Raw genomic sequence first — 230,686 nt, forward strand, 5'->3', positions numbered from 1 at the left:
TGATAAAAATTCTTTTGGTGTTAGATAATTATGCATTGCTTTAGCTAAATCTTCGTCTTCTTGGAAAAACATACGAACACATTCGCCAGCTTCTCCCATGACATAACTGTAGTTTTCAGGAATGGCTTCATTAACAAATTTTAGCATGTCTACATACGAAATCGTTGTTAATCCGCCAGAAATGTTAGCAATTTGAGTTGCATAGTATTCAAATTCGTTTTCATCACACAAAGTTGTGTGATCGTATGAAATATCTAGCTTTACAGCAATTTCCTTTCCTTGCATTACATCTGCAGAATAGACTTCTCCAAAATTTCCTGCAATTATATTTTTATTTCCTTCTTCAATTTGACTAAACAATGCCAAACTGTCTTTTCCGGCTGTTGCGCCAAAGAATAGATTTTCAGAAGCATTCATGCCATTTTTTAACGAAAAAGCATCATTATTCGTTGAAAAATCAAGTTGTAGATTTGTTGTTTTTAGCGTTAAATCTGCATCAAAACTATGTAATTTTCCACCTTGAATTCGAGTAATGTTTTTGTATGGTAATGGAAAAGGTGACACTTGATAGCCAATTGCAAAGTGTGTTTGTATGCCAACTCGATCAAATTCTAGTGGAACTTGTAATTCGTTGAAATTCTGGAAATTTAAGAAGAATATTTGCTTGTTTTCTTTGGTTAAACTAAAACTTCCGTTTACACCATATAAATCATTTACAATAAATAGTTTATGTTTTTTTTTATCATGTAAAAATATTTCAAAAATACCACCAATATGATTGTAAATTTTTTTTGATATTTCCTGAAAATTATAGTGCAATTTTTCTAAGAAATCTCTAATTTTTTCTTCATCATGATCAGACGAATACCAAATTATTTCGAAGTTTTGATCTTCTATCCAATAGAGCGTACTTCCTTGTTTTTCCTTTTTGAAGAGTTCAACTTGAAATTTTTCCTTGTCAAAAGAAATGTGAAAGTTTGTTATGGTATGTTTTTCGAATTTCACAATGTTATTGTTTTAGCCAATTGTTCTGCTTTTTCCCAATCTTTTTGTGTATCAATATTTACATAGTAGGCTGCATCTGAAACTACATATGCCAACGAGTTTCCGTATAACGAGTTTTCATGTTGAATGATATTCGTTTTTGTGATGTAAATACTTCCGTCTCTGTGGTATGCTTTTGGTAATTCTTGTCGTCTTGGAATGATTTCTTTTTTACCAGTTGAAATCTGTAAGATACCATTTTCATTGGCTTCAAACGTCCAATGCGGATTGTATTCGTGCGGAACTTCTAATACAGAAACTAACGCATCTGTTTGTTTTTCTTTGAATGTTTGCAATGCTTTGTCAAGAAATCCTTTTGGTCTGAATGGACTTGTTGGTTGCAATAAACATATGGCATCAAAGTGTTTTCCTTCTGCTTCAAAGTGTGCGATTACATGTTGAATTACTGGCAATGTTGGTGTTGTGTCTTCCGCTAAGTGTTTTGGACGCACAAAGGGTACATTCGCGCCAAGCGACTTCGAAATCGCGCTAATTTCTTCGTCATCCGTCGTTACCACAACTTCGTCAATATACTTGGATTGCAACGCCGCGTCAATACTGTATTGAATCAACGGTTTTCCATTGAGCAACTTTTTGTTTTTCCCTGGAACGCCTTTGCTTCCGCCTCTTGCTGGTATGACTGCTAGAATTCGCATTAGTACATAATAGTTTTGTGAGCGATTAGTTTTGTGTTTGCTAGTGCTTCCGCAATCTGTTTTCCTGAGTTTCCGTCTCCGTAAATATGTTCTGAGAGTCTTCCTTTTTGACTAATTCGTTCTTGAATGGCTGTTTTGATTAAGTCTTTATCATACGCAACATCAAGTACATTTTTCCCACGTTGACGGCGATTTTGACGTGTTCCAATGTTTACCGTTGGTACGCCAATAAACGAACATTCGCGAATTCCGACACTTGAGTTTCCAACCAAACAATCACTATTTTTTAGCAAGTGCAAGAAGTCGTTCGGTTCCATGTTTTTGAAGAATCGGATATTTTTTGGATTGAAATTTTCTCTGTAATATCGAATTCCATTCGAAGTTCCGTCTGAACCTGCATCTACGTTTGGCCAAAACCAAAACGTTGGAATATTGAGCTCGTGAATTGCTTTTAACGTACATAATACGTCTTCTCGTGCCGATTTGTAACGATTCGTTTCTGGATGTTGCATAACGACTAAATAACCGTTAGAAATGTCTAAATTGGCTCCTACACCACCATATTTTTCAATTGGGTTGACATTATGTTTCGTATTTGCCAACACTTGTTTTGCAATGTCAATTGACGGACAACCTGTGTTAAGCACATATTCAGGATTTTCGCCTAGTTTGATCACTCTTTCTTTTGCATCTTCCGAAGCAACTAAATGTAAATCAGCAAGTTTTGTATTTGCATGACGTACTTTTTCATCAATGTTTCCTGTTACTTCTCCACCTTGAATGTGTACTAATGGAATGTTTTGATACGCTGCTGCAATACTTGTTGCTATTGTTTCAAATCGATCAGCAATGGTAATGACAGCATCAGGTTTTAGATTGTAAAACACGTTTGAAAGTTCCATGACACCTAAACCTGTCGTTTTTGCCATCGCTGTCGGGTTTTCACCTTCCAACACCATAAACACTTTTTCGTCAATTTTGAAACCATCTTTTTCAATCACATTCACCGCATTTCCGTAACGGCCTAACAATGCTGAACCTGCCACCACTAGTTGCAATTCTAAGTTTGGATGTTCTTGAATTGCTTTTAGTGCCGTTTTTATTCTACTGTATGATGGTCGTGCGGTTACTACTGCACATATTTTACGTTTGTTCATTGTTTGGTTGTCAATTATCTGTTGTGTGTTATCTGTTGTGTGTTGTGTGTTGTGTGTTGTGTGTTGTGTGAAATTGTTTAATTTTGACTGACTTTCCAATTTTTTTCTACATATTTCATAAAATTATATAGCTTTCCTCCTAGTTTGTCATATTCTGATACTAACATTTTCACTTTTTTCAGTTCGTATAGCTCGTATTTTGGTAACTTTAAAGATACTTGATGCACTTTTAGTGCTAAATTAAAAGCTGTTTTATATACATCTAAATCTTTATACGATTTCATTTTCGTAGTTTACTTTTCCATAATTACATTTAACTCATAACAGATAACTGACAACTCAAAACTAAGAAATATCTCCTTCATTTAAAAAATCCCACTGCTTCATGTCTTTTGTAAGCTTTTTTCCGATGACTTCTTGAAATTTTGACGCTAGTATTCCATAGTTTTTTGGTTTTTTAGCTTCTAAGTCATTGAATGTTAAGATGTTTCCTTTTGGTAAATCTTTGTTAATAGCTAACGATTTTTCAAAGATTTGCTTTAGTTCAGCATATTGTGAATTGTCTGTTTTATTTATTGGATTGTTTAACGCTTCATCAATGTTTCTAACTGCTTTTACCAATTGTGTAGTTTCTGGAAACGTTAGGGATGATTTCGCATCCGGACCAAACATTTCTTTATCAAATACCACATGAAATTCTAAGATTTCGGCACCAAGCGTTACCGCGGAAATTCCTGCTTCTATTCCTGAAGAATGATCTGAAAAACCAACAGATACTTGATATCTATCTTTTAATTCTTGAATTACATTTAAACCAAATTGCTTTGGCGCAGTCGGATACGATGTTGTACATTGTAAAATGGAGAATTCACAGTTTTTTTCTTTGAGAAACGCTACTGTTGCGTCCAATTCGGCAAACGAACTCATTCCCGAAGAAATGATTATTGGCTTTCCTGTGTTTGCTATTTTTTCTAGTAATAGAAAGTTATTGACTTCTCCCGAACCAACTTTGTAGCATTTTACACCAACTTCTTCTAATACATCAACCGCCGCATTACTGAATGGAGACGATAAAAAATCGATTCCAACTTCATCACAATGCGCTTTGATTTCTTTCCATTGTTCCAACGAGAATTCCATCCGTTGCCAGTATTCATAACGCGTTGCATCTTGTTTTGAGAATTTTACTCTGAACGGTTCATGAATGCTACTTTCCGCCACAGCGATATGCGTTTGAAACTTAATTGCATCCGCGCCCGTTTTTGCAACAGCATCAATGTACGCATGCGCCATTCCTAGACTTCCGTCGTGTGCTTGCGCTATTTCTGCTATAATGTAGGTTTGTTTCATGTGTCAGGTGTTGTGTGTTGTGTGTTGTGTGTTGTGTGTTGTGAATTGTTGGTCAGTTTTTTAATTTCTTAAATTTAAAATTGTAAGCTCTTAAATTTAAGCCACTTACCCCTATTTTTAATTAATTCATATTTTCTTGATTTTCACAGGAGTACCGCCAAAGAGTACCGTTTTACTATTTTTTTAATCTTCAAATATATCTAATTCTTTAATAGCTTTGTCCACGATTCGCTCGTCAATATAGTGCTTTTTTAGTACTGTATCTGTTGCGTGCGAAGATAGACGTTTTGTATCTCCTTTCAAAGTCGAGGATAAATATGTCAAGTATGTTTTTCTAAGACATTTAAACTTCAATTCTCGCCCTGTATTTAGTTGATTGTAAAAATGTGAAAACCCTAATGACAAAGCTTCATTCATTGATTTGGTTGATGAAGCTGTTCTTTTATCTGGATTCAAAAGGTGTCTATCCTTTCCTATGTTAATATCATAACCTAAACGAAATAATATCGCTTTTAAGCTTTTTGTTACAGGAATAATCTTCGGTGGAACATCAATGTTAAAACGAGTTCCTTTTTTTCTTTTTACTTTTAGATTGGGAACTTCTATATAAATAGGTTCGCCATCTTTCTCACGAATCATATTCCATTTGAGTCCTACTACTTCTTCACGCCTACCGCCTGTATGCAGAGCTAACTCCAAAGCATCTTTTAAATATAGTTTGTATCTATTACGTTTGTATTTCCCTTTGATTTCTATACCATTTTCAGGTTTTATAATTTTTAATAGATTTTTAAATTCTTCTTTTGTGATCGTATCACGTCTTACTGCTACAGGAAGCAGTCGAACTTTTTCAAATGGGTTCTTCATATTAATTGTATACTTATCAATTGCCCAAACAAAAAATTTCTTTACCGCAGTCATTTTTCCATTATAGGTAGCTCCTCTATAGTTCTTATCAATTAATAAATAATCATGGAACAGACCAACATGCATATCGTTGATACGATTGATAACTAATAGTTTTTTATTGATATTATGTTTTGCTAATGCTTCATTGAATATTTTTAAACAGTTTACAATTTCATTTTTTCGCTGATCGGATAAGGTGTTTTTTTGATGTTCTGGAACGTCAATATTGTCTAAAAAATCTATATACCTTAATTGTATATCGAAAAGATATTGTCGATTTTTGATTTCAGTAGGCAGTCCCCAGCCTTGTAATTCTAGTTTAAATTCTTTTTCAAAATCAATTGCTTGAATTACCGCATCTGCATAATTTGTAGCATCGTGTGTTTTACTCGCTTTGCGTCCATCACTTCCAGGAACGTGTAAACGTGATTTGTACCGATGCTTTTCAAAATTCTTACAGGTAGAATAGTTTTTGCCCGTTTCGCCACATGTAGGTTCTTCTTTTACTTTTTTGGTATTTCGTAAAATCGTTTTTCGTGTCCATGAAAAATGCTTTTTACATACATGACAGTATATAAAGAGTCCTTTGTGCTTGTTGTTAGGCATGTGCTTTCGTTTTGCCATACAGTTTTCTTCTTTGTTTTAATTTTAATTGTGTTATTAAATTCTGTTTAGGAATAGGAAGTAATTCGTATATAGTTTTAAATATGTAATTACCATGCTAATCGCTTTTTTGCTGATGCTCTCTAAAACATCACGAAAACAAAGTTTTGAAATAGTAGTCAAATTTCATTTGTTAGCTTTTGTAACTCGGACAATTGAAAAGCATAAAATTCTGACTTTTATATACTTATATTTTTAAAGTGCAGCAATTGAGAACAAATCGGTATTACTTAGGTTAATAAAAAAGTCTTTCTTAATTCAATTACTATTTCAATTCAATGATTGGAGATACGCTCTAAAGTATCACGAGTGTAAAGATTTGAATTAATTTTGAAGAATCATTTGTGAAATTTTGTGCCCTGCACGCGAATTGTAAGAATAAATTGTAGGGTTTTAAAAAAAGAAAGATTTATCCTAATATAATTGCAGTTCAATTACAAATTAATTAACAGATAGTTTGAAAATTATTTTTTATTTAACAAACATTTTCTTATTTAATGTTTTTCATCCTACACACAACAGAATATTAGACTCAAAAAAAGAAAATTAATTCTCATCATTAAGATATGGGCTTAAAATTTGAATTTAAAAACCCGCTAATAACTTAGCAATTAGTAGAAAAGAAAAAAATTGATTGCGTCATGAAGATTGAAAATCTGCTCATCACTAAGTGATGAGTTGAAAAATCAAACTTATCGTTTAGCAATTAGCAGAAAAAAAGAAAAAGTATTACTACATGAAATTTTGAAAATTTTGCTTTAAAAATATGCTCATCACTTACCGATGAGTTGGAAAAGCAAACTTATTGTTTAGCAATTAGCCGAAAAAAAGAAAAAGAATTACTCCACGAAATTTCAAAAATCTATCTTTAAAAATTTGCTCATCACTTAGTGATTAGTTGGAAAAAATACTAATCTGCTATTACAATAATGTTCAATTTTATTTTAATCTTCATTCAACTCGTTAAGAATTTGTTCTTTTAATACTTGAAATTCTGTTTTTTCCTCTTCTATTAACTTTTCAATTTTATCAAAAACATAATTGAGTCTTTGCTCTCTACTTACATTTTTTTTAGGATAATCATTCATATCAACTACACTAGACGAAAAATCAATTTTCGCCATAGAATTTAGATGTTTTATTATTTTTTTTTCATCATCAGATAGAAACTCTTCATGATTTTTTAACCACTCATTGTCTTTTACCAATAATTCTTTATGCAAATTTGCTTCTGTAGAATGATAAAAAATCTGTTCCGAATTATTCTTGATTTTTTCAACAAAATTTGACCAAGGGCTATCTCCTAAGTTTGACTTATACTCTATCCATCTTGGTAGTATCGATATAGTTGTATTATTTTTTTCTTTCTTTAATATTGTCAATACTTTAAGAAATTCCCTGACACCTTCTAAAGGTCTTTGAATGGGTAGTCTATCCCTTTTTCCCCATATCTCTAATATTAAAATACAACATTCCTCTTGTAATTTAGCTTTGATCTCTTCTGACTTACAATTTTCTATCTTAACTATTAATTCTGCCAAATAATGAGCCATCCATCTAGATAAAACATTAGTTGTATAGTCAAGTTTAAGTTCTGAAATTAGTTTTTTACCTAATTTTATAATCTCTTCCTCGGAGTGTTTTGACTGTGCCATCTGGTTTAATAAGGTAAATTTTAATATTATTTTGTATTTCTAATTCACTACGATCCATCCGATAAATTCTATCTTTTAGTTGCCTCTCTATTTCACACTTTATTATCATGCATTTATTGATTCTTTTTAAAAATTCCAAAATAAAAGAAGTATTGACTTTTAGTTCAACACCATCACTTTGTACTTTATCATGATATTTATGTTCACTAGTCTCGCTCCAATGTTGATACTCAGCTATTAATTCATTATTATGAAAAACCCTTTTAAAAAGATTGTCATAGGTAATATCAAATAAGTCTAAAACACATTTCCCAAAAACAATATAGTCTTTTCCAATATCTTTTGAGAATGGATCATCTAAATCTAAGCCTTCATGCTCATATCTAGGATTACTCAACCAGCCTAAATATTCAAATCCAGAATCTTTTGTTTCAAATCTATCTTCATCACTTTCAAATGGAATGGTATAATCATAACTATCCTTAGCAGTTTGAAATGCTCTTAATAGTGCTTCAGCTCCTTTATTGGAAACTAAAGCAGATCTTATAGAAACAGATTCGTAGTTTTCTCCAAAATGCCTACTTCCACCTCTAAAAATCATTAAGTAATTTTCATTAAAATAATGCCCAAAACCTACTTCAGTATCATATTTTTCTTCTTCTATATTATCTCTCCATTTTTCATCAAACTTATCAAACTCATTAATCCAATATTTCTTTTCTAGAGGTAAAGTATCTCTTGAATCAGATAACCAATAACCTTCCCATGTATTTGATTTTGATTCCAACCAATAATCCCATGTTCCCCATTCCCCATCATATTCAGGTTTTGCTAATGGGTATTTTTGAAGAAGATCATTTGCTGCGCAAAACATAGCATGATATTCAAAATACGTTTTCAAGGATTCAATAGTAGGTATACTTCCTTTTCTGTTACTAGTCAGTTCATAATAATTTCTTTCATTTCTTAGATGATCTCTTACGTAGTCTTCTTTATTTGGATTTCCTTGATAGCCCCATTTTTGAGAAATATATTTATCTGCAATATCTGCAACGCTATTCTCCGAAAGATCAAAAGTTCTGCTTAATCCATTGTATAAATAAGGTAGTGTATCTAATGCATCAAACTTAAATTTCCAATTATCATTAAAAGATATTTTCCTATTCCTTTTTTCTAAAGTATCCCTACTGACTCTTTCAAATGGACTATTTAAAGCATTATTAATTATTTCTGTTTCTTCATGAGTATATACTTTACAATCATAAGCAATTAGATTTTGACAGGATTTTTTAATAAAATTTCTTATCAATACATGCGGTAAATCTTCATTTAATAACTCTTTAAAAAACTTATCTTTAAATGAAATTAAGGCTTTAGGGTTTTCTTTACTTGTTCTTTCTAACGCAATCCACAAATATAATTTAGCAGATATCCAATAAAACATATATTCCTTATTCTGAAAAGGGTAACAGTGTTTTTCATTTTGCGAATCGAGTAAATTTTTTATTACTTCTAATTCTCCAATATTTATTAATCTCCTAATCGAATGTATTGCCAACCATCTACTTCTTTTATCTGGATATCCTAATATAAATCTTAAAACTTCTGACATTAGTTTATTTGATGTTTTAGGTGGAATTAACTCTTCGTTCCAGATACCATCGGCAACATTTTCATCAATTATAGAATTCCAATTTTCTAAAACCCAAGAAAGTAAATCTTCGTTTTCTTGCTTAGTAAGGCGATCGTTAATTAAATTGAAAATACCATAAATAGATTCATCAGTTAAAAATTCTATTTTTTCAGGTAAAATATTCATCAAAATATTTACCATATTGTCATTTGTTATGCAGAATAAATCAGCAAACTTTTTAATATCCCAAATTCTTAAATAATTGTCATCATTAAATTGATTAAACCATGTAAGTAATACATAACGATATTTATTTTGCATCCATTTTTTCACACCTGGATGCACTTGCCATTCTTCAATACGTTCTCTAAGTGCTAATTCAAAAGAATAAAAGTTTAAAAATTCTGGAGAAACATTAATTAATGCATCTAATTGGCTTACATAATTTTTAGGTGAACAATTATTTTTAATTTCCAACAAGAAATTATCAATTTCCCATCGATGATGGTAATCTTCATTATTATTTATAATTGTCTTAATCGAATTCTCTATATCTTCAGTAGCTAAAATATTTATTGATTTAACATCTATTTTATGTGGATGATCTTCCTTTGAAAAACTATTTTTATACTTAGATTCTTTTTCTTTCTTTTCTTTCTTTTCAACTTTTCTGAATTCAATAAACTTCTCATAATTAACTAATGTACCTTCTTTTAGAAATTTATTGTCTTTAATTTTAGAATACAACTCCTCAATGAGTGAATTGTGTTGTCCTAATCGTAAATCTCTATAAGTAGTTTCTACAAAATAGGTTTTGTTATCTGCATCATTTTCATTGTTATAACTTTCAATAATGTTATGGTATAATTCTGCTAATTCATCATAGTAATAATTACCATTTAAAGTCAATAATGATCCCGCAATCTTGTGATTTATAATTTTATTCTTTAAAGCTTTATTTAATATCGGGGCTACGTATTTACCTATATTTAGTACGTTTCTATGATGCCAACGACACAATATTGAAAAAGCTGAACTTGGGTCAAAGTTAAAAACCCCTTTTAAACCATCATTATAAGGAAAATGTTTTTTATCATAATATCCAAGCTTAATATCTGCATATTCAATAAAGCGAGCATATTCATAAGCCAATTTTGGATTGAATTTTGGAATTCCTTGTTCACTCAATTCATATATACATTTAATTTTTGCAAAAGCCTCATAATCTACATCTGAAACAGCTTCTATAGCTTCATCAAAATAATATTTACCTGTTTCTTTATCTATTTTAGATCCTAACAAAGAACACTCAATATAAAGCTCTGTTGTTTCTGTGGCAGATAACGAACTTTCAATAATAAATTTATCAATTTCATCTAGTAATTTTAAACATATTGCATGATTTTTTATTAAGTGTGAGATTTTATTTAAAATTTTTAATCTTAATGAAATCCTGTTAGATTCTCCATCATTAAAAGAGTTTAAGATTAACTCTATATGTTTATTGTCAAGTTCTATTAATAGAAGAAAATCGAGAATTCGGCTAGCTAGATAATTTAAGTGATCTTGTGACCGATAGTTATAATGTCTAAACTCCCAATCCTTTGCAATATTTGCACAAATTAGGCTAAACTTATCTAAACATTCTTGATTGTTTAATCTACCTGTTATTTTATCTGCTTTAATTTGAAAAATAGCAACAGCATGTCTAAAAAAACTACTAAAATCTTTTTTATCATCTTCTACACTTCTTCTTTCATCATAATCTTTAATCTTCTCAACATCTTTAAATTTGTCAGGATATAAACTTTCTAGTTGTAGGGTTTGCGCGTTTAAAGAAGCTAGTAAAACATTTATCCTTAAACTTATATCAAGTTCTATATCAGACTCTTTTTCAGGGTTATATTTATTTGAAAAGTGAGGAACTCTAGTTGGGTTTTTATAATTGATTTTATTTAGAATTTCAATTATTTTATTTCTATCGAGTCTATTCTCAAGACATAAGATTTCACAAAAATCAACAATTGAGGAATAAAAAACTCTTTCAAATTTGACCTTCCTATCTAAAACTTTTAATAAATAAGAAGTAATTAATTCAGTTTTAAAATTTTCTGCATTTATACCAAATTTAAAAAGCTTATTAATAATAAATATTTGTGTTATAAAGGGAACTTCTAATTCTCTTAACCAATGTTTTATATCTTCTTTTTTTGAAAATAATAAAATATTATCCAATAAATAATTTCCAGATGAAATTCTAACTGATTTAGGCGACCATCTGCTAAGTGACTCAAAAGCCTTTACAGGGTCATTTGTTAGCCTTAACATTGCTTCTGTTTCAAAGGCAATATCTAAGCTACTTATAGGGTAATCACCTAATTCCTCTTCCTCAACTGAATTGTGTCTCCATTCTAACCAGTTATGTGCCGTTTTTAAGTGTTTTCTTGCTATTTCAATGGTAAGTGAATTTCTAGAATATAGGCCTGCCAACTTAAGATGAAATGATCCTCCCCAAGATTTTTCCTCAGAATTATTAGTTAATTTATATAATGAAGCTTCATCTCCAAACCTAATTACTAAATCTGGATTCTCAACAAGTAATTTAGTTAATGCTTTATCAGTTTTAGATTCTTCTGCTGCTATAAATAAGAGTTTGAAAAATGTTAAGTTATCAGTTTGACTATCTGCAACTTTCATTGCTAGTTTCGCCCTATCAATGTAAACCTCTTTATTCCTAATTGGATCAGTTGGATATGATCTATATTTGTTTTGAAGTACAACTTCTTTTAGGTTTTCTTTTAACTCAGCTTGAAATAAAATATCTGCTAAATTAATTGAAGCGTATTCATTTTTTTCTGCTCGCTCAAGAAACAACTCTGAAATACCCTTTAAATCTGAATTTGTTGGAGTGTATTTTTCCCTAATATAGTTTTCAAAATCTTCATCTCTAAAGCTAAATTTATTGTCATTCAATATTAAACCATGCCAAATATCTGCTGACAAATCTTGTAAAAAACCTTCTTTTACATCTAATATTTTCGATATAAATTCTATAGGAACAGGTCTAGGCAATGTAATAAGATTGGTAAAAAACTTATCAATTAGTTTACTACCATTGTTTCCTATTCTTTTGGAAGCCTCATTGATTCTTTCTTCAATTAAATCTTCTACAATTTTCCCATTAGGTTTTAAATAGTTAATTACTTTATCAATGTCAACACCTTCTTTTTTAAGATCAATAGCATACGATTGTACACGAGGAATACCTTTAGTTAAAAGATGAAAATCTTTTATATTTTTTTCTGTAATACTTGGAAAAAAGTGTTTTAAATGTTTTTCAGTCTCCCCAAGAGTAAATGGAGAAATTTCAATATCTATATATTTGGATGGTAATTTAAGACTCTCTTTTCGGTAAGTTCTAGTGGTGAAAATTAATTTACATCCTTCTGGGAATTCTTCTTCTAATAAGTCATGTACAAATGAATTTTCATCTCTCTTTTCAGCTGCCGTAATGTTATTATCAGCTGCGTCAATTATAATTACCAAATATGCTTTATCACTTCTTCCTTTGAGAATTTTGATTGCATCATTAATTCTTCTTTTAAATTCTCTAAGGTATATATCTTCTGATTCATTCTTATTAATCAAAAAGTTTGTACCAATCTTTTTAGCTATCGCATTTGTAATATGCAATAAGGCATTTTTATGTAAATGCCTTCTGTCTGAAGGATCTAAATATGAACCATTACCGTAACAATCAAAAGTTATACATTCACAAAAATCAGGAATAGAATCCATTAATTGTTGTGTTAATGTAGATTTACCTATGCCTGCTCCTCCATGTATACAAATTGGCAGACCCTGATTTTTTTCTATTTTAATTAGTATTTCACTAAGTTGTTGGCGTTCTATTCTTTTTGATAGATTCTCAAAATGTTGAGGAACAGGAAATAAATTTTCTAAACTACCATTTGTAAAACCTAAACTAGCAATTATGTCATATAAAGTAAGTCTTACATTATTCTTAGACTCTGGCATCATTTTTTTCCAAACTAGCCTTGATAAATTATTAAACTGATGTCTTGAAGAAATACTTGTATTACTAATAGATACAATTAAATCCCTTTCTAAATGATCTCTAGAGTTTGCGCCACAATCTTCAAAATCTAATAAACTTATAAAGTCTGAGAACTCTGTTACCCTCAACTCTGATGCTACTAATAATTTTTGAAAAGCACTTTTATAAGATTTTAGATTCTTAATGATAGAATTAAAACTTCTTTTTTTATCTAATGGTAATAAAGCTTTTTGAACATTTTGAATTGCTTGTAATTGAGAACTATTAATATCTCTATTACTTACTAACTTAATTTTGACTTTTTCTAAAACTAATTTTCTGCCAAACTCTTTGTTAAGAGTTTTATATATACTAGCAAGCCTATGAATAATCGAGCCTCTGTATGAACCGCTTCTCTTTCCTTTGTATAAGCTTGAAAAAGTCCAATTCTCATCAGCTCTTCTTGTACTATACTTTAATTGAGAAATTACTAAGCTATCAGCTTCTAAAAAATTCTCTCCTCCATAATATTCTACTAAATCTATACCTAATAATTTTTCACCGTATGGATCAATTTTAGAAGACAAAGACTTCTCTATACCTTCAATACGTACGGTTTTTAAACCTTTAGTATCAAAGTTTAATAGTTGTAACGCCTTTTTGATTGTCCATAAAATATGAAAATCATCTCCTGCACTTGATAAATCAGCATCTGGAATAGTTTTTTTCTCTATCATTACTTTTTATACTTTAACCTAAAATACGATAGGTTAATTGATCATAGTCTTCTTTACTATTTAATAGTATTTTTGGAATTAATATATTGAAATCATCATTAAACCGAAATTCAAAAAAGAGAACATATTTATTAAACGGAGGTTTGAACCTCTCCATTGAGTCACTGTATAATTCTACTTGAAACTTAAAAGCTCTACCTTGAGGAATTTCTATCTCTTCTGTTAATACAGTATTTGTTTTGTCTGCATCATCAGGTAACTTTATTTTATATTTTATTAAAGGTCTTAAAATATTTGGAAGTGGAATATCTGGTCCAGCTAATCCTATTGGGAGCCTTTTAACTCTTGTGATTATATTTGTTAATAATACCGTTTGTTTTGTTTGATTTATGAAACTAAAATTGAATATTGGAAAAAGTGACTTCATTTTTACAGCTTCAAAGGCATTTGAAACTCCTTCTATTGGAAGCCAACTACAATTTTCTGAGTCAACATTAACAGAAATAAAGCGAATTTTCTCTGTTTTATTTTTTAGTCTATTCTTAGCTTCTTTTACTTGGCTGGTAATGATGTCTCCTTTTGTTACTTTAGAATGACAAGTTGGACATAGTAATAGCAAATTTTCTATGAGATTATTTGAAGGATTTTCATCAATATGATGAATTTCAAAATGTCCTACATCTTGACTATCACAAAAAGGACATGCAGAAGAAATTTCTTTTTGTAATTCAGCTCTAACTTTATTTTTCTGTGGAATACTTTTTCTTATTTTCTTTGACATGTAATTGTATTACTATTTATTTCCCATATTTTTTGAAAAATATTTTGACTAATAATATACAAATTATGTACTTAGTTTTTTACGGATTACCGTAAATATTATAACTATTTTACACTTAATTTCACCCAAGACCTAATAAATAATTTCTTCTAAAAGATGAAATCTGTGAAATATTTCTTTAAAGTATTATATTTGTAGAATACTAAATATATCAATAATGCAGGACAATATAGATTCGATCATACGTGCAATAAAAATTATTCAAAAAGAAACTCCAAACAGTGAAGCTATTCCGCTACTTGAAGATGCACTAAAGCAATCTATGAAGTTATATGTTTTAAACATGGCTTCCATGAGTTCTGTAGTAGATATGGAGGAAATAAAGCAAAATTTCAAAAATGGCTTGGATCTTTTAGAGATTTTTAATAAGAAATAGTTATTTTCATATTTATTCTCTTCATATTTTCCTACCCATTGATTTGATGAATTTTGAGAGTATCTCTATTAATAAATCAAAGCCTACACATAATAATATTGGAGTATAAATGTACTTACAGTAAAAAATTTCTCTATCTAACAAGTATCTAATTGGAAAATTTTAACATTTCTGATTGATTTAATCAAAATAAAATGTAAACCCAAAAAAATATGTTTTTAATATATCTGCTGATTTTTAGTGTGTTAATGGGTTTCTTCCTTTTAGAGCAATAATGTAGTTAATACATAAAAATGGATTTCTAATATCAAATGCTTGCCCACTTCCTGTAGCTCCTGTATCTCCTGATATATTTACGGAGTTTGGAGTCATAGACGCAGTATTAATTTCTGAATTATATATATAAATATCTCCAGTACTTGATTGGGCTAAACCAAAATTAGCTCCTGTTGGATCATCAGTTGTAGCATCTTCTTCATTACATATTATAGTTCCTTTTAGTGTTCCTGAATCATGGGAATGATTTGGTAATTCTGCTGTACTTAATGTTTGTGTTTCTGCACCTCCTTTTTGCCCTAAACCAATTTGTGATAAGCCTACACCCTGTCCCTCATGAATTGGAGACCTTCCTCGCAAATCTGGTAGTCCAAAAGTTGTACTGCCATCACCTCCATATGTAGTTCCGAATAAATTGAATAAGGTTGTATGTTCTGAAATATTAAGTAATTGTCCATCGCATTTTGCCCAACCATTAGGAACTACACCAAAACCAACTGTTTTAATTTCACCAATAAAAGGAGTATTCAAACTATCTATTAAATCTTCAAACTGTTGTTGTGTTGGTTTGTCGCCTGTTTCAAAATATGTTTTTAGTGTTTCTTTGCTTTGTGTTGCCATAATTTATTTTTTTAATTTTATCTAACAATATTTGTACTTTCTATAATCATATTCCCAATACCTTCGTTTTGAGCAACGGTACTTGTTCTAGGAATTGTCAATATTTTTTCTTCTGTGCTCATCATTCCTGCTGAGTTTTCAGAGATTACTTTAAAATGATGGTATTTTGAGTCTCCTTCTTCATTTTTAGTAGATAAAGTTCCACTTTGTAAAGAAGTATCTGCTAACAGTAATTGTATGGAATCTGTATTAGAAATAAGCGTGTATATTTTGAACCAATTTCCTTGAGAATTCATTTTATACAGATAGTATTTACCATTGTGTACTTTTTTATCCCATTTCAGAATGATGTTATGAAGTAAAGAATTGTCATCTGAATCGGTATCAAAGTTATATTGCAAACTTGGAGAATCTGGATTAGCATTCTCAACGATACTACTTATTAATAGTTTTGATGGTTCTGAGGGAACATATTCGGTAACTTGAGGATGATTATCATTTACAGTATTACTTCCATCCGCATATTGAATTTCTCTCAAAACTGTTACTCTGTAATATAATGGATCTCCATAAGGAACATTCGTTAAATCTGTAAATTCATCTTTTAACTTCCATATATTATTTAATAGTTGTCCATCGGCTTCTAAATCTATCGTTTTTATTAGCTCCATAGTTCTAACCGATAATGCTTTCTTAGGATTTAGAGTTCTGTATAATTTTACTTGTTTTATATTTTGAATTTTAGGATACGCATTGATTTCAATTGAAATACCAGGGTCTATATTTAAATTATTATTCTGTAAAATAGGCAATACCCTTTTTATATCTGGATTTTGTGGCGGTTTTGTATTTACCAATTTTACAGGCCCTAATATTGAGCTATACTCTCCTAATTGCATTGTATTTCCCATTTCTCGTATTGCATAGAAATAAAGATTATTTGAGGTGCCATCTAAGTTAAAGTCTGTAAATAAAATACGCGTTTCGACTCCTTCAATTTCACTGATAAATTGTGCTGACATTATTTTTGCCATTGGAGCCATGTCAAATTTAGGGTCTGATGGTGACAATAAATTACCATTATCATCTCGAATTACTTGCTTTTTTGCTATAGGCTTATAACTATATGGCTTTATGTGTTGATACATTATAGGAATTTCAGTAAGTGGCGTGAAGACATTAAATATTACTGATTTTATATACTCCTTGAAGGTAACGGGCTCATCTATTCCTTCAGAGGGTAACGCTGGGATAACTATATCAGAATCTAAATCTGTAAGACCAAATGAACCTATAGCATAATTATTACCATTTGGGGAATCAATGTTTAATAATGTATAAGTAGTTTGGTAGGTACGATTTCTATACTCAAGAATATCATTTATAGATTGATATAGTTGATATTTATCCGGATTCGGAAAACGATATCCTTCACCTTCTTCTGGATAGTAAAAGAATTCATTGTCTGTTTGAAATGATTCATTAGGATATTCAAAATCAAAGCCTACTAAGTTTTGCCAACGTTTTACTAAGTGATATTTTGGATCAAAATCTTCTTTTAATTTTTCTTTAATTTCTAAAACGGTTGCAGGACTGTATAACGTATTTAAAATAGCATCATCATTACTTCTGTAAAATTGTATTCCGTGTGGTATATGTTTAAAACTTGGAGTTAATGAAAATGTCGATTTTCCAAAAGTATCGGGTCTTGTTGCATACATAAACTCTTCTCCAACAGACAGTAATGGGATTTCAGGACTAATAACTTCTTGTGCAAAGAATAATGCAGGTTGACTTATTTTGGATTTGTACCAATCATTACTATTCGTAGCTTCTTCAGGATGATTTGGATCTACAGTTTGTAATCCTAAAATAGAGTATCGTATTTCTTCTCCTGTATCGGGTAAAATAGCATCTTCTGTGAGATGATGTGCTGCATCATGGTATAAATACATTCTATAACTAGGATAAAAGTTCACTTCTTGCTCACCAATTAGTATTGGATCAAATCCATCAATTAAATTGACATTATCAACATTTACTGGATATTGCGGATCTATGGCATAAATTATTAAATCATCTTCGGTACTTCCAATGTTTTCAATACTAACAACTTCTAAAATTTTACGCTTTTTAGTTGGATTGTTTTGCATATGTATTCTAACAATTCCTTGATACCAATCAATATGGTGCGAATCGAATTGCGGATGATGAGCTAACTTATACTCAGGAAATGTAATTTTATACATTCCGACGTGAGTAGGTTCTGCTATTATAATTTTATTACCGTCATTATCTAAAACATCATTACCATCATCATCTGTTTGATAAATATTTTCCTTTGGTCTCAGCGCTTCTTCTATGATAGCTGTTTTCCATATTCCTCTAGATTTTTCTACTATTTGTTCTGAAACACCACTAATACTTTCTTCATCAAGTATTTCTCTGTGAATATCATCTACTGAATCATACCCTATTTCAATTTGAAAACCTAATTTATTTACTGCTGCTGATGTTCCTATTTGCCAATTACTTTCTGTAAGCATATTTTCAACAGTATTAAACATGGTAATACCATTTGGTTCAGGTAATTCTAAAGGTATTGTTGGATCGGGTTCTGTTCCAGTAAGCATTGCTTGTGAAATTAATTCTTTGTAAACCGTGAATATTGGTCCTTCCCCTGTAATAGTTGACGCTACTATTTCATGAATAATGTATTTTACATTGTTAAACATAAAAATACTCCCTACAAAATGTGATAGTTGATTCGATGGGATATTTGGTACAATCTCTTCTCCTGTACTCGCTAATTGGTACGCTTCCGTTCTAATGATTGCCAATGTATTATTAGGATGTGCATCAATACTTTTTATTTTTCCAGCTACTGTTTGAGGAGATCTGTTTCTGAAAAAAATATTTATTTTATCTGCAAAAACCTCTTTACTATCTTTAAAAATAGCATTCACATCTAAAGGATCTGTATAAGTTCCCATTGATTCCTCATTAATCTGATACGTAATCCTATCTTGATTAATATGATGATCAAATGTTAGGCGTATTAATGTTTTATCTTCACTTGATATAGAATTAAGTAAATCTTGTTCTTCAGAAGAAGAAAACATCAATGGACTTTCTTCTACAATCAAACAAGCTTTTATATTTGATGGTGGCAATAATCTATTTTGAGTTTTAAAACGAGTTTCAACATCCCAAAAAACAGTACTTCTTTGAGAACGACTAAACCAGTTTATCCCATAAGAACTATATCTGTGCCAACCTTCTTCTCGTTCTCGATGTAAAAATAGTGTTTCATTAGGCTCTGGAATTAAGATAGGAATGGTCTCATTATGTATTGATGTCTCCTCTGTACTTAGTGTGAAATTCTTGTAATTAGAAGTATTAGATAATTCTGGCTTTCGCCAAGATGAAGCATTGGGATTTGAAGGATCAAATAATTTATACTCTAATCCAACATATATAGGAATGGTCGTTTCTGACGTACTAAACTGGTCTGTATTTTCAAAGAAGTTTATATTAGTTTCATTTTCAGGTAATTCTTTGCTCACTAAGCTGATAAAACGTTGTTTTCCATTGAATAAATATCCTTCTGCATCTATGGATTTATTTATGCTTTCATTATCTAAATTGTTTGTTCCAAAAATTGGTTCTAATAAATCAACAGGCATTGGCAATCGCTCGTTTTCCATTGCTGTTGGTAATGATAGGTACATATGTTGAATTTCTTCTACATTTTCACCTTGCTGCCCATTCTTTATATTCGCTATTGTATTATATTCTGCTAGGTAGATATACTTTTTATTTATCTCACTTGTATTTATATCATTATCAATATGCCCTAGCCCTAACATTCTTGCCAAATGGTAATCCATTGACGCTAGTTGAATCATAGTTAGGTTAGAAATATCTTGTATATCTTCCTCTTGCGAACCTACATCTTCTGGTAATGGAGCACTAAATGGGATACTTTCTATCGCTGCCGGATTATTTATATCTTCATCTGAAAGTTCTATGTATCTTTTTACAATGGTTTTTAAACGCCTGTCATAGTATTCGTAATATTCTGGTGCTGTTTCGTATGATTGTATTTCTTGTCCATTCCAACGATCTATATAATTTTCTTTATTTACAGTTTCATCATCATTAAAACGAGGCCATTCTCCATGAATTATAGCAGAACCATCAGCAGCTTCTAATCTGTTTTCTGCTTCTGTGTCATTTAGTGTCAGTGCAAAACCTCCAAGTAATGTCCAATTGTTTTGCTCTTGATGATAAGCTAGTGTATCTGCATATAATTCAAACTGGATTAGTTTTATATGATTTGCTTTGTATCGGACTATTCGTATGTTTTCTTCCTCTAGTCTTCCTGCTCCTATAAATTCTTTTCTTGCAGTTACATACTTTGCAGCTGTTAACGTACTGTTCTCCACAGATAAAGTTTCTGCTTGAATTGGTATTAAACCTGTATATGCTCTTAAATATACCGCAAAAGATAGTGCTGTTTTATGTTCAACTTCAATGAGTTCATCACCATAGGCTTGAATAAAACCATAACTATTTGTCAACGGGTTTATTGTCGCTTTTACTGAATTGTATTTTAGTGTATTTTTAAAGTATGTGTAAAATGTAACTCCATCAATACGGTATGTCCACAAATAGCGATTATGATCTACAATATTTGGTGAACTATTTTCAAAATGCAAAGTAATGTATTGACGAATATACGGAGCTCTGTATATACGCACAAAATCATCTGGTTTGTTAAAATGATGATTTTGTGATGCATTATTTCCCTTAGGCAGATGTGTATCTCCTAAATATCCTTTTAATAACCATCTTAAATGAATACCACTGACACTTCCATCGTTTCCTGTAGAACCCGCCGCCTGAAGATATAAGTTTGTAGATTGTAAATGGTGATTTTCTGAAATTACTAATAACTCTTCAACTCCAACACTAAATACTACTTGAAAAGACTGCGGATTTAAGACTCCTGCAATAGCTATTTCTTGTGTAAAAGAACCTTCACTAACAGGCGAACCGTTTATATGGATTGCAATAGTAGCTTCTGCTCCATTTGGAGGTACTATAACCTGCGATATTGTTGTAAATAAAACTCCATTTATTGTAGCAATTTGAGTACCTGCTATAATGGTATGATTACTACTTTTATCATTTCTTACCTTAATAGTTCCTACATTGACATTTGCTACAGTATCATTTAAATTTAAAACACTTACGTTGGTATTATTTTCAATAATTTCTATATTACCACAACCTACCTCTGAGGTAATTAGTGCTTGTGATAATCCGGATAATGCAGTTCCAAGTGCGGTAAAATCTTGTATATCGGCATAATCCGTTATTAATAAATCATTGTTACTTGTTGATAAAATTGGAAGTCTACCCAGATAAAATTCTAAGCAATTTATAAAAGAAGGAGTATTTCCTCCAGCACTACCATCACTGTAATAACCAGTACTAATCCCATAGAAAAAAATATGAGATTGATTATTAATATTTAGTATTCTATCTAATAATGTTTGCGCATTATTTACCTGTAATCCATCCGTGATAATAATTACAATATGTGGCATAACCTCTAAACCTTGTACAACTTCTAAACCTGATGCCCAATAATGTGCTGTTCCTGGAACATCTCTATTTCTAATTCCAGTAATCCAAGGATCAAAATCTTCTTCTTTTGTTAATTGGGTTACTTTTTTATAAAGTATGTGATCGTTTCTCAAATTATTATCGCTTCCTGTCATCCCAATTAACGATATATAAAAAGGACTCTCCAATTGTGCGACAATAAAACTATACAAACCTAATCGTATTTGCGTAGCTTCTGTTGGATCTATAGAGCCAGATTCATCAATTACAAACGCAACATGAGCTTCGCAAGCAGAACTTATATCTAAGAGATTTATGCTAAGAGTAGTATTGGCTTGTTGTCTATTGATAGTGAAAGATACTTCTGCTGAACCCACAGAAGTTGCGGTTAATGAAGCTGTATACGTACCATCTCCATTGTCTGTAGTTGCAGTTATTGTACCCAAATTGGCTGAAATTACAACTGTTTCTCCTCCAGTAGTAATATTAGTACTTGTAGTATCTTTTAGTTGTACTGTAATGAGTGATGTATCTGTACCATTAGCAATAATGCTTGTTGGGTTTGCAGTTATAGTGCTCATCATTAAATCATATTCTCCAGCACTTACTGAACAATCGATATCCTTATCTGAATCTGTAATAGTCCAACTAAAATCGTTTATTATTTTAGTTCTTGCGACTTCTCCTGCACAAAAATTTGCCGTAACACCTAATACTACATTTGTTTGTAATGTTAATTCACTCCAAGCTATTAAAAGAGCATCATAATTTACTGTAGAAAAACCACTGTAACCATAATAACCTGCATAATAAAGCATTTCATGCATATCGGTTACGTTGCTAACATCCCAGTTACTGATATCTTGGTTAAAGAGATATGGATTGTAGGGATCATTTATATCAGTACTCTCAACAATAGTAGCGTTATTTGCGTCTCTAAGACCTAATGTAGCTTCTTCACGAAAAAAGAGTCTTTGCATATTAGTTACATTGCTAACATCCCAGTTTTCTATGTTTGTATATGTTTCTATTCTTGCTTTAAAAAACATATAACTCATATCTGTTACATCTGATAAATCTGGTACATCTTGAGTATTTAATTGAAAATGCCCATTGGCAAAAGAATTTGCCATGGATTTCCATTTAATAGTTCCCCATTGTTCTATTGACACGAGTCGACCAATAGCATTATCTAGAATAAAATGAGAAAAGATACCCGTAATTTTCACAGTATATATTCCTGCAATACTATAAGAATGTATAGCACTTCCTGTAAAACCTGTTTCTATAGAACCATCTCCCCAATCTACTGTATAGTTATAACGTCCTTCTGCTATAGGAATGGTAATTGACTCATTGTTAGTGCTGGTTTGCCATTTGGTTATAAAACTCATCCTTTTCTAATTTTCTGTATTAATGGTAATTTCTGCTTTAACAGAACTAGTTGAATCACTGTTATATAAATCGTCTTTTATTGTGTATGAAGAACCACTCCAATTGGTATATCTAAAACGTAATGACATATTGGAATCTGTAATTTTCTTAGTGTTATGCATTATTAAAACTTGTGAATAGTCTTTGGAGAATAGCATTTTGTATTTAGCATCAGTACTTCCGTCTGGTTTTAGAACATTGATTGTTCCAGATACTTCAACAACATCTGCGTCAGTACTTTCAGCCAAATTAACGATAGGATCAGTTCCGTTTATCACTTCTAAAGGAATTTTAGGGTCATTAAACGGTTCTGGGTTTCTGATTAATATTGCTACCGTGTCATTCGTATTACCGTTTTTAATAATGTTGAACTCTGTAGTTACAGGCGGATCTAAAGGTGGTATTCTAAAAATACCTTCTAATACTCTGTCTAAACTATCTATAAATTCTGTTTCTTGGGTATTGTTTGCCGCACTTGTCTCAGTTACGATAGTATATACGTCATTAATTTTTTGTGTGTTTAGATCTAAATCAATAGTAAATATTGCTTTGACATCATTTTCAGCATCAAGTATATAACTATGTATTTGCTCTTTGAACGATTCATAACGAGAGGTTTGAAAAACATAATCATGTACTCGCTTTCGTGTACCATTAAAAGCATTGGTTATAATGGCTGTGTACATTTTTCGAGGTTTCAAATCGTCTCCAAAAGTTACAGTTGTATACTGTCTTGCGGGTATAATCTTGTCTCCTCTTACAAAGTCACAATTTCCTCCTTGCGCTTCTACAAAGTTTTGGATAAACTGTAATTTCGGTGGTATTGGTGCATTTTCATCTGCTGTCCATTCTTCAGTAGTTTGTGGTATTGTGGTAGTATCTACCTCAGGAGGCATCGGATGTTCCATAATAATATTTGAAACAGGATCTTGAACAAAAACTTTAAAAGATTCTAAGTTATTGCCATCACTATCAGTTGTTTCTATTTTTTCCAAATCTCCATACGTTTCCCATGTATTTTTAAACATATGTGCCACGTATGGTTTTATGTAAAATAATCGTAATTCTGCTTGTTCATTACTATAAAATAAAGGCTTGGAACGCAGTAAATTACCATCGGCATTCGGATATGAACGGTTGTAATCTATATATTGTTCTAATGAAGTTAACGGATATTGTTCTGGTTTTAACAGTTTACCTTCTGCGTTTCGTTCTCCTCCATAATTTACATTAGGTGCATTGTGATAATGTCCTATAGTACCTGCTGTTTTAAATCCATAATGATAGTTAAATGTACCTTCGGGTGTATCAACATCATCAACAATATCTTTAACTGTAAATGCTATATAATATTTTGTGTTTGGACGCCAAATAGGATCTACCACTTTATTTATACCATCAACCGTAGCTAAATAATCTTCTTGTATAGCTTGCTGTCCTGGAATATTGATATTGTATGTCCAATCTTCAACAGACAACCAACATATTTCGTGTAATAGTGTTCCACATTGTGAGTTAGCGTCACTACAAAGTCCTTTAACAATAGTAATAATATCTTGAGCCAATTCTTTTAATCTAACCTTATACTCATTACACAATATAGGTTCTGAACACGTTTTTAGTTGTGCTAAAACCAAATTGTATTCTGCAAATTCAGCACCTATTGCTAGCGCTAATCTTTTATCTTTTATTGGCATGATTGTTTATTATTAACCTGTTATTTTATAATTTTTTATAAAGACAAACTATATAGTAGTATGTACTTTAAATTTTAGCGCATTGTAATATCTCTTATGCTACGATTTCATTATAAAAAAGACGACTCTATACAAAGTCTTTATTTTATTAGATTGTATCTTTTTAATTTTTTAGTATACTTTACGATTCTTACCGCATCTTTTTGTTTTTTTGATAAGTCAATAAAGTTTAAGAGTTCTTTTTTTCTTCCAATTATATTTACAAAATTTATCGATAGCCCAGAAAAGAAGCTCTTTTCAATTTCATTAAATTTTTCATTTAAGAATATTTCAATTTTTATATTTAGAATGTTGTAAACATATACTCTCTTTATATGAGGTATTGAAGGATAATTGATTTCTTTATTTTTTTTTAATTTGAAATAAGGATTTAGATTTTCTAATATTTCTTCATTTACTATTATGATGTCAATGTCATTTATCAAGATATCTTCTCCTAAATGCTTATAATCTGCTAAACTGCCTGTAATAGCGAAATTATTTTCTCCTAATAAATGATGTAGAATACTTATAGCTGCTTTATAGTTATTAAACAACATCCTTAAGTAGCACTTACATTTTTAACTCTCTCTAAATAGTATTCAACAGCATTTTCTTCAGGTATAATTCCAGTTGATGTATATACTGTTTCAAATACAATTGAGTAGACTCCTCCTATTTCGCTCCAACTGACAGCTGTATCTACGATATTAGCATTCTGCTTTATGATATTTATGATCGTGTTTTGATTAGTTGTGTTTGATAAATTATATACTCCAGAAAGATTAAATATTTCATCATCTGACTGCCTTACTCCGTTTGCTGAATCGTATTCTAATGTCTCAAAAACAAGCGTGAAACTTGCTTGGTTTATATATTGACTTGATTCTATTTTGAAATGATTTCTACTACTTTTTGTCACATTAAATAAGGTATTGTTTATTATTTGTTCTAGATATAATATTACTACATCGTCAAAAGCTGTTGCCCCATTATTATCTGTGACTGTACATCTAAAAGTATGGCTACCTTGTGTAAGTCCAGTAATTGCTGTTGTTGCAGAATTAGGGTTTGTGATTCTAATGGAGGAATCAATTGAATTAGAAGTAGAAATGGTAGTATCTAAGCTTCCTACAAGCTCCCATGAATAACTTACAATAGTTCCGTCTGGATCTGATGCTATAGCTGTAACAGATGTGTTATTAGATGATATATTTTGGTCAACTCCTGCATTTACTGTTGGAGGTTGATTTGTTTGTGTACAGTTGCGAGATACTTTAAAACTAGATGCAAACCAATTACTCCAAAGATTTCCTGTATCCTGCACTCTAACTTCTAAAGTATATTCTTCTATAACTGTGATATCTGGTGTTTTTGGATCATTTATGTCTATAGTAAAAGGCGTCCATGCTCCTGTACTAGAAGCCACTCTATATCTTCCTTCTGCTGCTTGAAGCGTATCTCCATCAGCATCTGCATATTGTATTGTAAAACTTATTTGACACATATTTTTATATTTTTTATTACTATTTTTTAGTTTTCATTTTTATATAATTCACTGAATAGATATTAAAGACATTCGCTTATTTGAGTTATCGTACCAGTAGTATCTATTTTTACTATATAACTAGTTATATCTAAATCATTAAGATCTGGATGAACAATCTGAGTATTCGCACTCGAACTAAATCTGTACCAGTTATTGTTCCCGTTAAAAAGATTTAATGTATTGCCTATAAAAACCTGATTTCCAATAGTCTTTCCATCTCCTGTAACAGATACAGAATAACTTTGCCCACTGTAATTATCACAATTGTCAACTTGCAAAGCCGTTTTATAATCATTTGTAGTACATAAAGACATATTAGAAACTACACCGTTGAGTCCTATAGAAAAGCTTCTCTTAAGAACCCCAGAAGTTCCTCCAAAATAATATTTTTGATTAGGGCTTAGATTTAGTGGTATTGTTAGTAAAACATCTACGTAAATGATATCACCATTTTGAATATTATAATTTGAAACATAGTATGTAAAACTTGATCCAGAGTTCTGAGTGTAACAAGTACCTTCAAATAAGGTTACTGCTAGTCCATTTGTGAGTGTTACTTCACAACAATTACCAGTTGGAAAGGTTATTGCTGTTATCACTGGTGGTGAATCGACTATTACTACTCCTTCTCGACAGCAATTTCCAAAAGGAAAAGTTATGCCTGTAATTACTGGTGGTGAATCTACTACGACTACTGCTTCTTGACAGCAATTTCCAAAAGGAAAAGTTATGCCCGTTATTACTGGTGGAGAATCTACTATTACTACTGCTTCTTGACAGCAATTTCCAAAAGGAAAAGTTATGCCCGTTATTACTGGTGGAGAATCTACTATTACTACTGCTTCTTGACAACAATTTCCATAAGGAAAAGTTATGCCTGTAATTACTGGCTTCGTATTTTTACCACAATTTGTAAGAAGTTCTATAAATTCATCAAAACAGGTAGTATCATCGATGTTATCTACAAAACAATTATTATAATGGTTTAAAAGGACTTCGTGTAAACTACATGGATCGCAAGAATCATCTATGATTAAAGAAGTATTATCTTTTTCGACACAAGAATCTTCAGTTATTAGGATATCATTATTTTGAAGAATCGTTTTTAAGTCATTTATTTCATTCAAACAATCTTGCCTTTCTGTAAAATATTTTATTCTTCTAGCGATTATTTCGTTTGTTTCATCTATAATATTAAAATACCATTTTCCATTAATTGTTTGTTTTATTAAAATACTTTCATCATTAGATAAGATATTGTTTACAGCTATTTCCATCTCGCTAATTGCTGCTTCTTTGCTATAATATCTAGTGCTACTACTCAGTATAATTTTACAATCAAAATTATACACTCTAAAACGATACTCATCAATACCATCGTTATCAATTTCATTGTATATTTGGCAATATATTTTATCGCTGTTTTTTGCTACTATTGGAGTTTTTCCTACTTCAAATACCCTTTCATCATAATTATCACTTTGTATTTGCATATTACCAATACCTTCAATCGGAATTGTAGTATAACAACCTTTCTTTTGCAGTATTTTTAATTCGTCTAATAATCTGTAATATTCAGCAGTGTTTAATGGCTCTTCAATATTAGCGCCTTGCGGTATTTCGTTTTGCAACTCCTCATAAGTCTCGTTAAATAAAGCTTCTATTTGCTCGTAGATAGCATCTATCTCTGACTGATCAGCATGAATAGGATAAATTTTTATTTTACTAATAGCTGCATCTTCACTTGTATACGTAACTCCTTCTTGATTGGTTAAATCAGATGGTGTAAACTCTTTACTATCTATAGATACATATTCAGTTAAAAAGCTTCCTTCTGGAATAAAAGACTTATAATAAGTTACCTTAATTCCTTGTGCATTTGTACTTAGTTTTAATGTAACTTCTTTAGACGGCTTGGGAAATTTAAACTCTAGAGCGCTTGTATTAGGAAATTTTAAAGATTGTGGAAAATCAAAAATATTTGAATCATCCACAACTTTAGCAACGGAGTTCATGACTATTCCATTAACACTTGATGTTTGACCTTGTGAAATATTAAAGAATACATTTTGATGCGTATGATGATATGGGAAATTAGTTTTGGTATGATAATTTGTATCTAGCGGACTATGTAACCAATTGACACAATCTGATTTTTTAATCTCTGCTGAACAGAAGAAAGAACTAGGAGTTAATCCTATTTGTTCAGGAACAAACCAACCAGGCTCTCCTTGCTCTGTATAAGAAAATGGCGAGTTTGCTAAAAGTCGAATTGCATTGTATTCTTTGCTAGATTTTTGCCAATGTCCAATACGCAACTCTCCAATCTCCGCATATTCTTCAGCGCTTAAGTTATCTCCTTTGACAACTGCTTCATAAGGATGATAATCTACCCAAGTATTTGAACCGTTTTCAGCTGCTTGAATAGTAATGTCTGTAATTTGATAGCGATGTTTTACTTGGCGTAACTCATTCCCTTTTATGACTTTTACTGGTGGCATTACATCCTCATAATTCTCTGGAGGATTATTATAACTCCCAATAATACTTGCAATATCACCAGGTAATAATGCCTTCTCAAACTTAATATCTACATACGTATCCAATGGAATGATAGCATCATTAAATAAGTGATCACTATTCGCATCTGGAGCAGAATCGCCAAAATTAATCAGTTCAAAAGTTTCTCCAGTAAGCATGTGAATTCCTTTCACTGCTTGATCTCTTAATACTTCTGTAATAGGCGGAATAGGAGTCTTATCTACTTGACGACTTTTCTCCCATTTAATTTTAACCGTTGCACAAATTTTTATTCTTACAAATAAGAGTTTTATACGTCCACAAACTCGTATTTCTGCATAAATTAAGAATGGTTTTGCTGCTTCTACAGAAAAATGCACATAGAATGATACGCCAACGGTAATGATTCCAAATAAATCGACACGCGCGCCAGCATCAACAGTCATATAACCTCCTATTTGAGGTCGCTCAAAACTTATAAAACCACCTACTTCAGCAAGAAACCATGCCTTAACCTTTATAGGTCCAAAACGTTCTTCAATATCAAAAGAAACTTTAGCGCCTGCTTCAATACCACTTCCTGAAAGCATTAAGAAACTTTCCATTTCTACCAGTGATAATACTTTTGCGGTAATAGGATCTTCGCGAGTTCCCATATTTAAGTACCATCCTGATGGATTATCCCAAAAGAAACCTGCTTGCATATATACATGCAAATCAATAATACTTCCACTATTTTGCGGTAATTTAAAATCTACACCTGCGCCAATTTCTATACCATTATCAGCAAGAATCATAAAGGCAAAAAATGGTGGTTCTCCACTATCGTCTAATCCCCATTCTTTACTTAAAATACTCGCTCTACCATCAATCATCAACATATTAGGAATGGACAATAATACCATAACTCGTAGTGAAATAACATCATTACTTCCCATCGTGGCTACAGTCACGCCAGCACCTAAGCTAATTGGATTGGTATAATTTTCGGTTTTATCTGGACCGTTAAATTTTGAAACGTGAATACCTCGTGGTGGATACGTATAATAATCATACCATGTATCATCGTGTGAATGTAAACCTACTGCTTCTTTTTCAGCTACGTATCTGAAACCCAATAAACCTCTAAATCCTGTGATTCCTAAACCTGTTGCTGCAAGCGGAATTGGAATTGGAATGTCTAAGTATGCATCTATTAAAAATGCAGGTGGTTTAGGTTGCAAACGCATATCTGCACCGCCTGCCATTTTCAGTCTTGGTAACTCAAGTGATACACCACCTGCATATTCTACTTCGTTGATAGATAACCAACCTTTTATAATAGCAGTTGCCGATTCTCCTGATGCCGTTCCAGGGATTGTTAAATCTACCTCAATGGTTTCTATTTTAATATACGAATGATGTTCTTTAGCTGGTATGTAATCATCATCTCCTTGATTCCCTACAGCAGATGCATCATCTACGGTGTAGAAATATTTTACACCTGCTCCTCCTCGTCCATCAAACCCTTTAAGTCCTAAGCTAATAGCTCCATCGAAACCAAAATAATTATACTTACGCATAACATCATTATGTTCTTCCTGGAAAGAGCCAAAATGAATACCTGAAATAGATATTTCAAGCACTGGTTTTTCTTTAGTACCTATTAAAACCATACTAAAATTAGTAGGTACGCTAATTGTACCTCCAACTATTTCAAAGCTTCCATCACTGTAAATACGTAAACGCTCCACAACGATACGCTGGTCTCCTAAAAATTTCTTGATGATTTCATTCGTAAATACAATGTCACAAGCGGTTCCAATATAAAAAGGGGCATCATCACTTTCTCGACCAACTTCTAAAGAGTTGATGTATAAGTCTAGTACATTGGGGATTATTATAGGTTGAAAACCATCTTGCTCAGATGCGGTCACGTTAAAACCGCCATCATCATCTAAATGTCCAAAAATATCAATATTAGCAATATCACCATTGGCATCTTTTAATCTTGGTATCTTTAAACCTCCTTGAATATTTGATTCAACGATGTGTCCTTGCTGGAATGTTATATCAAAACTTGTAAACCAGATTTCAAAGCCATTACCTCCTATTTTTTTAACTAATCTGAAGGAAACCTCGTTACCAGTACAAGAAACTAACAGATCTGAATATTCTTCTGCATTCATCACTGGATTTACCGTTCCGTCTGCCAAAATTGTTGTTAAAGGAAACTCAAGATTGTAACTCGTACCATTTAAGTTGTTTAAGTAAATAATTAACTCACCATAAGTATTAATTTGTGATGTAACACTATTTGAAGTAAGTTCGATTGGATATTGAAAGCTAAAACAGTCATCATAATATGCTGATACTTGTCCAGCACCTGTTTGAATTGCTTCTAAACTAATTGTTCCAGAAATTCCTCCAGTACCTATTAATAGATTATAACCTGCTAATCTAGCAGTTGTCCCTGGATGATTATCTCCTCCATCGAACCATTTTTTAGGAAAAGTAATTGCTGCATAATCGGCATAAACGCCTTTAAAATTATCAGGCCTTCCATCTGCTGTTGCTTCTGGAATATTTTTATCACTTTTTAGATCAATTTTCAACCCTGAGAACTCGGCTAGTAAGCCTGTTGTTCCAATCATAGATCTATTTAACTCAAAACTACTGAGTTGATTAAACTGAAATCCACTTTCTGAAGAATATTCAATACTACCTGCGTTAAATTTTAAATATGAAAAAAACTCGTCTGGTAATGGGTCATCAATGACTATTCCTGTTATTGGTGGCAAGTCTGCTGTGTAAACAGGTCTTAACCATTTGTGAGGAAATTGTAAACCAACACTTAATTCTCTAATAACTAAATTGAAGTTTAATTGTATTGCCTTTTTGATATTTTCTTCAATATTATCAAAGTATTTAGCAAAAAGTTTTTTTAGCCTATTTAAACCATCTTCTAAATCAATTTCAATAAAACTTTCAAAAATAATATTTACTACATCTAAATTTAAGTCTTCTATGTCTTCGAATAATGATTCAATCTTTTCATTATCTGTTAGATTAGGATCATTGCTTACTTCTATTGCTTGCGTATAGGAATTATTAAAATCATTAACGAAGCTGGTTAAAAAATCTGCTTCTGGATAAAAAGCATATATCGCTTCTCTTAATAAAATGTCTGGTGTTATTTCGGCAAGATCAAATAGAATATTCAATACAGATTCTACGGCATTATCAAAAGAGCCTAAAGAAAATTCTTTTATATATTTAATGATTACCCAAGAATAATCGAAACTTATAGGTATTTCAGTAGTCCCTTCAACAGTAGGATTCAGTACTAGTTTTAAATCATCTGCAATTGGAATGTCAATACCCAAACTATTATACGTTGTCAATGTAAGACTATAAAAACCAGAATCTCCATGGTAACTTTTGCCTACAATTAAATTTTTGACATAGATATCATCAAAAACACTAATTAAAGCATCTCTCACGGCTTCTATCTCATTAGGTATTTTATCTAATGGCAGTAATTGACTTAAACTAGGATGCATTATATTACTTGACATATTCTTCTTTTTTTCAGCATTAGACATTAATCTTCATAATAGGTAATGATGCGTTTGGCAATGATGGTTGGCACTTCTTTTATTTCTCCATCTAAGTACATATTACATTCTGTCCAATTATTGTATTGGTCATACTTGTACTGGTATAATCTTATTTTTGGCTTTGAGAAACTTTCCTCTCTTGATGTTACAGACTTTATAATATTGCCATAATTATCAAAAAATTCTCTTTTGTAATAATTATCAAAAGACCCAACTGTTTTATCGGCTTGTACATAACGTTCTAATGAGACCAGTATATCTTTATCATTGTAAGTGTAAGTTTCCTTTTTAAAAGGCTCATTTTTAACATAAAACGTAAAATTTTTCATGTTACCTCTATCATCATAAGTAAACTCATTAAGGAAGTTTTTGTAGTTTAAAGAGTCTTTAATACCATAATATTCAAAATCTATATCGTATTCGTAATAATCAAATAGAGCATCGTGTTCTCTTGTAAGATTAATCGTGTAATCTACATATCCAGATCTAGTATGAAATTCAACATCATTTTCAATAAAAAAATATTGCTGAGATATAATCTGATCAATACTGTTATAATTATTAGCTATCCTAGACTCTATATCTATTATTTCATTGATTTGATAGCCTTCTATATGCATATATTCTTTTTTATTGACCACCCTTCCTTCTTCATCAAAATCATATTTATAAATTCGTTCTAATTGAAGTTTTGAACTATCATTCATAATTACTAAGGTTCTAAAAGAACCTATACTTGCCGATATGGTATAAGGATTATAAACAGGAAAAGGGATGAGTTTGGAAATTTTATACGTTTTTAATTTATTGAATTGTTCTTTGTCATAGATAAAAATTTTTTTAGAAGGAATACTATCTGCTACAACTTGTGTGATTGATTTTTTTAAAGGGTAATATGATGTTTGCATACCATTTTCATCAAAGACATAAAAGCCTTCAAACTTGATGTCTTCTAAACTATTACCATCATATTGCCTTGCAGAGTCTTTCAAAAAGTTTGTGGTCATCATTTCTTTACTAATATCCGCAGACATGTAATTACGTGTAAAAAAGGAACGGACTTCTTTTACTGGCCCATTCAGTTTTTTGCCATGTGCAGATGTATAAACAATTGAAAATTTATCCTCACTAACTACTTTAGGTGATTTACATCCAACTGTTATTGAGACAATTATTAAAGCTAATATGTAATTTTTTATTTTCATGAACTTATCTTGGTAATGACGTTAGAGATTTTCTTAAACCATCTTCACGTTTACTATTTTCGTTATTATTATTGGTTTCAAAAAGTTTTTTAATTCCGTTAAATGCAGGGGAATAAAAATCTCCTGGCGGTAGATCTATAAAGGATCCATTTTCAAAAAACTGTGAATGGTATATTAATGCACCTTCTACACTAAATGCTAAACGAACAGTGGCTTCCAAACCTGCCTTGATACTTCCTGCAAATGCAACTCCTACTTTTGCTTCGACAGCAGCATCTACATGTGCTATATCTGTTACTAATGTTACTATTGCTCTAATAATTTTTATAACACCTATGTCTTCCATTATAGGTGTGTCGGTTACTGTTGCAGCAATATCTACCTTTAGATCACTTGGTATATTACCTTCTGGTACTGAATTCGTATCGAACAAATAGGTGTTAAACTCTTTAAAAAGTGAGGCGTAAATTTTAAACTGAGGCTTAAACGTCGGATTTTGTAGTTCGTTTTGATAGCCTCCAACATTGTTTGGGGAGTCTAAATAAGCTTCCAACTGTGTGTATACTTGAGTATAACGATCTGCATCATTTACTACATTTCCTGTCAAAGATTTATTGATAGCATTTTCTTTCTTTTTAAGTTTTTCAAGTAATTTTAGATAGTTTTCATAGTTTTCATCGGTTGGCGCTACAACTCTATATTGATAAATTAGATATAGCTTCTTAAAGAAGAAGCGTAATACAGGATATATCTGTGCTAGTTGCAACTCCATCTCTACGTCTAAACCTGCATAAACATCTGCTCCATATTTAATACCATATTTTTGTTTATCATTAGCAATTTCTAAAAAATCGCGCATCACTCCAATATCACCGCTATTTAAGTTTTCGTAAACACTTTTAGCTAGTCTTTTTCGTCTATTAGCATTATAACCAAAGCCCATTTTGTATCTATACTGTACGCTGTAGAATATTTGTAAAATATCGCTGAGAGTATCAAATGGATATCGGTTTGTATCTGAATACCCTTGTAGTAACCCATATATTTTAAAAGCATTGAGCTTAATAAAGCTTTCTGTACCTAGCGAAAACATCGTTTCGACATCTCCTGTGTACGACCCAATTAATAAATTACGTTTCCAATTGGTTCCTTGATAAGATAAACCTCCATTTGCTTCTGAAATACCTGTGGCATTTGCTATATTAACCTGACTCTCTGTTATATCTTTAGCAAGACCAGTTCTAATATATTTATTGTTAACAGCAAAAGCAATACCTCTATCAAAATTTAATAACGCAAAGAAACCTCCAAAACCTATATTTAAAAATATACGCTGTAAAAAACTCCCCATTGGTCCAACATTCAAATACCCTCTTAAGAAATAAAGATTTTGAGTTTCTACTTCACTAGGTATTCTCCCATGTACTTCAGGAACTAAAGGATTGTTATCGTATTTTGCCTTGTATTCAAATTCAATACCTAAATCAAATCCAACATTTCCTTGTAAACCAATACCATCAACTTTGCTAAAAATACTATCTGCTGATAAGAAACTTTTGTCTTTGGCCTCATCTTCTGCAGCATTAGCTTTATTTTTTTTCGTTACATTTTTTGTTGTAACATTTCCTTCATCATCCACTAGTGGCTCGTTAGCACTTGTAAAGCCTAACTCACCTTTAGCCCAAGCTTTCCCTTCAAGGGGCAAACCAAAATGCATTCGTGTAAGGTATTGTCTAGGGTTTAAGTTAATCACGTTCATAGCACCGAGAACATTGGAAATAACTTGACTACTATCAAAAACAGTTAAGATAACAGACAACAAAGCTGTTTCTTCTGGTCTTACAGGGAATTCGTATTCCATAGTAAGTTTAGGTCTTATTCCTACGCCAGCTCCTGCGCCTAATGCTAAACCTGCTGTTTTTTTTGACTTGCCGCTACCCATTTTAAAACCAGCACTAACACCTACTGCTACATCTATACCTAAATAAACTTCTATTTCTTCTCGCATCATTACAGTAAGCTCATCTAATTTAGACATCTTACGCCAAATCTTTTTAGACATCTTAACATCTGTTGCTATTGGAAACCCCCAAGTAACACCTATACCTGCTCCTAAATTACCTCCAAAACCTCTGGGCCAGTGTTGTGTTAGTTTCAAAATGGCGTAATTATAAGCTGCTTTATAAAATTCTAACGTTTCAGTGTATAGTTCTTCAATTTCATTAGACAACCAAGTAGTAAGTGCATCCCAAATTGAAGTGGCCTGCATTTGAACAATTATTCCTGCTAAGACTGATGCTGTTTCATAAACTATGTCACTTCCACTATTAGTTAACATTTCAGAATGTCTGAAATTTAAGTGATAATACAAACTGTCTGCAAATTGTCTTGAAGGAATCCAAATATATTTGGAGTCATCTGGGACAAATGAGGTTTGTTGCCCTGTTGAAGATTCAAATTCTATTTGAGTTGGATTTGTCCCTAATGTTTCCTGAGTTTTCAAAAAACGATAATAGTTTGGCAGTACAGTATCATCATCAGAATTATCAAACGCATTATCAAAAATATTATAGTCATTTAAATGATCGTTATCATATCTTGAATAATCTTGACTTGCTCTAATCCCATATTCAGTTACAGTTATATCTCCTGTCTGTTCATCAATAACTTCAACAGTGTTGTAATAGTAAATTAAATTAAGATAAAATTGCATTCTAGCATCATTACCTCTTTCACTGTTTGGTGATGGTGTTCTACTTGGTAAAGTAAATATATTTGCTTCCTCTATTGGATCTGTAGCTGGATTATAAAAGGGGTTTGCTATATTTTGTTCTTGATTATAATAGTTATCAATAATAAGAGCTACAAAGTCTTCATTAGGTTGTACTTTGTGTAATTTTGCATGCTCATCTGCAAGTATTTGTGGTGGAGTTGTTTCTATTGTAGATTGTACAGTATAGTAATTAAAAGGCAAGTCTGGATCGACTCTTAATGTAATTTTGTCATATGGTATTGAGCCAAACTCTATATCATTAAAAAGTCCAGATTCAATATTATTATCTAAATATATTTTGTCTTTAATATTTTGATCTAGCTTAAAATTATGATTGTTAAGGTCTGGGTTTTGAGAATTAACTATTGGACTAGTACTTAATGGTAAATTACTATTATAGGTGTATAAATTATTATTGATGTTAATGCTATAAGAATATTCATTAGTAGTTGAATTATAATTTTCAACTATGTCTATTTTTTTTTCAGCATTTTCACCTACAATAGAATTTGTTAGTTTATCATAAATAGTTTTATCAGAAATTAGTAAATAACTATCTATACTATTCAATGTTTTAGAATCTACAATTCCAGAAGTTTCAATTCCAGTAAAATTTTGGAAAGCGCTTACAGCTGCTGTTAATTCTGAATCATATATACCTGAATTAGAAGAAAATGAACCATTTGGTATATCGTAAGCTATTCCAGAATAAGAATCAATAATTTCTAAAGCTATTTTAATTCTTTGAACTGCGACATAAACATCTTCAGATATATTTGCCTCACTTAGAAATAATGTATTTAAATCATTTCTATTTAAGCTATTTAAGTATTCAATATCATTAAGTAACCTAGACTTTAATGGTGGGTAAACCTGCTCATCATTATTGACCGTTTGGTAAAAAAAAGGATTGCTATTTATTGCATTTTTAGATATATATATTGACATAATACGTCTATATTAATTAGGAATAACAGTTGTTAATTTTATTTCTTCACCATTGACGGTAATATCATTTGGATATTCTAATAAATCAAAATCGTAACTATTTGATGTATTATCCCCATATATCTTTGAAATCCCTAATGAAATCGTGGCTTCCAAATAACTGAATTTATCATAATCAAACTTCTTTATACCCTTACTTCTAATATATAGTGGGTGTTCAGTAATAAAATCTTGGTTGGGTACAGTAACGTTTTGTATGGTCAATAATTGATTGTATTCATCGTGTGTTAGTGTTATTGCTTCAAAATCGTCAAAGAAACCATCAGATATATTGGCATTTCCTGTTTTCAAAAACTTCAAAAACTTAACATCTTGTATTTGATTATCAGTATCTGTAAAATTGTATTGTGATAATTTGTAATTCTTCACTTTATCACTCTTAGTTATTTGATACAAGAACCCAACAGTTTGTTCTGTATTTTGATAATTTAGTTCGTTACTATCAAAAGCATAATTAAATTTTCCTGTGTCTATTATTTTGGGTGATTGAAAATCATTTTTTCTAAAATTCCTATGTACAGAATCTCTGTAAAAAGAGAAGAAAGTTATATGAGATTTATCAGCTGCGATGCCAATAGTTGGATAAAAGATTTCGTCAGAACTACTATTTGTTAATAAAGGAGCATTTATAGACGCATAGGTTTTAATTCGAAATTCACCATCCTCAATATTATTTAAACTAAAAATAGGGTTCATTTTTAGAGAAAAGAACGAATTCCATACAGGAGATAGTACTTGACTGCTATCCATATCTTTAATCCTATCAAGTTTTAGTAAAAAATAATTAGCACCTAGATTAGCATTACCATCATCCCAGTTTTTAAGTCGAATTGGCTCAGATTCTTTTAAACTAATATCTCCATTTTTAGCTTGCTCATTTATTAACCTGTAACGGACGTTTCGTTTGCTTTTACCAAAAGAGACTTTTTTTGTAAACGATGTAATTATGTTTGCATTTACTGGCATTCCAATTAGAATTGGAAGTTTTATATAAAAGTATTCCTTCGAAGTAGCGTATGATAAATTATCTAATTTCAAAATTGGCCAGCCTTGATAGTAATCGGTTAAGGTATATATTAAATCATCACCATTTCCATCGTAGAATCCAACATCTATTGTATCCGCTAACTTAAAGAAATGATTGTAAGAGAAGCCTCTTTCATCTCTAATGTCTATATATACACTTTTATTATTATGAAAAGAATTTAAGTAATCTGTATTATTTGAAACTCCAGAAACTCTAATTCCCTGATTCTCACATGAGCCATAGAATGCCGTAATATCCATGTAAGCCAAAACACTCTCTTTAGCTAATCTATTTTTGAATTGTAATTTCAACCTTTCTTTCTCATTAAGATCAGTTAAAATTATTTTTTGGATTTCAAGTACATGATTTGAAGATTTTAAACTTCCTAAAGTTGCCTCATCTCCAATCTTATCTAAAATAATTTCCACTCCAGCAAGGTTAACACCACCTGCGAACTTTCCTATTTGACAACCTTTAGGAACAATTAGTGGATGAAAATCATCCAATTCATCAAAAAAGATGCTTTCTAATATAGTATCATTAGAAAGACCGCCAAAGTCTATTCCTAAACTTGAAGATTTAGCAGTATCATCAGAACCAATATCATCATTTATTTTATCTTGTAAATCTTTTATTATGTCTAAAACATTGTTAGAACCCCATGAGTTATCAGGCGCTTTTATATTTTCGCCTCCAGCTATAAGCGATGATTTTAGAACACCTCTATAAATAAAAAATTTGATAGGAAAACCTGCAGTATAATTACTCTCTATAGGCAGTAATGCAATATTGAGTAATAAAGTATTATTTGGGTCTTCGACAACAACCAACAAAGATTTAGTTATAGCAAATACTGGCGCATTAGCTACTACTGAAAATTTGTTTTCCAAATTATAACGTTCAAAGTTGCCTACATCTGGTAATGATCCAAATGCCATTTCAGATAATTGAGTATTATTAATTGAATTTTCCCCTGTAAAAAAATGAAATGCCATCTATTCTATTATTTGTTACCTATTAAAAACTAATAGTATTATTTGTTTTATTCTAAATATTCATCTGTAGATTAAAATCTACATACAGGTATTCCTGCCCTCAAGAGCATGCAATTAAAACACTCACTGTTTCAATAGCGATACATTTGTAGTACGTGAGCTAAATTCGATAGTATGTATAACTAGGAATCAGACACACATCGGTAATTATCAATCAAATGGGAAGTTTAGAAACATCACAAAAATGTGATGCACATGGAGGAAATTATTTAATTAGCTAAGCACATAAAAATCTTACTATAAGTGATAAGTGTATAATAAATCTAAATGCGACTTTTACTTTTAGGTATTTGTTTAAAATTTAGGAATAGGTACTTTTCTTAATCTGAAGTTTTTTAAAACTCTTCTCATAATTAATGGTTTTAATTAATGCTGAAGTAAATATAAGAAAAAAATAATTACAATGTAAGAAAAAAGATAATTTATTAAAATATTGCACTACAATTAGTGAAATAGTAAGCTTTCTGTAAGCTATACTATATTTTCGTTCATAAAGAAATTTATAGCTGAGATTTTTACAAAAGAGAATCTAAAAATAAAGACTCTAAGCCATTTAATAATACTTTGTATTGGGAAAGTACATCTTTGGAAGAACCTTGGATTGAAATCGTGGAAATCAAAAAAAGAATAGGTTTTGTTAATCTAACTTTTGTTCGATATTTTTTTTCATTTCAAAATTGAAAAAAATTACTCCAAAAACTTCCCTTGCTCGTTTATAACTTGCTTTTTCCCTTCTAAATCTGTTACTAAGGCTAATCCATTGTAGAAAGGCTCTATCATTAAAAATCGGTGTTTGTAAATTTCTTTTCCATGTATATCAATATGATGCCAACCTTTTTCATCTTTTGCACATGCAAATCCTTTGTGATACACATTTAAATCGAAGAAATACTTATTGTGGACTTTTGATCCATCATTATAAATATGTGTGAATTTTTCATTTGCCAATTGCACACAGGCAATTCCATTTCTAAAATCTCCAGCATACGTATACTTCTCATCATATAGTGAATTTCCTTTTTCATCAATATGAAAGTAGAAATTATCAAAATCTCTAACTGTACAGACATTTTGTTGATAATTCCCAACCCACTTATAATGCTGATTATAAAGTGGTTTTCCATAAATATCAATATGAAAAGCTCCTTTTTTATTGATCACACCCGCTTTTTCATAGTAATATCCAAAAGTCCTGTCATAACGTTCTTTATAAATTGCCTCTCCTTTGGTATTAATGTGGTAAGCTCCACTTTCATCAAGAACAGCAGCGAGTCCTTCTTTATGAAAGTTAAGCGCGTTCAAAAATGCATGACTAAAAAGAGGTTTTCCTTTATATAGATATTGGGTTTGTGATGTATTTACTGTTATATCAGAATAGTTCATTTCGTAATTCTTGCTTTTAGTTTTTTAAACAAAATATTATTAACGCCACAAGACTCTAAATACGACTGTATAGTTCCGTGCTCATTCACAACATCCAAGAAAATTTGAAGGTTTTCTTTTTTTGTATCTGATTCAGATGCGAGATAATCACTTAAAAGAACTTCATAATTTGACTCAGAAACTAAATGCAGTATGGTGGCAATGATTCCAGTTCGATCTTTCCCTGCATGACAGTGAAATAAAATATTTTGTTCACTTTCAGCAATTGTTTTTACAACTTTATATATGGATTGTTTACATCCGCTACTAAAAAAACGATATGCTATTTCGACATTACTTCCATGTGCATATTTTTCTTTAAACTCTTGTGATTGATTCCAAGGATCAAAAGCCGCAGTTATATATTTTATATCTTTCAGATGTAAATTCGTAAATGGTGCTTCCATCACTTCTCTTGGCGCTCTTAAATCAATAATTACTTTTATATTTCTCTCAATTATAAAATTTTTATACGCTTCAAAAGGTTGTATCAAAGTAGGACAACTTCCTCTGTATATCTTTTGTTTGTGTATTTTGCTATTATAAGTAGCTAAATCCCTGTAATTCCAAAAATGATCTCTTTTGTTTATAGCTTCTTTTACTATTGGTAAATATAAATACATTAACATGGCTTTCTCATATTACAACTTTGACAAAGTGCATTTGATTTATAGTTTTTCACCAAATTTCTATACTGCTCACTTTTCACGACTTCAGCTATTGAAGTTTCTTTAATATTTCCAAAATCCCCTAATGATTGTCTTAATTCATCTGGAGCACAACATGGCGATATTTTTCCAGTGGCAGAAATCCACAATTCTTTATCCAAAAAAGGACATTCGTATGTTGTAGTCACCTGTTTTTCTTTATGAATTGTAAGCGGTGTAATATTTTCCAATACTACTTTTTCTCCGTTAGGTTTTAAATATGTATTTACTGTATGATGTGCTTCGCTTACATAGGTATTCCATGTTGATATGCTTTGATCAGAATACTGCATTGATAAATGTTTTATTTCATCAAAATGTGCCCAAAGTTGATGTCCTTTTACTCTATCTACTCCTAAAGATGCTGCAAGTTTTATAATATCACTTAGTTCGTGCATATTATTTTGCATAAATGTGAGTTGAAATGTTACGCGACAATACGTTCCTGTTTTTTCATGAAAAGAATCTCGATATGCTATGAAAGTTTTTACATTCTCTATGGTTGTATCAAAATCAATACCTTTCATTACTGTTGAAGCAGTTGTTGAAGTCGCGCCATTCCAACTAATCTTCACATCTGTTGTAATGGGTACAATAAGTTTTGCCCATTCTAACACCGATTTTTTAGGAAATGTTCCATTTGTTGTTAAATTGATTTTTAATTCTTTAGAAGAAGCTAATTTTAATAACGCATCAAATTCTTTGTATAAAAGCGGTTCTCCCATAGTGGACGGAATGATCTCTTTAATTCCTAAACCCTTTGCTTGTTCTAGAATTGAAGTGACCATCTCAAAATTCATTCTTCTTCGTTTTATTCCCGTTGTTTTATATAGATTGGAAATAAAATTACTGTAAGGACTATGCTCTTCACACATAATACAGCTAAGGTTACAATCTTCAGGATTTGTATCTATCGTAATCCGCCATAATTTTGTGTCAAGTTGACTTTTATATATATCTTCAAGAATTTCACAATGCGTATCTATAGAAACTACTTTACCATCTTCACTATACAGATACCCTTGTTTTCCTAGTACTTTCATTTCATTCGGGTTATTTATGGCATATAACATCTTGACATATAAATCTTCATGGTTTCTATGTTCAAATAATAATCCGTTTAATTTGTGATGAACATATTCTTTCATACCTCCGTAATTCGCAGTTATTACAGGAATGTGACAGGCTTGCGCTTCGTGAATTACTAATGGGGAGTTCTCTGCCCAAATGGATGGAACTACAATACAATCCACTTTTGAAAACACTTCTCTGACTATATTTTCATTCTTATATTCAGGTAGAAATTCAATTTTATTCTTTGAACTCGATGCAAGTAATCGGAGCGCTTTGGTGCTTTGACCTCTATCTCGTCCGTAGATAAGTAATTGCGCTGATTTCTCAATCTTTTTAAAAGCCTCTATTAAAAGATTGATCCCTTTTGCAGGAATATGTGTTCCTATATAACCAAATGTGAAAGGACGCTCTGTATTATTTTCATCGGGTTTTAAATAGCTAGTATCAAAGCCATAATCTAAATATTGAATTTTATTTGATGGTATATTAAAATCATTAATAAAACGATTCCTTAGATAGTTTGCAGGAGCTATAAAAGTCGATACTTTATCTATAATAGATTTGGTTTCATTCATACGTCTTTCTATCCAATGAGTCCATTGATCCATATCAATCTCCTCTTCTTCTTTCTTTCCACTAAAGTATACACGATAACAATCAGAAGCACATTTGGTATGATCTTGTTTGTTACAAACTTGATAGTTGTTCTCTTGACCAATACTACGTGTTAAAAACTGACCCCTAGGGCACATTAACCAAAAATCATGAAGTGTAAATACAATAGGTATGGAGTGTTTATACAAGACATCAATAATACCCGTTGATAAATGATTTAAATGACCTACATGCGAGATATCTGGCTGCAAATCTTGAATAAGATTTTCGAATATCTCGTCAATTGCAGAATGTTTATAGCCATCTTTACTCTGCGGATTGTTTATATAATAAATGACTAAATTCTGATTCCGTTTTTCTTGTCGAATTTCAAAATCTGGACGATACACATTTTCTTCTCTTGTAAATACGGTAACACGATATTTTTTTGATAATTCTTTTGTAATAGCTTCACTATAAACTTCTGATCCCGCATTATATAAAGGTGGAAAACCGTGTATAATTTTAAGTATGTGCATGATGTAAAATTCCGATTCTTAATATTCAATAAAAACTCAAAAAATATAAGAATAATTTTTTATTTATTAATTATATACCTTAATTAAAGTAAAGAAATTTCGTAACCCTTCGGTAAATCACGTATTGTAAAGAAATGATTTCAATTGTATTTTGGCTAGATGAAAAACACAAAGACACAGCAGCGTATGTTTGCTTTGGTAGCCAAGCTTTATTCGGAGGATATCAGCAAGAAAGATTTTTGCAAGCGTGAATCTCTGAATTATCACACATTTTCGTATTGGATAAGACGCTATCGTAGTTTTCATGGACTACTTAAAGGCGAAACGACTTCTACAAACGATACATTTCCAAATGAGTTCATTCCCATAGATATTGAAACTTCTATTGACAGTATTGACTCAACAATTACCATTGCATACCCCAATGGAGTTAGTCTGCATTTAGATTCTTTTTCATTAACCAAACAAACGGCAGTTTGCTTGCAAAAGTTGATCTCATGTTTGGATTAGGCGTTTCCCATCGGTATCATTTGTATCGTCATCCTACTGACATGCGCAAGAGTTTTGATAGTCTAGCAGGCATCATTCAAAAAGAATTACAGGCTTCTGCCCAAGATGGGACTGCTTACATTTTCATCAACAAATCCCGTGATAAGGTCAAAATATTACAATGGCAAGCAGGTGGTTTTGTTCTGTATTATAAACGGTTGGAATCGGGTCGTTTTGAATTACCTGCCTATGATGAAGCTGTCACCAGTATTAAGCTAAGTTATTCTCAATTGGTGCTATTGATTGATGGAGTTTCTATAGCCCATGTTCGCGGTAAAAAACGGTATAAATTACCTGCATAAATTGGATAAAAACGTTGTGATTTATCTATAATATTAGTACCTTTTTTTTTGTGAAAAATGCTACTGATACTACCGAAGAAACTGCTTATGTCTCCAAGAAAGAGTATGACGATTTGTTGGAAAAGTACAGGGAATTAGAACGACAATTAACAGAATTAAAACGCCTGATTTTTGGAAGTAAAAGTGAGCGTTTTGTCTCCACAGCTTTGCCTGGTCAATTAGGATTATTTGGTTAAGCATCGCAAGAGTCATCTTCTGATGCTGAAAAAGAGGTCTTACGACAGACAAAAGTAAAGGCTACGCCAAAGAAAGTAGCCAAGCGAGCGATATTGCCTGCGCATCTTCCAAGAGTCGAAGAAATCATCGAACCAGAACATCTTGCACAAGACAGTGTTAAAATAGGAGAAGAAGTGACTGAAATCTTGGAATACAATCCTGCCAAGCTTTTTGTTCGCAGAATTGTACGTCCAAAATACGCTTTAAAAGATCACGCTGGAGTTATTATAGGCGAACTTCCAAGTCTACCACTTCCAAAGTCCAATGCAGGTTCGGGACTCTTAGCGCATATTTTAGTGAGTAAATTTGTGGATCACCTTCCTTTTTATAGACAACGACAGATATTTAAACGACAGCAATATAGGGTGAGTGATGCAACCTTATCAGGATGGTTCAATGCGGCTACTTCACTACTAGAACCGCTATATGATGTGTTGACTAAAGAGCTATTGAAAAGTAACTATCTACAAGTTGATGAATCGCCAATTGGTGTTCAAGACAGTCATAAGAAAGGAAGTCTACACACAGGATATCATTATATCATGCTCCTGTAGAAGGCTTGGTATTGTTTAAATATGATGTGACTCGGTCTATAAAGCCGCCACAGGCATTACTTAAAAACTATAAAGGAATGCTACAATCCGATGGATACAAGGTCTATCAAAATCTAGCTACTGCAAAAGAGTTGAAACTACTCTCTTGTATGGCACATGCCAGACGATACTTTGAAAAAGCATTTGATAATGATTATGCAAGAGCCAGCTATGCTATGGAGCAGTTCCAAAAATTGTATGGCTTAGAAGCTAATATTAGAGAACATAATGCCACTTCAGAAGTAATCAAACGCTATCGAAATCGCTATGCCAAACCCATACTCGATTCCTTCTATGATTGGTTAGTAGCGCAACAGTTGCAATTATTACCCAAAAGTGCCATCTCAAAAGCAGTCTCATACACACTTCGCTTATGGAAACATCTAATCGGGTACTTAGAAGATGGAAAGTATTTAATTGATAATAACAAAATAGAAAATACCATCAGACCACTTGCGTTAGGGCGAAAAAACTATCTCCTTGCAGGATCGCACAAGGCAGCACAAAAAGCTGCCATGATGTATTCTTTCTTTGCCACTTGTAAAATAAACGATGTAGAACCATTTGCTTAGCTACATGATATCTTTAAAAGAATCCCTGAACATAAAGCAAATAAGTTACACGAATTACTGCCACAAAATTGGAAAAATAATAGCACTCAAAAGTGTTAAGGAAATGACGTTTTAGTAACAAAACTATCTAAATCTTAAGAATCTAGTAAAATCCCACACCTATATGAATACTTGAAAAACTTATAACGCTACCTACCAACACCTTACAAATATCTATATCTCATTTTATGTAAAATACAGCATCTAACCCTAGACGTAGAAGACCGAATGCTTACTTATCATTTAACGATTAGCTGAAATAAAGATCAAAAACGAATTTATTACTCTATGAAAAATATGCAAATCTACTATTGAAAATCTACTCATCACTTAGCAGTTAGTGGAAAATCAAACTCATCGTTAAACAATAAGTTGAAAAGAAAACCAAAAACTAATTCATTACTTCGTGAAAATTTTGAAAACTACTATTGAAAAATCGGCTTATTACTTAGCTGTTGGTGAAAAATCGAGCTTATCGTTAAACCTTTAGATTAGCACCTGCAAATAATTCATAAATCAAAAGTCAATTATTGTAATTTTCTACACCTTTAAAATATTATTTTAAAGGTGTAGAAAATGAAAAAAAAGAACGGAGTGAACTTTTCGTTAAGCTAGCTTAATGAGCTATTCATCGTATTAGTCTCCGTTCTTTATAACTGGTTACTAAGAACCATATAGAATTTCAGGATACTCCTTTTAAAGGTCTTAGTTTATGTAACCATATCTAATCAATCAAATGTATGAAAATAAAAGAAATTGTAGGTATTGATGTTAGCAAGCTAACAATTGATGTTTGTATTCACTTTAATCAATTAAATGAATGTTTTGAAAACAATTCAAAAGGTTTTGCACGAATGCTTATTTGGATAAAGAAGAACATTACTTTAGTTCAAAAACAAACACTATTTGTATTCGAGCATACGGGGATTTATTCACATCAACTTGCTGATTTTCTTGAAAAAGAAAATCTACTTTTTTCCATTGTTCCTGGACTAGAAATAAAAAGATCTCTAGGAATAACTCGTGGTAAGAGTGACCAAGTAGATGCTAAAAGAATTGCACTGTATGGATATCGTTTAAGAGATGAACTTAAACCTAGTACTAACACCTGTTTAAAGATTAAAAAGCTCCATGCACTATTAACATTACGTTCAAGATTAGTTAAACAGAGAGCAGGATTCAAAAGCTCCATGAATGAACAAAAATCAATACTGAATAAAAAAGATTTTGGTGTCTTATTTAAAATCCAGCAGGAATTGATTGATAATCTAACAGCTCAGATAATTATAATTGAAGAACAAATGGAGATAATTGTAAAACAGGATTTAGAACTTACATCTATTTTTGATTTAGTAACTAGCATTAGCGGAATTGGACCACAAGCTGCCTATATGATAATCGTTTATACTAATAATTTTAAGAAGTTCAAGACTTGGAGAAAATTTGCTTCCTATTCAGGTATTGCACCTTTTCCATATCAATCTGGAACCAGCATACGAAAGCAAACAAGGGTATCTCATTTAGCCAATAAAGAAATTAAAGTTATTCTCAATATGTGCGCAATGTCAGCGATACGATTTAACCCTGAAATGAAAAAATACTATCAGAAAAGAGTCAAAGAGGGCAAAAATAAAATGAGCACTTTGAATATTATTAGAAACAAGTTGGTCGCTAGGGTTTTTGCTATTGTAGAAAGAGGAACACCGTATGTAAACACTCTAAAATATACTTCCTGAATTTATTCGGTAAGCTTAAATAATAAAGAAAAATCAACTCACTGTTAAGTAGTAAGCTAAAATTTAGATACAAAACGAACTCATCATTAAGTAAATAGTGAAGAATTTAGTTTTTCATATCAACTTATCGCTAAAGAACAAGTTGAAAAAATTCACTCATCACTTAGTGATTAGTTGTGAAAATAAATGGATTTTTATTTGCTTTTATCATAGAATACGATGAGCTGAAAAATCAAACCAAGTGATCAGGTAAAACAAAAAACTCCAATCAATACAATTGAAGCTTTCAAGAGTTCGCTTAATTTTAGCTTTACGATAAATTAAAAAATGAAACTACTCTGTAATAGTGAATGTTTTCATGATGGTAATAGCATCATTATAATACGTATCAAAATATTCTACTTTTGCTACATAAGCTACTCTATAGACATATCTTTTGTACTTATAAAACTGGTATATACAATTATATGTAGTTTCGCCATATTGAGAATCATATGTTAATACAATACTATGACCATATTTGGTAGTAGCTGTATACATTTTCATATTTGAAATATGGCTAAATCTTCTATTGAGTTGATCTGTAATAACCGTTTTTAAGTCTTTACTTGTTGGTTCTTTACTTTTATAAGCAGAAACATTGTTATAAATGTATTCTTTTCCAATATCCATTAAATCAATTGGAGTATAATTCAAAACACCGTGAAAACCATGAAATGTCCAATTGGGTAGTTTTTGCAACGTAAAACCCTCAGACAATTCAGTAAACAGCTTTTCGTCTTGCAATTGTTCCTTTAAAGAAGTACAGCTTGTGGCTAGTAGTAAAAAGATAGAAAGTATTAGAAACCTACGCATAGATCTGTTTATATAGTTAATACGACTTTTAATCATTTCACTTTTTTGAGTTTTGAAAACAGTTGTTGAATATTTTGTAGCAGCTGTTTATTGATTCCTTTATTGGATGTATAAAAAGTATCTCTAAAAATAAGAGTTCCAGTAGCAGTTTCAATAATAACAACTTCCATTTCAGAAGATTTAACTGTTTCAAACCTGTCAAATACAGATCCCAACTTCGGTTTAAAAGAAAGAAGTATAACATGTTTTTCATTGGAATTTTGAAAGTATGATAGCAACTCATTTGATAGCACAAGCTTTTCACTAGCATCCGCAGTAAACATGTTTTCAATGTTAGTTAAGTTAGCATTACTTACAGGTATCTTTTTTGATATGTTATATCTTTTAGCATCCACCGTAAACAAAGAGTCTACACCAAAATGTATATACTTCTTAAAGCTTTGTATTCGTTTGGAACTTGAAGTGTTTGTATTGGTATCAAAAACAGGTGCTACATATGCAAAGCTTGTAGCTTCTCTTAGCTTTTCTTTGTTGTGTATAGTGTGCATAGACGAACAGCCTAGAATCACAGCGCAAATGGCGATGTATAGTATTTTTTTCATATTCATCATTTCCCGCGCAGGCAGGAATCTCTTTAATTATTATTTTTTACATTCCTGTGAAGACAAGAATCTGCTTTTTTTATTAAATTATTAATGTAGTTAACTGAGTTTGTCGAAGTAAGACTATTTCTTCTTCTTTTTAGAAACCTTTTCTGCCATCAGCAACGCATTATAGGCGTTTACTATTTTACCCGATTTTGATAGCGAACTAAACGGAACCAATTCTTTCTCCTCACTTAAAGATGGTTTGTTAACCATAATATCATACGAAACACCCGATTCCATAATGATTTGTTTTACTTCGGAAGCGGATAAGTTTGGATAATAGGAACGGATTAGTGCAGCAACTCCACTAACAATTGGAGCTGAATAAGATGTACCACTAGCATAATCAAATTCATCAATATTTTTAGTCGTATAAATATATTCACCAGGTGCAAATATATCAACACTTTCTTTTCCGTAATTGGAATAATCTGAAACTAAATATTCATTTGCTAATGGAGTACTAGAGCCGATTAGCATAAAATTATTCAAAATTTCCTCGCTTTTTTCATTAACATCATTTGGATAGTACGTTTCAAAATCAAGATTCTTGTTATAATTACCAGCCGAACAAATAATAATAACATCCTTCTTTTCCGCATATTTTAGTGCTTCTTTTACCCAATCTGATTTTAGTGAAAAGTATTTAGTGAAGGTGATATTAATAATTTTAGCTCCATTATCTACAGCATATCTAATACCTAGAGCAATATCTTTATCATGCTCGTCTCCAGAAGGAGAAATGCTAATCATCATTATTTTTGAAGTATTGGTAACTCCTTTACTACCATAATTATTCGTTCGATTAGCTGTTATTGCACCAACTACTTTGATCGAATGTGTATGCTTAGGATTGATAGTATCTGAAAAAACTATTGGGTTTCCATAATAGTCATTTAAATCATTAGGGTTATCATTGATGATTGCTCTTTCTTTGTAAGCTTGATTAAAGTAAATATCTAAATGGTTTCTTTCTCTTTTATATCTATTCTCATACCATTTTTCATTAGATTTATATTCTTTGAGGAAAATCAACCTCACATTACTAATAGAATCTTTACTAATTTTTAATATGCTATCAATCTGAGAAATATTTATAGCAGTTTCTGGATAAAGTTTCGTAAATTCTTTTTCATATTTTAGTTTCAAATTTGAAAGTGAATCTAAATATGATAAATTTTGATTTATTATTGATAGCTCTTCTTCAAGTGCTTTATTAGCTTTTTCATAAATATCAAAACTCAATGTATCTGTTACTGATTCCCTTTTTTTATTCTTAAATAATGGGTCAAATTTTCTAATTATTCTTATAAACTCATAGTTAGCAACATATTCTTGATTCCCATTTTTATTTCCTAAAAAATTCCATCCATGAATATCATCAATATATCCGTTCTTATCATCATCAATATTATTTTTCGCAACTTCATTTTTATTTATCCATAAAAAACCACTTAAATCTTTATTTCCATTTATTAATCTAGTATCTAAAACTGCAATAATTGTAGTATCGACTTTTTTGTTTGTTAATAATTTATATGCTTTATCTAAACTGATTCCTGCTATTGAATCATCTTCAATGTCTTTATGTAACCAATCAGACCAATCTTGGTTGGAAAGCTTTTTCTTGGATACTGAACTTTTGATTGGTGAAAATTTTATTTGATTTTGTGAGACACTAGAATAGCTTACGAAATGAAATAGGGTACAATAAATGAATAATAGCTTCATCTGAATTAATTTTAGAAGTAAATGTATAATGATTTAGTGAAGAAAAATAATATTCTATAGCATTTACAAGAACGTTTTCAATGAAAGCGTACTATAAAAAGACTGCTGTAAATAATTGATTTTACAGTTATTCTATGCTTTTATTTAGTTCGTTTATAAAATAGGAAGGATAAAGACCTGTTTTTTTCTTAAATACATTAGAAAATGCCCTGCCAGTTTTAAACCCAATTTCTTTTCCAATTGCATCTATACTATATTTTCTAAACGATTCATCCATTTTTAATTTATGGATGACATAATCGATTCTTAAATCATTTATATAATTTGTAAAAGTTTTTTGATGAAAGTAATTAACAACTTTAGATAAATATCTAGAATTTGTTCTTAATTTTTTTGAAGTGTATACTAGAGATATATTTGGGCTTAGGAATTTTTCTTTTTCTTCAAATTGTTTCAGTTTTTTCAAAATAGTATTAACTAACTCTTCACCAAGATCAATAGATTCTTTTGAAATAACCTCATTATTTTTTTTTGGACTTTGTACTTGATTTAATAGTTCTTGAAATTTTAGATTATCTCTCTTTCTCTTGAAATAGTTATAAATTAATCCAATCGAAATAGAGAAAATAATAATTGATAATATATAAATATAACTTATGTTAGTTTTATCTTTTTCCTTCAATTTATTAATTAGGATATCTCTATTCTTTAATAAAATAGGAGTTTCAAATTCATCATAAATAGTCTTGCTCAGGATTTTATAGTTTACGTTTATCACACTATCCATGCGTAAAAGGCGATTCGTATAAAATAATTCTTTCTCACTGTTTTTATTGATTTTATGATAGTCAATTAGATATTTATATCCTTTTCTACAAAAAGGAATTAAAATATCTGTTTTTATTAAAATTGAGTCCATTTTCATGAAATATCTCATAGCTTCTTCTCTTTTAGTCAATTTATCATATGAAGCTCCTAAAAAGTAATATGAAGAAACAATATTAAGTGTGTCATTTTCTTTGTTAAACTGATTTAAAGATCTTTTAAAATAAGGTATAGCTTTTTCATAACTTGAATTAAAAAAGTTATTGACACCATTTAAAAATATAAATTCATTTTCATAATAGTCAGTTTTAGTTTCCTTAGACTTTATAAAACCTAATTGATTATAAAATTTTGCAGAATCAATATTTTTCAAATGTGAATGTATATATGATAAGTCATAAATTACACTATAATAATAAGGCGTGGAATCAAGTTGTTTTATATGATTCCAAACATCGCGAGTATATTCTAAAGCCCCTGTGAAATCTCTTATTTGACTTTTATACAATCCAATATTCGATTTCATTAAATACATAAGGTTGATATTACCTCCTTTTTTTGCAGCTTCATGAGCTAATAAGTAAAAATCCAAAGATTTTTTGTATTCACGCTTATCATCATGTAACCCACCTTTTATTGAATAAGCCATACAAGGAACTAACCAACCATTAAGATTTTTAGAATAATTTATAGACTTGTCTAAATAAATATTTTGTAATTCAAGATCATTTACCGTGCTAGATAAATAAAGATAACCTTCTGCTATGTAAAGAGAATCTCCTTCATTGATTGCTTTAGATAAATATGTTTTTGCATATAAATTAGCTTTGTTTATTGAGTTCTTTTCTAAAGAAGAGTAAATATTATTTTGAAGCCCCAAATAGCTTCTATTTGTCAATGAATCTGGAATAGTAAATTCTTGTGACAAGCAGTTTTGAATTAAAAGTAAAAGACCAAGAAAAGTCAAATATCTATACATAAATCCTAAATTTTTCTATTTCAAAATATTTATTATAAAAATACTTTTAAGCGTCTGTTAGTTAGTTCCTTACGGGTTGTTGTTATAAGTGCATTTTACGTGAAAACGTACATGTATAATTTGTATAAACTTCTCGATATAGTCAAATTTACGCCATCAAAAAAATCTGACAACGAAAGTAACGGATTAATTTTAATTATTCAAAAACAGCAAACATGGCATTAGAAAATTTAATCAGTATTGAGTTTACCAATGAAGAACTCACACAATTGGATGCACACTTAGATGGCATACAACAAGTACTCACAGGAAAAACCGTAAACCTTACACCAGACCAACGCAGACAGTACGGAAGTATTGGCAACCAGAACAAACTCATTGTAGATAAAGCAAAAAACTACATGGAACAACACCCAAATTGGATTCCTAATTTTGTAGATAAAGAAGAGTTTGACAAAGACTACAACGCACGCCAACAAATGGAACAACGTACACAACGACTACAAAATCTTTCACAGCAATTAATAGACACCAAAACATTATTAGATCACGATAACTATACCAACTCCCTAAGTTTTTATCGAATGATGCGCTACCTATCAGGTGAAAATGAAGCGGGTGCAAAAACGGTGTTTGAAGATATGAAAGTGCTTTTTAGTAAAAGTGCAAGAACTGCTGATACAGAAGAAGAAACAGGCACATGATTACCAAAAAACAAGGCAAAAAACTAAAGGAAGTACTAGGATATCATTATACAGCTGGTGTTTTAAAAATTTTAAAACAAAAGAAAATAACTAGCAATAGAGGTAAGCCCTACGGTACATCCATGATTCGGAATGTATTTAATGGACTCAATGAAAATGTAAAAATTGAAAATGCCATATTAGAACTTTTCACCCAAACTATTGAAAAAAGTGAAAAACGAGAAGCTCTAAAAAATGAATTACTAGATATGGATGATACTTAAAGCTTTCTTTATGGTTCATTGTCCAAAATATGAGGTTCTAAACCATATAAATACGGTTATAAGATAGGTTCATTTAGGTTATTTGTACAATCATTAAGGTTGTTTACAAGTTATTTGTGGTTCTGTAAAGGTAAAAAGCGGTTCCGCATAGGTACAAAGCGGTTCAGTAACGAATATAAAGGGTTCCGAACCCAAAAAAAGGGGTTCGTTTAGGGGGTACACCCCTTACAGCACCTAATAAAAGCGGTAAGTAACCACAAATAAATGGTACATAACCGCATCAAAACAGTTCCGAGAGGGCTAACAACTAGTAAACAACCGCTTTGAAATAGTAATGAACCGTAATTAATGATAAACCAACGTAAAAAAGAATGAATTGTGAAATGCCGATAGATACTGAATCGAGTTCAGTACATGGGTTTAGCATGACGCTTTGAGAAAAGAAGACACAAACTCCGTTTTGCAACGGAGTTTACTAAAAAACGCTCACCAAAGCGAGCGTTTTATATAAAAAATAAGCAGTTGCCTATTTGATTGTGGAAAAATCAAATATACAAAATTTTAAGATTAGTATCACGGCAACTGTTTTTTACAAGGAATGCTTTTCCTTTTGGTAATGTGAAGCTAGTATTGAGATCAGAGATTGAAAAAACCTTAATACTACCATCTCACTTCTCGTAACTATAAAACAAAGTCGTGGATTCCGAAAAACGAACGAGTAGGAAAAATATTAAAATTAGTATATTTATGAAAACATTAGAATTAAATCAAATGCAAAACCTTCAAGGAGGAGACGATGGTTATTGTACAGGATCAGCTGCACAGGTTTTATTAACTACTGGGGTTTTATTTTTCTCTGTTGCTACTGGTGGTTTAGGAGCAATTCTTGCTGCTGGAGCTGCATGGTATCTTACAATGGATTCTATTGGAAACGGAGCTTGTTACGAATTATAAATTATTATTTATGAAAAATAAAATAGCATATAGTATTATTATATTGACAATTACTTTTATGTCATATACATTCTTTATTAATGAATTAACATCAAATCAAATATTAATTTGTGTACTAATAGTATTATCAATGCTATTTATTCTTTTTTCGAAAAAAATAGTTAAAAAGTAACTAAATATTTATTGGAGATATCGAGTTTCTTGGTATCTCCATTAATTAAGTCGAAGTAAATATCTTGTAAAAAAGCTACTCATGAAAACATTCTATATAATTATGATTCTATGTGTATTAGCAATGGTAGTACACTCACTATTTCAAGGTAGTTTTGATATAAATATGGTTAAGTTTGCTGTGCCTTTATTGTTGTTATATGGCTATTTACTAATAAGAAAAAAGAAAACATAATGTTTTACGTATGATATAATTAAAAGAATAGCACTTTATATATTACTTGTAATACTTAATACTCATTATTTTAGGAGCGTTTGGTGTACTTGATTATCATAAATATATTTGGTCTGTCATATTCTTTACAGAACCTTTTATTTGATGCTCTTTTTTAATAAAAAAAAGCCCAAAAAATAACTTTCACATTTTTAAAAATCATAACAATAACTTTAGCTATAACGGCTAAGGCTAGCACAACTCACCCTTGTTTGTAACCACAAAAATTTACATTATGAAACTATCTACTACACTATATTTTTCATTACTCACGCTTTGTATGCTATGCTTTGGTATTATATCGCAAGGTGTTTTGGGTACGGAAACCTTGCTTGTAAACTCCTTAGCAGATATATATACGCAAGAACAATTGGCGCAAACCTTAGCATTCCAAAATAAATGGCAATGGGTTGGCTATGTGGCTACACCTTTGTTGTTATTGCTTAAAATTTCCATCATTGCCCTTGTGCTAGATGCAGGCATGTTTTTCTTTGACAAGCAGCTGAAATACAAATATATTTTCAGCGCCGTTGTTAAGGCAGAATTTGTTTTTCTGCTGGTTATCATTGTAAAAACCGCATGGCTATATCTTTTAGTACCCAACTACACCTTTGAAGACGTACAATACTTTTATCCGTTATCGGCATTATCAATTGTAGGCTATCAAGGTATAGAAGCTTGGTTTATGTATCCGCTACAAACATTAAATGTTTTTGAAATTGCCTATTGGTTTTTACTCGCCTACTTTATAGGGAAACAACTAAAAATAAGTTACGGCAAACGCTTTGCCATTGTAGCGAGTAGCTACGGTGTTGCACTTGTAATTTGGGTAGTAGGCATTGTGTTTTTAACGCTACATGTGAGTTAATTTTTTAGAAAAAAGAGTAAAGAATATAGAATTAAGTCTACTGTAGCATACGAACTACAGCACAAGGAAAACAACTAAAAGGATTCCTGCCTTACTGAATCAAGTTCAGCACAGGTAGCAGGAATGTAAAATAATAATTAAAAGAGATTTCCGCCTGCGCGGGAAATGAATATGAAAAAAATAATCAGTTTACTAACTATTGTAGTCATTTTGGCTACGTTGGGTTACTTTCTATATCATATTTCAAGCAAGGTAACCGCAAAACAAGAAGCCGCTTCACGTATTGAACATCTTCCGCGTTTTGAGCTACAAACAGTTGCTGGCACTTCGTTTACACACACAAACTTGATGCTAAATAAAGCAACAGTGTTGCTGTTTTTTAATAGCGAATGTGATTTTTGCCAGCATGAAGCAGAGAGTATTTTTGATGCTTTAGATCAATTTACTGACGTACAAGTATTGTTTATTTCGGCTGAACAGATAGAAACCATCAGCAACTTTGCTACCACATATCAACTTAACAATCAACCTAATATTACATTTTTACATGATAACAATAGTCTACTTGGTACTGCATTGGATATTCAATCTATCCCAACACTTTTAATATATGATTCCTCAAAGCAACTGATTAAAAAACATACAGGACAGCTAAAGGCTAACGGAATTTTGAAGATTATAAACAATTACTAATCTTACCATGAAAAAAACAACAGTTACAAAGAAAAAGATACAGAAGACGTTGGTACTACAGCACGATCAAAGTGATTGTGGTGTGGCGTGCTTATTGTCCGTTATTCAATTATACGGTGGAAGCAACACCTTAGAGAAACTCAGAGAACAAAGCGGAACTAACAAACAAGGAACTACCTTGCTTGGCTTGCACCAAGCGGCAAACGCACTTGGGTTTACTGCCGAAGGTTGCCAAGCAGACCTGCAAGCACTTATAAACCATAAACAACCTGTAATACTCCATGTGGTTATGGAAGATAAGTTGCAACATTATGTAGTGTGTTATGGTTTTGAAAACAATAAATTTAGTATTGGAGATCCTGCAAAAGGAATTTGTTACTACACCAAAGAAGCACTTATAGCCATATGGAAGTCAAAATCCTGTTTAACACTTACGCCAAACGAAACTTTTGAGCAAGCAACTGCCAAAGCCACATCTAAAAAACAATGGTTTTTAAGTGTGTTAAAACCCGATTACCGATTGTTAAAGTTTAGTATATTACTTGGTTTGTGCATAGCAATACTTGGTATGAGTATGGCAGTATTTTCACAAAAGCTTATTGATGATATACTACCTTCAAAAGATGTTAGTAAACTTGTATTGAGTGTTATATTAATTACTATTCTGTTACTTATAAAAGCACTCTTTAGTAGCTTACGCGATTATTTTTTGATACGACAAAGTAAGGATTTTAACAACCGTATTATTGATCGTTTTTACAGTTCGTTACTACACTTACCCAAACCATTTTTTGATACCCGTAAAATAGGTGAACTCGTTGCCCGATTGAATGATACACAACGCGTACAAAATGTGATTAAAACCGTTGTGGGCAACATTATCATTAATGCGCTTGTTGCTATGGTAGCTTTAGGATTTCTATTCTATTATTCATGGCACATAGGACTATTGGCTTTTGTTAGTTTGCCGTTTTATTTCTTTCTTATTTATAGCTTTAATACTAAAATTATCAAAGCACAAAAGCAAGTGATGCAAGGTTATGCCCTTAACGAGAGTAACTATATTACTTCCATGCAAGGCATAGCAACAATAAAGAACAATAACAGACAAGGTGTTTTTCAAAAGATAAATCAACTTATTTATGGCAACTTTCAAGAAAAGGCATTTTCATTAGGTAAGATCAATGTGCGTTTATCACTTATTTCGGGAATATTTAGTGTATTGTTTTTAATGGGGATTCTAGTATTTGCGGCATTTAAAGTATACAATGAAGTTATGCTTATTGGAGAACTCACGGCTGTTTTAGGCATTGCAGGTTCGTTGCTTCCATCGGTGGCTAGTTTGGCACTTGTAGCAATTCCGATTAATGAAGCAAAAGTAGCTTTTAATAGAATGTATGAGTTTGCTTCCATAGAAAAAGAAGCCCAAGGAGAAACGGAACTATCGTCGTTTGAATCGTTAGTGATTAAAAATGTATCATTTCGTTTTGTGGGACGTAAACAACTTTTAAAAAATATAAACATCACTCTAGGCAAGCATCAATGTATAGCCATTGTTGGCGAGAGTGGTAGTGGAAAAAGTACATTGGGGCAAATTGTTCAAAAATTCTACAACCATGAAAGCGGAAACATTACCATTAACAATACCATTTCATTAGATGCAGTACGCATTGAAGATTGGCGTAGTATTATTGGAGTAATACCACAAGAAGTTACCATCTTTTCGAGGCATGTACTCGATAACATTGTGCTAGGGCAAGAAGCCGTTTTTGAAGATATTCACAACTTTATTGTGGAATACGGTTTTGAAGATTTTATACAAAGCTTGCCACAAGGGTATGCAACTATTTTAGGTGAAGAAGGTGTTAACTTATCGGGTGGACAAAAACAGGTACTAGCACTTATACGTGTGTTGTACAAACGACCACAATTATTGATACTAGATGAGTTTACTTCGGCAATGGACAGAAATACCGAACGATTTGTATTGCAGTTACTAAGACGCTTAAAGCAAAAAATGAGCATCATTTTTATATCACACCGATTGCATTCACTAAAACAAATAGCAGATCATATATATGTTATAGAAAACGGTGAAACTACCGTACATGGTAGACATAAAGAGTTGCTACAAAACTCAAATTTTTATAGTGATTTTTGGAAAGGACTTTTACAGGAAAAAGATATGATTAACAACATATTATGAGTTTAAAAACACCAGAACACTTTTCTTTTTTTTTATAGTCCCCCTATGCCTGTTTTGACAAACTCAGTTATTGCTGTTTTATAGTTTATTAGCAACTTAAGATTGGTTGTTGAGTACCGTTGAAACAGGCTTTTTTTCCTTCGACTTCGCTAAGAGAAAGCCAAATAAGGGTAGTGAGCCTGTTGAAATATTGATTGCAATTAGTAGCCAGTAATGCTAATAAAATCAATGAAATGAAATTAAATAACACCACACTTTTACTACTAATAATTATAGTTGAAAGCATACTAATAGTCATTGTCGTAATCGTATTTGTAAGGCTGTTTTCTAAACTAAAACAAAAACCAACACTAAAAAATGAAGTAGACGAGGAACTTGAAAAAGAGTTAAATGATAATTCTTAAAATAAATACGTAGTGCTAAATACGCTAGGTTCGGTTTTGTTGAAGATAACCGTTGTCTATGTACCCGTAGATAAGCAAAGCGACTATGGTAGGTAGTTTTACAGTCGCTTTGCTACCTTAAAAATTAGTGCGCAACAAAGTAACATACTTTGCATTTATGGTATTCATATAGCCTACAGAAGACAGCAAAACAAGAAAAACTCTTATAAAATGTGTCTGTAAAACAAAACCATATGTTAAAAGCAAAAAGTAACATTTAATACACAACATCACTTTTTACTTCAATCTTTAATTTTATCTGATGCTCATAACTATTTTATTTTCAGCACCAGTTCCTTAAATGGGACAATTTATTTTAAAATAGTCGTAGGGATAGCATGGGAGTTGTGAAGACTATATTTTTAGTTTAAAAAAGCTGTTTTTATGTTAAAAATCAACGTTTATTAAAAAAATGTAACGTTTACAAAAAATAGTTGTCAGATATATGAAAACTATTTTTCTTTGTATAGAAAACAGCCACTTTACTCACCGCCCCTTTTTAATAAAACACAAAATTGTAATGCATATATGACTAAAAAAAGAGAAACACAGCGGCAGGAGTGTATAAAAAATAACAATACGATTCGTATCGGAAGTAAACACAAAGGAAAGCATGTTTATGTAAAGGATATTATTTATATACAAGCTAGTGAAAACTATACTTTTATACATCTTCAAAAGGAGGACGTATACTGAGTAGTAAATGTTTAAAACACTACGAGAACTTATTAACTAGTATAGGTTTTATACGTATCCACCGTTCTTTTTTGGTACATCTAATTCATATCAAAGAATATGAAGGAAAATATCGTTTGTTGCATCTGAGTGATCAAAACATATTGTCGATTAGTTATAGAAAAAAAACAAGTATTTCCAAAATTATTAACAATCAAGTATTTCCCCAAGCTACACAAGAAGTAGCATAAAATTAAAATTTAAAGAAAAATCACTAAAACAATTACATTTATGAAAAAACAAATCATGCTGATGATGTGTGTGATTTTTGGATTAACCGTACTTCCAAAATTACACGCACAGGACAACCCAAACCCAACAGAACTACCAACAATTATTCCCGCCTCACCAACAGTTGCAAATCTCATGCAATTTGAAGAAGTACCCGTAAGTCAATACACAGGTGTTCCTGATATTGGGATTCCTTTATTTGGAAAACAACTCGCGCCATCGGTCGGACTGAATGTATCACTACGCTATAACGCTACTGGTATTCGTATCGATGAACGTTCTGGTTGGACAGGTACGGGATGGAGTTTAGATGCTGGAGGGGCTATCTCACGAACCGTGGTTGGTGTGCCTGATGAAAAAAATGTGCCCAATCAAGGGATAGGTGTCTTACATAATAACTATTTCAATTATCCTTTTACTAATAATCCTGCCGCTTCTAATGAATTCCTTTGGAAAGGTGTTAGAGGAATTGAACGTTATGATACACAGCTTGATTTATACCAGTTTAGTTATTTAGGAAATTCAGGACGTTTTGTAGTGATTAAAAATACTGTAGGAAATTTAGAAGCTAAATTGTTATCCTATGATCAAAAACTAGAAATTGTTTTAATCTACAACCCTGTGACCTTAGTCATTGATGGGTTTGAAATTATCGATACCTCAGGAACGATTTATACCTTTGGACAGGGGGAGGAATATAAAGAAAAAACGGTTTCTACACCTCTATCAAGTGGAATTAGTGTTAGTGGAAGTAGCAATGTTTCTAGTGATATCTACTATTCTGCATGGATGTTAAAAAAGGTAACGACCAGTAATCTAAAAACGCTTTGCGAGTTTGAATACTCAGACATTCAAGAAAATTTTGAAACACCTGAAAATCATACGATTAAAAAAGTATTAGGTAATCCTAATACATCTGACTCAGATCACAGTCAATATAATGAAGGGTTATTAGAGTCTGGGAATTCTTATTCTGCTAGCGCACTTGAAATACAGTCTAAAAAACTAAGCCGTATTATTTTATCCAAAGATAATTCTAGCCTTGATTTTACGCATAGCATTGGACACCCAGAATATAGCGGATCTATCACGCCTGCGCTAAATCATACAGGCGCAAAACTGACACAGGTACAACGTAAAGATGCTAATGGTGCAATCGTGGAGACGTTTTCATTTACTTACAGCCAAACAACTACAGGCAATCGTTTATTTTTAAATCAAGTCAATCACACCAGAGGAAATATAACCCTTCCCTATGTGATGAGCTATCATAATAAAGAAAATTTACCTGCTTTTGGTGATATTCAAAAAAATCGTTGGGGCTATTTTAATGCAGGTGATGTTACCACAGGAGTCTTAACGGAAATGCGCTATCCAACAGGTGGTGTAAAATCATTTGGATTTGAATCCAATACTTTTAGTTATTTTGGTGATCAACCCGTAAACCTTCGCGATATTCCTGAGAATCAAACAAGCTATACTGCTGATTATTTGATGACAGATCAGCTTAATCCAAACTCAGGATTTACGCCAACGGTCAAATTCATTTATATAGAAGGACGCTCAACAGCGACCACACTTAATATCAATTCAATTACTACCGCCTCAAACCAACCATTTGGTAATGAACTTGATAATTTTCACGTAAAAATAACACCAGTAACAATACTCGAATCGGTTGGATTTGATCCAGATTGTACAGGGTTTTGTCAAGGGCCAGGAAGTGTTTCAGATTTTGAACCAGCTAACTATGATAATTCATTTACCTATAAAGTCACAACCACATCACATCAACCAATTTTATCGACAGGGTGGTACTTTGTAGAATTAGATCATGATCAGTATATCTCTTCCAATATTAATGAAGTAACCGTTGATTTTTCAATTACTTATCCAAAATTCACACCAAATCAAAAATACTTTAATGGTGGCGGTCTGCGTATTGGGTCTATTGCTTTTAAAGACAAAGATACTGTAGCGACAAAAACTCACTATGATTACACGGAGTTTGTAGATTCAACAGTTTCAAGTGGATCATTTGATGGTGAACTTTATGACAAACCATATACAATTAGTCGAAGATATACGATGATTAATAATATTAATTGGATTCCTAGTTCTGTAAAATATCAAGTTCAAAATTACAGCAATGCTGTGAATGTGCAAATGACCAAAGGGAATTATGTAGGATATCAAAATGTTCGAGTGTATAAAGAAAATAATGGAGCAACAAAATACACCTTTACCTCTCCAAAAGATGATCCAACCTTTACAAGTCTAGTCTATCCATTTGTACCGCAACCAGATTTAGATCATAAACGCGGATTACTGACCAAACAAGAAATTTTTGATGATGATAATCGTAAACTCAAAGAAGTAATCAACAGTTACACTTCTTCTTCGAAGCAGGTTGCTACAAATGTACAAATGAGCCTTAAGCAATTTACCAGTTGTGAATGGGATCAATTTTTTAATACATATAATGGTTATCTTACGAGTTCTGTAGAAAAAAATTATGTGCCCATACCTTTTGGTGAAGAAGGGTACATACCGCCTCCAATTGCTAATAATTGCGGGGATGCTTCAAGTTATATCGATTCACATTTTTACTATTATTATGCGGGTATTTCTCAGTTAACTGAGACCATCACGAATGATTATTTTTATGATCTAGCATCGAATCAAAACGCAACTACTACAAGAGAAACATTTTCATACCATCCAATAAATTTTCAATTAAAAGAAAAGCATAGTTTCTTTGATGAAAAAGGCACAGAGCAGGATTATATGACTAAGTATTACTACCCTGTTGATACGAGTTTCCCTAGCGGAGGCAATAGTACAACCATTCGAAATGCGCTTGTAAGCTTAAATAAAATCAATGAAGTATTGGAGACTCAGAGCTATAAAAATGGTTCGTTTTTAAACCAAATAAAAACAGAATATCACGAGTTTGAAACAGATCTTATTTTACCAAAAATAGTTGCTGTTTCAAAAGGAACAGACGCCTTAGAAAACCGATTGGAATATCAGCGCTATGATTCCTATGGCAATATTTTACAGGTCAGTCAAACAGACGGAACACCCATCAGTTATATATGGGGTTATGATCAAACATTCCCTGTAGCACAGCTTATCGGAGTTAGTTTTTCTGAGATTGAAACATTGTTGGGTAATAACTTCAATACTGGAAGCTCTGGGCTAAGTAATACGCAAATAAGCAATTTACAAACCAGTTTTCCAGAGACACAATTTAGTCATTACACCTATGATCCTATGATCGGGGTTATTAGCGGAACAGACGCAAGAGGTTATATCACAACCTATGTGTACGATGATTTTCATCGATTAAAACAAGTAAAGGATGCTGATGGTAATATCTTAGCAGGCAATGAATATTTTTATCGTACAAGCAATGATGCCTTAGACAATTATGTAAAAACTATCATCTACAATGAGGCTACTCAAGACGGACTTAATGTTAGTGACTGGAATACCTTAGAAAACATAAATTATGTAGATGGGCTTGGACGTACAAAACAATCCATTGCAATTGGACAAGGTGGAAATAATGAAGACATTGTTACACCTTTTGACTATGATGCTATTGGACGAAAAGAGAAAGAATTCTTGCCATATGCCACGACAAGCTTGCAAGGAGCTATTCATTCCAATGCGCTAGTAAATCAAGCAACATTTTACAATGTGGTAAAATATGAAAATACCCTCAATGCTTATAGTGAGCAATTTTTTGAAGATTCGCCACTTAATCGTGTACAAGAAGTTGGTGCACCAGGACTTGATTGGGAAATCAATAAAACCAAAGATGATGATCATACGATCAAAATGGGATATCAAACAAACTCTCATAACGGAATCCTTACTGATAAAAAATTTGATAACGTGCGTCGTTTTAAAGCCTCATTTGGAAGCGGTTATACTGATGTAAGTTTACAAGAAGATGGTTTTTATTTAGCAGGTGAACTCTATAAATCAATTCTTAAAGATGAAAACTGGCAACCTAATGGTACTGATCCTAGTCTATGGACAAAAGATCATACCACAGAGGAATTTAAAAACAAATTAGGACAAGTACTACTTAAGCGTACCTATAATGGAATAGAAGTACTAGATACTTATTACATCTATGATGATTTTGGAAATCTGACCTATGTATTACCACCAGAGGCTTCTATAAAAACAAGCATTGACACAACAGTATTAGACGAATTATGTTACCAATACAAATACGACCATAGAAACAGACTGATTGAAAAGAAAATTCCTGCCAAAGGATGGGAATACATTGTGTATGACAAATTAGATCGTCCTGTACTTACACAAGACATCAACTTACGAAGTACAAACACATGGCTGTTTACCAAATATGATGTATTTGGAAGAGTAGCTTATACAGGAACAGTAATCAATAGTGGCAGTAGAGCGAGTCTGCAAGTCATAATTGATGGAACAGCTCTTTATGAATCGCGTACAACAAGTCCAACGACTATGACTATCGATGGAACAGCTATATATTATTCAAATACAAACTATCCAAATGATGATAGTATCGAATTGCTTACGGTAAACTACTATGACGATTACCTTTGGAGTGCAGGCAGTGCTTTGGAAGCAGATTATAATTTAGACACGCAAAGTGGTTTAGATGTTACAGGTAATACCATCTCAAAACCAGCAAATGCTTCTACTGGATGGAATACAGGTTTTACTACAGCAGGATATATCTATGGAGATGGATATATTCAGTACAAAGTAACTTCTACAGATAAAAAACTCATGGTAGGACTTTCTGCTATCAATTCAGCTGAAAATGATCATTACGACACCATTGATTATGCCATCTATACAGGGTATGGAGGATTACAACGTGTTTATTTATATCAAGAAGGTGTATTTGAAAGTCTCTCAACAACGACCTATCAGGTAGGTGATGTTTTTAAAGTAGAACGTTCAGCAAATCAAATACTCTTTAAAAAGAACGATGAAATCTTTCATGCAGTTGCTACAACGTACACAGGAGTACTCATAGGAGATGCATCCTTCTTTGACCCTGAGGTCGCTATTGAAGACATGCATATCGGGTATGCTAGTTATGGACAAGCTTTTTCAGCCAATGTCAAAGGATTGGCTACAGGAAGTAAAGTACGTGTGTTAGGAACTGATAAATGGATTACATCGGAATCTTATTATGATGAAAAGGGAAGACCCATACATGGTGTTTCTAAAAATGAGTATCTCCATACACAAGATGTAAGCAGTAGTTTATTAGACTTTAGTGGTAAAGTATTAGCGCAAAAAACAACACATCTCAAAGAAAAGAACAATCCTATTGTTACTATTGATAATTATAGTTATGACAAAAGTTCACGATTATTATATCAAACCAAACAAATCAATGGAGGCAACAAAGAATTGATTGCAAAGAATAATTATGATGAACTTGGACAACTGGTACAAAAACAAGTTGGCGGATCGCTTCCAAGTATCAGCACCTATACTCATGTAAACTCTAATTTGAATGTAAGTGGAAATATCATTGAGAAAACAGCAGGCAGTACCAGTACTTGGGATGCAGGGCTAGTTACCGATACCACCATAAATGGAGACGGATATGTGAGTTTCAGTCCTGTAAAAATCTCAGATTACCTCATGGCTGGTTTATCAGATGATATCAGTGGAACAGATCATTACAACTCTATTGATTATGCAATTTATGTCTATTGGGGAAATATAAATATTTATGAGTCTGGTACTAACAAAGGTCTAAAAGGAAACTATGTTTTAGGAGATGTATTAAAAGTAGAACGTCGAGATAACAAAATCTATTATCTAAAAAATGAAGAAGTATTTTATATTTCAGAATTCTCTGATAATGGCAACCCGCTTGTGGGAGATGTTTGTATAAACTCTTCTGGAGGAAAAGTACAAGATCTTGTCTTGATAGATTTGGAAAAACAGCTTCAAGAGGTTGATTATACGTATAACATCAGAGGATGGCTCAAAGGTATTAATAATGTAAATGATCAAGGAAACGATCTATTTAGCTTTGCACTGAAATACAATGACATCACTGATCCGACCAGGAAACTATTCAATGGAAACATCAGTAGTACGCTATGGAGAACCAAAGGAGCAGACAGTTCATTAAAGAACTATGAATATGATTATGATCCATTAAACAGAATTACAAGTGCTAAAGACAATACAGGAAATTACAGTCTTGATTATGTAGATTATGATCTAAATGGAAATATTGAAAAACTGGTCAGAATAGGTCATACCGATGCCAATGCAACGGTCTTTGGAATAATGGATGATTTGAATTACTTCTATGTTGGTAATCAGCTGATGAGTGTCGCAGATGCAAGTAACATTGATTATGGATTCAAAAATGGAAATACCACAGGTGATGATTACAGCTATGATGCCAATGGAAACATGATTGAAGATAAAAACAAGGATATTACAAATATCAGTTACAACTATTTAAACTTACCAGAGCAAATAACCTTTGTTAATGAAAGTACAATTTCATACATTTACGACGCAACAGGGATGAAGCAAGAGAAAATAGTATTTGATAGTAGCCTCTCAAGTAGTCAATCTACTTTTTATGCAGGAAACTACATTTACAAAAAGGGCTCAGCACGATCTCCTATTGCACTTACGTTCTTTAACAGTGAAGAAGGCTACATAGAACCTGTAATTGATACTGAAGGTGGTGGAAACAAAATCATAGATTTTGATTACACTTATCAATACAAAGATCACTTAGGAAATATCAGACTTTCCTATCAAGACATGGATGCTAATGGAACAATTGATCCAATAACTGAGATCAAAGAAGAAAATCATTATTATCCTTTTGGATTGAAACATAAAGGGTATAATTCTCAAATTACAGGAAGAGATCATCAGTATGGATACAACGGAAAAGAGGAAAATGACGAACTTGGACTTGAGTGGCAAGATTTTGGAGCTAGAAATTATGATGCTTCTATTGGACGTTGGATGAATATTGATCCTTTAGCAGAGCAAATGAGAAGACATTCTCCTTATAATTATGCATTTGATAATCCTATTTATTGGCAAGACCCTGATGGTATGGCTCCACAAGGAGCAGATGATGTGACTACAAAAGTTTCTAACACCCAAAGGGTTGGAAGTCTAGTGCGAAGAGATATCAAAATGACAGTTACGGTGTCAGTTGTTAACTTGACAGGAGCAGATTTATCAAAAACTATGTTTAATAAAAAAAGCGGTACTGTTAGATTGGCAAACTTTGAGGGTAATACAATGGGGTATGATAACTCTGCTCAAAAAAACATTAAGGACAATATTACAGAATTTAATATTGAATATAAAGTTATTACATCTTTAGACGATATTGGAGAAAATGATCATGTTTTATTAATCTCAAAAGAGGCTCAAACTGACCCAAATAGTGGGGATTATAGCGAGGTTGGATTAGCTACTCTTAATGGAAGAGTGTCAACTGTAGAAGATGGTACTATTGCTACAGGGAATTTTGATGAAGCAGTTCAACATGAACTTGGACATAATTTAGGTTTAAACCATTCAAAGCTAAATGACTTGATGTTTAAGTTTGTAAATGGTAGTACCAGTCTAACATCAAAGAAGAAAGGAGACATTGTTGGAGGGCAAATCGACTCTACGCAAGGTGATGGAACTGTTAAAGAATCTTCGAAATATAATAAATCTAGTAGAGAATTAGCAAATCTTTTTATATTAAATAACGAAACAACATTTAAGTGATGAAAATAAAATATTATGCATTGTCGTTTTTAGTCTTATTTATTTTATTATGCTGTAAAGATCAAAACAAAAATAAAAAAGTGGACTATAGATTTTTCTCTATAGAAATACCTAACGACTGGAGAAAAATAGAATTAATTGGAATTGATTCTCATGTAGGTGGAATTGTAACCAATAAAAATGACTCTATAACATTTGATTATGGCAGAGATACGCCTGACAATAATGAAGTATTAGGAGTTAGTCATATAAATGAAAAAGATAAATTAGATTCTTTAGGTTTTCCTGTTTCAGAAATATTTTTTTCAAAATACCCGAAAATAGATATGAATCAAGGTACTTTTCACAATGAATATTATTACTATGATAATATTGATAATAGAGAGGTGAAAATAGGAGTTCCTAAAAAAATAGGTGCAGGGATAACTTCAATTTTCTTTGATAGTTTAACTAACAGAAATGATAACCTTTATTTATATGGACGTGATCTCGATACATTGGAACAATTTAAACTCTTGAAAGCTTTTAGAACAATAAAAATAAAATAGCCTGCTATCTCCGAGATAGTTTCACAATAAACTGTCCCATTTAGGTAATGGGTGAAAATGGTGCTTTAGAAAAAAAGTGAAATTTTGATATTGATTATCAATAACTTAAATAAAAAATGAGTCTCTTAATTGAGGCTCATTCTAGTTCTTTGAAATAATGAAAGTTCCTTAGAGTGTATAAAATAAAGAATCTATTTCCCTTCGTGGTGTAAATTGGTGCTTGGTATATTTGTGGTTATGAATTGTAAAAAATGTAATCAATCACATTGTATCAAAAAAGGGAAACGAAATGGTCGACAACGTTATCATTGTAAAAATTGCAAACACAATTTTCAAGATAATTATACATACAATGCTTATAAAGTAACTACCAATATTTGGATTACCAGATTATTAAAAAATAGTTGTGGAGTTATGGATGTTTCAAGAATATTAGAAATTTCTCCAAAAACAGTTCTGTCAAGAATGTTAAAGATTAGTAAACAGATTAAGATTCCATATTTCAATAAGTTTGGATGCACGTTTGAAGTAGATGAAATGTTCGTGAGAATCGGAAATAAAGAAACAAAAAATTATTTGACTTATGCTATCGAACGGAAAACCAAGGATGTAATTGGTTTTGTAATTGGCAATAGAAACACAGAAAACTTGAAATTTGTTATTGATAAAGTTCTCCTACTCCAACCCAATAGAATTTATACAGATCGTTTAAATATTTATTCAAGTTTAATTCCAAAAGAAATTCACAAACGCTTTCAATATTGTACCAACAAAATTGAAAGAATGAATTTAACCTTACGAACACATATCAAGCGATTAATTAGAAGAACAATTTGTTTTTCAAAAAGTAAGATTTATCTTGAAGCTCATTTAAAGATTTACTTTTGGGGATAGTAATGATAAATTGAAAATTCTCAATAAAAATACACGTTCATTGAAAATAACTCATTAAGAATTAAGATAATAGACTGGTTTTTAACACTCTTTCAAAAACATAAAAGCGGACTTCTACCCTTTTGGCTTAAAACATAAAGGGTATAATAACCAAATTACAGGGAGAGATCATCAGTATGGTTACAATGGTAAAGAGGAACAAAACGAGTTAGGATTGGTTTGGCAAGATTATGGAGCTAGAAATTATGAAGCTTCTATAGGACGTTGGATGAATATTGATCCACTAGCTAGCAAATATTATAAAATTTCTCCTTATGTATATGTTGCTAGTAACCCAGTAATGTTTATTGATCCAAATGGAAAAGAAATTATCATTCCTTATGTTGGCAATAAGAATAGTTCAAAAAATGTAAGAAATAAAGTTGAGATTTATCAAAACTTACAAAAACTTACAAATGATAAGATCAAATTAGTTGAAACTAGAAAAGGTTATAGAGTGCTAATAGTCAAAGGGGAAACCACTAATAGTGATAAAAATTTGATTGAAGGAACTAAGCTAGTTTCAGAACTAATTAAGTCTAAGAAAAAAATATCAATTAAAACAGGAAAAGAAAACCGAATAGATAAAAGTAAAAATGGGAATAGTAATATTACTTTTGATCCTAACAATGAGGCTGACGGAACTAAAGGTAATGCTATACAAAATGAAGATGGTAGTTATGGAAGACCTGTCGAGATTGGTTTAGCTCATGAGTTAATTCATGCAGACCTAAATGCAAAAAATAAAGTTGATAAAACTGAAGTTACAGTAATAAATCCAGATAAACCTTATCAAGGAGAAAAAGTTACAACTGATCAAGATGAGCTAAATGTTAGAGAAACAGAAAATAAAATACGTGAAGAACAAAAGGTTAAAGCTAGAAAGAAGTTAGAAAAAATATAAAGATGGGAAAAAATCAAATTATTATTTACTGTGTCATATCAATATTGTTTTTTGGATGCTTTGAAAATAAAGAAAAGCCCCCAAAAGATCAAAAAATGACAATTATTAGAGATTCAACATATACTAAATTTATGATTGGAAAAAATCACTCTCTTTGGGAACCTAGTAATAAAGATTTTGTTGAAATAAATTCAATAATTGAAGATGCTATTCAAGATGGAGAATTTTATTTCCTAAAAACTAAGAGTATTTCTGAAATTAAAAAATATTACAGACAATATTTGTTTTATACAGATGACAAAGGCTTAAAAATAGTATTTATTAATTCAATGTGTAATATTTCAAGTTACAATGATACAGATTGGAGAAAAGAAATGTTAGACATAGCCGATGGTGGAGACTGTTACTGGAGCCTTAAAATTGATTTAACAAATAAAAAACTATTTAGTCTTAAAGTAAATACAGAAGGCTAATTTGGGTAATGGTACAGAATAGTTGATGAACTAATTTTGAATCATAAATATTTGTAAAACAATAAATTTAAAAAAAGATTTATATTGTAAAAGGATGGACACAATGTTCATCCTTTTCTTTTTAAATATGATTAGAAAGTGACGTTCACATTTCATAAATTTACGACGCAACAGGGATGAAGCAAGAGAAAATAGTATTTGATAGTAGCCTCTCAAGTAGTCAATCTACTTTTTATGCAGGAAACTACATTTACAAAAAGGGCTCAGCACAATCGCCTGTGGTACTTACGTTCTTTAACAGTGAAGAAGGTTACATAGAACCTGTAGTTGACAATGAAGGTGGAGGAAACAGAATTGTTGACTTTGATTACACCTATCAATACAAGGATCATTTAGGAAATATCAGACTTTCCTATCAAGACATGGATGCTAATGGAACAATTGATCCAATAACTGAGATCAAAGAAGAGAATCATTATTATCCTTTTGGATTTGAACACAAAGGATACAATAATGTCATAAATGGTACTGAAAATAACTATCATACTTATGTAGGTAAAGAACGAAATGAAAGCCTTGATTATAATATGTTGGAAATGGATTGGCGTCATTACGACCCAGCTTTAGGTAGGTTTAATGTAATAGATGCATTAGCAGATAGTTTTGTAGAAAACACACCATATCATTATGGCTATAATAATCCAATTTCATTTATTGACCCAACTGGTCTATACTCAATACATACAGATGAATCTGGAAACGTTCTTAAAAATGTAGATGATGGTGACGATGGTGTTTATGTACACGAAGGTGCTACTACAGAGGCAGATATAGATAAAACGTATAGCGCTAAAGACACAAGTGCAGGTGGTGAAAAAATCGGCGAATTAGGAGGAGTTATAAACGCAGATAAAATTTATGCAAATGCGTTAGCTAACAATATAGCTGAAGCAGAGGGAATTTACAATCCTTTTACTTTCCGAAATAATGTAAAAAATAACGGAAAATGGGATTTAAAAAATAATACAGAAACAATTTTTGGTTTAGCTAACGATGGTGAAACGCAGTTTTCATTTGAAGGAGAATTGTTTGAATCTCAAGATATCGGAAATCATCATTTTGGAGCAGTAGGAAAGGCAGCAAACTTATTTTCTGAAGAATTTATGTTAGAACGAGCAGGAGTCGCTCAAGTTGCAGCAGGTACTTCTAAACCAGAATGGCAAAAGTTTAAAACAGTAAAAACTGTAAATTATACAAAAACGGGAAGACCTATTTTTGGTGAGAAAAAAGTTTCTGCGCCACCTTATGGAGATGACCCACGAGACCAAAGTTTCATCAAAAAAGGATTTAAATATTATGATAAGCAGAAATAAATTGAAAATTCTTATTGCAATAATTGTTGTAGTAGTTTTTTATGGAGTATACAAACTTTCTTCTTTTTCTCTTTTTGATGAAAATAAGAATGTAGCATCTATTGAGACTATTAATTTAGCTAATAAACCATATGATATTAAGGTTTATTATATTCCTTCAAATGCTGCTACACAATCGAATATTCAAATAAGAAAGGTGCAAGATGAATCAGAAGAAATACTTCAAGTTTATGAAAGGTATAATTTTTTAGAAAGCTATGAAGTGAAAAATGACAGCTTATTTATAATAGTAAATGATACGCTGCGGAAACACGTTAAAGCGAAGAGGTTTGGTGTTAAACTTCCATAGAATAATAGACCACTCTTCGGAGTGGTAATGGTATAAATTAGGGCATAGCTTTAATTTGAAATATAAATAATTGAAAAACAGTAGTTAATAAAATATTTAGCTACTGTTTTTCTTTGTTGCTTGATATGTTAAAAAATACGAACGTTTCTTAAATCCTATAAAATAAGGGATTGTTAATTCTACGTGGGTTACATTAGGGCATGGAAAAAATACAATGTCCAAAATGTAGAAATCGAGCAATTAAAAATGGTTTTCAAAGTGGTAAACAACGTTATAAATGTACATCTTGCAATAAAAAATTCCATTTAAAATATACTTATAAAGCTTATAATGAACATACTAATAGCTTTATAACTTCTTTATTAAAAGAGGGTTGTGGTACTAGAAGTATTTCAAGAGTATTGAGAATTTCTAAGAAGACAGTTCTGTCAAGAATGTTGAAAATAGCTAAAGAAATCAAAATTCCATATGTCAATAGACTTGGATGTAAATTTGAAGTTGATGAAATGTGGACATTCATAAAACGAAAAGAAAATTTTACTTGGATTACCTATGCAATTGAACGGTAATGTAGTAAAATAGGTCATGGGTTAAAACATGATTTTAAAATATTGAAAACCAATGGTTAAAATAAAATTTAATCATTGGTTTTCAGCGTTCATTGATATATTAATAAAAAATAAAATCTCTTAGAGGGCTTAAAATATAGGTTTCTTAAATCGACATGTAATAAATTAGGTCATGAAAAAAATAAACTGTCCTAGTTGTCATGAAGAATCTGTTAAGAATGGTTTTCAAAATAATAAACAACGTTATAAATGTAAATCTTGTAACAAGCGATTTCAATTGAACTATAATTACAAAGCTATGCTATCTCCGAGATAGTTTTACAATAAACTGTCCCAATTATGGGAATCACTTAGAAATAAACAACTTAGAGTTTTGATATTCAAACTCTAAAATAAAGCTGAAAAAGGGAAGTCTTGAAAAAGTCTTCCTTTTTGCTTTTGTATTATTTATATTCTATTTGATTTATATGTGAAAAGTAATATTATATTATGGATATTTACTTTCCTACAAATATCTTCATACAATCTACGTGTACTACACAAAATTTTACAAATGATTTTCCAATTTCCCTTCGTAGCTTAGTGTTTTCAACACTAAGAAAAAAAAGCATGGACAATATTTTGATTTGGAATATCTAAAAAATAGAATTCAAATTTTATTTTTTGTCATTAAACGTAATTTTGTTGCAATCAACTAATAGGTCAAGAATTCAATACGAATCTATCATTTGAGGTCATTTTTTAATACTGAATTAAAAATATAGCTACATTAATGGTTCAAGTACCAAAAGTTGACAAATGATTTTTGAATTGCGCTTTTTAGCTTAGTGTTTTCAACACTAATTTGTTAAAACATGAATGTACAAGTAATACATAATAAGGCTAAAAACGGAATTGAAATTATATTCTCTAACCCTATAGACAAAGAATTAATTACATTTTTGCAAAAATTAGGATTCAAACACTTTTTTAAAGATGAAACCAAATGGTATGCTGATTTTCATTTTGCCTACGTAAGCTTTGCTCATCATCTCAAAAAAGCAATGGAAAATGAAGAAGACTGGAAATCTATTATCATATATCCTACTTACAAGCCAAGCTTTGAAAAGATTGACGATTTAAAGTTCTGTATCGTCGATATCAATTTCAAAAAAGATGATAAAATTATAGAAGATGAATATGTCATTTTTGAAAATTATAAAAGAGTCGCTACGATAATTGCTGAACGATTTGCTAGACACACATTTGGGAATTATTTCGATTCACTTACCGTTTTCCCTCGTAATTATAAAGAAAGAGCAAGAACATTATTGCGAGTGCAGAAAGTTATTGACATTGATGAAGATGGAATTTTTATTCCTATTAAATTCATGGATTCTTTAGTAGAATTGGTCAAAGATGTTCAAAAAGATAAAAATTCTGATAGTTCAATTGAGATAAAAAATACCATTGAAACTAATCAAATTATCAAAACAGGCATTTTGGACGATCAAACTGATTTTGATAAACTATTGATTTTAGAAGTAATCGACAAATTAGTATCTATTGAACAAACTACTAAAGTTACTGATACACGATTGATTCAAACGTTAATTACAGAAATTGAGGAAGCTTCTACTATGAATTTAGAAACGCTTCGTCAAAATAAACTCAAACACATCATTCGATTGTATAGAGAATGGTTTGAAGATTTCCCGAATTGTTTTAAAGGGAGTGTAGCGATCGCAATGCGTCCACTTTTAGATTTTACAAACGAATCTTTTGAAATAAAATCGTTTACTACCGATCTTGTATTTACGAAGTATCAAGTGAATAATGTACTTGTTCCATTATACGTACATGAATGTTTTCAAAAAGGTGTAATTCCTTTGCAACACATACCAAAGCTAAAAATTGAATTTCCACAATTGTTTGAAGTTACTATTGAAACGTTAGATAGATTGTTTGAATATGAACTTTTTGAAATATCACAGTTAAAAAAAATTGACAATTTAGGTATCAATATTAATTGCCGTGAACTTAACAGACATTGGCAAATAAATGGTTTTGATATTTTAAAAAATATTAGTTATCCTGTTGATTTACAATATCCCTATGTAAGTTTAATTAAAGGATATGTTTCTGTAAAAACACTTCAACAAATTTTAGATAATAAGAAACAAAAGTATCGCTGGTTGTATTTGATACAGAACTTTAGACCTATGGCTGATCTTTCTAAAGGAACAGATATCATTGATCGTCAACTACAAAAGTTTTCTGAAAAATTGATCGATTTAAAAACAGGTCAAAGCTTGCGAGATTATTCATACACTGAACTTATCAAAAAACGTAAACATGTTCAAGAACAAATAGACGCTTTATTTGTCTCAAAAAAGTGTATTGAAGCCTACATTGAAAGTATACTAGCCAAACAACTTGAAGAAACTGATTTTATAGATACTGATGAAATGATTGTTACACCAAAAATTCCTAAGTTTCACTTTGATAGTTTTGTTGCAGGCATGAGTCTTCTATACTATAAACATAAAAAACCAACACTTTTACAAGTGGAAAGTCTAGGCAAACAAAAAGAAGTGCCAAATGATGAAATTCTTGGAGAAGCTATTGAACTAAGTGCCATTGATTTTTTCAGAAGCAGATACCTTTATGATGAAAATTATGTTTGGATAGATGGAATGCGACATTTTTGGGGAAACTTACAATTTGACAGAAGCTTTACCAATGATAAACAGCGATTTGAACACAGTCACATTCTCCCCTTACCTATTGCGATGATGATTGCGAGATATTTACAAATGGAGACAGCTACTTCTATTTTCAATCCCACCGCAGGAAGTGGAAATTTATTAGTGGGTGCAAAAGCGAGTGCAACGCACGCCAATGAAATATCTCAACTAAAAAGAAAATTCCTTGACTTTTTACGTTTTAAAACCATTACAGATTACAATCCATTTGAACCAACTCCGAAAGCAATGCACAAATCCTTTGATGTAGTGGTTTGTAATCCGCCATTTATAAAATCAACAAAAACAAAAAATGAAAAACTTGATACTATAGAAGAATACTTAGGGAAAGCATATTTTTTAGCGAGTCACTTGCGTGAGCAGGCATTTGTAATTGCGCTTGCTTTATTAAACTTAAAAGATAACGGAAACGCTGTCATTGTATTAAATGGGCATATCTGTTTTGATCAAGAAGGAAAAATTAAATACTACCGAGATGTTCTAAATTGGCTTTGTAGATTTTACCATATTCGTGACATTATCAACTTAGACAGTTCAATTCTGACCAAAAATACATCCCAAAAAAAGGAAAAAATGGTAGTGCTTATTAATGGACGAAAAGAAAAACCTTCATACGAAACACCTACAAAAGAAAACCAACCACACCTTGCCGATGTGATTGGTTCATTGTATGATCTTTGGGAGCGTTTTAAAAGAAATCGAATCCCAAGTATAGATGTTATCATTAAACAGCTTCAAATTGCAGTAAAACAACATGAAGTATAAAATTTACTGATTGCGGGCATTACGCAAGTTTTTTGTGGCTCTAATGAGTTCTGCATACCCATTTACAAAGTATTTTGACACTTTAAGTACTCCATAAATGGCAACACCACAGATAACTAATTTAGTAACAGGATGCTTTAACACCTTTTTGGTGTCAATTAATGGTTTGGTTGACTTTGGAATCGAATTTAAGTCCAAACCGTCTAAAATAGATTTTCTTTTTGTTTGTTTATTTTTTATCATTTTTCGTGTAATTTTATTAGAAATACATAGAAAAACGGATAGTCATTTGGCGATATATTTTCATCCAAAAATTGAATTTTTAAATGTTGGAAAATAAAGCGAAAATGAGGTGGTTTTAAGGTGTTATAAGAGTACCGTTTTAGAGTACCGAAAAGCATAGAAATCGACCCTTTTTCGGACTCCTAATTTCGTAAACTACTGAAAATCATATGCGAAAAAATTAACCAACTGCTTGTTGTGTGTTGTGTGTTGTGTGTTGTGTGTTGTGTGTTGTGTGTTGTGTGTTGTGTGTTGTGTGAAAATGTTTAATTTTGACTGACTTTCCAATTTTTTTCTACATATTTCATAAAATTATAAAGTTTTCCTCCTAAATTTTCATAATCTATCAATAATTGATCTACTTCTTTAACTTCATACAGTGTTTTTATCATTTGTAATTGAGAAATACATTTTAATAATGAAGCATGTGCATAAATCAGAAATTTTATAAAATCGGCTTTATATTTTCTTCTTCCATAACCTTCAACAATGCTATCCTTTACACTTTTTGAGGAACGTCTTATTTGACTTCCTTGTTCATACAACTCATGCTTAGGCAGTTTTAAAGACATTTTATGAATTTTTACTGCCAACTCAAACGCTGTATTGTATACTTCTAAATCTTTATATGATTTCATCTGTTACTTAACTATCTAACCCAAAACTCATAACTCATAACTCATAACTAATTATTTCAAACCCTTTCCAAAAACTCCTTCAATTTCTCCATTTGCTTGTCGGTTGTGAAATGATTTAGAAACGTTTTTCGGGCGTTATTCCCTGTAAATATCCGCTTTTCTGTATTGTTATACAAATCGATTAGTTGTGTTGTCATGTGTTGTAAATTGTCACTTAGGATACAGTTTTCATTATGATTCAATTCTGGATAACAACTCGCCGCTGCTTTTGTACAGACTAATACTTGCGCGTGATTGAACACCAACGGAATTCGTGTACGCGTTCCCGTGTTGTATTCCCAAGGAATGATATGAATATCGTACGCCTTTAATGCTGGCTCTAAATTTTCTACAAACCCTAAACACTTGATTTTTGGATCTTTCAAACGATTTTTTAACGAATTAGAAGCGTATTTTAGACTTCCAATTACATTGAGTTCTACGGTTGGAATTTGCTGTTTTAAGTCTTCCCAACAGACTTCTAAAAAACGTTCTAATCCAATACGATTTGCCGTTGTTCCCATGCCGCCCAAATGCACTATTGATGGAACTTTTGAATCGTTTTTTGTAATAGTAACTTCTTTATACATTAATGGAATGTATAGTGCGTTTTCGTTTCCAAAAACTTTTATTTCTTCCGTTTCTGTGAAGGAAGCTGAAACACAACCATATACATTTTTTACCAAGTCCAACTCTACTCTTTTCTTTTGTTTGAGGTGGAATTTTTGCAGTAACGATAGTCTACTTTTTAGCTTTCGCAGTTTGAATTCCCAATCGTGATGCGCATAAATTACTGGAATGGGAAGTTTTGCATAGTGTGCCAAAATTGCTGTCCAACGCCATTCTGCCCAAACTAAATTTATATTGTTTACTGAAATGTACTCTTTTAGAATTTTCTCATTTTCAGTATTCACAAAAAAGTATTCAAATTTTTCAGGTTGGAAAACTGCTGTTTTGATACGATTGAATATACCTTTCGGTGGAATTTGTGCTACTTGAAAGTGATTTATTTCGCTGTAAAACCCGTTGATTTCTTGAATATAGTCTTGATTTACATTTGATGAGATTTCGGCTTGTTGTCCATCTTGGAAATCTACTAATAACACATGAATAGTGTAACCTAATTTCGCCAATAATTCCAAGTGACTGAAATACACCGAAGCGCCGCCATTAGCATTTGGAGAGATTTTCGTGTTGTTTACAAGGAATAGAATATTCATAGACTTTCTTCAATCGTTTTGTACGCTTTTAGTACGTTTTCTTGAATGTTTTGATAGCTTAAAGATACACGATACTTTTTGTTGTATTTGAATGCTTTTGTAATTACATCATCATTTGTTAATCCTTCTTTTATTGCTTCTGAAATTTCTTGAATGTTTTCGGCATTTTCAACCAATATACCATTTTTTTGATGTTTAACGTATTCTTCCGAAACCTTTCCAGGATTGGTCTGAATCGGAAACGCGCCATATATCATAGCTTCTAGCAAGGTATTCGGAATTCCGTCTGTAACATTGATTCCGATGGCAATTCTGGCTTGACCGAACTTTTTCAACAACGAATGATGCGACTCTTCTATTCCTCGTTTTGTATAGGTTATATTTAGATTGTATTCCGTTTGTAAACGTTCAATTTCTGCAATCACATTCGGATGCGCCGCATAGACATGAATTTGATAGTTTTTAATCAATTCAAGATTGTTTTCTAATCCTTTTAATGCGTTTAATGCGCGTCCAGCCCAATGATGATAGCCTTTTACTAAGATTAACTTTCTATCATTTACAGGTTGAATGAGTTCTTCTTTTACCACAAATCCACCACCGCCAGGAAAACTTCCCAATATTTTTCCGTTGAAACCGTAGTGTTCTGCCAAGTTAATATCGCGAACATTGTCTGTAAACAGAAAATCGATTTGACTTAATAACGTGTCAATTCGTTTTTTGTGAAACGATTCGTTGTAAAAATGGTAAATTCCGCTTCCCCAAGTGGAACATACCCAATTGAATTTGATTTTTTTTCGAACCGAAATCAACGGATAACTTTCAGATTGTAATTCCATGGAATGCACAACATCTGGCTGAGTTTTTTCAATTAAAGATTTAAGCCTTTCAGAAGCCGTGACTTTTAATATTGGTTGTATTTTCTCGTTTAGATTCGGAAAGTGTTTTTTGAGAAATGTTTCTCCTTTTAAGGGTTTTATTTTACGTTTACTCCAGTTTGTTGTGTAGTTTGTCCATTGCAATTCTTTATGAATTGGTCTGTCTAAACAATCGAATAGATAGATTTCATGATCGGATTCTTTTAGTTGATTGATCCAACGTACGGCATGTATGTATTGCATAGCAACAAACAGAATCTTCATGTAACTTCTTGGATTAATTCGTACGTTTTTAAAAAGTGATTTTTGATTTTTGATGTGAATTTATGCACGCCAATTCCTTTTACCGTCTGTAATTTGAGCGTAATTAGTGATTTTAAAATCCAAAAGTAACGGAACTCTTTTTTTGAACAGAGTTTGTGTTGTTTTACAACTTTATATAGTTCTTTTTTTTCATGATGTAATTCGTCATGATTTGGAAAGATATAGTTTTTTAGGAAGATGTATACAGACGATTTTACATAGGTTTTCAATTCCTCTGTATCACTTCTGTTTTCTATGTTTTTTAGTGTTGTATCTATAAATGGAATGAAGCTTTTCACCGCTTTTTTGATGAATTTGATGTCTTTGTATTTTGCTTCTCCAGTTTTATCAATTTTGTAGTAACAGTCTGTTTTTTGAATGCGTTCTACTTGCATATTGTTTAAGAGTAATCGGATTGCTAAATCCACATCTTGCAAACGTTGTAACGATTCATCAAATCCGCCAATTGCTTGCAAAGCTTCTTTTTTCCAGATTGGACAGGTTATTGCCCACGGCAATTGATGCGCTAAAAACATTTTTAAATACGTTGTTGTATCAGGCGTTTCCTTAGGATCTTTGTTGATTGTGTTGTGTTGGTTTTCACGATTTGGAAAACGTTCCATTGTAAATATCAATCCGTCTTTCGTTGGATGTTTTTCAACAGCTTCCATTCTGTCCTTGAGACAATCAGCACTTAAAAAGTCTTCCGAATCTAAGAATATTATATAGTCCGAACTGCTTTTTTCTATCCCAAAGTTACGACATGCATTTGCACCTTTTGGCTTGTTATTTGGTCGTTTGTAATACTGAAAACGAGCATCTTTAGCTATATATTCCTCAACTACTTCCTGTGTATGATCGTTTGAATGATCATCCACCACAATACATTCCCAATGTTTGTACGTTTGTTGCACAAGTGAATTGAGCGTTTCCTTGATAAGATGCGCTCTGTTGTATGTTGGGATTAGTATGGAGATTTGTTTTCCCATTAATTTGTTGAGATGTAATGTCTACCCTTTTTCTCGTTGATTGCTCTACTTTTTTTTATTTCAGGCAATAATTTAGCGAATAATTTTTGTTCTTTTTTATGATATGTATAGTCACTAAATTTTAATCGTAAAAGTGATTTTAGAATATTGTTTGCATATTTTTTTCTAAAAGCTTGTAATTGCGAATTCAAATCTTTGTTGAGATCAGCTAGTGCGACTTTGATTTTTCGTTCTTCAAGTTGTAACTTTTTTTGAATATCTGGTTTCGTAGTATTTGTTCTATATTCACGATCATGTGCTAAGAAAACATCTGGCACTACGCCAATTTTTAGTCCATGAAATCGTATTCGTTGACAGTAATTGTTGTCTTCTGCATAGTGAAAGAATATAGGATCAAATCCGCCAACCGTATCAATAGCTTGTTTTGAGATTAGCCAACCTGCTGCGTTTATAAACGGAACTTCATATATACTTTGCTGATAGTTTAGTTTGATAGCATCGTATTGAAGCTCCTTGTTTTCGTTGATATATTTTGAAAAATTATGATCGAGCTTGCTCCAATCACCATTTAAATGAATTGGACTTAGAATGCCGTAATTACTGTCTTTCTTATGCACTTCTATTAATCGTGAAATTGTATTCGGTTGCAAATACGCATCTTGATTTAGGAGGAAGAAATATTCGGCGCCTTGTTCTAATGCTTTTGCAATTCCGATATTGTTTGCGGCTCCAAAACCTTTGTTTTCAGACGATTCTATGAGTGTAACTTTCGGATAGTTTTCTTTAATGAATTCAACCGTATTGTCCGAAGAGTTGTTATCAATCACAATAACAGAAACGTCTCCACAACTATCTAAACATGTTGATAGCCAGGATATTCCATTATACGTTACTATGATGATAGCGACATTCATATGGTTGAATCGATTATTTAAAAAGCTTTCCTTTGATTGCTTTTAAGACTCTCAACGGGCTTTTGTAATTATATTTTATAAAGCGTAAACCTTTGTATATTTTGTATGAAATTTTGAAATATGTTGAATTGTTGTATTTGTTCGTTTCTTCATACATTTTTTTGTAATGCATCATTTTCAACTGCATTCCTACAATGTTATTTGCCTGATATATATTGTGTTGTCTGTATTCTAAATTAGTATTTCTTGCCTTTTTTGCGGTCCAACCTTTTGCAATTATCCGCTTGAATAGATTGTAATCTTCTGCTTTTTTCGATGTAATATATCCGCCAACTTCATCAAATACAGAACGTCTGTACATGGATGAACCATGAATACAGTTTCGTTTTTCTATTTGTGCAACTAATGCTTCTTTGGTGTCAAATTCTGGAAAGTTGATTTGATAGAATGTATCTAAAATAACAGCACCTTTCCATTCATTCGTGAAATTTTGATGCGTTAATTTTGCTCTTGAACCGAAGAAAGCGTAATCTGTATATGCAATTGCCGCATCTTTATTGTGATCTAACACATTGCTACAATCTTCCACATAGTTACTCACCAAACGATTGTCTGCTCCTAAAAAGAATACATATTCCGCCGTGGTAAGTTTGATAGCTTTGTTGAAATGTGCTACAATGCCTAAATTTGTTTCGTTTCTGTTGTATTTGATAAGATTAGGATATTTTTTCACATAACCTTCCGCAATTAACTGCGTATCATCGTCTGAATGATCGTCTGTAATGAGAATTTCATCTGGAACAATGGTTTGTTTTAAAACCGATTCTATCGCTTCAATAAGAAAATCACCATAGTTATAACTTGCTATTATACACGCTATATTTTCCTTTCGCAAGCTAGTTTCATTGACAACCGTAAGTCTATTCAGTTTGAAGATATCAGAATCATTTCCTTGATTACACGAAACAGCTCCTTTGAAACGTTTTGCTGTTTCTTCTACAACAACATCATTGAATTCTCCGTGTGGATATGCAAACCAGTTAAATCCAGCAGGATCAAGCGATTTGATATCTTCAGGAATTGATAGTTCGTCAATGATTCGTTCTCTATCTGTAACTTCTTTTAAGTTCGGATGTGATTTTGTATGCCATTGCAGTCTTCCACCATTTGCCACCAATTCTTGCAATTCTTCTTTGCTTGTAAATGGTGCATTTGGTTCTACACTGTCAAATTCGTTGTCTTTATCTAAGTAATCAGATGTGATGAACAGTTCAAAAGGATATCCAAAATGTTTCATGATTGGCATTGCGTATTGCAACACGTTTTTGTAAACACCATCAAACGTAATGACTACTTGATTGGGATTGTTTACATCATAATCTTCCAAGAATACCACTTCTTTTGAAGATAATTCAGCCATTTGTCTGTAAAAGTCATTTACAGTCACCCACCACATGGTTGGCGAATCCAAATATATTTTATGATACATTAAAATCATTTGTGGTAAATTTCAAGTTTATGATTGTAGGTTCTGTATTTGTAAAAGAGTTCTTTTACACGTAGGTATGGAAATTGTGAGTAGTACCAATCGTCAATGTGTACAGAGATTAGAATTCCATCTTTTTTTAAGATGTTGTCAATCAGTTTGTAGATTAAATTTGTCGATTTCCCAATGTATTGTTGGTATAATACACCTGTAATGATGATAAGATCAAATTTTTCTGGGACAATTTTATCAATGTCAAAAATACTTCCTTCTAAAAATTTGAGTGTATCCGTTTCTTTTTGTTGGGCAAATTTTATCGCATTCGCTGAAATATCTACACCATACACTTTGTCTCCTGGTAAGTTTTCCGTGATAAACCCTTGCCCGCAACCGATATCTAATACAGTTCCGTAGTGTTTTTGAGGAATTTCACTTAGTAAAATGTCTTTTCGTTTGATGTCATCCGCACTATTTTCATAATCCCAAGGATCTTTTTGATCGTGCCAGCTATTGAGTTCTGAGTATTCTTGAATCATTATTTATCCGTGTGTTTCCAGTTGTGATCTACGATAATTGTTCCCCATTTTGAATCGACTAATTTTCCGTTGCCGAAATAATCGTTTTCTTCTACTTCAAATGTGAGTACTTTTTCCAAGTAATCTGCAACGCCTGCTTGGTTTGCTACAAAAACATTTAATAGGTACGAACCTTGTACTAAAGGTAAAGAATCTATTTTACAAATGACATTACCACTATTTTGATCAATGGTGATGAGTTCTTTTTTTAGATTTGATGATATACTTATAATTTTAGTTTCATCAAGCTTCCAAATACTGATTCCAAATTCATCAATGACAAATTTAGTATTGTTCTTGTAACTAAGTTCGACTTCAAACGGAGCTCCTGTTTTTATTTCTTCAGAAAGTATTACCGCATTGGTTATTCTGGCTTGACCAGAACCCAAACGTTCTTTACGTGTTGCGATATCCGTTTCTTTGATAACTGTATTTTTTTCGATGTATTTATTAATTGTACTTTCAACATCGCCTGCATAAGATACCATTCCGTCTTCAAGCAATATCGCTCTACTGCACAATCTTCGTATGGTCATCATGTTATGACTTACAAACAATACAGTTCTTCCTTCTCCTTGCGAAATGTCTTGCATTTTACCAATCGCCTTTTTTTGAAATTCTACATCTCCAACTGCTAATACTTCGTCCACGATGAGTATTTCGGGTTCTAAATGTGCGGCAACTGCAAATGCTAAACGAACTTTCATTCCTGAAGAGTATCGTTTTACAGGCGTATCAATATATCGCTGCACACCTGCAAATTCTACAATTTCATCAAATTTTAGCTTGATTTCGGCTTTAGTCATTCCTAAAATTGCACCATTTAAGTAAATGTTTTCTTTTCCTGTTAATTCAGGATGAAATCCAGTTCCTACTTCTAGTAAAGAAGCAATTCGTCCATTAGATCGGATGATTCCTTTGGTTGGTGTTGTTACTTTGGATAGTAGTTTTAGTAATGTTGACTTTCCTGCGCCATTTCTTCCAATGACACCTAATACTTCACCTCTTTCAAGATTGAAAGATATATCTTTTAACGCCCAAACATAGTTAGAGTTTCCAACTTCCGTACGAGCATTTTTTTCACCAATTTTCTGATATGGATCTTCTTTTCCTCGAATTTTATGCCACCAACGATTTAAATCGTGTGTAATTGTTCCTGTACCAATAACTCCTAAACGATACTGTTTTGATAGATTTTCAACCTGTAATATGATGTCTTTCTCCATTATACCGTATCTATAAAATTACGTTCCGTTTTGTTGAATATTACCAATCCGATTAGGAAAACTATAAATGCTACTACAAACATAATGGCAATAGTTAGTAAAGAAAAACCTGCATCTGCTGGGTTTTTTAAATAGTCTCCTGTAAAAACCATGTATCTGAATGATTCTATAACATTTGCTAACGGATTGTACGCCACCAGCCATGATACATACGATGGTAGTTTGTCTTTTACAATAACTATTGGATACATTACTGCCGAAATATACATGAGTAGTTGTACACCAAACTGAACGAGAAAACTTAAATCACGATATTTTGTAACCATGGAGGAAATTATCATTCCTAAACCCAATCCTAATACACCCATGATTATAACAACGATAGGTATTAAAAGTACATACCATGATAATGTTCCTGCTTCTCCATTAAATGAAAAGTAGATGTAAAAAATGACAAATATACATGCTTGAATACTAAATTTCAACAAGTTAGAAATCGTGATTGATAACGGCATAATCGCTCTTGGAAAGTATACTTTTCCAAAGATATTTTCATTTTTTTTGAATGTATCTGAAGTCGCTTTGAGACATTCTGCAAAGTAATTCCAGATGGTAATTCCTGCTAAGTTGAACAAAAAAGCATTGACCGTTCCCGTTTTTATGTCTGCAATTCCATTGAAAACCAACGTGAATATTATAGAGGTCATCAACGGTTGAATAAGATACCACAAAGGTCCTAAAACCGTTTGTTTGTATAAAGTGACCACATCACGACGTACGAAAAGCATGAGCAAATCACGATAGCGCCATATTTCTTTAAACTTAAAGTCGAATAGGCTACTTTTTGGTGATATCTCAAGTAACCATGTGTTATTTTTTTGGGGCTTGTTCACGTTTATTGAGGATTTCGAGTTACCAAATGTTTTCTAGGTCTTTCTTTGAATAGGTATGATTTCGTTCTACAAATGTTGTTTTTGAATCGTTTTTTAGTTGTAATGAACCTTTTGAAAATATTCGCGATAAGATTCCGAATGGTGTCAAAAAGATAAAAAATACTACGGATAGAATGATTTTTGTGTTAATCCATCCTAAAACCAATGCAATTTTTCCCCAAATCCAAACGACTAAACGTTCTAGTGGTGGAATAAATGACGCTACGCCAACACCTAAGGCGATAAAGAATAATATTCTTGCGGCTTCTGTATGTTCCTTATAATTTAGATAGGTTGCAATGAGTAAAAACCCAACAATCATTACCAATATTACTTTTGTGTTACTTTCCTTCATCCTAAAATAATGTATAAATGAATGGTGCAATTGCAGATCCGCCACCTAAAACTAGGATAACTCCTAATAATAGTAATACAATGATCATTGGCAACAGCCAGAATTTTTTTCGTTCTTTTAAGAAGTTGAATATATCTTTCAAGAATTCCATATGATAGTTATTTTGTGTCTTTTATAAATTTAGCTAATTCGTCTCCCATTTTCTTGCTTCCCGCAGGATTAAAATGACAATCGTCGTACAAATAAGTACTTGTTTTTGGAATGATAGAATCCGTTTTGAATACTGGAATGTTGAATTTTTGCCCTTCAGTTACCGTAATCATATTGATGCTATCTACTTTTTGTTGCAGTTTTAGTGCATTGTATCGAACTCCACCACGAGACGTCATCCAATGCCAGTTTTTTAAGGCTGCATCTTCCGTATCCCAAGTCACTACTTGCGTCGCAAATATAAGCTTTATATCATTAGCCAGACAAATACCAATGAGCGATTTTATTTTATTCGCATAGTTACCATAATCTATTGTAGGCAACTGATTTTCAACTGGTCGCGATTGTGTTTTTGTTACTTTTTTCTTGTATTTTGACTGAATTCCAATCGTTTCTAAGCTTTCATCTTCACTTTTGAACGCATAGAATAAACGTCTCGGAATTTGAAATTCATATAGAAAAACGCCCAACATGTTTCGGAAACTAACTGCTTCTTCTTTTTCCTTTGTTCTGTTGAATTTTAACGGATTGTCATCAAGCATTAATCGGGTTACATCATTTATTCCACAAAATACAATGACTTCATCTGGTTGTAAATGTACTATTCTGTGAATTAACATAGAAATATGATCTTGAATGTTGTCTCCAGATTTTCCAGCATTGTATACTTTTACGATCTTATTTTGATAGTTTTCACGATTTAAATTTTCTTGTAAAACATTCGTCCAAACGTCTTCATCATCTATATACAAACTTTCCGTAGAACTTCCGCCAATGGCAAAGATTCTGTATTCTCCGTTCGGTTTCGGCATTTTTAAGTTTTCACCTCGAAAACCATAGTTATTTATTGTAAAATTGGTCGCTTCTTTATAATTTTCAAATCCTAACAAACCATCTTCAGTAGAAAATTGCATGGTCATATTCTGATCAAACTGCGATTCTATATACATATTTCCAACCGTTGGATAGAACATATTTTTTTTAGCAGTTGAATACGGATCTGGAACTGGAAAAAACCACAATATACATTCTACCAATACTAAAAGTATTAGTAAGATAATAAGGTTATATTTTATTGTTTTCCACACAATAATTAGTCTAATAAAAATTCTTCTTTCCAATCATCAGGATCATTCCAACTTGGTTGCTCTTCTTTTTTATACACGTAATTTCCAATGACTAAATAGTCCATTTCAGTACGCATAAAACAACGATAGGCATCATCTGGTGTACAAACAATCGGTTCTCCACGAACGTTGAAACTTGTATTTACCACAACACCAACTCCTGTAATCTTTTTAAATTCGTTGATTAATTCCCAATATTCAGCATTGGTTTCTTTGTGAACTGTTTGAATTCTTCCAGAAAAGTCAATATGCGTAATTGCTGGCAACGACGAACGTTCTACATAGAGTTTTTCGCGAATTGGCAATTCATGATAGTTTACTGGAACTTCATGTTTTATTTTTGGATGAATTTTATGCACTAAGAGCATGTAAGGCGAAATTCCTTCGTAATCAAAAAATTCGTTTACATCTTCCGATAGCACAGATGGTGCAAATGGTCGGAATGATTCACGGTATTTTATTTTTAGGTTTAATTTTTTCTGCATTTCAGGATTTCGTGCATCACCTAAAATACTTCTTCTTCCCAACGCTCGCGGACCGAATTCCATACGACCTTGCATCCAACCAATGGCGTTTCCTTCTGAAATGTATTTGGCAACTTTTTTTGTTAACTCACTAAAGTCTGAGAAATGTGTTGCTTTTGCCTCGTATTTTCTATTGATATTTTCCACATCTAAGTCTGAGAATTCAGGACCTAAATACGAACCGTGCATTGCATCATTTGGCACGACTTCACGTTCTTGTTCAAAGTAGAGATAGTTTGCTGTTAACGCAGCACCTAAAGCACCTCCAGCATCTCCAGCTGCTGGTTGAATGAAGATTTCTTTAAAAATATTTTCATTTTGAAGTTTTCCGTTCGCAACACAATTAAGCGCAACGCCACCAGCCATACACAAGTAATCAGCTCCTGTAATTTCTTTGGCGTGTTTTGCTAGTTTGATGATGATTTCTTCGGTTACATCTTGAATTGCCAAACCTAAATCTGAATGATGTTGTTCATATTCTGATTCAGAATCTCTTCTTGGAAAACCAAATAACGCTTCCCATTTGTCATCATATACCATGCGTAATCCTACGGCATAGTTAAAGTATTTTTGATCTAACCAAATTGAACCATCATCATTGATTTTGATAAGTTTGGTTTTGATGATTTCTTTAAATTTGTGCACACGTTCCGAATTTGGATTTCCGTATGGTGCTAATCCCATGAGTTTGTATTCTCCTGAGTTTACTTTGAATCCTAAGAAGTATGTGAATGCAGAATACAATAGTCCGACAGAGTGTGGAAATTGTAATTCTTTTAACATTGTTATGCTTTTTCCATCACCAATACTTATGGAAGCTGTTGCCCATTCGCCTACACCATCCAACGTTAGAATTGCCGCTTTTTTGTATGGAGACGGATAAAAAGCGCTTGCCGCATGTGATAAGTGATGTTCTGGAAAAAGTAGTTTTAGTTTTTTCTTGTCGTAGGAATGAATTTCTTTTAATTCGTCCTTGATTAATTTTTTTAGAAACATTTTTTCTTTTAACCATACTGGAATTGCCGTTATGAACGAAGCAACACCTTTTGGTGAAAAGCCGTAATAAGTTTCAAGTAATCGTTCAAACTTTAGTAGTGGTTTGTCATAAAAAACGACAGCATCGAGTTGATCTATTGTTTTTCCTACATGCTCCAAACAGTACTTAACAGCATTCGTGGGAAACGCAGGATCGTGTTTTTTTCGTGTAAAACGTTCTTCTTGCGCGGCAGCTACAATTTTTCCATCTTGAACAATTGCTGCGGCAGAATCGTGGTAAAATGCGGATATTCCTAATATCGTCATAATCGCTGTATTCAGGAATGCGCTATACATTCCTTTATTTGGGGTTTTTTAGTTTAGCTTTTTTTGAATAGATTCTTAAATCTCGTCAATAGTGATTTTTGTTCATCTTCATGATAACCGTTTCCATAGTTTCCGTATCCATAGCCATATCCGTAACTGTAACCATATTTGGCTTTTTGACGGAAATCATTTAATACAAAGCTTATGTTGGTTATTTCTTTTTTTCTATACTTTTCGTTGATGACATTTAACATTGCTTTTTTGGTATATTCTTGTCGAACCAAGTACATTGTTGCATCTACATATTTTATTAAATCTACCGCATCAGAAACCAATCCTAATGGTGGTGTATCTAAAATAACGTAATCGTAATTTTCATGAAGTTCCGCCATAAATTTCTCCATCTGCTGACTTATTAATAATTCAGAAGGATTTGGTGGAATTGGTCCCGATGTAATTATATCTAAATTTTCATACTTCGTAGATTGCACTACTTCTTCCAATGTTTTTTGACCAATTAAATAGTTTACAGCTCCAATGTCATTTGTGATTTCAAAATCGTCAAATATTTTTGGTTTCCGCAAATCCAATCCTACTAAAACCGTCTTTTTTCCCATTAAGGAAAAAACAGATGCTATATTTATAGAACAGAATGTTTTTCCTTCTCCACTGACTGAAGAAGTTACCATCACAGTTTTTGATTTGTTTTTATCTAAATCTTTATAGATATATTGCAAACTAGATCGAATCCCTCTAAAAGATTCCGCTACAGATGATTTTGGACTGTTGAAAACTGCTAAATTGTTAATAGTTTTACTTCTACCAATAATTCCTAAAATTGGAATGTTTGAATTTTCTTTTAGGTCATCTGGTGTATGAATATTGTTGTCTAAGATTGTCGTTAAGAAAACAAATAATAACGGAAGTAATGCACCTAAAAAAAGTGCCACTGTAAAGTTTTTTTGTGTATTTGGAGCAATTGCCGCTTGTCCTAAATCACGTGCTTTGTCTATCACTTTAATATCTGAAACATTGGATACTTTTGCAATTCCTGCTTCGTTACGTTTGGTAAGCAACATAGTGTAGGAAGCCTGACTTATTTCATAATTACGTTGAATGTTGAATAGTTCTTGTTCTTCCGCAGGTAGCTTTCTGAATTCTGCTTTTGTTCGTGCTATTCTCGATCGTATGTCTTGTAAGTTTAATTCAATCGATGTTTTTTCAGTAATAATACTTTCCAACAATACTTTTCTAGTCGCTTCTACTGAGCGATCAATTTCTTTTAAGAAAATAGCATTTTTTGTCGTTTTTGCGCGTTGTGCTCTCGTTACAGATAAGTTGATGATTTTTGTAACATTTTGCACAATATTTTGGTTGGTTATTCCTGAAGAAGCTGGCGCTGGTAAATCAGAGTACGTTTTGGCATTGATTAGGTAATCCTTTAATAGCTCGCAGTATTGCAACTTCAAGTTTAACGTACTTACTTGATCATCAAAATTCGTTAGTTTTCTAAATAATGCATCTCCTTCAGCTGATGGATTTAGGACTTCATTTCGTTGTTTAAATTCTTTAATTCTACCTTCTTCTAATTCTAAAGAATCTTTTACACCAATCATCATTTCATCAATAAATGCAATAATATTTACCGCAAATTGATTTTTTTGTTCTAGTTGTTTTTGTTTTAAAACTTCGGCTGTAGCATTTAAATAATCTGCTAAAATTGCTCTGTTAGGACCTGTTAAACTCATTACTAATAATGAAGCTCCTTTTCGTTTTAAGAAAACGTTGATATTTCTGTATTGATTTACTTCAGATCGAATAGAAGAAAAACGCAAGTAGTAATCTTGTTCTGTATTCCATGCAATATCTGGTAGTTTTGTGACTTGAAACTTTAGATACGGTAAATTTACCGTGTCTTTTATATTATAAACTTGCTTAAATTCCTTTGAAACTACAGATTCTGTTGTGGTTGTATTGCTTGTATAATTGATAACATTGTATGCATTTTTTTCTTCAAAGTCAAAAGACAGCTCATATGAATCATCATTAAGGAACTTTATTTTCATCACTTGATCAATCATTTGATTGTGAAGTTCATCAATTTCTACTCTGAATGGAGCACTTTTATATATATCTTCGTAACGATATTCGCCTTTTCGTAAGTAATGTACATACGATTGTAACAAACGAACAATTTCTTCATTATGTGATCTGGACTCAAGTATAATTCGGATGGTTTCTATTTTGTCACTTGTTCCTCCCCAATTGAAAACCAAACTCGTATTAGCAGAGAAAAATGGATTTTGTTCTTCTTTAATAGAAATTAAACTCTCTACATTATATATTCTTTGTAATCGTTTGTTGTAGAAATATGTAACTACAAAGGCAATTCCTAAAGTAATTACAAAAAGATACCAATAACTCAGCGCACGCAAGGCGAAAGCTTTGATGTTGAAAGAATTTTGCGATGTTAACTCTTCGAATTCTTCTTCCATATGACTATAGGTTTCTGGATAATATTATAACGCTTGTTACCAATGACAATACCGTAACAAATGTAGTAATCGATTGTACAAGTGTCGTTCCTGTCCCTAATGATTTTTGTTTTAAAGGCTTTACATAAATCATATCATTTGGTTTTATGTAATAGTACGGAGAATCAAATGCATCAGCTTTTGTTAAGTCGATATGATGAATTTTTTGTCCTTGTGGATATTGACGTATAATTAAAACGTCTTTCCTGTTTCCAAGTCTACCAATATCGCCTGCGCTTGCCAACGCTTCTATAATATTAACTCGATCTTGGTATAATGTAAAAATTCCTGTTCCTCCAACTTCGCCGGTAACTGTAAATCGTAAACCTGCTAATTTTATAACTACAAAAATATTAGCTTCTTCCGTAAAATACTCGTCTAGTAATTTATCGTACACACGCTTACTTATTTCTTCAGTAGTATATCCTAACACATTCATATCGCCAATAAATGGAATTTTTATATTTCCATGTATATCAACTGTAAATCCATTATAATATAATCCTTGTTCTGATTGTTGCGCACTTCCATCTTCATTAGAACTTGGTTGAAACATTGCTACCAATGCAGGATCAGAAGATTTAATGTTTATAGATAATAAATCTCCTATTTGAAGTTTATATGGTTTTTCATTTAATTTAATACTCTGTTGTATTAATTCATCATCTTTTTCTTTGTCGTTAAAGTACGTCAACTCTTTGTTAGATACACAAGAAGACATAAAACATAATAAAAGGAGAATAGATATTGAGGCGTTCAATTTCATTAAAAAAATTCTATGAGTTCAATTAGCAAATATAACTTTTACACACTAATAATAAAATTCTATGCAAGATATATGATCTTTTTATTTTTAATTTGCATAAAAATTTATCAAGTGAATTACTTATCTGTTGAAAATATCTCTAAGTCATTTGGAGAACGTGTATTGTTTAATGACATTTCTTTTGGAATTAATAAAGATCAAAAGGTCGCTTTTATAGCTAAAAATGGTACTGGAAAAACCTCTTTATTAAATATTATCACAGGACGAGCAGAAGCAGATAGCGGACAAATTGTTTCGCGCAAAGGAATTCACATGGCGTTTCTTTCTCAAAACGAAAATTTAGATCCTAATTTAACGATTGAAGAAACCATTTTTGCGTCTGATAATCCTATCTTGGATATTATACGCAATTACGAAAAAGCATTGCTCAATCCTGATGATGCAATAGAATATCAGCGAGCGTTTGAAAAAATGGACGCGCACAATGCTTGGGATTTTGAAACACAATACAAACAAATTCTATTCAAGCTAAAACTTGAAAACCTTTCTCAAAAAGTGGGCAATCTTTCTGGTGGACAGAAAAAACGTCTTGGCTTAGCAACCGTTTTGATCAACAGACCCGATTTACTAATTTTAGATGAACCTACAAATCATTTAGATTTAGAAATGATTGAATGGTTGGAAGATTATTTCAAAAAGGAAAGCATCACACTATTCATGGTCACGCATGATCGTTACTTCTTAGAACGTGTTTGCAATGAAATTGTAGAACTGGAAAATGGTCAACTCTACAACTACAAAGGAAGTTATTCGTACTATTTAGATAAAAAAGAAGCACGCGTTCAATCGGAACAAGCTTCTGTTGAAAAAGCAAAGAATTTATACAAAAAAGAACTCGATTGGATGCGTCGTCAACCAAAAGCACGTACGACGAAATCAAAGTCGCGAATTGATGATTTTTACGATATTAAAGAAAGAGCGCACAAACGTCGTAACGAACACGAAGTGCAATTAGAAATTAATATGGAACGTGTTGGAAGTAAAATTTTGGAATTGCATAAAATTTCTAAATCGTTTCAAGATAAAGTATTATTAGACAAGTTTGAATATGTCTTTAAAAAAGGCGAACGTGTTGGAATCATTGGAAAAAACGGAACTGGAAAGTCTACGTTTTTAAATATGATTACTGGAAATTTAGCTACCGATGAAGGAAAAGTAATTGTTGGTGAAACTACTAAATTTGGATATTACACACAAAGTGGAATCAACCCGAAAGAAGGTCAAAAAGTAATTGACATCATCAAAGAATACGGAGAATACATTCCACTAAAAAAAGGGCGTTTAATTTCTGCCGCACAATTGCTAGAACGCTTTTTATTTGATAGAAAACGTCAATATGATTTTGTAGAAAAACTATCTGGTGGCGAGCTAAAACGCTTGTATTTATGTACAGTTTTAATTCAAAATCCTAATTTTTTAATTCTGGATGAACCAACAAACGATTTAGACATTGTTACGTTAAATGTACTAGAAAGTTTCTTGCTCGATTTCCCAGGTTGCTTGCTTGTTGTTTCGCATGATAGGTATTTTATGGATAAAATTGTAGATCACTTATTCATCTTTAGAGGAAATGGTGTCATTGAAGATTTTCCTGGAAACTACTCCGATTTTAGAACGTATGAAGACAGTGTTGAACCTGTGGATAAATCTACTGAAAAGAAAGAAAAAAAATCATGGCGACAAGATGATGCTTCGAATAAACTAAACCATAACGAGCAAAAAGAATACAAACGTTTGGAAAAAGACATTCAACGTTTAGAAGAAAAAAAATCAACAATTGAACAGCTTTTTGTTTCTGGCGAATTGTCGCAAGATGAAATTCAGGAGAAATCTATGGAATTGCAGAAAATCATCAACGAATCTGAAGAAAAAACAGAACGTTGGTTTGAATTGGCGGCAAAAATGGAAGCATAATCATGTGGTATCAAATACGAGCATATTTCAAATTCTTAGCAAAATCAACCAATGAACATGGTGTACATTCACCTTTTGTGTATGATTTGGTGACGAAATGCTTTTACGATAAAAAACCAAAGGAAATTTACAAAACGATTGAAAGCTATCGGAACGAATTACTTCAAAATGATATAACCATAGAAGTCAAAGATTTTGGCGCAGGAAGCAGAGTATTTTCATCCAACAAAAGAAAAGTTTCTGCTATTGCTAAAAATGCAGGAATTACAGAAAAACGTGCCAAATTATTAGCACGATTGGTCTCCTATTTTAACATAAGAAACAGCTTAGAACTTGGAACTTCGTTAGGAATGGCAACGATTGCTATGAAAGAAGCAAGCGAGGTTTTCACATTAGAAGGTTGTCCTGAAACGGCGGCTATTGCTGAAAAACAGTTCAAAAAATATAATTTTGATCATGTACACACTTATATAAACGAATTCAACATATCGTTACAAGAAGTTTCTTCTGAAGCTTTTGAATTAATATATATTGACGGAAATCATCAAAAAGAAGCGACGTTACAGTATTTTGAACAATTGCTACCAACTACATACAATGATTCCGTTTTTATATTTGACGATATTCATTGGAGCAAAGACATGACAGAAGCTTGGGAAACCATTAAAAATCATCCAAAAGTTACTGTGACAATTGATACGTTTTTCTGGGGATTTGTTTTTTTTCGGAAAGAACAAGCGAAGGAACATTTTGTGATTAGACTGTAATTTAGACGCGCTGATGCTTTTAGATTGTTAGATTGTTGGATTGTCGGAATCTGTTGATTTGTTAATACTAAATTATTACCATTCCAAGAGTGAAGCAATACCAAAGCAAAGCGTGACTAATAATCCAACAACGAAGCGATACTAACATACTAAAAAACCAACAAATAAAGTAATTTAATAACAATTTTTGTTACTTTGCATTATCCCAAATAAAAAACCTAATAAAGTGAGCAATACACAATTAGAAAAAGTACTGGAAGTCAACAAAAGGCAAAAAGAATTCTACAATACGAAAAAGAAGAATTTTGCGACCAAAATTTGGTCGTATATGCGAAATAAATTGCTTTCTGATTTTCGAAAAGAACTGAAAATCAGCGAACAAGTCTATGACAGACACAAAGTTTGGTTGGGCGATTTATCAGACAAAAAAGTACTAGATTTAGGATGTTTTGCTGGAAATTACTTAAGTATTTATCTTGCTGAAAATGCCAAAAGTTATTTGGGAATTGATTTAAGTGACGAAGCCATTGCGAAGCTAAATGAACGCTTGAAAGATATCCCAAATGCAGAAGCAAAAGAAGTAGATTTTCTATCGCCTGATTTTACAGAGAAAGATTTTGACATTATTTATGCATATGGTGTTTTACATCATTTCGAAAGCTTAGATATGTTGTTTGATAAGCTACAAGAAAAATTAGCGCCAAACGGACACTTAATTTCATATGATCCATTAAAAACGAGTTGGCCGTTAAAAGTCATTCGTGCCCTATACAGACCTTTTCAGTCTGATGCTGATTGGGAATGGCCGTTTTCAAAACAAACAGTACGCCGTTTTCATAAAGAATTCAATGTAGTAGAACGTCATGGAATACTAGGTTCGTCAAAATGGGCATTTTTTTTAAACTTGATTCCAATTGGTTCAAAAAAGAAATTAAACTATATCAAAAAATTGCATCAAAAAGATTGGGAGAAATCGCAATCAAATGATCGTCAACTATACACATGCATGCATTTAACGATGCACATGCAGAAAAAATAATCGCATATGTTACTTTGGACTTTTATTATCGTAATTGTAATGTTTCCGTTGTTATTATTCAATAACAAACGAAACAAGAATAAACTATACAATCGTAAAGGAAGAAACTTCAGAGATAATTATTACGATAAGAAAAAAGAAAAGGAAGAAGAAAATGATTAGTATAAAACTTCTTACAGCACTTAGTATAGGAAGTATTTTGTATATCTCACAAATAGGAAAACCAAGAAGCGATTACAAGATCATTTAAAAAAAAAAGCTAGAAAAAGAAAACGATGAAAGTATACACTAAAACTGGAGATAAAGGAACTACTGCCCTATTTGGCGGCACACGTGTTCCCAAACATCATATTCGTATTGACAGTTATGGAACGGTTGATGAACTCAATTCGTATATTGGTCTCATAAGAGATCAGGAAATCAATTCGCATTATCAAAATGTATTGATGGACATTCAAGATTTGTTATTTACGGTTGGTGCTGTCTTAGCGACAGATCCTGAAAAGGAAACTTTAAAAAACGGGAAAGACCGATTAAACATTCCTAGAATTTCTGAAGACAATGTAATTGCGTTAGAACGTGAAATGGACACTATGGATGCGGCTTTACCGCCAATGACGCACTTTGTATTACCTGGCGGACATCAAACTGTGTCATTCTGTCACATTGCCCGTTGTGTTTGCCGCAGAGCAGAACGCTTAGCATCAGCACTTTACGAAATAGAGCCTTTTGATGAATTTACATTAAAATACTTAAACCGACTTTCTGACTACCTTTTTGTGTTGGCACGAAAATTGTCCCATGACTTACAAGCGAATGAAATAAAATGGATTCCGAAAAAGAATTCGTAACTATTTAAAAATTAAGGAAATAGACAAATCTTAAAAAACGTTCTTAAAAATAATGTGTAAATAATGATTTTTTTACTTGACTTTCTCATTTAAAAATTTATTTTTGCAAAAATATTAATATCAAATAAATATGTATTGGACATTAGAACTAGCATCTCATTTAAGTGATGCTCCTTGGCCCGCTACAAAAGATGAGTTGATTGACTATGCAATTAGAACAGGAGCTCCTTTAGAGGTTGTTGAAAACCTACAATCCATTGAAGACGAAGGTGATTCCTATGAATCTATCGAAGAAATTTGGCCAGATTACCCTACAGATGATGATTATCTCTGGAATGAAGATGAATATTAAAACAAGTTAAACAAGGAAAAAGTCTCAATTTCGAGGCTTTTTTTTGGTTTAATATAAAACCAAAATAAACCATGAGTTTTTTAAATTCAGTGTTGAAGATTTTTGTTGGAGACAAATCCAAGAAAGATATAAAAGGCTTACAGCCTATCATAGACAAAATAAAATCGTACGAACAACAATTATCAAGCTTGTCTATCGACGAACTTAGAGCACGTACTACATACTTTAAATCGCAAATTGCGGAAGCATGTAAAGAAAATAATGCTCAAATTGCTGCTTTAGAAAAAGAAGCGGCAGCAAGTTCAGACATAGAACGTAAAGAAGATATCTATCAAGAAATTGATAAACTTAGAGACGAAGAATACGAAATAACGGAAGGTGTATTATTTGATATTTTACCAGAAGCATTTGCTGTGGTAAAAGAAACAGCAAAACGTTTCACAAACAATACAGAGCTTACCGTAACGGCAACTCCATACGACAGAGAATTATCTGGCTTACATGACTACATAACTCTTGATGGCGATACTGCTATTTGGCAAAACTCTTGGGATGCCGCTGGAAAGCAAGTTACTTGGGACATGATTCACTATGATGTACAGTTAATTGGTGGTATTACAATGCATCAAGGTAAAATTGCCGAAATGCAAACAGGAGAAGGAAAAACGTTGGTAGCAACACTTCCTGTGTACTTAAATGCATTAACTGGTAAAGGTGTGCATTTGGTAACTGTAAATGATTACTTAGCAAAACGTGATAGCGCTTGGATGGCTCCAATTTTCCAATTCCATGGGTTTACAATTGATTGTATTGATTACCATCAACCAAACTCGGAAGCTAGAAGAAAAGCATACGCTTCAGACATCACATACGGAACAAACAATGAATTTGGTTTTGATTACTTGCGTGATAACATGTCACGATCACCTGACGATTTGGTACAACGTCCACACAACTATGCAATTGTGGATGAGGTCGATTCTGTATTAGTGGATGATGCACGTACGCCGTTGATTATTTCTGGACCAATTCCGCAAGGAGATTTACACGAATTCAACGATTTAAAGCCAAAAGTAGCTGAACTAGTAAAAACGCAACGCCAATACTTAACAGGTGTTTTAGCAGAAGCTAAAAAACTAATTAAAGAAGGTGACACCAAAGAAGGTGGTGTTTTATTACTTAGAGTTTACAGAGGTTTGCCTAAAAATAAAGCATTAATTAAGTTTTTAAGTGAAGAAGGTGTAAAACAATTGCTTCAAAAAACTGAAAATACATACATGCAAGACAACAATCGCGAAATGCACAAAATTGATGCAGAATTATTATTCGTGATTGAAGAAAAAAACAATCAAATTGATCTAACAGACAAAGGAGTTGAATACTTATCAACAGGAAGTAATGATAAAGATTTCTTTGTAATGCCTGATATTGGTGGAGAAATTGCCAAAATTGAAGCAAAAGAGTTAGAAAAAGATAAAGAAGTTGAACTAAAAGAAGAATTATTTAGAGACTTCGGAATCAAAAGTGAGCGTATTCACACCATGAGTCAGTTACTAAAAGCTTATACCCTATTTGAAAAGGATGTAGAATATGTAGTAATGGACAACAAAGTAAAAATTGTTGATGAGCAAACAGGTCGTATCATGGATGGACGTCGTTATTCTGACGGACTACACCAAGCAATTGAAGCAAAAGAAAATGTAAAAATTGAAGATGCTACACAAACATTTGCTACGGTAACCTTACAAAACTACTTCAGAATGTACCGCAAACTATCTGGAATGACAGGTACGGCAGTTACAGAAGCAGGAGAATTATGGGAAATATACAAACTAGATGTTGTAGAAATTCCAACAAACAGACCAATTGCGCGTAAAGACAAAGAAGATTTAATCTACAAAACAAAACGTGAAAAATACAATGCCATTATTGATGAGGTAACAGAATTGTCTAAACAAGGAAGACCTGTATTAATTGGTACTACTTCGGTAGAAATTTCGGAATTATTAGGTCGAATGCTTTCAATTCGAAAAATTCCACACAACGTATTAAATGCAAAGTTACACCAACGTGAAGCAGATATTGTAGCGGAAGCTGGAATTCCAGGACAAGTTACTATTGCAACAAACATGGCAGGTCGTGGAACGGATATCAAACTTAGTGATGAAGTAAAAGCCGCTGGCGGATTGGCAATTGTAGGTACGGAACGACATGATTCTCGTCGTGTAGATAGACAATTACGTGGTCGATCTGGTCGTCAAGGAGATCCAGGAAGTTCACAATTCTACGTTTCGTTAGAAGATAACTTAATGCGTTTATTTGGTTCTGAAAGAGTTGCCAAAATGATGGACAGAATGGGCTTAAAAGATGGTGAAGTAATTCAGCATTCCATGATGACAAAATCTATTGAACGTGCACAGAAAAAAGTAGAAGAAAATAACTTTGGAATTCGTAAGCGTTTACTAGAATATGATGATGTAATGAATGCACAACGTGAAGTCGTGTACAAACGTCGTAGACACGCTTTACACGGAGAGCGTTTAAAGGTGGATATTTCGAATATGGTATATGACACTACCGAAATCATTACACAAACAAACAAAGCCGCTAATGACTATAAAAACTTCGAATTTGAATTAATTCGCTACTTCTCTATTGCTAGCCCAATAACGGAAGACGAATTTACAAAAATGACAGAAGAAGAAATCATTGGAAAAGTATACACTGCAACTTTTAAAAATTACAATGATAAAATGCAGTTAAATGCTGAGGCTGTGTATCCTGTAATTAAAGAAGTGTATGAAAATCCAGAAAATAAATACGAACGTATTGTTGTTAAATTTACGGACGGAACAAAAGAATTAAATGTTGTTAGTGATTTAGAAGATGCTTACAATTCGCAAGGAAAACAATTGGTAACAGATTTTGAAAAAAATATTTCATTATCAATTATTGATGATGCTTGGAAAACGCACTTACGTAAGATGGACGAATTAAAACAATCAGTTCAGTTGGCGGTGCATGAGCAAAAAGATCCGTTATTAATTTACAAATTTGAAGCGTTTGAATTATTCAAAGAAGTAATTGATAAAGTAAATCGTGAAATTCTTTCGTTCTTGTTTAAAGGAGAATTAGCCGATAACAATCCAGATCGTGTACGTGAAGCTCGTGAACAAAAGCGTAAAAAGGAAAACTACACAACTTCAAAAGAAGAAGTATTAAACAGTGATGAAAAAGCAGCCGCACAACGTCAAGCTATGCAACAATCGCAAGGTGGACAACGTCCGCAAGTAACTGAAACTATTGTTCGCGATAAGCCAAAAATTGGTCGTAACGAACGTGTTACTATCAAAAACGTGATGACAGGTGAAAACAAAACTGTAAAATATAAACAAGCTGAACCATTAATTGCAAAAGGTCAATGGGTTATTGTTGAAGAATAATATTAACAAGCTTAATTGCTGTACATTCTTTAGAAAATATAAACTCTCATGGAAACATGGGAGTTTTTTTTGGTGGCTAGTCAATTTTTATAAATTATGAATTGTTCAGCTGTTAAGTTATTTTTTGATGAACTTCAAATTATAAACGTTATCTAGTGATAAAAAATAGATTCCAGGAGATAAAACACTAACGTCTATTACTTTATTAGTATTCAAAATTCCATCGCTTACCTTAGCTCCGTTTATACTATATATTTTATATTCTGTTTCTTCCTTTAATCCATTAATCTGTATAAAATTTAATGCTGGATTTGGAAATAACTTAATTTTATTATTTTGTACTAATATATCTTCCGTTGAAAGTATGGCTGATATATCAAGTTTAGAAATTTTATTTGCATTGTATTCTGTTATGTACAATTCATTATTATAAATTGCTAAATCACTAGGTTCAGAAAGATTAGTTACTGTTTCAATCACTGATGTTTGGTTAGACGAAACATCAATATGAGATATTTTATTACCATCAGCTTCCGCAATAAAAAGAATATTTCCAGCAAAATATAGCCCTGATGGACCTAATACATTACTTGAAACTTCTTGAACAATAGGGTTAGGATCATTGATATTTATCTTACTGACTTTATTGCCTTCATATTCTGCTATATACAATTCATTATTATGTAAAGCTATTCCGTATGGTGTTGATAATCCAGCTACAACATCAATAAGCGTAGGATTAGGAGATGACATATCGATTTTAAGAATTTTATCCTGGATATAATCAGATATGTATAAAATATTTCCATCTAATGCAAAGTCATAAGGTCGTATACCTGATATAATTTCGGTGACTCCAAGTGGAATATTATTAATAGCTAATTTAGATATGTTTCCGTCAATAAGTTGTCCAAAATATAAATCATCATCTTTAAAAAGTAAACCAATAGACCAATCTGTATTCTGAATCACTTCCGTTGGTACTGCTGCAGTTTCTACATTTAACTTAGAAATTTTACCATTACCACCATTATATTCAGCAAAGTACAATTCATTAGCTTTAAAGGTTAAAGAAATAGGCTGTGTTAATCCTGTTATAACATCAGTTGTTTGAGAAAAGGTATACGTACTAACTAATAAAAAAAGAATTAGTTTAACTTTTTTCATAATACATCGTTTTAATATAAATTTCTATTATTTACTAATGATTCAAAAATAGTAAATATATCTATAAAGAAATATTGACACTTATGGTAATTCCGTGAATTGTAGTAATATTAAAAATGAAGCGTGTATAATAATCTAAGTAAGTAGACTCAGCAAAGTTGAAGTTTAGTTCTCCAAACTTCTTGAAAAACGTTTACTTATCATCGTTATTTGAATGATTACAAATATGAGTAAAAAGAAAAAACAATACGCATACGTAATAGGAATATCAACATTGATTTCGTGTTTTTCAAGCATTAAACTTGATAAATCCCAATCGCCAAGAATAGAAAAACCAAGTGAAAAACGTGTCAACACAAAAGAAAATATTAAAAACAAAGTACCAATAATTAGCCAGCCGACCTTATTTATTAATGGTTTGTAGACTTTAACAGGTACTTTTTCTTTGGAAACTTCAGCCATTACATTGGCTAAGAAATCTACGGAAGGAGTTGCCAATCCAGCATCTTGGATGACTTCCTTAGTAAATTGATCTAACTTTTTATTTTCTGCTTCCATGATTCAAATATATAGGTTCTACGACATTTTTTAAAATATGATATAGTTTTTTTCGGCTTCGGTGTAATTTTATCTTTACATTATCATACGATATTTTGACAATTTCCGAGATTTCTTTCAGTGATAATTCTTCAAAATAAAACAACGTTAACAACACGCGTTCATCTTCTGGCAACTGCAATAATGCCTTTTCTATGGTTTGCTTCTTCTCTTTCGCTTCCAAATAACTCATTGCATCTTGCATGACTCCGATATCAGCTTCATGAATTTCATCAATATGTTCTGACAAAACGACTCTTTTATTCTTTTTAATACAATCCAAACTCGTATTATATACGATTCTATACAACCACGTCGAAAATTTAGAAGTTCCTTTAAAAGTATCTAATGCCTTGTATGCTTTTACAAAAGTATCTTGTGCAACTTCTTCCGCATCTTCCCTATTTCCAACCATACGTACTGCCAATGTAAACATCATATCCTTGTATTTATCTACAAGCATAGCATACGCATTCACATTTCCGGAACGAATTTCCAGAATATAATCTTGGTCAGTTTTTTGAGTCATTTGTAGTTAAGACGATCACTTTGTTTAGTTGGTTACAGATTTTTTGAATTTATTTGATTTTAGTAAAATTACTTTTTAATTTAGAATTTGACAGTAAGCATTCATAATAGTTTTTATAGCTTCAAATTGAAACATTAGTATATTGATTCATTGCTACATTAAAACACAGATACATTAAAAAATTATATTTTTTTTACATTTTTTGTAACCAAAACAAAAAACCGTTCGTCATAATGGGCAAATACATAAAAACTAAATTCAAAAAAATAATTTATTATGGGATCAGAAGTAATTATAATGCCAGCAATTTTAGGAGTCGTTTTCGGAATCTACTATTTATACATTTCATCACGAAATAAAGAACGCTTGGCATTGATTGAAAAAGGTGCAGACGCATCTATCTTTTTCAGTTCAAAAAAATCATTAACACCAACATGGAAAGTATTGGTTTTAAACTTAGCTGTTTTAATGATGGGAATTGGATTGGGTATTTTTATTGGCTTCATGATGCATCGTGTATTTCTGTTACCAGAAGGAGTTGCATTTCCAGGAACCATCTTTTTAGTTGGAGGAATTTCATTATTTTCAGGTTTCTTCTTAACCAAGAAATTGGTAGAAAAAGAGCATTAATTTCATTTCATCATCAAGAAACACAGTTAGTTAATCTGACAAAACGATTGTTAATTTTATAATTAGCAGTCGTTTTGTTATTTATATACTTCACAACCACAGTCTACTATAAAATTCGGAAATCGAACAAAAGTTAAGACTTTACACTTTCCTTAAGAAAAAAGGCATATTTCAATTCGTATCTTTACCTAAAAATTGATATTTCGGTTATAATAGAGTCTGTATATACGTAAGTTTTCACATTCTACACGACTGAGCTAAAAATAATTTATATGAAATCGATTGTATTAACTATACTAACATTGTTCTTTTGTACACTAAGCTGTACTTCAAATACGGCAACAAAAGAGCATGTAGCAAAAGAAAAAGTTACACAACAAGATTTATCAAAATATGAAACTGCCTATTTTGCAAGTGGATGTTTTTGGTGTGTTGAAGCGGTTTTTGAAAGTGTAAAAGGTGTAAAAGAAGTGGTTTCTGGTTATGCTGGCGGAAAAGCGGAAACGGCTAACTATCAATTAGTAAGTGCCGGACGAACTGATCATGCAGAAGCTGTAAAAGTATATTATGATGCAAAAGTAGTTTCGTATGAAACCTTGGTAAAGGTATTTTTTGGTTCGCACGATCCTACAACGTTAAACAGACAAGGTCCTGATGCTGGTAGACAATATCGTTCTGCTATATTTTACAAAAATGCTAAAGAGAAAAAAATAGTTGACACTTACATTAAAAAACTAATTGCAGACAAGGTTTTTAATGGAACCATAACAACGGAAATTACGCCATACAAAGCATTTTATGATGCTGAAGCGTATCATCAAGATTACGAAGCAAACAATCCGAACAATCCATATATACGAGGTGTTTCTGTCCCAAGATTGAAGCGTTTTCAAAAAAAATTCCCTGAATTACTAAAAAAAGACGCACATTAGTTAAAAACTTGTATTGAGTACAGTCGAAATGTTAGCTGAAACTAAATTTAACTAGCGTCACTTCGAATGATTTTCGACAGAAAAATGTATTGAGAAGTATATTATTTTAAAGACTAAAAAAACCGATAACCGTTGTTGTCGGTTTTTTTATGTTTTGAAAATTCTGTAAAAATTTATCAAAAAGTAACGCTTATAAAAAATATGCAACGCTTACAAAACATTTACAAGTGGTAACTTTATTTTTCCTACATTTATATTGTAATTACATACAGAAAACGCGTTTTTTCAATTTAACGAATTAAACACTTTTATATTATGAAGAAAAAAATGATCTCATTTGCTTCTTTAGGACTTGTATGTGCTACATTTTTCCTGAGTTGCGAGACAAAAAATCAAGCCGAAGAAGAACAATTAGAAACTGCTTTAGAAACGCCTGCAAAAATAATCTCTAATACACAAGCGGCAACACTTTTCCAAAATGATCAAAACACACGTTTATCACAAATAGGAAAAGAAAACACTTCTTTTAAGGACAAAGCTATTCATTTTGATTTAGCAATATTAGAAAGCTATATTTCAAGGTTAGAATCAATTAAAACGGCTAAAAACATACCTGTTACAGGCGTAAGTTTTGTTTTTGGTGCTGACGCGAATGGCAACAGAACTATGTTTTTAATGCCAGCGACACGAAATACCGAACTAGATTACCAAGAATCATTTACGATTGAAAATGGACAATTTCTAACTTTTAAACATGTGGATATAACATTAAAGCCACAAATCAGTTCTCAAAATGATGAAAACTTAGTGCTTTCACCAAACGGATATTTATCGTTTAATGAAGCAACTGCATTGTTCAATAACTATCAAACACAATACATTCAGCCAGTAGCAAAGAAAGTAACGAAAGACTATTATACAAAAGCGGTTTGGTATTCGTTTGAAGAAATAAAAGGCTATATCAACTATCTAAAAAAGAAATCTGTTGATCACAATTTAGCGATTACGGGAGTTAATGTGTTTTTTGGTGTATATAACAATGACTTAAGTTTGGAGTTAAAGTCAAATGCACAAACAATCTTTTTAACAGCGAGTTCTCAGCAACAATCGATTATTAATATAAAAGGAGAAACGTTACAAGGTTTTACACAAGATGGTTTTTTTGCTAAAGATAGTAATGAAAGTATTGATGGAAGTTTGAATTTTAATGAAGGACACCTATCACCGCCGCCGCCTCTTCCTGAGGATTGTCAAAATAAAACATGTTGGCATCCTTGGCATTAATAAAACTATAAAAGCTATCTGAAAAGTAAAAGCTTCGTCAAACCGAACTTGATTCGGTTTCTCATAATCATTGAAAATCAATCTAATGAGATTCTGAACATGTGCTGAACTTGATTCAGTATCTGTTTAGGATGACGCTTTATAATACTTTTTAGATAGCCTCCATTTTAGATATAAAATAGTATAAACTTGACAATCACACACAAAAAAATGACAGCTATACAACTTCTCTTTGTTGGTAACAACTAATTCTTACTTTTGAAATTGTAATTACATTTCAAGTCGCGACTTTTAATAAAAACTCAGTGATGAGAAGCTCTTATACTGAATTTGATTCAGTATCAATAGTGAACTCAAAACTGCAGATTGTATGAATTCTACTGAAAAGCGGAATTCTATTGTATACCATTTATTAATATCGTAAAAACTATAACCATGAAGAAAAAAATGTTGTCATTTGTTTCTTTAGGACTGGTGTTTATTACATTTTTCCTAAGTTGCATGACAAAGAATCCAGATGAAGAGGAACAATTAAATACTGCTTTAGAAGTTCCTGAAAAGATCATTTCCAATGCTGCTGCTGCAACACTATTCCAAAATGACCATACAACTAGACTTTCTCAAATTGGGGCAGAGAAAACTAGTTTTGAAGACAAAGCTATTCATTTTGAACTAGACGCAATTACCAAGTATATTACACATTTAGAAAAACTTGCTACAACTAAAAACATTCCTATTACAGGTGTAAGTTTTATTTTTGGTGCAGATAGTACTGGTAAAAGAACTGCATTTATAATGCCTTCTACGCGTAATGCATCTTTAGATTACCAAGAATCGTTTACTGTTGAAAATGGACAGTTTTTAACGTTTAAACACATTGACTGTTCTTTAAAATTAAAGAATAATTCACAAAATGATGAAAACATAGTGCTTTCACCAAACGGATATCTATCCTTTAATGATGCCACTCGCCTATTTAATCAGTATCAAACACAGTATATTGAACCTTTTCAAGCAAAAGTGACAAAGGAATATTATACAAAAGCTGTTTGGTATTCATTAGCTGAAATAAAAGGCTATATCAATTATTTAAAAAAGAAATCCAACGAGCATAATTTGTCCATTACAGGAATTGACGTTTTTTTTGGTGTCTATAACAATGATTCGAGTTTGGAGCTAAAGTCAAATGCGCAAACTGTGTTTTTAACGGCAAGTTCACGTCAACAATCTATTATCAATTTCAAAAATAAGTCTTTGCAAAGTTTTATTCAGAATGATTTTTTTTTAAAAGAAACTAATAATGATAATACAGATGAAAGTTTAGCTTTCAATATGGGGCACTTATCTCCACCACCACCAAAAAAATAAGGGTATACTCCTCCAAACCTATTCTTATTAATTATGATAGCTCATACAAATAGTTTCTTTCACTTTCCTATAACAAACAACTCTTCAAAGTTTATTTCGTAGTCTTTTTCTTTATTTTATTTCATTAACCACTTTTTGCTCAACGGGAAAAACACCCAATTTTGTAGTTTTAGTTTTTATTCTAAAAAGTTTGGCTAATTTTAACCAAACAAAAAATACAAAAAACTACAACCTTATGGAAAATTTAGTATTATCAATCGTACCGCTCGTCATTGGTATTGCAATTGGTTATTTCTTATTTAAAAAATTAAACACGTGTATTTGTGAAAATAGCGACAAACCAGATGGGATTATACCTGTTAGTGAAGCTGTTAAATTACACGAATCATATGTTAATGGACGTTATCCTATAATCAATCAATTTATAGATAAAGATTTTAAAGACACACAGTTTGTATGGTTTGAGTATGACAAAATGAAATCTTACATTCAATATTTAGAAGCCATAACAAAGAAAAATCCGAACAATCCAAAAATTTCTGGGGTTCGTGTCTATTTTGGAGCATATACTGAGCATCCTAAATATCCTAAACAACAAACAGTATTTTTTAATCCAACAATTGAAACTTCTTTAGATGAAGCTCATGATAATATGAAAAATTTACCGTTTTATATTATCCCCAATTCGCCTAATGAGCCCTTGGTAGGTCAATATAAAATTATAGAAAGATTACTTATTGACGAACACAACCCGACAGAACGTGCCTATATGGCAAATAATAGTTTGGGGAATAAAGAATCAAAAGAAAATTTAGTCCAAAAGAAATCAGCTAATGCTGAAGATGGTTTTGATGATGGAACGAGTGTATCTTTCAACATTGGACACTTAAGTCCTCCACCTCCAAAAGGTTAAAATATCTTTAAATAAAATGAGTGAAATACTTTATGAAGCTGTTATTTATGTTGAAATACTAACTGCCGTAATTGCCTCTATATTTTTTTATAAATATAAAGAAACTACACTTAAGTACTTTTTATTTTTCCTATGGTACGTTACAATAAATGAAGCAGTTGGGAAATATAATTTGGAAATTTTAAAATCTGAGAAAATAATTATTTATAATATATATTTATTTATAAATTTCACTTTTCTCTTTTTCATTTATTGGAATTTTTTAAAAAATATAATATATAAAAACATAGTTATTACTTTTTCTATTATTTATGTAATAGTATCAATTGTTGATATCATATATTTTGAAAACTACTTGAGTGAATTACTACTCAATCCGTTTATGATAGGTTCTAGTTTTTTAACTATAATTGTATTTCTATATTTTATTGAAATTTTAAATTCTGAAAAGATATTATTAATTACTAGAGATATATTATTTTGGATAAGTTTTGGTGTTCTCTTATTTAATATTGGTATGATTCCATGGATAATTATGCGAAAATACTTTTATGATGTTTTTGTAGATAATTATCTTTTATTGAATACTATATTTCGTTGTTTAATATTTATTTTAAATTTTTGCTATATCATAGGCTTTATATGGGGATACAAAATGCAGAAACAGCAGCTATCATAGCTACGTTTGTTTTTATTTTATTGGTAGTCGTTATTTTCGTTCTTTTCTTGGTATTCATCAAGCGAAAGAATAACCTCTTAGCTGAAAAACAATTAGCACAACGAGAGTTTGAAAATGCTATTGCAGAAACACAAATAGAAATTAGAGAACAAACACTCAGAAATATAAGTTGGGAGTTGCACGATAATATTGGGCAACTCCTTACACTTGCTAAAATACAATTGCATCAGATTTCTGATCATACTGAAGGTGTTTCTGAAGTAACAGAAACCATTTCTAAAAGTCTTACAGAACTCCGCGCACTTTCAAAATTGATCAACCCAGATGCATTGAAAAATATTATGCTTCCCGAAGCATTAAGTTTAGAAGTTGCACGCTTTAATCGGCTAAATTTTATTGAAGCCACGCTAACCATCAATGGAGATGAAGAAATTATTGATGACAAAGCCGAAATTATTTTGTTTCGTATTTTACAAGAATTCTTTTCAAATACCATCAAACACGCAAAAGCTTCCAAGTTAGATGTCACACTTACATATGACAATAAGGTATTGACAATCATTGCAAAAGACAACGGAAAAGGCTTTGATAAGCTAGTGGACAAACCCAATAAAGGTATTGGACTGCAAAACATGAAAAATAGAGGAAAGTTAATAGGTGCCAAAATTGAGCTAGAATCACAACTAGAAAAAGGTACCAAACTAACGATTATTCATTATCTTTAGCTTTCAAGTGAATCTTGAATCTAAAAATTAAACAACCACTAAATAAAACACAACATTTTGAAAACATACTCTGTAGCCATCGTAGAAGATCATGTATTATTATCACAAGCCATTGGCGGTTTGGTAGATTCATTTGATCGTTTCAAAGTAAGCTATCTATGTAAAAATGGTAAAGAATTGATCACGCGTTTAGAAGAAAATTCAAATACGCCAGATATTGTTTTGATGGACATTAACATGCCATTGATGAATGGTATTGAAACGACAACTTGGGTTACAGAACATTTTCCAAATATTGATGTCCTAGGACTTTCTATTGAAGAAGATGAACGCACTATTATTCAAATGTTGCGCGCTGGTGCGAAAGGATATTTGATGAAAGATGTTGAAAAAAGTGTTTTAGAAATGGCACTAAATGAAGTAACTACAAACGGTTTCTACCATTCAAAACATGTGACGAATATTTTGATTGGTTCTTTAAACGGAAAAGGAAATTCAGGAACGAAATTGAAAGAGAATGAAATTGCTTTTATGAAGTTGGTTTGTACGGAAATGACGTATAAACAAATTGCTGATCAAATGTGTTTGAGTCCTAAAACGATCGATGGTTATCGTGATGCTTTGTTTGAAAAACTAAGTGTGAAGAATAGAATTGGACTGGTTATTTATGCAATAAAAAATAAAATCTACTTGCCGTAATATCTGTTTGCTGTTGCGCGTTGTTGATGGACTTATAAACCAAACTACGACTTTTCATTCAATGAAACTTCGCTATATTTTGCATTGATGTTAATCTCTCTATTAGTATTATTTTTAGTTTGATAGCCACGAACGATGGTGTTAAACTGAGTTTTATTTTTGGTTCCAACAACAGATTCAGGATATGAAATACGTGAGTTTGAACCTATATAATACAATTTGAAATCAGAAGTTGGTAACTGAATGCGTGCGTCAGTATTTTCTAAAATAATATCTAAGGTTTGAAACGTGTCACTAATATTATGAATGAGTAGTTTCCCAATTGTTCCACTAATAATTCCCTTCTCTCCTAGCGTTCCAATGCTTATTTTAGAAGAGTTTGCCATCAAATTAATATTTTTCACCAACTGTAAATCTACATTTTCAACAAAATTTACTTTCAACGAGCCTTCATTCCATTTTGTAATATGAATAGGCGCATACGACGATTCTATCGTCGTATTTGCACCATTAATACTAGTCGCATACAAAGCCGCGTGAGACAGCTTTGCATTCATGTTTTCGCTTGCCGCGGCAATTGTTACTTCTCCATGACGGACATTGAGTTTTAACTTTGCTTTTTTAGGCATTCGTATTTTAATTGTTTTCTTAACTTTTAAACGCTTGTTTCCTGATGAAATAAAGAACAAATTATCATCATTTGTATTGATGTTAAAGTTCATATTATTATTATTCAAATTAAAAAATTGTCCATTCTGTCCTTCTTCTAATAGTTTTAAAAGCTCTTCTTGCTCTTTTACTTTATCCTTTTCTAAATCTTTGGATATTTTAGCAAGTTTTTCAACCTTTTCTAATTGTTTTTTGTATGCTTTTGAATTTTTAAACCTTTTTTGGTTTTTAACTACTTTACCTTGTAGTTCAATCAACATGTCTTGACTTTTTTCAAAACTTTCTTTCCACTTTTCCATTCCTTCTTTAAATTTCTCTTCATCAAAGCTATTTTTCCATTGCTTTTGCCATTTTTTCATATAGGCTTCACCATCTTTTTTGTAAGCTTCATAATCAAACTTGACATCATCTAACGATTCAATAATCATTGATGGCAACTCTGGAACAGGTTGAATATGTGGCAAATTCGCAATAATAGGCGTTTCAATTTGTTCAACAAAACCTGAATTTGGATATACAAATTGCAAACTGTTTCCAAGTAATAATCGGCTTCCTTTAGAAGTTACAGTAACTTTTTCACTATTTCCAATCGCTTTAAAATTCCACTTATTAAAGTATTTTTCAATCTCTTCATCTGTAGCGTCTTCTACTTCAATAGTAGCTTCAATTTCTATCTTATTTTTATTCCAAGTATCAAACTCTACATCGGCATGTGATGTGTTAATTTCTAAGGTAACGTCTTTATTTACAGTAAAAACTTCCTTCTTTGTTCGTTTTTTCGATTGTGAATATCCAAATGTGATGACTAGCAATGCTACCAATAATAAACATTGCTTATAATTTCGTTTATACATCATTTTCTGATTTTTTTAATTCGTTTAATTTTTCCTTTAATTGGTATAGCAATTTTAGTCTAAATTGTAAATTGTCAATCATTGCATTAATGGTTTGCTCGTTTGGACCAATTTCTGTCAATTCGTTTTGAAGTACTTTGTGTTCTTCATTTAATAATGAAAGTTTATCCATGTAGCTTTTAAACAATTGTTTCCCTATTTCTGAAACTTCTACTTGTGTCAATTCATAATTAATGCTTGCTAAGTAATAATCTTCAATCTTTTTTAAATCGGGAGAAACATCACCTAAACTTATTAAATTAGAATTTTCAGTAGCTTCCGAATCAGTTTTCACAACTTCTTCCCCAGAAATATTAACATTTGGCTGTAATTGTTGATATGCCAAACTACCCAAACTTATAATTAAAATAACTGCCGCCGCAATTTTATAAATTGAGAAAGAAGGTTTTTTCGTTTTTTCTTCCTGCAAAGGCAACACATCATCCAATCGTTCTAAAAAACGTGCTTCATGTCCGTCAGATAGTCCTTTTTGAATGTGCAATTGCTCATTTTTCAACAAATCTTTAATATCCTGTCCCATGATTACTTTTTTTTAATGCTTGTTGTAATTTCTTTTTTCCTCGTAATAATTGTGTTCGTGATGCGGTTGATGAAATATTTAAAATTTCCGAAATCTCTTGATGATCATATCCTTCTAATAAAAATAGAATCACTACAACTCTATATTTATCAGGCAGATTTTCAATTTCTATCTTTACTTCGTCCAACGTTGTTGTATCACTAGTTTCCCAATTATCATCGTCGACAACGACTTCTAATTGTGCTTCGTCGATGGAAATACAATACTGTTGTTTAGCCCGTAATTTGTCTAAACTCTTATTAATGACAATCTTTTTTAACCAAGCTCCAAAACTTACTTCAGCCGTATATTGATCAATTTTTTGAAATGCATTAATGAATGCTTCTTGCATAGCATCTTCTGCATCTTGTGTATGTTTCAAGAATCGGTTGGCAACAATAAACATTCCTTCACAATACTGCCTGTACAGATGCAGTTGTGCTTTCCTGTTGTTATTCTTACACTTTTCGATGAGCTCGGTTTGAGACATACTACTAGTTAGCTTTTTTGGTTTTGGTTAATTGCTATACATTTCTAAATACGTATGAAGTATTGCAATGTGACAAAAAATTAAAAAAAATGTATCTAGTAAACACATTTTTTTAGTTGAATTTTATACTTTATTTCGCTTACGCTAGATTTTATAAAGGTTCACGAGATGTTTGAAGATACTATAAAACTTCTTTCTATTTTCTATTTTTTTAAATAACTGCTAAAATCCTATGGAAAAACCGTACGTCATATACTATATTTATGAGTAACTTATATGTATAACTATAAATTAAATATCATGAAAAAGAGAAATTTAAAAAGTAAACTCGTACTAAGCAAAAAGGTCGTAAGTAACTTTACTGTAAGTGCTAGCAAAGGTGGAACTGGCAATACCTTTAATTGTGGACCATCAAACAATCCTATGTGTACTTTTGATGATGTATGTTTTAGCAAAGGTCCTGGCTGTACTAGATGGCAAGTGTGTTAACATATAAATAGCATAAAACCCGAAAAGCAACTTTACTTTTCGGGTTTAGTTTTAAAGTACTTCTCAATACAAATTTCTTTCGAAAATCACGCGAAGTGCAGATTTAAGTAGTGTAGAGAAGCAAAGCAACCCAACTACTCATAAATGACCAACAACTCAACTTCTCGTTCGGCTTTACTAAGTTTCAATCCAATTTTTGCGAGTTCATTTTTAAAAGAATCCTTTTTCTGCGGATCAAATATGAAGTCAATATCTAGCAATTCTGTACAATTTGTTTCATCAATTACAGGAACAGGTGTTTCATTTTCTATATAATCTTGAAAATCTGCCATAGGAATCTTTTTAGCATGAAATTCATAACCTTGAAACATTAATGTACGTTCTTTGGTAACTGATGTTCGTTTTTTAAGCTTATTGCTATCAATCACTGTCAAAATATATACAGGAATCGTGCGTTTTTCAAGTTTGGCTTTTACGGGAAATGTTTCGTTTAGTTTTGCAATTCCCAATACAAACATTTCATCACCTACATTTTCAGTAATCACATCTAAACAATACTTATTTTTAGGATTTTTATAACTATACTTTTCCTTATCAATATCAAAAACAGTTCTATTATATGTAGTTTGATATAAAAATCGGTACATGCCAGGAATTGTATAATTGATTAGTGTAATACGTCTTCCATTATACGTTTCATCTTTTAAATATCCTTTAGAATAGGAAGAAACACCTTCAATTCCGCCTTTCAGTAATACACGCGCCAAACTTGTATCTGTTTGTGGAAACGGATCAGCGGCATAATCAAATTTGATATTTTCCTGTTTAAAAGGCAATGAAATTGACTTTCCTTCTTTTACATCCTGAATCACTTCTTTTGTAATAGTATCTGTAGAAGTGATTGCAACAACTTTTCCTTCCGAGTTGATGATGATTGCATGCGACAGAATTCGATACGGAAATAAGGTTTCCAATTCCTTTGTTTGCAAGCCAAACCAAACTTTTGAAGGTATATTGTCAATAAATCGTTGCAAACGTTCTGGCTTATCTTCTGCAATTCCAATCACTTGAATATCATTTGGAAACTCTTCTTGTAGTTTTATCAAATTTTTCATTGCAGGAATACACGGTCCACACCAAGTTGCCCAAAAATCAAGAATAATTATTTTCCCTTTTAATTCTGAAAATGAAGTAGTTGAAGTGTTTGAGTTTAACAAGTTTGTAAGTTTTACATCAGAAACTGTATCTCCAATTTCTAGTTTGGTTTGCGCGTAGCTTGTGCTGGTCAATGCTAAAAGCATCAACAATAGTGTCAATTTTTTCATCTTGTAATGGTTAGTTTAGTTGTTGTAGAATAGGCTTACAAAGCCGTGAATTAAATCTAGTTTGAAGGTGTTTTTTCGAGTTGCAACATCGTCTTTTCCACGTGTAAACATCTTGAATTTTTTTCCATCTCTATTGGGTTGCATAATAATTTTTGTGCCATGATCATTTAAAACGGCATTATTTCCAACGGCTTCCATAAAGTATTTTTGATCTTTAATTGCATACATTTTAATATCAGAATACTCACAAACCATGTTGATCAATTCAAAGTTTTCTCCTAAATTATAGATAAAGAAATTGCTCTTAAAGTCTTTAAATTGTACATTTTTAGTAATTTCTCCAATGTTGAATTTAGAAAACTCAGTTTGCATCATCACATTTTCTAGTTGCCCAAGTAAACCGTTGGTTACGTTTTTAAATGCAAAACTTCCGCCTTTTATTTTCTTTACTTTCACACTTCCATTTATAAATGTGAACGAATTATTTTCATTATCAAATTCGGAAGCTCTCAATTGACTATCGTAAAATGCTCCTTGTATGTGATTTGTAAATTTTCCATCGAAATTTATATTTGCCTGATTTGCCATAATATCCATCATCATATATGCTGGCAAATAAATTTCGTAACTAGAACTTATGCTTTGAATTTTCCTATGATTACTGTTTTTAATATCTTTTAAAGCGACACTATCATTTTTAAAAACGACATAGCCATCCAAGTCATAAAAGTCATTTGAATCTCCCGAAATCTCCTTATTAATATCTTTTACAGTTCTGTATTTATTTGGCTCATCTTTTTCCCAAGACATATTTTCTATATGAATCTCTCCTTCTTTGAGTTGGTATGAAAGCTTTCCAATGGAAGTTGGTGAAGCATTTTTAATAAGTAAATAATTGGAATCGCCCATCGTAGATTGCATCGTGGCTACTACAACAATTCCATTAGAAACATGCTTGATTTCTTCTTCTGAATAGTTTTTAAAATCAACCACAAAATCAACTTTTACTTCATCTCTATTCCATATTTTAAAAGTGACATCAATGTTTCTGGTTTCAAACTTTAGCTTTGTATTTTTATCAACTGTAAAGTTTTTTTGATACTTTTTTTGCGATTGCGCCATCAGTCCAAATGAACCAATGAAGAATACGACAAATAGATTATATATTATTTTGTTCATCTTCTAATCGTTTTAAATGTTGTTGAATTTCTTGTAAAAGCGACAAACGCATTTGCAAGTTTTTAATCATCTTTTCTAATGCCGACAAACTGTTTTTTTGTACTAAAAATTCTTGTTTCAATTCTTGGTAAGATGCGTCTAAATTTTCCAAGCGTTCTTTGTACTTTTTAACTAAATGCTCGTCGTTTGCTGTTAATTGAAATGTTTTCCATTCGGAAGCTATATCTTGTAAATATTGATCTTCAATAGATTTCATTTCTGTAAACAATGTTGATTGTTCACTTTGCGGCGTTCCATAATTTGAATAAATAACAGCTCCAATTCCTAGAAATAACACACATGCTGCAGCAATATATTTCCAGTAATACAATGGTTGTTTTTCAGAAATAGTTACTTCTGACGCTGTAAGTTTTTCTAAAAATTCAGCACGATGTCCTCTTGGTAACGTTTGTGTTTCCAATGTTTCATCGTTTTCGTTGAGTATATCTTTTATATTGTTCATGATATTTTATGTTTTAAAAAATCATTTAAGTTGTTTTTCAATTTTGTTTTTCCACGCATCAATTGCGTTCGAGACGTTTGTATAGGAATTTCAAGTATTTCAGAAATTTCTTGATGATCGTATCCTTCAATTAAATACAATTGCAAAACGTATTTATATTTCGTAGGTAAATTTTCAATGGCTTCAATAATTTTCTGTTTTGCAATCGTAGCGTCAATATTCCAAGATTCGTCATCCTCAACAATTGTCATTGTCTGATCGTTCATTTCTTCATACACCAACGATCGTTTCTTCAACGTATCAATACACTGATTGATCATAATTCGTTTTAACCAAGCGCCAAACGCAACTTCTCCTTTGTATTGCTTTAATCGTGTAAATGCTTTCAAAAATGCTTCTTGCATCACATCTTTCGCATCTTCCCTATTTTGAATGTATCGACACGTAATTATGTACATCGCATCTGCATATAAATCATAGAGCTTCATCTGCGCTTTCCGATTTCCTCGCATACATTTTTTTAAGATTCCTAAATGCTGTTGGCTCATTGGTTTTGTTTGTGTTCTATTGTAAAGACGACATTAAAATTGAAGCGTTTCATTTTTGTGAAAATTCCTTTTATTTTTTTAAAAAACTTTCACAAAGAGATTATTTTTGATTCAATTTATAATTCTGAATTCACAATTCTGAATTTATACAAAATATGTCGTAATTTCGTTTTAATTGCAAAATCAACAAAATTCTTGAGTTCAAAACCAAAACATACTTCAGCTTTGCATGAAAAAGATGGTATTTCACCACCAGATTTTATCAGCAAAGCGTCTGTGAATTCTATTCAAAAAAATAGAAGAAAGCAACCTTCTGTAGACGAATTGGTTGCAGGAATTTTAAAGCATGATAAAGTAGCATTGAGTAGAGCAATTACGTTAGTTGAAAGTAAAAATACAGCACATTTAGCAAAAGCGACCGAAATTATAGAAAAGTGTTTGCCACATGCCAATAATTCAATTCGTATTGGAATTACGGGCGTTCCTGGTGTTGGAAAAAGTACGTTTATTGAAGCTTTTGGAAAACATTTAACTGGTTTGGGAAAAAAAGTTGCCGTATTAGCCGTTGACCCAAGTAGTTCTATTTCTAGGGGAAGTATTTTGGGTGATAAAACGCGCATGGAAGATTTGGTGAAAGACGAAAATGCTTTTATTCGTCCGTCAGCTTCGGGCGATTCGCTTGGTGGTGTAGCCAGAAAAACCCGTGAAACAATTATTTTGTGTGAAGCATGTGGCTTTGATACGATTGTGATTGAAACTGTCGGAGTTGGACAAAGTGAAACTGCTGTACATAGTATGGTTGATTTCTTTTTATTGTTGAAATTGGCTGGCGCTGGAGACGAATTGCAAGGAATTAAACGTGGAATTATTGAAATGGCAGACGCAATTGTCATTAACAAAGCTGATGGCGACAACGTAAAGCGTGCGCAAATGGCGCGAACTGAATTTAAGCGTGCATTGCACTTGTATCCTCAAAAAGCATCAGAATGGCTTCCAAAAGTAGTGACAGCTTCCGCCTTGAAACAAAATGGAATTGATGATGTGTGGCAAATGATTTCTGACTTTCAAGAAACGACAAAAGCTAATAGTTATTTTGAAACGCATCGGAAACAACAAAATCGTTTTTGGTTACTACAAACCATTGAAGAACGTTTGAAGCATAATTTCTACAACAATACAAACGTTAAAGATCAACTTAACGATTATTTAAATGCAACTGAAAATAGTACTATTTCTCCTTTTAATGCGGCGCAACAATTATTAGAATTGTTGAAGTCTTAAAATATTTTAAGCATAAAAAAAGCGAACCGAAGCTCGCTTTATTCATATCTATGCTATTTTTTACAATTCACAATCCCAAACTGTGTGACACTCTGTATCGGTACAGTTTCTTTCGGTTTGGCAATGACACCAAGATTCTACTGTCCAATGACAACCATATAAAGAGGTGTTTCCTCCTTTGAGTTGATTTTCGCGTAAGCTAGAAATTGACTTTTTGTTCAATGCTAAAGATTTTACATTTCTTTTTTTCATGACATATAATTTTAATTTTGGTTATCCTTAAAGATAATGAAATGATAATCAAAACATTATACTTTAGTACTTCCTTAACACTATTAAACTATATATCGCCTTTACGTTTTGAAGAATAGCAATTTAGTATTATGCGTATTTTTGAATTAAAAACTGTCGGAGTTTAAAAATGATTCCACCATAAATTCCTCCGACAATCATTCCTGTAAAGACATCACCAGGAAAGTGTACACCAATGTATATTCGGCTATAGCCAACACATGCCGCCCAAAATAGCAAAGCGAAAATGATGTATTTGTAATGTTTATGCAAGACAAGTCCGATAAAAGTTGCCAATGCCATTGCATTAGATGCATGTCCTGAAAAGTAGCCAAAACTTCCACCACAACCATCTTTTACCAAACGCATATGATCTACCAAATCGGCTGTATGACACGGTCTAAAACGTAAAAAAAGTGTTTTCTTGAACAGGTTTGCCGTTTGATCTGTAATTGTAATTAATACCGCAACTAATAAAAGTGTAAAGATAATTTCTTTTAGATTGTGTTTTTTTATGATCAGAATCAACAGAAACGCATACAATGGTATGGCATAATATTTATTTGTGATAAATAGCCAAAAACCGTCCCAAGTTGGCGTTCCGAGTCCATTTAAGAATAAAAATAATTCTTTGTCGTAGTTGATTAGTTGATCAATCATACTTCTTTTATTTACAAATCGCTATTGTAGCAATACATCCTATGAGAATACTAGTATAAATTTTCTTCATAAATTACATACGTATGTTTCTATGTAATTTAGTTGATTATAATCCGAAAATAGAGTCAACTACACGTGTGCGTTCCGCTAATAAATCTTCACGTAACTTTTCGTTGATAATTCTCGTATTTGCCGAGACAGTATCTGAGTACGTTCTGTATTCAATTTGATCACCATTAGAGGCAATCACCATCATTTGTTCAATTTTTTCAAAGGTTTCTGTTTCGTAAATGTATATATGGCTTACCACATATCCACTTGAATATCCTTCTTTTTGATAGTCAATTACAGGTGGAATTAATAGTACATCATCTATCAATGCAACGTATTCAATATCTTGTAATATTTTTAAGTTATCAATAAAAGAAGCTTCTACTCTATATTTAATCTTTTGTGTTATGGAATCATTTTTAAACATTGGTTCGTAGTTTTTTCCAACTTGTTTCCATAAGGTTAATAATTCATCATATTGTTCACTTTTATCAGAAAAGACCAATTTGTATCCTGTTTCAAATTTTGTAGTGTCTCTTTGCATAAAACTTGCCGCAGTCATGTTATTTTTACTGTGAAGAAATAAAGTGTTTTTATCATTTAGTTCTAACGGAACTGGTGATGTTATTTCTTCAATAGACACATCCATAAGCGCTCTGATAGCGGTCATTTCGTCTTCTAATGTAACGGGAACAACTTTTAAGGCATTGTTAAAATTTTTAAGTTCTTCAATAGCTAATACTCCATTTACCAACGAATCTACTTGTCCGTTAGTGGTTAAAGAGAGTTCTTTGTAAACATTAGAAAGTGTATCTACTTTTTCTACTTTTGGTAATTCGCATGATGTGAAAGCGAATCCTAGAATCGCTAATGCACAGATTGTTTTAGTTAATTTAGTCATCATATCTTGATAATTCTCGGTCATAAAAATCGTTTGCTGCTTGTACTATATTTTCAGCTTCCGAAGCTAATTCTTTTTCATCTTCTTTGTCAAATTCTTCCAGCCATTCTACTTCATCATTTTCTAAATTGATGATGAATCTTGGAAATTCGGTATGAATGATAAATATTGCGTCGGGATAATCGGTATTATCACCTAATAAAAATTTCGGGAATTCCATACGTGTGTATTGTTATGCTTGATTACGAATGTGTTTTTTTGATAAATAATTAAATCTAATATACAATAATATTGCAGAAACTGTTAATCCGGCTAACAAGCCAATCCATATTCCTGCACTTTCAAATTTAGTGTGCAAACCTAAATAATATGATATTGGAAAACCTACAATCCAATATGCTATAAATGTGATTACTGTTGGTATTTTCACATCTTGCAATCCTCGTAAAACGCCCAATCCAACTACTTGAATACCATCTGATATTTGGAAAAAAGCAGAAACTAATAATAGTTTTCCCGCTATTGCGATTACTTCTTGGTTGTCTACAAAGTTTTTCATATCAGTTTCATCAACGTATAAAGTTGGAAACCAATTGTTAAAAATCATAAACATAGCCGCGAAGATAACATCTATTATGAGAACTAAAAGAAATAATGACAAAGCTATTCGACGTAATTCTGAGAAACGTCTCAATCCTTTCTGATTTCCAACTCTAATGGTAGCCGCAACACTTAATCCCATAGCAACCATAAATGTCATTGATGATAAGTTAAGTGCAATTTGATTTGCCGCTTGTGAGTTTTTGCCCAAAACACCTGATAACCAAATAGCCGCTGTAAAAATTACTACTTCAAAAAGCATTTGCAATGAGGATGGAAAACCAAGATCAATGATTTTTTTGAGAACTGATTTTTTTATTTCTTTAAAATTGAAATTTGTGACATAATTTTTGAATTTTTTCTTGTAACGTAATAATAACCAGATAAATGCCAACATTATGACACGTGAAGCTAAAGTTCCAATTGCGGCTCCAATAATTCCCCATTTGGGGAAAATCCAGATTCCGAAAATTAAAAAGTAATTGACAACTACATTGACAACATTTGCCAATAACGTTGCCCACATAGCATATTTTGTTTGTGATAAACCATCAGCAAATTGCTTAAAAGCTTGAAAAATGATTAGTGGAATTAAAGAAGCCGCAACCAAATTTAGATATGGCATTGCTAAATGCACAACTTCATCGGGTTGGTCCATTTTGTACATTAATGGTTTTGCCATTAATACAGCTATAAATACTCCAACTCCAATTAATGTACAAAGTAATAAACCGTGTTTTAAAGCGCCTTTTACTTTGTCCTTATCATTTTCTGCATCTGCCTCTGCAACTAACGTTGTAATTGCTGTTGAAAAGCCAATTCCGATAGACATGGCAATGAATAAAAAACTATTTCCAAGCGAAACTGCCGCCAATTCTGCTGTTCCGAGTTGACCAACCATTGCATTGTCTACAAAACCAACAAACGTATGCCCTAACATTCCCAGAATAATTGGAGATGCAAGCTTTAGATTGTAGCGGAATTCTTTGGTGTAGTTTTCTAAAATCACAATAAATTTTCAGTTCGCAAATATAGTTCACTTTTATGGCTTATTAGTATTCTTTACGCCATATTTATAGTGCTCAATTTATAAAACAAACAGTTCAATTTTTAAAACGGAAAGACTCCTGTTTTTATCTGATATGTTATCACCCTAACTTTATCATAATTAAAGAGTGAATATTAATTGTTAACTATTAAATATATATTATGAGAAAAAACATTTTAAACATTAAAGGAGCAACAGCGATTTCTAAGAAAAATCAAAGTGAAATTAATGGTGGAATTAGTGGAATAGGTGCATGCGGATGTGATTGTGCAGGACGTGTAACTGGACCTGCATACTGTCAAGACATTCTTGGTTGTCTACAAGTATACAGATGTAATGACAATCAAGCATCATAATAATTTTATGTAAACAAATTTAAATCGTCAAATTTTAAAGTGTTCTTCTTGTAAAATGAGTTTACCAACTTTACTTATTTACAATAATTCATTAGTAAAATTATGATGGAATATGGTCGAACCTGAAAAGCCACAATAGAGTAAGGACAATTTTAAAATTTTATATTATGAAAAAAAGCATTTTAAATATTAAAGGAGCTACAGCAATTTCTAAACAAGATCAACGTCAAGTTAATGGTGGCGCTGGTTGGAATTTTGGTGGAAAAGATTTATCAAAATGTGGATGTGATTGTGCAGGACGTGTAACTGGACCATTTTACTGTCTATCTGAAATAGCATGTTTACAAGTTTATACGTGCGACGATGCTCAAACTTCTTAATATGTTTTGTGAATAATTCTAAAAAGGCTTCTAATATCTCCAAATATTCAGGAGCCTTTTGTTTTTAAGGTTTTCCAAAGAAAAATAATCTGTTCAATTTATAAATTGGATTGCATACTTCTTTTCTTTCATTGCGTGTATGATTAAATTTATATAAAAATGGTCGTACCTGAAAAGCCAAAATAGAGTAAGGATTATCTTAAAATTATATATCATGAAAAACAACATTTTAAACATTAAAGGAGTTTCAGTTATTTCAAAAAACGAGCAAAGTCAAATTAACGGAGGTGCTGGTGGATACGACTTATCTAAATGCGGATGCGATTGTGCAGGACGTGTTACAGGACCAAAATATTGTTCTTGGTTTATGGCTTGTCCACAAGTATATACTTGCTAATATAAATAAAAAGGCTTCAAGGAAAATTCCTTGAAGCCTTCGCCTTTTCTATGCTAATAAAGTACGTTACAATGTATACAATTATACTGTTGTCGTTGCCTAATTGGCCGCGTTTGCTTCACAATTAATTGCATTTGTATACGTTTGTGTTTGATTCCCGCTAGGTGTTCTCGATTTAAATTCTACACATTCAAGAGATGAAAAAGGAATGTCGTCTCCTCCTAAAATTTGAAATGAATTTATTTTTGCGATTTGTATTTTTTTGAGAGATAGAAGTTTTTGTTGCGTTTTCATGACGAGTAATTTTTTAAGTTTGAAACAATATACACAACTACTGTATATATAAAGGTGAAAAGTATTGCCGTTTTATAAATTGAACAACCTTTTTATCGAATCTTTTTCAAGTAAGTAGAAGGGTTTTCGCCTGTTTTGGCTTTAAAAGCTCGTGAAAATGATCCGTGACTCTTAAAACCAACTTCTTTTGCGATTGCCTTAATAGTATACAATCTGAACTTCTTATCATTTTCCAAGCGTTGTAATGTGTAATCAATACGTAATGTATTCAAATATTCTGTAAACGTCATCTTTTTATACGTGTTCAAAATGTTGGATAAGTAGGTTGTATTGGTCTCTATTTTTTTAGCTGTTGCGTATAAATTATATTTTGGATTCAAGTAAAATTCTTGTGCTTCTAAGTTTTTTAATTTTTGCAGAATTTCATCAACTGTTTTATCACTTTTAATAGCATTTTGCGGTTCTCTTTTACTAGGTTTTTGTTGAACAACTTCTTTAACAACTTTTCTTTTTCGTAATTGTTTAACTAATAAAAAGCCAAATGTGACAATAACTAAAATTGCAATACTTAAAAACGTATAAAACTTCTTTTCATCTTTTTGATGTTGTGCTTCAAACTGGTTTTTTATTTTTTCAATTTCATATTGTGTTGCTGTTTGAATGATGGTTTTTTCACCATTTGTATCATGTATACTATCATACAGCGTTTTCGATTTCTGTCGATACTCTGATTCTTTCTGAAATTGCTCAGTATTTTTATACAAATCAGCTTTAAGCACTAGTGTTGCGTGATAATCATCTAACAAAACTTGTTGATTTGCATAACGTATTTCTAAAGTATCTAAAAGTGTAGTTGCTTCGGTATAGTCTTCTTGTTGTACATAATTATCTGCCAATAAAAACAACATTTTAGAGCGTTGTTTTTCATTTTTCAACGTTTCAAATAATGATTGCCCTTTTTGTAAATTATCATACGCTTCCGCAAAACGTTTTTGTGCTGTTTGTGTTTTTCCTTTAAGTTGATATAAATACGCCTTTCCTTCTATATCTTTATAAAAATCAGCAGCGATAAAAGCTTTATCAATATATAGCATTGCTGAATCGTGCTTTTGTTCCTCATAATACGTTTTTGCCAAAAACATGTGGTAATTGATGTAATTCTCAACATAATTTGCTGGATTTTTTTCAATCAAATGTTTCTTCTCTACAAATGCAATTGCCGTTTTAAAATTTTGTTTGGCATCATCATATTTTTTCAATTCCAAACTTAAAATCCCCATATTACCATTAATATCAAGTAATTGATGAACATCATTATTGCGTTGGGCAATTTTATAAGTATCAAGCAACAAATCGGCGGCTTTATATTTATTTCCAAGTTCAATTTCGGTAGTGGCAATTGCTATTTTTGTTTGAATATATCGTGCGCTATCACCGTCGTCAGAAATATGCTGCAAAGCTCTTTCGAATTCGGTCATTGCATCCTTGTAAATTCCCCTACTCTTATAGAAAGAACCCAAATAAAAATGCGAGCGATACATGTGAACAGAATCCTTAAACGTTCTTGCTTTATGATAGTATTCCATGCGGAGTTTCATCATAGAATCTGTTTCAATTCCTTGATGTTGTAAAATAGCTTGTTCTGCTTGCGTTAAAATTTGTGTAATGTCTTTATTGGTAAAGCTTTGCTCTTGGTTTTTAGAACAGGATAAAAGACATACACATAACAAACTTAGGCATATATAACGATTCATATTGAATATTTAGATCGATAAATTCAATATACTTTTTTTATGACGATTTTGCGAATATCAATCATAAAAATGTTTAATAATTTGAAAGTTATTGATTTACAAAGCTTTTAACATCATTTTAAGAATCAAAACGCCTTCAAAAAAGTATTTTTACAGCTATAAAACTATTCCAAAAAAAATTAAAATATGATATTTAAATCTCAATCAAAAAAAAACGTATTTGTAATGCTCGTTTTGTTGATTGCATTTTTAGTAGCTCCTGAAGCAAATGCTCAACGAAAAAAGCGTAACAAAAAAAAGAAAGGTGATACAGAACAAGTTACACCACCAAAAAAGAAATCTACTACAAAAACCATTGCTGATCTTACTAAAAAAAGTAAAAAGATAGATGGTTTATTTACAATGTATCAAGACACCATTACTGGAAGTATGCACATGGTTGTTTCAAAAGAACAACTAGAAAAGAACTTTATCTATTTCAGTCAAATCAATAATGGAGTTGCTGATATTCGTGCATTTAAAGGTGCGTATAGAGGTTCAAAAGTTTTTACGATTAGAAAATATTTTAACAAAATTGAATTTGTAACCAAGAATACACAGTTTTATTTTGACCCAAATAGTGCATTATCTAAAGCCGCAGATGCTAATATTAGTGAAGGTGTTATGGCAAGCTTAAAAGTAGAAGCTACTGATACAGAAAAAGGATTATACCTTATCAAAGCAGATGATTTATTCTTAAAAGAAACATTCTCGCAGGTAAAACCACCTCGTTTTCCTGGAAACAGTCCATTCTCATTTTCTTTGGGAAGTCTTAATAAAGGAAAATCTAAAATCAACGCAATTAAAAATTATCCAGAAAATACAGATTTAGTAATTGAATATGTATATTCAAAACCTTCTGTATTAAATGGCGGTTCACAATCGGTTACTGATGGACGAAACGTAACAATCAAAGTAAATCACAGTTTAATTGAGATTCCAGAAAATACATACCTACCAAGATATGATGATCCAAGAGTTGGATTTTTCACAACGCAGGTAACCGACATGACATCTGCTAGTGCTGCACCATACAAAGATTTAATTCACAGATGGCATTTAGAGAAAAAAGACCCAAATGCGGCTATTTCAGAACCAGTAGAACCAATTACTTGGTGGATTGAAAACACAACGCCTATTAACTATAGAGAAACAATTAAAGAAGCCGTTTTACGTTGGAATATTGCTTTTGAAAAAGCAGGATTCAAAAACGCAATGGTAGTAAAAGTACAACCAGATGATGCTGATTGGGACGCGGGAGACATTCGTAAAAATGTATTGCGTTGGACATCTTCTCCAAATCCTCCATTTGGTGGTTATGGACCAAGTTTTGTAAACCCATTAACAGGTCAAATATTAGGTGCTGATGTAATGTTAGAATATGTACATCAAACTAACAGAGTACGTTATGATAGATTATTTGAAGCTATGGATGCATATTCTTTTGATAATTTAGAAGATGCAAACAAAGATTTACAACAATTTCATAAAACAGAAAACTACTGTTCTTTAGGACATTTAATGCACGAAAATAGCGCGTTTGGTCATACAGCATTAACAATTATAAATGCTTCTGATGAAGAAAAAGAAGTATTGCGTAATGAAGGATTAACTCACTTAATTATGCATGAAGTTGGACATACGTTGGGATTAAACCACAACATGAAATCGAGTCAATTACATACACCAGCGCAATTGGCAGATAAAAATTACATTCAAGGAAAAGCATTGACAGGTTCTGTAATGGATTACGAAGCAATTAATGTTACAAATGATAGAACACAACAAGGTCATTACTTTACAACAACATTAGGTCCTTACGATCTTTGGGCAATTGAGTTTGGATACAAGCCAGTTACGAGTTATGGAGAGTTGGATGATATCTTAAAAAGATCAACAGAACCAGCATTAATCTTTGGAAATGATGCTGATGATATGAGAAGTCCAGGAAAAGCAATTGATCCAAGAGTGATGGTTGGCGATTTGTCAAATGATCAAATTACGTATTCTATCAACAGAATTAACTTGGTGAACGACATGCTAAAAGGACTGCGTGCAAAATACAACGATTATGGAAAATCGTATCAAGAAATGGTAACTGCGTATGCGATTCTTCAAGGACAAAAATCGAGTGCCGTAAATGTAATATCACGTTTTATTGGTGGTGTATATGTTGATAGAGCTATGCAAGGACAAGCTGGCGGAACACAACCGTACACGCCTGTAAGTTATGCAGATCAAAAAAGAGCAATGAAAGCTTTAAAAGATTACTTATTTGCGCCAAATGCAAATGATGCACCTGCTGATTTGTACACACACTTAGCAAGACAACGTAGAGGATTTAATTTAGGAAGAGGTACAGAAGATCCAAAACTTCACAATTTGGCGTTACGTAGACAAATGGGCGTTTTATATCATGTATTACACCCAAATACGTTGCAACGTATTGTAGATTCTGAATTGTATGGTAATAAATACAAGTTATCTGAATACATGAGCGACTTGAACAAAGCTATTTTTATAGCAGACATCAACACGAAAGTAAATACATTTAGACAAAATTTACAGATTGAATATACAAACATGTTGATTGAAATGTTAACGGGGAAATCAAATGGACGTTTCAACAATGTTGCAAAATCTATGGCGGTTTACAACCTAAAAACAATCAGAAAATATGCGGCAAACGGTTTAGGTGATTTGGCTACAAAAGCACACAAAACACACTTAAAAACGTTAATTGACAATGCAATGAAAGAGATTAAATAGTTTTTTCGATTGTAGCTTTAAATGTTATCATCTTGAGCGTAATTGAAAAATCATACAAGCAAAAGCGGCATTTTTGTAGTGAAAATGTCGCTTTTTTTTGTAAATATAATATACCAACGTGTACATTTCGTAGACATTAACGTAATTGATACAATAAGAAAATTATTTTTTGTAAATTTTGATACCCAAAAAGTTGATGTTACTTATGCCAAACTATTTACAAAAAAAGGAAAATACAAAAGAAACAGTTGCAGCGAGTTCTCATGCTACTAAAATTCAAGATAATACAACAGGTTTTAATTTTCAAGATAACAGACCTAATGCGTTAGTGCAGCTAAAGCTTCAAAAGCAACTAAATGGTTTCACAAGTCATCATTTTCCATCTACCGTAATTCAAAGACAATGTGATAATCCAGATTGTAGTAATGATAAATGCACAGGAAACGAATGCAATGCTTCTAAAAAACCGATTCCTTTCGATCCAAGACAAACACACTTATCCAAACGTGCATTAAAGAAAAAAGGACCGCCTACTATGGTCGTTAGTGAAAAATTTGATGGAGAACACGGTGTAGATTCACTAAATAATGGCAAACTCAACACTAAAAAATATCGAGAACCTCAAATACAGCATAAAAAAGGATATGGCGGAACGGGAATAGATGAAACGGTTAGTACTGCTACAACTAGAGATTATATCGATAGTCTTGATACAACAGAACGTGAATCTGCTACTAAAAAACTTTCTACTGCTCGTGTTGAGACATCTAAACTGATGTGGCCAACTGGTGAACCAGACAGACCAATTTCAGCGCATCCTGGAGGACTCAGTAAATCTCAAACCGATATGCGTAAAGGATTAACAGGATTGCATGGAACTAAAGATGTAGCACGTGCAGAAACTGTAAATACAGAGTTAAATAACACAAATGTTTCTAAAAAAGAAGCACAAGAAAATGCCATAACTCGATCTGAGTTAGAAACAACGCAACATTTTATGAAACCGTATGGAGAAATGCAACAAGTAGACGTGTCTAAGGCTAAAGAAAGTGCATATCATCCTCAATTTGGGCAAATTATCAACAAAGATACTGGTGAAAAAATGCAACCCAATTATAATTTAGCCATGTTATCAATGCAAAAAGAACGTGAAAGACTTAAAGTTAAAACTTCTCAAAAATTAATACATAGTGGTAAATCATCTTTGGTAGCACCTGAAATGCAAGAACATTTAAAAGGAAATTACACACCACAAAGAGGTCCAAATTATTCACTGGCAACACCATTAGACAAGGACAAAACATTAGATCAAATCGAATCATCAAATAAGAAACTTCCGGAATCAAGTCGTAGAAGAGGTGTTTCTCCACCAAGAGCAATTCCTACGATATATAAATCAAATGATAATCAATTAAGTGGTAAAAAGAGAAAAAGGCAAACATCTATATTTGATTATTTTCCTCCTAATAAAAAAATAAAGTTAGAAGAACCAACTACTGATACTGACTAAACATACAAAAGCGACATTTTCATAGTGAAAATGCCGCTTTGTATGTGTTCAAACTTACTATATTAAATTTTGCTGCTATCTATTTAAAAAAGAAACCACGTTCTCCTCTATTCTATTGAGAATATTGGAAACAGCTGCTTTTTCAAACGTTTCGCCTGTAATGTTTTCGTATAATTCTATATAGCGATCAGAAACGGAATTAATGTATGCATCACTCATAAACGGTACTTTCTGACCTTCCAATCCTTGAAAATCATTACTAATTAACCATTGACGCACAAATTCTTTCGATAATTGCTTTTGTGGAGCTTGCTTTGCTTGCAATGCTGAATACGTATCCGCATAGAAATAACGAGAAGAATCTGGTGTATGAATTTCATCAATCAATACAATTCTACCGTCTTTCGTTTTCCCGAATTCATATTTGGTATCAACCAAAATTAAACCGCGCTCTTTTGCAATTTTTGTTCCTTCTTCAAATAATAAATGTGTATATTTTTCCAATTGAATATAATCTTCTTCAGAAACAATTCCTTTGGCTAAAATGTCCTCTCTTGAAATATCTTCGTCATGTTCGCCCATTTCAGCTTTGGTTGCTGGTGTAATAATTGGCGACGGAAATTTATCGTTTTCAATCATTCCATCTAGCATTTCAACACCACAAAGCATACGTTTTCCAGCTTTGTATTCACGTGCCGCATGACCTGATAAATATCCTCTAATAACCATTTCTACTTTAAAAGGTTCGCACATATGACCAATAGCTACATTTGGATCTGGCGTTGCAATCAACCAATTTGGCACCAAATGTTCCGTAGCTTTCATCATTTTTGTAGCAATCTGATTTAAAATTTGTCCTTTAAACGGAATTCCTTTGGGCATTACCACATCAAAAGCAGATAATCTGTCTGAAGCAATCATCACTAATAAATCATCATTGATAGTATATACTTCACGTACTTTTCCTGTATATTTTGCAGTCTGATTGGGAAAGTTAAAATTCGTTTCAGTAATCGTGTTACTCATTGTTATAGTTGTTGTTGTGTGTTTATTTGGTGTAGGTTTTGGGTCGCTTCGCTTTTGGTTAATTTGTATTTGATTCGTCTTTTGTTGATTGTTGATTGTTGATTTGTTCTCTTTTCTACATTCTCTTAACTTCTAACTTCAATATTCTTTATTCAGTTTTCAGTTTTCAAAACGTCTCTTCGAGTGATTTTCAATAGAAAATTGTATTGAATAGAGAAGTGCTTTTTCATTTAAAATTTCACATTCAACATTTAGCATTTCCTAGTTATTATGTTCAATAGTTCTATACGCTTCAATCACTTTCTTTACCAATCTATGTCGAACTACATCTTTATCATCTAAGTAAATAATTCCAATTCCTTTAATATCTTTTAAAACCAGCAATGCTTCTTTCAATCCAGAAATTACACGTCTTGGCAAATCTATTTGTCCAGGATCACCTGTGAGCATAAATTTTGCATTTTTCCCCATACGCGTCAAAAACATCTTCATTTGCGCATGTGTTGTATTTTGAGCTTCATCCAAAATTACAAAGGCATTATCCAACGTACGACCACGCATAAACGCCATAGGCGCAATTTGAATGGTTCCGTTTTCAATATAAAGCGCTAATTTTTCTGGTGATATCATATCGCGCAAAGCATCATACAAAGGTTGCATATACGGATCGAGCTTTTCTTTTAAATCGCCTGGCAAGAAACCTAAACTTTCGCCTGCTTCTACAGCCGGACGTGTTAAAATAATTCGTCTTACTTCTTTATTTTTCAATGCTCTTACAGCTAAGGCAACACCAGTATACGTTTTTCCTGTTCCGGCTGGACCAATTGCAAAAACCATATCATTCTTGTTCATTAACTCCACCAACTTACGTTGATTGGCTGTCATGGCTTTGATCAACCTTCCATTGGTTCCATGCACTAAAACTTCTCCACTTGCTTTGGATGTATCGTAATCCTTCTTACTTTCGCTGGTTAATACACGTTCTATCACATTTTCGTCAATTTTATTGTACTTGCCAAAATGCTCCATAAGCATCGTTAATCGCTTATCAAACTCTTCTAATAAGGTTTCATCTCCGTAAGCTTTTATCTTATTTCCTCTGGCTACAATTTTGAGTTTTGGGAAGTATTTTTTCAACAATTCTATGTTGGTATTTTGGTGACCAAAAAACTCTCTTGGACTGATCTCAGAAAGTTCAAAAATAATTTCGTTCAAAAGCGACTCGTATTAAGGTTAGATTTCCGTTTTGTTTTTTTAGATTTGCATAGCAAACTTACCATTTTTTAATAGATTAAATTTAAAAAAATATCAACAATTCGCCAATGGCAATTATAACACTGACAACTGATTTTGGGGAGAAAGACCATTTTGTGGGCGCAGTTAAAGGAGCTATTTATAGTGAAATAGACGATATTCGTATTGTTGATATCTCACATAACATTAGTCCTTTTAACATTACGGAAGCCGCGTATGTGATACAAAATGCGTTTAATAGTTTCCCAAAAGGAAGTATTCATATTATTGGTATTGATTCTGAGTTGAATCCTGAAAATAAGCACATTGCACTAAAATTGGACGGTCATTTTTTTGTGTGTGCCAATAATGGAATTATGAGTTTGATTGCTTCTGAGATTGTTCCAGAGAAAATTGTAGAAATAAATATTCATGATCGAATAGAAACAAATTTCCCCGTTTTAGATGTTTTTGTTAAAGTTGCATGTCACATTGCACGCGGCGGAACGTTGGAAGTTATCGGGAAAACAATTCAGGATATAAAACACTTAACAGGCATTAAACCTGTTGTAAATACCGACGAATCGCAAATTATTGGAAACGTCATTTATATAGATAATTACGGAAATGTAGTGACAAATATTTCGCGAAAGCTATTTAAAGATGTTGGAAAAGGACGCGATTTTGAAATTTCGGCGCGTAATTATAAATTTAAACGAATTCATGAACGTTATAGTGACAGTATCAATTTTACGGTAGAAAAACACAAACGTGAAGAAGATGGCAAAAAACTAGCCTTGTTCAATTCGGCTAATTTTCTCGAACTTGCCATTTATAAAAGTAATCCGCAAACTGTTGGTAGTGCTTCTACCCTTTTTGGATTGCGATTTAGAGATACGATAACTATTAATTTTTTATAAAAGAATACTATGTTTGTACGCATTGTAAAAATGAGCTTTCACCAAGAAAATATTCCTGCGTTTTTGGAAATGTTTGATGAAAAGAAAGCATCAATCAAAAATAGAGAAGGCTGTGAGTTTTTAGAGTTATATCAAGATAAAACAAATCCTGAAATTTTCTTTACGTATAGTCATTGGAAACATGAAGACGATTTAGAAGCATACCGAAATTCAGAATTGTTCAAAAATGTCTGGAAACAAACAAAAGCGATGTTTAATGACAAACCATACGCGTGGAGTGTTGATAAATTAGTGAGTTTATCCTAAACTAAATACTAGAACTCGTAACCAAACGTTACACAATTATACATTCCTAAGTGGAATGATTACGAAAGAATATATGTTAAGATCATTATACTACAAGTTATCGCCAAAACAACGATTATTACTGAGACGAGTAGTATATTTCCCTGTTGATCTATTTAGAAAACGACAAGAGCTCGAACCGCCAAAAGGCTACATTTATACAGGTCCAGGAAATTATATTGAGATTGGTGAAACCTTTTTTGAGTATTTCAAAACCTACGGAAACATTCAGCCAAACAGTCGTATTTTAGATATTGGTTCAGGAATCGGTCGCATGGCAATTCCGTTTACGAAGTTTTTAAACAATGAAGGAACGTACAAAGGCTTTGATGTTGTTTCACAAGGTGTTGATTGGTGTTCGGAAAATATTACATCAAAATATCCAAACTTTACGTTTACGCATACACCATTAAAAAACGATTTATACAATTTAAATACAAACGAAGAAGCAAAAGATTTTACGTTTCCTTATGAAAACTCAACTTTTGACTTTGCCTTTTTAACGTCCGTATTTACACACATGATGCCAGCTGATGTATTGCATTATTTGGGTGAAATAAATCGTGTATTAGACACCGACAAAATATGTTTGGCTACGTTTTTTATTTTAGATGAACTATCAAAAAAACAAATGGTATCAACGCATATGAATTTCAGTGTACATCATGGAAATTATGCCTTGATGGATGAAAAAGTAAAAGAAGCAAATGTTGCTTTTGACAAAGAGTATATTTTTGCACAGTTTGAAGCAAAAGGCTTTGAAATTGTCAACTTTTTTCCAGGTACTTGGTCTGGAAGAACGGAAAACACACTATCATACCAAGATATTATTGTATTAAAAAAGAACTAAATGCTCGCAATACTCAAAAAAGAAATCAATTCGTTTTTCTCCTCATCCATTGGATATTTGGTGATTGCTTTATTTTTAATTCTAAACGGATTATTCTTATGGTTTTTTAAAAGTGAATTCAATATTTTCGATTACGGATTTGCAGATTTAACGCCATTTTTCACCTTAGCACCTTGGATTCTCATCTTTTTAATTCCAGCAATTACCATGCGTAGCTTTTCGGAAGAAAAACGATTAGGAACGTTGGAATTATTACTGACAAAACCAATCTCAGGTTGGCACATTGTACTCGGAAAATATTTCGGCGCTTTTGTGTTGATACTTTTAGCGCTCATTCCAACACTATTATATGCATATACAGTTTATAGTTTAGGAAATCCTATCGGGAATTTAGACGTCGGAAGTACGCTTGGCTCCTATTTTGGATTGTTATTTTTAATAGCGGCATATACAAGTATTGGCGTATTTACATCAACGCTTTCGCAGAATCAAATTGTGGCGTTTATTGTGGCTGTTTTCCTTTGTTTTTTCATGTATTTTGGATTTGAAGGTATTGCCAGTGCTGACATCTTTGGCGATTTTAATAGTTTGATTGAAAAAATAGGCATGAAAACACATTTTGATAGCATAGCACGTGGCGTAATTGATACGCGCGACGTTGTGTATTTTTTAAGTGTAACCATTTTCTTTTTATTCTTAACTGTAGTACAATTAAAAAAACGATAAGCTTGAAGAAAGAACTCAATATTAGCACCAAAATCATCTTACTTATTGTAGTACTCATTATCGTGAATGCTATTGCTAGTAGTGTATTTACTCGTTTTGATTTAACACAAGACAAACGCTACACACTTTCAGAAGCTTCTAAAAATACATTGAAAGATGTGGCTTCACCTATTGTAATTGATGTTTTTCTAAAAGGTGATTTTCCATCAGATTATAAACGTTTGGCAACTGAAACTGAACAATTGTTAGAAGAATTTTCTGCGTATAATTCAAATATAAAGTACAAGTTCATTGATCCTATTGAAGAAGGTGCAGAAGAATTTTTAATGAATAGAGTTGGCATACAGCCAACATACATCACAGAAGAAGCGACAAATAAAATTTCACGTGAACGCGTATTTCCTTGGGCAGTTGCTACGTATGGTAACAAATCTGTTAAAATTGCTTTATATAAAAACAACTTAGCAAGTTCAGAAGACGAAAAAATTGCAAGTTCTGTACAACATTTAGAATATGCGTTTGCAGATGCATTTACAAAATTAACCTTGTTAGAGAAGCAAACCATTGCCATTCTTAGAGGTCACGGAGAATTAGAAGATGTTTACATTACCAGCTTTTTACAAACGCTAAAAGAGTATTATAAAATTGCACCTTTCGATTTAACTGCTTTTCCAGACAATCCTGAAAAATCTTTAGAAAACTTACAACGTTTCGATTTGGCAATTGTTCCAAAACCAACAAAAGCATTTTCTGATCAGGAAAAATACATTTTAGATCAATATACTGTTAATGGTGGAAAATCATTGTGGTTGGTGGAAAATGTACAAGCAGAAATGGACAGTTTGTATAGTGAAAGTGGGCAAACGTTAGCTTTTCCCAGAGATTTACGATTGACCGATTTTTTCTTTACCTACGGAATTAGGATCAACCCGAAATTAGTCAACGATGTACAATGTGCGCCCATAATGATGGCCGTTGGTGAAGATGCCAACACACAATTTTTGCCAATTCAGTGGCGTTACAATCCGTTGGTAAATCCTACTGTGAATCATCCAATTACAAACAATACGAATTTGGTAAAGTTTGAATTCGCAAATCAGATTGATACGTTAAAAAATAGTACCAAAAAGACCATTCTATTAAAAAGTTCTGAACTTTCAAAATTGGAAGGTGTTCCAAAACCAATTTCGTTGGCTGTTATTGAAAATGAGCCAAAAACTGAAGCGTATGTAGGCAAAGGAAATCAAAACTTAGCGGTTTTAGTAGAAGGAACTTTTCAATCGGTATACAAAGGTCGTGAAAAACCATTTCAACTTTCCAATTCAAAAAATGAAGGAACTTCTAAAATGTTAGTCATTGCAGATGGTGATGTTATTAAAAATCAAGTGACACGTGGACGACCGCAGGAATTAGGTTTTGATATTGCCACAAAACGACAATATGGAAACAAAGAATTCTTACTAAATTCTGTAAATTACCTTTTGGACAACAACGGACTTATAAACATTCGCTCTAAGGAATTAAAATTAGCTTTCCTAGATACAGAAAAAGTGTTGGAAGAAAAATCCGTTTGGCAAGCTATAAACATTGGACTTCCGCTAGCTATACTTGCTATTTTTGGGTTCGCTTTTGCCTACATTAGAAAACGGAAGTACACGAAATAGTTGTTAATAAGTTTCTTTTCGTTACAACGACATTTGAAATATATTTGTAAGAATACAAAAAAGTGAATTCCATACAGCAATTTAGCGACTAAAAAGCTATGTATTTTAGTTTGGAAGCATTATTTTTGAACATTAAATAGAACACAAACACATGAAATTTATTGTATCCAGCACCTATTTATTAAAACAGCTTCAAGTTTTAGGAGGCGTTATTAATAATAGCAATACCTTACCTATTTTAGATAATTTTCTTTTTGAATTAAACCAAAACGAACTTACGGTATCAGCTTCTGACTTAGAAACTACGATGTCTTCAAAATTAGATGTAGAATCTGATAGTGAAGGAAGTGTTGCAGTTCCGGCAAAGTTATTATTAGATACTTTAAAAACGTTTCCAGAGCAACCATTAACGTTTGTTGTGGAAGATAACAATACTGTTGAAATTAGCTCAAACCATGGTAAATATGCGTTAGCTTACGCTGATGGCGCTGAGTTTCCACATGCTGTTGAGTTAAAAGATCCAAGTTCAACTACAATTGCAGGACATGTATTGGCAACGGCAATTAGTAAAACTATTTTTGCTTCAGGTAACGATGATTTACGTCCAGTAATGAGTGGTGTATTTTTTCAGTTTTCACAAGATAACTTAACGTTTGTTGCTACAGATGCGCACAAATTGGTAAAGTACCAACGTACAGATTTACAAGCTTCTCAAGTTGCTGAATTTATTATGCCAAAGAAACCATTAACCTTATTAAAAGGAATTTTAGGTGGAAGTGAAGACGAAGTTGTGATTGAGTATAACGATAGTAATGCAAAATTTACGTTTGATAAAACGGTTTTAATTTGCCGTTTAATTGATGGAAAATATCCAAACTACGAAGCAGTCATTCCAAAAGAGAATCCAAATAAGTTAGAAATTAACAGAAATCAATTCTTAAACTCTGTGCGTCGTGTTAGTATTTTCTCTAACAAAACAACGCATCAAATTCGTTTAAAAATTGCAGGAGCTGAATTGAATATTTCGGCAGAAGATATTGATTACTCAAACAAAGCAGAAGAACGCTTAACCTGTGATTACCAAGGTGATGATATGCAAATTGGGTTCAACTCACGTTTCTTAACAGAAATGATTAACAACTTAAATTCTGATGATGTTTCGTTGGAAATGTCATTACCAAACAGAGCTGGAATTTTAACACCAATTGATGGTTTAGAAGAAGGCGAACACATTACAATGTTGGTAATGCCAGTAATGCTAAATAACTAGATCTCGATGTTAGAATCTTAAAAAATCACTAACGATCTATAATCAATTGATAAAATAAGAAAAGCCGTTGTACAATTGTATAACGGCTTTATATTTTGTTCTATTTAAAAAGATATCGTCTTAAAATCTAATTGACTAATAATCCAACTATCAAATATTATATCATTTTTATCGTCATTGGATAATACGGTTCGTCTCCATTACTAACTTTTACGGCATTGATAATTGGCATAATAAATAATAATACTGCCACTGTAAGTAATAATAATAATCCTAATCCGAAGAATAAAATTAACGGAATGGAAACAATTGCATAAATAATCATGCTCAATTGAAAGTTTACAATCTGTTTTCCTTGTTCGTCCATTTCATACACATCATTTTTATTACAAGCCCAAAGGATTAACGGAACTATTAAACTTCCAAAACCTAATACAAAACTTGATAATTGACTTAAATGTGTCCATACTATTAATTGATTGTCTTTTCTTCTCATGATCCTAAATGTTTTTGATTGATGCTTATAGGACGTAAATTTTTATATTTTGTTACACTTTATTTTTGGCTGTGTTGTAAAAACTATTTTTAAGGCAATACAGAGCATCATTTATACATGAAAAAAAATTAAAAAAATGATTGTATATAGTATATTTGAATTTTTTATGACAATACTCAATAGTTTTATAATGTTTATTAAATCAAAATTACTTTTAATTGCACTTTTTTCTTGCATAACATTTTTTTCAAATGCGCAAACAACTTCAATTCCAGATACTGTATTTGAAGACTATTTAGAAACACATGATGCCTCAGGTGCTGTTGTACCTTTGGGAGATCCGACAAGTATGGGAAATGGTATTGCCGATGATCAGTTGGTTACAACTTCGCAAATTAATACTGTTACTGGGTTAAATTTATCAGGGTTAAATATGGTAACTATTGATGGTATTGCCGACTTTACAAATCTTGTCTATCTAAATATTAGCTCAAATACTATTACCAATCTTAATATTCAAAATATACTTCCTAATTTGAGTTCATTAATTATAGATAATTCAGGGCTGACAAGCTTGTCACTATCTTCAAAAAATGTTACTGACGGAACAAGTATCGTATCAAATATATCTAATTTAGTCCTTACGAATAATGCAAATCTGACATTATTAGACATTCAAGATACAGCACTTACTGCTATAGATACTAAAACCAATTCTTCTCTTGAATCTTTTAATCTGGCGTACAATCCAAACCTACTAACTCTTGATATAAGTACGAACGATCTTAGCACTAATTTTCAAATAGAGGCATGTCCATCACTGAGAAGTATCACATTTAATGATACAAATTTTTCAGAAATTGTTGGGCTAAGTAGTTTAACAAATCTTGAAACTTTACTTGGTAATAATTCTGTTATTCAAGAATTGGATGTATCCAATCAACCTTCGCTTTCTGTGTTAGAAATCTTAAATAATACAGCTATCACAACCTTAAATATTAGCAATACATCTGTTGTAACATTAGATGTATCAACCAATACACAACTACAAAACCTAACTTTACATGATGGCATACATACGAATGCTACTCTTAGAAATTTAAATATCAGCAATAGAAATTTCACAACTATCAATCTATCTTTTATAAGTAGCTTACGTACGCTAACGGCAAACAATACAGCACTTGAAGCACTTGTATTAGTACAGCCTTTGCTTGAAAACCTATCAATTGCAAACTGCCCAAATCTGTTAACAGTAGACATTGGCAACGCACAAAATCTTTCTACAATTGATGTAAGTAATAGTACAGCACTAACTAATTTGAGTATTGGAAATACTTCGTTAACCACTCAATTAGATCTTAGTACAAATACAGCGCTTACTTCTTTAAGTATAGATGCCAACCCATCAATTGAAGTGTTGGATTTAAGTAATAACAACTTATTATCCAATTTAACTTTAAGTAGTAATATGGGATTAACATATGTAGATGTGAGCAATACATTAATCAATTCCCTTGATATTGCTAGTTATGGCGGACTTAACTATTTGAATATTAGCAATACGCTTTTTACGAGTCTCTATTTTGGCGGTACGATCAATCTGGAAACTTTAGTTGCAAACAACACTAAGCTTGAACAGTTAATCGTAGACAGTCCTTCACTTGCGAACCTCACAGTTGCAAACAATGCAAATCTTTTGGTATTAACTATTCGTTTTGCATTAATTTCAAATATCGATCTATCCACAAACCCAATTCTTGAAGACGTTACACTAGATAACGATATAAATTTAAACAATCTAACGATAGATAATTCATCAATTAAAAATCTTAATATATTTTTTAGTCCAAGACTAACAGATTTAGTCATTTCCAACAATGCAAATCTATTAACACTAGATCTCTTTGGAATTAGTCCGCCTCGTATCGATTTGTCTTCAAACCCAATACTTCAAGAAATTCATGTACAAAGTACAGCAACAGAAAGCATAAATCTGAAAAACAATAACAATACTGCTATTTCAGATATTGACCTTACTTCCAATAGTAACTTAACCTGCGTGTTGGTAGATAATGAACCATATTCAACAACTAATTGGACAGATAAAGATCCACAAACAAGTTATAATGATGTAAGTTGTGACATTCAAGTTTCTCCAAAAATATACTTACAAGGCGCGACTTTAGAACCAATTGCAGGAGAAGAAACCTTAATGCGCGACGATTTAAGAACTGCTTCACTCCTACCAACTACAAGTCCTTATAGTGACAATGCAACTTGCAACCCGTTAGTTTTTGATACTACAGGACCAAACGCAATTGTTGATTGGATTTGGGTAGAATTGCGCAACGCCAACGATAATACTATGGTAAAAGACTCACAATCGGCTTTCTTGCAACGCGACGGCGATATTGTGGGTATTGATGGAATTTCTGCGGTAAATTTTAAGCAAACTGAAAATGATTATTACATAGCCATCAAACATCGAAATCACTTAGGAATTATGACTTCCAATACTGTTGCTTTGTCTCTTGCTACTACTTCCGTAGATTTTACAAACGGTAACAACCAAATTACCTATGGAACCAATGCACAAACGACTTCTGGAATGCAAACCGACACTGTTGGTATGTGGACAGGAAATGTAAATGGAGATCTGTTTGTTCAATACTCAGGAACCAATCCTGATACGCCAACAATCTTATCTACGATACTAAATGATGCAGCAAACTTTCTCAATTTTCCAACCTATATATTTCAAGGCTACAATGCCAATGATATCAATATGGATGGAAACACGCAATATTCAGGAACCAATCCGGATACACCTTTCATATTACAAAATGTATTGGCACATCCAGGAAACTTCTTAAATTTTAGCACCTATCAAATTATAGAACAATTGCCTGAAAATTTTGAGCAATAAATCGAATTAAAACCAATCTTAGAAACAAATTACGTAAACGCTATCTCTTATCAGATGGCGTTTTTTTATGCTTCAAACTAAAAACATAATCATTACTTTTGCACAAATTCATTTCAGTATGATTCCAAATGATACCATTGTTGCATTGGCAACTCCTTCAGGCGCTGGCGCAATTTCAGTAATTCGCGTTTCGGGAAAAGAAGCCATTACGATTTGTGAACCGCTTTTTAAATCGATTCGAAATAAAAAGTTGAGCAAACAGAAGTCGCACACCATTCATTTAGGTCATATCATTGATCAAGAACGTTATATCGATGAAGTTTTAGTCTCTCTGTTTAAAGGGCCAAACTCGTATACAGGCGAAAATACCATTGAAATTTCATGTCATGGTTCTGTGTACATTCAGCAACAAATCATTCAATTATTATTGCGTAATGGTTGTAGAAACGCCAATGCTGGAGAATTTACCTTGCGTTCGTTCCTAAACGGAAAACTCGATTTATCGCAAGCAGAAGCTGTCGCAGATTTAATTGCGAGCGATTCAGAAGCATCTCACCAATTGGCAATGCAACAAATGCGTGGCGGATTTAGTAATGAAATCAAAAACTTGCGTGAAGAATTACTAAACTTTGCTTCACTAATAGAACTAGAACTCGATTTTGCAGAAGAAGACGTCGAATTTGCCGATCGTACACAGTTTAAAACCTTGGTAAAACGGATTCAATTTGTCTTAAAACGCTTGATTGATTCTTTTGCAGTTGGAAACGTGATCAAAAACGGAATTCCTGTAGCAATTGTTGGTGAACCAAACGTTGGGAAATCTACTTTATTAAATGCTTTATTGAATGAAGAACGTGCTATTGTTTCTGACATTGCAGGAACGACGCGTGATACCATTGAAGACGAATTGATTATTGATGGAATTTCGTTCCGCTTTATTGATACCGCTGGAATTCGTGAAACCAAAGATGTTGTGGAAAGTATCGGAATTCAGAAAACATTCGAAAAAATTGAACAAGCACAAGTCGTTATCTATTTATTTGATGCTTCGCTCCTATCAAACAATCAAGAAAAATCGAAGTTGATGTTGCAGGAAATTCACAAACTTCAAAACAAATTTCCACAAAAACCAATCGTTATTGTTTCCAACAAAATTGATAAAGGCGATGAAACATTCATCAAAAATACGTTTGAATTTGACAATCTATTGTTGCTTTCTGCCAAAGAAAACATTGGTGTTGATGAATTGAAAAACAAGCTTGTTTCCTTCGTAAATACAGGTGCTTTGCGCAACAACGAAACAATTATTACCAACACACGTCATTACGATGCGTTACTAAAAGCATTGGAAGAAATTGACAAAGTTCATTTCGGGTTAGAGTCAGGTTTATCAGGCGATTTAATGGCAATTGACATTCGTCAAGCGTTGTATCATTTCGGAGAAATCACAGGAGAAATCACAAGTGATGATTTGTTGGGGAATATCTTTGCTAACTTTTGTATTGGAAAGTAAGTTAATCTGATTGTTATTATTTTTTTACTTACTTTGTAATTCCCTCTTTTAATTTTAAAATCTATCTTGTTAAAAGCCCCATTTGACAAATGCTTTTTTTAATAGAATCATGATATAAAATATGAAAAAAACTACTATAGTATTATTGCTTTTTCTAAGCTTTAATCATATTGCATTTTCACAATGTTTTGATTGCGGACAAAATATTGGACAATGGACTGAAGATTATCCTCGAGATATAAATAAAGTTTCGGATGGGATTATTGTAACTACACAGAATGGTTACGATGGACAGGTACATAAATATGATTTTAATTGTAATCTGCTTTGGACCTCTACTTTTTTCGGTGAATATGACTTTATTAGAGCTATAGTATCTACTGTTGACGATGAGGACAATATTTATACAATTATTGACAATACAAGTTCTGTAGTTACTGTAAATGGAGTTACTATTCCTAATGGTGCTAGTTTATTCAAAATGAGCGCAAATGGTACTCCACTTTGGTGTCAACCAACTGGAGGACACGCTGTGGGACTTAGACTTTATTTTTGGCAAGGAAATATTTTTATTGCTGGTCAATTTTCATACCCAATTGATTTCAGTAATACTGTTAATGTAACTACAACTGCAAATTCTATTGAGTACTATGTGGTAAAATACACTACAAATGGTGTTGCCATTGATGCGCAAAGTTATGGAGTACAAGAAGTTGATGACTATTTGACTGATAGTGCTATTGATAATAATGGAAATATTTTTCTTTTAGGTAGGAATAGTTCTCATCACATTATGAAAATTGATCCAAATTTAAATCAAGAATGGATAGTTACTATTGATGAACATGCACACTCTATGTATTATAATGATTCAAATAATAAACTATATCTTCATCAAAGAGACGGATCAAATTCACCGCCTAATTATTGTGAGACAAGCAGTAAAATAAGAGAGTTTTCAGCTGAAAATGGTGTAGTAGAAAGAACATTAAATATTCCTAATTGTTCATATACTATTAATAATACATTAATGCAATATCATGCCCAAATGGCTCATTATGGAAATGATTTATATGTTTTTTCAAACTTTCAAAATACTTTAAATTTTGGAGGAGTTTCTACAGAATCAAGCCCTTATACACATGGTTATAATCAAGATATGTTTCTATTTAAAATTGATTTAAATGATTTTTCCCCTGAGGTTATTTTTTCTACTTCTGGAGAAAATTGGCAAGAAGATTATTCATATTCAGATCATGTAAGTTATATACTTGTACATGAAGATAATTTGTATTTAACAGCTAGCTTTCAAAGTTATCCATTAACTATTAATAATACAGTAATCAATAATAATAGTGGAAATACAGATAGTGATGTATTATTCTATAAATACAATCTTTTACAAGAAACTTCAAGTGGAAATATGACTGTAGATGGTACATGCATAAATGAAAATACTCAATTTGAAGTTTTCGGAAACTTTGATAGTGTTTTGTGGAATTTTGATGATCCATCAACTGGTATTAATAATATTTCTGATATTACAAATCCAGTACATGTATTCAGTAGTGATGGCACATACAATGTCTCTGTAGAAGTAACTTGTGGTGCAGAATCACAAACAATTTACAAAGATGTTACTATTACAACTGCTCCCAGTGTCAATGAAATTAGTGACCTTATTGCTTGTGAAGATACTTTTGGTTCTAATATTTCAAGTGCATTTGATACTTCTCAAATAGAATCCGAAATCATAGGGAATTTAACTGATATTTCTATAATATATCAAAACCAAAATGGTGATGTACTTCCTAGCCCGTTACCTAATCCAATGACAAATACTATTGCAAATGAAGAAATAATAACGGCTCAAGTATTTTTTACAAATAATACAGAATGCTACGCCGAAGTAACTTTTAGTTTACTTGTAGAATCATTACCCGAAATTAGTCCAATTGATGATATTCTTACATGTGATGATAATGATGATGGAATTGCTACTTTTGATTTTTCCAATATCGAAAATGAAGTGATTGGAAGTTTAACGAATGTAAGTGTTGATTATTTTGATAGCAATGATAATTCATTAAATCCACTTCCAACAAGCTATACTAATATTATTCCATATCAAGATTTCATTACGGCTAGGGTAATTGATAATGCGAATGAATGCTATACAGATGTAATTATCAATTTAATCATAAATACACCACCAACAGCGAACGCATTAACTCCATTAACTGCTTGTGATAATAACAATGATGGAATTTCTACATTTTTTGATACAAGTACTATAGAAACTAACGTAACTGGAAATCAAACCAATGTAATGGTTACTTACTATGATACTGGTGACAATGCACTTCCGAGTCCATTACCAAATCCTTATACAAATACAACTTTGTTCACTCAAAATATTACTGTTAGAGTTACTGATGTTACTACTGATTGTTACTCAGAAACCATTTTGACACTAAATACAAGTGCGCAACCTTCTATAAACCAACCAAATGATATATATGCATGCAATCAAGGTGATGGTTTTGCTAATTTTGATACAACAAACATAGAAAGTGAATTGATTGGAACACAAACAGGTCTTGCAATTTCGTATTTTGATCAAGACGGAAATCAATTGTCAAGTCCACTTCCTTCATCATTTCAAAATACAACTCCATACACGCAAACAATTAACGTTCGTGTTGAAGATGCTTCCAGTTCAATTTGTTATTCAGAAACTTACTTTGATTTAATTGTGATAGATAGTCCAGAAATTGATTTAGAAGAAAATTATTATTTGTGTGATTTAGAACCATCGCTTTCACTCGCTATTGACACTACTTTTGATAGTTATTCTTGGACTTTTGAAGATGGAACTTTTATTTCTAATACACATTTCGCAACTGTTTCAGATGAAGGTAGTTATACAGTGCACGTTAGTGAGTTTACAAACGGAATAAGTTGTGAAAATACTTTTACTTTTCAATTAATACGGTCAGACTTACCTACTATACAAACTGTAAACTTTGATCAACTAGGGAATAATTATATTGAAATTATTGCGGTTGGTGATGGTGATTTTGAATATTCTATTGACGGAATAAATTATCAAGATAGTAATTTGTTTGAAAATATTTCTGGAGGAACTTACACAGCTTATGTCAGAGATAAAGATGGTTGTGGCGAAGATAATTCGCAAGTTACACTTTTAGATTATCCAAACTTCTTTACACCAAACAATGACACGTACAATGACAGTTGGAATTTTTATGGAATTGAAAACTATCCTGATGCCAATATTATAATTTTTGATCGCTTTGGTAAAATCATTAAAGAATTAATAAATGGAGAATCTTGGGATGGAAACTATCGAGGTAGAAGAATGCCTTCAAGCGAATATTGGTTTTTAGCAAGATTAAATAGTGATATTCAATTCAGAGGTCATTTCTCATTGGTAAGATAAAAAAGTATATTTCTACAAATAGACATCATCACATCATAAAAAACAATTCATCCATTCTATTCTACAGTTCGGTAGTTCTTTATTTTTTTTAATTGTATTCTGTTAGACATTTGTTGCATCAATCAAATAGATAAACAATAAATGCAATTCATCATGAAAACAATTAAAATCAAATTCGTAAAAACAATTAGCTACATTTCACTTGCGCTATTGTTAGGAGCAGTTTCTTGTACTTCTTCAGGAGAGAAAACAACAAACACAGCAACAAACGTTCCAACAGTAGAAGCGCCAAAAATGGACATCCAATCAGCTGTTTTAGGAAACAATTTGGAAGTTGTGAAACAACATATCAAAGCAGGAACAGATATCAACACAAAAGATGCAATGACTGGCTCAACACCTTTAATTACTGCGGTTAGTTTTGGTAAAAAAGAAATTGCAAAAGCACTCATTGATGCGAAAGCCGATTTAAGCATTAAAAACAATGATGGTTCCACAGCGTTACATTCAGCTGCATTCTTTTGTGAAACAGAACTTGTACAAATGCTTATAGATGCTGGCGCTGATCAAACTGTGAAAAATAACTTTGGCGCTACAGCAAAGGAATCTGTTATGGGACCTTTTGAAGCCATCAAACCAATTTATGAAATGTTGCAACTGCAATTAGCGCCAATGGGCTTAGAAATAGATTTAAATCATATCGAAAAAACGAGACCAATAATTGCTTCAATGTTGAAGTAAATCAAGTAAATCTATAAAGTGATGACAACAGAAAGAAGATACGATATTGATTGGTTACGCGTCATTGCGATTGGTTTGTTACTAATTTACCATATAGCCATCATATTTCAACCGTGGGCAATGTTTATTGCTTTTATCCGAAGTAATGAATTGTTAGAAGGATTATGGAAACCAATGACAATGCTGAATGTATGGCGAATTCCTTTTCTATTTTATGTATCAGGAATGGGACTCTATTTTGCCATGCGCAAAAGAAACTGGAAACAATTACTAAAAGAACGTTCCAAACGAATTCTATTGCCTTTCCTATTTGGAATTGTAGCCATTACACCGTTGCACATGTATATATTTCAGGAATATTATAGCATGCCATTAAGTTATCAAGCGCATATGGGACATTTATGGTTTTTAGGGAATATTTTCGTTTATGTAATCGTACTATTGCCTATCTTCTTATACTTAAAAAAACAAGAAAATAGTGCTTTCACAAAGAAACTAAGAACATTCATGCAAAATCCTTTAGGACCTTTAGCAATATGTGTGTTTTTCATTGCGGAAGTTCTTATTGTAAAACCGCAACTTTTTGCATTATACGCACAGACTTGGCACGGATTTTTCCTTGGATTATTAGCTTTCTTTTTTGGTTTTCTTTTTATATATGTTGGAAAAACATTTTGGCAAACAGTACTAAAATGGAAATGGTTCTATATTGGTTTAGCCAGCATTTTATTTGGAATCAGATATTTTCAATTTGCTACAGAAGCACCAAGTTATTTAATGGCAATTGAATCTAATTGTTGGATATTTGGAATCTTCGGATTAGGCTACAACTATTTAAACAAACCAAGTAAAACACTCAGTTATTTAAGCAAAGCTGCCTATCCTGTATACATCATTCACATGTTTGTATTATACGGAACTGCAATGTTAATATTACCATTAAAAATGAACGCTTGGATACAGTTTGTACTCATAACAGTAATCACTTTTATTGGTTGTTTCATTATATATGAATTGATTCTTAGACGAATTTCAATCTTAAAACCGTTTTTTGGATTACAGTGGAATTATAAAACACTTTGAATAAATATCATTAAATTAAAACATTGATTAACAGTAATTTAAAAGAAAGTGTTGTGTTTTTTAAAAAAAAATAAAAACCATATGAAATCTTTCTTCGTATATGTATTTGAAAACAACAAACACGTGCTTAATTGTTTAAAAAATAATGAAGTAAGCATTCCTTTTTCTCAAAAAAAATTTTGTTCTTAAAATTTAAATTTTGATACAATTGTTGTTAATTAATCTGATAAAAAACCATCTGTTGCCCTGACAGATGGTTTTTCTTTTTATACACTTTATTTGTACTTTTACCAATAAAAATTACCTCCAAAACTACTACCAATGGTACATTGCAAGAAAATTAGCTATATAAATAGCTAAAAATCAATTAATTAATAATGCAATCAATATTTTTTCTAAAAAAGTAAAACCTTAACAGAAAATCTTCCGTATATAATTCTGAAAACCAATCAAAATTTTTAAATCATTATGACTACCAATACCATATACGTATTCATCACCGTATTACTTATTTCATTAGGAGCTTCAGCACAATCACTCTCAGGGCTTTTAACCGATCCGTTTGAAGTGCCAATTCCAGAAGCACAAATTCACAATCAACAAAATAAAAAACATACACACAGTGACGACTTTGGGAAATTTCTACTTGAAAATGTCTCTGTTGGCGATACATTGCGCATCTCGCACATTTCCTATCAAACAAAATATGTAGTAGTTTCCTCACTAACGGAAGAACTACATATCTTCTTAGAGAAAAAGGCTATTTCATTAAACGAAATTGTCATCAGACCAAAACTAGATGCTTTAAATCTAATAAGTGACATCGATATTCAAACAAATCCCGTAAACTCATCACAAGAAATTTTACAACAAGTCCCCGGATTATTTATAGGACAACATGCTGGTGGCGGAAAAGCTGAACAAATATTCTTACGTGGATTTGACATTGATCATGGAACAGATATCACCATTACTGCGGACGGAATTCCTGTAAATATGGTGTCGCACGCACACGGACAAGGATATGCCGATTTGCACTTTATCATTCCTGAAACGTTGGATAAAATCGATTTTGGAAAAGGTCCATACTACGCCAATCAAGGAAACTTCAATACGGCTGGTTATGTAGACTTTAAAACGAAAAAACGATTAACAGAAAGTACGATAAAGCTAGAAGCTGGACAATTTGATACTTACAGAATGTTAGGAATGTTCAATGTGCTAAACACATTAAATCATACGGCTTATATTGCCACAGAATATTTAGCAACTGACGGACCTTTTGAAAGTCCACAAAATTTCAATCGCTTTAATATCTTCGGAAAATACACGGGAAATATCTCAGAAACCGACAAAATTGGTGTTACTGTATCACACTTTGAAAGTACATGGGATGCTTCCGGACAAATTCCTGTGCGTGCTGTAAACAGTGGACTTATCAGTCGTTTTGGTGCCATTGACGATACAGAAGGTGGAACGACAAGCAGAACTAATTTTCTTTTGAATTATGACAAAGAGCTTTCGCCAGAATCTAGTATAAAGAATAGTTTTTTCTATAGCAAATACGATTTCAAACTCTATTCAAACTTTACATTCTTTTTGGAAGATCCTATAAATGGTGATCAAATAAAACAACAAGAAGACAGAACATTATTTGGTTTAAAAAGTGAATATTCGCGTGCATTTACTTCAACTTCCTTCAAAGGTGGATGGAATGCAGGAATCAGTTTGCGAAAAGATCAAAGTAAAAATAATGAACTCTCAAGAACCTTAAATCGTCGTGAAACGCTTGAGAATATTCAATTTGGTGATATTGATGAAACAAATATTGGAGCTTATATAAACGTAAACTTTGAATTTGGAAAATGGACGATCAATCCAGCTATTCGTTTGGACTATTTTGATTTTAAATACAATGACTTTTTACAAACAACTTACGAAACACAATCACAAAACGAAGCAATTTTAAGTCCAAAACTGAACTTTTTATACAATTATTCAGACAATTTTCAAGCGTATGTAAAAATGGGAAAAGGATTTCATTCCAATGATACACGTGTTGTAATTGCACAAAACGGAAAAGAAATTTTGCCAGCGGCATACGGTTTTGATATTGGTTACATTTGGAAACCGATTCCAGAATTAGTAGTAAACACAGCGTATTGGCAATTGTACTTAGAGCAAGAATTTGTCTATGTTGGTGATGCAGGAATTGTAGAACCAAGCGGAAAAACACGTCGACAAGGAATTGATCTTAGCGTACGTTATCAACCATTTCAATGGTTATTTTGGAATGTAGATACAAATTATACACATGCACGTGCAACAGAAGAACCAGATAATGCAAATTACATTCCATTGGCGCCAGATTTTACACTTTCAAGTGGTTTGAATGTAAAATTTCAAAATGGTTTCTTCGGTGGAATAAATCTCAGACACCTCAAAGACAGACCAGCTAACGAAGACAATTCAATCAATGCGGAAGGATATTCGGTTTTTGATATGAATTTGGGTTACAACTGGAAAAAATTAAGTTTTGGAATTCAAATTCAGAACCTATTTGATACCGAATGGAACGAAACACAATTCGCAACAGAATCACGATTACAAAACGAAACACAATCAGTAGAAGAAATTCATTTCACACCTGGAACGCCGTTTTTTATGAAAGCGAGTATTGCATATAGATTTTAGTTACCTATTTATAGTTAATTAATTATTTTGAAGAAAAACTATCTGTTCCCTAGCAGATGGTTTTTCGCTTTTAATAAGAAGCGTTTTTGTATTAAAATAAAGGAATCTATTGATTGATAAGAAGATTTTGCTATGTATATATAATTTTAGTTATGAAGTACTTCTCGATACAATTTTCTGTTATCTCAACTTCGTTCAATATAACAAAAAATCATTCGAAGATACATCTAGAAATCCTAAGTAAATCGTGATTAAAGCGAAGTATATCTACTATTCTAAACACCTAACTTTCATTCGTTAAAATACTTTTATATTAAAAATTCAGCATCTAACATTTATTATTTCAATGACTAAACCGTTCCACTTCAAAACCAGCTAATTTCATCGAAAGTGGCTTCTCTCCTATCAATTCGCTGACTAATTTTCCTGTAGCTGGCCCCAAACTCCAACCCATCATGGCATGACCTGTCGCAACTGTGAGATTCTTATAATGTCGCGTTTTTCCAATATATGGCAAACCATCTGGTGAACACGGACGCAATCCGCAAGCGGCATTTTCAATTGAACTCTCGGCAATTTGTAAACCATTGTAAAAAGTTTTAGCGGCTTTTGCGATCGCTTTCACACGTTTTGGATTCATGATATGATTAATTCCGCCAATTTCCATTGTTCCTGCAAAACGTGTAAAACCGTGCATTGGCGTTACGGCTACTTTGGCTTCCGCCAGAATTGCAGGCATACTAATTCCTGTGTGTTCTTTTACATCAATTCGGTAACCTTTTCCTGCTTGAAGCGGAATGTTTATATTCAGTTTTTTTGCTAAAACAGAACTCCATGAACCTGCCGAAAGTATAAATTCGTCAGCTTTTAGCGTTTGTGTTGAAGTTTGTAATGAAACTATTTTACCATCACAAAAATGTAGATCGGTAATGGCTTCATTGGTATAAAACTGAACACCTTTTTCTTTTAAAAAAGAAATTAATTTCGGCATAAAATCCGTTGGTGTCATGTGTGCATCTGAATCAAAATAAACAGCTCCTTTAATGTTAAAATCAACATTTGGTTCTAACTTTTTGACTTCTTCTTGTGTCAAATTTTCTACCTTTAAACCTTCTTGAATGGCACGTTTGCCAATTTCCCACTCTGCTTCGCCAGCTTTCTCGGTTTGATAACACATCAACAAGCCTTTTCGTTCAAAATGAAAGTCAAAATCTTCTGCATTTTTCAGTTCTGTGTACAATTCACGACTGAACACATTGATATCTCTCAAAATTGGAATCGATTGTTCTACATGTGTTGCTGTGGCAGATTTTTTAAACAACCAAGACCATTTCAGAAAGTCTGAATCTAATCGTGGTTTTACATAAAACGGACTCGACGAATTCAGCATCCACTTCAATCCTTTCGTAATCATTCCTGGTGCGGCTAACGGAATCATATGACTTGGCGTAATATAACCAGCGTTTACAAACGAAGCGCCGCTAGAAATATCGCTTTTATCCACAATGCTAACTTGGTGTCCATCTTGCTGTAAATAATACGCGCAACACAGTCCAATAATTCCACCACCAATAATTATGACTTCTTTTTTCAATTAGATTTTTTTAACTTTTTATTCCTGCGTGTCAATACTAATACCTCAATTCTATTGCATTACGTCTTTCCGAAAGTTTTGAAAAACTTGCGGCAATATGTTCCTAACAAACAGATTACTTCGTCATTCGTCCTCGTAATGACGTTTGGAAAATTATCAAACCATGAGATCTTGAAACGAGTTAAGGATAATTTATTTTTTTTCAAAAATCAAATCACTTGAAAACCATGCGCATACGGATCGTCTTCATCATCAATGATAATTGTATTGTAACCGTAAATTTTTGCCCAACCTTGAATACTTGGAATAATGGCACGTTTTCCATCTAAGGTTGTTTCTTTTTCAACGCGACCTATAAATTTTGAACCTATGTAACTCTCATGAATGTACTTCTCGCCTAGTTGCAACTTTCCTTTCGCGTACAATTGTGCCAATCGTGCGGAAGTTCCTGTACCACAAGGACTTCTATCAATTGCTTTATCACCATAAAATACGGCATTTCTTCCCGATGACGTTTCATCTAGCGGATTTCCTGTCCATAACATGTGCGAAACATCACGAATGGTATTGTTTTCTGGATGAATAAATAAATCTGGATATGTTGCATTGATACGATCACGGACAACTTGTGAATATTGAATGATTTTGCTCGCAGTAAACTTGTGAATTCCAGAAAAGTTTTCTTGTGGATCTACAATTGCATAGTAATTTCCACCATACGCTACATCAAACACAATTTTACCTAATTCGGGACAATCAATCGTTAAGTTTTCTGCGGCTAGATAGCTTTTTACATTTGTCAATCGAACCCAATCTACTTTTTTGTTCGTTTGCTGATAGTCAATTTCAACCAAACCTGCTGGCGCTTCCATACGAACTTTTCCGTGTGTTTTTGGCGTAATCAAACCTTCTTCTATGGCAATCGTAATTGTACCAATAGTTCCGTGTCCACACATGGGCAAACAACCTGAAGTTTCTATAAATAGAATTCCAAAATCATTTTCAGGATTGCTTGGTGGAAATAAAATACTTCCGCTCATCATATCATGACCGCGCGGTTCAAACATTAAACCTTTCCGAATCCAATCGTATTCTTTGAGAAAATGCTGTCGTTTCTCACTCATGTCGAAACCTTCTAAATTTGGTCCGCCACCAGCGACAACTCTCACAGGATTTCCGCACGTATGTGCATCAATACAAAAAAAGGTTTTTTTCATAATAGTATTTAGCAAAATTAATTTAGTACCAACAAGCAAAATAAGTATTCATTTTCGCCTTTTTTCATTAACTAAATAATTGTTTATAAAGCTTCTTTTGTTTCTTGATTGTTTACCAATCGTATAATTTGTAAAGGATTTTCGTTCTTTAATTCGTCTGGCAACAATTCGTTTGGCCAATCTTGGTAACTAAATGGTCGAACCCAACGTTTGATTGCATCACGACCAACTGCTGTAAATCGACTATCGGTAGAAGCTGGATATGGTCCACCGTGCAACATTGCAGGTGCAACTTCCACTCCAGTGGGAACACCATTAAAAAGAATTCTTCCAACACGTTGTGACAATGCGTTTACTATATGTTGATATGTTGCTACTTCATTTTCTTCGGAAATAATTGTTCCAGTTAATTGTCCTTCCAAATTGGCGATAATTTCTTCTAATTCATCACTATTTTCACATTGAACAACTAACGAAAATGGCCCAAATACTTCTTCATGTAAGCTAGAATTTTGTAAGAATGTTTTTCCATCAACCGAAGCAACTGCTTGTTGTGCGTAGTTGTCAGCTACGGCAGATTCAATATTTGCAACCGTTTTTACATTTTTTTGCGATCGTACAATACTTTTATTCGTAGTATACGCTTTGTGAATATTCGGATGCAACATACATTGCGGTTTTATTTGAATGATTTCTGCCGAAACTGTTTCTATAAATTTTGTCAAAGCATCACTTTTGATTCCTAAGATCAAACCAGGATTTGTACAAAATTGTCCTGTTCCTAACGTAATGGAACTTGCGTATGTTTTTGCCCAAGATTTGCCTTTTGTTTCCAATGCTTTTGGCAACAAAACTACAGGATTGATACTTCCCATTTCTGCAAATACGGGAATGGGTTCTTTTCGTTTTGCCGCTAAATCTAACAATGCGCGTCCGCCACGAATACTTCCTGTAAAACCAACTCCTTTTATTTTTTGATGTGAAACTAATTCTTGCCCAACTTCAATTCCGCTACTGTTTAAATTTGAAAATACACCGTTTGGCATTCCAGTTTTTTGTGCCGCCTTCGCGATTGCTGAAGCCACCAATTCACCAGTTCCAGCATGCATTGGATGCGATTTTACGATGACAGGACAACCAGAAGCCAATGCAGAAGCCGTGTCGCCACCAGCTGTAGAAAATGCTAACGGAAAGTTACTTGCTCCAAAAACTACTATTGGACCAATTGGAACTAACATTTTACGCAAGTCTACGCGTGGATTTGGTTCTCTATTCGGTTGTGCTGGATCAATTCGGGCTTCAACCCAAGAACCTTCTTCTAGTAGTTTTGCAAAGGTTCGCAATTGTCCAATGGTTCGTCCGCGTTCGCCTTTGGCTCTTCCTTCTGGCAATCCGCTTTCAGACATGTACGTTTGTATCAAAGTATCATCCAACGCTAGAATTTCATCTGCAATCGTGTTTAAAAATGTTGCTTTTTTTACTCCTGAAATTGTTCGATATGTGTTGAATGCTTCTGAAGCTAAGTCAACAGCCATTAAAATTTCTTCCGAAGTTGCTTCTGTATAAATATGTTCATTTTCGGTATTTGTTTTCGGATTGAACGTTTTGTACGTTGTGTTTCCGTTGGCAGAAAGCGAGTTTCCGATATAGTTTTTCCCTGTAATCATAGTCTATTTTTCATTTTTTTAAAAGTAATCATTTTGATTCTAATATGTTAATTCAGTATGTCTTTGCGAGAGTTTTTAAAAAATTCGTGCAATCTGTTTCTCGATAAACAGATTACTTCAGTTATACTTCCTTCGCAATGACGTTTCAAAACATACCAATTTCTAATCTAAATACTGTTTGTAATCTGGCAGATTTGGACGTGATTGTAATCCTTTAATGATAACATTTGTTACATGTTCTCTTTCTTTTCCTACTAATGGTAATCGTGGTTCACGAACGTTAGCTGTTCCAATTCCTGTAGCGACTTCCGCTAGTTTTATGTTTTGAACCAACTTAGTATTGATGTCTAATTCTAATAATGGTAAAAACCATCTGTAAATTTCAATAGCTTCTTGCGTTTTTCCTACTTTCGCTAATGCATAAATTGCAACAGTTTCTGCTGGAAATGCACATACTAAACCAGCAACCCAACCATCTGCACCAATTAACATACTTTCTAAGGCTAAGGTATCAACGCCACATAGAATTGCCAATCGGTCACCAAAACGGTTTTTGATTCGGCTAATGTTTGAAATATCACGTGTAGATTCTTTTACAGCTTCAATATTTGGGCATTCGTTTAGTAATTCATCAAACATATCTAAGGTAACTTCAATTCCGTAATCGACAGGATTGTTGTAAATCATTATTGGCAAATCGGTACTGTTTGCCACCTTTTTGAAATAGGTCACCGTTTCTCTGCCATCAGCTTTGTAGCGCATTGGCGGCAACATCATTAAACCACTTGCGCCATCTTCTTTTGCATGCTTTGCCGCTAGTTTTGCCGCAACCGTAGATTGTTCGGCAATGTTGATGATGACAGGAACTTTTCCATTGACAATTTTTACTGTTTCACGAATTAACGTTCTTTTTTCATCATTCGTTAGCGTACTTGCTTCTCCTAATGTTCCACCTAAAATAATTCCGTGAACACCAGCGTTTACTTGTGCTTTTATATTTACAGTAAACATTTCCAAATCGAGTTTGTCATTGTTTGTAAATTTGGTCGTTACGGCTGGCATGACGCCTTTCCAATTGATTTTCATGTGTTTATTTTTTGATATTGTAAAAGTAGCTTACATCTTAATTTTTGAAATTGTAGATATTATCCAATTTTGATACTATTTTATCCTAATAATATATTTTTGATTATTTTTTAGATTAATTTTAGCATATGTTAAATTTCATTTTTCATTTTCTTTGCATGCCCAAAGAAAACGAAACAAAAGAAAAGGCATTTTTCTGGCAGGTATTTTTAGTTTTCTAATGGGAAAACTAAAACCAAAAAACTTTTGCTAAATTTTAGTTTACTAAGCTCTATTTTCAGTTAAGGAGTTCATGAATTTACATTTCTCCAAGGCTTCGAAAATTTTTAACGCAAAATCTTTTCTATACTTCAGAAAAAACTAATATCATTGAAACAACTAGTTGTTTATTAAAATCAAATGAATGAAAGTTTTACCATTTAAAATACCAAAAGCAGAAAGCGATATTTTGATCGTTCAGGAAGATCGTGGGCGAACGTTTTATGAACAATTGCATCAACATGAAGAAATTCAACTTTCGTATGTTGTTTCTGGAAAAGGAACTTTTATTGTAGGAGATACCATTCGTGATTTTCAACCAAATGATGTGTTGTTATTTGGAAGTAATGTGCCGCATGTGTTGAAAAGTGATATTTCTTACGAACAAGATTCTTATATGATTTCACTGTTTTTTACGCATGATAGTTTTGGCAAACATTTTTTCACATTACCCAAACTTAAAAACGTGCAACAGTTATTGAAAGATGCTAGTTTTGGTGTGAAGTTTAAAGAAAATCAAGCAATTTTAAAACCATTATTTGAAGCTATTCTTATTCAGAAAGCTATTAAACGGTTTGCTACATTTTTTGAGATACTTTCGATATTGACTGAATCGAAGTATGAAACTGTTTCATCATTTATCAACACCAAAAATTACACGGATGACGAAGGAAAACGCATGAGTGCTGTGTTTGAGTTTGTAATGAATTGTTTTGATCAAAAGATTGTATTGGAAGATGTTGCAACTATTGCCAACATGACGCCGAACGCATTTTGCAAGTATTTTAAACAGCGAACGAATAAAACGTTTTTTCGGTTTTTAGCAGAAGTCAGAATTGAAAATGCGTGTACATTTTTGACCAATCAAGCACAATTATCCGTTGCTGAAATTGCTTATTCTTGTGGATTTTTCAATGTATCTAATTTTAATCGGAAGTTTAAAGAAATTAAAGGAGTTACGCCGACGCGGTTTCGGAAGCAGGTTTTGTGAGGTTGTGAGTTATGAGTTATGAGTTATGAGTTGTGAGTTAAATTAATTTAAAATTCAGAATTTAATATTTAAACTTTGTACTAATTCAATTGATTTAATCATGAATTCATGACTATTTCCTGTAGTTGCAGTTAGTCATTTTTTAATTCTTATATGTTTATTAAGAAATTAACTATATTTAGTCTCATGATTACAGATGAAACGTATAAATGGGTAAAAAAACTAATTAATGCAAAAATTACTGAAATCTCAGATGATAATTATGATAAATTAGCAAAAGATTATTTTCAAAAAGAGAAAACAGATTGGTATGAAAATAATGAAAGAATGCAACTTTCTTTAATTATCAAAGAATCAGATTTCTGGAAATTAATACGAAAGTTTTCTATGCCAAGAGGAGAAAAAAAACGATTATTTGATTTTTCGAATTTTATTTTTCCCGCTTTTGAACCACAACACTTAAATGAACTAAGTATCAAAGGAAAGTCATATGATAATTTTTGGAAAAAAGAAGATAATAAAGTTTTTACTTATTCAGTAAATTTTAATGAAGCCATCTTCTTAAAGAAATCAATTTTCACTGATACTGTGTTTCAGGCAAATATTGAGTTTGTTAACGCAAAATTTAATGACGGTTTAATTATAGGTAATTGTGAGTTCAATAAAAATATAATTTTTCGAAAATCTGAATTAGAAAGTTTAGAAATTTATGAATCGACGTTTCAAAAAGAAATGACATTTAAAGATAGTGAATGTTATGGAAAACTTAGTGTTGGTACTACAAATTTTAAGGGCTTTCCCTCTTTCTATTATTCAAAGTTTCATCAAAAAGCAATTTTCGGAAAATCAGAATTTTCAGGACATGCATGTCGTTTTAATGATTCTATATTTTTAGAAGATGTAGAATTTTTTGAATGTAATTTTGGAAATAATACTGAATTTCTTGCCGTAACATTTTCAAAAAAAGCAGATTTCATTCGTCCAGAATTTCATGATAAAGTATCCTTCAATCAATCACAATTCAAGGGTGTAACCATCTTTGATTTACCAATTTTCAAAGGAAAAGCTGATTTCTCCTATTGTTATTTTGAAGATGTAAATTTTAAAGAAGTTAATACTTTTTGGTCACGTAGGAAATTGAACTATACCAAACCTCCAGAACTTTATTTTAAAGATGTATTTTTTAATTCAAAGGCATTTATCAAAAATACAGATTTATCGGCATTGGAATTAGATAATTGTGATGTTTCTAATATTACGTTTAGTAGATGTGTTTGGAATGACGATAAGAACAGATTGAAACTTGTGAATGAATTACCCCATAAAAATATTGAAACTGAAAATAGACTAAAGCTCGCTAATCATCATCCATCAAAAAAAGCTGCAGTTGAAAATTTAATAAACAAATTACGAGATTCTGAAAATCATTATCGACAACTGAAAAAGAATTTCGATACTACCAAAAGCTGGGAATTATCTGGAAAAGCTTATGTCAGCGAAATGGAAATGCGAAAACAACGACTTTGGCTTGAAGGTAAACTTTATCAATGGTTTATTTATAAGTTTTATGATGTTTTTGGAGGATATACACAAGATTTTAAAAAACCAATTGTGAGTTTAGTTGGTTTAATTCTTGTGTTTTCTGGATTATACTTTTTTATTGATTATGATATTTCAAGAGCAATCCAACGAGGCGTTAAAGGCGCATTACCGTATATGCAAATTACTACTGGAACTGCATTTGAAGGTTATTGGTTGATTCTCAGAAACCTTGAATTGGTTTTGGGTGGAACGTTTTTAGCATTTTTTATATTGGCTTTGCGAAAGCGATTCAAACAATAAAGAAATTAAGATGTCAGCAAGAAAAGTTATGAACTTCTAACTAGATCTCGATACAAAATTCTTGCAGAATTCCACTCGATCAGACGTTTTAGTTATGCTTCTTGATGAGATTCTGAATCAAGTTCAGAATGACGTTACGACTCTCAATACTCACTTCTAATATCTCAGTACTAAATTTTGTTTGCAAAATTTATATATTTTTTTGAACTTTAAGATCTTAATTAATACACTAAGCATGACAGTTATAGATGCACTTTACGGAAGTCAGTATTACGAATTAAAGAACAAAGGGTATGATGTCCAAAAAGGACGTTTGTATGGAAATTTGGTATTTGCAGCTACGATTATGATCTACCTTTTTGTGATTGTTATTATTTGGAATTTTATTTCGGATGATTTTACGAAAGATTTGACACGCTTTTTACGAAGTATTTTTGGAAGAAGTACCGGAAAAACCATTGGTAAAGTGATTGCAATTCCGCTGATCGGTATTATTTATTTGATCGTTTCACTACTTTTTGGTTCTAAGAAACGCTATGAGAAAAGCTATCAAAATTTTTCAAATGCTTCCCAAAAAGAAAAAGATAATGCTATAGGAAAAATGGTCGCTATTTTTGTTATTGGCTTGCTTTTGCTAGTGATATTGTCAATTACTAGTTTGTTTTTATAAGATTCAGTATTGATTTTTTATCAAAAGATTACTTCATCACTTTTCCTCGTACTAACAATAAAGTTAATCAAAGAAACTAAATCCGTAATAGAATGTTAACCAAACAATTACCGAAGAGAAAAAGATACCAATTGTGTTAGCTAAGAATGCTTTTTTGCGTTCAATATTGAATAAATACGTTGCTATAGTTCCTGCATATACACCAGTTCCTGGAATTGGAATCATGACAAAAAACATTAATCCCCAAAAACCATATTTCTGTATTTTATCTTTCGCGCCGCGTTTTGCTTTTCTGGCAACAAACAAAGCTCCTTTTTTGTAGAAATTCCAACGTAACAAGTATCTGTTTATATGATCTAAGAAGAAGATCATTACAGGAAATACCATCACATTAGCCACAAATGCGGCAACGAAAATCACGTACGGATTTGCATCCGATCGCAGCCCTATTGGAATACCAACTTTGGCTTCTCCAAAAGGTGAAATACTCCATAACATTGTTATAATTATATCTTCGATGACAATTCTCTTTTATAGGTGTGCAAAGCTAAGTCAATTTGTATTGTGAACAAACATTTAGCATTGTAAAATTTTGATAAAAGTTTACTTAAAAATTAGTCTACTGATTTTCTATTTTTTTATTTTTAACTAATGTACGTTTATAATCTGAATGTTCGCGTATTTAGCTATATTTGAGTAGTTTAAAACTTGGCACAGCTTATGAATGCAACACGAATTATACATCCCGATTTTGAGAAATTTCTGCAATTAAAAGACCGAGAATGTATTGATCTTTATATTGATCTACGAAATTATATTTTGGAATTGTATCCAGAAGCCAATGAAATTCTGTATCATACCCATGCTTTGACAAGTGTTTTTTCAATTTCTGAAAAGCTTTCCGATGCGTTTTGTATGATTCCGATCTATACAAATCATCTAAATTTAGGTTTTAATAAAGGTACATTGTTAAATGATCCGAAAGAATTGTTAGTTGGAACGGGAAAGTTGATACGCCATATTCCTGTAACAGCAGTTACTACGTATCGAAATGATGCTGTTAAAAATTTAATTATATTAGCTATAGAACTGTCTATTTCAGATATGAAAAAGCCCTCTAAAATTATTGGAAAGACAATTTCTAAGATAAAAAAGTAACATTTTCACTAAAATAAACACGTATTGTAGTATGACTGACGATTTTTTCGATTTTTTAACCGAACCTACGAAGGAAGCTTTTTTGAAAGCAAGAACGTATGTAATTGAAGATGAGGAATACAATCCGTATTCGGACGATATGAGCGTTATACAAGCATTTTTAGAAAAGGAAGAATATGAGAAGGTTATGGAGTATACTAACATCAATGTAATTTTGAGCCCAAGAGTACATTTGATGAAAAAGTATGCGGCTACACAATTGGGAAAAGAAAAAGACGCTACTTCTGAGTATTTTTTAGGACATCGTATTTTAGAAGGAATTCATGCTACTGGTGATGGAAGTAAAGAAAAACCATTTATGGTGTTACGTGTAAGCGACGAACGTGATTTTTTAGGATTTATTGGAGAAGAATATGCATCACAAGCACTTGTAAAAGAAGAAAAAACCTATGATTTAATTACAACGAAAAGTGGAAAATCTATCTATTTTGATATTACTGATTCGTATCATAAAATAGCTTCATTTTCTTTTAGTGACATGTTGGATTCATTAGATGTTGATGAAGATGAATCTGATATTGAAAACAACGTCGAAATTAAAAAAACCACTCCAATAGCTAAGAAAAAGAAATGGTGGCAGTTTTGGTAAGTATTAAATAATGTAATATGTCAATAGGTTGGATTGCAGAACTTTTTCTATATAAAGAAGAATTATTGTCTGGTGAAAAAGCCAGAATACGTGTATGGAAAGCATATATTGTTGCTTTTGTTATTATTTTTATAGGTGTACTTGTGTATATTTCTTTTATTTCGCCAATGCAAAAACAACATGCTACACACAATAAATTACGCACTATTTCCTATTATTTGTTGCTTGAAAAGGAAAGAACAAATACATTTCCTGATGAAATTTTAACTATTGCAAGAAGAAATCTTATCGATGGTGATTTGACTGTTGATAGTTGGAATAATGAAATTTTGTATCAAAAAACTGTAAATGGAGAAGATTACACCTTAACTTCAAAAGGAGCTGATGGCGTTTTGGATACAGAAGATGATATTGTTATCCATAAATTACTTGAGTAAAAGTTTATTTTTCCCACAAAAACTCATATATTTATAGTTCTATGAAAAGTATTTTATTATTTCAGAAGACAGCATCGTATATCTGTATTGGTATATTCTTTTTGGTTACTATAGTTTTCTTTTCGTCTTATACTTCGATGAAAAGAGATCGGGGAACAAACAGAAGTCTGTATTGGATTGCAAAGTTTTTGGCTAAAGAAAAAGCGGCTACTAATGCATATCCTTACGATTTAACATGTTATGAATACCGAGCCGATGATGGTTGGAAAAATCTACTTATTTACGAATGTATTGATGATGGAAAAGATTATATCTTATTTTCTGCTGGCAAAGATCATATTCCTTATACAGAAGATGATGTTTATGCGAAAAAGTATGATTTTCCTAGTGGTAATTAATCGCTAAAACTTTTTACTTTTTTGCCCTAAACACTTCCTGAATTTTCTCATGTTTAATTTCTGAAAAGTTTGAAATCACCATATCAGCGATACTATAATCTTGGTTTTTGGAATGTACACTATCATATCCTACACAAAAAATTCCTGCAGCATTTGCCGCTTTTATTCCGTTGGTAGAATCTTCAATTACCATGCAAGCAGAACGCTCGTAACCTGTTGCAAACGCCGCTTTTTCAAAGATTTCAGGATGCGGTTTGGATTTTTCTAAATCGGCACCACTAAATTTTGCAATGAAGTATTTATTCAAGTCAAAGCGTTCAAAAACATTGTCAATCGTCATCATTGAAGCCGAAGAAGCTAAAACTAATTTTAATTCTCTTTCGTGATATTCTTTAATGATATCCAATACACCATCAATCAAAGTTAAACTAGGATCGTTCGCAAATAAGTGTTTAAAGTTGTTTCGTTTGAGCTGAACCAAAGTTTCTGGAGCATCTTTTAAGTTGAAATGATCGCACAATCGTTTGCAAATATTGATCGTTGATTGTCCTGTAAATGATTGGTATAACGCTGGAGAAACATCAATTCCAACTTCATCAAACATACCATGATATGCTTTGTGGTGCAACGGTTCTGTGTCTACAATGACACCATCCATATCGAATAAAACTCCTTTTAACATTGCTTTTATTTTTGGCGAATATACTAAAAGTGATTTGATAATTTTAGTCAGTAAAGTTATTTGAAAGTTACCTTTAATACAACATAACTGTGACTACAAGTTGAAAATTTAGTAATATTGCAACACAAAATTACTTTTTATGACAATTCACGATTTCACTACACAATCATCTTTATTAAATCAATTTATTGCAGAATTACGCGATGTTTCTATTCAAAAAGATTCCATGCGCTTTCGCAGAAATATTGAACGTGTTGGTGAAATACTAAGTTATGAATGTAGTAAAGTGCTTGAAAATACTACCAAAAATATACCTACGCCATTAGGAACGAAAGATATGAATTTGCCTGTAAATGATGTGGTAATTTGCTCAATTCTTCGCGCAGGTTTGCCATTGCATCAAGGTATTTTGAATTATTTTGATAAAGCTGAAAACGCTTTTGTTTCTGCCTATCGCGATCATATTGATGATGGAGACGCTTTTGAAATTGTCGTAAATTATATGGCAACACCTTCGTTGGAAGGAAAAACGTTGTTATTGGTAGATCCTATGCTAGCAACCGGACGCACCATGAAAAATGTATATGATGTTTTGTTGCAACAAGGAACTCCTAAAAATATTCACATCATTTCCGTATTAGGTTCAACGCAAGGAGTGAATTATGTAAATAATAACTTTCCAGAAGATACACACTTATGGATTGCCGCTGTTGATAACCAATTGAACAGTCGCGGATATATTGTTCCTGGCTTAGGTGACGCTGGCGATTTGGCATATGGCACGAAACGAAGTTAGACGCGCTTCGCTTTTTGAGTGTTAGAATGAAAAAAATTTACATTTGAAATTCAACACATTAATTCCCTAATTGACCACAATCTTTTTTGTAAGTGTTTTTCCGTTTGCTATAATTTTTGAGAGATACATTCCGCTTGAAAGATTTAATGGAATTGTTGCCGTTCCCGAGAATTGACTCGTAAGCAATTTTCGTCCATCCAAGGAATAAATTTCAAGTGTTGCATCTTCTTCTATTCCGAGAATCGTGATTCGGTTTGTAGCTGGATTTGGATAAATTTTGATACTATTTGCATTAAATTCTTCCGTTGATAATGGTTGTGTCCAAGCAACACCAACTTGATTTCCCCAAATATGTTCTACCAATTCTGGATGATCTATAAAAGGATTTCTATTGAATTGCCATGTGTAGACAACATTGTTACGATTCATTTCAAAATCATCTGGCGGATCATTTCTATGCCAACTTAACAGTGTAGCTAAATCTCCTAATTGACCTTCTACAGCAGGAAAACCATTTTCAATAGACAATCCGTTGTAACGAACATCTAAGAAAAGTACACTTCGTGCTACATCACCTCTAAAACTTCCTAAAGTTCCTGTTGGCCCTGTATATTCTCCGTAATGCTGATTTCCGCGTGAACTGTTTTCAGGTCCATCAGCCGCGCGTAACGCATGTCCATCAGAGTTTCCATGTCGTAATGAATCGGCTCTTGTAATCCAAAATACATCTCTTCCATCTGCAATATCATCAGCTTCTATGCTTTCATAACCCGCTAACGAACGTGGAAACGTATGTTCTCTGTTCCAAGCGCCCGTACTGTTTGAACCTGATTGCTGATCTAATTTTGCACGTCCTTGTTCCGTATATACTAACCAAACTTGATTGCTGTTGGCAGGATTTTCATCTGCTTCACGCAACATGTCGTACACATCCGCATAGGTTTGTGCTCTAACTGTATTTACATCTGCAATTATGGCTTGCATTGCATTTCTTAAAGCACCATCTGCCAAACCATCCATTGTATCGTAATAACCGTTTGGTGCAGTACTTGCAACTGTTCCATATGTAGGATTTACAGGTGTTCCAAATGATGCAACTGTGAAGTCATTATCAACTGCGCGTATTAAAAACTCATCATTTAAAATGATGTATTCAACCGAAAAATTATCTACTAAATCTATGATTAATTCTTCATCACCTTCATCATCAGTATCATCAACTAATGTAATCATTGTTGTGATTGAATTTTGTCCTGTTGGAATTGTAACTGTAGTATTTCCTGTAAAGTCAGCCGTATTAAACGTGCCGTTGTCCAATGTGAACGTTATATCTAAGTCTGATGAAACTGCTGTTTCTGTCGTAAATTCTATCGTAAAGGTTTCTCCTTCTGTGTATTGATCGTTTGCAACATTGATGGCAATTCCGTTGAGCGCTACTCCACTTCCATCATTTAATTGTCTTGGTGTTGGTGTTGCTACAAAGTATGATCCATCTGTCTCACTGCGTTGAATAGAGTTTGTATTGTTGTTTCCACCTTCACTTATTTGCGTGGTTAACCCTAGTAAATTTAGTAATCCTACATCATCAGCTTCACCTGTGTCATATACAATAGCATCAATTAAATTTGTAGTGGTTGCTTGTGTTCCTTGCGGAAAGTCGAATCCGTTGGCTTGATATACGGCAACAGCATCTGCCCCATTTTGAATTACATTTGAACCTATTATAAGTTGTGGAACTGGAGAAACCGTGTTACTTCCTATTAATAGTAAACCGTTGACATCTGTAACTTGTCCGTCTAAATCTAAGGCGAAGTAACTACTATCGTTTCCAGAATTTGAACCATTAAAAAGGACTAAAACGTATCCGTCTAATGCAAAATTTGGTGTTTGAGATTTTAATTCGATGAATTCACCTGTATCAGTTCCTGGTGTATCACAATCAATTTCATTTATTACTACTACCTGGCTTAATGCAAATTGACTCATCAATAGCATTAAAAGTATGGGAAATATGTGCTTCATTATTCTACTTTTGTCAAAAGTACAATATTCTACGAAGCTTTTAGATGTGTAGTATTATAAAATGCATAGATGTGTGTGATCTTAACATTTTGGAAACATATTTTATTGCTTAACGACTTGTTTCACCTATTGTGATTGTCGTATTTAGTACAATGTCTTGTATGGCTTTGTTTTCTTCTTTAGATTCTAAACGTTCTAATAAAATGTTAGCCGTTTGTTTTCCAATTTCTTGTGGATGTTGATCAATGTATGAAACTTTAGGGTACGATAAGTCGTTTTGCACTGCATTTACATACCCAATTAGCGAGATTTCTTCTGAGACTTTTAATCCTCTTTTCAGAATTTCACTATTGCAAAGTAAGGTTGCGTTGATATCTGCGGCAATTAATCCATCAATTTTGCCTTCTTTTAGTGTGTTTTGTAGTGTTAATTTTAATTCATCTAAATCTTCGAAGGCAATTATAGTTGGACTGTCAGTTTTGGACAGATATCCATCTTCGCGTAAGCGTCCAACAATTAGTGTAGGAATGGAAGATACAAAGGCAATGTTTTTGCAGTTTTTTTCTTCTAAGTATTCGTATGCGCTTACAATACTTTCATAATCATTTACATGAACTACATCAAAACCAAGTGGTTGCATTGGAATACGATCGAATAATACTAAAGGAATTCCTTTTTGTTTGATGTCTATGATGTGATCAAATGTTTTCTTTTTGTTGGTTTCTTCAGCAATACAAATTAGAATTCCATCTACATTTCCTTTTGAAAAATAGTCTAGACATTCTTTTTCTTTTTGAAGACTTTCATTGCTAAAAAACGTAATAATATTATATTTTGAAGTCGTTGTGATTTCGTCAATTCCCTTTAATACAGAAGCAAAGAACGGATTTTCAATACTTGGCAATACAACTCCTATTTGCATTGTTTCTTGTCTTTGCAAGCGAACAGCAATAGGATTTGGCGCATAACCTCTTAGTTTGGCTAGATTTTTTACACGCTTTTTGGTTTGCGCACTAATTTCTTCACTATCATTTAGTGATTTTGATACAGTGGATACAGATATGTTCAATTCTTTGGCTAATGATTTTAAAGAAACTACGTTTTTCATTGATTGCGGTTTTATTGTTTTATATCTGAATCTGAATTGTATGCACAGAAATTAGACTCATAAAGTATAAAAAGTGTGTCTATTTTCATAAACACACTTTTTATTATTACTAATTTGTATGCTTAGTTTTTGATTAACTTCACACTGCTTTGTCCTTTATTTGTTTGGATTTTTGCAAAGTATATTCCAGCTTTTAATGCACTACCGTCAATAGTTGTTGTAAAAGCATTTGGAGTTGAAGAACTTACTTGTCTTCCAGCAATGTCATATATTTGAATTGCATTAATTGTTACATTATCCGTTACTACATTCCATGAATCGGTTGTTGGATTTGGATATGTTTTAAATGCTGTTGCACTGAATTGTTCTGTACTTAACGTACTTCCTTCAGCCGACCAAGAATAACTTCTTGATTGATCTTCTAATACATTTATATATCTGTTTGTAAATCCTCCATTGGTTACTGTTCCTGCATCATCAGGCATAAAATTTTCCTGATCTGTCCAGTTATCAACTTGAAATTTGAATTCTGTGTACATTTCTGTTAACGGAAGTGTTACTGACCATATTCCTCCACCAATGTCTGCTAAAGGATTGGAAGTTCCGTCCCAACCATTAAATTGTCCACTAATATATACTGTAGTAAAAGAAGCACCGTATCCGCTCATATCAACACTGAATGTAGTATTGTGTGGTCCTGTGTTTCCATCATCATAGCAAGCACTGAATGGAGCAGTATCAAGTGTCATAGCAGCTCCGTTAACTTCTAGGATTCTGTTTACGAATCCACCATCTGTTACCGTACAGGCGTCTCCAGCTGTCATGTTGTCTTGTCCAGCCCAGTCATCATGTGAAAATTTGTATTGGTATTCTCCATCTGCTAAACTGATTGTAGTTTCCCAAATTCCGCCACCCATATCTGTCATCGGATTTGCTGTACCAGACCATCCGTTTAGTTCTCCACTTACATATACAGTTGTAAAAGCAGTTCCGTATCCGCTCATGTCAACACTAAATGTGACATTGTTTTGAGCTGTAATTGTTAAGCTTATCATTAATGCAATAATAAAAAAGTAAAGTTTTCTCATATATACTTTTGTTTTAGTTAAGAGGTTATTAATTAAATATTTACCAAATATATTATTTTATTTTTATAAAAAAGTGTGCTTACATAGATAAGCACACTTTTATTACTATATTATATGTTTAATTTTTAACAAGCTTAATACTACTTGAGCCTTTATCCGATTGGATTTTAGCAAAGTAAATTCCAGCTTTTAATGAACTACCATCAATAGTTGCTGTAAGCGCGTTTGGAGTTGAAGAACTAACTTGTCTTCCAGAAATATCAAATACTTGTACTGAATTGATGATTGTATTATCAGTTACAATATTCCATGAATCTTTTGTTGGATTTGGATAGGTTTTAAATGATGCCGCATCAAATTCTTCTGTACTTAAGTTATTGTTGTGGAAATAAATATTATCTACATATACAACTCCTAAGTTAGATGTGATTAAGAATTGAGCTAAATCATCTCTTGTTAAGTTGTTTGAAAAATTAGTATCAATTTCAACATCAATAGAAACCCAAGTTCCTGTTGCTAATGCTGGTGTAGTTCCACCATTAATATTTAATTCCATTGCAGAAACTTCACTATTGGTTCCGCCCCATTGAGAGAATTTAGAGTTGAATACTTTACCAACTAAGTCTGGATTATCTGTCCAAAAGTCCATATGGAAATGTGACATTGTTGATGCATCAATTCTATTGTTTATAAATTCTACTCCAATAAAGTTGGTGAATGTAATTTTCTTAACATCATCACCAAAAACAACTACATCTTCAGAAGTTGAATCGTCAAAACTAGCATTCCAAGTTTCAATTGTTGTGTTTGTGTATGCATTACTAAATAGAGAAATCACGTTTTGTGGTGCTCTACTTGGTGGTGTTGGCGCTGCAGAAGTTGGTCCTGCTATTATAAATGAAACTGTATATGTTTGCATAACAGTACTATTTTGAGAAGTAACTACAACAGTTGCATCACCTGGAACAGCTGGTGCTTGTGTTATGTTTACCGAAGCACCTGCATCAGCAGGAGTTGCCAATGTAATTTGTGGAACTACTGTTGTTCCTGGTGCTAATTCTACTGTATAATCAGTGATTCCTGAAGCAAAACCAGCTAATGGAGCATTGTCAATTTCTAACGCACTTAATGTAGCATCAGAACCTGGTGCCGTTGGGTTTTTCCAGAAGTAAACATTATCTAAGTAGATGTCTACTGGCACTGTACTTCCTGGTCCATTTGCAGCAAATTTCATTTGAAAAACGCTATCCCAAGTCATTCCTGTAAAGGCAGATTTTGGAATATCAACACTTGTCCAAGTTCCAGATGTGTAGGCAATTGAAACTAGTGTTTCTCCTGCTCCAGATCCGTTATTAATTGGACTCACCTGAATATCCGTTGCTCCAGGATTTGCAGCTGTCCAGATGTCAACGTGTAAAAACTCCATTTGAGAAGCATCTTGCGTTGTCAATTCTGTTCCTTGATAGTTAAAGTTTGGGTATGCTAATAAAAATTGTCCTGTTCCTGGATCGAATGATGGATTCACTTGCGTGTGACCAGATTGTCCCCAGTTAGGATCATAGTTCGTTGCTACATTTGTATATGTGTCTCCATAAACAGAAATCACATCCACAGCATTATTTGTAGGTGCCGCTGGATTCGTTGTTGGTTGTGCATATGCTATACATGCAAACAACAGAAATAAATACGTAATTTTCTTCATAATAATTTATTTAAAATTTTAATTGTTCGTGTTTGTCCCAAAGTCCCCAATACGCACCAACATCACCTTCGTTACCTACTTTCCATGATTCATCAAATGATGAGAAGTAAAAAATTTCGATATCTTCTTCTTTGGACCACTTTTGAGTGTTTATAAAATATTTAATTGCGTTAATGTCTGATGGAAACGCGCCTTCTAAGCTTGTTCCCTTGTTTGGCCAACCTGTTTCAGTAATGATAACTTTTTTACCATTACCAGCTCTTTTGGCTCTGTTATACATATCTTTCATGTATAATAATGAGTAATCCTGATCGCATCCTTCCCAAAAAGGATAGCAGTTGGCTAAGATGATGTCACATGCTTCTGTAATTGCAGGACGTTCCGTAAATTCATAGTATGCATCTACATATCCTACAGGAATTCCTTTGATTTGTTCTTTGGTATCGTTTATAAATCTTAGCAACTCTTCTTCCGTTAGATCACCTCTATACATTACTTCATTTCCTACAGCGGCAATGTCAACAAATCCTTTGTTTGCTAGTTTGATTAGCCCTTCTATTTCTGCTTCATTTATTTCAGGATTACATCCCAACCATGCACCGACTAAGGTTTTCATTCCTAATTCTTTGGCAATTCTAGCTATGAGTTCGTTTCCTTCTGTACACGAGAATGAACGTACCCAATTTGTATAGGGTTTTATAATTTCTAAACGACGTCTTACTTGCGATTCAGATAGCGTATCACCTGGCTCTTGTCCTTCTTGATACGGACTAAAGCACAATCCATGCATACCTGCATTGAGTGTTTTACGCCATTGATTTTTTAGATCATCTAAAGATTGACCTTCAAATTCTAAAGCGGCTAACGCAAAAAATTTCTCTTTTCGTAAAGACATTGTTTTTTAGTTGTTAAAATTTTAGTTGCTCGTGTTTGTCCCATAGTCCCCAATATGCCCCAACATCACCTTCGTCTCCTGTTTTCCAAGATTCATCAAATGATGAGAAGTAAAATGTTTCAATGTTTTCTTTTTCCGCCCAAACTTGTGAGTTTATAAAATATTTTATGGCATTTATTTCCGAAGATGTTGCTCCTCGTAAACTTCCGCCTTCACTTGGCCAACCCGTTTCGGTAATGATTACTTTTTTACCATTGGCCGCATGCATTGCTTGTCCGTACATTTGTTGCATGTGCGCCAGAGAACCATCAATGTGGCAACCTTCCCAATATGGATAGCAATTACTTAGAATGACATCACTAATTTCTACAAGTTCTGGATGTACTGAAAATTCATAGTATGCATCTACATATCCTACTTGAACATCTGGTAATGCTTCTTTTACTCTTTTGATATAGCTTAGTAATTCTTCAAGTGTTAAATCGTTTCTGTAAAGCACTTCGTTTCCTACTGCTGCAATATCAATAAGACCTTCTTTTCCTAGTTGTATAAGTGCTTCAATTTCTTTTTCATTGTCATCTTTGTCATCTCCTAACCAAGCACCAACCATTGTTTTCATTCCATGTTTTTTTGCAAAACGCGGAATGTGTTCATTTCCTTCTATACATGAGAAAGAACGTACCCATTTTGAATATGGTTTTAAAATTTTTATTCTTCGTTCTACTTGCGCTTCACTTATGGTATCTCCTGGCTCTTGTCCGTCTTCATACATACTAAAACAGATACCATGCATGCCTTTATTAAGCGTAGCTTTCCAAAGTTTTTTTAAATCTTCAATAGAATATTTTTCGAAATTTATTCCTGAATGTTCCGTAAAGTTTACACCTTCGTATAAACGATAATCTTCGTCTCTGTATGACATTTTTTGGTTGTATTCTTTGTTAATTTATAATTCTCCTTGAAACTGTATCGTTTCACAATTAAACTTTGCTCTATGATGATTTTTTAGCTAAATTTTAATTTTTCGTTTTTATTCCAAATTCCCCAACGTGCTCCTAAATCTCCTTCATGGCGTACTTTCCAAGATTCATCAAATGATGAGAAATAGAATATTTCTATATTTTCATCTCTAGACCATTTTTGAGTATTTATGAAGTATTTCATTGCATTTTCAGCCGAAGGAACAGCTCCACTTTCGTGTGAACCTTGATCTGGCCAACCCGTTTCTGTAATGATTACTTTTTTGTTTTTGGCAAGTTTTTGTGTAAGCGCATACATTTGTCGTAGGTATATGGAAGAGTTTTCTATACTACTTCCTTCCCAAAACGGATAACAGTTGATTAATAGTAAGTCACATGCATCAATAAGTTTTGGACGATCTGTAAATTGATAGTACGCATCTACATATCCAATTGGAATGTTTGGCAATGCGGCTTTCACTCGTTGTATGTAGTGTATGATTTCTTTTTCGCTGAGTTCATTTCGCATTAAGACTTCGTTTCCGATAACGGCTATATCAACCAATCCACTTTGAGCCAACTCAATTAGAGAGTTGATTTCTTTTTCATTTCGTTTTTTATCATTTCCTATCCAAGCACCAACCATTGTTTTGAGTCCTCTTGCACGTGCCGCTTTTGGAATGAATTCGTTTCCGTCTGTACATGAGAATGAACGCACCCATTTTGTGTGAGAAGCTATGATGTTTATTCTGTCTATAATTTGACTTTCTGTTAGTTGATCGCCAATATCTTGTCCTTCTTTGTAGGGACTAAAACATAAACCGTGCATACCTTTGTACAGAGATTCTCTGAATAGTGTTGTGATTTCTCCAATACTTTTTGAATCGTAATCAATATCTTTTGAGGTATTAATTTTAATATCAAGACCACCTAATGACGATAGTTTTGCGCCTTCATAGTATGAGGTTATTAGTTCTTTTGGTGCATTTTTTCTTCTTGCTAGTTTTGCACTTATTTCTAATGCTTTTTCTTCTGTAATGTCATAATCACGCATTACATACATTGCTATTAATGTTCCTACTATTGGAAGACCTGAGAAAAATGCTCGCAAACCTATAATAGCGCCTTCTTGGTCAGTTGCAGCAACACCTTCTTCAAACCCAATAATAGTTAGTATAACACCACTTAAAGCTCCAGCAATGGCAAATCCGAATTTTACCATCCACCAATAAATAGCACCAAAAATACCTTCTCTTCTTTTGCCAGTATTTAATTCGTCTAAATCTATAACATCGGATGTCATGGACATCATTAATGTAAATAGACTTCCGATACCAAATGAGAAGAAAGGCAGCGCAAAAATAAACATGTACGGTTTGCCCGGAATTAATAGAAACCAAAGGAGTACGTACCCAATTAAAGAGATTCCTTGTGACCAAATAAATGCATTTTTCTTTCCTAGTTTTTTAGACATCCATGTAACTACAGGAATGACTATAAATGTTGTTGATAGTGCGCCAAGACATCCAAATAATGATGGCCAATATCCAGCGTTTGCGGCATTTGCATCACCATTGAACAGTTGATATACTATTATGAAAAAGGTAAATGTGGCAACTGTATTAAATGCATTGAATATTAAAAATGTTGAGATACATAACTTTCGAAATGGCTTAATTTTTAGTGCTTCTTTAAACCCAAGTATGATTTCATTGAAACTACCTTTCATGTTCCTAAGCGATAAATCGGCATAGTCTTCATCAACAGTTGATTTGCTTTTTATAAATAGTGCAGGAATCATTGCAATAAACATTAAAATGATACCAACCCAAATAGCTAATGTCCGAGTTGCTTCTTCTGCTGTTTCAAACCATCCGTCATCACCATTCATATACATGATAACCCAAAACCAAGGAGCTATTACCCAAGCCCATTGTCCAATCCACTGCGCAGTTGCCATAATGCTTGTACGCTCATGAAAATCGTCACTCATTTCATATCCCATAGCTACATATGGTACGCTAAAAATGGTAAGTCCCAAATAAAATATGAAAGACCAAAACATGAAATAAACAAAGTTGTAATCAACTCCACTATCTACATATAATTGCCACATTATAGCAAAAGATATTCCCATAACTATAGCACCAATAAATACATATTGTCTTCGTCTTCCCCATTTAGATTTTGTGTTATCTGAGATAAAGCCCATTATTGGATCTGTGAAAGAATCAAAAATTCTAGGAAAAAAGTAAATTATTCCCCACATCCATCCAGGAAAACCAAGGTTTTGAACTAAAACGACCATAAAAATCCCCAATGCAGCTGGAAACATTTGATTGGCTAACATTCCAAATCCAAAAGCGATTTTTTGGCCCATCGCCACTTTATTTGATGAAGAACTTGTGCTACTCATAGTTTGGTTTTTAATTAGTTGGCTATAACGATTGTTTGAATTGCTTGTGGTTTAATCGATATATGTTTTGTTTTTTCTTCTAGTTTTAGTGAAAAGTGTTTTTCAGTTTTTCCTTCGTTAAATACTACAACAGCAATTGTTCCATCAGGGTTTTTTGCCGCAGTGACCATTAAATCGTTGTCAGTATTGTTTGCATCAATAACTTTTGCGCCAGGACGAATGTATTTGCTAAAGTGTGCCATTGTGTAGTAAAGTGGCGTCATGTATACTTCATCTGCATCTGGATCGACAATTACAGGTGCAACACACCAGTTTTTGAACCAGTTTGGTCCACCTTGTCTGTCCAATACCATATTCCAGTCTACCCAACCATCTACCCAGTTGTTAAGACAACCTATGATATCTCGTGCGTACCTATTTACAGGTGCATATTTTGGATGTAAGTGTTTTTGATCTTCAGGTGCCCAATCCCAGCCCCAATCTGTAGCTTCTTTTTTCCAATACCAAGCATCATCTTTCCATACAGGAACTTGTGAATCTACACAACCTTCTGTTTCAATTAGGTATTTGTCTGGTGCTTTGTTATGTGCATATTGTAATGCTTCAGGAAAATAGTCGTATGTACTTTCATACCAATGAATTGCCGTTCCGTCATAGTATTTTGAAGAAGCTTCATCTTTATACATGACATCAACCCATTCTTTTAGACCTTCACGATTTTGATCGTATCCTAAAATAATTAAATCACCCTTTCCGTCTGCTTCCAGTTTTGGACCTAAGTGATGTTGTACAAATGTTGTCATTTCTTCTGGAGTAAAGTGCATACTTTCCCAGTTGTTTCCGTTTCCGTGTGGTTCGTTTTCTACAGTAAATCCCCAAATATCAATTCCTTCTGCTTTGTATGCATCTACATATTTTGAAAAGAATAATGCCCACGTATCATAGTATTTTGGCAATAGTTTTCCACCAACCCAATGGTCATTGTCTTTCATCCAAGGTGCGGCTGTCCATGGAGATCCAAATATTTTGAAACCATCTTGTGAGGCCGCCATAGCATCTTTTATCATCGGAATGAGATCATCACGATCTTCTTCTATTGTAAAATGTTCTAAGTTTACGTCATCTTCAACTGGTGTATACGAATAGTTTGAAAGCGAGAAATCACATGAATTCATGTGCGTACGCGTTAATGAATAGTTTGCGCCATCTTTGTCAAAGTATGCTTTGATGATTTTGTTTCTGTTTTCTTTACTTAGTCTGTTTAGTAAATACGCAGACGATTCCGTAAAAGCACCGCCAAAACCAGTGATTTTTTGATATTCTTTTTCAGGTGTTATTACTATTTCTGTAGTATTTTCACCTTTTGTAAATTCAGTTACAGGTGTTAGTTTGTTTCCGCTTTCAGATGTTTCTACTATTGTTGCCTGTAATTCAGGAATTTTTGCTTCTTCTTTACATGCCATTACCATCATGAGAATCATTACCAAACTATATGTTTTTGTTTTTTTCATAATTAGTGATTTACGGTTACTTTAGCTTTTATTGGTGGCAACTGCACTTCTAAGAGTAACGAATCTTTGTCACCGCTATACGTTTTTGTGATTGGATTTCCATTTCGTGTTAATCCTTTAAAGGCACCTTTGTCTACTAAGTTCCAAAGCGCATATTTTGCTTTTCCATCAATCGTAAATAGTCCAAAGTGATTTTCAGAACCGCCTGGATTTCGTGCATCTTTCCAAATTTCATCAAAGGCTTCAAAGTAGAAACATGACATGTTTGCTTCTGCTGTCCATTCGCGCATGTGTTTGTAATAGATTGCTTCTTTGTATTCATCTGTAGCTTTACTTCCTCTGTTTCCGTAATGCCCGTTAGAAGACGAAGCCCAACCTGTTTCACCAATGTGAATTGGTTTGTTTACCCCTAAACTTTTCATGTAATTGAACACACTGTCATATTGCGAGATTGCGTATTCTTTTGCTCTCAACATTGCGGCATCAATTTTTTGAAGACTTGATTTTTCTGAATTTTCTTCTATTCCCCAAAAAACAGGATGATAGTGTGTATCGTGCATTGGATAGGTATGCATTGAGATATAGTCTACCGCTTTTATTAATTTGTTTAAGTCTTCTACATGGTATATTTTATCGCCACCGCCCCAAGAAGCAAAGTTGTCAGAACTTGTAATCCACAAGTCTTTAGACAGTTTTCCTGTTGCTTTTAATTCTTGTAAATGGTTTACCCATTTTAGGATTACATTGGGTTGTACATAGTAGCTTGCAGCCCATTTTACCATAGCTTCATTACCAACAGCTATTATTTTTACAATGTCATCATATTGATTCGCTAATGCGACAGCGCGTTCGATTTCGCCTTTATTTTGTTCACTTTCCTGATTGTGATCGGGAACTTGGTTTGTCCAAGCATTTTTACAATCAATCCATGCGCCTAACATGACATACATCTCAAAATTTGTGTCTTCGTTTTTCAGTTCCCTGATAGCTTTTAAAATGTTGGTTGCATGTGGTAGTTGAACATTATATGTACGCAAAACTCGAATATCCATCGCATAGAGAATCTTCATGTCTTCTTTTAGCTCTGCAATGGTTGGTTGAATGTTACGTAATGTATCACGATAACCTCCATATGAGATTGCTAAATAGTTTTTGTTTCCTAATATATCTTTAGCTGTCACTTTTTTTTGTGTTTTTTGTTCTGGCAATGATGCCTTCTTTTTTTGTGAATTTTCACAAGACATCATCAATAGCGTTACCAATAGTAGTTTCGATATGTGTTTTAATGTTCTCATGATGATCTAACTTTTTACTTTAAATGACTTGGTTTGATATTCACATTGATTTGAGTTATTTCGCCTGCACGATTGAATACATGCTGACTTGTAGCCGCATCTAAACGTAAGTTTTGGAATGTATTTCTTGATCCATCTTTGAAATGAACCGTCAGTCCGTATGCGTCCGCTATTGTGTATACAATTGGTACTTGACAGTATGTAAAGCACAACGATCCTTTTTGTATTGGAAGTTGTTTTTGTTCTTTTGCAATGTTTATATAATTGAATACTTGATCTTTTTGTAAAAATTCATCTTTACGCAACATACATGGATCAAAGAAGAGTTCTCCTTCCGATACAAATACACCCAATTCGCCAAAACGACTTAAGATGTCTTCTTTTACTTGTCCTGTCATTCCTGGTTGTTGCGCACCTTTTCCTGCTGGCGTATGTGAATACGGATCTGTTGGGAAAGCACCATATAATGATGGCGATTTGTGCACGCCAATTCCTTCATTTATTTCGTAATAGTGTTCTAACAATCTACCTACAACTTCGTCGCTTTCGTTTTCACGAATTGCTTTTATACAGCATTCAAATACTGCTAGTTGTAGTTTTGACACCATGTGCCAATAGATAGATCCTAAGCCTTCATATCCGTAAAATGTACCTGAACGACCTGTAAATTCTTTGTGATTGAATACGTCTTCAAATATTTCTAAAACATACGCTGTGTCAGCTGTTGCCAATTCGTTGTATGAAGTGTTGCTTAGTTGTTGTAATGCCTGACTTAAATCGCCTGCATTTTTGAAGTTTCCATTAAAATGATATTCGCCATTAATAGCTTGTGAAATGATACTTCCGTTATTATCGTTTAGTAATTCATTCAATAATTTTGATTTTGCAACAGCTTCTTTTGAGATGTTGTTACGCTGTATGAATCCTTTTAATTCTTTGTTTGGATAGAGTAAATAACTGTATTGATCTGGTCGGAATAGTTTGCTATTTTTTAACGCATCAAGTACAGCTAACGCTTCTTTTGAGTTTATATATCCTGAACTTAATACTGCAACTTGTCCTTCTAGCATTTCATTTAAGTACGAAATAGAAATTTCTCCATCACCTTTAACTGTCATTAAATTGTATGCATGGTAAAGATTGTCCGAACGTTTGTTAGCTTCAATTGAATGTTCTAAGTATTCCAGACTGGTTGCTACAAATTCTTTGATTTCATGGATAGAAATTGTTGTTTTTCTTCCTGAAAATGCATTGTTATAGATTTGTTCTCTGTACTCACTTCCTGCATTTCCTAAACCGTCTAAGACTTGTTTACGTGCAGTATCGTTTATTTTTCCAGCTAGTAAGCCTTTGTGTGTTGAAAATGTATTTGCTATTTTATGGAAGAATGTTGCTAATTCATTCGAAATTTCAACTGTTTCCGTTGTTGTGTTGGCAAATACATCATTGAAAAACTTTAAAAAGCGTCTTAAGTAGTATAGTGTTACCATTGAAACTCCGTTTCCTACCAACGCATTGTTGGCATCATTCCATTCCGGACGTTGTGTATTCATCCAAATACCACCTTCTGGAATGAAGTTAGAGAGTTTTGCAAGTGTTGTTGCAAGTATTTTTTCTACGAAATTTACTTTTACTATAAATCTACTTTCATCACGCAGTAACGCGCCATCAGCACCTAGTTTTTCTCTTTCGTCACGAATGTTATGATCTAAGCCTTCATCAAATTCAATCGTATCTTTTGGATTTTTTAGTAAGTCTTGATATTTTTTTATTTTGTACGGTACGTTTGCATATACAAATAGGTCTTTTTCAAAGAAGCTTTCCAGTTTTCCTGGCTTGTGGCTTTCAATGATTTCTAAGAATTTTTGTAGGTAAATGATTTGGTGATCTCCCCAATATCCGATGTACGACCAAGGATCGTCTGGTTCAATGGTTTCCCAGTCGAAACCTCCTTTTGTCACACGGTATGGATTGTACCCATCAAACGTTGTTGCGTTTAAGAATTTATGAATCATGCTTTCAATAAATTCTGGATATGAATGTGCTAGCGCTTCCCAGTTTTGGAATATATCACGCCAGTTTCCTTCGTAATCAAGTATTTTTGAACCATCAACTTCACTTCGCGTATTGATAGAGAATTTGTTCCAAGGACGACTTGGATCTCCGTGACGACGACTGAATTTTAATGGCATGTATTCTAAACATAAACGTCTGAAGTTTTTGTCTGGGCTGTCGTATGCTAATTCTTTTAGTTCAGAAATGGTAAAGATCTCGGGTAATGCATTGATGATGTTTTCCGCAGTTCTGGCAACTTTTTTGTTTGCGTTTGAGATATAGTTTTTAAAATCCCACTTTTCAATTTGATAATTATCGTCAAAAATTCCACCACGCATGATATTGAATAACGTGTTTGCAAAATGACGTGTGTCTCTAAATTTGTCAGCGGATAGTTGTAACGCATCCGAAGCGGCATTGAGTGCGACTAAACGTTCTGTACCAACATTTATAGTTTGTTCTATTTTTTCAGCTAAATCTTCTTCATTTTGTATTTGATGTGATAGGTTTGCAATATCAGCATGATCTTGATTTACATTTGCAACCGTTATCCACTCTTTGCTTTCAGAAGCATCTAAGCTTACGTCAGCATTTATAAAATAGGCTCCTTTTTCCGCTTTTACATCTATTTCTTGCTGAATTGGATGGCGTTTGCGGAATTCTCTTAGTTGTAATGACGATAGTAAGTAACGTGCATTGTCAAACCCTAATGACCAAACTACATTGGCTTTTAAGGCTTCACTTGGTGCTGCTTTGTCTACAATTATCGCGCTAAGCGCATAGATTCCTAAACCAGTACTTTCTTCTAATTCATTACGTTTGTAGGCATCTACAAGATTACTACTTGCGTTTTGTAAATCTGCTCCAACACCAAATGGCAAAACATTTTGAATTCCATCTAATATAGAAACATGAACTGTTTCTTGAGAATTGTTGATTAGTTTTGATTTTTTTACGAATCCGTACTGATCACTTGAATTCCACATATAGCGAAATGTCAATTCTAAATCATGATTAATCTCTTCAAATAGTATTTTGTTTCCATAATTGTTTTTATAGAGATTTCGCGTTACTTCATACATTCCTTCGTACCGTTCTGAGAATGGTTCCCAAAGTTGTTCTTTGTTGTTTTTAGTAACTTGAAAAATTGATTTATTTCCAGTGATATCTGCTGACTCTGTGATTTTATCATCAGTGTAGTATGGAAAAAGTGCGTATTCTGAATTTTTACGTCCAGCTGATAATCCTCCATTACTGGAGATAAACATCCAGTGATTGGAATCGCTTACGATACTCATAAAAAATGGTCTGATGGTATCGCTGTTCGAAATTTTGTAAAAACTTTCGTTGTCTATGTGTACGGTTTCTATTTGAGACATATTTGATAAAATATCTTGATCTAAGCTTATTGTTTCATTAATCATTATTGGTCAATTATTACTTCCAGAGAAGTAGGGGAATTTTAATGTATGTTTAGAGTTTTATTCTTGTGTGATATCGTCAAAATAATAGATATCACCATCACATGGAGCATTTCTTTCAAAGTAGATTATTACACTTTTAAAAGTTCCGGATGCAACATTTGTGAAGTCAAAACTAAGTTCTTGCCATTGCCCTACTTGTGTTATGGTTGCAATTCTTTCTTGAAAAGGATTTACGTTTGGAAAAGGCATAAATTCTAGTCTTAGCGTAACATCAGTAACTTGATTTTGTGCTAAAACCTTCATTTTAAAAGTTTTGTTGGTAATTGTTGAAAAATCTAATGGAGTTGCAAGTTCAACACCTACTCCAGACCAAACTTCACAACCGTTTGCTTTTTCATAGACTTGTACATTACAACTACTGTTTACGGCATCTAATACTGGATTTGATACAATAGCACCGCCAATGTTTCCGAAGGCATCAAAGATTGTATCATCACTTAAAAAAGTCCAATTTAGATCACCATTTGCTGGATCAGTATTTTCATCTGTTTCGTCAACACATCCATCAATGATGAATGTTTCTTCAAATACACTGGATGCTCCTTTGTCATTGTATGCTGTTAGGCTTACCGTGTACGTTCCGTTGTCGTACCTTTTTACAGGACTCTCTAATGTGGAAGTTGTACCATCACCAAGGTTCCATGCATACGAAGTGGCTCCGTTGGAAACATTGATGAATGAAATTGTTTTAGAGTCAATTTCTTTAACAAATTTTGCTTCTAATCCTATGAGTTCTACTCCACTTTCATTGTCGTCTTCACATGAAGTGAACATTGCTAATGAGACTACTAGTAGCGAAAGTAGGGTTATTTTATATTTTAAAAATTTCATGTCTTTGTGTTTTTTAGTTATAAACTCTTACGTAGTCAACAAACATTCTTTGTGGAAAAATTGTATTTGCATCTGGGCTACCAGGCAAGTTTCCTCCGACTGCTACATTCATGATGATGTAGAAAGAGTTATCAAATGCCCACGTTCCTTGACCATCAGTTTCTTCTGCAACGGTTTCTGGTGTAATGCTTTGATATAGTACATCATCTACGTAATAATTGATTTGATTTGGACTCCATTCGATACCAAATACATGAAAACCTGTATCAAATCTATCGTTAGTGAGTTCATATTCTTTTGAGATTGATGCTGCTCCTGAATAATTTGGTCCGTGTACACTTCCTAAAACAACTGTAGGAGCATCTCCTAAGTATTCCATAATGTCAATTTCTCCACATGCTGGCCAAGGATTCTGATCACAATCACTTCCTAATAGCCAAAATGCTGGCCATAAGCCTTTTCCTTGTGGCAAACGAATTCGTGCTTCAAAACGACCATATTGTTGCTCAAAAAGTCCTTGCGTTTTTATCCTCGCGGAAGTATAACCACCTGAATTGCTTTCTCTAGCCGTTAGGACTAAGAGTCCATTTTGAACTTCTACATTTTCCGAGTTGTTTGTATATACTTGCAATTCGTTGTTTCCCCAGCCTGGTATGCCTTGTTGCGTTCCATCTCCTAAATCGTACGTCCATAAGCTTGCATCTGGCGCACCATCAATATCAAACTCATCAGACATGACTAAATTATTTAGCGTAGCAACTGTCTGTGTTTCATCTGCTTCACAACTAACAAAAACAACACTTGAAATGATTGTTAATGCTAGCATACTATTTTTAATTATTTTTTTCATATTTAAAATTTTATGAATTCTTAATAGAAATATATGTTGTCGACTAAAAATGATGCTCCGTTAGAGGAAACAAAAACTATGTAACCGATATTACCTAAATTAGGAGAGCCTGAACCGCCACCACCTGTAGGTAGTGTAAAGGAACTTAAAGGGATATCTATACTTACCCAATCTCCTTGTATCAATTGACTGCTGATATTGAATCCACCAGCTGATCCATCACCGAAACCGTTGTCAGTGTCATCCGGACCAAAATCTATTAATTCCATGACAAGTGCTGAACCAGCACCGCTTGTTAATTGAACATCTAAATGTACCATGGTCTCGCCCGTTACATTTACAGTTCCATTCCATCCAATTCCTATGAAGTCTATTCCTTCATAGTTTACGTGATTGTTACCATCAAAACCTTGTACTGAAATATTCTGAGTATTCGAACCTGCAAATACTCCTGGATCAAATCCGTCAACGCTTGTATAAGAATCACTATAGATAGAAATGACATCTGCTTGTGCTTGTGTTGGAGTTGGAGCATTTACAAATGATCCTGTTGAAGTTATTTCTAAAGATCCGTTTGCTGTTGCATTTCCTATGTTTGCTGTTATAGTAGCTACACCAGCTCCAATAACACTTACATCTCCATTAGCATTTACTGTAGCAACTGACGTGTCTGATGAAGCGAAATCGAAATAATTTTTTGAAGCCTTAACCGATACGTTCTGTCCGTTTGCTAGGTTAAAAGTGGCTCCTAAACCATCAATTGTTTGCGTATATCCTGTAAAGTTATCAATTTCTACATCTTGTCCATTAAGCATAAATGGAGCTACTAAACTTACAGTTCCTAGGTTTTCAAATCTTAATTCATCTATCCAAAATGTGTATCCAATATTGTCATTAAATGAGCTTGCATCGGCAAAGTTGTCATTTCCTAAGGCATCAAAAGATCCTGCAGAGAATAGGAACATTCCTCTTTCTTGTATTAGTTTTGAAGCATCAGGAATTGGAATGATATATTTTTTCCAACCGCTTGATAATTGAATTACTGTTGAAACAGGATAGGTATCTGTTAAGAAATCAGTACCAAAACCTACTTCTATAGTTCCGGTAAGCGTACCTTTTGCCCAAAAAGTTAAAGCATCGTAGCTAGATAAATCTCTACCTTCACCTCTGTCTTTAAAAATTCCACCAATAAAGTTACCATCTGGATCATTTGGAGCTGGCACATCAATTCTTATAGACGATGTGCCTTCATAAGCTACGTCTTCGTCGGTTCCAAAACCTTCTGTGTTTGCACCAACAGCAGGATCAAATGAAGTAAAAAATTCATCTGTAAGTCCAACTGGAGCATCCGTAAATATATCTGGTGTGTTTGGGAATCTTGCTTCTACCGCATCATCCGATATATCTCTTTCACAACTTACAGTCATTGCAATCGCTAAGCCTGTAAATAGTATATTTTTGAAATATGTTAATTTTTTCATTTGTATAGCTTTTTTATTTTCCAATGTTGATGTGTATGTATGTTCTTATTTCCCATTCAGTACCATTATCAAATCCAACTGGACTTATTATTGGTGCTGTTGCAAATTCGCCAGCAGTAGCATTTGGAGCATATCTTGGAGAAAATTCATCTAATGCACGCCATGTTCCACGAATTCCAATTCTTGTACTTGGTAAAAGAAACCAATCTGGCTTGCTAAGTGAGGTAGATATATCTAACATTAATTGTGTTGGATATGTTAAATTGAAATCTCTGTGGTAATCAAATGGTCCCCAATCGTTAATTTTTACGTGAGACATTACTTGAATTTTCTTGTAAATCATTCGTATATCTCCACCAAATCTTTTAATTAATCGAGAATCATCTCCATTTGCTTGTGCATTTCCATAGTAGAAGTTTGCAATGATTCCTAATTCAGGTGATACTTTAGATACCATACGTGAGTTTATTTCCCATAAGTCTTCTGCAGGAACTGCATTTGGGAACGCGAAGAATGTACGATTGGCGTTGAATCCAATGTGTGCATCTTGTTGTGTTGGTAAGTGACGGAATACGAATCCTAAGTTTGCAGCAAATTTTGCATCTTCTGCTCTATCGTTGTTCCACTCATACATCCAAGTTCCTGGTGTTGGATCGTAAGTGAAAAGAATTTCTCCAGCTGTCATTTCTCGGTTTCCACCTCGTACTGCAAATGGATCATCAATTACGTTTCTTAGTCTACCTGGTGCTTGCACATCTGATGGCATTGCATCTACTAATGGTCTTTGCCACATGAAGTTTGGTGCAATTTGGAAGTTTCCATATGAATATGTGAAACCAGATAAGAAGTTTGTCATGTTTCCACTTCCAGAATCTCTTAGTCTCCAACCTGTAAATGTTTGTGTTTGGTCGGCTCCTCCATTGGCTACTAATCCCATTACAGAACCTTGTGCATACATGTTGAATCTTCCGCCTTGGTACGTGATTTTTGCTTTTGCTCCCCAATTATCGGTAGATTTTATTTTGTCTTCAACTACCGTGTAATTTCCAGAACTTCCTCTAACATCTTGGTACACACTTCCATTTAATGGGTTTCCTGCCCAAATACCTCCGACAGATAGTCCGACCTTACCAAAGTCTTTTTCGAGTGCTAACGTAGCTCTTTCGATTGGCCAAGCAGGAATTACACCACTTCGTACTTGATTTACATCTAAGACACGACGTCCTGTATCATCAAATTCAAGATCCGTATTAAGATCTCTGTGATAGATACCTGTAATGTCCCATCCTTTATAGTTTTTTGAGTATTTTAATAACATTGTCGGATTTGCTCCCCACCAAAGTTGTGGTCCAAATGCCGCTTTTAAGCCTTTAAAGTCTCGTTTTCCATCTATTTCTATTCCTAAAATTTCTCCTCCGTAGATGTCTAAGTTAGGTCCGTAGTTAGCTTCTGGATATAATCCGAAAATATCTCCTTCATATCCCCAATGGTAATGACCTGTACGATAGAAACCTCGTAAATCGAAGTCTTTGGCATTCCATTCAAATTCTGCATTGTAAACATTAACACGATTTACATCAGAAAGTACTACTTCTCCCGTATTAGAGTCAAGATTAAGGTTTCGTCCTCTATTTTCGTAAAAAATTTCATCGATTGGATTTTCAGCAACACGACCAAGAATATTGAAGTTTACGTTTGCTCTCATGTTAGGAGCGGGATTTCCTTCGACACCGATAAAATATGATTGCATGTGATCAAAACCTAATTGATTTGGATATACATTTTCGTCTGGGTCAGCGTTTTGAGGTGTTGTAATTAAACTTCCTCCAGTATTGAATGTTGTAAATTCAGCTCTTAGTTGACTGATACGTATTTTTTGGTTGCTTCCACCACCAGCGGCGGCTTTATCTCCTCTAGCTCTTAGGACGGCATCCATTATTTGAATGTTGTCAAAGTAATTCGAGAGAAATTCTGAAGTCATTTGAGAATCATATGGGTTTAATTGATGCGCTTCTTTTAGTGCGTAGTAAGCGGCACGTGGATATAATGTGTAAAGACCTCTTGCGTCTGTTGGTCCTTTTGCACAGATACCAAACCACTCTTCATTCATGTTTAAATCTGTTGCTTTTTCTTGATCTCTAGAGTATCCTCCATTTGGCCAAACGGCAACATTATCATGAACATCTAAGTTTTTGGTTTGCATATATTTCCACCAACCATCAGAGAATTGAAATGTAAATCCTCCTATAGAGTTGTTTGCTTTCCCTAAACCTGCCGCATTTGCATATATTTCTTTCCAGTTTCCTGTCATATAATACGCTTGCGAGTATTGATCTTCTTTGTTATCTCTTGCATTGAAAGCATCAGCTCCAAACTCTGCAAATAGTATTGGCTTGTCTAATTCGTCTTTCACTCTTTGGAATGCATCACCAAATGAGATTCCTCGGTACATGTTGGTACCATATATGTCAATGTCTTTACATTCTTCTTTTACTATATCTAAATATAGTAGATCACCATTACAGATAGTAACAGGATGTGATGTATCTATTTTTTTGATTTCTAAGGTTGCATCATTGAAAGCTTTGTATAATGCACGAGCAGATTTTATTTTGTTAGAATCTACGCCTTCAATCGGAATTGCTTCTGTTTCTGCTCCTGTCCATGATAAGTGATAGTTGTTTTCATTTCCTATCATGTACATTAATAGTCCTGGCGTGTCTTTGTATGTGTTAGCCATTTCTATTGCTTCATCCATCAATATTTTTCTTGTTGCTGGGTCAGCATAATCTGTTTGTGGAGTCCAAGCGCCGTTTATAGTAAGTCCGTAAGCACCAAAAGTGATGTTTATCATTGTGTAGATACCGTGCTTTTCATATATGTATCTGACCCATTTAGGTTTTAAGCCATATGTTCTAATGGTATTTACGCCCATGTTTTTTAGCAATAACATTTCAGCGTCTAAAGCTGACATGATAATTTCGTCAGATCTATTCCATATTCCAGGATCGGTAATTGTAGAACCGATAGGTACATAATCCCAGTTCATACCATTGATTATGAAATCTTTTCCGTTAACTACCAATTTCATTCCTTGACTGTTTTTCTCAACAGCAACATTGCCTGCTTGAGAAAACATAGATGTTGTTAAAAAAATCAGTGCTAATGTTAGAAAGGTTTTTTTCATCTGTTTGTTTTTAATTTGTTAATTAGGTCAGATGGAATTCGCAAATAATCAAATTAGTTGTAGACAACTAAGAATCATAGCTCATTTCATTTTGATTAGTTTTTTTTCAATTGATTCGAGTTGGTACTCGATATGATTTTGTTATTTATTAAAACTATATATAATTAGTACGAAATCTTTAAAAAGAACCACAACAAAAAACATACATCGCAATAAAAACTCATTAATTTTACATTATTTCTAATTTAAACACCTTGATTTTAAAGGATTCTCAACGATATTATTTTTTTTATATTTTTTAAATACAACCCTTGTTTTTCAAGTATTTAGCAAGATGTTGTAGTAATGTTGTAGTAGCAATACCGTTTGTTGTAGATGTTTAATGAACTAAATTTGAGTTATATAGCGTATTTGAGGTGTTTACTGTTAAATTTACGAAATCGATGTCGTTGTTTTACACCTTTTTATATAACATATTTAAAGCTTTATCTTTTAGGTATTGAAATTAAAAAACTTGCCATTTTTGCACTTCATTGATATGAAAGAAGCAAATGATATGGCAAGTTTTTTTAGCTTATCCAAATAAAATTAATTATTTATTGGTATACTCTAACATAGTCAATTTCCATTGAGTCTTGTGTAAATGCTGGATCTATATTTCCACCAAGTGTTCCTCCCATTGCAACATTTAGAATAAGGAAGAAATCGTCATTAAAAGGTAACGTTGCATCATTGCTAACCGTATGAAATACAAAATCATCTACCAAGAATATAATCTCTGTCGCTGTCCACTCTACAGTGTAGTTATGAAATTCTGTTGTTGATGTTGGTAATGAAGTTGCTGCAGAATCACCTGCGCCTGGAGACACTGCTGGATGATGTACAGTAGATAGCACTGTATTTTTATCTTGTCCTTTTTGTTCCATAATGTCTATTTCTCCACATGTTGGCCATCCAACTGTGTCAAAGTTTGCGCCTAACATCCAAATTGCTGGCCATGTTCCTTGCGAAGCTGGTAATTTGGCACGAACTTCTACTCTACCATAGGTAAATTCGTATAAATTTTCTGATTTTAATCGTGAAGAAGTATAGTTTCCACTACCGTCTTTTATAGCGGTAATTTTTAGCATTCCATTTTCTACGACTACATTTTCAGTAGCGTTGGTATATTCTTGTGATTCGCCATTACCCCAACCACCTGCTCCAAGGTCGTATGTCCAATTTGCTGCATCTGGCGCACCATCTACATTAAAATCGTCTTCCCAAACTAAGTTATTGTATTGCGTTTGGAAATTATTTGATGCTGGTTCTGCAGATGTAATGATAAACCACCAATCAAATTCTCCGTTTCCGTCTGTAGTTCGTAGTACTAATTCATTTGGTACAGAACGATCAAATATTTCATAAGTTTGCGATCCGCCTGTATAATATCCAATGAATCCGTCACCTGTAAGTGTAAGTGTTTCAACGCCTCCTGGTGCAATTAATCCCCAAGTTTCATTAAAGTCATTGAATGGTAAGTTTTCAACATCTGCTCCATTTATGGTTCCTCCAGATGCTCCTAAATCATTAACCAAACCATCACGTCCAAATATAGTTCCTGAAGTATCCATCGTTGGATCGTCGTTTGTACTGTCTGTGATAAATGTAAATGTTCCGTCTGAAGAAAAGACATATCGATCATCATACATTCCTACAGTTGCTTTTTCGTCTGGACCTGCGCCATACCATTCTGTTGGTATTGAACCGCCAACTGGCCCTAGCCCAAAGTGTCCTTGTTGTTCTGATTTAATTCTCCATGATCTTGAACCAGTTCCAACTAATTTTTCAATTAATTCTGCTGGTGGTGCATAGGTTGCTAATACTTCAACAGTAATTGTCGTTGATGTTGAGTTTCCTCCTGTTCCGTAGGCTATAACCGTTACAGTATATGAGTTTATACCTAAACTTGAGAATACAAATGAAGCTGCTCCTGCAGAGTTAGTTTGCTCATTTCCTTCGTATACAAATCGGTATGTACTTGTGTCTTCGGCAGAAGCACTGAAGTTTACAACTCCACTTCCGTCTCCGTTAGGATTGTTTCCGTCTTGTCCAACAATTGTAGCAGTTACCTGTAAATTAGTTGGAGTTAGTAAATCTCCCACGGTCGCTTCATCATCCTGACAACTAACTGTTAGTAACAGAATACTCAAAAGTGATGTGAGTATGTATTTAAAATTTTTCATCTGTTTGTATGTATTAATTTCTTGTTAGTTTAAACGTCCAAAATACGCCTGAACCTGCTTCTATTTCTACTGTAATTGTATTGTTATCAATAAATGTGACACCATAAGTAATTGAACTTGGTGCATCTGCTGGACTTGAAAGTTCTCCTGCATTGTTTGCTTTCGGTATTCCTAGGTATGAACCTGTTCCATTTAATGTTACGGTTCCTGCGGTTTCATCATATGTAAACGTTCCTGGCGTTCCATCATGTGGTGCAATTGGCGCTCCACAAGCATCTCCACTTCCACTTTGCCATCCTTCAATCCATGTGTCTGCTCCTAATACATTTGTAAACGATCCGCTACTCCCAAATACATATTCATCATCATAGAAACATCCTCTTTCTGCAACTTGTGCATCACTAATTGAGAACCATTCTCCTGAACCTGCAGCTGGCCCTACTTTTAACGATCCTGCTTCTGAAGCAACACTCCATGAACCTGCTAACGGTGATACTGGTGTTGTATCTCTTATTAGTTTGTATGTCCAGAATACGCCTGAACCCGCTTCTACTCCAACCGTTATTGTATCATTGTCAATAAAAGTAACTGTGTATGTTATAGATGATGGAACTGCTACTCCTGGCAATTCTCCTGCGTTGTTTGCTTTTGGCAATGCTATGTATGCTCCTGCTCCGTTAATCGTAACCGTTCCGGCAGTTTCATCATGTACGTATGTTGCTGTTGCTGATCCGTCATGTGGTGCAATTGGTGCTCCACAAGCATCTCCGCCTCCACTTTGCCATCCTTCAATCCAAGTATCTGCTCCTAATACATTGCTAAATGAACCATTTGCATCAAATACATAAGTATCGTCATAGTAACATGCTCTTTCTGCAACTTGTGTATCACTGATTGAGAACCATTCTCCTGAACCTGCTGCTGGTCCTACTTTTAGTGATCCTGCTTCTGGTGCTACTTTCCAAGTTCCGGTTAGTGGGCTTGGGCCTGATGCTGTTTTATAGAAGTAGATGTTATCAATAAATACGGTTCCTGCCGCCCAAGGTGTTCCAACAAATTTTAGCTGGAATATTTCATTTACTGATAACCCTTGATCTACATATTCTGAGATTGGAATTTCAATACTTGTCCATGAATCTGCAGTTAATGGACGTGTTACTGGTGCTTCCGTTGCGCCACCTGGTCCATTGATAAGTGATGTTTCAAGATCGGTAACGACATCAGCTGTCCAAACATCTATGTGTAAGAATTCCATGTTTGAAACATCAACAGATGTTCCGTCTGCTAAGGCAATTCCTTGATAGCTTATGTTTACGTATTGTAACATTTGATCTCCGTTTAAATCAAACATTGCCCAACTACTACCTTGTCCACCTTGTCCCCAATCTGGGAAATAGTTTGTATCTGGCACATCAGTATATGCAGCACTAAATATTGAGATTACATCCCCAGGATTTCTTGCTGGTGGTGTTGGTGCCGCGGCTAGTGGTTGTACTATTGCTGTTACTTCAAATTCTTCTGTGTAAGTTGTGGTTTCAATTGCACCACCCATTGCTTCAACAGTTATTGTATAAGTTCCTGGATCAGCATATATGTACGAGATTGTTTCTCCTATGTTTCCTGAAACGACTTCACTTCCGTCTCCAAAGTTGATTACATTCGTCATAGCAAAATCTGCTGTAGCTGTAATGTTTACTTGTTTTGAGATTCCTGGATCATTTTCAATAGTTACCACTAAGTTTTGTGGTGCTTGAAATGATACTACAATTTCTTGTGTGAGCGAAGTTGAAGTTCCGCTAAGTCCTTTTCCTGTTAAGGTAACTTGGTATGTACCTTCTGCATAGGTATGTTCTACAAAGTTTCCTGGCATGATGTCTTGTTCTACTTCAGCACCATCTCCATAGTTAATGTCAAAGGTTGCAACTCCTTCTCCAAGTGGTGTTATTTTCACCAAACCAGTATTATCTTGTGTTATATTTACTAATGCCGATAGATTTGCAGGTGCTTTCGCTGTTTCTACAAAATCGGTATTGTCGTCTTCTCCACAACTGTAAACTAACAGTGCAACGAGACATAAACTGAATACATATTTTATTATTTTCATCTTGTATTGTGGTATTATTTTCTTTTTCTAGCTATTAATATCCTGCATTTTGTTCCCAACGGTTACCAGCCAATTCAATTTCGATTCTTGGAATTGGAAATAGTTCGTTTTTCCCTGGCGTAAACCCTGGAATTGTGCTTGTTTGTCCTGTTCTTACTTGGTCGAAGAAACGATGTCCTTCTCCTGCTAATTCACGTCTTCTTTCTGCTAATACATTTTCTAATGTTGCAGGAATTCTATTGTTTGTGTCTCCAAATGCTCTATCGCGGATAGCGTCTAAGAACGTTTGTGGATTTGCTATTGCTGTTGGTGCACGTAAGTTTGCTTCTGCCGCCATTAGTAATACATCTGCATAGCGAATAGCTCTGTAGTTGTTACTACGGTTAATGTTTGGATCTGGCAATACGTTATCATCTGCATATGGAATGTATTTTAAGTTGAAATATCCTGTGTGTTCAGAACCTTCTGTAAATGTTACATCTGAATTTGAAGCTACAAATGCATTGATGTCTAATACTGTTGCCGCTAAACGTGTATCGCCAGCTTGGTATAAATCAACAACTGCTTGTACAGGAATGTTGAAACTGAATCCAGAACCATATGGACTAAAGTCTCCACCTTGAAAACGTGGTCCCATGAAACCTACAGCCGGATTTCCTTCTATACATTGGAAACAACCAAAACTTGCTCCGTCTTGTGTTCCTGAGTGTTGTACTTCAAATACTGATTCTTGATTGTTTTCATTACTGTTTAGGAAGATTGTTCCGAAGTTTGAAACTAATTGGTATTGTCCAGAGTTGATTACTTCATTGAATGCTTGTGCCGCTTCTGTAAATTTTTCTTGGTACAAGTATATTTTACCTAGTAATGCCCACGCTGCTCCTTTTGTAGCTCTTCCGCTTTGTGCTTGTTGCCAAGGTAGTAATGGAATGGAATTGATTAAATCCATTTCTATTTGTGCATATACATCAGCCGCTGGCGTTTTGTCAATTGATTGTGATTCTTCTATGGTGATTCTTCCATCTGTGTACATTGGTACATCTCCGAAGAATTTTACCAATTCAAAGTAGTAGTATGATCTTAGGAATAAGTTTTCTGCTAATAGTTCATCTTTCCCTTCAAATTCTATATTGTCTTGAAATTCTACGATGTAGTTTGCTCTACTAATTCCTGCGTACATCCATTGAAATATACTTCGCAATCCACCATTGTCTGGCGTATGTGTCATATCGTCAATTTGTTGCCAATCTAATACATCTGTTGGATTTTCTCCACCACATAAACTGTTATCAGAGGCAATTTCACCTAAAATGTTGTTTAAGTACGTTGTGGCTAGTAAATCATATACACCAACTAGTGCATCTTGATAGTCTTGTTCTGAATTAAAGAAGGTTTCTGAGTTTTCTTGACCTTCTGGTAGTATTTCTAGGTAATCATCACAAGATTGGATACCCATAATCATGATGAACGCTATTGTTATTTTTGTTATCTTATTATACATATGCTATCTTTTTTAAAATGATACGTTAAGTCCTGTTGTAAATGTTCTTGCTAATGGATATTGCCCTAAATCAACTCCAGCGCCTAATGGGCTAGCATTTGATACATCTGGGTTAAATCCTTGGTATTTTGTAAATGTGTGTACGTTGTTTACAGCTATATATAGTCTGAATCTGTCCAAATGAATTTTATCCAATACCGATCTTGGTAAAGAGTATCCAACTTGAATGTTTTGAATTCGTAAGTACGATCCGTCTTCTACAAAGAAATCTGAGAATAAAAAGTTGTTTGCTGCATTTGTTGATGCTCTAGGAACTGTGTTTGATGTTCCTTCACCTGTCCAACGATCTAAGTATAATGTAGGTTTGTTGCTATAAGTAAGGAAACGCTCATAACTTCTTGCAATATCGTTTCCGATTGAAGCATATAAGGTGGTTCCGAAATCAAATTGTTTGTAGTTCATGTTTAAGTTGAATCCCATGGTAACATCTGGAATTGGATTTCCAATTACTGCTTGATCGTCACTACTTCCAAATTCTACTGTTCCATCACCATCTACATCTACATATCGAATGTCTCCTGGTTGTGCATCTGGTTGTAGAGCATGCGCATCAATTTCTGCTTGATTTTGGAAGATTCCGTCTGTTTGTAATCCGAAAAATACTCCAATTGGCAATCCAGTTTGAAATCTTGATGTTGTTTGATTTAAACCAAATAATCCACCTGGTATAAATCCTGCCGCATTATTTACTTGTAATGCTTTGTTATTGATACTGGTTAGGTTGTAACCAACACTTACATTGAAATCGTCTGAAAAGTCATGACTGTAGCTAATTGTTAAGTCAATCCCTTTGTTTTCAATTGTTCCTGCATTTATTACTGGTGGCGAACTTCCTCCAGCTGTTGAACCTAAAATTCCTGATACTTCTGGAACAAGTAGTAAGTCTTCCGTACGTTTTTGGTAATAATCTACCGTTACATCTAAGTTACTATTAAATAAGCTTACATCAACACCAATGTTTGTTTGTGTATTTGTTTCCCATTTTAAGTTTGGATTGGCAAGTGCTCCAATAGCGTTTCCAAATGAAAGGTTGTTGTTGAAAGGATACGTTGCTTCAGCGCCTCCACCTTGTAAGAATCCTAACCAACGATAACTACCAATTTTGTCATTACCTGTAATTCCCCAACTTGCTCTTAGTTTTAGGTTTGTAATTGCTTCTGATTTGAAGAAATCTTCTTTCGAAATCGCCCAACCACCTGATATTGATGGGAAATACCCAATTCTGTCATCTGGACCAAAACGTGTGGAAGCATCTCTACGAACCATTGCCGACAGTAAGTACTTTCCTTGATAGTCATATTGAATTCTACCAAATAATGAATACCATCTGTCTTCGTTTCTTCCCGTGTTTCCTGTTCTACTGTTTACACTTCTTGTTACACTTTGATTGTCAATTACTGGATCACCATTTACGTCTAATACTAAGTTTCCACTTGTATCACGCACAAATAATATGTTTTCATCATATATTGTTGATTGCGTATTGCTTAAGAAAGCATTGCTCCAGTTATCTGGTCCATTTACCAAGAATCCAGAAGCAAATAATCCGTCATATTGTTCGCTTCGTATCGAAGCTCCTAATAATCCTGAAAAGTTATGATCTCCAAATGATTTTTTATAGTCTAGGAATGTTTCCCAAGTGTAATCGAAATATGTTTCTACGTTTTCAACTACCGTACTGTATAAATCACGCTGGTCATTGTCATTTGTATCTGTTACAAATTGATTGTTTTCTACAGCAACATTGTTTACTACTTTTCCTGGTCCGTAATATTGAAGCGGGAAATATGCACGTCCGACAACATCAGCATAGTTAAAGTTGAATCGTGAGGTTACTTTCATATCTTGAATAATATCGTATGCCAATTCAATTTTTCCAGTAAAACGATTTACTTTCGTTTCATTAAAGGTATTGTTTAGTAATGCAAAAGGGTTGATAATTTCAATTCCTTGCTCTTGTCCAATGTATGCAAAACCTCTTGAAGGTCCAGTTCCGTCTGTACCATCAAATATAGGTGATAACGGAGAAGCATTTGCCGCATAGTACAATGCAGATCCTCGCCCACTTTCTGGAATTACTTTACGCTTTATGTTTGTGTATAGTAAAAAGGTGCTTAGATTAAATTTGTCGGTAAGATCAATACTTAAGTTGTTTTTTAATGTCCATCTTGTAAAGTTTGACTTGTCACTTGCAATAATACCTTCTTGTCCAAAGTAACTTCCACTAAACCCGTATGTTACTTTTTCAGAACCACCTACAGCGCTTAAACTGTGACTGAATACTGGTGCGGTACCAAATAATTCGTCTTGCCAATCAGTTCCTGTGCCAAGTCCTTGCAAATTTGGAAAAGGCAAAGCATTTCCATCAGCAATTTCTACTTCATTTACATATACTGCATATTCAGAAGCATTCATTAGGTTTAATGTGTTTGATGCTTCTTGTATGGAATAGAATGAGTTGTATGAGAATTTTGTAGCTGTGTCTTTTTTTCCTGTTTTGGTTGTAATTAAGATGACACCATTTGCGGCTTGTACTCCGTAGATTGCCGAACTCGCATCTTTTATAATGTCTAATGTTTCAATATCATTAGGATCAACCACACTTAAATCCGTTCCGATGTTTACACCATCTACAATTACTAACGGACTGTTGTCTCCGTTGGTTGTAATACCACGAATACGAATGTTGAGTGCTGAACCTGGCGAACCAGAATTCGCATTTACTTGAACTCCCGCGGCACTTCCTTGTAGTGCTTCTTCAATTCGGGCAGGATTGGCTTCTACAATTTTTTCAGCGGCAATACTAGTGTATGCACCTGTAACCAATTCTTTTCGTTGTGAACCATATCCAATAACAACAACAGATTCTAACGATTCAGCATCTTCTTTCATTATAATGGTTAATTCATTATTGGAAGTCACAACAACTTCTTGCGCTGCAAATCCAATAGAAGTAAATACGAGTGTACTTCCTTTGGGTACATTTTTCAGGGTAAATAGCCCATCAAAGTCCGTGGCTGTTCCTTGATTTGTGTTTTTTAGTAAGACGTTTACGCCTGGAAGCGGCATATTGGATCCTTCTTCCAACACTTTTCCTTTTATCTCAAGGTTTTGCCCATAACTCCATATTGAGGAAAGGATGAGCGAAAGCATGATTAAATAATGGTTCATATAGTTGATTTTTTATTGAGTACAATTTATTTACAATTGTTAATGATTCCTTAAAAAACACCTATACAAAAAATATACATATCAAAAAAAGATGTAATTTATTAACGAATTGATAATATAAACCTAACTATACTGTAGTATTCTCAGTAAACACCTATGCTGTTAAAATATAAGATATGTTGCGTATTGAAGCCTACTACAACGTTGTTGTTGTGGTAATGTTGTGGTAAAAAAGTGAATTGTTGTACTATTTATAGGTTCAAGAAATAGTCATTAAGGTTAATTTCGCGAGCTAAGCTGATTTTTTTACGCAATCGATATCGTTTTATTTCAACACTTCTAACTGAGATATTTAGCAATGGAGCAATTTCTTTTGATGATAAATTTAAACGTAAATACGCACACAAACGAAGATCATTTGCTGTCAGTTGTGGATGTAATTCTTTTACTTTTTTAAAGAAGTCTTTATCTGCATGATTGAATGCTTCTTCAAAAAATTTCCAATCTTCTGCGTTGTTAATGTTTTTATCAATTAATCGAATTACTGGTGTCACATTGTGTTCTCCATTTTGCTTGTTTAGTTCTTGTTTTATACTATTGAGCGTTTCATTCTTTTTAATCATATTCATCGTAGCAATTGCCAATTCTCGATTTTTAGATTCAATATCACTGTTAAGTTGTAAATTTTTTAGCTGAATAATTTCTTTTTGGGCTTCTAACTCTTTCAATGCTAAATCACGAGTTGTTTTTTCTAGTAAACGCTCACGTTGTTTTTTGTAATAGCGTCTATAGAAACCGTTTAATGCTGTAAAGAGTAGTATTGTTAAGAGTATATAAATGCATATTGCCAAGTTAGATAAATACCAAGGTCTGTTAATTTCAAATGTATATGTTGCCGTGTTTACCGTTTCTTGATTGTCAATTCGAGCTTTAACTTTAAACACATAATCGCCGTGTGGCAAGTTTTCAAAAGTTACGTTTGCTGTTGTGCTCCACTTGCTCCATTCTTCATATAAACCTTCTAAATGATATGAGTATTCTGCTACTTCATATTTATTGTAGGCAGGAATACTGTACATAAATGTTAAAAAGTTCTCTTTGGCCTTAAAATCGCCATCTATTCCTAATGGAATGTTATGACTTCCGCCAGAAAGCGTATTACTTGTAATGGTGTTGATAGAAACATTATAATTTACCAAATGCATTGCATCTAAATCTATCATAATATATCCGTCAGAAGTTCCTAACAGATAGTTCTTCCCTTTTAAATGCGAAATGTTTTCATAACCTTTCATTTCGTTTCGCAACGATTGTGGAATGGCAATTTTATTTACTTTAAAGCTACCATTTAGCTTTTCTCGTGTTACATAGTTGATGTAATTTTTTGTGAATGCCCATAGATAGCCTAAATTATCTACTACTAATTTCCCTGAAGTGTATTCATCATTTTGAAAAATGGTACTTAGGATTGAATCTTTTTGAAACGTTGCACTTTCTACATCATACCCAAAAATACCGTTCTTATTGGCTTGATAGATGGTATTGTTGAATTGAATTAAACTCGAATTTAAACTTTTTTGAAGCGAGTCATTTTTTTTGAATGTTGTTACACGTTTATAATCAGGACTTATAGTTAACTCATATACACCTTTATATTCATGATTCATTAAGATTTTTGATGGTGAAACCCATTCAAAGTGTTTGGACGAAATGTTGAAATCTTGTAGTTTATGACTGAATTCCCATTCGGTATCTTCTTTTTTAAACATGTACAATCCGTCATAATTCCCTTGAATAAAGACATTATCTTTTCCTGGAACCGTTTTTATATCCCACGTTCCGAGCATGGTTCCTATTTTTTGTTTCGTTCCGTCTTTTATGATAAAAGTTCCAGAATCGTGTCCGCAAAATAATTCTTCATTAATTACACGTAAACACCAAGTTTGTCCTTTTGTGCCTTCTATAAACTTGAATGCTGTTGTAGCATCTTCTTTTTTGTAAAATACACCTTGATTTGTTCCTAAATAAATAGTTCCGTTGTGAATGATAGATGCATAAATAGTTCCCAAGCGACCTTTTTGATCGGCAAAGTATTTAAAAGGTTCTTTTGTATTGATACAATTGATTCCATTATCAAGTCCAACCCAAACATTTCCGCTTACATCTTCAAATAGTGAAAGCGCGGTGTTATCACCCAATCCATTTCCTTGATCTATTTGATATAGTAAATCGCCTTCTTTTGAAATATGTAAGATTCCGTTGGAAATTGTTCCCAATATGAAACTTCCATCCGTTAATTGAATACTTGTATAAATACTTTCTTGGTTGTATTGCTCTTGATATGGCAATTGAATTACTGTTAATCCTTCATCACCATAGGTAAACCAACCATTGTTACGTGTTATGATTATTTTTTTATCATCTTGCTGAAAAATACCAACAATTCGGTTTTTTTGTAAAATAGCATTGCTACTTTCTAGCTTTTTCTCACCATTTTGGATACTGTACAATCCTTCATTTAATACTTGAAAAAAGAATTCGCCATCAATTTTGTATAATTTCGTTAAAATATTATCAACATGAATTGTTTTGAACGTTTTTGTTTCGGTATGAAAGCTGTAGATACTGTTTAATGATTGAAAAAGTACCCATTTATCTAAATGAACAATATTCCAAATTTGTTCATCTTCTAACATTTCTATGTTAAATTTTTCACTTAACGACGTATAGGTAAGAATTCCTTTTTCATTTCTAACCCAACATCCAAAATTTCGATAACAACCTGTGTATATTTTGTCGCCAATTACCTTTACCGAACGCATAATGGTTTCGTTAGGTGTTTTGTAAAGTTTCCATTGCGCGCCATTATATTCTAACAATCCCTTACTATTCGCAATGTACATGTATGAATTGTCAGATTGTGAAATCATCCAATTTTGATTGTCGGCAGTATACGTTTTGGGTGTATAATTTATAATTGGTGGTAATTCTTGTGAAAATGACAAGCACGCATAAAGGAGTAAGAAGGTGTAAAGTATATTTCGCAAAAATCGGCTGTGTTTGGGTTCGATTATAAATTTACTACTATTTTTTGACTTAATTTCTAATTATCGGTAACGAAAATCACTATTGTTTTTGGAAAGTGTCATATTCTTAGACGATCTTCGGTAGAAATTTTATCTTTGCCCAAAAATAATCCACATGGGCGAGCAACAACTTTTTACGGCTGTATATGATTTTTTAATTGCCAATGATTTTAGTGAACGAATAGCTGTCAACGTTAATTTATTTGTATCCATAATCGTAGTATTAGGACTGGCTTTTTTGGTTGATTATGTTATTAAGCGTTTGTTAATTGCTATTGTACAACGCGCGGCTGAGAAGAGTAAAAATCATTTTGATGATTTCTTAGTAAAAAATAAAACACCACAATATGTAGCGCATTTATTACCTGCACTTTTAATAGCGCAGACAATGCCTTATGTATTTATTCACTTTGAAGAGTTTCAACAAAATTCGTTGCATATAATCAATTTATTGTTGATCATATTAGTGATTCAGGTAATTAGAAGCATTCTGAATTCACTTCGTGATTATTTAAAAACATTAAGCTCTTTTAAAGATAAACCAATTGATAGCTACATTCAGGTATTCATGATTTTTGTGTGGATGATTGGATTGGTTACGGCATTTACCATAATTACAGGACAATCTATTCTTACGTTTATTACCACTTTAGGAGCTTTATCTGCTGTAATCCTATTGATTTTTAGAGATTCTATTCTTGGTTTTGTAGCCAGTATTCAAGTTGCTGTAAACGATATGGTACGTATTGGTGATTGGATTACGATGGAAAAATATGGTGCTGATGGTGATGTAATTGAAATTAACTTGGCTACCGTAAAAGTTCAGAATTTTGATAAAACCATTACTACCATTCCTACCTACGCATTAATTTCTGATTCATTTAAGAATTGGCGCGGCATGAATGAATCTGACGGACGCCGCATAAAACGTGCAATTATTTTGAAAGCACACAGTATTCATTACTTGAGTGATGAAGAAATTTCGGAATTGAAAAAGATAGAATTAATCTCTGATTATTTAGATCACAGACAAAAAGATATAAAAGAGTTTAATACATCCAAAGCCGCGGATAAATCTATTTTGATCAACGGACGCAATATGACAAACATTGGTGTGTTTCGTAAGTATATAGAAGAATATTTAGAAAAACACCCAGCTATTAACGAGAACATGATGATTATGAGTCGTCAGTTGCCACAAACACCACAAGGAGTTCCGTTAGAAATTTATGCGTTTAGTAAAGATAAAGTGTGGAAAAACTACGAATATATTATGGGTGATATTTTTGATCATTTGTTAGCGGCTGTTCCTTATTTTTATTTGGAAACATATGAGTTGAATATTGCCGACCGTTAGAAGCACTTCGCTTTGGTCTTAGTTATTGGTTATTGGTTATTGGTTATAAAATTAACGAATTAACAAAACAACAAATCAGTAACTAACAAAATAAATCATTCAACTTCTCAAAAACCTCAACAGCATAGGCTTTGTTAAACGGAACGTACTTTTTGGCAAGTTCAGCATCTGCGAGTTCTGCTTGTACTTGTGCTAACGAAACTAACGTGACATCTGCGACTTCTTCTTTTTGGAGTTCAACTTGTAATGGAGCCTCTAGAATTTCGCAAGCAAATATGGTGATGAATTCACGATCGCGGTAGTCTTCGGCATGTTGGTAATCGATTCGGAAACGTCCAATATGTTGTAATTGATTTGATTTTATTGTGATTCCGAGTTCTTCTTTACATTCTCGTACAGCAGTTTGCACGGCATCTTCTCCACTACTGATATGTCCTGCTACAGAAACATCCCAACAGTTTGGAAAGTTTGGTTTGATGGCTGCGCGTAATTGCAAAACTACTTTTCCACTCTTGGTATACAACCACACATGTGTAGACGCATGAAAGTGTCCATGACGATGTGCTTCTCGCTTGGGAAGTATTTCACCTGTTCGTTTGCCGTTTTCGTCTAGGATGTCGATGAGTTCCATTTTTTGGGTCTTGGGTCTTGGGTCTTGGGTCTTAAAAGAAACGCTTTTCAATCTAAAATCAACAATCGTCAATCTTTTTTTGCTCTTTCGCTTTCTGCACAATCGCCTTTAGCCTCGCTTTGGTTGCTTCCTTTTCTGCGCGCTGTTTGTTGAGCTTGCGTTGCATGAGTTTGGTATGCTTGGCTTTGTTTTTGGTGTTTTTTTGTTTGTTGGGTTTTGGCATAAAACAAAGATATCATTTATTCATAAATGTAATTTAATCAATCACACCTATTTGTTGTAAAATGTTCCTTCCTAATTGTTTGTCAAAGATAAGTTTTTCTTTATCTCTGAAAACTGATATTTCACCAATTGCAGCCTGAATTCTTGGTATGTCAAAATCATTTGTATAATCATGAAACTGTAATGGTAATGCTTGGTGACTTGGATAAAGTAGTACACCTTTTTTACTATTCCAAAATTTACAATAGGTGTAAATTTGTCTAATGTCTTCCGAACCTGGTGTTTTTGTATTTTTCAATATTTTCCACTTCGTATCTAGAATATACGTTTCTTCTCCTTTGAAGATTACAATATCCGATTCTAATCGATTGGTTTGCCAAATGGGTTTTACATCTTTCTTCACAGTTAAATCAGTGTACTTGTGCGTTTCTCTTTTTAGAGCTTTCAATACATATTTCTCCCAAAGCGCATTCATATTGAATAATAAAGCAATCATTTCCTGCTTTCCATCAGCAATATCTGGTCCAAGGTTCAAAATGATGACTTTGGCTAGTTGTATTGCTTTTTCATAATGTGCATTCTTACGGGTAATCTTTATACTATCCAGTTCTTTTTTAGTAATGGTTCTATTTGAGAACTCAGGAAACTGAAGTAATAACTTTTGACAGTTTTTATACAATTCTGTTCCTTTGTTTTTATCTGCTATAATTTCTAATGCACGTACCAATACAAAATGTAATATATGTGCAAGTGTATATTGCTTTTGAGTGGTGTAAAAGCGTGTTTTGTCAATTAAATTTTTAGTGCAATGCTTTTCAAACTTCAACTGCCCTTTTAATACTTTCTGATTGGCTTCTGATGAAATGTAACGCTTTATCAATCCTTTGCGTATTAATGCTTTAATTTCTTTCACGTACGCTTCAAAAAAGATATCTAATAAATGTACTTTTTGAGCGCGTACGCTCGCCGTATCAGTTTGTTTTATATTGACATCTTCTGTGATTCTTAAAATTTCTATAAGCACATCACGCCACAACTTTTTATCTTCGCTTGTTTTATCAATCTTCGGAAGTATCTCAATGATAACATCTTCAATCTGTATCACTCCAACATAACTTGAAAACTTTACTGTGTTACCAGTAATTTTAAAAAAGGAAGCTTCATGCCTACTATTAAAGTCATGTAAAGCCTTTAAATGCTCTTTTTCAAACAGAACCTCTACGCCATTCATATTTGTATACGAATGCTTCACAGTTAATTTTTCGTGTTCAAAGACTTGTATGAGTTTGGTTGCTCTCAATATTTTATAAGTTTATCTTTGTCGTTTTCGCTAATAAACCTGCTTCATTTAAAGCGTCTTTAAACAAATCTTCATCAAAGTGATACACTAAGTCGTATCTAATTTTTGGATCAACTTCTGTATCTGAATTGTAATCAGGAGCAAACTCTACTTCTGTATTTTGTATCGCAATAAAACCTGCGCCCAATACCATTCCTATTTTATCATAATCATTGTAAAAGTATTCTTGTAGCAACGGAATAAGTTTCTTATTAAAAACTTCCATCAACTCCGCAACAGTATCTAAATCTATAAAGTACGAATGCCCAATTTGATGTTCTCTGTCCAACAAAGCAACAAGCCTATTATTTATAGTTTGTAATAAATATTTGGTACTAATACCTTCAATAGGTTTCAAAACTTCATAATCTGGTAGCATTTCTACAAAGGCAAAACGTCTACGCAAAGCATTGTCTAGGGTTTCTACGCTTCTGTCTGCGGTATTCATGGTACCAATGATGTATAAGTTGTTCGGAACACTGAATGATTTTTTAGAATATGGAAGATCCAAACTTAACTCATTGGCATTACCCTTTCGCTTGTCTTTCTCTATCAACGTAATAAGTTCGCCAAAAATATTGGAAATATTACCACGGTTAATTTCATCAATAAACAGCGCATACGGATTATTAGGATCTTTCTCCGCAAGTTCACAAATTTCTTTAAATTTACCTTTTTGTATTTCGTAAGCAATCTCTGTTTGCGCCGCATCTTCACTAACCATTACAGGCTTAATTCCTTCAATAAAATCCTCATAACTAAACGATTGATGAAAAGAAACAAATCGATAACGTTTAATACTTTGTGCCTTCTCGGGTTCATAACTTAAAATATCCATTAAAAGGATTTGAAGGTTTTCAATCAATTCTTTTTTCTCTTCTACTATAAACCAATTGGACTTTGAAGTACTTTTATTAAATATTAATGGATCAGTTCTTCTAGTAAAGTTTACAGTTTTACTATTTTCTATGGTATGTGCTTGTAATTGTCCCCATAAAATAGCATTTATATTATTTGAAGATGAAATGCTACTTTTTATTAAAACAAATTCATGCACTTTTATATCTGCTACTTTGCAAGGCTTTCCTATATTTAACATTGCCATGGCAATGACTTCCCACCAGCTCAATTCACTTATAATATTATCTACATATTGCTTTCTCGTAACTTGTTCTTTGCTTGTTGTAAAAAGTTTAAAGTATTCATTTTGGAGTTTATACGTCTTCCCTGTTCCGGGTGGACCATATAGAATGGTATTTAGTGATAAATCACCCAAGTCAACACCTAACATTGCATTCTCTTGTGATTCATTATTTTGCTGATTATTGTTTTTGCTATGAAATATTAAGTCAATATTATCTTTATTTATAACCTTATCTATCGTTTTTCGATACGTAGCGCGTCCTTTTAAAGTAAAAGGTTCAAAATCTTTTTGCCAATCTACAATGAGTGTATTTTTTGCAATATGCTCTATTACCGTTCCAATGTTGTATATTTCACTTACCGCTACAGAGTTCCCTTTTTCATCTTTTTCAGTATAACTAGTTTTTAATGCTAATTGATCTCCTTCTTTAATATTACTTATAACGTCTTGATATTTGTTATCATATCCATTCTGCCAAATACCTTCTTCAATAAAACGTTCTAACTGACTTTCAGCTCCCCAATGAAAACCAACACTATAATAGTTTTGGTTTTTATAATTTTCGCCATTATTTATTTCTTCTTCAGCGTGTAACTTTATCCGGTTTTCTTTCGTTCCAAGTTTGTATAGTTTTTCCTGTTTAGGTAAAGCTTCTCGTTCTTTTTTCTTTAATTCTTCACTATATTTCCAAGCCTCATGAGATATTTCACTGAAAGATTTTGCTGAAATAGATTTTACATTTGTAATAAATTTTAAATAATCACTGAACTGTACGGAATTTAATTCCAAATTATATTTTTCCTTAAGATATACTTTCGTGTGTTGATCTATCGGTAGATAATCATTAGGCATATACCAAAACATTCCTTGTGTCATTTTAGTAAATGCTGTATGCTTTATTTTTAATACTTCTGAGAATAAATCATCAGACACTTTTCCAGTCTGCATTTCATTAAATAAATCCCATAACAATTCCACATCTTCCTTTCCTCTTTCATATCTATATGGAAAAAACCAACTTTTTTGTTTGTTGGGATTAGGAACTCCTAAATAATCTTTTGGCAAAGGTTGCTTTATACTCCACAGCTGTTTTATTTTGGCAAAGTATTGATTTCTCTTCTCATCCCCGTATTTTAAAAACATTGCCAGAAATGTAAAAGGATCTATTTCATTTAATTTAACAGGAGTTTCTTCATTGTATTTATCTTCCAAACCCGAAGGTATAGGAACATAACCAATTGCTTCCAACAAAAAAGTATCTGCTTTGTTTATTTTTGAACTTTTCTCAAATATATTTCTTCTTATTTTTTCAAAAAAAGGAATCCAAGTAAATTTTTCCATTCAATATTTTTTTATTACTAAATTTAATACTAGAACTATAATTTATATCAAACCTACTATTGTAGTTGCATCTTTATTATTTTCTATACTGTTTGCCGTTTTTGTTTTAGGCGAAGCTATTGATTTGATAACTAGATTATGATTGTAGGTCACTATCTTCTTAATAGGTTTTACAAACTTTATATTACTCGCACAGATTAAAATATCAACTTTAAGTGCTTCATACTTAATAATTGCTTCAATCAAATAAATAGAATAATCGCCCATCGTGAAGAAAGCAATCTTTTTTCCATGGTAAATTAAAACAGTTTCAAAATCTCTCTTATCTCCTCCTACTTGCTTCTTAGCAATAAAAACTGTTGCTCCTTTAGCTATTAGATCATCATATACTAAATTTAGCGTTGTTGTTTTTCCACAATTCCCTTCACCTCTTAATGCTATTATTCTCATAGTTCATTTGTTTAATTTTTAGGTTCCGAATATAATCTAAAGCTTATTGTTTAAGTTACGGTAAACCGTAAACCAACTCCATATTAAAATAAAAACCTAATCAAAAGCACTTCGCTTTCACACCATAAACTTCTCCAATTGCTGCTTTACTTTTTGCCAATTAGGATACATTTCTGTGAGTAGGTTATAAAACGCCATACTGTGGTTGTGATATTTTAAGTGGCAGAGTTCGTGTACTACTACATATTCAATACACTTTTTGGGAGCTTTTATAAGTTCGGTATTTAAGGTGATTTTGCCGCTTTTAGCACAACTTCCCCAACGTTTCTCCATCCAGCGCAGTTTTAGTGTTGGCGTGTTATTACTAAACGCTGTAGCCATTGGTACGTATTTTTCAAACAGTTTGTATATGTGTAGCAACGCTTTTGTATGATACCATAGCTTTAACAAATGCGCTATGCGTAGGACATCTTCTTTACTGTGTGTTTGCACTTCTATATAACCGCCTCTGAGCTTTACGCTTTCCGTAGCGGACACTACTACTTTAAGGCGGTATTGCCTGCCAAGGTATAAATGTGTTTCGCCACTCACATAGCGTCTTGGTGGTGTTAACGGGAAAAATGATAAAAAGAAATCTTGTTGTTTTAGTATCCAAGCGGCTTTGCTGTTTACTTTTTGTGTAATGGTTTCCTGCGTGGTATCTAACGGCGCTGTAACGGCTACTGACTTATCTGGATGCACTTTAATGCCCAAGGTTTTTCGGTCAGCAAAAGCTACGCGGTATTCTATCACAGAAGTGCCATATTGTAGTGTTTGTGTTTCCATAACTACTTATATCTACTTTCTGCTACCTTCATACAGTTTGCAATTAATGTTTCTATGAGTTTCCAATCGGGTGCTGTTTCGTACTTTTCTAGTATGTCGTATACGGCATCACCTATGGCAATATTCATTTTACCTTTAACATCTTCGTTTTTGTACCATTCTACTATTTTTTTGCCATCTATTTGCATGTGTTCTTGTATAATGGCGTCTACAGCTAAACCGACTTCTTCATGAAACGGAACTTTTAGCAATGCAATATCTTCAAATATCTTGTTACTAAAATCATAGAATATTGCTGCCGACTCATTTCCTTCTAACGCTTCAGGAATACTATTTTTTCTACCATTGTTAAACTCTTCTTCAAATTCTTTAGCACGCTTTAGGTATTCTGCTTCACTAATACGTTTTTGGTAGTATGCAGCAATGGTTTCTTTAATAAGTTCGGACAGTTTTTTATAAAAGATAGGATCTTCATCCATGCGCACACTAATACTTTTGTCTATTTGACTTGTAATGTAGTCTGCCTTCGCAGCATCTCCATGTAGCTTTTCTAGTGCTGCATCTCTTCCTTCTTTGCTAAACACATCTATTAAGTCCGTAATATTTACAACTTCACCTTCTGTAGAAATGTGTTGATTGATGAGCTTCTGAATTTTTGGTTCGTATTCTTTATAGTCTAAGTCGTCTCCAAACCGTCGCTTTACATCCATACGAAGCTTTAAGAAAAACTTCGCATCTTTTTTATATCCTTTTATTTTGTTTTCCGAAGTATTGTTTACATAGTGTACCGAAGACAATGCCATTTTTAAAAGCCTAGCAAAGTTGCTCAACTTCGTGTAAAACTTGTCACGAATATCTTTTGGTTGCAACAATTCCTCATACGCCGATGGCTCCAAGGTTTTGTTGCGCAATGTTTTAAAAATGTCCCACAATTCGGAATGTGCCTGTGGCAACTTCTTTGCTTCTTCTTCCATATTGGTTGCCATTCCTACGATGTCTTCTTCTTCAAAACCTAGTGAATTGGAATAGACTTCCAAAGCAGTATCTAAATGCTCCAAATTACCGTAGTAGTCAATAATATAACCATAGTCTTTGCCTGGTGCAACTCTGTTTACGCGGGCAATGGCTTGCAATAATGTATGTTCTGTTAATGATCTGCACAAGTATAATACTGTATTGTTGGGTGCGTCAAAACCGGTGAGAAGCTTGGCAACTACAATGAGTATTTCAGGATGTTCTCTGTGTTTAAAATCATTGATAATGCTTTTTTCATAACTTTTGATATCGCCATACTTATCTATCATGGCATTGAAGTATTCATCCTCGCGGCGTTTGTCTTCATTTACATTGTAAAAACCGTCTGTAGTTCCTTCACGTTGGTCGGATTGTGATACGACTACTGCCGAAGACACCATTCCAATATCATTTAAACACTCATGATATAGCAACGCCGTTTTTATGCTTGGCGCCACCAATTGTGCTTTTGGCTTGTATATATCATTGCTTGTCTGAAAAAACTGTGTGTAATGCTCACTAATATCCAACGCACGTTCTTGTATTACCAATGGTGCTTTGTTGAGTTCGTTTACAGTATTAAATTTTCGCTTTAGGCTCGCTTTTCCTTCTTCTGATAGTTTTGTAGCAATGCGGTCAAAATAACGGTTCAGTGGTTTTTCGTCTACCGTAATTAAGTTGTGTCTGCCTTCATACAGTAGTGGTACTACTGCACCATCGTTTACAGCATCTCTTACCGTGTATGGCGTGCCAATATAACCGCCAAACTTGTTTGCCGTACTTTTTTCCTTTTTCATTAACGGCGTTCCTGTAAAGGCTAAAAAACATGCGTTTGGAAATATCCGTTCCATATTTACGTTAAAAGTTCCGTATTGGGTACGATGACCTTCATCTATAAGCACAAAAATATCGGGCGAGGTAAACGGTGTTTTGCATTGCTTTACTGCCGCTTCAAATTTGTTGATAATGGTCGTAATGATAGCATCACTACTGTCTTGCAGTAATTCTGTTAAGTGCGTGCCTGTACGTGCCTGACGAACTTCTCGTTTACACTTTCTGAAGGTTTCCGATATTTGATCGTCCAAATCTATACGATCAGTTACCAAGATGATTTTAGGATTCAGAATGTTTTTAGGAGTAGCCAGCAATTGTGCCAACATGACCATAGTGAGCGATTTTCCACTTCCTTGCGTGTGCCACACGACGCCACCTTTGCGCTTGCCTTCACTAGTAATAGTTGCCACACGGTTTAGTATTCTGTTTACGGTGAAGTATTGTTGGTAGCGTGCTATTTTTTTGATGCCATTGTCATACAATACAAAGTTATGCATGATGTCTAGTAAACGTTTGGGATTGCAAAGACTGTGCAACAATTGGTCTTGTGCAGTAACTAGCCGTTCTTCTTTTTCTAGGGCATCAAAGTAGCTTTTTACATATTTAAAACGATCACTAAATAGTGCTTCTTTTTCTAATGCCGTTAGTGGCTTGTTTTTTAATTGCTGTACTAATTTTGCATCATTTTCTTCTGCCTTGGCACTTGTGTATTGTTCTTTCCATTTGCTCCAAAACTCTAAGGATGTTCCTGTAGTGGCATAGCTTCCTTCATTGGTGGCAATGCTGAGTAATAGGTTACTATATACATAGAGTCCGCGAATGCCATCTTTGCTAAAGTTGCGAATGTGTTGTTCCGAAGCCAACTCGGTAGGCGATTTGGTGCCGCTAAGCGCAGGACTTTTACACTCAATAACCACCATTGGAATACCGTTGATGAACAACACAATATCTGGACGATATTCCTTGCTGCTACCTGTGCGCAATACACTAAACTCTTCCGTAACATGATAGCTGTTGTTTTGCGGATGTTCCCAATCTACGTATTGTATGGTGTGGCTTTTTTTGTCGCCATCAATGGTTTGCTCAAAGGCTTTGCCAAGTGTAATGAGATTGTAAAATGCATTGTTGGCACTCATGAATCCGTTGTGCATGGGCAAATCTTTTAGTGCCGTGATTGCCGCATTGATGTTTCCTTCCGAGAAGTCATACGTGTTTCCTTTGCGTTGTATGCTGTTTAGCTTTTGTAGTTGCTTGCGCAATACGTCTTCAAAGAGTACTTGCGAACTTTTGTTGCCACGCCACAGTTTTGCCTCATTGGGCGTAACATACGTATAGCCCATAGCAATGAGTAACTGCAATGCAGGTACTTGTGAAATATGATCTTCTTGAAACGAAGGTGTTTTCATGTATCTTTTTGTTTGCTGTCCAAATTGCTAAGGGGAATACTTTTTGGATGTTTATTCTACTTTTTAAGTATTGGGTATTAGGTTTTGGGTCGCTTTGCTTTTGGGTGTTTGGTGTTTGGTGTTTGGTGTTTATACTATATTTTAAATCATAACGTAAACTAGTAAACTTATAAACTAGTAAACTATATTCGCTATTCATTATTGATTTCTCAATACTCAATACTAAAACCTCAATACTAAACGGCAACACGTTTTTTCCCCGTAAGCAATTGCTGCATGAGTCCTTTTTTTTGTGTTTGTAATGATTGTAAATAGGCTTGGTAACTTTCTATTTCTTTATCTGCTTTGATTAATATGTTGGCAATGGCTTTTTGTTCTGCTAATGGCGGAATTGTTACTTTAAACTTTTTAAAATTAGAAGTTGAAAGTTCTAAGAAAGTACTACCTGAAGATTTCTTGATAAAATTATTCTTTTGAGAGCTAAGCAGATAATAAAAAAATTCAAAATCATTATTTTCATCTACATAAATATTCTTAAAACCTTGATTCGTTGATGATTTTTCTTTAACTATTGATAAATCTCCAATGGTTGCTCTTGTACAAATGATTATTGTATTTTTTGGAAATATTACGGCAGATGATTTTTTTATACCTTCTAAGGTTATTCTTCTTTGTGATTTTTCAACAAATTTTCCTGATTTAGATATTTCTGTTGGAGTGAACCAGTTTATGTTTCCATTCCAAAAATCAGCTTCTTTTGTACTTGGAGTTCCACCTGTATATATTTTACCTGTTTCATCCAATCTTGAAACACTCCATTCTTCAGAAAAACCAGCCAAACGTTTTTTTCCGCTTAATAACTCTTGTAAAAGTCCTTTTTTTCGCTTCCGCAGATTTGACAAGAGATTTGTTGTCGTTGTAATAGCTTTGTCCCACGTAGTGAGAATATTGGCTATTTGTTGTTGTTCTTTTAGTGGGGGAATAATCAAAGGCATTTTTTTCAATCTTGAACCTTTTATTCCTTTTACAGTTGAACCTGTAGATTCCAAAATCAGTTCTTTTTGAAAATTAAATGATAGTAGAAACCACTTTAAAAAATTATTACTAAGCTTTTCACTTGAAGAAGAAAGTTTGATTACTCTTTGTGCTAAAGCTATATTTTCTCTATCAATTTGAGCAACATTTCCCATTGGAGCTTCGGTAGTAATCAATACTTCTCCAAGACTTGGTTTTCCTCTAAACATAACATCTTCGTAGGAATCTTTTGAGATATATTCAACAGAGCATTTATAATCAATAAAACCCTTTTTAATATTCTTTGCTGTAACTAAAAATACTCCTTTATTAGTTTTTTTAGGTGTTTTACCTCTATAATCAACACCATTTGTATAATCAGAAATTTTCACAGCTTCCCAATCGTTTGGTATCATTCCAAGTTTGGTCATTTTGTAGCCGTGAGTCAATTCTGCGGAAGCGTCCACTTCGACAGGCTCAGTGACCGCCGTTGCTGTAGAGTTTTGATTTTTGTTTGTAGTTCCCATATTAAAATCCAAGTTGGTTTAGAAATTCCTGCATTTGGTTTTCTACGCTTGCCAAGGCTGCTTTTAGCTGTGTTATTTCTTGTTGTGTTTGGGCAATGTCTACAGGTGTTTCTTCCTCAAAAGTATCTACATAGCGCGGTATGTTGAGGTTGTAGTCGTTTTCTATAATTTCTTCCTTGGTGGCTATGTAGCTGTATTTGTCAATGGTTTCCCAAGTACTAAAGGTATTGTATATGGTATTGATGTCTTCTGTGCGCAGTTTGTTTTGGTTTTTACCGTTTTCAAAGTTATTGCTGGCATCTATAAATAATACATCGGTGTTTTGCTGTTTGTTTTTGTCAAAGATGAGTATGGCAGCTGGTATGCCCGTACCATAAAACAGATTGGCTGGCAAACCTACGACGGCTTTTAGCAAGTTTTCGTCAATGAGTTGTTTGCGTATTTTACCTTCGGAGCTTCCTCTAAAGAGTACGCCATGCGGTACTACTACGCCTGCCCTACCATGCTCGTTTAGTGTAGCAATCATGTGGGTTATAAAGGCATAGTCGCCTTTGCTTTTGGGTGGCACACCTCTGTGGAAACGCTTGTATTTGTCTGCGGCGGCAACATCTGCGCCCCATTTGTCCAACGAAAATGGCGGATTGGCAACGACGACATCAAATTTTATGAGTTCGTCGTTTGCCAATAGTTTGGGTGTGTTAATGGTGTCACCCCACTCAATGGTAGCGTTGTCCATTTCGTGCAAAAACATGTTCATCCGTGCCAATGCCCACGTGCTTCCGTTTACTTCCTGCCCGTAGAGTGATACGTTGGTGTTGCCAATTTCTTTAGCGGCTTTTAGGAGTAAAGAACCCGAACCACAGGTAGGATCGCATATTTTGTCGCCTTCTTTGGGTTGTACTAGTTTTGCCAATAGTGTTGATACTTCTGATGGTGTGTAGAACTCGCCTGCTTTTTTACCTGCACCAGCGGCAAAGCGCGAAATGAGGTATTCGTAGGCATCACCAATAATGTCGTTTCCTTCTAATACGCTTGGGCTAAGATTGAGTGTGTTGAAATCCGTCAATAAGTTTTTGAGTCTGCGGTTTCGCTCGGTGGCTTCGCCTAAGTTGGGCTCTGAGTTAAAGTCAATGTTACGGAACACTTTTTCTAGCTTGGAGCGGTTTTCTTCTTCAATGTCTTCAAGGGCAATGTTGATGAGTTCTCCTAAGTTGGTGGCGTTTCGTTGCTCATAGAGATAATCGAACGAGCTGTTTTCGGGCATTTTAAAGCGTTCGTGTTTTAGTGCACGCGCTACACGTACCATATCATTGTTGTATTTCTTTTTGTAGTCTTCCTTTTTTTCCTTGTGCACATCGGTAATGTACTTTATGAAGAGCATGGTAAGGATGTAGTTTTTGTATTGCCCAGCATCAATGGTACCTCGGAAGCTGTCGCAGGCTTTCCATACTTGGTTGTTGATTTCTTCTTGTGTTGTTATTTTGTTCATTGTTTTTTTTGGTGTTGGGTTATCTGTTGTGGGTTGTGGGTTGTGGGTTGTGGGTTAAGAAAAAAAATGTTTTTGGAAATCTTTATATTATTTAGAGAGTTTATCTAGAATATTTCCCGGCATTGTTGGTGAAGTGTCTGATTTTAGTAATCCAGAGTCTGCCCTGCTAAATAATGACTGTAAAACTAGGTGGCGTTCTTTTTCATCTATATTTTTATCCTGCTTTAGTGCTAAGTATACATAGGTAAGTTGTTTTCGTTCTTCTGCATCACGTGCTAAATGGAAAGAACTGAACATTAGTTTGGTAAAGGTGCGAATACCAAATGCCAAGAAAGATATTAAGGTAATAAATACAATAGACCAGCGAATGGCAAGTCCTGTTCTTTCATAAAGTTCTTTCAATGTTCCATCTGATATAAAGTATAGGATTAATGTAAGTATTGTTACTGCAATTACAGAGCAACCAATAAGCCAATATGACCACTTTTTTCCTTCTTTACGCAGTTGTATTGCTCTTTTATCCCAGTACTGCACAGGTGCTTCTAGTTTTAGTTTTTCTGTGTAGAGGTCTTCTTTGTCTTTGATGGTTTGTTTGCTTTGTTCGTCAAAGGTTTGGAAGGCTTTTTGGGTTTTGGTAAGCCATCTATCATAGTCTCGTCGTTCAGTATCAAACCAACTTTCAAATTTCTCTGTGCTTCGACCGTCGAAACTTGTCAGTTTATGCTCTGCTTCTTGTATTAGTGCGTCAAACTCATCTCTTATTGCTAGCAAGCTTTTCTTTTCGGCTTCGCTTCTCTTTATATAATCGTTCTCGTTTCTTCTGAACTCATATAGTTCTTGTAAAAAAAAGAAGTCATCAGAGTCTAGATTTTCTATCTTTTCGCCTGCTAAATAGCTAGCTGCCTTGTGTACTTTACTTTCGTCTCTTTTGTGTAGGTTTGTCAGAAACTCTGTTGTAGGTGCATCATAGGTAAATATGTATTCATCATTATACGACTTTTGTCGTAGCATTATAATACCTGCAGTTGCTGTGTCTCCGTTATTATTGTATCTATCTCTATTCTCATGAAAATTATTATTTATAAACTTATTGAATAACTCTAATATTTCGTGGAAGTATAATTTGGAGTTTTCAAAATATTCAATTACATCTTCTTGAGTATCCCAACCTTTATATTGCTTTAGCACAAAACGATATAAATTGATAAAACCATTTATAGGTTTGTGAACATTAACTATTGGGTAATCAACTGTAGCTCCAAATCTTTCTAATCTTTGTTTTGTTTGTTTTGTTTGTGGTACTAAATCAATCTTTTTTATTAGCTCTTCCACTGTTATATAATCCATAGTACGTTTCAGTTTTCAATCATATGTAGGACAAAAGTAAGTAATGTTACAAATACTATTCATTTACTTACTGATATACAGGAAAAAATCTTTCAAATACTATATATTGGGCACAAAAAAAAGCACCATTGTAAAATTAATTACAATGATGCTTTCTCAATACTCAATACTCAATACTAAAAACTCTAACCTAACTACTTATTTTACTATACTCTAAGGTTTTGAGCATTGTTTTGAGTTCCTTGCCAGGACGATAGCGTACTTTAGCACTTTTTATGTTGCTTGCGGTTACTTCTTCGGGCGTGTCCGACGGATCACTGCTTACCGAAATGGAAAACATTCCTAGTTTTCCTAAGCGCACACTTCTGCCCTCTTTGAGTTCGCCTTGGATTGCATTGACCAAACCAATGATAACTGCGTAGATATCATTTTGACGTACTGTGGAACCATCACCTACAAGTTCTGCAAGTCTGTCTATATCTACTGTTCCGTTATTGATAGCTATTGCATAGCTTTTTGGTGCTGCTAATAAATCGCGAGGATTTTTACGTTGAATTACTTTGAAATTCACTGCCATAATCGTTTCTTTTTTAATTAATAATAGTAGAAAAGTAGCAAAACGTATTGGCTTATGCACTACAAACTTTGTAAGCGTAGCGTTTTGTTTGTGAGCGTTCAATTTTAAGATTTTTTTAGCAAGAAAATAGTTGTAAAGCGGTTGAAACGCTTATTTTGCATTAATAATTTATTTGTATTTAGTTTAGAAACTTGCCAAATAAGAAGTTGGCACTGATACCTACAAAGTGGTTTGATTTCTTTCCTAATATCCTTATCTCCTTCCATTGCAATTCAAAATTTACGGTTGGCTTACCCTCTTTATCTTTTAAACTTACGGGAATACCTAGCTTCCAACTAACTGACCGAAATTCGCCAAAGTTTCTTTCTATTGCAGGACTAATACCAAATAAATCTTTATATACAAAGAACACTAATTCTAATTGTACAGTAGAAGTCATAAAACTCTTATAATCCACATTATATGCTTCTTTTTGTGTTAGCAAAATTCCGTTTCCAAATTGCTCTGAGGTTTGAAATATTGTTTTGGACTCTGCATTGGCTAATATCGTATTATTATTTTTAATTGAAATTCTTGGCGTAAAATACAATGAGCGCCCAGAACTCCATCTTTTATAAAGCGTAAAAGCAACTGAGCCACCAATAGGATAAAATCGTTTATCAGTTATAGTTTCTGTACTTCTATCATACAAATCGTATTTATTACTGTTTATTGGAATATAAAGATTAAAATTAAACCATGCATTATTTAATGAATTGTATAACTTATTCTTCTTTACATAATCTAGTTCAGCTGATGCCATTTTTATATAGAACTCTTTTACTTTTTCTTCAAGAAACTCACATTTTGCATTTTTAATTGCTTCATCATCTCCAGATGTTAACCGCTCAATATCTGACGCATCTTTAGGATATGATTCTTCTATATATTTTTTAAACTCATCGTTCATGTTTTGTTTCAATTCTTCTCTATAGCTTCTTAAGATTTCCTCATGATATTTTTCTTTTATAGATGTTGTAGTATCTAACGCTTTATTATTATCACTAGACTGATGATAATTAACATTTTTACCAAATTTATTTTGATAGTTGATGATGCCATTGAAAATTTTAGCATATTTTATGGTTATCCCTACATTAGATGCAGTGTAGTTTCCATCTTTGTATAACTCTGCAAAATTATTATTTGATTGGGCTTTGAACCCAATCGTTGCAATCTGATTTAATTTATCTAATTTTCCACAATTAAAACAAGGATTAAATGTGTATGCAAATGAAAATGAATTATCTTTTGTACTTAGTGAAGTATAATATTGTTGCGTTGATAAATCTTGATCATCATTAAAATATGTTCCGACTTCATCGGCGAAAAACATATTTACCATACTATTATTATAGAGTGAATCTTTATTAATGTCTAAAAGGTATCTCTCTACAGGACTACCATGCTTAGGTATTGAAAAATAATCAAAAGATGTTTGTGCATTTATTGCTATTGTACAAAAAAGTATAAATACAAAACTGAGTAGTAATGGTTTCATAAAGTAGTTTTTTACAGTTAGTTTACGAACACAAGCTACACACTACTTTTAAGTATTTTATACGGGAAACCGCATTGTAACGGTTTTATTTTCTAATTTTCAGCATACTACGGTATACTCGTTGTGCGAAGCTGAATCAAGTTCAGCTTGACGTAGCAATTATATAGAAGCGAAATAACTATAAAGCGCTTGCACTGAGCGGAACCGTAGTGATGCCACAAAAAAAACCGTCTCACACAATAAAGTGCAAAACGGTTTATACTATATAATTTGTATAAAGTCCTAGTCGCTAGATACAATGCTTAAGATGTACCAAAATAGTAACATTAAGGAAGCAAACAATCCTAAGGAAGCCGCTACATATTGATCTTCTTCGTAGTTGTGTACCATATTTGAAGTTTGGTATAAGATAGAACCTGCCGCCAAAATAACCATTCCGACACTAAACCATAAGCCTAAGTTGAATCCGAAGAGTGTTCCTGCTAAAATAAGTCCTAAAGCAATGAAGAAACCAACTGCTAAGATAGAACGTAAGAATGAAAAATCTTTCTTAGTCAACAATACAATCGCAGATAATCCTGTGAATAACGCCAACGTCATGATAGCCGCTTGTGTTAACAATCCTGAACTGTCCCCCGATTGTGAATCGGAAATCATCATTGCCATTCCAATTAACGGAATAAAGATAAAAGCTTCTGCAACTACGTATAGTAATAATCCTAAATAATGTTTGTTTTTATCTTTCGTACTCATTGCCATACGCTCTGCATAACTAGTCGCAAACATAAATCCGCCTAGCATTACAAGCCAAAGCCAGCCATCGGTTAGTGAGAATGCTAAATTTACAACCGCAGGAATTTGAAAGAATATGTACTCTACGACTACAAATAGCAATACTGCTAATGCTAAGTGTGTGTATGTTTTTTTATAGAAAGTGACTTTTGCATCTTGGTCTAAAGCGCTTACGGGCATTAGTTGTTTAAATTCATCCATGTGTTTTCGGTTTTGTATAATATATCAAATGTACTATTTAGTTTGTGAGTTTGCAATAGGTGGAACTAATTTAGTTGTGAGTTTGCATCTCGACGTAGCTATGTGTGACAGGTTTTGGGCTTTCTATATTTTGAATGAAAACTTAAACTTTACTTTTTGTGAGTTGTGAGTTGTGGGTTGTGGGTAAAACTACTTTTATATTTGATATTCGATATTCAGTATTACATTAACGACTTTCTCCGTATCTTTGCATGAAAAGAAAGAGAATTTTATGCTTACTTGGAAAGATATTATACACTTCGCCACTCATGGCAATAACAAACCAGCTACACGCGTTGAGAAAACAGAAGCCGAATGGATTGCACAGTTAACACCTGAACAATACCGCATTACACGATTGAAAGGTACTGAACGTGCTTTTTCGGGAGAACATTGTAGTAGATACGATCCTGGTGTATATGAATGTGTATGTTGTAATACACCATTGTTTGATTCAAATTTGAAGTTCGATTCAAGTAGCGGTTGGCCAAGTTTTACAGAACCAGTAAGAGATAATGTGATTGATTATATTAAAGATACAACACATGGCATGATTCGCGTAGAAGTGACCTGTAGTACATGTGATGCACATTTAGGACACGTGTTCCCTGATGGTCCAGAACCAAGCGGTTTGCGTTTTTGTATTAATTCGGAATCGTTGGTGTTGGGAGAATAGTTGTGAGTTGTGAGTTGTGAGTTGTGAGTAAAATTACTCTTTTTTTGTTATTACACATAGAAGTGGTTCTTTTTGTGAATAGTTCTCGATACTATTTTCCATTTATTTCGACTGCGCTTAATGTGAAGTTTTCCAATTCCAAAATTGAATATCAAATTGCGGCGATTGAGCGCAGTCGAAATCAAGCCATTTCAAAAGCTTTTTGATAAATAAACTCATACACAGGTACAATTTTATTGATATCAAATGCCAAAGCTTGTTCTTTTGCTCCTTTTTTAAATTTTTCGAGTTCGGCGTCGTCTTTTAATATTTTTAATGCATTGTTTGACATGTCTTTGATGTCTCCAACATTGCTTAGATATCCAGAAACACCATGTACATTTACTTCTGGAATTCCTCCTGTGTTACTTGATATGACAGGAACAGAAGATATCATTGCTTCCAATGCCGCCAAACCGAAACTTTCCGTTTCTGACGGTAGTAAGAATAAATCTGAGAAGCATAATATTTTGTCAACCTCGTTACTGTTTCCTAAGAAAACAACTTTATCTGAAATACCGAGTTCTTCACATAGTTGCTCTGCTGGTTCTTTTTCAGGTCCTTCACCAACCATCATTAATTTGGCTGGAATTTCTTTTTGTATTTCATTAAAAATCCGAACTACGTCACCAATGCGCTTTACAGCTCGGAAGTTACTAACATGCGTAACAATTTTTTCATCTTCTGTCGCCATCAAACCACGTTGACAGTCTGTAAATCCGTGATCGTATTTAGAAACATCAATAAAGTTTGGCACTACATCTATTTCACGCTTGATATCAAATAAACGCAAGGTGTCTTGCTTTAGACTTTCTGAAACCGACGTTACCACATCCGATTTGTTGATGCTAAACGTTACTGCCGATTTGTAAAATGGATGACTTCCAACAAGTGTAATATCTGTACCATGCAACGTTGTTACCATTGGAACAGTAATGCCTTCTTCTGCCAACATCTTTTTTGCCATGTATCCTGCATATGCGTGTGGAATGGCATAATGCACATGTAATAAATCAATTTTGTGCAGTTTTACCATATCTACCAATTTACTCGATAAGGCTAACTCATACGGTTGGTAGTGAAATAATGGATATTCTGGCACATTTACTTCATGAAAGCGAATGTTTTCACCTAACAAAGCCAAACGAACAGGCTGTTTGTAGGTGATAAAATGTATTTCGTGTCCTCTATTGGCTAAGGCAATTCCTAGTTCGGTAGCAACTACGCCACTACCGCCAAATGTTGGATAACATACTATAGCTATTTTCAAATTAATTTAGTTTACTCTTCAATTGCTTCGTATATGAGCTTTTGAATTTTGGTTCGTATATCAGTTTTAATTAGTTTTCTATTCGACATAGTCGGATAGGTTCTGTTGGATAGGAATACATATACAATTTCTTCTTCCGGATCGGCCCATGTGTAGGTTCCTGTAAATCCTGAATGTCCAAAACTTGTCATGGAAACACATCCGCAGGTTGGACCAACATTACCCAATTGTGGCTTGTCAAACCCAACTCCACGCCTATTGTCTTGCGCACAATAGTAGCAGGTATTAAATTTTGCAATGGTTTCGGCTTCAAAGTATGTTTTGTCGCCATAGTTTCCACCTTGTAAATACATTTGCATTATTTTGGCCACATCATTGGCATTGCTGAACAATCCTGCATGTCCTCCTATTCCACCTTGCATAGCCGCGCCCATGTCATGAACATAGCCTTGCAATTTTTGATTTCTGTAGTAGTCGTCTTCTTCCGACGGAACTATCATAGATTTTCTAAATTTTTCTAACGGATTGTACGTTGTGTAGTGTGCGCCTAGCGATTTATATAAATAACGTTGTGTTAATTTGTTTAAATTCGATTTGTATTCTCCTTCTACATAGTCTTTTAAGATGTAATATGGCAAGTCACTATACTTGTAGCGAAGTCTTTTTAGTAAGTCACTATCAATAATACGTTGCATGATGGAATCTTTATATTCCAAATTCATATACATATTATTCGCCACTTTTATAGAGTATTGCTTCGTTAGTGAGTCACTGTACCATTTTGAAGATGGTTTTTTTGTAACGCTGTCTAGTGTATGAATATAGAAAGGAATCCAAGGTTTTAAACGCGCATAATGCGATAATACTTCTATGACTTTTAACTTTTCTTTGTTGGTTCCTTTGAATTTTGGCATTAATTCTCCCAATTTCGATTGCAATGTAATTTTTTTACTTTCTTCCAGTTTCATGACCAATGGTAACGTAGCTAGAATTTTAGTCATGGAAGCAACATCATAAATATCTTGATCTTTTACTTTTCGCTTTCTGTCGTAGGTATGGTATCCAAAGTTTTTGTTGTAAATCACTTTTCCTTTACGCGCTATTAATAGTTGCACGCCAGGCGCCATTTTTTGAGAAACGACCAGTTTTGCCAACGAGTCGATACGTTGTAGTTTTTGCGAGTTAACACCAACAGCTTCAGGCAAACCATACATTAATCGTGGTAAAGTGGTTGTTTCGATACCTGTATGAATAGAAAATTCATCTTTAATTGACACAGGTAGTTTTCCTTGTGCTTTAAGCGCACCAAAGATGATTTGTGCTGAAATTTCTTGTGCTTCTTCACTATTTTGATACGATACAATGATGTTATCTATATTCGTAAAACTTTTTACTTGTAATAAACTGTACGGACTTGTAAATACATCTAATATTACCGTATTGTTTCGTGCAATTTCTTGCAACCAAACAATTTCTTTTTCTGTGAATTTGTAACTTTTCCAAGGATTTGCATTCGATTTGTGAAAACCTACAATCACCGTTGTATACGGTTTTAGCTTTTTTATCAAATCAGCCAAGTTTTTCTCTTTTACAACGCGTACCGAAGTGTATTTACGCAACGTATTTACAAATACATCTCCAGTTGCTTCACCCATAGCAACATACGCTACTTTTTGTTTGTCTAAGTTTTTGAGTGGCAATATACTGTCCGTTACTTTTACAGCTGTAATGGCATGTTTTATAGCTTTTCTGTATAGAATGTCATCTTCAATCGTATGTAAATCAGCTACTAAAGAATCTATTTTTATTGGTGTAAATGTTTTTAGATTGTGCTTGTGTTTTGCTCTTAGAATGTTTTTTACAGAATATTCCAATCGTTCTTCCGTGATGATTCCTAATAATAAGGCTTCTTCAAACGAAGCTACTGCATTTGGTACATCTTGAGACATCAATAAAACATCATTACCTGCTAGGAACGCATCTAGTTCTACATTGACTATCTTATCATTTTTAGCTACACCAGCCATGTTTAGTGCATCTGTAAATATCAATCCATTGTAACCCATTTCTTCTCTGAGTTTTTTGGTTACGATGTTGTATGACAAGGAAGCAGGCAATCCATCTTCAGCTTCCATACTCGGCACATTCAAATGCGCCACCATAATGCTACCAATATTATTTGAGATTAAGTATTTATACGGAACCAATTCAATACTATCAATACGTTTTGCGGAAAACTCAATTGTTGGCAAGGAATTGTGCGAATCGAGTGCCGTATCGCCATGTCCAGGGAAATGCTTTGCACATGCAATAACACCTTCATGTTGCATTCCGCGTGTAAACGCCGCCGCTTTGTTGGCAACATTGATATAATCTTCGCCATAGGAACGATTTCCAATAATTGGATTGTTCGGGTTTGTGTTTACATCTACCACAGGGGCAAAATTAATATGAACGCCCAAACGTTTGCAATGTGCGCCAACGCGTTCGCCAATTTGTTCTAGTATGGAATCGTTTTGTATCGCGCCAAGCGTCATATTCCAAGGATAACGATATGTCGAGTCGAGTCGCATGCCCAAATCCCATTCGGCATCCATAGCCACTAACAACGGAATTTTAGCTAGTTTTTGATAAGCATTTGTCAATTCCGCTTGTTTTGTTGGCGCTCCTTGAAAAAATGTTAATCCGCCAACATGATATTTTGTAATCATTTGTTTTACTTCATTGACATGCACAGAATCTTTGTTGGAATACGCCGCTACATTGAACAATTGTCCAATGCGTTCTTTTTGTGTCATATTGGTATACACACTATCTATCCACTTATCTTGCGTAGTATAGTCTTTTATATAAAACGGATGTTGCTGTTGCGCACTTAGTATAAATAGGGAAACGATGAGAATTATCGTTATCGTATAGTATTTCTTCATAGGGTAAAATCGCGTTCATTTATATGGAGTTTCCAAACTACACTTTACTTCGTAGTGTAGTTTCGTCAGGCTATTCACTGTATCTTTTTGCTACAAAACGTCTTTGTGAGAATTTCTTAAAAATACATGGCAATCTGTCTGTAAAAGAAATAGATTACTTCGTCGTTTCTCCTCGTAATGACGTTACAATTAAAGCAAAAAGGATGCCGTTTCTATCCTTAACTCGAATATAGATTAAATGTACAGACTTTCTCGCACACAAAAAAAAGTCTTGTTAGAAATTAACAAGACTTTTAATTTTTTGTACCAGAACGAATGTGTACAGGTAGCTTAAAAATATGCATGCATCTATTTAAGTAGTAAAAAGATCACGCTAAAATAGATTCATGTTATAAACGTAAACCGAAGTTCGCTCTGAATTTTAAGCAATTGTGCATTGACATGTATCATCATTTTGCGTATCCAAACAAGCATCACTTGTAACGGGATCTTCAAAACAATGAAATTTTGCACTGTAAAGCCACCAAAAAAAACAATTATAGGTTCCAGCACCTTTTACAGCATTGGATTCTAAATTACTAATAGTCACAGATTTTACTGTTAACTTTTTTAAACTTTTCTTTTTCATAATACATAAGGTTTTAATTTATAATAGCATGAAAGTAGAGACTCTTGGAAGAATGAGTATTCTAAAAAAGCTAGAATCTGTATGAGTGTACACAGGCGGACAAAGATGTATTATGAAGCCTAGTGGATGGAAGAATATTATGATTTACATGAATAATCATTAGTAATTTTTTGCTTTCTTTTTCTACCAAGAATGCTAAAACACAACTATAGAAGTCATGTGTAAATCTATTTTTAGGTTAACAATTAATTGCATACTAATCTAAAGGAGTGAATTTTACGATTGAAAATGAGTGAAACTTGTATCGAGAATAAAATTTTTATCCTACACGAGTTCTCGATACAATTTTTCGTACCTCAAAATCACTCGAACAAACGCATGTTTATACTTTTGAACTCAAAATGCACAACGGGTACAAAATGTACTTTTTTTCCTTCATATATAAAAGTGTTGTTCATACAAAAACATGTGTGTATTCAGTGTCCTAAATTCTTCAATTTGGGGCAGCTAGTGTTTTTAATCCGAGTATTTATACGTTGATTCGTGTCATTATTAATTTTTAAAAACTATATCATGAAAAAAAAGTTTTCTCGTTCACTTATGTTGAACAAAAAATCAGTGGCTTCTTTAGCGCAAACTGCCCAAAGGCAAGTTGTTGGAGGAAATGACAACAAGACAAATTGCGAAACTTGTGAAATTAATTGTGTACCAGACACCGTAGTTCCTTCATGCGAACCAACGTGCTGGCACTCTGATTGTCATTGTTCAATGGGTGATTGCTTTACAGATCAACAGGGTTGGGGAATTTGCTCATAAGGGAGTGCAAATTTAACCAGAATAGACGCAATGAACTGTTGCGTCTATTTTATATAATGAAAAAAATAATTTTAAAAAAAACGATACTTAAGTATTTTGTTAAAGACTTTAACACGCTATTAATATCGTTTCATATTCATTAACAAAAGTTTAATATTATAAACTCTTTTTTATGGTGAAACCGTAATTTTTTATGTAAATGAAGCTCTAATTTTGTACTATAAATCAATTAAAACTATTGATTATTTACCATTTTAAAAACTGCCATGATTTCAAAAAAAGTACACGAAACTATTACTAATTTTGTTGCCAAACACACTAAACTAAGTTCCGTTATTGGCGTTTTTTTAGTTGGCAGTTATGCTACAGATCAATTTACAGAAACTTCAGATATTGACATTAAAATCATACTGAATCCATTTGTTCAAAAACGAGCAAAAGGTGTTGAAATTAGCAATGATTTTCATATTTCGTATACAAGCTATTCGGTAATGGAAGCCTACGACCACTTTTATACACAATTGCGCATGTATTCTAAGTTTCAGGCGCGTATGCTTTCACAAGGAAAGATTTTGTATGATGCTACGGGAGAAATGAAGCATTTGCAAGATGAAGCCACACTTGTAATGCAATTACCATTCATATCACAACCCAAAACAACATTGCAACTAGAAGCGTATAATCTATGGAAATATAAAGATGCGTTGACACGTACTGTTTTGAATCAATTTACCTTAAAAGAGTATTATGTGTTTATGGATAAAGTGTTGATTTTGTATGCAAAACTTTTACACATTGAATGCGTATTTCAATATCCTTTCTTTAAAATGGAACAGTACATTTCGGATGCAGCTTTTAGAACTGCATATGACATTCCTGAGTTTCCAGATATTCCGTTTTTAAAAGCTTTTCAGCAAGGAATTACACATACAACTATGGATGACATACAACATACTATAGTTTATCTTTTTGGTGCTATTGAAGCCAAATTAGAAATGAATTTTGAAGAATTTGAAATTGCTAGTTAGTGAATTTATTTTTAAACCATTATATATAAATTACCATGAAAAAGAAGTTTAGTCGTTCACTTATGTTGAACAAAAAATCAGTTGCTTCCTTAGCTAGCAACGTAAAAAAACAAATTGTTGGTGGAAATGATGACAATACGCAGTGCGAAACTTGCGAAGTTAATTGTATTCCAGACACTGTAGAACCTTCATGTGCTGGCACTTGCTGGTATTCTGACTGCCACTGTGGTGGAGACGATCGTTATACCAATGGAAGTTTTGGACAAGGTGGATGGGGAGATTGTTCGTAATTAAAATTAACACCTAAATTACATGAAGCTGTCTAAAAAGTCTTCATTACGAATGAAATGAAGCAATCTGTAAATTTTAAGTTATTGATTTACAGGTTACTTCCAAAGTATAATTTTCTCGTAATGACATTGTTATTGACTTTTTAGACAGCCTCATTTTATATATGAAAGAAAAAATTCATCAGCATTTAGAAAGTATTGCTTTTTTTATACAATCATATCGAAATGATTCGGTTACTATTAATGGAGGCTTGCCTGGAATTATTATTTTCTATTTTCAGCTACACCAAGTTACCAAAGATGAGCGGCATTATGATACAGCTGTTCAGTATTTAGAAGTTTTATATGATCAATTGGAGACCAATATGCCAACTTCGTATTTGTATTCAGAAGGATTGGCAGGAATTGGATGGTTTTTAAATTATATTCAACGTTTTATTACTTTAGAGAATGATTTTGATACGCCTGATTTTGATGCCGTATTTTTACAAATTGCTACTACCGAATTAAAACGAAAGAATTATGAATTCTTGAATGGTTTTAGTGGTATTGTAATGTATTTATTGAATAAGAAAAGCACAGACACTTCTCGCCTTTCTTCATTGGTAGATATTGTACATACTGAAATTTTTAAATTGGCGAATCCTATTTCATTTTTTGAACGCTCGGACGTACAACATAAATTTCCAAGTATAAACTTAGGTGTTTCACATGGAGTTTACGGTTTCATTGCTGTGTTGAATAAATTATACGCAAAAGGAATCAACTGTGTAAAATGTGAAGCTATAATCCGATTGGTTATCCACTTTACTTTTTCGCATCAAAAGGATTATATAACACATGGTACCTATTTCCCCAATAGAATTGGAAAAGGAATTACCGAAAGTGCATATAGTAGATTGGCTTGGTGTTATGGTGATTTAGGCATGTTAACTGTCTTGTTAAATACAAGTATTGTTTTAAAAGATACGAAACTCCAAAAGGTGATTCTTAAATTGCTACTAAATACAACACATCGGAAAGATATGGAAACAACAATGATGAATGATGTTTGGTTATGCCATGGAACATCTGGAGCAGCACATATTTTTCAACGTTTGTATCAAAAAACTACTATTAATGATTTTAAGTTTGCTGCTGATTACTGGTATTTAAAAACGCTTGAACAATTAGATCGTGGTTCGCCACAAATTAAACAAAATCATACACGGCTGGGAAGTTATGCGCGTAAGGATATGACAGGTTTTTTGAATGGCTATGCTGGCTTAGGACTTTCATTATTAAGTGCTTTACAAACAGATGATATGGATATGGATTGGGATGAAATGATATTGATGTCTTAATTTTATATAAAAAAGCCCTGCTTATTAGCAGCAAGGCTTCACTTTTATCCAACTAATTAATAAAATATGTGCTACTTACTAACTATTTTTTAAGATAGTGAAAGCAAACATCATATTCACTTACAAACATATTGAGTGAGATAAAAATATGATGTTAGTTTTGTGGTTAGTTTCGTTTTATAAATATAAACTATATGAAAATCAAAATGCTACGGTTTTCCCATAGGATATAGTCATTTAAACTTTAGTATGACGAAAGGTTGCCTTGCTACTAAAAATTAGTTTGCTGAAACAAGCACTCCGTGTCCGCCTCCTGCGCCACCTCTGTCATGTTTATCGCTTCTGTCAAGCCAATCTTGATGTTTTTTCTTAGCTTTTGCTTGTCTTTTTGCTAACTTTTCTGCTTTTTCTTTTGCTTTTAATTTTTTGTTAATTTCTGCTAACTCCTGTTTTGTTTTTCCTTGTTGCCCTTTACTTTTATCACCTTTTCCATGGGCTATATTTCCTTTTACTTTACTTGCGGCTATTTGTTTTGCCTTTGCTTGTTTTTTTGATGTTGTTTCATATTGTACTGCTCTAAATGCATTTCTAGATGCTTGACTTTGATCTCTTTTCTTTTTCGCAGCTGCAGCATCTTTTTGTTTTTGTTGTTTTTTATTGTTTTTACCTGTTCCCCCTTTTTTACCAGATCCACCTTTTCCTGAAAGTTGTGCTACTTCTGAACCATGATTGTTCATTTGTTGAATCGTTTTTTGTTGCATAGCAGATGCAGGTCTATTGTCAACTAATTGAAGTGCTGGAGCATTTTGTTGTGTTTGTGCGTTGGAAATTTGTGAAGATTGTACTTTTTGTTTCTTGTTATTTTCTACATGTGTGTTCATAGTCGCTTTGATACGGATTTGTATGCAACAATGAATTAGTTACCAAGATAGTAGTTTGAGGAAAATACTTAGGTAAGATAATGAAAAATATTAACTTTGTATGGGTTCATAAAAAAAGCAGACAATTGTCTGCTTTTGATGATGTTAGTTTTGTGGACACCAACCTCTTGGTGGTCTTACACAAGGATTTCTTGTGACACCACCACATCCACCGCAGGTTTCTTGTAAACCTGAACAGATATCAGTTCTTAATCCACCTTTAACTTGTTTTGTAACTAAATTAGATACAATGTTCTTTCCTAAGCTTAATGTAACTTTTAAGTTTCTTTTTTTCATTGTGATATAGTTTTGTGATTATATATAGTAGTCAACATATGTTGGTTTTGTTACCCATGTTACCTATAATCTTCTTATCAACAATGTAAAATGAAATATTCTATTCTTGATTGCTTGGACAAGTTTCCCATTCACTATAGGCACATTTTGGAGACGTTCCTCTTGCTTCAAATCCTCCTAATAGTTTTGCTACTTTGTTTGTTGTGGATAAGCATGAAATAATTGTTTTTTGTAAGCTGATTTTTTTTAATGATCTTTTTTTCATGAGTATTTAAGGTTTGATTCGATTTTAAGGTAAGGAAAAATTTGTAAAACTCTTTCATTTTCTTTGCTTACCTAAAGAAATACCGAATCAAGTTCAGCACAGGCTTCAACAAAAGAAAGGGCACTTTTCCAGAGGTGTTTTTAGCTGAAAAAGCTAAAATCGTAAATCTTTCTCTAAATTTTTTCCAAGGTTTCGAAAATTTTTAACGAAAAATCTCTGCTATACTTCGAAAAAGAAGAAAATCGCTATTGATTTTTATATCGAACTCAGGTTATAAAGTCACTTAGATATTTAGATTTGTTTTAGGTATTTTAAAACAAAAAAGGCGTACATATCGTACACCTTTTATATAGTTTGTTTGCCGTTTTTAGTTTAAGAAACGTCCATGCCAGCTTTCTTTTGCAGGAACTTCCCAGTTTTCTAGAAACTCTGCTTTGGTAGCGACCAAGTTATTAAAGACAATTGTTTTTCCTGTTACCGCTTTGTCTTTTGCCATTTTACGGAAGTCTTTTAAGTCTTTGTATGCAATGTATTCTCCTTGTTTGTACGAGACGTTCATTTTGTCTAACAAATCAACATTGTATTCTTTTTCAAGTTGTTGAATGAAATGAACAGACGCGTCTATGGAGCAACCTGTAGCCGCTTGTCGTTCTTGATCGACAGCAATGATGATGAAACGCTTGTATTTGATTTCAAAAGAAGCTTGTAAGTCGCTTCCGTGCGCTGTCCATTGTGTAATGAAACCAGCTAGTTTCAATTTGATTTCTTCTAATTCCGTTTCACTGAATGAACGGTTTGCTTGGTAAATCCAAACTTTGGCATCATCTGAAAGTACATTAAATTCTACGAGCATAATCTTTCTTCTATAATTTTTTATAAATTTTGTGCATTCGCGATAAGCTCAGCAATATCTTGTACAATAACGCTATCTTCTTTTTCTTTGAATTTGATTCCGTCAGTCATCATTGTATTGCAATATGGACAACCCGTGGCAATAATGTCTGGATTTGTTTTTAGAGCATCTTCAGTACGCAATACATTGATATCTTTATCTCCTTTTTCAGGTTCTTTAAACATTTGTGCGCCTCCTGCTCCGCAACAAAGTGCTGTAGATTTATGACGCTTCATTTCCGTAACATTTGCATTTAAAATACTCAACACATCACGCGGTGCATCATATACTTTGTTAGCTCTTCCTAGGTAACATGGGTCATGAAACGTAATTCGTTTTCCTTTGTATGTATCGCCTACATTTTGCAAACGTCCATTATCAATAAGTTCTTTTATAAATTGTGTATGATGTACAACTTCGTATTTTCCGCCTAAAGAAGGATATTCATTTTTTAAACAGTTATATGAATGTGGGTCACACGTTACAATTCGTTTTACTTCATATGCATTGAGTATTTCAATATTTGTCACTGCTTGCATCTGAAATAAGAATTCATTTCCTGCTCGTTTTGCAACATCTCCAGTAGAGCTTTCTTCTGATCCTAAAACAGCAAAGTCTACGTTTGCTTTATTTAAAATTTTCACAAAAGCTTTGGTTATCTTTTTTGCTCTATCATCATAACTTCCAGCAGAACCAACCCAAAATAATATTTCTGGTTGTTTACCTTCTGCCATATATGCTGCCATTGTAGGTACTTTCATCTTCGTATATTTTTAAGTTGTATTAGTTTTCGTCTTTCCAGTTTAGCCTATCCATTTGGTTGTAAGGCCAAGGTGCTCCATTGTTTTCAATATTCCCCATCATTACGTTTAGTTCTGTTGGTGCGGCAGATTGTTCCATCACCAAATATTTACGCATTTCCATGATTATTGATAATGGGTCAATACTTACTGGACACGCTTCTACACATGCATTACATGAAGTACACGCCCACAATTCTTCTGTTGTGATATAATCGTTTAGTAATGATTTTCCGTCGTCAACAAAAGTTCCATTATTGGCATCAATGTTTTTTCCAACTTCTTCGAGACGATCTCTCGTATCCATCATTATTTTACGTGGCGATAATTTTTTACCAGTCAGGTTTGCTGGACATTCGCTTGTACAGCGTCCGCATTCTGTACATGTATATGAATTGAGTAGTTGCACCCAGTTTAAATCTTGTACATCCGAAGCGCCAAATTTTTCAGGTTCGCCTTCATCTTCTCCTTCTGCTGGTGCCGCAAACGGATCTGCGTTCGGATCCATCATTAATAGTACTTCTTTGGTAACATTTGCATCATTTACAAATTGTCCTTTCGGATTTAAATTTGCATACCACGTATTTGGAAACGCTAATAAGATGTGTAAATGTTTTGAGAAGTATAAGTAGTTTAAGAAGATTAAGATTCCTGTTATGTGAATCCACCAAGCAACTCTTTCTACTAGATGTGCCGTTTCTATATTTCCTTCAAATAAAGGATATAGGTATTGACTGATTACGTTTCCAACGCCCGCTTCTTGAAAA

General features: G+C 32.9%; 179 protein-coding genes and 1 pseudogene (2 of these 180 only partly in view). 72 read left to right on the top strand and 108 right to left on the bottom strand.

What is annotated here, in order from left to right:
* The 9 genes from ACQ654_RS01545 to ACQ654_RS01585 form a co-directional block, all read right to left on the bottom strand.
* Positions 1-1,005, bottom strand: partial view of a hypothetical protein gene (locus ACQ654_RS01545; RefSeq protein WP_430408551.1) — the 5' portion only. Its footprint begins 570 nt before the window's first position; the window shows 1,005 of its 1,575 coding nt (coding positions 1-1,005); the start codon lies at positions 1,003-1,005; its stop codon lies beyond the left edge, outside the window.
* Complete coding sequence (locus ACQ654_RS01550; RefSeq protein WP_430408552.1) at positions 1,002-1,700, bottom strand: cytidylyltransferase domain-containing protein; 699 nt, start codon at positions 1,698-1,700, stop codon at positions 1,002-1,004. Before ACQ654_RS01550 ends, ACQ654_RS01545 begins: the two co-directional genes overlap by 4 nt.
* Positions 1,700-2,857 (bottom strand): UDP-N-acetylglucosamine 2-epimerase, encoded by a 1,158-nt coding sequence (gene neuC / locus ACQ654_RS01555; protein ID WP_430412989.1) that lies wholly within the window; start codon positions 2,855-2,857, stop codon positions 1,700-1,702. Before neuC ends, ACQ654_RS01550 begins: the two co-directional genes overlap by 1 nt.
* A gap of 77 nt (positions 2,858-2,934) precedes the next feature.
* Complete coding sequence (locus tag ACQ654_RS01560) at positions 2,935-3,141, bottom strand: hypothetical protein (protein WP_430408553.1); 207 nt, start codon at positions 3,139-3,141, stop codon at positions 2,935-2,937.
* Between the two features lie 61 nt (positions 3,142-3,202).
* Positions 3,203-4,207, bottom strand: coding sequence for an N-acetylneuraminate synthase family protein (locus tag ACQ654_RS01565; RefSeq protein ID WP_430408554.1), 1,005 nt, complete (start codon positions 4,205-4,207; stop codon positions 3,203-3,205).
* 183 nt (positions 4,208-4,390) lie between these two features.
* Positions 4,391-5,740, bottom strand: a complete 1,350-nt coding sequence (locus tag ACQ654_RS01570) for a hypothetical protein (protein WP_430408555.1) — start codon at positions 5,738-5,740, stop codon at positions 4,391-4,393.
* Between the two features lie 983 nt (positions 5,741-6,723).
* On the bottom strand, positions 6,724-7,434 hold the full coding sequence (locus ACQ654_RS01575) for a hypothetical protein (RefSeq protein WP_430408556.1): 711 nt from the start codon (positions 7,432-7,434) through the stop codon (positions 6,724-6,726).
* Positions 7,388-13,861: an ATP-binding protein gene (locus ACQ654_RS01580; RefSeq protein WP_430408557.1), complete on the bottom strand. Its 6,474-nt coding sequence runs from the start codon at positions 13,859-13,861 to the stop codon at positions 7,388-7,390. Before ACQ654_RS01580 ends, ACQ654_RS01575 begins: the two co-directional genes overlap by 47 nt.
* 13 nt (positions 13,862-13,874) lie before the next feature.
* Positions 13,875-14,642, bottom strand: coding sequence for an HNH endonuclease (locus ACQ654_RS01585; RefSeq protein ID WP_430408558.1), 768 nt, complete (start codon positions 14,640-14,642; stop codon positions 13,875-13,877).
* A gap of 217 nt (positions 14,643-14,859) precedes the next feature.
* Here ACQ654_RS01585 and ACQ654_RS01590 point away from each other — a divergent pair, with 217 nt between their 5' ends.
* Entirely contained in the window at positions 14,860-15,078 is a 219-nt protein-coding gene (locus ACQ654_RS01590; protein WP_430408559.1) for a hypothetical protein, read from the top strand.
* A gap of 237 nt (positions 15,079-15,315) precedes the next feature.
* Here the strand turns inward: ACQ654_RS01590 and ACQ654_RS01595 are convergent, their stop codons facing one another.
* The 12 genes from ACQ654_RS01595 to ACQ654_RS01650 form a co-directional block, all read right to left on the bottom strand.
* Positions 15,316-15,975: a phage tail protein gene (locus ACQ654_RS01595; RefSeq protein ID WP_430408560.1), complete on the bottom strand. Its 660-nt coding sequence runs from the start codon at positions 15,973-15,975 to the stop codon at positions 15,316-15,318.
* A 17-nt stretch (positions 15,976-15,992) separates the two neighbouring features.
* Positions 15,993-23,003: an invasin domain 3-containing protein gene (locus ACQ654_RS01600; RefSeq protein ID WP_430408561.1), complete on the bottom strand. Its 7,011-nt coding sequence runs from the start codon at positions 23,001-23,003 to the stop codon at positions 15,993-15,995.
* Positions 23,004-23,009: 6 nt separating this feature from the next.
* A complete protein-coding gene (locus ACQ654_RS01605) occupies positions 23,010-24,740 on the bottom strand; it encodes a hypothetical protein (protein WP_430408562.1) in 1,731 nt (576 codons plus the stop codon).
* 140 nt (positions 24,741-24,880) lie between these two features.
* Entirely contained in the window at positions 24,881-25,339 is a 459-nt protein-coding gene (locus tag ACQ654_RS01610; protein WP_430408563.1) for a hypothetical protein, read from the bottom strand.
* A 2-nt stretch (positions 25,340-25,341) separates the two neighbouring features.
* A complete protein-coding gene (locus ACQ654_RS01615) occupies positions 25,342-26,286 on the bottom strand; it encodes a PKD domain-containing protein (protein ID WP_430408564.1) in 945 nt (314 codons plus the stop codon).
* A gap of 62 nt (positions 26,287-26,348) precedes the next feature.
* A complete protein-coding gene (locus ACQ654_RS01620; protein ID WP_430408565.1) occupies positions 26,349-32,405 on the bottom strand; it encodes a hypothetical protein in 6,057 nt (2,018 codons plus the stop codon).
* A gap of 26 nt (positions 32,406-32,431) precedes the next feature.
* Positions 32,432-33,652, bottom strand: a complete 1,221-nt coding sequence (locus ACQ654_RS01625) for a hypothetical protein (protein WP_430408566.1) — start codon at positions 33,650-33,652, stop codon at positions 32,432-32,434.
* 4 nt (positions 33,653-33,656) lie between these two features.
* A complete protein-coding gene (locus ACQ654_RS01630) occupies positions 33,657-37,373 on the bottom strand; it encodes a peptidoglycan-binding domain-containing protein (RefSeq protein ID WP_430408567.1) in 3,717 nt (1,238 codons plus the stop codon).
* A gap of 12 nt (positions 37,374-37,385) precedes the next feature.
* Entirely contained in the window at positions 37,386-39,455 is a 2,070-nt protein-coding gene (locus ACQ654_RS01635; protein ID WP_430408568.1) for a hypothetical protein, read from the bottom strand.
* A 747-nt stretch (positions 39,456-40,202) separates the two neighbouring features.
* Positions 40,203-40,898, bottom strand: coding sequence for a WG repeat-containing protein (locus ACQ654_RS01640; RefSeq protein ID WP_430408569.1), 696 nt, complete (start codon positions 40,896-40,898; stop codon positions 40,203-40,205).
* Complete coding sequence (locus tag ACQ654_RS01645) at positions 40,895-41,560, bottom strand: tyrosine-protein phosphatase (protein WP_430408570.1); 666 nt, start codon at positions 41,558-41,560, stop codon at positions 40,895-40,897. Before ACQ654_RS01645 ends, ACQ654_RS01640 begins: the two co-directional genes overlap by 4 nt.
* On the bottom strand, positions 41,560-43,851 hold the full coding sequence (locus ACQ654_RS01650) for a glycosyltransferase (protein ID WP_430408571.1): 2,292 nt from the start codon (positions 43,849-43,851) through the stop codon (positions 41,560-41,562). The genes ACQ654_RS01645 and ACQ654_RS01650 overlap by 1 nt, the downstream gene beginning before the upstream one ends.
* A gap of 159 nt (positions 43,852-44,010) precedes the next feature.
* Here ACQ654_RS01650 and tnpA point away from each other — a divergent pair, with 159 nt between their 5' ends.
* From tnpA to ACQ654_RS01680, 6 genes are all read left to right on the top strand, one after another.
* Complete coding sequence (gene tnpA, locus ACQ654_RS01655) at positions 44,011-44,361, top strand: IS66 family insertion sequence element accessory protein TnpA (RefSeq protein ID WP_430408572.1); 351 nt, start codon at positions 44,011-44,013, stop codon at positions 44,359-44,361.
* Complete coding sequence (gene tnpB, locus ACQ654_RS01660) at positions 44,349-44,702, top strand: IS66 family insertion sequence element accessory protein TnpB (RefSeq protein ID WP_430408573.1); 354 nt, start codon at positions 44,349-44,351, stop codon at positions 44,700-44,702. Before tnpA ends, tnpB begins: the two co-directional genes overlap by 13 nt.
* Positions 44,703-44,752: 50 nt before the next feature.
* Complete coding sequence (locus tag ACQ654_RS01665) at positions 44,753-44,938, top strand: hypothetical protein (protein ID WP_430408574.1); 186 nt, start codon at positions 44,753-44,755, stop codon at positions 44,936-44,938.
* Between the two features lie 93 nt (positions 44,939-45,031).
* Positions 45,032-45,532 carry a transposase gene (locus tag ACQ654_RS01670; protein WP_430408575.1) on the top strand — a complete coding sequence of 167 codons (501 nt, stop codon included), beginning with the start codon at positions 45,032-45,034 and terminating at the stop codon, positions 45,530-45,532.
* A 26-nt stretch (positions 45,533-45,558) separates the two neighbouring features.
* Positions 45,559-46,143, top strand: a complete 585-nt coding sequence (tnpC, locus tag ACQ654_RS01675; RefSeq protein WP_430408576.1) for an IS66 family transposase — start codon at positions 45,559-45,561, stop codon at positions 46,141-46,143.
* Positions 46,144-46,922: 779 nt separating this feature from the next.
* Positions 46,923-47,918 carry an IS110 family transposase gene (locus ACQ654_RS01680; RefSeq protein WP_430408577.1) on the top strand — a complete coding sequence of 332 codons (996 nt, stop codon included), beginning with the start codon at positions 46,923-46,925 and terminating at the stop codon, positions 47,916-47,918.
* Positions 47,919-48,251: 333 nt separating this feature from the next.
* On the opposite strand, the gene ACQ654_RS01685 is transcribed toward ACQ654_RS01680, so the two are convergent.
* The 4 genes from ACQ654_RS01685 to ACQ654_RS01700 all read right to left on the bottom strand — a co-directional run bounded on the left by ACQ654_RS01685 (position 48,252) and on the right by ACQ654_RS01700 (position 52,955).
* Positions 48,252-48,773, bottom strand: a complete 522-nt coding sequence (locus ACQ654_RS01685) for a hypothetical protein (protein ID WP_430408578.1) — start codon at positions 48,771-48,773, stop codon at positions 48,252-48,254.
* A 32-nt stretch (positions 48,774-48,805) separates the two neighbouring features.
* Positions 48,806-49,375: a hypothetical protein gene (locus ACQ654_RS01690; protein ID WP_430408579.1), complete on the bottom strand. Its 570-nt coding sequence runs from the start codon at positions 49,373-49,375 to the stop codon at positions 48,806-48,808.
* A gap of 123 nt (positions 49,376-49,498) precedes the next feature.
* Positions 49,499-51,151, bottom strand: coding sequence for a S8 family serine peptidase (locus ACQ654_RS01695; protein WP_430408580.1), 1,653 nt, complete (start codon positions 51,149-51,151; stop codon positions 49,499-49,501).
* Positions 51,152-51,278: 127 nt separating this feature from the next.
* Complete coding sequence (locus ACQ654_RS01700; RefSeq protein ID WP_430408581.1) at positions 51,279-52,955, bottom strand: helix-turn-helix domain-containing protein; 1,677 nt, start codon at positions 52,953-52,955, stop codon at positions 51,279-51,281.
* Positions 52,956-53,170: 215 nt separating this feature from the next.
* On the opposite strand from ACQ654_RS01700, the gene ACQ654_RS01705 reads away from it, so the two are divergent.
* From ACQ654_RS01705 to ACQ654_RS01785, 17 genes and pseudogenes are all read left to right on the top strand, one after another.
* Complete coding sequence (locus tag ACQ654_RS01705) at positions 53,171-53,659, top strand: hypothetical protein (RefSeq protein ID WP_430408582.1); 489 nt, start codon at positions 53,171-53,173, stop codon at positions 53,657-53,659.
* A complete protein-coding gene (locus tag ACQ654_RS01710; RefSeq protein ID WP_430408583.1) occupies positions 53,656-53,922 on the top strand; it encodes a hypothetical protein in 267 nt (88 codons plus the stop codon). The genes ACQ654_RS01705 and ACQ654_RS01710 overlap by 4 nt, the downstream gene beginning before the upstream one ends.
* Positions 53,923-54,669: 747 nt before the next feature.
* Entirely contained in the window at positions 54,670-54,876 is a 207-nt protein-coding gene (locus ACQ654_RS01715) for a hypothetical protein (protein WP_430408584.1), read from the top strand.
* A gap of 680 nt (positions 54,877-55,556) precedes the next feature.
* Positions 55,557-56,189, top strand: coding sequence for a hypothetical protein (locus tag ACQ654_RS01720; protein WP_430408585.1), 633 nt, complete (start codon positions 55,557-55,559; stop codon positions 56,187-56,189).
* A 171-nt stretch (positions 56,190-56,360) separates the two neighbouring features.
* Positions 56,361-56,882: a peroxiredoxin family protein gene (locus ACQ654_RS01725; RefSeq protein ID WP_430408586.1), complete on the top strand. Its 522-nt coding sequence runs from the start codon at positions 56,361-56,363 to the stop codon at positions 56,880-56,882.
* A gap of 7 nt (positions 56,883-56,889) precedes the next feature.
* A complete protein-coding gene (locus ACQ654_RS01730) occupies positions 56,890-59,088 on the top strand; it encodes a peptidase domain-containing ABC transporter (protein WP_430408587.1) in 2,199 nt (732 codons plus the stop codon).
* Positions 59,089-60,205: 1,117 nt separating this feature from the next.
* Positions 60,206-60,457 (top strand): annotated as a pseudogene (locus tag ACQ654_RS01735) (LytTR family transcriptional regulator DNA-binding domain-containing protein); the annotation flags it as partial.
* Between the two features lie 40 nt (positions 60,458-60,497).
* A complete protein-coding gene (locus ACQ654_RS01740; protein WP_430408588.1) occupies positions 60,498-68,294 on the top strand; it encodes a DUF6443 domain-containing protein in 7,797 nt (2,598 codons plus the stop codon).
* Positions 68,294-68,842 (top strand): hypothetical protein, encoded by a 549-nt coding sequence (locus ACQ654_RS01745; protein ID WP_430408589.1) that lies wholly within the window; start codon positions 68,294-68,296, stop codon positions 68,840-68,842. The genes ACQ654_RS01740 and ACQ654_RS01745 overlap by 1 nt, the downstream gene beginning before the upstream one ends.
* 237 nt (positions 68,843-69,079) lie before the next feature.
* The gene (locus ACQ654_RS01750; protein WP_430408590.1) at positions 69,080-69,736 is read left to right on the top strand and encodes an IS1 family transposase; all 657 of its coding nucleotides are present in this window, start codon (positions 69,080-69,082) and stop codon (positions 69,734-69,736) included.
* A gap of 100 nt (positions 69,737-69,836) precedes the next feature.
* Positions 69,837-70,679, top strand: a complete 843-nt coding sequence (locus tag ACQ654_RS01755; RefSeq protein WP_430412990.1) for an RHS repeat-associated core domain-containing protein — start codon at positions 69,837-69,839, stop codon at positions 70,677-70,679.
* Positions 70,680-70,681: 2 nt separating this feature from the next.
* On the top strand, positions 70,682-71,152 hold the full coding sequence (locus ACQ654_RS01760) for a hypothetical protein (RefSeq protein ID WP_430408591.1): 471 nt from the start codon (positions 70,682-70,684) through the stop codon (positions 71,150-71,152).
* A 176-nt stretch (positions 71,153-71,328) separates the two neighbouring features.
* Complete coding sequence (locus tag ACQ654_RS01765; RefSeq protein ID WP_430408592.1) at positions 71,329-72,525, top strand: polymorphic toxin type 44 domain-containing protein; 1,197 nt, start codon at positions 71,329-71,331, stop codon at positions 72,523-72,525.
* A complete protein-coding gene (locus ACQ654_RS01770; protein WP_430408593.1) occupies positions 72,509-72,874 on the top strand; it encodes a hypothetical protein in 366 nt (121 codons plus the stop codon). Before ACQ654_RS01765 ends, ACQ654_RS01770 begins: the two co-directional genes overlap by 17 nt.
* A gap of 200 nt (positions 72,875-73,074) precedes the next feature.
* Positions 73,075-73,443: a transposase-like zinc-binding domain-containing protein gene (locus ACQ654_RS01775; RefSeq protein WP_430408594.1), complete on the top strand. Its 369-nt coding sequence runs from the start codon at positions 73,075-73,077 to the stop codon at positions 73,441-73,443.
* A 172-nt stretch (positions 73,444-73,615) separates the two neighbouring features.
* Entirely contained in the window at positions 73,616-73,759 is a 144-nt protein-coding gene (locus tag ACQ654_RS01780; RefSeq protein ID WP_430408595.1) for an IS1/IS1595 family N-terminal zinc-binding domain-containing protein, read from the top strand.
* A 538-nt stretch (positions 73,760-74,297) separates the two neighbouring features.
* On the top strand, positions 74,298-76,952 hold the full coding sequence (locus tag ACQ654_RS01785; protein WP_430408596.1) for an N-6 DNA methylase: 2,655 nt from the start codon (positions 74,298-74,300) through the stop codon (positions 76,950-76,952).
* A gap of 3 nt (positions 76,953-76,955) precedes the next feature.
* Here ACQ654_RS01785 and ACQ654_RS01790 read toward each other — a convergent pair whose 3' ends face one another.
* The 16 genes from ACQ654_RS01790 to ACQ654_RS01865 form a co-directional block, all read right to left on the bottom strand.
* Positions 76,956-77,195: a hypothetical protein gene (locus tag ACQ654_RS01790; protein ID WP_430408597.1), complete on the bottom strand. Its 240-nt coding sequence runs from the start codon at positions 77,193-77,195 to the stop codon at positions 76,956-76,958.
* Between the two features lie 305 nt (positions 77,196-77,500).
* On the bottom strand, positions 77,501-77,872 hold the full coding sequence (locus tag ACQ654_RS01795) for a four helix bundle protein (protein ID WP_430408598.1): 372 nt from the start codon (positions 77,870-77,872) through the stop codon (positions 77,501-77,503).
* Positions 77,873-77,928: 56 nt separating this feature from the next.
* Entirely contained in the window at positions 77,929-79,131 is a 1,203-nt protein-coding gene (locus ACQ654_RS01800; RefSeq protein ID WP_430408599.1) for a glycosyltransferase, read from the bottom strand.
* Positions 79,128-80,273, bottom strand: coding sequence for a glycosyltransferase (locus tag ACQ654_RS01805; protein WP_430408600.1), 1,146 nt, complete (start codon positions 80,271-80,273; stop codon positions 79,128-79,130). Before ACQ654_RS01805 ends, ACQ654_RS01800 begins: the two co-directional genes overlap by 4 nt.
* Positions 80,270-81,301 (bottom strand): glycosyltransferase family 2 protein, encoded by a 1,032-nt coding sequence (locus ACQ654_RS01810; RefSeq protein ID WP_430408601.1) that lies wholly within the window; start codon positions 81,299-81,301, stop codon positions 80,270-80,272. Before ACQ654_RS01810 ends, ACQ654_RS01805 begins: the two co-directional genes overlap by 4 nt.
* Entirely contained in the window at positions 81,301-82,215 is a 915-nt protein-coding gene (locus ACQ654_RS01815) for a glycosyltransferase family 2 protein (protein WP_430408602.1), read from the bottom strand. Before ACQ654_RS01815 ends, ACQ654_RS01810 begins: the two co-directional genes overlap by 1 nt.
* Positions 82,216-82,228: 13 nt before the next feature.
* Positions 82,229-83,704 (bottom strand): glycosyltransferase, encoded by a 1,476-nt coding sequence (locus tag ACQ654_RS01820; RefSeq protein ID WP_430408603.1) that lies wholly within the window; start codon positions 83,702-83,704, stop codon positions 82,229-82,231.
* A gap of 5 nt (positions 83,705-83,709) precedes the next feature.
* Complete coding sequence (locus tag ACQ654_RS01825; RefSeq protein WP_430408604.1) at positions 83,710-84,237, bottom strand: class I SAM-dependent methyltransferase; 528 nt, start codon at positions 84,235-84,237, stop codon at positions 83,710-83,712.
* A complete protein-coding gene (locus ACQ654_RS01830; protein WP_430408605.1) occupies positions 84,237-85,502 on the bottom strand; it encodes an ABC transporter ATP-binding protein in 1,266 nt (421 codons plus the stop codon). The genes ACQ654_RS01825 and ACQ654_RS01830 overlap by 1 nt, the downstream gene beginning before the upstream one ends.
* Positions 85,502-86,401: an ABC transporter permease gene (locus ACQ654_RS01835; protein WP_430412991.1), complete on the bottom strand. Its 900-nt coding sequence runs from the start codon at positions 86,399-86,401 to the stop codon at positions 85,502-85,504. The genes ACQ654_RS01830 and ACQ654_RS01835 overlap by 1 nt, the downstream gene beginning before the upstream one ends.
* A 13-nt stretch (positions 86,402-86,414) precedes the next feature.
* Positions 86,415-86,789 (bottom strand): hypothetical protein, encoded by a 375-nt coding sequence (locus ACQ654_RS01840; protein WP_430408606.1) that lies wholly within the window; start codon positions 86,787-86,789, stop codon positions 86,415-86,417.
* A gap of 1 nt (position 86,790) precedes the next feature.
* Positions 86,791-86,940: a DUF5989 family protein gene (locus ACQ654_RS01845; RefSeq protein WP_173427043.1), complete on the bottom strand. Its 150-nt coding sequence runs from the start codon at positions 86,938-86,940 to the stop codon at positions 86,791-86,793.
* Positions 86,941-86,947: 7 nt separating this feature from the next.
* The gene (locus ACQ654_RS01850) at positions 86,948-88,087 is read right to left on the bottom strand and encodes an SGNH/GDSL hydrolase family protein (RefSeq protein WP_430408607.1); all 1,140 of its coding nucleotides are present in this window, start codon (positions 88,085-88,087) and stop codon (positions 86,948-86,950) included.
* Positions 88,088-88,092: 5 nt separating this feature from the next.
* Positions 88,093-89,952 carry a carbamoyltransferase family protein gene (locus ACQ654_RS01855; protein ID WP_430408608.1) on the bottom strand — a complete coding sequence of 620 codons (1,860 nt, stop codon included), beginning with the start codon at positions 89,950-89,952 and terminating at the stop codon, positions 88,093-88,095.
* Between the two features lie 53 nt (positions 89,953-90,005).
* Positions 90,006-92,447 (bottom strand): polysaccharide biosynthesis tyrosine autokinase, encoded by a 2,442-nt coding sequence (locus ACQ654_RS01860; RefSeq protein ID WP_430408609.1) that lies wholly within the window; start codon positions 92,445-92,447, stop codon positions 90,006-90,008.
* A gap of 4 nt (positions 92,448-92,451) precedes the next feature.
* A complete protein-coding gene (locus tag ACQ654_RS01865) occupies positions 92,452-93,207 on the bottom strand; it encodes a polysaccharide biosynthesis/export family protein (protein ID WP_430408610.1) in 756 nt (251 codons plus the stop codon).
* Positions 93,208-93,363: 156 nt separating this feature from the next.
* Between ACQ654_RS01865 and ACQ654_RS01870 the strand changes: the two genes are divergently transcribed.
* From ACQ654_RS01870 to secA, 7 genes are all read left to right on the top strand, one after another.
* Positions 93,364-95,226, top strand: a complete 1,863-nt coding sequence (locus ACQ654_RS01870) for an ABC-F family ATP-binding cassette domain-containing protein (RefSeq protein WP_430408611.1) — start codon at positions 93,364-93,366, stop codon at positions 95,224-95,226.
* Positions 95,227-95,228: 2 nt separating this feature from the next.
* On the top strand, positions 95,229-95,993 hold the full coding sequence (locus ACQ654_RS01875; protein WP_430408612.1) for an O-methyltransferase: 765 nt from the start codon (positions 95,229-95,231) through the stop codon (positions 95,991-95,993).
* Between the two features lie 226 nt (positions 95,994-96,219).
* Positions 96,220-97,032 (top strand): class I SAM-dependent methyltransferase, encoded by an 813-nt coding sequence (locus ACQ654_RS01880; RefSeq protein ID WP_430408613.1) that lies wholly within the window; start codon positions 96,220-96,222, stop codon positions 97,030-97,032.
* Positions 97,033-97,038: 6 nt separating this feature from the next.
* Positions 97,039-97,194, top strand: coding sequence for a hypothetical protein (locus tag ACQ654_RS01885; RefSeq protein WP_430408614.1), 156 nt, complete (start codon positions 97,039-97,041; stop codon positions 97,192-97,194).
* Positions 97,195-97,307: 113 nt separating this feature from the next.
* Positions 97,308-97,883: a cob(I)yrinic acid a,c-diamide adenosyltransferase gene (locus ACQ654_RS01890; protein WP_430408615.1), complete on the top strand. Its 576-nt coding sequence runs from the start codon at positions 97,308-97,310 to the stop codon at positions 97,881-97,883.
* Positions 97,884-98,013: 130 nt separating this feature from the next.
* Positions 98,014-98,235 carry a DUF2795 domain-containing protein gene (locus ACQ654_RS01895; protein WP_046755590.1) on the top strand — a complete coding sequence of 74 codons (222 nt, stop codon included), beginning with the start codon at positions 98,014-98,016 and terminating at the stop codon, positions 98,233-98,235.
* Between the two features lie 71 nt (positions 98,236-98,306).
* Entirely contained in the window at positions 98,307-101,678 is a 3,372-nt protein-coding gene (gene secA / locus ACQ654_RS01900; protein ID WP_430408616.1) for a preprotein translocase subunit SecA, read from the top strand.
* A 117-nt stretch (positions 101,679-101,795) separates the two neighbouring features.
* Here secA and ACQ654_RS01905 read toward each other — a convergent pair whose 3' ends face one another.
* The 3 genes from ACQ654_RS01905 to ACQ654_RS01915 all read right to left on the bottom strand — a co-directional run bounded on the left by ACQ654_RS01905 (position 101,796) and on the right by ACQ654_RS01915 (position 103,971).
* Positions 101,796-102,845, bottom strand: coding sequence for a T9SS type A sorting domain-containing protein (locus ACQ654_RS01905; RefSeq protein ID WP_430408617.1), 1,050 nt, complete (start codon positions 102,843-102,845; stop codon positions 101,796-101,798).
* A gap of 165 nt (positions 102,846-103,010) precedes the next feature.
* A complete protein-coding gene (locus tag ACQ654_RS01910) occupies positions 103,011-103,403 on the bottom strand; it encodes a hypothetical protein (protein WP_430408618.1) in 393 nt (130 codons plus the stop codon).
* Positions 103,387-103,971 (bottom strand): RNA polymerase sigma factor, encoded by a 585-nt coding sequence (locus tag ACQ654_RS01915; RefSeq protein ID WP_430408619.1) that lies wholly within the window; start codon positions 103,969-103,971, stop codon positions 103,387-103,389. The genes ACQ654_RS01910 and ACQ654_RS01915 overlap by 17 nt, the downstream gene beginning before the upstream one ends.
* 276 nt (positions 103,972-104,247) lie before the next feature.
* Here ACQ654_RS01915 and ACQ654_RS01920 point away from each other — a divergent pair, with 276 nt between their 5' ends.
* From ACQ654_RS01920 to ACQ654_RS01955, 8 genes are all read left to right on the top strand, one after another.
* Complete coding sequence (locus ACQ654_RS01920) at positions 104,248-104,601, top strand: DUF6249 domain-containing protein (protein ID WP_430408620.1); 354 nt, start codon at positions 104,248-104,250, stop codon at positions 104,599-104,601.
* A gap of 272 nt (positions 104,602-104,873) precedes the next feature.
* Positions 104,874-105,533: a peptide-methionine (S)-S-oxide reductase MsrA gene (gene msrA, locus ACQ654_RS01925; RefSeq protein ID WP_430408621.1), complete on the top strand. Its 660-nt coding sequence runs from the start codon at positions 104,874-104,876 to the stop codon at positions 105,531-105,533.
* A gap of 315 nt (positions 105,534-105,848) precedes the next feature.
* Complete coding sequence (locus ACQ654_RS01930; RefSeq protein WP_430408622.1) at positions 105,849-106,817, top strand: hypothetical protein; 969 nt, start codon at positions 105,849-105,851, stop codon at positions 106,815-106,817.
* 435 nt (positions 106,818-107,252) lie between these two features.
* On the top strand, positions 107,253-108,185 hold the full coding sequence (locus ACQ654_RS01935) for a hypothetical protein (protein WP_430408623.1): 933 nt from the start codon (positions 107,253-107,255) through the stop codon (positions 108,183-108,185).
* A gap of 235 nt (positions 108,186-108,420) precedes the next feature.
* Positions 108,421-109,098, top strand: a complete 678-nt coding sequence (locus ACQ654_RS01940; protein WP_430408624.1) for a hypothetical protein — start codon at positions 108,421-108,423, stop codon at positions 109,096-109,098.
* Positions 109,099-109,114: 16 nt separating this feature from the next.
* Positions 109,115-109,777, top strand: coding sequence for a hypothetical protein (locus ACQ654_RS01945; protein ID WP_430408625.1), 663 nt, complete (start codon positions 109,115-109,117; stop codon positions 109,775-109,777).
* Positions 109,741-110,502, top strand: a complete 762-nt coding sequence (locus ACQ654_RS01950; protein ID WP_430408626.1) for a sensor histidine kinase — start codon at positions 109,741-109,743, stop codon at positions 110,500-110,502. The genes ACQ654_RS01945 and ACQ654_RS01950 overlap by 37 nt, the downstream gene beginning before the upstream one ends.
* Before the next feature lie 57 nt (positions 110,503-110,559).
* On the top strand, positions 110,560-111,201 hold the full coding sequence (locus ACQ654_RS01955) for a response regulator transcription factor (RefSeq protein WP_430408627.1): 642 nt from the start codon (positions 110,560-110,562) through the stop codon (positions 111,199-111,201).
* A gap of 44 nt (positions 111,202-111,245) precedes the next feature.
* On the opposite strand, the gene ACQ654_RS01960 is transcribed toward ACQ654_RS01955, so the two are convergent.
* The 3 genes from ACQ654_RS01960 to ACQ654_RS01970 are packed head-to-tail and all read right to left on the bottom strand — an operon-like array spanning position 111,246 to position 113,833.
* Positions 111,246-112,727, bottom strand: a complete 1,482-nt coding sequence (locus ACQ654_RS01960) for a hypothetical protein (RefSeq protein ID WP_430408628.1) — start codon at positions 112,725-112,727, stop codon at positions 111,246-111,248.
* Positions 112,717-113,304, bottom strand: a complete 588-nt coding sequence (locus tag ACQ654_RS01965; RefSeq protein ID WP_430408629.1) for a hypothetical protein — start codon at positions 113,302-113,304, stop codon at positions 112,717-112,719. Before ACQ654_RS01965 ends, ACQ654_RS01960 begins: the two co-directional genes overlap by 11 nt.
* Positions 113,288-113,833, bottom strand: a complete 546-nt coding sequence (locus ACQ654_RS01970) for an RNA polymerase sigma factor (RefSeq protein WP_430408630.1) — start codon at positions 113,831-113,833, stop codon at positions 113,288-113,290. Before ACQ654_RS01970 ends, ACQ654_RS01965 begins: the two co-directional genes overlap by 17 nt.
* Before the next feature lie 300 nt (positions 113,834-114,133).
* Here ACQ654_RS01970 and ACQ654_RS01975 point away from each other — a divergent pair, with 300 nt between their 5' ends.
* Positions 114,134-114,322 (top strand): hypothetical protein, encoded by a 189-nt coding sequence (locus tag ACQ654_RS01975; protein WP_430408631.1) that lies wholly within the window; start codon positions 114,134-114,136, stop codon positions 114,320-114,322.
* A gap of 134 nt (positions 114,323-114,456) precedes the next feature.
* Here the strand turns inward: ACQ654_RS01975 and ACQ654_RS01980 are convergent, their stop codons facing one another.
* The 4 genes from ACQ654_RS01980 to ACQ654_RS01995 are packed head-to-tail and all read right to left on the bottom strand — an operon-like array spanning position 114,457 to position 117,876.
* On the bottom strand, positions 114,457-115,647 hold the full coding sequence (locus ACQ654_RS01980) for a redoxin domain-containing protein (RefSeq protein WP_430408632.1): 1,191 nt from the start codon (positions 115,645-115,647) through the stop codon (positions 114,457-114,459).
* A 15-nt stretch (positions 115,648-115,662) separates the two neighbouring features.
* Positions 115,663-116,826, bottom strand: a complete 1,164-nt coding sequence (locus tag ACQ654_RS01985; protein ID WP_430408633.1) for a hypothetical protein — start codon at positions 116,824-116,826, stop codon at positions 115,663-115,665.
* On the bottom strand, positions 116,807-117,328 hold the full coding sequence (locus tag ACQ654_RS01990; protein ID WP_430408634.1) for a hypothetical protein: 522 nt from the start codon (positions 117,326-117,328) through the stop codon (positions 116,807-116,809). The genes ACQ654_RS01985 and ACQ654_RS01990 overlap by 20 nt, the downstream gene beginning before the upstream one ends.
* Entirely contained in the window at positions 117,325-117,876 is a 552-nt protein-coding gene (locus tag ACQ654_RS01995) for an RNA polymerase sigma factor (protein ID WP_430408635.1), read from the bottom strand. Before ACQ654_RS01995 ends, ACQ654_RS01990 begins: the two co-directional genes overlap by 4 nt.
* A gap of 195 nt (positions 117,877-118,071) precedes the next feature.
* Here ACQ654_RS01995 and meaB point away from each other — a divergent pair, with 195 nt between their 5' ends.
* Complete coding sequence (gene meaB, locus ACQ654_RS02000) at positions 118,072-119,157, top strand: methylmalonyl Co-A mutase-associated GTPase MeaB (RefSeq protein WP_430408636.1); 1,086 nt, start codon at positions 118,072-118,074, stop codon at positions 119,155-119,157.
* Between the two features lie 60 nt (positions 119,158-119,217).
* Here the strand turns inward: meaB and ACQ654_RS02005 are convergent, their stop codons facing one another.
* From ACQ654_RS02005 to ACQ654_RS02025, 5 genes are all read right to left on the bottom strand, one after another.
* Positions 119,218-119,409, bottom strand: a complete 192-nt coding sequence (locus ACQ654_RS02005) for a hypothetical protein (RefSeq protein ID WP_430408637.1) — start codon at positions 119,407-119,409, stop codon at positions 119,218-119,220.
* 129 nt (positions 119,410-119,538) lie between these two features.
* A complete protein-coding gene (locus ACQ654_RS02010) occupies positions 119,539-120,108 on the bottom strand; it encodes a phosphatase PAP2 family protein (protein ID WP_430408638.1) in 570 nt (189 codons plus the stop codon).
* Between the two features lie 106 nt (positions 120,109-120,214).
* The gene (locus ACQ654_RS02015; RefSeq protein WP_430408639.1) at positions 120,215-121,084 is read right to left on the bottom strand and encodes a hypothetical protein; all 870 of its coding nucleotides are present in this window, start codon (positions 121,082-121,084) and stop codon (positions 120,215-120,217) included.
* Positions 121,053-121,280 carry a hypothetical protein gene (locus ACQ654_RS02020; protein WP_430408640.1) on the bottom strand — a complete coding sequence of 76 codons (228 nt, stop codon included), beginning with the start codon at positions 121,278-121,280 and terminating at the stop codon, positions 121,053-121,055. The genes ACQ654_RS02015 and ACQ654_RS02020 overlap by 32 nt, the downstream gene beginning before the upstream one ends.
* A gap of 12 nt (positions 121,281-121,292) precedes the next feature.
* On the bottom strand, positions 121,293-122,669 hold the full coding sequence (locus tag ACQ654_RS02025; protein ID WP_430408641.1) for an MATE family efflux transporter: 1,377 nt from the start codon (positions 122,667-122,669) through the stop codon (positions 121,293-121,295).
* 200 nt (positions 122,670-122,869) lie between these two features.
* Here ACQ654_RS02025 and ACQ654_RS02030 point away from each other — a divergent pair, with 200 nt between their 5' ends.
* The 3 genes from ACQ654_RS02030 (at position 122,870) to ACQ654_RS02040 (ending at position 123,841) form a co-directional block, all read left to right on the top strand.
* The gene (locus ACQ654_RS02030; RefSeq protein ID WP_430408642.1) at positions 122,870-123,064 is read left to right on the top strand and encodes a hypothetical protein; all 195 of its coding nucleotides are present in this window, start codon (positions 122,870-122,872) and stop codon (positions 123,062-123,064) included.
* A gap of 167 nt (positions 123,065-123,231) precedes the next feature.
* On the top strand, positions 123,232-123,444 hold the full coding sequence (locus ACQ654_RS02035; RefSeq protein ID WP_430408643.1) for a hypothetical protein: 213 nt from the start codon (positions 123,232-123,234) through the stop codon (positions 123,442-123,444).
* A gap of 214 nt (positions 123,445-123,658) precedes the next feature.
* On the top strand, positions 123,659-123,841 hold the full coding sequence (locus ACQ654_RS02040; RefSeq protein ID WP_430408644.1) for a hypothetical protein: 183 nt from the start codon (positions 123,659-123,661) through the stop codon (positions 123,839-123,841).
* Between the two features lie 99 nt (positions 123,842-123,940).
* On the opposite strand, the gene ACQ654_RS02045 is transcribed toward ACQ654_RS02040, so the two are convergent.
* Positions 123,941-124,135: a hypothetical protein gene (locus ACQ654_RS02045; RefSeq protein ID WP_430408645.1), complete on the bottom strand. Its 195-nt coding sequence runs from the start codon at positions 124,133-124,135 to the stop codon at positions 123,941-123,943.
* A gap of 92 nt (positions 124,136-124,227) precedes the next feature.
* Positions 124,228-125,889 carry a helix-turn-helix domain-containing protein gene (locus ACQ654_RS02050; protein WP_430408646.1) on the bottom strand — a complete coding sequence of 554 codons (1,662 nt, stop codon included), beginning with the start codon at positions 125,887-125,889 and terminating at the stop codon, positions 124,228-124,230.
* Between the two features lie 186 nt (positions 125,890-126,075).
* On the opposite strand from ACQ654_RS02050, the gene ACQ654_RS02055 reads away from it, so the two are divergent.
* Both ACQ654_RS02055 and ACQ654_RS02060 read left to right on the top strand, forming a co-directional pair.
* Positions 126,076-128,697: a zinc-dependent metalloprotease gene (locus ACQ654_RS02055; RefSeq protein WP_430408647.1), complete on the top strand. Its 2,622-nt coding sequence runs from the start codon at positions 126,076-126,078 to the stop codon at positions 128,695-128,697.
* A gap of 205 nt (positions 128,698-128,902) precedes the next feature.
* Entirely contained in the window at positions 128,903-130,207 is a 1,305-nt protein-coding gene (locus ACQ654_RS02060) for a hypothetical protein (protein WP_430408648.1), read from the top strand.
* 75 nt (positions 130,208-130,282) lie between these two features.
* Here ACQ654_RS02060 and ACQ654_RS02065 read toward each other — a convergent pair whose 3' ends face one another.
* Positions 130,283-131,233, bottom strand: a complete 951-nt coding sequence (locus tag ACQ654_RS02065; protein ID WP_430408649.1) for a phosphoribosylaminoimidazolesuccinocarboxamide synthase — start codon at positions 131,231-131,233, stop codon at positions 130,283-130,285.
* Positions 131,234-131,494: 261 nt separating this feature from the next.
* Positions 131,495-132,448: a PhoH family protein gene (locus ACQ654_RS02070; RefSeq protein ID WP_430408650.1), complete on the bottom strand. Its 954-nt coding sequence runs from the start codon at positions 132,446-132,448 to the stop codon at positions 131,495-131,497.
* A 107-nt stretch (positions 132,449-132,555) separates the two neighbouring features.
* On the opposite strand from ACQ654_RS02070, the gene ACQ654_RS02075 reads away from it, so the two are divergent.
* The 6 genes from ACQ654_RS02075 (at position 132,556) to dnaN (ending at position 138,241) form a co-directional block, all read left to right on the top strand.
* Positions 132,556-133,386: an SAM hydrolase/SAM-dependent halogenase family protein gene (locus ACQ654_RS02075; protein ID WP_430408651.1), complete on the top strand. Its 831-nt coding sequence runs from the start codon at positions 132,556-132,558 to the stop codon at positions 133,384-133,386.
* Positions 133,387-133,395: 9 nt separating this feature from the next.
* Positions 133,396-133,692, top strand: a complete 297-nt coding sequence (locus ACQ654_RS02080) for a putative quinol monooxygenase (RefSeq protein ID WP_430408652.1) — start codon at positions 133,396-133,398, stop codon at positions 133,690-133,692.
* 55 nt (positions 133,693-133,747) lie between these two features.
* Complete coding sequence (locus tag ACQ654_RS02085; RefSeq protein ID WP_430408653.1) at positions 133,748-134,581, top strand: class I SAM-dependent methyltransferase; 834 nt, start codon at positions 133,748-133,750, stop codon at positions 134,579-134,581.
* Positions 134,582-135,307 carry a gliding motility-associated ABC transporter permease subunit GldF gene (gldF, locus tag ACQ654_RS02090; protein WP_430408654.1) on the top strand — a complete coding sequence of 242 codons (726 nt, stop codon included), beginning with the start codon at positions 134,582-134,584 and terminating at the stop codon, positions 135,305-135,307.
* Between the two features lie 2 nt (positions 135,308-135,309).
* Positions 135,310-136,971: a gliding motility-associated ABC transporter substrate-binding protein GldG gene (gene gldG, locus ACQ654_RS02095; RefSeq protein WP_430408655.1), complete on the top strand. Its 1,662-nt coding sequence runs from the start codon at positions 135,310-135,312 to the stop codon at positions 136,969-136,971.
* A 151-nt stretch (positions 136,972-137,122) separates the two neighbouring features.
* Positions 137,123-138,241 carry a DNA polymerase III subunit beta gene (gene dnaN / locus ACQ654_RS02100; protein WP_430408656.1) on the top strand — a complete coding sequence of 373 codons (1,119 nt, stop codon included), beginning with the start codon at positions 137,123-137,125 and terminating at the stop codon, positions 138,239-138,241.
* A gap of 157 nt (positions 138,242-138,398) precedes the next feature.
* Here dnaN and ACQ654_RS02105 read toward each other — a convergent pair whose 3' ends face one another.
* Positions 138,399-138,737 carry a DUF4870 domain-containing protein gene (locus tag ACQ654_RS02105; protein WP_430408657.1) on the bottom strand — a complete coding sequence of 113 codons (339 nt, stop codon included), beginning with the start codon at positions 138,735-138,737 and terminating at the stop codon, positions 138,399-138,401.
* A gap of 190 nt (positions 138,738-138,927) precedes the next feature.
* Here ACQ654_RS02105 and ACQ654_RS02110 point away from each other — a divergent pair, with 190 nt between their 5' ends.
* The 6 genes from ACQ654_RS02110 to ACQ654_RS02135 all read left to right on the top strand — a co-directional run bounded on the left by ACQ654_RS02110 (position 138,928) and on the right by ACQ654_RS02135 (position 151,160).
* On the top strand, positions 138,928-141,666 hold the full coding sequence (locus ACQ654_RS02110) for a hypothetical protein (RefSeq protein ID WP_430408658.1): 2,739 nt from the start codon (positions 138,928-138,930) through the stop codon (positions 141,664-141,666).
* A gap of 118 nt (positions 141,667-141,784) precedes the next feature.
* A complete protein-coding gene (mnmE, locus tag ACQ654_RS02115) occupies positions 141,785-143,179 on the top strand; it encodes a tRNA uridine-5-carboxymethylaminomethyl(34) synthesis GTPase MnmE (protein WP_430408659.1) in 1,395 nt (464 codons plus the stop codon).
* Positions 143,180-143,300: 121 nt separating this feature from the next.
* Positions 143,301-146,642 carry a T9SS type B sorting domain-containing protein gene (locus ACQ654_RS02120; protein WP_430408660.1) on the top strand — a complete coding sequence of 1,114 codons (3,342 nt, stop codon included), beginning with the start codon at positions 143,301-143,303 and terminating at the stop codon, positions 146,640-146,642.
* A 153-nt stretch (positions 146,643-146,795) separates the two neighbouring features.
* On the top strand, positions 146,796-147,383 hold the full coding sequence (locus ACQ654_RS02125) for an ankyrin repeat domain-containing protein (protein WP_430408661.1): 588 nt from the start codon (positions 146,796-146,798) through the stop codon (positions 147,381-147,383).
* A gap of 21 nt (positions 147,384-147,404) precedes the next feature.
* A complete protein-coding gene (locus tag ACQ654_RS02130) occupies positions 147,405-148,466 on the top strand; it encodes an acyltransferase family protein (protein WP_430408662.1) in 1,062 nt (353 codons plus the stop codon).
* 468 nt (positions 148,467-148,934) lie between these two features.
* Entirely contained in the window at positions 148,935-151,160 is a 2,226-nt protein-coding gene (locus tag ACQ654_RS02135) for a TonB-dependent receptor (RefSeq protein WP_430408663.1), read from the top strand.
* Between the two features lie 343 nt (positions 151,161-151,503).
* Here the strand turns inward: ACQ654_RS02135 and ACQ654_RS02140 are convergent, their stop codons facing one another.
* The 4 genes from ACQ654_RS02140 to ACQ654_RS02155 form a co-directional block, all read right to left on the bottom strand.
* On the bottom strand, positions 151,504-152,754 hold the full coding sequence (locus tag ACQ654_RS02140) for an NAD(P)/FAD-dependent oxidoreductase (protein WP_430408664.1): 1,251 nt from the start codon (positions 152,752-152,754) through the stop codon (positions 151,504-151,506).
* Between the two features lie 209 nt (positions 152,755-152,963).
* Positions 152,964-153,974, bottom strand: coding sequence for a 4-hydroxyproline epimerase (locus ACQ654_RS02145; protein WP_430412992.1), 1,011 nt, complete (start codon positions 153,972-153,974; stop codon positions 152,964-152,966).
* An 80-nt stretch (positions 153,975-154,054) separates the two neighbouring features.
* Entirely contained in the window at positions 154,055-155,638 is a 1,584-nt protein-coding gene (locus ACQ654_RS02150) for an aldehyde dehydrogenase (NADP(+)) (RefSeq protein ID WP_430408665.1), read from the bottom strand.
* Positions 155,639-155,800: 162 nt separating this feature from the next.
* Positions 155,801-156,724, bottom strand: coding sequence for a dihydrodipicolinate synthase family protein (locus ACQ654_RS02155; RefSeq protein ID WP_430408666.1), 924 nt, complete (start codon positions 156,722-156,724; stop codon positions 155,801-155,803).
* Positions 156,725-157,127: 403 nt separating this feature from the next.
* Here ACQ654_RS02155 and ACQ654_RS02160 point away from each other — a divergent pair, with 403 nt between their 5' ends.
* The 3 genes from ACQ654_RS02160 (at position 157,128) to ACQ654_RS02170 (ending at position 160,485) form a co-directional block, all read left to right on the top strand.
* Positions 157,128-157,973, top strand: coding sequence for an AraC family transcriptional regulator (locus ACQ654_RS02160; protein WP_430408667.1), 846 nt, complete (start codon positions 157,128-157,130; stop codon positions 157,971-157,973).
* 186 nt (positions 157,974-158,159) lie between these two features.
* Entirely contained in the window at positions 158,160-159,815 is a 1,656-nt protein-coding gene (locus tag ACQ654_RS02165; RefSeq protein WP_430408668.1) for a hypothetical protein, read from the top strand.
* 235 nt (positions 159,816-160,050) lie between these two features.
* Positions 160,051-160,485 (top strand): hypothetical protein, encoded by a 435-nt coding sequence (locus ACQ654_RS02170; RefSeq protein WP_430408669.1) that lies wholly within the window; start codon positions 160,051-160,053, stop codon positions 160,483-160,485.
* Positions 160,486-160,548: 63 nt separating this feature from the next.
* On the opposite strand, the gene ACQ654_RS02175 is transcribed toward ACQ654_RS02170, so the two are convergent.
* Complete coding sequence (locus ACQ654_RS02175) at positions 160,549-160,983, bottom strand: COG2426 family protein (protein ID WP_430408670.1); 435 nt, start codon at positions 160,981-160,983, stop codon at positions 160,549-160,551.
* 222 nt (positions 160,984-161,205) lie between these two features.
* Between ACQ654_RS02175 and ACQ654_RS02180 the strand changes: the two genes are divergently transcribed.
* From ACQ654_RS02180 to ACQ654_RS02195, 4 genes are all read left to right on the top strand, one after another.
* Positions 161,206-161,643, top strand: a complete 438-nt coding sequence (locus ACQ654_RS02180; protein ID WP_430408671.1) for a DUF1801 domain-containing protein — start codon at positions 161,206-161,208, stop codon at positions 161,641-161,643.
* 31 nt (positions 161,644-161,674) lie between these two features.
* Positions 161,675-162,292 (top strand): DUF4919 domain-containing protein, encoded by a 618-nt coding sequence (locus ACQ654_RS02185; RefSeq protein WP_430408672.1) that lies wholly within the window; start codon positions 161,675-161,677, stop codon positions 162,290-162,292.
* 17 nt (positions 162,293-162,309) lie between these two features.
* On the top strand, positions 162,310-162,729 hold the full coding sequence (locus tag ACQ654_RS02190; RefSeq protein WP_430408673.1) for a hypothetical protein: 420 nt from the start codon (positions 162,310-162,312) through the stop codon (positions 162,727-162,729).
* Positions 162,730-162,866: 137 nt separating this feature from the next.
* Positions 162,867-163,127, top strand: coding sequence for a hypothetical protein (locus tag ACQ654_RS02195; RefSeq protein ID WP_430408674.1), 261 nt, complete (start codon positions 162,867-162,869; stop codon positions 163,125-163,127).
* 13 nt (positions 163,128-163,140) lie between these two features.
* Here the strand turns inward: ACQ654_RS02195 and ACQ654_RS02200 are convergent, their stop codons facing one another.
* Positions 163,141-163,809, bottom strand: a complete 669-nt coding sequence (locus ACQ654_RS02200; RefSeq protein ID WP_430408675.1) for an HAD family hydrolase — start codon at positions 163,807-163,809, stop codon at positions 163,141-163,143.
* A 139-nt stretch (positions 163,810-163,948) separates the two neighbouring features.
* Here ACQ654_RS02200 and upp point away from each other — a divergent pair, with 139 nt between their 5' ends.
* Positions 163,949-164,605 (top strand): uracil phosphoribosyltransferase, encoded by a 657-nt coding sequence (upp, locus tag ACQ654_RS02205; RefSeq protein WP_430408676.1) that lies wholly within the window; start codon positions 163,949-163,951, stop codon positions 164,603-164,605.
* A 66-nt stretch (positions 164,606-164,671) separates the two neighbouring features.
* On the opposite strand, the gene ACQ654_RS02210 is transcribed toward upp, so the two are convergent.
* The 19 genes from ACQ654_RS02210 to ACQ654_RS02300 all read right to left on the bottom strand — a co-directional run bounded on the left by ACQ654_RS02210 (position 164,672) and on the right by ACQ654_RS02300 (position 199,597).
* A complete protein-coding gene (locus ACQ654_RS02210; RefSeq protein WP_430408677.1) occupies positions 164,672-166,627 on the bottom strand; it encodes an endonuclease in 1,956 nt (651 codons plus the stop codon).
* A 109-nt stretch (positions 166,628-166,736) separates the two neighbouring features.
* A complete protein-coding gene (locus tag ACQ654_RS02215; RefSeq protein WP_430408678.1) occupies positions 166,737-167,735 on the bottom strand; it encodes a LacI family DNA-binding transcriptional regulator in 999 nt (332 codons plus the stop codon).
* A 122-nt stretch (positions 167,736-167,857) separates the two neighbouring features.
* Entirely contained in the window at positions 167,858-168,823 is a 966-nt protein-coding gene (locus ACQ654_RS02220) for a T9SS type A sorting domain-containing protein (protein ID WP_430408679.1), read from the bottom strand.
* Between the two features lie 118 nt (positions 168,824-168,941).
* Entirely contained in the window at positions 168,942-170,525 is a 1,584-nt protein-coding gene (locus ACQ654_RS02225) for a T9SS type A sorting domain-containing protein (RefSeq protein WP_430408680.1), read from the bottom strand.
* A gap of 10 nt (positions 170,526-170,535) precedes the next feature.
* Positions 170,536-171,420: a glycosyl hydrolase family 17 protein gene (locus ACQ654_RS02230; RefSeq protein ID WP_430408681.1), complete on the bottom strand. Its 885-nt coding sequence runs from the start codon at positions 171,418-171,420 to the stop codon at positions 170,536-170,538.
* A 13-nt stretch (positions 171,421-171,433) separates the two neighbouring features.
* Complete coding sequence (locus ACQ654_RS02235; RefSeq protein ID WP_430408682.1) at positions 171,434-172,342, bottom strand: glycosyl hydrolase family 17 protein; 909 nt, start codon at positions 172,340-172,342, stop codon at positions 171,434-171,436.
* A gap of 83 nt (positions 172,343-172,425) precedes the next feature.
* Positions 172,426-174,759 carry an MFS transporter gene (locus ACQ654_RS02240; RefSeq protein WP_430408683.1) on the bottom strand — a complete coding sequence of 778 codons (2,334 nt, stop codon included), beginning with the start codon at positions 174,757-174,759 and terminating at the stop codon, positions 172,426-172,428.
* A 50-nt stretch (positions 174,760-174,809) separates the two neighbouring features.
* Complete coding sequence (locus ACQ654_RS02245) at positions 174,810-176,306, bottom strand: glycoside hydrolase family 30 protein (protein ID WP_430408684.1); 1,497 nt, start codon at positions 176,304-176,306, stop codon at positions 174,810-174,812.
* Between the two features lie 2 nt (positions 176,307-176,308).
* Positions 176,309-177,601: a glycosyl hydrolase family 17 protein gene (locus ACQ654_RS02250; protein ID WP_430408685.1), complete on the bottom strand. Its 1,293-nt coding sequence runs from the start codon at positions 177,599-177,601 to the stop codon at positions 176,309-176,311.
* A gap of 14 nt (positions 177,602-177,615) precedes the next feature.
* A complete protein-coding gene (locus ACQ654_RS02255) occupies positions 177,616-181,080 on the bottom strand; it encodes a hypothetical protein (protein ID WP_430408686.1) in 3,465 nt (1,154 codons plus the stop codon).
* A gap of 57 nt (positions 181,081-181,137) precedes the next feature.
* Positions 181,138-181,971 carry a PKD domain-containing protein gene (locus tag ACQ654_RS02260; protein WP_430408687.1) on the bottom strand — a complete coding sequence of 278 codons (834 nt, stop codon included), beginning with the start codon at positions 181,969-181,971 and terminating at the stop codon, positions 181,138-181,140.
* 13 nt (positions 181,972-181,984) lie between these two features.
* Complete coding sequence (locus ACQ654_RS02265; protein ID WP_430408688.1) at positions 181,985-182,821, bottom strand: glycoside hydrolase family 16 protein; 837 nt, start codon at positions 182,819-182,821, stop codon at positions 181,985-181,987.
* Between the two features lie 20 nt (positions 182,822-182,841).
* Positions 182,842-184,302 (bottom strand): hypothetical protein, encoded by a 1,461-nt coding sequence (locus ACQ654_RS02270; RefSeq protein ID WP_430408689.1) that lies wholly within the window; start codon positions 184,300-184,302, stop codon positions 182,842-182,844.
* A gap of 13 nt (positions 184,303-184,315) precedes the next feature.
* The gene (locus tag ACQ654_RS02275; RefSeq protein WP_430408690.1) at positions 184,316-187,489 is read right to left on the bottom strand and encodes a glycoside hydrolase family 2 TIM barrel-domain containing protein; all 3,174 of its coding nucleotides are present in this window, start codon (positions 187,487-187,489) and stop codon (positions 184,316-184,318) included.
* 596 nt (positions 187,490-188,085) lie between these two features.
* Positions 188,086-189,714 carry a glycoside hydrolase family 16 protein gene (locus tag ACQ654_RS02280; RefSeq protein WP_430408691.1) on the bottom strand — a complete coding sequence of 543 codons (1,629 nt, stop codon included), beginning with the start codon at positions 189,712-189,714 and terminating at the stop codon, positions 188,086-188,088.
* A gap of 13 nt (positions 189,715-189,727) precedes the next feature.
* Positions 189,728-191,818 carry a hypothetical protein gene (locus ACQ654_RS02285; RefSeq protein WP_430408692.1) on the bottom strand — a complete coding sequence of 697 codons (2,091 nt, stop codon included), beginning with the start codon at positions 191,816-191,818 and terminating at the stop codon, positions 189,728-189,730.
* Between the two features lie 34 nt (positions 191,819-191,852).
* The gene (locus tag ACQ654_RS02290; protein WP_430408693.1) at positions 191,853-193,319 is read right to left on the bottom strand and encodes a RagB/SusD family nutrient uptake outer membrane protein; all 1,467 of its coding nucleotides are present in this window, start codon (positions 193,317-193,319) and stop codon (positions 191,853-191,855) included.
* Between the two features lie 12 nt (positions 193,320-193,331).
* Positions 193,332-196,550 carry a SusC/RagA family TonB-linked outer membrane protein gene (locus ACQ654_RS02295; RefSeq protein WP_430408694.1) on the bottom strand — a complete coding sequence of 1,073 codons (3,219 nt, stop codon included), beginning with the start codon at positions 196,548-196,550 and terminating at the stop codon, positions 193,332-193,334.
* Positions 196,551-196,801: 251 nt separating this feature from the next.
* Complete coding sequence (locus ACQ654_RS02300) at positions 196,802-199,597, bottom strand: triple tyrosine motif-containing protein (RefSeq protein ID WP_430408695.1); 2,796 nt, start codon at positions 199,595-199,597, stop codon at positions 196,802-196,804.
* Between the two features lie 154 nt (positions 199,598-199,751).
* On the opposite strand from ACQ654_RS02300, the gene ACQ654_RS02305 reads away from it, so the two are divergent.
* Positions 199,752-200,993 (top strand): mechanosensitive ion channel family protein, encoded by a 1,242-nt coding sequence (locus ACQ654_RS02305; RefSeq protein ID WP_430408696.1) that lies wholly within the window; start codon positions 199,752-199,754, stop codon positions 200,991-200,993.
* A gap of 82 nt (positions 200,994-201,075) precedes the next feature.
* Here ACQ654_RS02305 and ACQ654_RS02310 read toward each other — a convergent pair whose 3' ends face one another.
* The 13 genes from ACQ654_RS02310 to ACQ654_RS02370 form a co-directional block, all read right to left on the bottom strand.
* Positions 201,076-201,624 carry an NUDIX hydrolase gene (locus tag ACQ654_RS02310; RefSeq protein WP_430408697.1) on the bottom strand — a complete coding sequence of 183 codons (549 nt, stop codon included), beginning with the start codon at positions 201,622-201,624 and terminating at the stop codon, positions 201,076-201,078.
* Positions 201,625-201,682: 58 nt separating this feature from the next.
* Positions 201,683-201,847, bottom strand: coding sequence for a hypothetical protein (locus ACQ654_RS02315; protein ID WP_430408698.1), 165 nt, complete (start codon positions 201,845-201,847; stop codon positions 201,683-201,685).
* A gap of 33 nt (positions 201,848-201,880) precedes the next feature.
* Entirely contained in the window at positions 201,881-203,077 is a 1,197-nt protein-coding gene (locus ACQ654_RS02320; protein WP_430408699.1) for an McrC family protein, read from the bottom strand.
* Positions 203,078-203,150: 73 nt separating this feature from the next.
* Positions 203,151-205,670 (bottom strand): McrB family protein, encoded by a 2,520-nt coding sequence (locus ACQ654_RS02325; protein ID WP_430408700.1) that lies wholly within the window; start codon positions 205,668-205,670, stop codon positions 203,151-203,153.
* Between the two features lie 42 nt (positions 205,671-205,712).
* A complete protein-coding gene (locus ACQ654_RS02330) occupies positions 205,713-206,120 on the bottom strand; it encodes a hypothetical protein (RefSeq protein WP_430408701.1) in 408 nt (135 codons plus the stop codon).
* Positions 206,121-206,237: 117 nt separating this feature from the next.
* Positions 206,238-206,945: a M48 family metallopeptidase gene (locus ACQ654_RS02335; protein ID WP_430408702.1), complete on the bottom strand. Its 708-nt coding sequence runs from the start codon at positions 206,943-206,945 to the stop codon at positions 206,238-206,240.
* 2 nt (positions 206,946-206,947) lie between these two features.
* Entirely contained in the window at positions 206,948-210,199 is a 3,252-nt protein-coding gene (locus ACQ654_RS02340) for a type I restriction endonuclease subunit R (RefSeq protein ID WP_430408703.1), read from the bottom strand.
* Between the two features lie 236 nt (positions 210,200-210,435).
* Positions 210,436-211,740: a restriction endonuclease subunit S gene (locus ACQ654_RS02345; RefSeq protein ID WP_430408704.1), complete on the bottom strand. Its 1,305-nt coding sequence runs from the start codon at positions 211,738-211,740 to the stop codon at positions 210,436-210,438.
* Between the two features lies 1 nt (position 211,741).
* Positions 211,742-213,229, bottom strand: coding sequence for a type I restriction-modification system subunit M (locus ACQ654_RS02350; RefSeq protein ID WP_430408705.1), 1,488 nt, complete (start codon positions 213,227-213,229; stop codon positions 211,742-211,744).
* Between the two features lie 87 nt (positions 213,230-213,316).
* The gene (locus tag ACQ654_RS02355) at positions 213,317-214,576 is read right to left on the bottom strand and encodes a DUF6161 domain-containing protein (RefSeq protein WP_430408706.1); all 1,260 of its coding nucleotides are present in this window, start codon (positions 214,574-214,576) and stop codon (positions 213,317-213,319) included.
* Positions 214,577-214,766: 190 nt separating this feature from the next.
* Positions 214,767-215,255 carry an HU family DNA-binding protein gene (locus tag ACQ654_RS02360; protein WP_430408707.1) on the bottom strand — a complete coding sequence of 163 codons (489 nt, stop codon included), beginning with the start codon at positions 215,253-215,255 and terminating at the stop codon, positions 214,767-214,769.
* Positions 215,256-215,331: 76 nt separating this feature from the next.
* Complete coding sequence (locus ACQ654_RS02365; RefSeq protein WP_430408708.1) at positions 215,332-216,693, bottom strand: hypothetical protein; 1,362 nt, start codon at positions 216,691-216,693, stop codon at positions 215,332-215,334.
* Between the two features lie 282 nt (positions 216,694-216,975).
* A complete protein-coding gene (locus ACQ654_RS02370) occupies positions 216,976-217,686 on the bottom strand; it encodes a Bax inhibitor-1/YccA family protein (RefSeq protein ID WP_430408709.1) in 711 nt (236 codons plus the stop codon).
* 271 nt (positions 217,687-217,957) lie between these two features.
* Between ACQ654_RS02370 and msrB the strand changes: the two genes are divergently transcribed.
* Positions 217,958-218,401 carry a peptide-methionine (R)-S-oxide reductase MsrB gene (gene msrB, locus ACQ654_RS02375; RefSeq protein ID WP_430408710.1) on the top strand — a complete coding sequence of 148 codons (444 nt, stop codon included), beginning with the start codon at positions 217,958-217,960 and terminating at the stop codon, positions 218,399-218,401.
* 181 nt (positions 218,402-218,582) lie between these two features.
* On the opposite strand, the gene bshA is transcribed toward msrB, so the two are convergent.
* From bshA to ACQ654_RS02390, 3 genes are all read right to left on the bottom strand, one after another.
* Positions 218,583-219,710 carry an N-acetyl-alpha-D-glucosaminyl L-malate synthase BshA gene (gene bshA / locus ACQ654_RS02380; RefSeq protein ID WP_430408711.1) on the bottom strand — a complete coding sequence of 376 codons (1,128 nt, stop codon included), beginning with the start codon at positions 219,708-219,710 and terminating at the stop codon, positions 218,583-218,585.
* 11 nt (positions 219,711-219,721) lie between these two features.
* Positions 219,722-222,640: a glycoside hydrolase family 3 N-terminal domain-containing protein gene (locus ACQ654_RS02385; protein WP_430408712.1), complete on the bottom strand. Its 2,919-nt coding sequence runs from the start codon at positions 222,638-222,640 to the stop codon at positions 219,722-219,724.
* Between the two features lie 421 nt (positions 222,641-223,061).
* Positions 223,062-223,268: a hypothetical protein gene (locus tag ACQ654_RS02390; protein WP_430408713.1), complete on the bottom strand. Its 207-nt coding sequence runs from the start codon at positions 223,266-223,268 to the stop codon at positions 223,062-223,064.
* Positions 223,269-223,841: 573 nt separating this feature from the next.
* Between ACQ654_RS02390 and ACQ654_RS02395 the strand changes: the two genes are divergently transcribed.
* The 4 genes from ACQ654_RS02395 (at position 223,842) to ACQ654_RS02410 (ending at position 226,745) form a co-directional block, all read left to right on the top strand.
* Complete coding sequence (locus ACQ654_RS02395) at positions 223,842-224,084, top strand: class I lanthipeptide (protein ID WP_430412993.1); 243 nt, start codon at positions 223,842-223,844, stop codon at positions 224,082-224,084.
* Between the two features lie 266 nt (positions 224,085-224,350).
* Positions 224,351-225,112 carry a nucleotidyltransferase domain-containing protein gene (locus ACQ654_RS02400; RefSeq protein WP_430408714.1) on the top strand — a complete coding sequence of 254 codons (762 nt, stop codon included), beginning with the start codon at positions 224,351-224,353 and terminating at the stop codon, positions 225,110-225,112.
* A gap of 35 nt (positions 225,113-225,147) precedes the next feature.
* Complete coding sequence (locus ACQ654_RS02405) at positions 225,148-225,402, top strand: class I lanthipeptide (RefSeq protein WP_430408715.1); 255 nt, start codon at positions 225,148-225,150, stop codon at positions 225,400-225,402.
* A 164-nt stretch (positions 225,403-225,566) separates the two neighbouring features.
* Positions 225,567-226,745: a lanthionine synthetase C family protein gene (locus ACQ654_RS02410; protein WP_430408716.1), complete on the top strand. Its 1,179-nt coding sequence runs from the start codon at positions 225,567-225,569 to the stop codon at positions 226,743-226,745.
* A gap of 278 nt (positions 226,746-227,023) precedes the next feature.
* Here ACQ654_RS02410 and ACQ654_RS02415 read toward each other — a convergent pair whose 3' ends face one another.
* The 6 genes from ACQ654_RS02415 to ACQ654_RS02440 form a co-directional block, all read right to left on the bottom strand.
* Positions 227,024-227,626: a hypothetical protein gene (locus tag ACQ654_RS02415; protein WP_430408717.1), complete on the bottom strand. Its 603-nt coding sequence runs from the start codon at positions 227,624-227,626 to the stop codon at positions 227,024-227,026.
* 144 nt (positions 227,627-227,770) lie between these two features.
* Positions 227,771-227,962, bottom strand: coding sequence for a hypothetical protein (locus ACQ654_RS02420; protein ID WP_430408718.1), 192 nt, complete (start codon positions 227,960-227,962; stop codon positions 227,771-227,773).
* Positions 227,963-228,062: 100 nt separating this feature from the next.
* On the bottom strand, positions 228,063-228,227 hold the full coding sequence (locus ACQ654_RS02425; protein ID WP_430408719.1) for a hypothetical protein: 165 nt from the start codon (positions 228,225-228,227) through the stop codon (positions 228,063-228,065).
* A gap of 367 nt (positions 228,228-228,594) precedes the next feature.
* The gene (locus ACQ654_RS02430) at positions 228,595-229,080 is read right to left on the bottom strand and encodes an ABC transporter ATPase (RefSeq protein ID WP_430408720.1); all 486 of its coding nucleotides are present in this window, start codon (positions 229,078-229,080) and stop codon (positions 228,595-228,597) included.
* Positions 229,081-229,100: 20 nt separating this feature from the next.
* Complete coding sequence (locus tag ACQ654_RS02435) at positions 229,101-229,880, bottom strand: (Fe-S)-binding protein (protein WP_430408721.1); 780 nt, start codon at positions 229,878-229,880, stop codon at positions 229,101-229,103.
* Positions 229,881-229,902: 22 nt separating this feature from the next.
* Positions 229,903-230,686: the 3' portion of a 4Fe-4S dicluster domain-containing protein gene (locus tag ACQ654_RS02440; RefSeq protein WP_430408722.1), read on the bottom strand. 530 nt of this gene lie beyond the right edge of the window; only the last 784 of its 1,314 coding nucleotides appear in the window; its start codon lies off the right edge, out of view; it ends in the stop codon at positions 229,903-229,905.

It is taken from the genome of Kordia sp., from assembly GCF_965283645.1.
Lineage (GTDB): Bacteria > Bacteroidota > Bacteroidia > Flavobacteriales > Flavobacteriaceae > Kordia.

Coding starts and splice junctions, on each gene's coding strand:
- ACQ654_RS02330 (WP_430408701.1), bottom strand. CDS start 206,120: ATGAGAATAATAGCATTAAGAGGTGAAGGGAATTGTGGAAAAACAACA.
- ACQ654_RS01590 (WP_430408559.1), top strand. CDS start 14,860: ATGCAGGACAATATAGATTCGATCATACGTGCAATAAAAATTATTCAA.
- ACQ654_RS02065 (WP_430408649.1), bottom strand. CDS start 131,233: ATGAGTAACACGATTACTGAAACGAATTTTAACTTTCCCAATCAGACT.
- ACQ654_RS01930 (WP_430408622.1), top strand. CDS start 105,849: ATGAAGAAAAAAATGATCTCATTTGCTTCTTTAGGACTTGTATGTGCT.
- ACQ654_RS01970 (WP_430408630.1), bottom strand. CDS start 113,833: ATGTCTCAAACCGAGCTCATCGAAAAGTGTAAGAATAACAACAGGAAA.
- ACQ654_RS02405 (WP_430408715.1), top strand. CDS start 225,148: ATGAAAAAGAAGTTTAGTCGTTCACTTATGTTGAACAAAAAATCAGTT.
- ACQ654_RS01605 (WP_430408562.1), bottom strand. CDS start 24,740: ATGCCAATAAAAGATAAAAGATTAGCGCTAGCAATAGGTGCTGAATTT.
- ACQ654_RS02255 (WP_430408686.1), bottom strand. CDS start 181,080: ATGATTAATGAAACAATAAGCTTAGATCAAGATATTTTATCAAATATG.
- ACQ654_RS01795 (WP_430408598.1), bottom strand. CDS start 77,872: ATGAAATCATATAAAGATTTAGAAGTATACAATACAGCGTTTGAGTTG.
- ACQ654_RS02085 (WP_430408653.1), top strand. CDS start 133,748: ATGATTACGAAAGAATATATGTTAAGATCATTATACTACAAGTTATCG.
- ACQ654_RS01560 (WP_430408553.1), bottom strand. CDS start 3,141: ATGAAATCGTATAAAGATTTAGATGTATATAAAACAGCTTTTAATTTA.
- ACQ654_RS01780 (WP_430408595.1), top strand. CDS start 73,616: ATGAAAAAAATAAACTGTCCTAGTTGTCATGAAGAATCTGTTAAGAAT.
- ACQ654_RS01825 (WP_430408604.1), bottom strand. CDS start 84,237: ATGATTCAAGAATACTCAGAACTCAATAGCTGGCACGATCAAAAAGAT.
- ACQ654_RS01740 (WP_430408588.1), top strand. CDS start 60,498: ATGAAAAAACAAATCATGCTGATGATGTGTGTGATTTTTGGATTAACC.
- tnpB (WP_430408573.1), top strand. CDS start 44,349: ATGTTTGGATTAGGCGTTTCCCATCGGTATCATTTGTATCGTCATCCT.
- ACQ654_RS02135 (WP_430408663.1), top strand. CDS start 148,935: ATGACTACCAATACCATATACGTATTCATCACCGTATTACTTATTTCA.
- ACQ654_RS02280 (WP_430408691.1), bottom strand. CDS start 189,714: ATGAAAAATTTTAAATACATACTCACATCACTTTTGAGTATTCTGTTA.
- ACQ654_RS01965 (WP_430408629.1), bottom strand. CDS start 113,304: ATGGGACAGGATATTAAAGATTTGTTGAAAAATGAGCAATTGCACATT.
- msrA (WP_430408621.1), top strand. CDS start 104,874: ATGAAATCGATTGTATTAACTATACTAACATTGTTCTTTTGTACACTA.
- ACQ654_RS01625 (WP_430408566.1), bottom strand. CDS start 33,652: ATGAAAATAAAAAATTACATATTAGCTTTAATAATTGTCTCAATAACA.
- ACQ654_RS01550 (WP_430408552.1), bottom strand. CDS start 1,700: ATGCGAATTCTAGCAGTCATACCAGCAAGAGGCGGAAGCAAAGGCGTT.
- ACQ654_RS02120 (WP_430408660.1), top strand. CDS start 143,301: ATGAAAAAAACTACTATAGTATTATTGCTTTTTCTAAGCTTTAATCAT.
- ACQ654_RS02005 (WP_430408637.1), bottom strand. CDS start 119,409: ATGAAAAAAAGAAATGTAAAATCTTTAGCATTGAACAAAAAGTCAATT.
- ACQ654_RS01805 (WP_430408600.1), bottom strand. CDS start 80,273: ATGAAGATTCTGTTTGTTGCTATGCAATACATACATGCCGTACGTTGG.
- ACQ654_RS01800 (WP_430408599.1), bottom strand. CDS start 79,131: ATGAATATTCTATTCCTTGTAAACAACACGAAAATCTCTCCAAATGCT.
- ACQ654_RS02155 (WP_430408666.1), bottom strand. CDS start 156,724: ATGAAAATCAATTGGAAAGGCGTCATGCCAGCCGTAACGACCAAATTT.
- ACQ654_RS02195 (WP_430408674.1), top strand. CDS start 162,867: ATGAAAAGAGATCGGGGAACAAACAGAAGTCTGTATTGGATTGCAAAG.
- ACQ654_RS02415 (WP_430408717.1), bottom strand. CDS start 227,626: ATGAACACACATGTAGAAAATAACAAGAAACAAAAAGTACAATCTTCA.
- ACQ654_RS01875 (WP_430408612.1), top strand. CDS start 95,229: ATGTGGTATCAAATACGAGCATATTTCAAATTCTTAGCAAAATCAACC.
- ACQ654_RS01705 (WP_430408582.1), top strand. CDS start 53,171: ATGGCATTAGAAAATTTAATCAGTATTGAGTTTACCAATGAAGAACTC.
- ACQ654_RS01745 (WP_430408589.1), top strand. CDS start 68,294: ATGAAAATAAAATATTATGCATTGTCGTTTTTAGTCTTATTTATTTTA.
- ACQ654_RS01775 (WP_430408594.1), top strand. CDS start 73,075: ATGGAAAAAATACAATGTCCAAAATGTAGAAATCGAGCAATTAAAAAT.
- ACQ654_RS01730 (WP_430408587.1), top strand. CDS start 56,890: ATGAAAAAAACAACAGTTACAAAGAAAAAGATACAGAAGACGTTGGTA.
- ACQ654_RS02040 (WP_430408644.1), top strand. CDS start 123,659: ATGAAAAACAACATTTTAAACATTAAAGGAGTTTCAGTTATTTCAAAA.
- ACQ654_RS02075 (WP_430408651.1), top strand. CDS start 132,556: ATGGCAATTATAACACTGACAACTGATTTTGGGGAGAAAGACCATTTT.
- ACQ654_RS01615 (WP_430408564.1), bottom strand. CDS start 26,286: ATGTGTCAAATAAGTTTTACAATACAATATGCAGATGCTGATGGAGAT.
- ACQ654_RS01980 (WP_430408632.1), bottom strand. CDS start 115,647: ATGAAAAAATTGACACTATTGTTGATGCTTTTAGCATTGACCAGCACA.
- ACQ654_RS01885 (WP_430408614.1), top strand. CDS start 97,039: ATGTTACTTTGGACTTTTATTATCGTAATTGTAATGTTTCCGTTGTTA.
- ACQ654_RS01920 (WP_430408620.1), top strand. CDS start 104,248: ATGGGATCAGAAGTAATTATAATGCCAGCAATTTTAGGAGTCGTTTTC.
- ACQ654_RS02125 (WP_430408661.1), top strand. CDS start 146,796: ATGAAAACAATTAAAATCAAATTCGTAAAAACAATTAGCTACATTTCA.
- ACQ654_RS02050 (WP_430408646.1), bottom strand. CDS start 125,889: ATGAATCGTTATATATGCCTAAGTTTGTTATGTGTATGTCTTTTATCC.
- msrB (WP_430408710.1), top strand. CDS start 217,958: ATGCTTACTTGGAAAGATATTATACACTTCGCCACTCATGGCAATAAC.
- upp (WP_430408676.1), top strand. CDS start 163,949: ATGACAATTCACGATTTCACTACACAATCATCTTTATTAAATCAATTT.
- ACQ654_RS02185 (WP_430408672.1), top strand. CDS start 161,675: ATGACTGACGATTTTTTCGATTTTTTAACCGAACCTACGAAGGAAGCT.
- ACQ654_RS01790 (WP_430408597.1), bottom strand. CDS start 77,195: ATGATAAAAAATAAACAAACAAAAAGAAAATCTATTTTAGACGGTTTG.
- ACQ654_RS02220 (WP_430408679.1), bottom strand. CDS start 168,823: ATGAGAAAACTTTACTTTTTTATTATTGCATTAATGATAAGCTTAACA.
- ACQ654_RS02015 (WP_430408639.1), bottom strand. CDS start 121,084: ATGACCGAGAATTATCAAGATATGATGACTAAATTAACTAAAACAATC.
- ACQ654_RS02325 (WP_430408700.1), bottom strand. CDS start 205,670: ATGGAAAAATTTACTTGGATTCCTTTTTTTGAAAAAATAAGAAGAAAT.
- ACQ654_RS01995 (WP_430408635.1), bottom strand. CDS start 117,876: ATGAGCCAACAGCATTTAGGAATCTTAAAAAAATGTATGCGAGGAAAT.
- ACQ654_RS02200 (WP_430408675.1), bottom strand. CDS start 163,809: ATGTTAAAAGGAGTTTTATTCGATATGGATGGTGTCATTGTAGACACA.
- ACQ654_RS01710 (WP_430408583.1), top strand. CDS start 53,656: ATGATTACCAAAAAACAAGGCAAAAAACTAAAGGAAGTACTAGGATAT.
- ACQ654_RS02270 (WP_430408689.1), bottom strand. CDS start 184,302: ATGAAAAAATTAACATATTTCAAAAATATACTATTTACAGGCTTAGCG.
- ACQ654_RS02305 (WP_430408696.1), top strand. CDS start 199,752: ATGGGCGAGCAACAACTTTTTACGGCTGTATATGATTTTTTAATTGCC.
- ACQ654_RS02080 (WP_430408652.1), top strand. CDS start 133,396: ATGTTTGTACGCATTGTAAAAATGAGCTTTCACCAAGAAAATATTCCT.
- ACQ654_RS02210 (WP_430408677.1), bottom strand. CDS start 166,627: ATGAAGCACATATTTCCCATACTTTTAATGCTATTGATGAGTCAATTT.
- ACQ654_RS01630 (WP_430408567.1), bottom strand. CDS start 37,373: ATGTCAATATATATATCTAAAAATGCAATAAATAGCAATCCTTTTTTT.
- ACQ654_RS01890 (WP_430408615.1), top strand. CDS start 97,308: ATGAAAGTATACACTAAAACTGGAGATAAAGGAACTACTGCCCTATTT.
- ACQ654_RS02295 (WP_430408694.1), bottom strand. CDS start 196,550: ATGAACCATTATTTAATCATGCTTTCGCTCATCCTTTCCTCAATATGG.
- ACQ654_RS02355 (WP_430408706.1), bottom strand. CDS start 214,576: ATGGATTATATAACAGTGGAAGAGCTAATAAAAAAGATTGATTTAGTA.
- ACQ654_RS01600 (WP_430408561.1), bottom strand. CDS start 23,003: ATGAGTTTTATAACCAAATGGCAAACCAGCACTAACAATGAGTCAATT.
- ACQ654_RS01565 (WP_430408554.1), bottom strand. CDS start 4,207: ATGAAACAAACCTACATTATAGCAGAAATAGCGCAAGCACACGACGGA.
- ACQ654_RS01810 (WP_430408601.1), bottom strand. CDS start 81,301: ATGGGAAAACAAATCTCCATACTAATCCCAACATACAACAGAGCGCAT.
- ACQ654_RS01760 (WP_430408591.1), top strand. CDS start 70,682: ATGGGAAAAAATCAAATTATTATTTACTGTGTCATATCAATATTGTTT.
- ACQ654_RS01820 (WP_430408603.1), bottom strand. CDS start 83,704: ATGTATCATAAAATATATTTGGATTCGCCAACCATGTGGTGGGTGACT.
- ACQ654_RS02350 (WP_430408705.1), bottom strand. CDS start 213,229: ATGAACAAAATAACAACACAAGAAGAAATCAACAACCAAGTATGGAAA.
- ACQ654_RS01935 (WP_430408623.1), top strand. CDS start 107,253: ATGAAGAAAAAAATGTTGTCATTTGTTTCTTTAGGACTGGTGTTTATT.
- ACQ654_RS02335 (WP_430408702.1), bottom strand. CDS start 206,945: ATGGAAACACAAACACTACAATATGGCACTTCTGTGATAGAATACCGC.
- ACQ654_RS02020 (WP_430408640.1), bottom strand. CDS start 121,280: ATGGAATTCCCGAAATTTTTATTAGGTGATAATACCGATTATCCCGAC.
- ACQ654_RS02055 (WP_430408647.1), top strand. CDS start 126,076: ATGATATTTAAATCTCAATCAAAAAAAAACGTATTTGTAATGCTCGTT.
- ACQ654_RS02130 (WP_430408662.1), top strand. CDS start 147,405: ATGACAACAGAAAGAAGATACGATATTGATTGGTTACGCGTCATTGCG.
- ACQ654_RS01765 (WP_430408592.1), top strand. CDS start 71,329: ATGAAGCAAGAGAAAATAGTATTTGATAGTAGCCTCTCAAGTAGTCAA.
- ACQ654_RS01855 (WP_430408608.1), bottom strand. CDS start 89,952: ATGACGATATTAGGAATATCCGCATTTTACCACGATTCTGCCGCAGCA.
- ACQ654_RS02180 (WP_430408671.1), top strand. CDS start 161,206: ATGAATGCAACACGAATTATACATCCCGATTTTGAGAAATTTCTGCAA.
- ACQ654_RS01915 (WP_430408619.1), bottom strand. CDS start 103,971: ATGACTCAAAAAACTGACCAAGATTATATTCTGGAAATTCGTTCCGGA.
- ACQ654_RS01620 (WP_430408565.1), bottom strand. CDS start 32,405: ATGTCAAGTAATATAATGCATCCTAGTTTAAGTCAATTACTGCCATTA.
- ACQ654_RS01610 (WP_430408563.1), bottom strand. CDS start 25,339: ATGTTGTTTAATAACTATAAAGCAGCTATAAGTATTCTACATCATTTA.
- ACQ654_RS02265 (WP_430408688.1), bottom strand. CDS start 182,821: ATGAAAAAAATAATTAAAAATAGTATGCTAGCATTAACAATCATTTCA.
- ACQ654_RS01645 (WP_430408570.1), bottom strand. CDS start 41,560: ATGTATTTATATTTACCAATAGTAAAAGAAGCTATAAACAAAAGAGAT.
- mnmE (WP_430408659.1), top strand. CDS start 141,785: ATGATTCCAAATGATACCATTGTTGCATTGGCAACTCCTTCAGGCGCT.
- ACQ654_RS02105 (WP_430408657.1), bottom strand. CDS start 138,737: ATGAGAAGAAAAGACAATCAATTAATAGTATGGACACATTTAAGTCAA.
- ACQ654_RS01725 (WP_430408586.1), top strand. CDS start 56,361: ATGAAAAAAATAATCAGTTTACTAACTATTGTAGTCATTTTGGCTACG.
- ACQ654_RS02060 (WP_430408648.1), top strand. CDS start 128,903: ATGCCAAACTATTTACAAAAAAAGGAAAATACAAAAGAAACAGTTGCA.
- ACQ654_RS02175 (WP_430408670.1), bottom strand. CDS start 160,983: ATGTTATGGAGTATTTCACCTTTTGGAGAAGCCAAAGTTGGTATTCCA.
- ACQ654_RS01690 (WP_430408579.1), bottom strand. CDS start 49,375: ATGAAAAAAATACTATACATCGCCATTTGCGCTGTGATTCTAGGCTGT.
- ACQ654_RS02215 (WP_430408678.1), bottom strand. CDS start 167,735: ATGAAAAACGTAGTTTCTTTAAAATCATTAGCCAAAGAATTGAACATA.
- ACQ654_RS02315 (WP_430408698.1), bottom strand. CDS start 201,847: ATGCCAAAACCCAACAAACAAAAAAACACCAAAAACAAAGCCAAGCAT.
- ACQ654_RS02230 (WP_430408681.1), bottom strand. CDS start 171,420: ATGTCTTTACGAAAAGAGAAATTTTTTGCGTTAGCCGCTTTAGAATTT.
- ACQ654_RS02170 (WP_430408669.1), top strand. CDS start 160,051: ATGACAGTTATAGATGCACTTTACGGAAGTCAGTATTACGAATTAAAG.
- ACQ654_RS02370 (WP_430408709.1), bottom strand. CDS start 217,686: ATGGATGAATTTAAACAACTAATGCCCGTAAGCGCTTTAGACCAAGAT.
- ACQ654_RS01770 (WP_430408593.1), top strand. CDS start 72,509: ATGATAAGCAGAAATAAATTGAAAATTCTTATTGCAATAATTGTTGTA.
- ACQ654_RS02435 (WP_430408721.1), bottom strand. CDS start 229,880: ATGAAAGTACCTACAATGGCAGCATATATGGCAGAAGGTAAACAACCA.
- ACQ654_RS02275 (WP_430408690.1), bottom strand. CDS start 187,489: ATGAAAAAAACCTTTCTAACATTAGCACTGATTTTTTTAACAACATCT.
- ACQ654_RS02365 (WP_430408708.1), bottom strand. CDS start 216,693: ATGAAACCATTACTACTCAGTTTTGTATTTATACTTTTTTGTACAATA.
- gldF (WP_430408654.1), top strand. CDS start 134,582: ATGCTCGCAATACTCAAAAAAGAAATCAATTCGTTTTTCTCCTCATCC.
- ACQ654_RS02030 (WP_430408642.1), top strand. CDS start 122,870: ATGAGAAAAAACATTTTAAACATTAAAGGAGCAACAGCGATTTCTAAG.
- ACQ654_RS01865 (WP_430408610.1), bottom strand. CDS start 93,207: ATGTCTTCTTGTGTATCTAACAAAGAGTTGACGTACTTTAACGACAAA.
- ACQ654_RS01950 (WP_430408626.1), top strand. CDS start 109,741: ATGGGGATACAAAATGCAGAAACAGCAGCTATCATAGCTACGTTTGTT.
- ACQ654_RS02250 (WP_430408685.1), bottom strand. CDS start 177,601: ATGAGAACATTAAAACACATATCGAAACTACTATTGGTAACGCTATTG.
- ACQ654_RS01990 (WP_430408634.1), bottom strand. CDS start 117,328: ATGAACAATATAAAAGATATACTCAACGAAAACGATGAAACATTGGAA.
- ACQ654_RS01580 (WP_430408557.1), bottom strand. CDS start 13,861: ATGATAGAGAAAAAAACTATTCCAGATGCTGATTTATCAAGTGCAGGA.
- ACQ654_RS01830 (WP_430408605.1), bottom strand. CDS start 85,502: ATGGAGAAAGACATCATATTACAGGTTGAAAATCTATCAAAACAGTAT.
- ACQ654_RS01860 (WP_430408609.1), bottom strand. CDS start 92,447: ATGGAAGAAGAATTCGAAGAGTTAACATCGCAAAATTCTTTCAACATC.
- ACQ654_RS02395 (WP_430412993.1), top strand. CDS start 223,842: ATGAAAAAAAAGTTTTCTCGTTCACTTATGTTGAACAAAAAATCAGTG.
- ACQ654_RS01570 (WP_430408555.1), bottom strand. CDS start 5,740: ATGGCAAAACGAAAGCACATGCCTAACAACAAGCACAAAGGACTCTTT.
- ACQ654_RS01635 (WP_430408568.1), bottom strand. CDS start 39,455: ATGGCATTTCATTTTTTTACAGGGGAAAATTCAATTAATAATACTCAA.
- ACQ654_RS02340 (WP_430408703.1), bottom strand. CDS start 210,199: ATGAAAACACCTTCGTTTCAAGAAGATCATATTTCACAAGTACCTGCA.
- ACQ654_RS02045 (WP_430408645.1), bottom strand. CDS start 124,135: ATGAAAACGCAACAAAAACTTCTATCTCTCAAAAAAATACAAATCGCA.
- ACQ654_RS02225 (WP_430408680.1), bottom strand. CDS start 170,525: ATGAAGAAAATTACGTATTTATTTCTGTTGTTTGCATGTATAGCATAT.
- ACQ654_RS02150 (WP_430408665.1), bottom strand. CDS start 155,638: ATGATTACAGGGAAAAACTATATCGGAAACTCGCTTTCTGCCAACGGA.
- ACQ654_RS02285 (WP_430408692.1), bottom strand. CDS start 191,818: ATGAAAATAATAAAATATGTATTCAGTTTATGTCTCGTTGCACTGTTA.
- ACQ654_RS02310 (WP_430408697.1), bottom strand. CDS start 201,624: ATGGAACTCATCGACATCCTAGACGAAAACGGCAAACGAACAGGTGAA.
- ACQ654_RS01640 (WP_430408569.1), bottom strand. CDS start 40,898: ATGAACTATTCTGATATAACAGTAAATACATCACAAACCCAATATCTA.
- ACQ654_RS01985 (WP_430408633.1), bottom strand. CDS start 116,826: ATGAACAAAATAATATATAATCTATTTGTCGTATTCTTCATTGGTTCA.
- ACQ654_RS02010 (WP_430408638.1), bottom strand. CDS start 120,108: ATGATTGATCAACTAATCAACTACGACAAAGAATTATTTTTATTCTTA.
- ACQ654_RS01940 (WP_430408624.1), top strand. CDS start 108,421: ATGGAAAATTTAGTATTATCAATCGTACCGCTCGTCATTGGTATTGCA.
- ACQ654_RS01960 (WP_430408628.1), bottom strand. CDS start 112,727: ATGATGTATAAACGAAATTATAAGCAATGTTTATTATTGGTAGCATTG.
- ACQ654_RS01720 (WP_430408585.1), top strand. CDS start 55,557: ATGAAACTATCTACTACACTATATTTTTCATTACTCACGCTTTGTATG.
- ACQ654_RS02190 (WP_430408673.1), top strand. CDS start 162,310: ATGTCAATAGGTTGGATTGCAGAACTTTTTCTATATAAAGAAGAATTA.
- ACQ654_RS01585 (WP_430408558.1), bottom strand. CDS start 14,642: ATGTCAAAGAAAATAAGAAAAAGTATTCCACAGAAAAATAAAGTTAGA.
- ACQ654_RS02390 (WP_430408713.1), bottom strand. CDS start 223,268: ATGAAAAAGAAAAGTTTAAAAAAGTTAACAGTAAAATCTGTGACTATT.
- ACQ654_RS02345 (WP_430408704.1), bottom strand. CDS start 211,740: ATGGGAACTACAAACAAAAATCAAAACTCTACAGCAACGGCGGTCACT.
- ACQ654_RS02290 (WP_430408693.1), bottom strand. CDS start 193,319: ATGTATAATAAGATAACAAAAATAACAATAGCGTTCATCATGATTATG.
- ACQ654_RS01905 (WP_430408617.1), bottom strand. CDS start 102,845: ATGAAAAAAGTTAAACTAATTCTTTTTTTATTAGTTAGTACGTATACC.
- dnaN (WP_430408656.1), top strand. CDS start 137,123: ATGAAATTTATTGTATCCAGCACCTATTTATTAAAACAGCTTCAAGTT.
- ACQ654_RS02240 (WP_430408683.1), bottom strand. CDS start 174,759: ATGGGCCAAAAAATCGCTTTTGGATTTGGAATGTTAGCCAATCAAATG.
- ACQ654_RS02410 (WP_430408716.1), top strand. CDS start 225,567: ATGAAAGAAAAAATTCATCAGCATTTAGAAAGTATTGCTTTTTTTATA.
- ACQ654_RS01680 (WP_430408577.1), top strand. CDS start 46,923: ATGAAAATAAAAGAAATTGTAGGTATTGATGTTAGCAAGCTAACAATT.
- ACQ654_RS02430 (WP_430408720.1), bottom strand. CDS start 229,080: ATGCTCGTAGAATTTAATGTACTTTCAGATGATGCCAAAGTTTGGATT.
- ACQ654_RS02110 (WP_430408658.1), top strand. CDS start 138,928: ATGTTTATTAAATCAAAATTACTTTTAATTGCACTTTTTTCTTGCATA.
- ACQ654_RS01840 (WP_430408606.1), bottom strand. CDS start 86,789: ATGAAGGAAAGTAACACAAAAGTAATATTGGTAATGATTGTTGGGTTT.
- ACQ654_RS02420 (WP_430408718.1), bottom strand. CDS start 227,962: ATGAAAAAAAGAAACTTAAAAGTTACATTAAGCTTAGGAAAGAACATT.
- ACQ654_RS01685 (WP_430408578.1), bottom strand. CDS start 48,773: ATGCGTAGGTTTCTAATACTTTCTATCTTTTTACTACTAGCCACAAGC.
- ACQ654_RS01700 (WP_430408581.1), bottom strand. CDS start 52,955: ATGTATAGATATTTGACTTTTCTTGGTCTTTTACTTTTAATTCAAAAC.
- ACQ654_RS02425 (WP_430408719.1), bottom strand. CDS start 228,227: ATGAAAAAAAGATCATTAAAAAAAATCAGCTTACAAAAAACAATTATT.
- ACQ654_RS01715 (WP_430408584.1), top strand. CDS start 54,670: ATGAAAACATTAGAATTAAATCAAATGCAAAACCTTCAAGGAGGAGAC.
- ACQ654_RS01785 (WP_430408596.1), top strand. CDS start 74,298: ATGAATGTACAAGTAATACATAATAAGGCTAAAAACGGAATTGAAATT.
- ACQ654_RS02245 (WP_430408684.1), bottom strand. CDS start 176,306: ATGAAAAAAACAAAAACATATAGTTTGGTAATGATTCTCATGATGGTA.
- ACQ654_RS02260 (WP_430408687.1), bottom strand. CDS start 181,971: ATGAAATTTTTAAAATATAAAATAACCCTACTTTCGCTACTAGTAGTC.
- ACQ654_RS02160 (WP_430408667.1), top strand. CDS start 157,128: ATGAAAGTTTTACCATTTAAAATACCAAAAGCAGAAAGCGATATTTTG.
- ACQ654_RS02165 (WP_430408668.1), top strand. CDS start 158,160: ATGATTACAGATGAAACGTATAAATGGGTAAAAAAACTAATTAATGCA.
- ACQ654_RS01910 (WP_430408618.1), bottom strand. CDS start 103,403: ATGGAAGCAGAAAATAAAAAGTTAGATCAATTTACTAAGGAAGTCATC.
- tnpA (WP_430408572.1), top strand. CDS start 44,011: ATGAAAAACACAAAGACACAGCAGCGTATGTTTGCTTTGGTAGCCAAG.
- ACQ654_RS01945 (WP_430408625.1), top strand. CDS start 109,115: ATGAGTGAAATACTTTATGAAGCTGTTATTTATGTTGAAATACTAACT.
- ACQ654_RS01750 (WP_430408590.1), top strand. CDS start 69,080: ATGAATTGTAAAAAATGTAATCAATCACATTGTATCAAAAAAGGGAAA.
- ACQ654_RS02320 (WP_430408699.1), bottom strand. CDS start 203,077: ATGAATGGCGTAGAGGTTCTGTTTGAAAAAGAGCATTTAAAGGCTTTA.
- ACQ654_RS01695 (WP_430408580.1), bottom strand. CDS start 51,151: ATGAAGCTATTATTCATTTATTGTACCCTATTTCATTTCGTAAGCTAT.
- ACQ654_RS01845 (WP_173427043.1), bottom strand. CDS start 86,940: ATGGAATTCTTGAAAGATATATTCAACTTCTTAAAAGAACGAAAAAAA.
- ACQ654_RS01895 (WP_046755590.1), top strand. CDS start 98,014: ATGTATTGGACATTAGAACTAGCATCTCATTTAAGTGATGCTCCTTGG.
- secA (WP_430408616.1), top strand. CDS start 98,307: ATGAGTTTTTTAAATTCAGTGTTGAAGATTTTTGTTGGAGACAAATCC.
- ACQ654_RS01575 (WP_430408556.1), bottom strand. CDS start 7,434: ATGGCACAGTCAAAACACTCCGAGGAAGAGATTATAAAATTAGGTAAA.
- ACQ654_RS01815 (WP_430408602.1), bottom strand. CDS start 82,215: ATGAATGTCGCTATCATCATAGTAACGTATAATGGAATATCCTGGCTA.
- ACQ654_RS02385 (WP_430408712.1), bottom strand. CDS start 222,640: ATGAAGAAATACTATACGATAACGATAATTCTCATCGTTTCCCTATTT.
- ACQ654_RS01650 (WP_430408571.1), bottom strand. CDS start 43,851: ATGCACATACTTAAAATTATACACGGTTTTCCACCTTTATATAATGCG.
- ACQ654_RS02400 (WP_430408714.1), top strand. CDS start 224,351: ATGATTTCAAAAAAAGTACACGAAACTATTACTAATTTTGTTGCCAAA.
- ACQ654_RS01975 (WP_430408631.1), top strand. CDS start 114,134: ATGAAAAAGAGAAATTTAAAAAGTAAACTCGTACTAAGCAAAAAGGTC.
- ACQ654_RS02235 (WP_430408682.1), bottom strand. CDS start 172,342: ATGTCATACAGAGACGAAGATTATCGTTTATACGAAGGTGTAAACTTT.
- neuC (WP_430412989.1), bottom strand. CDS start 2,857: ATGAACAAACGTAAAATATGTGCAGTAGTAACCGCACGACCATCATAC.
- ACQ654_RS01595 (WP_430408560.1), bottom strand. CDS start 15,975: ATGGCAACACAAAGCAAAGAAACACTAAAAACATATTTTGAAACAGGC.
- ACQ654_RS02035 (WP_430408643.1), top strand. CDS start 123,232: ATGAAAAAAAGCATTTTAAATATTAAAGGAGCTACAGCAATTTCTAAA.